The 230686-nt window shown below is 62.1% G+C and carries 199 protein-coding genes, 1 pseudogene and 2 riboswitches (3 of these 202 running past the window's edge); of the genes and pseudogenes, 91 read left to right on the top strand and 109 right to left on the bottom strand.

The features are described from left to right. The 9 genes from IWY39_RS22640 to IWY39_RS22600 form a co-directional block, all read right to left on the bottom strand. On the bottom strand, positions 1 to 127 hold the 5' portion of the coding sequence (locus tag IWY39_RS22640) for a methylamine dehydrogenase light chain (RefSeq protein ID WP_107124806.1). 419 nt of this gene lie to the left of the window's left edge; 127 of the gene's 546 nt are visible here — the first part of the coding sequence; its start codon is at positions 125 to 127; its stop codon lies beyond the left edge, outside the window. A 23-nt stretch (positions 128 to 150) separates the two neighbouring features. Next, positions 151 to 753: a methylamine utilization protein MauD gene (locus IWY39_RS22635; RefSeq protein ID WP_107124807.1), complete on the bottom strand. Its 603-nt coding sequence runs from the start codon at positions 751 to 753 to the stop codon at positions 151 to 153. A gap of 6 nt (positions 754 to 759) precedes the next feature. After that, positions 760 to 1290, bottom strand: a complete 531-nt coding sequence (locus IWY39_RS22630; RefSeq protein ID WP_107124808.1) for a MauE/DoxX family redox-associated membrane protein — start codon at positions 1288 to 1290, stop codon at positions 760 to 762. 2 nt (positions 1291 to 1292) lie between these two features. After that, positions 1293 to 2468 carry an amine dehydrogenase large subunit gene (locus IWY39_RS22625; RefSeq protein WP_181316731.1) on the bottom strand — a complete coding sequence of 392 codons (1176 nt, stop codon included), beginning with the start codon at positions 2466 to 2468 and terminating at the stop codon, positions 1293 to 1295. Between the two features lie 175 nt (positions 2469 to 2643). After that, entirely contained in the window at positions 2644 to 3297 is a 654-nt protein-coding gene (locus IWY39_RS22620; RefSeq protein ID WP_107124810.1) for a TetR/AcrR family transcriptional regulator, read from the bottom strand. A gap of 111 nt (positions 3298 to 3408) precedes the next feature. Next, a complete protein-coding gene (locus IWY39_RS22615; RefSeq protein WP_231377813.1) occupies positions 3409 to 4413 on the bottom strand; it encodes a ThuA domain-containing protein in 1005 nt (334 codons plus the stop codon). 193 nt (positions 4414 to 4606) lie between these two features. Next, entirely contained in the window at positions 4607 to 5962 is a 1356-nt protein-coding gene (locus IWY39_RS22610; protein WP_107124812.1) for an efflux transporter outer membrane subunit, read from the bottom strand. Next, a complete protein-coding gene (locus IWY39_RS22605) occupies positions 5959 to 9108 on the bottom strand; it encodes an efflux RND transporter permease subunit (protein WP_107124813.1) in 3150 nt (1049 codons plus the stop codon). Before IWY39_RS22605 ends, IWY39_RS22610 begins: the two co-directional genes overlap by 4 nt. A gap of 10 nt (positions 9109 to 9118) precedes the next feature. Further along, positions 9119 to 10246, bottom strand: a complete 1128-nt coding sequence (locus IWY39_RS22600) for an efflux RND transporter periplasmic adaptor subunit (RefSeq protein ID WP_181316733.1) — start codon at positions 10244 to 10246, stop codon at positions 9119 to 9121. Between the two features lie 340 nt (positions 10247 to 10586). Here IWY39_RS22600 and IWY39_RS22595 point away from each other — a divergent pair, with 340 nt between their 5' ends. Together IWY39_RS22595 and IWY39_RS22590 are read left to right on the top strand one after the other, a co-directional pair. Next, on the top strand, positions 10587 to 11321 hold the full coding sequence (locus tag IWY39_RS22595; protein ID WP_107124814.1) for a response regulator transcription factor: 735 nt from the start codon (positions 10587 to 10589) through the stop codon (positions 11319 to 11321). Further along, positions 11318 to 12685 carry an ATP-binding protein gene (locus IWY39_RS22590; protein ID WP_107124815.1) on the top strand — a complete coding sequence of 456 codons (1368 nt, stop codon included), beginning with the start codon at positions 11318 to 11320 and terminating at the stop codon, positions 12683 to 12685. The genes IWY39_RS22595 and IWY39_RS22590 overlap by 4 nt, the downstream gene beginning before the upstream one ends. A 3-nt stretch (positions 12686 to 12688) precedes the next feature. Here IWY39_RS22590 and IWY39_RS22585 read toward each other — a convergent pair whose 3' ends face one another. Further along, a complete protein-coding gene (locus IWY39_RS22585) occupies positions 12689 to 13072 on the bottom strand; it encodes a c-type cytochrome (RefSeq protein ID WP_107124899.1) in 384 nt (127 codons plus the stop codon). Between the two features lie 279 nt (positions 13073 to 13351). Next, positions 13352 to 14353, bottom strand: a complete 1002-nt coding sequence (locus IWY39_RS22580; protein WP_107124693.1) for an IS30 family transposase — start codon at positions 14351 to 14353, stop codon at positions 13352 to 13354. A gap of 392 nt (positions 14354 to 14745) precedes the next feature. Between IWY39_RS22580 and IWY39_RS22575 the strand changes: the two are divergent. Beyond that, positions 14746 to 15321 (top strand): annotated as a pseudogene (locus IWY39_RS22575) (hypothetical protein). A gap of 1 nt (position 15322) precedes the next feature. Here the strand turns inward: IWY39_RS22575 and IWY39_RS22570 are convergent. Beyond that, positions 15323 to 16225 (bottom strand): SDR family NAD(P)-dependent oxidoreductase, encoded by a 903-nt coding sequence (locus IWY39_RS22570; RefSeq protein ID WP_107124604.1) that lies wholly within the window; start codon positions 16223 to 16225, stop codon positions 15323 to 15325. 131 nt (positions 16226 to 16356) lie between these two features. Between IWY39_RS22570 and IWY39_RS22565 the strand changes: the two genes are divergently transcribed. Genes IWY39_RS22565 through IWY39_RS22545 form a run of 5 tightly spaced genes read left to right on the top strand, consistent with a single transcriptional unit; the run spans position 16357 to position 22666 of the window. Then, positions 16357 to 17772 carry an MFS transporter gene (locus tag IWY39_RS22565; protein WP_107124603.1) on the top strand — a complete coding sequence of 472 codons (1416 nt, stop codon included), beginning with the start codon at positions 16357 to 16359 and terminating at the stop codon, positions 17770 to 17772. 42 nt (positions 17773 to 17814) lie between these two features. Next, positions 17815 to 18573: a nuclear transport factor 2 family protein gene (locus tag IWY39_RS22560; protein ID WP_107124602.1), complete on the top strand. Its 759-nt coding sequence runs from the start codon at positions 17815 to 17817 to the stop codon at positions 18571 to 18573. 5 nt (positions 18574 to 18578) lie between these two features. Beyond that, positions 18579 to 20006, top strand: a complete 1428-nt coding sequence (locus IWY39_RS22555) for an NAD-dependent succinate-semialdehyde dehydrogenase (RefSeq protein WP_107124601.1) — start codon at positions 18579 to 18581, stop codon at positions 20004 to 20006. Between the two features lie 3 nt (positions 20007 to 20009). Then, on the top strand, positions 20010 to 21065 hold the full coding sequence (locus IWY39_RS22550) for an amidohydrolase family protein (protein WP_107124600.1): 1056 nt from the start codon (positions 20010 to 20012) through the stop codon (positions 21063 to 21065). Beyond that, positions 21062 to 22666, top strand: a complete 1605-nt coding sequence (locus IWY39_RS22545) for an MFS transporter (RefSeq protein ID WP_107124599.1) — start codon at positions 21062 to 21064, stop codon at positions 22664 to 22666. Before IWY39_RS22550 ends, IWY39_RS22545 begins: the two co-directional genes overlap by 4 nt. 3 nt (positions 22667 to 22669) lie before the next feature. Here IWY39_RS22545 and IWY39_RS22540 read toward each other — a convergent pair whose 3' ends face one another. Further along, positions 22670 to 24139, bottom strand: coding sequence for a carotenoid oxygenase family protein (locus tag IWY39_RS22540; protein WP_107124598.1), 1470 nt, complete (start codon positions 24137 to 24139; stop codon positions 22670 to 22672). 103 nt (positions 24140 to 24242) lie between these two features. Between IWY39_RS22540 and IWY39_RS22535 the strand changes: the two genes are divergently transcribed. The 8 genes from IWY39_RS22535 (at position 24243) to IWY39_RS22500 (ending at position 35158) form a co-directional block, all read left to right on the top strand. Next, positions 24243 to 24710, top strand: coding sequence for a MarR family winged helix-turn-helix transcriptional regulator (locus IWY39_RS22535; protein WP_017182442.1), 468 nt, complete (start codon positions 24243 to 24245; stop codon positions 24708 to 24710). Positions 24711 to 24980: 270 nt separating this feature from the next. Then, positions 24981 to 27485 carry a TonB-dependent receptor gene (locus IWY39_RS22530; protein WP_229380625.1) on the top strand — a complete coding sequence of 835 codons (2505 nt, stop codon included), beginning with the start codon at positions 24981 to 24983 and terminating at the stop codon, positions 27483 to 27485. A gap of 62 nt (positions 27486 to 27547) precedes the next feature. Next, the gene (locus tag IWY39_RS22525) at positions 27548 to 28315 is read left to right on the top strand and encodes a glutathione S-transferase family protein (protein WP_107124596.1); all 768 of its coding nucleotides are present in this window, start codon (positions 27548 to 27550) and stop codon (positions 28313 to 28315) included. Further along, complete coding sequence (locus IWY39_RS22520; RefSeq protein WP_107124595.1) at positions 28312 to 29061, top strand: glutathione S-transferase family protein; 750 nt, start codon at positions 28312 to 28314, stop codon at positions 29059 to 29061. Before IWY39_RS22525 ends, IWY39_RS22520 begins: the two co-directional genes overlap by 4 nt. Positions 29062 to 29065: 4 nt before the next feature. Beyond that, entirely contained in the window at positions 29066 to 30628 is a 1563-nt protein-coding gene (locus IWY39_RS22515; RefSeq protein ID WP_107124594.1) for an AMP-binding protein, read from the top strand. Between the two features lie 37 nt (positions 30629 to 30665). Then, positions 30666 to 32783, top strand: a complete 2118-nt coding sequence (locus tag IWY39_RS22510) for a PQQ-dependent dehydrogenase, methanol/ethanol family (protein WP_196871718.1) — start codon at positions 30666 to 30668, stop codon at positions 32781 to 32783. After that, entirely contained in the window at positions 32773 to 33645 is an 873-nt protein-coding gene (locus IWY39_RS22505) for an amidohydrolase family protein (protein ID WP_086486366.1), read from the top strand. The genes IWY39_RS22510 and IWY39_RS22505 overlap by 11 nt, the downstream gene beginning before the upstream one ends. 106 nt (positions 33646 to 33751) lie before the next feature. Then, positions 33752 to 35158: a porin gene (locus tag IWY39_RS22500; protein ID WP_107124592.1), complete on the top strand. Its 1407-nt coding sequence runs from the start codon at positions 33752 to 33754 to the stop codon at positions 35156 to 35158. A 65-nt stretch (positions 35159 to 35223) separates the two neighbouring features. On the opposite strand, the gene IWY39_RS22495 is transcribed toward IWY39_RS22500, so the two are convergent. Both IWY39_RS22495 and IWY39_RS22490 read right to left on the bottom strand, forming a co-directional pair. Further along, entirely contained in the window at positions 35224 to 36162 is a 939-nt protein-coding gene (locus tag IWY39_RS22495; protein WP_107124591.1) for an SDR family NAD(P)-dependent oxidoreductase, read from the bottom strand. Between the two features lie 10 nt (positions 36163 to 36172). Then, entirely contained in the window at positions 36173 to 37054 is an 882-nt protein-coding gene (locus tag IWY39_RS22490; RefSeq protein WP_229380624.1) for a 3-keto-5-aminohexanoate cleavage protein, read from the bottom strand. 112 nt (positions 37055 to 37166) lie between these two features. Here IWY39_RS22490 and IWY39_RS22485 point away from each other — a divergent pair, with 112 nt between their 5' ends. Beyond that, entirely contained in the window at positions 37167 to 38000 is an 834-nt protein-coding gene (locus tag IWY39_RS22485; RefSeq protein ID WP_107124590.1) for a helix-turn-helix transcriptional regulator, read from the top strand. A gap of 241 nt (positions 38001 to 38241) precedes the next feature. On the opposite strand, the gene IWY39_RS22480 is transcribed toward IWY39_RS22485, so the two are convergent. Then, the gene (locus IWY39_RS22480; protein WP_026149547.1) at positions 38242 to 38934 is read right to left on the bottom strand and encodes a CDP-alcohol phosphatidyltransferase family protein; all 693 of its coding nucleotides are present in this window, start codon (positions 38932 to 38934) and stop codon (positions 38242 to 38244) included. A gap of 457 nt (positions 38935 to 39391) precedes the next feature. Between IWY39_RS22480 and IWY39_RS22475 the strand changes: the two genes are divergently transcribed. Continuing rightward, the gene (locus IWY39_RS22475) at positions 39392 to 40999 is read left to right on the top strand and encodes an alpha-amylase family glycosyl hydrolase (RefSeq protein WP_107124589.1); all 1608 of its coding nucleotides are present in this window, start codon (positions 39392 to 39394) and stop codon (positions 40997 to 40999) included. A gap of 3 nt (positions 41000 to 41002) precedes the next feature. Here the strand turns inward: IWY39_RS22475 and IWY39_RS22470 are convergent, their stop codons facing one another. Genes IWY39_RS22470 through IWY39_RS22445 form a run of 6 tightly spaced genes read right to left on the bottom strand, consistent with a single transcriptional unit; the run spans position 41003 to position 47047 of the window. After that, positions 41003 to 41998: an NAD(P)H-dependent flavin oxidoreductase gene (locus tag IWY39_RS22470; protein ID WP_107124588.1), complete on the bottom strand. Its 996-nt coding sequence runs from the start codon at positions 41996 to 41998 to the stop codon at positions 41003 to 41005. Next, entirely contained in the window at positions 41998 to 43161 is a 1164-nt protein-coding gene (locus tag IWY39_RS22465; RefSeq protein ID WP_107124587.1) for an acetyl-CoA C-acetyltransferase, read from the bottom strand. The genes IWY39_RS22470 and IWY39_RS22465 overlap by 1 nt, the downstream gene beginning before the upstream one ends. A 4-nt stretch (positions 43162 to 43165) precedes the next feature. Then, entirely contained in the window at positions 43166 to 43948 is a 783-nt protein-coding gene (locus IWY39_RS22460) for an enoyl-CoA hydratase/isomerase family protein (protein WP_107124586.1), read from the bottom strand. Then, positions 43948 to 44709: a 3-hydroxyacyl-CoA dehydrogenase gene (locus tag IWY39_RS22455; RefSeq protein ID WP_107124585.1), complete on the bottom strand. Its 762-nt coding sequence runs from the start codon at positions 44707 to 44709 to the stop codon at positions 43948 to 43950. Before IWY39_RS22455 ends, IWY39_RS22460 begins: the two co-directional genes overlap by 1 nt. 17 nt (positions 44710 to 44726) lie before the next feature. After that, positions 44727 to 45911, bottom strand: a complete 1185-nt coding sequence (locus IWY39_RS22450; RefSeq protein WP_107124692.1) for an acetyl-CoA C-acyltransferase — start codon at positions 45909 to 45911, stop codon at positions 44727 to 44729. Between the two features lie 11 nt (positions 45912 to 45922). After that, the gene (locus IWY39_RS22445) at positions 45923 to 47047 is read right to left on the bottom strand and encodes an acyl-CoA dehydrogenase family protein (protein WP_107124584.1); all 1125 of its coding nucleotides are present in this window, start codon (positions 47045 to 47047) and stop codon (positions 45923 to 45925) included. Between the two features lie 84 nt (positions 47048 to 47131). Here IWY39_RS22445 and IWY39_RS22440 point away from each other — a divergent pair, with 84 nt between their 5' ends. Next, entirely contained in the window at positions 47132 to 47761 is a 630-nt protein-coding gene (locus tag IWY39_RS22440) for a TetR/AcrR family transcriptional regulator (protein ID WP_107124583.1), read from the top strand. On the opposite strand, the gene IWY39_RS22435 is transcribed toward IWY39_RS22440, so the two are convergent. Together IWY39_RS22435 and IWY39_RS22430 are read right to left on the bottom strand one after the other, a co-directional pair. Then, entirely contained in the window at positions 47762 to 48187 is a 426-nt protein-coding gene (locus IWY39_RS22435; RefSeq protein WP_107124582.1) for an acyl-CoA thioesterase, read from the bottom strand. It abuts the gene before it with no gap. Beyond that, on the bottom strand, positions 48184 to 48852 hold the full coding sequence (locus tag IWY39_RS22430) for a glutathione S-transferase family protein (RefSeq protein WP_107124581.1): 669 nt from the start codon (positions 48850 to 48852) through the stop codon (positions 48184 to 48186). Before IWY39_RS22430 ends, IWY39_RS22435 begins: the two co-directional genes overlap by 4 nt. A gap of 238 nt (positions 48853 to 49090) precedes the next feature. Here IWY39_RS22430 and IWY39_RS22425 point away from each other — a divergent pair, with 238 nt between their 5' ends. Genes IWY39_RS22425 through IWY39_RS22415 form a run of 3 tightly spaced genes read left to right on the top strand, consistent with a single transcriptional unit; the run spans position 49091 to position 52118 of the window. Next, positions 49091 to 49843, top strand: a complete 753-nt coding sequence (locus IWY39_RS22425) for a glutathione S-transferase family protein (protein WP_107124580.1) — start codon at positions 49091 to 49093, stop codon at positions 49841 to 49843. Positions 49844 to 49848: 5 nt separating this feature from the next. Continuing rightward, on the top strand, positions 49849 to 50670 hold the full coding sequence (locus tag IWY39_RS22420) for a glutathione S-transferase family protein (RefSeq protein ID WP_229380632.1): 822 nt from the start codon (positions 49849 to 49851) through the stop codon (positions 50668 to 50670). 11 nt (positions 50671 to 50681) lie between these two features. After that, positions 50682 to 52118 (top strand): aldehyde dehydrogenase family protein, encoded by a 1437-nt coding sequence (locus tag IWY39_RS22415; RefSeq protein ID WP_107124578.1) that lies wholly within the window; start codon positions 50682 to 50684, stop codon positions 52116 to 52118. Between the two features lie 78 nt (positions 52119 to 52196). On the opposite strand, the gene IWY39_RS22410 is transcribed toward IWY39_RS22415, so the two are convergent. From IWY39_RS22410 to IWY39_RS22390, 5 genes are all read right to left on the bottom strand, one after another. Continuing rightward, entirely contained in the window at positions 52197 to 53282 is a 1086-nt protein-coding gene (locus IWY39_RS22410) for an NAD(P)-dependent alcohol dehydrogenase (RefSeq protein WP_107124577.1), read from the bottom strand. A gap of 2 nt (positions 53283 to 53284) precedes the next feature. Then, entirely contained in the window at positions 53285 to 55870 is a 2586-nt protein-coding gene (locus IWY39_RS22405; RefSeq protein ID WP_107124576.1) for a TonB-dependent receptor, read from the bottom strand. A gap of 89 nt (positions 55871 to 55959) precedes the next feature. After that, positions 55960 to 56898: an AraC family transcriptional regulator gene (locus IWY39_RS22400; protein ID WP_107124575.1), complete on the bottom strand. Its 939-nt coding sequence runs from the start codon at positions 56896 to 56898 to the stop codon at positions 55960 to 55962. Positions 56899 to 57046: 148 nt separating this feature from the next. Beyond that, entirely contained in the window at positions 57047 to 57451 is a 405-nt protein-coding gene (locus tag IWY39_RS22395) for a hypothetical protein (protein WP_229380623.1), read from the bottom strand. A gap of 8 nt (positions 57452 to 57459) precedes the next feature. Beyond that, positions 57460 to 58929 carry an aldehyde dehydrogenase gene (locus tag IWY39_RS22390; RefSeq protein ID WP_107124573.1) on the bottom strand — a complete coding sequence of 490 codons (1470 nt, stop codon included), beginning with the start codon at positions 58927 to 58929 and terminating at the stop codon, positions 57460 to 57462. Positions 58930 to 59110: 181 nt separating this feature from the next. Here IWY39_RS22390 and IWY39_RS22385 point away from each other — a divergent pair, with 181 nt between their 5' ends. Continuing rightward, positions 59111 to 60349: an MFS transporter gene (locus IWY39_RS22385; protein ID WP_107124572.1), complete on the top strand. Its 1239-nt coding sequence runs from the start codon at positions 59111 to 59113 to the stop codon at positions 60347 to 60349. On the opposite strand, the gene IWY39_RS22380 is transcribed toward IWY39_RS22385, so the two are convergent. After that, positions 60346 to 61521 (bottom strand): carbohydrate porin, encoded by a 1176-nt coding sequence (locus tag IWY39_RS22380; protein ID WP_229380622.1) that lies wholly within the window; start codon positions 61519 to 61521, stop codon positions 60346 to 60348. The two genes, IWY39_RS22385 and IWY39_RS22380, sit on opposite strands and share 4 nt — an antisense overlap. A gap of 190 nt (positions 61522 to 61711) precedes the next feature. Continuing rightward, positions 61712 to 61839, top strand: a riboswitch (TPP riboswitch). Here IWY39_RS22380 and IWY39_RS22375 point away from each other — a divergent pair. The 3 genes from IWY39_RS22375 to IWY39_RS22365 all read left to right on the top strand — a co-directional run bounded on the left by IWY39_RS22375 (position 61830) and on the right by IWY39_RS22365 (position 66820). Further along, the gene (locus IWY39_RS22375; protein ID WP_229380621.1) at positions 61830 to 63974 is read left to right on the top strand and encodes a TonB-dependent receptor; all 2145 of its coding nucleotides are present in this window, start codon (positions 61830 to 61832) and stop codon (positions 63972 to 63974) included. (Overlaps the previous riboswitch by 10 nt.) 8 nt (positions 63975 to 63982) lie before the next feature. After that, positions 63983 to 64651: a thiaminase II gene (tenA, locus tag IWY39_RS22370; protein WP_107124569.1), complete on the top strand. Its 669-nt coding sequence runs from the start codon at positions 63983 to 63985 to the stop codon at positions 64649 to 64651. Positions 64652 to 64795: 144 nt separating this feature from the next. After that, positions 64796 to 66820: a M3 family metallopeptidase gene (locus IWY39_RS22365; RefSeq protein ID WP_107124568.1), complete on the top strand. Its 2025-nt coding sequence runs from the start codon at positions 64796 to 64798 to the stop codon at positions 66818 to 66820. A 91-nt stretch (positions 66821 to 66911) separates the two neighbouring features. Here IWY39_RS22365 and IWY39_RS22360 read toward each other — a convergent pair whose 3' ends face one another. Further along, positions 66912 to 67811 carry a LysR family transcriptional regulator gene (locus IWY39_RS22360; protein ID WP_196871717.1) on the bottom strand — a complete coding sequence of 300 codons (900 nt, stop codon included), beginning with the start codon at positions 67809 to 67811 and terminating at the stop codon, positions 66912 to 66914. A gap of 190 nt (positions 67812 to 68001) precedes the next feature. Here IWY39_RS22360 and IWY39_RS22355 point away from each other — a divergent pair, with 190 nt between their 5' ends. From IWY39_RS22355 to IWY39_RS22295, 13 genes are all read left to right on the top strand, one after another. Next, positions 68002 to 69303, top strand: a complete 1302-nt coding sequence (locus IWY39_RS22355) for a cation:dicarboxylate symporter family transporter (RefSeq protein ID WP_181316711.1) — start codon at positions 68002 to 68004, stop codon at positions 69301 to 69303. Next, entirely contained in the window at positions 69300 to 69860 is a 561-nt protein-coding gene (locus tag IWY39_RS22350; RefSeq protein WP_107124565.1) for a carboxymuconolactone decarboxylase family protein, read from the top strand. The genes IWY39_RS22355 and IWY39_RS22350 overlap by 4 nt, the downstream gene beginning before the upstream one ends. After that, on the top strand, positions 69857 to 70690 hold the full coding sequence (locus IWY39_RS22345; RefSeq protein WP_196871716.1) for an SDR family NAD(P)-dependent oxidoreductase: 834 nt from the start codon (positions 69857 to 69859) through the stop codon (positions 70688 to 70690). The genes IWY39_RS22350 and IWY39_RS22345 overlap by 4 nt, the downstream gene beginning before the upstream one ends. Then, complete coding sequence (locus IWY39_RS22340; protein WP_196871715.1) at positions 70690 to 71553, top strand: amidohydrolase family protein; 864 nt, start codon at positions 70690 to 70692, stop codon at positions 71551 to 71553. Before IWY39_RS22345 ends, IWY39_RS22340 begins: the two co-directional genes overlap by 1 nt. A gap of 38 nt (positions 71554 to 71591) precedes the next feature. Beyond that, positions 71592 to 72383: a substrate-binding domain-containing protein gene (locus tag IWY39_RS22335; protein WP_196871714.1), complete on the top strand. Its 792-nt coding sequence runs from the start codon at positions 71592 to 71594 to the stop codon at positions 72381 to 72383. Continuing rightward, the gene (locus tag IWY39_RS22330; protein ID WP_107124563.1) at positions 72380 to 73267 is read left to right on the top strand and encodes an alpha/beta fold hydrolase; all 888 of its coding nucleotides are present in this window, start codon (positions 72380 to 72382) and stop codon (positions 73265 to 73267) included. The genes IWY39_RS22335 and IWY39_RS22330 overlap by 4 nt, the downstream gene beginning before the upstream one ends. Then, complete coding sequence (locus tag IWY39_RS22325) at positions 73264 to 73977, top strand: CoA transferase subunit A (protein ID WP_107124562.1); 714 nt, start codon at positions 73264 to 73266, stop codon at positions 73975 to 73977. The genes IWY39_RS22330 and IWY39_RS22325 overlap by 4 nt, the downstream gene beginning before the upstream one ends. Beyond that, positions 73974 to 74615 (top strand): 3-oxoacid CoA-transferase subunit B, encoded by a 642-nt coding sequence (locus IWY39_RS22320; RefSeq protein WP_107124561.1) that lies wholly within the window; start codon positions 73974 to 73976, stop codon positions 74613 to 74615. The genes IWY39_RS22325 and IWY39_RS22320 overlap by 4 nt, the downstream gene beginning before the upstream one ends. After that, positions 74615 to 75817 (top strand): 3-oxoadipyl-CoA thiolase, encoded by a 1203-nt coding sequence (pcaF, locus tag IWY39_RS22315; protein ID WP_107124560.1) that lies wholly within the window; start codon positions 74615 to 74617, stop codon positions 75815 to 75817. The genes IWY39_RS22320 and pcaF overlap by 1 nt, the downstream gene beginning before the upstream one ends. A 1-nt stretch (position 75818) precedes the next feature. Continuing rightward, positions 75819 to 76265, top strand: coding sequence for a cupin domain-containing protein (locus IWY39_RS22310; RefSeq protein WP_107124559.1), 447 nt, complete (start codon positions 75819 to 75821; stop codon positions 76263 to 76265). A gap of 65 nt (positions 76266 to 76330) precedes the next feature. Continuing rightward, positions 76331 to 78766 carry a TonB-dependent receptor gene (locus IWY39_RS22305; RefSeq protein ID WP_229380620.1) on the top strand — a complete coding sequence of 812 codons (2436 nt, stop codon included), beginning with the start codon at positions 76331 to 76333 and terminating at the stop codon, positions 78764 to 78766. 29 nt (positions 78767 to 78795) lie between these two features. Next, on the top strand, positions 78796 to 80769 hold the full coding sequence (locus tag IWY39_RS22300; protein ID WP_331274492.1) for a glycoside hydrolase family 3 protein: 1974 nt from the start codon (positions 78796 to 78798) through the stop codon (positions 80767 to 80769). Continuing rightward, on the top strand, positions 80769 to 81890 hold the full coding sequence (locus IWY39_RS22295) for an alpha/beta hydrolase (RefSeq protein ID WP_229380618.1): 1122 nt from the start codon (positions 80769 to 80771) through the stop codon (positions 81888 to 81890). The genes IWY39_RS22300 and IWY39_RS22295 overlap by 1 nt, the downstream gene beginning before the upstream one ends. A 15-nt stretch (positions 81891 to 81905) precedes the next feature. On the opposite strand, the gene IWY39_RS22290 is transcribed toward IWY39_RS22295, so the two are convergent. After that, positions 81906 to 83285, bottom strand: a complete 1380-nt coding sequence (locus tag IWY39_RS22290; protein WP_107124557.1) for an aminotransferase-like domain-containing protein — start codon at positions 83283 to 83285, stop codon at positions 81906 to 81908. 161 nt (positions 83286 to 83446) lie between these two features. Here IWY39_RS22290 and IWY39_RS22285 point away from each other — a divergent pair, with 161 nt between their 5' ends. From IWY39_RS22285 to IWY39_RS22250, 8 genes are read left to right on the top strand one after another with little or no spacing between them, the layout of a single operon-like run. Then, positions 83447 to 84106 carry an MSMEG_0572/Sll0783 family nitrogen starvation response protein gene (locus IWY39_RS22285; RefSeq protein WP_229380617.1) on the top strand — a complete coding sequence of 220 codons (660 nt, stop codon included), beginning with the start codon at positions 83447 to 83449 and terminating at the stop codon, positions 84104 to 84106. A 13-nt stretch (positions 84107 to 84119) separates the two neighbouring features. Then, the gene (locus IWY39_RS22280) at positions 84120 to 85154 is read left to right on the top strand and encodes a Nit6803 family nitrilase (protein ID WP_107124555.1); all 1035 of its coding nucleotides are present in this window, start codon (positions 84120 to 84122) and stop codon (positions 85152 to 85154) included. Next, complete coding sequence (locus tag IWY39_RS22275; RefSeq protein ID WP_229380616.1) at positions 85087 to 86214, top strand: MSMEG_0568 family radical SAM protein; 1128 nt, start codon at positions 85087 to 85089, stop codon at positions 86212 to 86214. The genes IWY39_RS22280 and IWY39_RS22275 overlap by 68 nt, the downstream gene beginning before the upstream one ends. Continuing rightward, positions 86211 to 86756 (top strand): MSMEG_0567/Sll0786 family nitrogen starvation N-acetyltransferase, encoded by a 546-nt coding sequence (locus tag IWY39_RS22270; protein ID WP_229380615.1) that lies wholly within the window; start codon positions 86211 to 86213, stop codon positions 86754 to 86756. The genes IWY39_RS22275 and IWY39_RS22270 overlap by 4 nt, the downstream gene beginning before the upstream one ends. Beyond that, positions 86753 to 87727, top strand: a complete 975-nt coding sequence (locus IWY39_RS22265; protein WP_107124553.1) for a sll0787 family AIR synthase-like protein — start codon at positions 86753 to 86755, stop codon at positions 87725 to 87727. Before IWY39_RS22270 ends, IWY39_RS22265 begins: the two co-directional genes overlap by 4 nt. After that, positions 87720 to 88007: an MSMEG_0570 family nitrogen starvation response protein gene (locus tag IWY39_RS22260; RefSeq protein ID WP_107124552.1), complete on the top strand. Its 288-nt coding sequence runs from the start codon at positions 87720 to 87722 to the stop codon at positions 88005 to 88007. The genes IWY39_RS22265 and IWY39_RS22260 overlap by 8 nt, the downstream gene beginning before the upstream one ends. 38 nt (positions 88008 to 88045) lie before the next feature. Further along, complete coding sequence (locus IWY39_RS22255) at positions 88046 to 89335, top strand: MSMEG_0569 family flavin-dependent oxidoreductase (protein WP_107124551.1); 1290 nt, start codon at positions 88046 to 88048, stop codon at positions 89333 to 89335. Between the two features lie 14 nt (positions 89336 to 89349). Then, positions 89350 to 90291: a Pnap_2097 family protein gene (locus tag IWY39_RS22250; RefSeq protein ID WP_107124550.1), complete on the top strand. Its 942-nt coding sequence runs from the start codon at positions 89350 to 89352 to the stop codon at positions 90289 to 90291. Between the two features lie 52 nt (positions 90292 to 90343). Here IWY39_RS22250 and IWY39_RS22245 read toward each other — a convergent pair whose 3' ends face one another. The 4 genes from IWY39_RS22245 to alr all read right to left on the bottom strand — a co-directional run bounded on the left by IWY39_RS22245 (position 90344) and on the right by alr (position 93624). Next, a complete protein-coding gene (locus tag IWY39_RS22245; protein WP_017182407.1) occupies positions 90344 to 90619 on the bottom strand; it encodes an HU family DNA-binding protein in 276 nt (91 codons plus the stop codon). 255 nt (positions 90620 to 90874) lie between these two features. Continuing rightward, a complete protein-coding gene (locus tag IWY39_RS22240) occupies positions 90875 to 91219 on the bottom strand; it encodes a RidA family protein (RefSeq protein ID WP_107124549.1) in 345 nt (114 codons plus the stop codon). Between the two features lie 18 nt (positions 91220 to 91237). Next, positions 91238 to 92494 (bottom strand): D-amino acid dehydrogenase, encoded by a 1257-nt coding sequence (locus tag IWY39_RS22235; RefSeq protein ID WP_107124548.1) that lies wholly within the window; start codon positions 92492 to 92494, stop codon positions 91238 to 91240. Beyond that, a complete protein-coding gene (gene alr / locus IWY39_RS22230; RefSeq protein ID WP_107124547.1) occupies positions 92491 to 93624 on the bottom strand; it encodes an alanine racemase in 1134 nt (377 codons plus the stop codon). The genes IWY39_RS22235 and alr overlap by 4 nt, the downstream gene beginning before the upstream one ends. A 117-nt stretch (positions 93625 to 93741) precedes the next feature. On the opposite strand from alr, the gene IWY39_RS22225 reads away from it, so the two are divergent. Beyond that, the gene (locus IWY39_RS22225) at positions 93742 to 94206 is read left to right on the top strand and encodes an Lrp/AsnC family transcriptional regulator (RefSeq protein ID WP_017182403.1); all 465 of its coding nucleotides are present in this window, start codon (positions 93742 to 93744) and stop codon (positions 94204 to 94206) included. Between the two features lie 15 nt (positions 94207 to 94221). Here the strand turns inward: IWY39_RS22225 and IWY39_RS22220 are convergent, their stop codons facing one another. The 5 genes from IWY39_RS22220 to IWY39_RS22200 are packed head-to-tail and all read right to left on the bottom strand — an operon-like array spanning position 94222 to position 100663. After that, entirely contained in the window at positions 94222 to 94851 is a 630-nt protein-coding gene (locus IWY39_RS22220; RefSeq protein ID WP_107124546.1) for a cytochrome b/b6 domain-containing protein, read from the bottom strand. 53 nt (positions 94852 to 94904) lie between these two features. Then, the gene (locus tag IWY39_RS22215) at positions 94905 to 95402 is read right to left on the bottom strand and encodes a c-type cytochrome (RefSeq protein ID WP_107124545.1); all 498 of its coding nucleotides are present in this window, start codon (positions 95400 to 95402) and stop codon (positions 94905 to 94907) included. Positions 95403 to 95429: 27 nt separating this feature from the next. Continuing rightward, positions 95430 to 96797, bottom strand: a complete 1368-nt coding sequence (locus IWY39_RS22210) for an ankyrin repeat domain-containing protein (RefSeq protein WP_107124544.1) — start codon at positions 96795 to 96797, stop codon at positions 95430 to 95432. Next, positions 96790 to 98130 (bottom strand): DUF1552 domain-containing protein, encoded by a 1341-nt coding sequence (locus IWY39_RS22205; RefSeq protein ID WP_107124543.1) that lies wholly within the window; start codon positions 98128 to 98130, stop codon positions 96790 to 96792. The genes IWY39_RS22210 and IWY39_RS22205 overlap by 8 nt, the downstream gene beginning before the upstream one ends. Before the next feature lie 10 nt (positions 98131 to 98140). Further along, entirely contained in the window at positions 98141 to 100663 is a 2523-nt protein-coding gene (locus tag IWY39_RS22200; RefSeq protein WP_107124542.1) for a DUF1592 domain-containing protein, read from the bottom strand. 218 nt (positions 100664 to 100881) lie between these two features. Between IWY39_RS22200 and IWY39_RS22195 the strand changes: the two genes are divergently transcribed. Beyond that, on the top strand, positions 100882 to 102396 hold the full coding sequence (locus tag IWY39_RS22195) for an adenosine deaminase family protein (RefSeq protein WP_107124686.1): 1515 nt from the start codon (positions 100882 to 100884) through the stop codon (positions 102394 to 102396). A 208-nt stretch (positions 102397 to 102604) separates the two neighbouring features. On the opposite strand, the gene IWY39_RS22190 is transcribed toward IWY39_RS22195, so the two are convergent. Together IWY39_RS22190 and IWY39_RS22185 are read right to left on the bottom strand one after the other, a co-directional pair. After that, entirely contained in the window at positions 102605 to 103705 is a 1101-nt protein-coding gene (locus tag IWY39_RS22190) for a purine nucleoside permease (RefSeq protein ID WP_107124541.1), read from the bottom strand. 63 nt (positions 103706 to 103768) lie between these two features. Further along, on the bottom strand, positions 103769 to 106249 hold the full coding sequence (locus IWY39_RS22185; protein ID WP_107124540.1) for a TonB-dependent siderophore receptor: 2481 nt from the start codon (positions 106247 to 106249) through the stop codon (positions 103769 to 103771). Between the two features lie 317 nt (positions 106250 to 106566). Here IWY39_RS22185 and IWY39_RS22180 point away from each other — a divergent pair, with 317 nt between their 5' ends. The 3 genes from IWY39_RS22180 (at position 106567) to IWY39_RS22170 (ending at position 108689) form a co-directional block, all read left to right on the top strand. Beyond that, positions 106567 to 107502 (top strand): LysR family transcriptional regulator, encoded by a 936-nt coding sequence (locus IWY39_RS22180; RefSeq protein ID WP_026149555.1) that lies wholly within the window; start codon positions 106567 to 106569, stop codon positions 107500 to 107502. Between the two features lie 78 nt (positions 107503 to 107580). Further along, the gene (locus tag IWY39_RS22175; RefSeq protein ID WP_107124539.1) at positions 107581 to 108111 is read left to right on the top strand and encodes a phosphoribosyltransferase; all 531 of its coding nucleotides are present in this window, start codon (positions 107581 to 107583) and stop codon (positions 108109 to 108111) included. Continuing rightward, a complete protein-coding gene (locus IWY39_RS22170; protein WP_017182003.1) occupies positions 108111 to 108689 on the top strand; it encodes a TIGR00730 family Rossman fold protein in 579 nt (192 codons plus the stop codon). The genes IWY39_RS22175 and IWY39_RS22170 overlap by 1 nt, the downstream gene beginning before the upstream one ends. Here IWY39_RS22170 and IWY39_RS22165 read toward each other — a convergent pair. From IWY39_RS22165 to IWY39_RS22045, 25 genes are all read right to left on the bottom strand, one after another. Beyond that, positions 108686 to 109381, bottom strand: coding sequence for an HAD family hydrolase (locus tag IWY39_RS22165; protein WP_107124538.1), 696 nt, complete (start codon positions 109379 to 109381; stop codon positions 108686 to 108688). The two genes, IWY39_RS22170 and IWY39_RS22165, sit on opposite strands and share 4 nt — an antisense overlap. Before the next feature lie 94 nt (positions 109382 to 109475). Then, on the bottom strand, positions 109476 to 110480 hold the full coding sequence (locus IWY39_RS22160) for an adenosine deaminase (RefSeq protein WP_107124537.1): 1005 nt from the start codon (positions 110478 to 110480) through the stop codon (positions 109476 to 109478). Further along, positions 110477 to 111787 (bottom strand): guanine deaminase, encoded by a 1311-nt coding sequence (gene guaD / locus IWY39_RS22155; RefSeq protein WP_107124536.1) that lies wholly within the window; start codon positions 111785 to 111787, stop codon positions 110477 to 110479. The genes IWY39_RS22160 and guaD overlap by 4 nt, the downstream gene beginning before the upstream one ends. Then, a complete protein-coding gene (gene xdhC / locus IWY39_RS22150; RefSeq protein ID WP_107124535.1) occupies positions 111784 to 112704 on the bottom strand; it encodes a xanthine dehydrogenase accessory protein XdhC in 921 nt (306 codons plus the stop codon). Before xdhC ends, guaD begins: the two co-directional genes overlap by 4 nt. Beyond that, positions 112701 to 115010, bottom strand: a complete 2310-nt coding sequence (gene xdhB, locus IWY39_RS22145; protein WP_107124534.1) for a xanthine dehydrogenase molybdopterin binding subunit — start codon at positions 115008 to 115010, stop codon at positions 112701 to 112703. Before xdhB ends, xdhC begins: the two co-directional genes overlap by 4 nt. Continuing rightward, positions 115003 to 116430 (bottom strand): xanthine dehydrogenase small subunit, encoded by a 1428-nt coding sequence (gene xdhA / locus IWY39_RS22140; protein ID WP_107124533.1) that lies wholly within the window; start codon positions 116428 to 116430, stop codon positions 115003 to 115005. Before xdhA ends, xdhB begins: the two co-directional genes overlap by 8 nt. Position 116431: 1 nt before the next feature. Beyond that, positions 116432 to 116764: a hydroxyisourate hydrolase gene (uraH, locus tag IWY39_RS22135; RefSeq protein WP_107124532.1), complete on the bottom strand. Its 333-nt coding sequence runs from the start codon at positions 116762 to 116764 to the stop codon at positions 116432 to 116434. Continuing rightward, the gene (locus IWY39_RS22130) at positions 116761 to 118179 is read right to left on the bottom strand and encodes an FAD/NAD(P)-binding protein (protein ID WP_107124531.1); all 1419 of its coding nucleotides are present in this window, start codon (positions 118177 to 118179) and stop codon (positions 116761 to 116763) included. Before IWY39_RS22130 ends, uraH begins: the two co-directional genes overlap by 4 nt. Continuing rightward, positions 118176 to 118616 carry a 2-oxo-4-hydroxy-4-carboxy-5-ureidoimidazoline decarboxylase gene (uraD, locus tag IWY39_RS22125; protein ID WP_107124530.1) on the bottom strand — a complete coding sequence of 147 codons (441 nt, stop codon included), beginning with the start codon at positions 118614 to 118616 and terminating at the stop codon, positions 118176 to 118178. Before uraD ends, IWY39_RS22130 begins: the two co-directional genes overlap by 4 nt. Beyond that, positions 118613 to 118993, bottom strand: coding sequence for an oxalurate catabolism protein HpxZ (gene hpxZ / locus IWY39_RS22120; RefSeq protein ID WP_017182013.1), 381 nt, complete (start codon positions 118991 to 118993; stop codon positions 118613 to 118615). The genes uraD and hpxZ overlap by 4 nt, the downstream gene beginning before the upstream one ends. After that, a complete protein-coding gene (gene puuE / locus IWY39_RS22115) occupies positions 118990 to 119865 on the bottom strand; it encodes an allantoinase PuuE (RefSeq protein ID WP_107124529.1) in 876 nt (291 codons plus the stop codon). Before puuE ends, hpxZ begins: the two co-directional genes overlap by 4 nt. Continuing rightward, the gene (locus IWY39_RS22110) at positions 119862 to 121100 is read right to left on the bottom strand and encodes a pyridoxal-phosphate-dependent aminotransferase family protein (protein WP_107124528.1); all 1239 of its coding nucleotides are present in this window, start codon (positions 121098 to 121100) and stop codon (positions 119862 to 119864) included. The genes puuE and IWY39_RS22110 overlap by 4 nt, the downstream gene beginning before the upstream one ends. Then, a complete protein-coding gene (locus tag IWY39_RS22105) occupies positions 121087 to 122322 on the bottom strand; it encodes an allantoate amidohydrolase (protein ID WP_107124527.1) in 1236 nt (411 codons plus the stop codon). Before IWY39_RS22105 ends, IWY39_RS22110 begins: the two co-directional genes overlap by 14 nt. Then, positions 122316 to 123899 (bottom strand): gamma-glutamyltransferase family protein, encoded by a 1584-nt coding sequence (locus tag IWY39_RS22100; RefSeq protein ID WP_107124685.1) that lies wholly within the window; start codon positions 123897 to 123899, stop codon positions 122316 to 122318. The genes IWY39_RS22105 and IWY39_RS22100 overlap by 7 nt, the downstream gene beginning before the upstream one ends. A 4-nt stretch (positions 123900 to 123903) precedes the next feature. After that, the gene (locus tag IWY39_RS22095; protein WP_107124526.1) at positions 123904 to 124821 is read right to left on the bottom strand and encodes a 5'-methylthioadenosine/S-adenosylhomocysteine nucleosidase; all 918 of its coding nucleotides are present in this window, start codon (positions 124819 to 124821) and stop codon (positions 123904 to 123906) included. Next, positions 124818 to 126167, bottom strand: a complete 1350-nt coding sequence (locus tag IWY39_RS22090; protein WP_107124525.1) for an NCS2 family permease — start codon at positions 126165 to 126167, stop codon at positions 124818 to 124820. The genes IWY39_RS22095 and IWY39_RS22090 overlap by 4 nt, the downstream gene beginning before the upstream one ends. After that, positions 126167 to 127501 (bottom strand): AtzE family amidohydrolase, encoded by a 1335-nt coding sequence (locus IWY39_RS22085; protein WP_107124524.1) that lies wholly within the window; start codon positions 127499 to 127501, stop codon positions 126167 to 126169. The genes IWY39_RS22090 and IWY39_RS22085 overlap by 1 nt, the downstream gene beginning before the upstream one ends. Beyond that, the gene (locus IWY39_RS22080; protein ID WP_107124523.1) at positions 127498 to 128634 is read right to left on the bottom strand and encodes a bile acid:sodium symporter family protein; all 1137 of its coding nucleotides are present in this window, start codon (positions 128632 to 128634) and stop codon (positions 127498 to 127500) included. The genes IWY39_RS22085 and IWY39_RS22080 overlap by 4 nt, the downstream gene beginning before the upstream one ends. Positions 128635 to 128783: 149 nt before the next feature. After that, positions 128784 to 130274 carry a glycosyltransferase 87 family protein gene (locus IWY39_RS22075; protein ID WP_107124522.1) on the bottom strand — a complete coding sequence of 497 codons (1491 nt, stop codon included), beginning with the start codon at positions 130272 to 130274 and terminating at the stop codon, positions 128784 to 128786. Between the two features lie 15 nt (positions 130275 to 130289). After that, on the bottom strand, positions 130290 to 131462 hold the full coding sequence (locus IWY39_RS22070; RefSeq protein ID WP_107124521.1) for a TonB-dependent receptor domain-containing protein: 1173 nt from the start codon (positions 131460 to 131462) through the stop codon (positions 130290 to 130292). Further along, positions 131462 to 132559: an endonuclease/exonuclease/phosphatase family protein gene (locus tag IWY39_RS22065; protein WP_229380612.1), complete on the bottom strand. Its 1098-nt coding sequence runs from the start codon at positions 132557 to 132559 to the stop codon at positions 131462 to 131464. The genes IWY39_RS22070 and IWY39_RS22065 overlap by 1 nt, the downstream gene beginning before the upstream one ends. 120 nt (positions 132560 to 132679) lie before the next feature. Next, positions 132680 to 133855 carry a glycosyltransferase gene (locus IWY39_RS22060; protein WP_107124519.1) on the bottom strand — a complete coding sequence of 392 codons (1176 nt, stop codon included), beginning with the start codon at positions 133853 to 133855 and terminating at the stop codon, positions 132680 to 132682. 3 nt (positions 133856 to 133858) lie between these two features. Next, positions 133859 to 134404: a DUF2141 domain-containing protein gene (locus IWY39_RS22055; protein ID WP_017181628.1), complete on the bottom strand. Its 546-nt coding sequence runs from the start codon at positions 134402 to 134404 to the stop codon at positions 133859 to 133861. After that, a complete protein-coding gene (locus IWY39_RS22050; RefSeq protein ID WP_017181627.1) occupies positions 134401 to 135339 on the bottom strand; it encodes a hypothetical protein in 939 nt (312 codons plus the stop codon). Before IWY39_RS22050 ends, IWY39_RS22055 begins: the two co-directional genes overlap by 4 nt. Then, a complete protein-coding gene (locus IWY39_RS22045; RefSeq protein ID WP_229380611.1) occupies positions 135336 to 136592 on the bottom strand; it encodes a glycosyltransferase in 1257 nt (418 codons plus the stop codon). The genes IWY39_RS22050 and IWY39_RS22045 overlap by 4 nt, the downstream gene beginning before the upstream one ends. Positions 136593 to 136702: 110 nt before the next feature. On the opposite strand from IWY39_RS22045, the gene IWY39_RS22040 reads away from it, so the two are divergent. Next, on the top strand, positions 136703 to 137539 hold the full coding sequence (locus IWY39_RS22040; protein ID WP_409994369.1) for a hypothetical protein: 837 nt from the start codon (positions 136703 to 136705) through the stop codon (positions 137537 to 137539). 55 nt (positions 137540 to 137594) lie between these two features. Here the strand turns inward: IWY39_RS22040 and IWY39_RS22035 are convergent, their stop codons facing one another. Both IWY39_RS22035 and IWY39_RS22030 read right to left on the bottom strand, forming a co-directional pair. Beyond that, on the bottom strand, positions 137595 to 137978 hold the full coding sequence (locus IWY39_RS22035) for an ArsR/SmtB family transcription factor (protein WP_107124517.1): 384 nt from the start codon (positions 137976 to 137978) through the stop codon (positions 137595 to 137597). Further along, positions 137975 to 138598 carry a peroxiredoxin gene (locus tag IWY39_RS22030; protein WP_107124683.1) on the bottom strand — a complete coding sequence of 208 codons (624 nt, stop codon included), beginning with the start codon at positions 138596 to 138598 and terminating at the stop codon, positions 137975 to 137977. The genes IWY39_RS22035 and IWY39_RS22030 overlap by 4 nt, the downstream gene beginning before the upstream one ends. A gap of 101 nt (positions 138599 to 138699) precedes the next feature. On the opposite strand from IWY39_RS22030, the gene IWY39_RS22025 reads away from it, so the two are divergent. The 8 genes from IWY39_RS22025 to IWY39_RS21990 are packed head-to-tail and all read left to right on the top strand — an operon-like array spanning position 138700 to position 145418. Next, positions 138700 to 139617 carry an MBL fold metallo-hydrolase gene (locus IWY39_RS22025; protein ID WP_107124516.1) on the top strand — a complete coding sequence of 306 codons (918 nt, stop codon included), beginning with the start codon at positions 138700 to 138702 and terminating at the stop codon, positions 139615 to 139617. Beyond that, positions 139614 to 140051, top strand: coding sequence for a YeeE/YedE family protein (locus IWY39_RS22020; protein WP_107124515.1), 438 nt, complete (start codon positions 139614 to 139616; stop codon positions 140049 to 140051). Before IWY39_RS22025 ends, IWY39_RS22020 begins: the two co-directional genes overlap by 4 nt. Continuing rightward, entirely contained in the window at positions 140048 to 140461 is a 414-nt protein-coding gene (locus IWY39_RS22015) for a DUF6691 family protein (RefSeq protein ID WP_107124514.1), read from the top strand. The genes IWY39_RS22020 and IWY39_RS22015 overlap by 4 nt, the downstream gene beginning before the upstream one ends. A 29-nt stretch (positions 140462 to 140490) precedes the next feature. Further along, complete coding sequence (locus IWY39_RS22010) at positions 140491 to 142068, top strand: bifunctional protein tyrosine phosphatase family protein/NAD(P)/FAD-dependent oxidoreductase (RefSeq protein ID WP_107124513.1); 1578 nt, start codon at positions 140491 to 140493, stop codon at positions 142066 to 142068. Then, the gene (locus IWY39_RS22005; protein WP_107124512.1) at positions 142065 to 142862 is read left to right on the top strand and encodes a sulfite exporter TauE/SafE family protein; all 798 of its coding nucleotides are present in this window, start codon (positions 142065 to 142067) and stop codon (positions 142860 to 142862) included. The genes IWY39_RS22010 and IWY39_RS22005 overlap by 4 nt, the downstream gene beginning before the upstream one ends. Positions 142863 to 142915: 53 nt before the next feature. Continuing rightward, positions 142916 to 144319, top strand: a complete 1404-nt coding sequence (locus IWY39_RS22000) for a cytochrome ubiquinol oxidase subunit I (protein ID WP_107124511.1) — start codon at positions 142916 to 142918, stop codon at positions 144317 to 144319. Beyond that, positions 144316 to 145314: a cytochrome d ubiquinol oxidase subunit II gene (gene cydB / locus IWY39_RS21995; RefSeq protein ID WP_107124510.1), complete on the top strand. Its 999-nt coding sequence runs from the start codon at positions 144316 to 144318 to the stop codon at positions 145312 to 145314. Before IWY39_RS22000 ends, cydB begins: the two co-directional genes overlap by 4 nt. Beyond that, complete coding sequence (locus tag IWY39_RS21990; protein WP_107124509.1) at positions 145314 to 145418, top strand: DUF2474 family protein; 105 nt, start codon at positions 145314 to 145316, stop codon at positions 145416 to 145418. The genes cydB and IWY39_RS21990 overlap by 1 nt, the downstream gene beginning before the upstream one ends. A 55-nt stretch (positions 145419 to 145473) precedes the next feature. On the opposite strand, the gene IWY39_RS21985 is transcribed toward IWY39_RS21990, so the two are convergent. From IWY39_RS21985 to IWY39_RS21960, 6 genes are all read right to left on the bottom strand, one after another. Next, entirely contained in the window at positions 145474 to 146820 is a 1347-nt protein-coding gene (locus tag IWY39_RS21985; protein WP_107124682.1) for a chloride channel protein, read from the bottom strand. A 64-nt stretch (positions 146821 to 146884) separates the two neighbouring features. Beyond that, positions 146885 to 148294, bottom strand: coding sequence for a DUF2254 domain-containing protein (locus IWY39_RS21980; RefSeq protein WP_107124508.1), 1410 nt, complete (start codon positions 148292 to 148294; stop codon positions 146885 to 146887). Continuing rightward, a complete protein-coding gene (locus tag IWY39_RS21975; protein ID WP_107124507.1) occupies positions 148291 to 149568 on the bottom strand; it encodes a cation:proton antiporter in 1278 nt (425 codons plus the stop codon). The genes IWY39_RS21980 and IWY39_RS21975 overlap by 4 nt, the downstream gene beginning before the upstream one ends. Then, entirely contained in the window at positions 149565 to 151136 is a 1572-nt protein-coding gene (locus IWY39_RS21970) for a DUF389 domain-containing protein (protein WP_107124506.1), read from the bottom strand. Before IWY39_RS21970 ends, IWY39_RS21975 begins: the two co-directional genes overlap by 4 nt. Then, positions 151133 to 152326: a Na+/H+ antiporter NhaA gene (gene nhaA / locus IWY39_RS21965; RefSeq protein WP_107124505.1), complete on the bottom strand. Its 1194-nt coding sequence runs from the start codon at positions 152324 to 152326 to the stop codon at positions 151133 to 151135. Before nhaA ends, IWY39_RS21970 begins: the two co-directional genes overlap by 4 nt. A gap of 350 nt (positions 152327 to 152676) precedes the next feature. Further along, a complete protein-coding gene (locus IWY39_RS21960; protein WP_107124504.1) occupies positions 152677 to 153336 on the bottom strand; it encodes a Crp/Fnr family transcriptional regulator in 660 nt (219 codons plus the stop codon). A 353-nt stretch (positions 153337 to 153689) separates the two neighbouring features. Here IWY39_RS21960 and IWY39_RS21955 point away from each other — a divergent pair, with 353 nt between their 5' ends. After that, positions 153690 to 154250 carry a zinc/iron-chelating domain-containing protein gene (locus IWY39_RS21955; protein ID WP_107124503.1) on the top strand — a complete coding sequence of 187 codons (561 nt, stop codon included), beginning with the start codon at positions 153690 to 153692 and terminating at the stop codon, positions 154248 to 154250. A gap of 89 nt (positions 154251 to 154339) precedes the next feature. On the opposite strand, the gene IWY39_RS21950 is transcribed toward IWY39_RS21955, so the two are convergent. The 9 genes from IWY39_RS21950 to IWY39_RS21910 are packed head-to-tail and all read right to left on the bottom strand — an operon-like array spanning position 154340 to position 166799. Continuing rightward, positions 154340 to 155575 carry a serine hydrolase domain-containing protein gene (locus tag IWY39_RS21950; RefSeq protein WP_107124502.1) on the bottom strand — a complete coding sequence of 412 codons (1236 nt, stop codon included), beginning with the start codon at positions 155573 to 155575 and terminating at the stop codon, positions 154340 to 154342. A gap of 37 nt (positions 155576 to 155612) precedes the next feature. Further along, on the bottom strand, positions 155613 to 157007 hold the full coding sequence (locus IWY39_RS21945) for an aminotransferase family protein (RefSeq protein ID WP_107124501.1): 1395 nt from the start codon (positions 157005 to 157007) through the stop codon (positions 155613 to 155615). A 1-nt stretch (position 157008) separates the two neighbouring features. Beyond that, on the bottom strand, positions 157009 to 158187 hold the full coding sequence (locus IWY39_RS21940; RefSeq protein ID WP_107124500.1) for a CaiB/BaiF CoA transferase family protein: 1179 nt from the start codon (positions 158185 to 158187) through the stop codon (positions 157009 to 157011). Between the two features lie 2 nt (positions 158188 to 158189). Next, complete coding sequence (locus IWY39_RS21935) at positions 158190 to 159395, bottom strand: acyl-CoA dehydrogenase (protein ID WP_107124499.1); 1206 nt, start codon at positions 159393 to 159395, stop codon at positions 158190 to 158192. Beyond that, a complete protein-coding gene (locus IWY39_RS21930) occupies positions 159392 to 160816 on the bottom strand; it encodes an NAD-dependent succinate-semialdehyde dehydrogenase (protein ID WP_196871712.1) in 1425 nt (474 codons plus the stop codon). The genes IWY39_RS21935 and IWY39_RS21930 overlap by 4 nt, the downstream gene beginning before the upstream one ends. Positions 160817 to 160820: 4 nt before the next feature. Continuing rightward, the gene (locus IWY39_RS21925; protein ID WP_229380610.1) at positions 160821 to 161966 is read right to left on the bottom strand and encodes a serine hydrolase domain-containing protein; all 1146 of its coding nucleotides are present in this window, start codon (positions 161964 to 161966) and stop codon (positions 160821 to 160823) included. 14 nt (positions 161967 to 161980) lie between these two features. Continuing rightward, on the bottom strand, positions 161981 to 163141 hold the full coding sequence (locus tag IWY39_RS21920; RefSeq protein ID WP_107124681.1) for a hypothetical protein: 1161 nt from the start codon (positions 163139 to 163141) through the stop codon (positions 161981 to 161983). Beyond that, on the bottom strand, positions 163138 to 165456 hold the full coding sequence (locus IWY39_RS21915) for a TonB-dependent receptor (RefSeq protein WP_107124496.1): 2319 nt from the start codon (positions 165454 to 165456) through the stop codon (positions 163138 to 163140). Before IWY39_RS21915 ends, IWY39_RS21920 begins: the two co-directional genes overlap by 4 nt. A 41-nt stretch (positions 165457 to 165497) precedes the next feature. Next, entirely contained in the window at positions 165498 to 166799 is a 1302-nt protein-coding gene (locus IWY39_RS21910) for an NAD(P)/FAD-dependent oxidoreductase (RefSeq protein WP_107124495.1), read from the bottom strand. A 252-nt stretch (positions 166800 to 167051) separates the two neighbouring features. On the opposite strand from IWY39_RS21910, the gene IWY39_RS21905 reads away from it, so the two are divergent. After that, positions 167052 to 167792, top strand: a complete 741-nt coding sequence (locus IWY39_RS21905) for a GntR family transcriptional regulator (RefSeq protein ID WP_107124494.1) — start codon at positions 167052 to 167054, stop codon at positions 167790 to 167792. 13 nt (positions 167793 to 167805) lie between these two features. Here the strand turns inward: IWY39_RS21905 and IWY39_RS21900 are convergent, their stop codons facing one another. Continuing rightward, on the bottom strand, positions 167806 to 168360 hold the full coding sequence (locus IWY39_RS21900; protein ID WP_107124493.1) for a DUF3237 family protein: 555 nt from the start codon (positions 168358 to 168360) through the stop codon (positions 167806 to 167808). Positions 168361 to 168476: 116 nt separating this feature from the next. Here IWY39_RS21900 and IWY39_RS21895 point away from each other — a divergent pair, with 116 nt between their 5' ends. Then, positions 168477 to 169304, top strand: a complete 828-nt coding sequence (locus tag IWY39_RS21895; RefSeq protein ID WP_107124492.1) for a type 1 glutamine amidotransferase — start codon at positions 168477 to 168479, stop codon at positions 169302 to 169304. Between the two features lie 19 nt (positions 169305 to 169323). Continuing rightward, the gene (locus IWY39_RS21890) at positions 169324 to 170820 is read left to right on the top strand and encodes an aldehyde dehydrogenase (RefSeq protein ID WP_107124491.1); all 1497 of its coding nucleotides are present in this window, start codon (positions 169324 to 169326) and stop codon (positions 170818 to 170820) included. 42 nt (positions 170821 to 170862) lie between these two features. Here IWY39_RS21890 and IWY39_RS21885 read toward each other — a convergent pair whose 3' ends face one another. From IWY39_RS21885 to IWY39_RS21875, 3 genes are read right to left on the bottom strand one after another with little or no spacing between them, the layout of a single operon-like run. Continuing rightward, positions 170863 to 171858 carry a phosphotransferase enzyme family protein gene (locus tag IWY39_RS21885; protein WP_107124490.1) on the bottom strand — a complete coding sequence of 332 codons (996 nt, stop codon included), beginning with the start codon at positions 171856 to 171858 and terminating at the stop codon, positions 170863 to 170865. Continuing rightward, positions 171851 to 173146, bottom strand: a complete 1296-nt coding sequence (locus IWY39_RS21880; RefSeq protein WP_107124489.1) for an aspartate aminotransferase family protein — start codon at positions 173144 to 173146, stop codon at positions 171851 to 171853. Before IWY39_RS21880 ends, IWY39_RS21885 begins: the two co-directional genes overlap by 8 nt. A 43-nt stretch (positions 173147 to 173189) precedes the next feature. Then, on the bottom strand, positions 173190 to 174569 hold the full coding sequence (locus tag IWY39_RS21875; protein ID WP_181316707.1) for a glutamine synthetase family protein: 1380 nt from the start codon (positions 174567 to 174569) through the stop codon (positions 173190 to 173192). Between the two features lie 448 nt (positions 174570 to 175017). Between IWY39_RS21875 and IWY39_RS21870 the strand changes: the two genes are divergently transcribed. The 4 genes from IWY39_RS21870 (at position 175018) to IWY39_RS21855 (ending at position 180392) form a co-directional block, all read left to right on the top strand. Further along, positions 175018 to 176700, top strand: coding sequence for an ABC transporter ATP-binding protein (locus IWY39_RS21870; RefSeq protein ID WP_107124487.1), 1683 nt, complete (start codon positions 175018 to 175020; stop codon positions 176698 to 176700). After that, positions 176697 to 177758 carry an efflux RND transporter periplasmic adaptor subunit gene (locus tag IWY39_RS21865; protein WP_107124486.1) on the top strand — a complete coding sequence of 354 codons (1062 nt, stop codon included), beginning with the start codon at positions 176697 to 176699 and terminating at the stop codon, positions 177756 to 177758. The genes IWY39_RS21870 and IWY39_RS21865 overlap by 4 nt, the downstream gene beginning before the upstream one ends. Before the next feature lie 20 nt (positions 177759 to 177778). Next, positions 177779 to 179209: a TolC family protein gene (locus IWY39_RS21860; RefSeq protein ID WP_231377811.1), complete on the top strand. Its 1431-nt coding sequence runs from the start codon at positions 177779 to 177781 to the stop codon at positions 179207 to 179209. A gap of 178 nt (positions 179210 to 179387) precedes the next feature. Then, positions 179388 to 180392 carry a LacI family DNA-binding transcriptional regulator gene (locus IWY39_RS21855; protein WP_019052826.1) on the top strand — a complete coding sequence of 335 codons (1005 nt, stop codon included), beginning with the start codon at positions 179388 to 179390 and terminating at the stop codon, positions 180390 to 180392. A 3-nt stretch (positions 180393 to 180395) separates the two neighbouring features. Here IWY39_RS21855 and IWY39_RS21850 read toward each other — a convergent pair whose 3' ends face one another. After that, the gene (locus tag IWY39_RS21850; protein ID WP_107124680.1) at positions 180396 to 181724 is read right to left on the bottom strand and encodes an MFS transporter; all 1329 of its coding nucleotides are present in this window, start codon (positions 181722 to 181724) and stop codon (positions 180396 to 180398) included. A 146-nt stretch (positions 181725 to 181870) separates the two neighbouring features. On the opposite strand from IWY39_RS21850, the gene IWY39_RS21845 reads away from it, so the two are divergent. The 3 genes from IWY39_RS21845 to IWY39_RS21835 all read left to right on the top strand — a co-directional run bounded on the left by IWY39_RS21845 (position 181871) and on the right by IWY39_RS21835 (position 186448). Beyond that, the gene (locus tag IWY39_RS21845; RefSeq protein WP_107124679.1) at positions 181871 to 184324 is read left to right on the top strand and encodes a TonB-dependent receptor; all 2454 of its coding nucleotides are present in this window, start codon (positions 181871 to 181873) and stop codon (positions 184322 to 184324) included. Positions 184325 to 184433: 109 nt separating this feature from the next. Continuing rightward, complete coding sequence (locus IWY39_RS21840) at positions 184434 to 185543, top strand: glycoside hydrolase family 68 protein (RefSeq protein WP_107124484.1); 1110 nt, start codon at positions 184434 to 184436, stop codon at positions 185541 to 185543. Then, entirely contained in the window at positions 185531 to 186448 is a 918-nt protein-coding gene (locus tag IWY39_RS21835) for an ROK family protein (protein ID WP_107124483.1), read from the top strand. The genes IWY39_RS21840 and IWY39_RS21835 overlap by 13 nt, the downstream gene beginning before the upstream one ends. Positions 186449 to 186506: 58 nt before the next feature. Here IWY39_RS21835 and IWY39_RS21830 read toward each other — a convergent pair whose 3' ends face one another. The 3 genes from IWY39_RS21830 to IWY39_RS21820 are packed head-to-tail and all read right to left on the bottom strand — an operon-like array spanning position 186507 to position 187238. Beyond that, positions 186507 to 186827, bottom strand: coding sequence for a helix-turn-helix domain-containing protein (locus IWY39_RS21830; protein ID WP_107124482.1), 321 nt, complete (start codon positions 186825 to 186827; stop codon positions 186507 to 186509). Further along, positions 186824 to 187066: a winged helix-turn-helix domain-containing protein gene (locus IWY39_RS21825; protein ID WP_145169776.1), complete on the bottom strand. Its 243-nt coding sequence runs from the start codon at positions 187064 to 187066 to the stop codon at positions 186824 to 186826. The genes IWY39_RS21830 and IWY39_RS21825 overlap by 4 nt, the downstream gene beginning before the upstream one ends. Next, positions 187047 to 187238: a hypothetical protein gene (locus IWY39_RS21820; protein WP_146147661.1), complete on the bottom strand. Its 192-nt coding sequence runs from the start codon at positions 187236 to 187238 to the stop codon at positions 187047 to 187049. Before IWY39_RS21820 ends, IWY39_RS21825 begins: the two co-directional genes overlap by 20 nt. Before the next feature lie 156 nt (positions 187239 to 187394). Between IWY39_RS21820 and IWY39_RS21815 the strand changes: the two genes are divergently transcribed. Beyond that, positions 187395 to 188231 (top strand): IS5 family transposase, encoded by an 837-nt coding sequence (locus tag IWY39_RS21815; RefSeq protein WP_107125139.1) that lies wholly within the window; start codon positions 187395 to 187397, stop codon positions 188229 to 188231. A 40-nt stretch (positions 188232 to 188271) separates the two neighbouring features. Here IWY39_RS21815 and IWY39_RS21810 read toward each other — a convergent pair whose 3' ends face one another. Continuing rightward, positions 188272 to 188556 (bottom strand): hypothetical protein, encoded by a 285-nt coding sequence (locus tag IWY39_RS21810; RefSeq protein ID WP_196871310.1) that lies wholly within the window; start codon positions 188554 to 188556, stop codon positions 188272 to 188274. Between the two features lie 105 nt (positions 188557 to 188661). On the opposite strand from IWY39_RS21810, the gene IWY39_RS21805 reads away from it, so the two are divergent. The 3 genes from IWY39_RS21805 to IWY39_RS21795 all read left to right on the top strand — a co-directional run bounded on the left by IWY39_RS21805 (position 188662) and on the right by IWY39_RS21795 (position 191581). Further along, positions 188662 to 188844 (top strand): hypothetical protein, encoded by a 183-nt coding sequence (locus tag IWY39_RS21805; RefSeq protein WP_196871711.1) that lies wholly within the window; start codon positions 188662 to 188664, stop codon positions 188842 to 188844. Positions 188845 to 188925: 81 nt separating this feature from the next. Continuing rightward, positions 188926 to 190338, top strand: a complete 1413-nt coding sequence (locus IWY39_RS21800; protein ID WP_107126268.1) for an IS4 family transposase — start codon at positions 188926 to 188928, stop codon at positions 190336 to 190338. Continuing rightward, entirely contained in the window at positions 190331 to 191581 is a 1251-nt protein-coding gene (locus IWY39_RS21795) for an IS701 family transposase (RefSeq protein WP_331274491.1), read from the top strand. The genes IWY39_RS21800 and IWY39_RS21795 overlap by 8 nt, the downstream gene beginning before the upstream one ends. 145 nt (positions 191582 to 191726) lie before the next feature. Here IWY39_RS21795 and IWY39_RS21790 read toward each other — a convergent pair whose 3' ends face one another. The 6 genes from IWY39_RS21790 to IWY39_RS21765 all read right to left on the bottom strand — a co-directional run bounded on the left by IWY39_RS21790 (position 191727) and on the right by IWY39_RS21765 (position 199450). Continuing rightward, on the bottom strand, positions 191727 to 193022 hold the full coding sequence (locus tag IWY39_RS21790) for an MFS transporter (protein ID WP_229380745.1): 1296 nt from the start codon (positions 193020 to 193022) through the stop codon (positions 191727 to 191729). A gap of 58 nt (positions 193023 to 193080) precedes the next feature. Continuing rightward, positions 193081 to 194061, bottom strand: coding sequence for a hydroxyacid dehydrogenase (locus tag IWY39_RS21785; RefSeq protein WP_107125936.1), 981 nt, complete (start codon positions 194059 to 194061; stop codon positions 193081 to 193083). Between the two features lie 127 nt (positions 194062 to 194188). Further along, positions 194189 to 195277, bottom strand: coding sequence for an MBL fold metallo-hydrolase (locus tag IWY39_RS21780; RefSeq protein ID WP_107125937.1), 1089 nt, complete (start codon positions 195275 to 195277; stop codon positions 194189 to 194191). A 24-nt stretch (positions 195278 to 195301) separates the two neighbouring features. Next, the gene (locus tag IWY39_RS21775; RefSeq protein WP_019052817.1) at positions 195302 to 195547 is read right to left on the bottom strand and encodes a hypothetical protein; all 246 of its coding nucleotides are present in this window, start codon (positions 195545 to 195547) and stop codon (positions 195302 to 195304) included. Between the two features lie 12 nt (positions 195548 to 195559). Continuing rightward, the gene (locus tag IWY39_RS21770) at positions 195560 to 196579 is read right to left on the bottom strand and encodes a cyclase family protein (protein ID WP_107125938.1); all 1020 of its coding nucleotides are present in this window, start codon (positions 196577 to 196579) and stop codon (positions 195560 to 195562) included. A 12-nt stretch (positions 196580 to 196591) separates the two neighbouring features. Then, the gene (locus IWY39_RS21765) at positions 196592 to 199450 is read right to left on the bottom strand and encodes a TonB-dependent receptor domain-containing protein (protein WP_229380746.1); all 2859 of its coding nucleotides are present in this window, start codon (positions 199448 to 199450) and stop codon (positions 196592 to 196594) included. 153 nt (positions 199451 to 199603) lie between these two features. Here IWY39_RS21765 and IWY39_RS21760 point away from each other — a divergent pair, with 153 nt between their 5' ends. From IWY39_RS21760 to IWY39_RS21705, 12 genes are all read left to right on the top strand, one after another. Then, positions 199604 to 202432: a TonB-dependent receptor domain-containing protein gene (locus IWY39_RS21760; RefSeq protein WP_107125939.1), complete on the top strand. Its 2829-nt coding sequence runs from the start codon at positions 199604 to 199606 to the stop codon at positions 202430 to 202432. Positions 202433 to 202449: 17 nt separating this feature from the next. Next, entirely contained in the window at positions 202450 to 203124 is a 675-nt protein-coding gene (locus IWY39_RS21755) for an RraA family protein (RefSeq protein ID WP_017182469.1), read from the top strand. Between the two features lie 53 nt (positions 203125 to 203177). After that, positions 203178 to 203915, top strand: a complete 738-nt coding sequence (locus IWY39_RS21750) for an IclR family transcriptional regulator (RefSeq protein ID WP_017182468.1) — start codon at positions 203178 to 203180, stop codon at positions 203913 to 203915. 229 nt (positions 203916 to 204144) lie between these two features. Further along, positions 204145 to 204369: riboswitch (cobalamin riboswitch) on the top strand. Between the two features lie 380 nt (positions 204370 to 204749). Then, positions 204750 to 205748, top strand: coding sequence for a DUF1852 domain-containing protein (locus IWY39_RS21745; protein ID WP_107125990.1), 999 nt, complete (start codon positions 204750 to 204752; stop codon positions 205746 to 205748). A gap of 26 nt (positions 205749 to 205774) precedes the next feature. Next, positions 205775 to 206803, top strand: coding sequence for a methionine synthase (locus tag IWY39_RS21740; RefSeq protein WP_107125940.1), 1029 nt, complete (start codon positions 205775 to 205777; stop codon positions 206801 to 206803). A 161-nt stretch (positions 206804 to 206964) separates the two neighbouring features. After that, positions 206965 to 209649, top strand: a complete 2685-nt coding sequence (gene acnD / locus IWY39_RS21735) for a Fe/S-dependent 2-methylisocitrate dehydratase AcnD (RefSeq protein ID WP_107125941.1) — start codon at positions 206965 to 206967, stop codon at positions 209647 to 209649. Beyond that, the gene (prpF, locus tag IWY39_RS21730) at positions 209649 to 210836 is read left to right on the top strand and encodes a 2-methylaconitate cis-trans isomerase PrpF (RefSeq protein ID WP_107125942.1); all 1188 of its coding nucleotides are present in this window, start codon (positions 209649 to 209651) and stop codon (positions 210834 to 210836) included. The genes acnD and prpF overlap by 1 nt, the downstream gene beginning before the upstream one ends. Beyond that, positions 210833 to 211135, top strand: coding sequence for a hypothetical protein (locus IWY39_RS21725; protein WP_017182463.1), 303 nt, complete (start codon positions 210833 to 210835; stop codon positions 211133 to 211135). The genes prpF and IWY39_RS21725 overlap by 4 nt, the downstream gene beginning before the upstream one ends. Next, positions 211132 to 212289, top strand: a complete 1158-nt coding sequence (prpC, locus tag IWY39_RS21720) for a bifunctional 2-methylcitrate synthase/citrate synthase (RefSeq protein WP_107125943.1) — start codon at positions 211132 to 211134, stop codon at positions 212287 to 212289. The genes IWY39_RS21725 and prpC overlap by 4 nt, the downstream gene beginning before the upstream one ends. Before the next feature lie 11 nt (positions 212290 to 212300). Continuing rightward, positions 212301 to 213221, top strand: coding sequence for a methylisocitrate lyase (gene prpB / locus IWY39_RS21715; RefSeq protein WP_107125944.1), 921 nt, complete (start codon positions 212301 to 212303; stop codon positions 213219 to 213221). A 109-nt stretch (positions 213222 to 213330) separates the two neighbouring features. Next, positions 213331 to 216009, top strand: coding sequence for an aconitate hydratase AcnA (gene acnA, locus IWY39_RS21710; protein WP_107125945.1), 2679 nt, complete (start codon positions 213331 to 213333; stop codon positions 216007 to 216009). Positions 216010 to 216118: 109 nt separating this feature from the next. After that, on the top strand, positions 216119 to 217531 hold the full coding sequence (locus tag IWY39_RS21705) for a short-chain fatty acyl-CoA regulator family protein (RefSeq protein WP_107125946.1): 1413 nt from the start codon (positions 216119 to 216121) through the stop codon (positions 217529 to 217531). Between the two features lie 92 nt (positions 217532 to 217623). Here the strand turns inward: IWY39_RS21705 and cobA are convergent, their stop codons facing one another. From cobA to IWY39_RS21665, 8 genes are all read right to left on the bottom strand, one after another. After that, positions 217624 to 218415, bottom strand: coding sequence for a uroporphyrinogen-III C-methyltransferase (cobA, locus tag IWY39_RS21700; RefSeq protein WP_107125947.1), 792 nt, complete (start codon positions 218413 to 218415; stop codon positions 217624 to 217626). After that, complete coding sequence (locus tag IWY39_RS21695; protein WP_107125948.1) at positions 218402 to 221011, bottom strand: nitrate reductase; 2610 nt, start codon at positions 221009 to 221011, stop codon at positions 218402 to 218404. Before IWY39_RS21695 ends, cobA begins: the two co-directional genes overlap by 14 nt. After that, positions 221011 to 221346: a nitrite reductase small subunit NirD gene (nirD, locus tag IWY39_RS21690; RefSeq protein WP_107125949.1), complete on the bottom strand. Its 336-nt coding sequence runs from the start codon at positions 221344 to 221346 to the stop codon at positions 221011 to 221013. Before nirD ends, IWY39_RS21695 begins: the two co-directional genes overlap by 1 nt. A 5-nt stretch (positions 221347 to 221351) precedes the next feature. Next, positions 221352 to 223859, bottom strand: a complete 2508-nt coding sequence (gene nirB / locus IWY39_RS21685) for a nitrite reductase large subunit NirB (RefSeq protein ID WP_107125950.1) — start codon at positions 223857 to 223859, stop codon at positions 221352 to 221354. Between the two features lie 203 nt (positions 223860 to 224062). Further along, positions 224063 to 225283 (bottom strand): alginate export family protein, encoded by a 1221-nt coding sequence (locus IWY39_RS21680; protein WP_196871710.1) that lies wholly within the window; start codon positions 225281 to 225283, stop codon positions 224063 to 224065. Between the two features lie 88 nt (positions 225284 to 225371). Further along, positions 225372 to 226616, bottom strand: a complete 1245-nt coding sequence (locus IWY39_RS21675) for a nitrate/nitrite transporter (RefSeq protein ID WP_107125952.1) — start codon at positions 226614 to 226616, stop codon at positions 225372 to 225374. A gap of 215 nt (positions 226617 to 226831) precedes the next feature. Then, positions 226832 to 228046: an ABC transporter substrate-binding protein gene (locus IWY39_RS21670; protein ID WP_107125953.1), complete on the bottom strand. Its 1215-nt coding sequence runs from the start codon at positions 228044 to 228046 to the stop codon at positions 226832 to 226834. After that, positions 228043 to 228624 carry an ANTAR domain-containing response regulator gene (locus tag IWY39_RS21665; protein ID WP_107125954.1) on the bottom strand — a complete coding sequence of 194 codons (582 nt, stop codon included), beginning with the start codon at positions 228622 to 228624 and terminating at the stop codon, positions 228043 to 228045. Before IWY39_RS21665 ends, IWY39_RS21670 begins: the two co-directional genes overlap by 4 nt. A 374-nt stretch (positions 228625 to 228998) precedes the next feature. Here IWY39_RS21665 and IWY39_RS21660 point away from each other — a divergent pair, with 374 nt between their 5' ends. Beyond that, positions 228999 to 230033, top strand: coding sequence for an extracellular catalytic domain type 1 short-chain-length polyhydroxyalkanoate depolymerase (locus tag IWY39_RS21660; protein ID WP_229380747.1), 1035 nt, complete (start codon positions 228999 to 229001; stop codon positions 230031 to 230033). Here the strand turns inward: IWY39_RS21660 and IWY39_RS24500 are convergent. Continuing rightward, positions 229998 to 230333, bottom strand: coding sequence for a hypothetical protein (locus IWY39_RS24500; protein ID WP_229380752.1), 336 nt, complete (start codon positions 230331 to 230333; stop codon positions 229998 to 230000). The genes IWY39_RS21660 and IWY39_RS24500 overlap by 36 nt on opposite strands. Here IWY39_RS24500 and IWY39_RS24495 point away from each other — a divergent pair. Continuing rightward, positions 230223 to 230686, top strand: the 5' portion of a protein-coding gene (locus IWY39_RS24495; RefSeq protein ID WP_261376074.1) for a PAS domain-containing protein. The gene runs 7 nt beyond the window's last position; 464 of the gene's 471 nt are visible here — the first part of the coding sequence; its start codon is at positions 230223 to 230225; its stop codon lies off the right edge, out of view. The two genes, IWY39_RS24500 and IWY39_RS24495, sit on opposite strands and share 111 nt — an antisense overlap. Further along, a protein-coding gene (locus tag IWY39_RS21655; RefSeq protein WP_229380750.1) for a helix-turn-helix transcriptional regulator crosses the window boundary here: on the top strand, positions 230666 to 230686 show its start. It continues 990 nt past the right edge of the window; only the first 21 of its 1011 coding nucleotides appear in the window; its start codon is at positions 230666 to 230668; the stop codon falls past the right edge of the window. The genes IWY39_RS24495 and IWY39_RS21655 overlap by 28 nt, the downstream gene beginning before the upstream one ends.

Here is a 230686-nt window from a genome sequence, read left to right as displayed (position 1 = left end):
ACAGAGGAAAGGCGGGAGCCGCCACCAACGTCGCCCCCAGTCGCGACAACATGGAACGGCGCGACGTGCCGCCCGCCAGCTTGCGCAACAGGCGTTCCCCCATGGCGTCGGCGTCAAATTTCTTCATCTCACTGACCCCCTATATGCCGCTCAGGCAGCCTGCGCCTCTAACGATCCGATATAATCCTGCACGGTCTTGATCCCCATCTCATGGGCCACGATCAGACTTTCGAGATGTTCGCGGCTGTTGACCAGTCCCTTGGACAGGATCGTCCCCTCCGCGTCGATCAACACCGCATAGGGCAACTTCGCGACGCCGAAGGCCTGACCCACTTCAGGGCCATTCACGAATGGATAAGCTTCCAGCCCGTGCTGCGCGATCATCGCGCGCTGGGTCGCGGCATCATCGTCACCGACGAAACTGAGCGCAACACGCTCGTCGCGGGCAAAGGATTTCGCCATCGGAATGATCGATTTGCACAGCGGGCATTGCGCCGACACGAACATCAGCAGGCGCAGCGGTATGTCATGGGCGTGCCCGCCAATCGTTACCGGGCCGCCGTCCAGCAAGCGCGCATCGACCTTGACCGTGGCGTCGCCCACCGCCGGGCCACCGCTGGTCGTCAATGCACCGGCAGGCGCAACGCGAATGTGCAGCACGCCGACCTGACGCGCGATCGCGAGCAGCGCCACGCCAAAGCCAAGGATCATGATCCACGACAATATTTGCGAGACAATGAGCGATGTCATCATGATTGCTTATCTCCGGTGGGCGGCGGGCAACGCGATCAGCGCGCCGATGGAATTGCAGAGTAGATAGGCCAGATAGAGTGCGACACCGCCGACCATGGCAGTGGCGATGTCCATCGCGCCGAGCGTTGGCGCGCCCCATAGGCGCGGAACAAGCAATGTCGCCAGTATGGCGTTGCGTGCGACCAGCGACCAGCCTATCGGATGGCGCAGTTGCGATCGGCCACAGCCGCAATCGATATGGGTTCGGCCACGCCGGATATTGATCGCCATCGCCGCCCCGAACAGCATCAGCAGCAGGATTGCCAGCAGCACCGGCAGCGGCGATCCACCCGCGATCAGCGCAGCGCCGATCAATATTTCGGCGATCGGCAGGATTGTCGCGGCGGGTGCCACCAGGCCGTTGGGGAGTAGGCGGTAATTGGCGATCACGCCGGGCAACAGGATGCGGTGGCGCAGCTTTTCAAAGCCCGCGATCAGCAGGACGAGTCCAACGCCTACCGATGCGGCCAGTCCCATGATTGCCAGCCCCAGCGCCATGGTCAGGACGGGTCCGCAACCGTGATGGTGCTGCCCCCGGCTCTTTCTATCTTGTGCTTTTCTTCACCCGTCGCGACGTCGACGACAATGGCGTTGCCGCCTTCACCGTTCATGAACAGCATCGGCTTGTCGGTCTGCGACACCTCGATATTGTTCATCGGTTCCTTGAGCGTGCGCCGCTTGACGACCTTTTGCGTGGGCAGATCGACCTCCCACACTTCGGTGCCGGACGCCTTGTGCGACCAATATTCGCCCATATGCATCAGCACGAACAAATGGCCGGACGGTCGATGCAGCGCCATGGGCTGGCGACCGCCCGGATACCAGTTCAGCTCCAGCGGCTTGGTTTCGCCCGGACGGATGCCAGCGGCCGCCTGGATCGAGAAGGGCGCAGAAATGGTCGGCGTCGGACCCAGCTTGGCCTGATAAATCTGGCCGGTATAGGTCAGGAAGGTCGTTTCCTTCTTATGCTTGTCATAGGTGAAATTGTCGAAGATCGGGTCGTCGGTCGCGGAAAAGAAGGGCGCGCTATGGGTGATGTTCGCCTTGGTCCCCTTGATCGCAACCGTTGCCAGCGATCCGTCCGAGCAAAGGGCGGAAAAGCCAACCCCCGGATTGGGCATCATGCTGGCGCAACCGGGCAGTTCCACGGCGGTTACGAACTTACGCTTGACCAGATCGACGATATTCACCCCGGACACGGGACTGAAATCATAGACATAGGCGGTCTTGCCATCGTCGCTGACGATGAAATTATTCTTCCGCGCGCCAATCAATATGCGGCCCGGCAGCGGGACTTCGGTGATCAGGTTCAATGTCTGGCTGTCATAGACAGAAACCATGTCCTGCCGCGTGCCGCGATCGCCCTTCGACCAGATGGTTTCGGCGACATAATAATATTTCCCCGCTGGATCGATCGCAAAATCGGCCAGGCGGCGGGTTTCGACCATGCCCTTCATCTTGCCGGTTTCGCCGTCGAAGATGCTGGTGCCCGGCATGTCCCAACCGCCATCCACAAAGAACCAAGTTGGTTTGGGCGGAGTGATACTCAGGACGTCAGACGTTTCCATTTCCAGCGCCGCGCCGGTATCGGCGGGCGCGGCCTGCGTCGGGCCGGCGAGCAGTGCCCATCCCCATGCGGCAGCAGCGAACAATCCCCTGGCGGCGGTCCTCGGCATCTGGCGTGATCCCCCTTGATCGTGCGGACGGCGGGGCTGACTCATCGGGTCTGTACGCCGGCGTCTGCGCAAAGATTGGACAGCTGTCCGGTATTGGTCAAGGGGTTTCGGGGGCGGAACGGAAATATATTTTGCAATGCAGCAATATGGTGCCCATTTGGCCGGTTTGTTCGCTCTAGGCGGCCTCTGTCATCAACCCTTCAAGATCCCGCGATGTCACCGTTTTGGCCAGCTGGATCAACGACGTCGCGGCAAGCGCGGTAAAGGCCGGCATTTTGTGCGCCCATGGTTTGCCATAGCCCAGAAACGGGGTGGATCCTTCCATCGACGCGCTGATGAACAGGGCGACGCTATGCACTTCGTCGGCGCTCAGGTCCGGGTTGAGCTCAGCGACATATTCGCCGATGGCGCGATGCACCCGTTCGTAAAAGGCGCGCACCCGATCGGCGACGAAATCGCTATGATTGGCCAATGCCCATAATTCGGTGAATAAATGGGTGGTGCGCTTGCTCTGTATATCATCCAGGCACAGGATGATGACGCGCCGTAGCCGTTCTTCGACCGTCAGGCCCGGCTTGCGCACCATCTGGTCCATCATCGCGCCATAGGAATCGACCAGTTCGTCCAGCATCACCTGGATCAGCATTTCCTTGCGCGGGAAATGATAGCTGACATTGCCGACCTTCATATCACAGCGCGCGGCGATTCGGCGCAAGGTGAAGGCGTCCGCCCCTTCGTCGATCAATACCGCCAGCGCTGCCTTGAGGATCTGGTCGACCGTTTCGGTCCCGCGTGCGTATATGCCGGGACGGGTGGGTGAGGATGTCATGTCACTATCTGCCTTGGGCCGCTCCTATCATTCAATAGGACCGGTGGCCACCCTTTGCCGCCATTTCGGGCGGAGGCATGATGTCATCTGTCGCGTTTTTGCCCGGCTGGCCTACCCCTTGGCCCTGCATGGTGCGTTGCGATTGGCGGCCCAGCCGATGGCGCTTTCGAGCAGGCTGACATGCTGCGCCTGGCTGTAACTTTCGGGCAAATGGCCAATGGCTGAATAGAAAATACGGCCTTTGCCGATGCAGTTTGTCCAGGCCAGCGGGTGATCGCCCATCCGCAAGCCATCCGCCAGCTCATAGCTGCTCTCATCCAGGGTCAGCAGCACATCGGCGCCAGCCGTGCGCGGGTTGGTACGGAATGAATACCATTCGTCGGTCATCCGCCATTCGGCGGGCAGCGCGCTTGCCAGAGGATGCGCCTTGTTCACCGCAATGCGCGCCTCCTGAAATTGTGGATGGGATGGATGCCCCTTGAACCGCGCGCCGATCAGCCTGTCCGCATACCAGTCCCAGAAATACACCGGGTCGCCCGCCGTGCCATGCATGCCCACAAAACCGCCACCGCGCGCTAGATAGGCCTGAAGCGCCTTGCGCTGCGACAATGTCAGCACGTCGCCGCTGACATTGTTCCAGATGACAGCGTCAAATGTGCGCAGCGTGCCGGGATTGAATGCGCCACCCTTGTCGGTGACGACCATCGACCAGCCCATGCGCCTGGCCATGCCCAGCAATGCCTTGCGCGCTGCATCAACCGATGGTCCGTCGCGAAAACCGTTGATCTTTTCAAACAGCAGCAGTCGCGGACGGCCAGCGGGCAGCGCGAATGTGGGCACATCATTGTCGTATCGGGCGCAGCGTGCCGCCTTTTCCGCATCGGTCACCGGCAGCGCCTTAAGCTCAGCCTCAATCGCGGCGACCTTGTCAGGCTTGATCTGGAGCATGCCGACGGCTTCACGAAGCGACAGGATTGCAGAGAAGCTTGGCGGCGTCGTGCCGGTAAAGAAAGGCAGCAATGTATCGATCCGGCCGGGAACGACTTTGTCCATCACGCTCCGTGCCGCAGGGCTACGCAATATGTCGATCAGCGGCGTGGCCGTCGAAAACGGCATATCGCGCAATGGGCAGTCGATCACAGGTTTGGCAATGGCAGGGATTGCCAATATGGAAGCCAGCGCTGCGATACAGCCCAGAAATGCCTGCCTGATCAGCACCGGGCGACGGTCCTTGTCAAATATAGTTTGTTCCTCAGGGACTAGGCCGGGCAAAAACCATGGTCAACCTGAATTATGATAGCGCTATCTATTACTGGTCGGCGGCGATGACCCTGTATAGCCGCAACCGGTTGCTGGCGAGCGCAAGGTCCGTGGCGATTGCGGTCCGCTGAGCGCTGTAGAGCGACCGCTGGTTGACGAGCGTGTTCAGGAATGTGTCGATTCCCGACCGGTATCGCTGTTCGGACAGATCATAGGCGCGCTGGCTGGCGGCGACCAGACGGCGTTGAGCCGCCTGTTGCGCGTCGATCGTGCCGTCGCGCGCCAGCGCGTCGGCGACTTCGCGAAAGGCGGTCTGGATCGCTTTTTCATATTGCGCCAGCGCCAGGTCGCGCTGTGCCTTGCTATAATCCAGATTGCCGCGGGCGGGACCGCCGAATATCGGCATGGTGGCGGACGGGCTGGCCGACCAGGTGAAGGCATCGCCGGTAAAGAGCGAGGAGAGCGCCGAACTGGCAATGCCGATCGCCGAGGTCAGGCTGATTTTCGGAAACATCGCTGCGCGTGCCGCGCCGATATTGGCATTGGCGGCCTTGAGCTGATGCTCGGCCTGCAAGATGTCGGGCCGCTGGAGCAGCATGTCGGACGACAGACCAGCGGGCACTCTTGCGATCCCCGCGATCAAGCCATCAAGCGAGGTTGGCAGCAACGCACCCTCGATCGGGGCACCGACCAGCAGGTCCAGCGCATTGCGGTCCTGCGCTACCTGCGTCACATTGACGGCGACGTCCGACGCGGCCTGTTCCACTATGGTTTGCGCCTGAAAGACATCCAGCTTGCCGCTCAGCCCCGCGCCGTTGAGCGACTGGGTCAGCTTCAGGCTGCGCTCTGCATTGGCGAGCGTTTGGCGGGACAGGTCCAGCAATTCCCGATCCGCAGCGAGCGTTGCATAGGCCGTGGCGGTTTCCGCGATCAGGGCGATGCGCGTGGCGCGGGCGCCCTCCTGCGTGGCCAGATAATTTTCCTGCGCCGCTTCGCTCAAGCTGCGGACCCGACCGAACAGGTCGATTTCGAAGGCGCTGATGCCGATGTCGGCGCTATAGCTGTCATTTTGCCGGGTGACGTTCGCCCTCGCATCACCCGTCAGCGTCGGCAGTTGGGCAGCGCGCTGTACCCGATATTGGGCGCGCGCCGACATTATGTTGGCCAGCGCCGCACGCAGGTCGCGATTATTGGCGAGCGCCCGTTCGATCACGGTGCGCAGCGCCGGATCGCTGACGACTTGCCCCCAGGCCAGTCCTGGCTGCACGCCAACCTGTGCAGGCGCATAGGCTTCACCCGTCGGGAGCATCGCCGGGATCGGCGGGGCAGGGCGCTCATAGGCCGGAGCCATGGTACAAGCTGCCAGCATCAACCCAGCGACCAAAGGAAGGGCGGTACGGTTCATGCGGGCACTCCGGCAGCGGGCGGTGCCGGCTCAGGTTTGATCGGCCAGTCATTGCCAAACAGCCGGGCGATAGTGACGAAGAAGAGCGGCACGTAGAAGATCGCCAACACCGTCGCCGTCACCATGCCGCCCACCACTGCCGTGCCGATCGCGATACGGCTCTGCGCGCCCGCGCCTGTGGCGACGGCGAGCGGGACGACCCCTGCGATGAAGGCAAGACTGGTCATCAGAATTGGCCGGAACCGCAGCCGCGCCGCCTCCAGCGCCGACGACAGGGCGTCCTTGCCCTGCCGATGCGCCAGTTCGGCAAATTCGACGATCAGGATCGCATTCTTCGCCGCCAGCCCCATGGTGGTCAGCAGCCCGACCTGAAAATAGATATTATTCTCCAGTCCGCGCGCCCACACCGCAACCACTGCGCCTATCAGACCCAGGGGAATGACCAGCAGTACGGCAAAGGGGATCGACCAGCTTTCATACAGCGCGGCCAGGCACAGAAAGACGATGAGCACGGAAAGCGCATAAAGCAATGGTGCTTGCCCGCCCGACAATTGCTCCTGGTAGGACAGGCCGCTCCAGGCATAGCTGGTGCCAGCGGGCAGTTGCTTCTGCAATTCGACGATCCGGTCCATCGCTTCGCCCGAACTGGCGCCGGGGCCAGCCTGTCCCTGAATTTCATAGGCGGACTGCCCGTTGAAACGCGCAACGGTGGTCGGTCCCATCGTCCAATGGCTGGTCGCGAAGGCGGAGAAGGGAACCATCTCGCCGGTGGCGTTCGACCGCACCATCCATTTGTCGAGATCGCTCGGCAGCGCGCGATAGGGCGCATCGGCCTGCATATAAACGCGCTTCACCCTGCCGCGATCAACGAAATCATTGACGTAGCGGCTGCCCCAGGCGGATGTCAGCACATTGTCGACATCGCTTTGGGTCAGCCCCAGAACGGCCAGTTTTTCGGAATCGATATCGACCTTGAGCTGTGGCGTATCCTCCAGCGTGGCGGCGCGCACGCCTGCAAGCTGCGGGTCCTTCTGCGCAGCGGCCAGCAACTGATCGCGCAACTCCAGAAAGCGCGCGCGCGACAGCCCGCCGCTATTGAGCAATTCAAAGGTGAAGCCGTTGGACTGGCCAAGGCCGCGAATGGCAGGCGGCGTCATCGCCAACACCCGCGCATCGCGGATGGCGGCAAGCCGCTTGTTGGCCCGCCCGACAATTGCATTGGCGCTGCTTATGGCGCCCGGCCGATCGCCCCATGGCGCCAGATTGATGAAGCCCTGCGCGGTATTTTCGCCCTGGCCCGCAAAGCTGAAGCCGGTCATGACGAAGGCGAAGGAGATATTGTCCTTCTCGTCACTCAGGAAATAATTCTGCATCTGTTCCACCGCGCGAGCGGTGCGACTGGATTTCGCACCGGCGGGCAGGGTCATTTGCACCATTACCTGCCCCTGATCCTCGACCGGCAGAAAACTGGTGGGGAGCCGCACGAACAGCAGGACTAGGATGGCCAGGATGACCACATAACCACCCCAGAACAGCGTCCGCTTGCCCAGCATGCGCGTCGTACGGCGAACATAGCCATCGGTGAGTCGATCAAACCAGCGATTGAACTTGCCCGACCAGCCCTGTGTCCGCCGTTCCTCTGCAATGGGTTTCAGGATCGTGGCGCACAAGGCCGGGGACAGGATCAGCGCCACCAGCACCGACAGCAGCATGGACGACACGATCGTGATCGAAAACTGGCGATAGATTACGCCCGTCGATCCGCCGAAAAAGGCCATGGGCAACAATACGGCCGACAGGACGAGCGCAATGCCCACCAGCGCGCTGCCAATCTCCTCCATCGACTTGATCGTCGCCTCGCGCGCCGACAGCCCTTCCTCCTCCATGATGCGCTCGACATTTTCGACAACGACGATCGCGTCGTCGACCAGCAACCCGATCGACAGCACCATGCCGAACAGGGTCAGCGTGTTGATCGAATAGCCAAATAGCGCCAGCACGCCGAATGTGCCGAGCAGCACGACAGGAACCGCAATGGTCGGGATCAGCGTCGCGCGCCAGCTTTGCAGGAACAGGAACATCACGACGACGACCAGCAGCACCGCCTCGATCAATGTCTTGACGACTTCCTCGACCGACAGTTTGATGAAGGGCGTCGTGTCGCGCGGGAATACGATCCTGTAGCCGTCGGGCAGGTTGGTCGACAGCGTCGCCACCCGCGCCTTGACCAGTTCCGCTGTCTTGAGCGCATCGGCTCCCGGCGCCAGCTGCAACGCCATGCCCGACGCTGGATGACCGTTCAGTTGGGCCGCAGTAGTATAGCTTTCATTGCCCAGTTCGACCCGCGCGACGTCGGACAGATGGACGATGGACCCGTCGCTCTGCGTCTTGACGATGATGTTGCGGAACTGCTCAGGCGTCTGCAGCCGCGCCCGCGCCGTGACAGTCGCGTTGAGCTGTTGCCCGGCAGGGGCGGGATCAGCGCCGATCTGCCCGGCGGACACTTCGACATTCTGCGCGGCGATCGCGCTCTGCACGTCGGACGGCATCAGCTTGACGGCGGCCAGCTTGTAGGGGTCGAGCCAGATCCGCATCGCATATTGCGATCCGAATATCTGGGACGATCCCACGCCGTCGATCCGCGCGATCGAATCCTGGAAATGATTGACCAGATAGTCGGAAATGTCGGACTGCGAAGCCCGGTTGGTCTCATCATAAAGGCCGACCAGCATCAGGAAGTCGGTCTGCGACTTCGTGACGGTCAATCCCTGCTGCTGCACGGCATTGGGCAAGCGACTGAGCGCTTGCTGCACCTTGTTCTGCACCTGCACCTGCGCCGTGTCCGGGTTGGTGCCCTTCACGAACGTCACCGTGATCGACGAACGCCCGGTCGAGGAGGATGAGGAGGAAAAATACATCAGCCCGTCGATGCCGGTCAGTTGCTGTTCAATGACCTGGGTGACGCTGGTTTCAACGGTTTCGGCGGACGCGCCGGGATAGGTCGCGTTGACGCCGACCGATGGGGGCGCAATGTCGGGATATTGGGCGATCGGCAGCGACAGCATGGCCCCGATGCCCGCGATCATCACGCCGATGGCTATGACCCAGGCGAAGATCGGCCGTTCGATGAAAAAGCGACTGAGCAAGACCGGGCTCCTACTTCTTGGTCGCGATGGTCACGGGCTTCACCTTGTCATCGGGTTTCACCTTGTCGGTGCCCTCCACGATCAGCCGGTCGCCGGCCTTCAGCCCGTTAGTGATCAGCCAAGCGTCGCCAATCGCCTGTCCCGCCATGACCGTCCGCCGTTCGACCTTATTGTCCTTCGTCACCACCAGCGCCGTCGCATTGCCCTTGGGGTCGCGGCTGATCCCCTGTTGCGGGGCCAGAATGGCGTTGGGCACGACGGCCTGCGGCGCGACGACGCGCACGAACATGCCGGGCAGCAACAGCCCGTCGGGATTGGGAAAACGCGCACGCAGCGTCACGGTGCCGCTGTTGACGTCCACGATCGGTTCGGCAAATTCGATCTGCCCGGCCTGCGGATAGTCGCTGCCATCGTCCAGTTTCAGCCGGATCGTCGCGCTGGCTGGCAGCGTCCTGCCCGCCGCCAGCGACCGCCGCAACTGCAACAGTTGGGCGCTCGACTGGGTGATGTCGACATAGATGGGGTCAAGCTGCTGGATCGTGGTCAACGGGTCCGCCTGGCTGGCCGTGACCAGCGCCCCCTGCGTGAACAATGTTCGGCCAATCCGGCCGCTGATCGGCGCGCGGACGAGCGTGAATTGCAAATTGACGTTGCTGGTCGCTAGGGAGGCGCGTGCCTGCTGAACGGCGGCGGCCGCCTGCCTCGCGGTTGCGTTGACGTCGTCGCGCTCCTGCGCGCTGACGGCTTCATTGTCCGACAGGGTTGCATAGCGCCGTGCCTTCGCCTGCGCCGCAGCAGCGCTCGCCTGCGCGCTCGCCAGCGCGGCAATCGCCTCGTCGCGGGACGCCCGGTACAGCCGCTGGTCGATCTCATAGAGGGGCTGTCCCGCGCTTACCAGCGATCCTTCGGTAAACAGCCGCTTCTGGATGACGCCGGCTACCTGCGGACGGACCTGCGACATCATGGTCGATACGGTGCGGCCGGGCAATTCGCTCGCCACCGTCACATCGCGGGTCGTCAGCGTCACCACGCCCACTTCGATCGGTCCCTTTTGCGGCGGCGGCTTGTCGCCACAGGCGGTCATGGCCAGGCAAAGCGCCAGCAAGGAGAGGGATCGTACAGGCAATGGCGCAAACATAGGCGGCTGGGTTTCCTTCTTGACCAGGCGGAGCCTTGCGATGCGCTTGTCGCGCCGCTTTTGCCTTCCGGGCGCGCAGGGGGAGGGGGGAGCGCGCTGACGGCCGGATCGAGGGTGCTGATTGCCCGTCCCGCTGGACGGACAGGCATCGCAAGGACTCCGCATGGTGTCGGCGAGGGGGCAGCCGACCCTCGTGTCTTGGCTATTTTACCAGCACCGGCATAGCCAAATTTGGCATCCGTCTGTCCCAGTGTGCGGCGCAGCGTATCGCTTTGTATCACCCTGTATCATCGACGACCGCCGGGCAGACTTTCGCCCCGCAACGCGCTAGGGAAGGGGGATGCCCGACACTGCCTCCACTCGTGCCGCAACCATATTGGTCGTCGACGATGACGCGGACATCAGGGAATTGATCGTCGGGCAACTGGCCCAGGAAAATTACCGGCTGCTGTCCGCTGCCAATCTGGGCGAATTGCGGCAGACATTGCGCGATCATGCGGTCGACCTCATCGTCCTCGACCTCAACCTGCCCGACGGCGATGGTCTGTCGCTGTGCCGCGAATTGCGCGGGGAGGGATCGGATGTGCAGATCATCATGGTGACCGCACGGGGCAGTGCGATCGACCGTGTGCTGGGGCTGGAACTGGGCGCTGACGATTATCTGACCAAACCGTTCGAACCGCGCGAACTGCTGGTACGCATCCGCAATCTGTTGCGCCGGGGCCGTGGCGACAATGGCGCGCAGGGCAGGGCAGGTTCGGCGCGTTACGCCCATTTCGGCCCGTGGCGGCTTGACCTAGTCCAGCGACGGCTGATTGCGCCGGATGATCGACTGGTCATGCTGTCATCGGCGGAATATCGACTGCTGTGCAACTTTATAGAGCAGCCCAATATCGTGCTGGGACGGGAAGCCTTGCTGCCCGAACGGCGCGCCACCGCCGCGTTCGACCGCTCCATCGATCTCCAGATCAGCCGCTTGCGACAGAAGCTGAGCAGTGTTGCAGGCGGCAGCGAACTGATCCTGACAGTGCGGGGCGAGGGCTATGTGCTGGCCAGCGCGGTGGATTATTCATGATAGCGCGGCTGGGCGGCCGGGTTCGCAGCTTTTTCCGGTCCATGGCCGGGCAGATTTTCGTCATCCTGACGCTGGGCATGACGGTCGCGGCGATCATTGCGCTGTTGGTGGCGGAACAAATCCGCCGCCATGATTTTGAGCGGGTGCGGCGGCAGCGCGTGGTGGCCAGCGCCGTGGACATTGCCAACCGTTTGCAGCGGGATGCTGCGCGGACCGAGGCGATGATGGCCGACCACAGCATAGGAGGCGCAGCGCCAGCACCGCCCGGAGTCGCGCTTGCCGAACCGGATACAGCGCTGCAAGAGGCGCTTGTCGAACGTCTTGGTCCGCGATCGCAGCCAGAAGCCGGGCAGGTGCCGACTGGCCTCTGCTTTGTCAGCTACACAAATCGCTGGGAACGGGCAGCTGGCCTGATCGATGCGCCGCGGCCAGACTGCTGGATCGTTCGTTTTACCGACCATGCCGGGCAGCGGCGCGAAATGGCGCTCAGCTTTCCGCGCCTTGCCAAGCCGCCCAGCACCATATTCAATCCGCTCTATTTGCTGGTAATCGTCGCCGCGTCAGCCGGTCTTGCGATATTCGTCGCCCGCTTCGTATCCAAACCGTTGCGTCGACTGGAACAGGCAGCGGAGGCTTTTTCGGTATCGCTCGACCCGGAGGAAATTCCAGAACGCGGACCTGAGGAGGTCCGCGCCGCGCTTTCCACCTTCAACCTCATGCAGCGGCGCGCCAGAGCGGGCTTTGCCGAACGGACGCAACTGCTGGCCGCTATCAGCCACGACATACAGACGCCGCTCACCCGGCTGCGTTTGCGGCTGGAACTGGTCGAAAATGCGGAATTGCGCGCCCGGCTGCTGGCTGATCATGAAGCCATGCAGCAACTGGTGCGGGAGGGGCTGGACCTGGCCAGCAGCACGGAAGCGAGGGAAGAGTGGTCGGTCCTCGACATCGACTCACTGCTTGCCAGCATGGCCGAGGATGCGGAAGAACTGGGCGCGCCGGTGCGGTTCCTGACCGGCTGCGGCGGTACCGTCCGCGTCAAGCCCAACGCGCTGATCCGCTGCATCGCCAATCTGGTCGACAATGCGGTACGCTATGGCGGCAGCGCCGACATCAGCTGCGCGCGGGCAGGGGGCCGTGTCCTGATTCATATCCGCGACCGGGGACCGGGCATTCCCGCCGACCGGCTCGACCAGATGTTCGAACCTTTTACGCGCGGTGCAACCGGTCAGCCCGGCGGACGCACCGGCACCGGCATCGGCCTCACCATCGCCCGATCGCTGGCCATGAGCTTCGAAGCGTCGGTACGGTTGCGCAATGCCGATGATGGCGGGTTGATCGCCACCATCGACATGAAGGCATGACGCCTATTTTGTTTCGGCTTTAAGATAGGCGATCAGATTGGCGCGGTCATCTGCCTTGGGCACGCCGGCAAAGGCCATGCGGTTACCCGGCACAAGGGCGCTGGGCTTGGTCAGGAACGTATCGAGTGCCTTGGCGTCCCAGCGGATCTTTGCCTGCTGCATGGCGGACGAATAGGTAAAGCCCGGCATGGTCCCGGACGTCCGGCCAAACAGACCTGCCAGATTTGGTCCCATCTTCTTGGGTCCCGGCTTGACATCATGGCATAGTGCGCAGCGCGCGAACACAATCTTGCCCTTGGCTGCATCGCCGGCCTGGGCCAGCGCGGGCGTGGCAGCCATCGCGACCACAGCGATTGTCAGTCCAGTCAAACTCCGTGCCATTCTCATGCTTCCGCTCATCCCTTCGCTATGCCTCATTACCGTGCACTGTCGTTGCTATGGCAATCCGAATGTGAACGGTGATTGAAGCAATTTCCACCACAGCAAAACCGACCGCCGACGAACGGATGTATCATGGAGCCCACACAGGGCAACCAGCCTTTGGTATGATTGGTCGATCGGTACGGCCTCGACCAGATCAGGCGGTTTCGATTTGAAGCGCGACACCGGAGGTAATGCGTAGCATTTCATCCGGGGTGGGGCGAGCCCCACCCCGGATGGCAAAATTTATCCGGCCTTGAGCAGGGTGATCTGCTCTCCCAGGACTTCGTGCGGAGTGCGGTAGCCAAGGCACTTGCGGGGTGTGGTGTTGAGGCGATCGGCAACGGCCTGGATCTCTTTGTCCGACAGGAGCGCAATGTCGGTATCGGAGGGCAGGAAACGCCGTATTCGGCCATTGCAATTTTCCACGCCGCCTTTCTGCCAAGGTGCTGACGGCAGGCAGAAATAGCTGGTGATGCCGAGCCTGTTTCGCAGTGTCGCAAAGGCGGCAAATTCCGTGCCGCGATCGAAGGTGATGCTGCGCCGGAGGGGAGGAGGCATGCCGCGCAAATGCCGATCGATGCCAGCCATGACGCCGGCCGAATGCCGGGTCGGATTACGCGCGAGGAAAGTGAACCGGCTGCAGCGTTCGACCAGCGAGGTGAGGTTGGTTTTGCCATACTCTCTCCTGAAGATCAGGAGATCGCCTTCCCAATGGCCAAAGCTGCTGCGATCCGCGATTTCCTGCGGCCGTGCGCCGATCGTATTGGCCACAGGGATATGGAGACCGCGGGGCTTTCGACCATAACGTTGCCGGCGCGAACGGCGGGCAACAGGCAGGCGGCGCCACAGCTTCTGGTGCCGTCCATCAGGGCCATAGACATACTGGTAAATGGTTTCGTGGCACACCGCCTCGCGAACACCCCGATGGCGCCGTAGGTAACCTGCAATCTGCTCTGGCGACCAGGCTGCCGACAAGCGGTCCGCGATATAGGCGGCGAGTTCCGGCTGGCGGGCGATCTTCCCGCCACGGACACGACGCCCACGCGCCATGGTCTGCGCGACCGTTGGAAAATAGCCGCGAAACAGCGGATGCTCATCCAGATGCCGGTTACGCTTGAGTTCGCGATAGATCGTCGAAGGATGACGCCGCAGCGCGTCCGCGACTTGGCGCACAGAACGTCCGGTTGCCACCAATCGATAGATATCGCGCCGCTCGTCCAAACCCAGATGCTGATAGCCGTTCATCATGTGCCTTCCTGAAAAAGGGATCAGACCCCTATAAATCCTAGGATTTCGCACTTCGAAATAGAATCCACTTCTCTACATTCCATAAGTTCGATAACAAGGATTATGTTAAATCACATATCATCCACGCGTATGTTCGGCTCAGTGTCGGAATAGCCGATTATCGCTCCCCACAGGTCGGTCAGGCCGCCCGGTCGTTTCGCCCATCCATATCCGAACACCGCCCATAGCATGCTGTTTTCATGTCGCGGACGCCAGACTGCGTCTCGCCATTCGCCGGTAAAGGCTCAGCCGTGACACTTTACCGGGTGGCAAAGTGTCAAGAGCGACAAAGTGCGACTCGTTGGAAATAAGGGATTCACAAGGCAATCGGACTATGCTTGATTCACCTTATGTTTCATGCGCCCGTCCCATCCCGCATTCCCGTCGGCAGTGATTTGTCCCTGCTGCTCGACCAATTGTCACATTGCTGCTCCCGTCCCCGCTATGCCTTCATGCTGCTGACCCTGATCGCGGACGTCGCCAGGCCTGACGGCAGCGCTGGCCCGATGGTACGGACGGGCTAGGCGCTTGTGCCGCTGCGCGACTGGTTGTGCGACGCGCTGACCCCGATGGGGCATCGCGATCCCCGGCGCATGGCGCTGGTCGAACGCGTGCGAGAGGAGTTGCGCAAGGACGATCGATTGACCGGGGACATCGCGGTTGATGAAGCGCTGGTGCAGGATGAAGTGCGCACGCGCGTCCGCGCGTCAGGCAAGACGAACCTGAGCCGCGCGGCGTCTGAACTGGTCAAGGCCGGATTGCTCAAGCGCCACTATCAGGGCTATCGCGTCGACCATCTCAATCGCGGGGCGCAGCGGCAGGCCGTCTACACGCTGACGGGGCGAGCGCGGGTGCTGGTCGGTACCCCTCGCCAGACCGCGAAACCGCCCGCGCGCCCGCGACAGGGCGATCTGTTTGCCGTTTAGCCTAAGCCCGTTCGCGCGCGGCCTTTCTGGCCTTGGCATAGCTTTCCCGCCGCATCTGTTCGAACCCGACGCGCTGGTCGTGGCCGGCATCTGCCGGATAGGGACGGAAATCGGCCAGAATTTCGTCGAACACCATCCGCAATTCATCCTGAAATTCCGGATGCGGGAAGATGTGAAAGCGGTTCTCCTGCATCGCCTCCAATGTGCGCGCGGCGATCACGTCCGGCTCCATGCCGAATTCGTGGATCTGGGCCAACCGGGCTACGGCATTGCTGTCGACGGGCTTGGCGTTTTCGCTCAATGTCGCTGGACGAACTTCGTCGCTGGCATAGATGTGGCTTTTCACCAGGCCAGGGCAAAGCAAGGATACGCCAATATCGTGCGGGGCGAGGCTGTAGCGGAGCGATTCGCTCATCCCCCGCACCGCGAATTTCGTCGTGTTATAGATGCCTGGAGCACCGCCGCACAGGAAACTCGCCATAGAGGCCGTGTTGACGACATAACCGCCCAGCCCCGCCGCTTTCATCCGCGGGACGAAGGTCATGACACCGTTAATGACGCCGTGAAGATTGACGCCCATCACCCAGTCCCAATCATCAAAACTGGACTCGTCGATCGTCTGGAACAGGTTGATCCCGGCATTGTTGAACAACAGGCTGATCGGACCGAGCGCCCGCTCCGCCTCATCCGCCGCGTCGGCAAAACCGCTGCGCGATGCGACGTCGAGCGGAATGCCGATGACATGCTGATTATCCAGCGTCTTGAGCGCGGTATGGATGGCATCCTCGCGAATATCGGCGATCGCGACCTTGGCCCCACGCGCCAACAATGCGCGGGCCAGTCCCAGCCCGATGCCGTTGCCCCCCCCGGTTACAAAGGCGGTTCGCCCTTCAAAGTTCAGCATCGCTCTCTCCATCACCATATTTCTAACGGTCGTGAATTTTTACTCTCGCCATATTCGTATACTTCACTTACAAATTCTCCAAGCCGAAAAAACAGCCCGGTACAGGGGCAGGCGGAAAGAGGAGAAGGCTTGTGGCCCTGGCACCTGCGCCGATCGCGACCGAGAATCGATGCGAAGACCATGCGCGCCCGGTCACGCAGGGCGTCGCATCTGCCTATTCCATGACGGCGGCCTATTGGGCCTTGTTCGTCATCATCCTGGCGACGTTCGTGACATTTTTCGAACAGGTCGTGTTCGCCATGCTGGCCGAACGGATAAAGGCGGATTTCGGCCTTTCCGATTCGCAGCTCGGCTTTTTGGCGGGGCCGGCGAGCATTGTCTGTTATCTGTTTGTCGGCATCCCGCTAGCTCGCCTCGCTGACATCTTTCCACGCAAATTCGTGCTGGCGGGCGGGGTCGCGGCCATCGGCGTCATTACCGCGCTGGGCGGTGTAGCGCAGAGCTTCACCCAATTTGTCGGTACGCGGGTGTTTTTGGCGGCCGGCGGATCGGCGCACGCGCCCGCATCCTATTCGCTACTGGCCGACGCATTCCCCCCGCGCATCCTGACCCGCGCATTTGCGTTGCTACAATTCGGCTTTATCGGCGGTACCACGCTGGGGCCAATCATCGGCGGAATGCTGATTGGCGTGGCGGCGGGATGGGCGCCGACGGTCCATGGCGGCTTTACCATATTGGGCTGGCAATGGTTGATGATCTGGCTGGGCCTGCCTGCGTTGCTGGTCGCGCTGCTCTTTCTCACGATTAGGGAACCGTCACGTCAGGCAGCCCCCCTCGGCAGCATCATGCCGCCGGCCCACGCACCGCTTGGCCGTCGTATCCTGACATTTACCGGGCTGGATGCAGCCAAGGCGATCCATGCCAAGCGCCGAGTTTATTATCCGCTGTTCGCGGGTCTTGCACTCAGCGCGATCGAGGTATTCGGGCTGCAATTCTGGCGGGTGCCGTTCATGATCCGCACCTATGGCTGGAATGAAGCGCAGATCGGTGCGGTCATGGGATCGATGACCTTGGTCGCCTCGCTGCTGGGATTGCTGCTGGGCGGGATATTCGTCGAATGGCTGGCGAAGCGTCATGCCGACGCCAATGTGCGGGCCGCCGCCATCTTCTTCGGGTGTGTGACCGTCTGCGCCATTCTCGCGCCACTGATGCCCAATGGCTATGCCTCGCTGGCTGTTTCGAGTCTTGGCGCGGTTTTCGGTATGGCGGGGGCCGTACCTCAAAACGCCGCGATCCAGCGCGTTGCGCCTAACGCCATGCGGGGTCAGGTGACGGCCATCTATTTGTTCATGTTTACCTTTTTTGGCGCGATGGGCAGCTTCCTGGTGGGGTTGGTACAGGACAATCTGGTCGGTGATCCGACCCAATTGTGGAAGGCGCTGGTGATGACCGCCAGCGTGCTTTTGCCGATCGCTACGCTCTGCATGGTGCGCGCCATCCGGCCCTATCGCGAAGAGGTAGAAAGGATCGCCGCGCAGGCAATCTGAAGCCTGGTTTCTGTAAGCATCACATACAAAATGGAGAGTGGAATGTCTGACGTGGATCGTATCGCAAAACTCGAACAAAGTGTCGCCAGCCTCTCCAGCCGCCTGCAACGGCGGGAAGATGAACTGGACGTGCGCAAGCTCCAATATCTGTACGGCTATCTGATCGATAAATGTCTGTATAACGAGACGGTCGACCTGTTCACCGACGACGGAGAAGTGCGCTTCTTCGGGGGCATCTGGCGCGGCAAGGAAGGGATACGCCGCCTTTATGTAGAGCGATTCCAGAAGCGTTTTACGCATGGCACGAACGGACCGGTCGACGGCTTCCTGCTCGATCATCCGCAATTGCAGGATATTGTCGACATAGCCGAGGATGGCGTCACCGCCCATGCCCGTGCCCGGTCGATGATGCAGGCCGGGCGGCACAAGGATCATTGTGACCCAACCAATCCGATGCTGGGGCCGCGCCAATGGTGGGAAGGCGGAATATATGAAAATACGTATCGCAAGGTGGATGGCATCTGGCGGATCGCGGTCCTGAATTATCTGCCCCAATGGCACGCCGATTTTGAAACCGGCTGGGCCAATACAAAGCCGGAATATGTCCCTTTCCCCAAAGAAGTCTATCCTGCCGACCCGACCGGTCCCGATGCGCTGATCGAGGATGCCTGGCTGTGGCCGACGCACAAGGTCGTCCCTTTCCACATGAAGCATCCCGTGACCGGGCGGGAGATTGTGGCGGAACGCTGGCAAGGCGATATCGATCGCGAACGCACAGCCCGTAGCGCTGTGAACGTCTAATCTCCATGACCTATCCAGAGCTATATTTGATGATCGATGGCCAGCGCGTCAGTGGCGGGGGTCGGCGAACGCACAGCGTCGTCAATCCCGCCACAGGCGATGTGCTGGCCGATTTGCCGCTGGCCAACGCGGAAGATCTGGATGCCGCCTTGGCAGCGGGTCAACGCGGCTTCCTGCGCTGGCGTGACTCCACGCCACAGGAGCGCTCAGCGGTGTTGCAGGGTGCGGCAAGGCTGATGGTCGAGCGGCAGGAACAGCTCGCTCGGACTGCAACACTGGAACAAGGTAAGACGCTGGCCGAAGCGCGCATCGAAGTGATGATGAACGTCGGCCTGTTCAATTTCTATGCGGGTGAAACTTTTCGCCTTTACGGCCGCGCACTCGTGCGTCCGGCAGGTCAGCGATCGACCGTGACGAAGGAGCCGGTCGGCCCGGTCGCCGCTTTTGCCCCGTGGAATTTCCCGATCGGCAATCCCGGACGCAAGCTGGGCGCGCCCATCGCGGCGGGATGCTCGGTGATATTGAAGGCAGCGGAGGAAACGCCGGCGTCCGCGCTGGGCATATTGCAATGTTTGCTTGACGCTGGCCTTCCCGGCGATGTCGCACAGACCGTGTTTGGCGTGCCGGACGAAGTGTCGCGCCACTTGCTATCATCGCCGATCATTCGCAAGATGAGCTTCACCGGATCGACCAGCGTAGGCAAGCATCTGGCCAAGCTGGCGGCGGACGATTGCAAGCGCACGACGATGGAACTGGGCGGCCATGGCCCGGTATTGATCTTCAACGATGCCGATCTTGACCGTGCGCTTGATACGGTGGTTGCAGGCAAATATCGCAATGCCGGGCAGGTCTGCGTGTCACCGACCCGTTTCATCGTGGAATCAGGGGTTTACGATCGCTTTCTAACAGGCTTTGTCGAGCGGGCGGAGAAGATCGTCGTTGGTGACGGTCTGGCCGATGGCAGCATCATGGGGCCTATGGCCAACGCCCGGCGGCTTGACGCAATGGACCGGCTGATCGGTGACGCGGTGGAGAAGGGCGCTTGCCTTGAAACCGGCGGCGCGCGGATCGGCAATGCGGGCTATTTCTACGCGCCCACGGTCCTGTCGGGCACGCCGCTGACTGCGGCGATCCTGAACGAGGAGCCGTTCGGGCCAGTGGCTCTTATCAATAGCTTCCCCGACGAAGTTGCGATGATTGCTGAAGCGAACCGCCTGCCCTACGGCCTTGCCGCCTATGCCTGGACCAGCGACGCCGCCCGCCAACGTCGGGTCGCGCGCGCGATCGAAGCGGGCATGGTGGGGATCAACACTGCGATGATCGGCGGGTCTGACGCGCCATTTGGCGGCGTCAAATGGTCTGGTCATGGCGCGGAAGACGGGCCGGAGGGCATTGAAGCCTGTCTGGTTACCAAAGCCATCCATGAAGGATAATCCATGACGCATGACTTAAAAACCGGCGGCGATCGCGGCTATCTGCGCATCGCGACCGAGGAGGCTTTCGCGACACGAGAGCAGATCGACGCCTATCTGCGCATGGTGCGCGATGGCAGTGCGGACCGGGGCATGACCTCGCTCTGGGGTTTTTACGGACAGTCGCCTTCACCACGCGCTACCGAGATTATCGACCGCCTGCTGGATTTGAGCGATCGGCGGCTGGCCGATATGGATGCGACCGGCATAGACGTCGCCATCCTGTCGCTCACATCGCCCGGCGTGCAACCGTTGCTGGACATGAGCGAGGCCAAGGCGATGGTCAGCCGCGCTAATGATCATCTGGCTGACCGCTGTGCCGCGCACCCGACACGCTTTGTCGGCATGACATCCATCGCGCCGCAAGACCCGGATTGGTCGGCTGCCGAAATCCGGCGCGGTGCCCGCGACCTTGGCTTCAAGGGCGTTATGGTCAACAGCCATACGCAGGGTGAATATCTGGACGATCCCAAATTCAATCCGATCTTCCGCGCACTCACGGAAACCGGCCAGCCGCTCTATATCCACCCTTCCACCCCGCCCGACGCGATGATCGGGCCGATGCTGGATGCCGGGCTGGACGGCGCGATCTTCGGCTTTGGGGTGGAAACGGGTATGCACCTGCTGCGCCTTATCACCATCGGCATTTTCGACCGCTATCCTGATCTTCAGATCATCGTCGGTCATATGGGGGAGGCGCTGCCCTATTGGCTGTATCGGCTGGATTATATGCATCAGGCGGGCGTGCGTTCGCAACGGTACGAACGGATGATGCCGCTCAAGAAGACAATCCACGACTATATGCGCAGTAATGTGAGCGTCACGACCAGTGGCATGGCGTGGGAACCCGCCATTCAGTTCGCCCAAAAGGTGCTGGGGGAAGATCGGGTCCTGTACGCGATGGACTATCCCTACCAATATGTGCCGGATGAGGTGCGCGTCCATGATCTGCTGGACATATCCGACACGGCCAAGCGCAAGCTGATGCAGACGAACGCACAGCGTCTGTTCAGCCTGTGAGTTCGGGCGTCCCGCCTCGCAGCACGGCCTATTATGCGCTGGCACTGGTGGCCGCGACCAACATGGTCAGCCTGCTCGACCGCAACATCCTTGCTATACTGGCCCCCTCCATCAAGGCGGATCTGGGCATTGGCGACGCGGAGATGGGACTGCTCTACGGCACGGTGTTCGCGCTCTTCTATGCGCTCTTCTCCTTGCCTTTGGGTCGTCTGGCCGATGGCTGGATCCGCACGCGGCTACTGGCAACGAGCATCAGTTTCTGGTCGATTGCGACCGCCGGGGCGGCTTTTGCAGGGGGCTTCTTCACCCTGATGCTGTCCCGTCTGTGCGTCGGCATCGGCGAAGCGGCCGCCCAACCGGCTGGCACGAGCCTGGCCTATGACTATTTTCCCCAGCAGCGCCGCGGTCTGGTCATGGCTGTCATCGCCGCTGCCATAGCCCTCGGCCTTGGCGGGTCGCTGATCATCGGCGGCGTTGCCGCGCAATGGTGGGACGCGCGCTATGTCGGCGGCGGCGCCCCGCTGGGGCTGGCGGGCTGGCAATTTGCCTTCGCCATCGCCGCCGCGCCCGGCTTCATCATCGCCATCCTGATGGCCAGGCTGAAGGAACCACGGCGCGGTGCCATTGACGGCATCGCGAGCCCACCCGATCCCCACCCCTTCCTCGCCAGCTGGGCCGTGTTGGCGGCCGTAACGCCTGGCGTTCATTGGCTCAGCCTCCGACGCGCGCGCGCCAGTTGCCGGGAATGGGCGCTCAATATTGGGCTGCTCGCCATGATCATCCTCGCTTCACTTGGCGCCATGCACGCTGCGGAATTGGTATCGCCACGTCCGCCCTTGCTGCTCGGCGGCTTTTCGATCAGCCCACATGTCGTGCAATGGAGCGTCATTGGCTTTGGCGCCTTCGTCATTGCCAATCTGCTACAAAATCTCAAACGGCGCGATCCCGTTGCTTTCACCGTCATTACTGGAAAGCCCTCGCTGCTGCTCTGCATCGCTGCGGGCGCGCTGCAATGTGTGATCAACTATGGCGTGATGGGCTTTACCCCGTCGTTCCTGATGAAGACCTATGACCTTTCGCCTGCGATGACCGGCATGCAATTTGGCCTGCTTTCGGCAGGTTTAGGGGTCGTCGGCCCGCTAATCGCCGGTCCCCTGTCCGATCGCATCGGCGCACATCGCCTTTCACGCCGCGTTTGGGTCGCATTATTTGCCATGGGCGTGTCGCCGTTCGTTGCGCTCTGGGTCTATCGCGCGCCCGATGCAGGCGATTTCTACCTGCGCTTCACCCTCTACAGCCTGATCCTGACGATGTGGATGCCGCCAATCTATGCGTTGATGTTCGAGCAAGTACTGCCCCGCATGCGGGGGCTGACGGTCAGCCTTTATGTCGTGGTCTCGACCATCTTTGGCCTGGGGACTGGCCCCTATGTCGTGGGCATGATCAGCGACGCGCGGGGCGGCGATCTGGGCGGCGCGATCCTGGCGATCAACTGGGTCGCACCGCTGATCGTCATCCTGCTGCTGATCATCCTGTTCCGGGTCGAGCGCGACCATGCCAGCCTGCTCCCCCGCGCCCGTGCGGCGGGGGAGCCGGTATAGTCCCTAAGCCGCCAGTCCGATCTGATCGGCATTTGCCCAGTTGCCGTGCAGTCCAAATCGCAGGCGGATGGGTACCCGGATCTCCGCTATCGGTCCCTTGGCGATGTCGGTCGCATCGAACAGCAACAGGTCGGAGCGATGTTCGGCCAGACGATTGCACACCATGACGATCCAGCCGTCCCCCTCCGGCGCGTCGGCCGATCGCGGGATGAAACATGGCTCCTGGAGCGACGACACGGGTCCGCACCACCATTTTTGTTCCTTGCCCGTCATATGATCGACCATGCCCAGCGTGTTCATGATCATGCCCCCGGCGCTGCCGCCTTTCAATTCGACCGGCTGGGTGGGATCAATCACCAGCATCCAGCCATAGCGATAGGGCAGCCCGGTGAAGCGGTCGTCAATACGCGGAAATTCACCGATCATGCCCGTCAGTCGCTGCGTTCCGGCAAAGGCATCACCATTGGACGCCATGTCCACGGTCCAGCGAGTCAGGAAACTTGCGGCCTCCTGCGGATTGAACGGCGCACCGTGGATGTCAGGGAAGAAGGGAAACATATTGTTCTTCGCCTCTGGCGTGTCGAAATGGATTTTCGTCCCCTCCTGAAATGCGTTCATGACATGGCTGGCGAAGCAGTTGTCGCGCTTGAACCAGCGTATGTCGGCGGCGGTTGCATCGGCGCGGCGAGGTAATACGCCAAGATAGACCGGCAGCGTCGTATCAAACCCGAAATGGGGCAGGCCCTGTTCCAGCCTTTCCCAACTGGACGTGCTGGGAACGACATGGAACAGGGCATAATTTGGCGTAATCGCGAAGTCATGCATCATCGCATAATAGGGAAGCTCGAACCAAAGCTCCTGTTTCAGCGTCCCGTCCGGCGAAACGACATAATAGGTCATATCGCGAGTCAGCACCCCCTTAGCCGCATAGCCAAACGCGATCATGTCGCCGGTTGCCGGGTCAATCTTGGGGTGGGCGGTAAAGGTCTGGCCGGTCATCGCGCCGCCAAAGCGGGTATAGCCGTCCGTCTCCAGCGTTGCGGGGTTCATCGCCAGCGCGGGGCTGTCCTCCTTCAGCGCATAGAGTTTGCCGCCATGGATGAAGGCGGTGGTGTTGGCCGTGCCGCGTATTTTTCCGCTGACGGACTCATCATCGGTCAGCGGGTTGCGATAGGCGCCGAACAACGCCCTCCCCGCTTCATGCTCCAGTCGCCATTTGTCGGTTTTGGCCCAGCGCTGGCGGAAATCGACCCGGCCATCCTGGAACCGGAACATGGTGATCATGCCATCGCCGTTGAAAGCAATATCATCGCCCAGCCGAGGCGGAAATTGCGGGTCGGGTTGGACCCGATAAAAGGCTCCGTCCAGTTCGGGCGGCACCGTCCCGATCATGTCCAGGTCCGCAATGTCTGCCTCGATCCGCGATGGCGTATTGAAGCCGGTGAAGGAAGGCGTTTCGGGGAAATGCGCCACAACTGATCCTCCGCTTATGATTCTTCACCTTATTGTATGTGACACACACATATATTCAAGTTCCAGGATTGACGTAAAAGCCTTTAGTCTGCACACTGTTACTATGAATACCATGAATAAGGATCTTGATCCGCTCGCGCTGTTCCCTGACCCCCGCCTCAGCGGCATCGACGGTCTGGTTGGATTCCATATCCGGTTGGCGAGCGCGGCGGTCTATCAGCATTTTACCGAAACATTCAGCGATCTGGGGCTGACCCAGAAACAGGTCGCGGTGCTCTGGCTGATCCAGGATCAACCCGCCATAGCGCAGGCAGATATTGGTCGGCGGCTGAAAATGGACCGGGCCAGCGTGATGGCGATCGTCAACCGGATGCAGGATCGCGGCTTCCTAAAACGCGGAGAATCCAAGCAGGATCGCCGTCGCCAGACGCTCAGCCTGACCGATGCTGGTCGCGAGTCGCTGGCGGCGGCCCGCAATTGCATTGCTGAACATGAAAACTGGCTAAAAGCCCGGTTCAGTCCAGCGGAAACCGCGATGCTCGTGGAATTGCTTCGCCGCGTCTATGTCTGACGGGTCAAAACCAGAGGCAAGGTTTATCAAAGAGTTGCCAACAGGCCTAACTCCAGCCTGTTACTGCTAATAACACCAACATAGATACCAGTATTATTTGCGATCTCCCAATATTGTCAAATATTGGGTCAATAGTTGTTGCGGGGCCAAAGAGGCTCTTGCAACGTCGAAATTTGTATGCCTTACTAACAATCGACGCACAGCAGCGTCACAGGCGGGTCACGTCCGGGCAGGACGGATCTCAAGCCAGTTTTGGAGAGGGGGTTCCCCATGCAGTACGTGCTTCGTACCACGATGACGCATGCCTTGTTGGCATCGGCATCAATCCTTGCCATCACGACGCCGGCATCCGCGCAGTCTTCGGCTCCTCCGCCATCGGCGCCGCAGGCCGCTGAACAGGATGCACTGTCGTCCGCCATGGTTGCCGACATTGTCGTTACCGCCCAGTTCCGCGAACAGCGGCTTCAGGATACGCCGATTTCCATCACCGCCGTCAGCGCGGCAGAATTGGAGGCGAAGAGTCAGGTCAATCTGGCCCAGGTCGCGGATGCATCGCCGAACGTTTCGCTCAAGCCCCAAGGCGCGTCTTTTGGTCCGTCCATTTCCGCATCGATCCGCGGTGTGGGGCAGAATGACTTTAACCCTGCCTATGAACCAGGCGTCGGCATCTATATTGATGATGTCTATTATCCTCAACTGACGGGCGCAGTGTTCGAGTTACTCGATCTCGATCGGGTTGAGATATTGCGCGGGCCGCAGGGTACCCTTGCCGGGCGCAATGCCGAAGGTGGCGCAATCAAGCTCTACTCAAAACGCCCGTCGGGAGACGGTGGAGGCTTTGTCGAGGTCAATTACGGTATCCGTAACCGCATCGGCATCCGCGCAGCGGCGGACTTTGGCATTACCAGCACCCTGTCGGCGCGCATTTCCGGTGTGGCACGGCAGCAGGAGGGGTTCGTCGATCGTATAGACTATGGTTGCGCCAATCCGGGCAGCGGTATCGCATCGACCCAACCTGCGGGCGACTGCGTTATCAGCAAGCTGGGCGGTGTTGGCTATCAGGCGATCCGTGGCATCCTGTTCTGGGAACCGAGCGACAGGTTCGATGTGACGATCATCGGTGACTATACCCGCGACGAACATACGATTGCTGGCGAAGTGCTGCTGGAAACCAGCACGGTCAATTCACCCAACACCAATCCGGCGTCAGGCATCCCCTATGACAATCGGTTCATATGCGGTCGCTATTGCAACTATATCGGCACTGGTCAGCCCGCAGGCGTCTGGACGCCGCCGATCCCGGTCGATCCTTTCGGTGCCGCTGGCACGCCGCTGGCCGCGACGCAAGGGACAGACCGCAGCCTTTACCAAGGTTGGGGTGTGTCGGGCCAGATCAATTACAAGCTGAGTGACGCTTTCGCGCTGACCTCCATCACCGGCTATCGGGCGTTTGATACGCAATTCGATTCCGATGATGACATCTCCCCTGCCAATATCGGCTTTGGCCGCAATTATCTGGAAAACTGGAGTTTCAGTCAGGAAGTCCGGCTGAATGCCGAATTGGGCGATACGTTGAACGGAACTGTGGGCGGCTATTATTTCAAGCAGAAGTCGACCTATGATTCCCTTCAGGACATTCGCTATGTCCCGGTCTATCCGCTCCAGTTCCGCCAGCCCGATCCGACCAAGGCCGACGCCAAGGCCGTTTTTGCACATTTGTCGTGGAAACCGATGGAGCGGATGACGATCAGTGGCGGGGTAAGATATACCAGCGAGTCAAAAGATCAGACCTATTTCCGCCTGAACTATGACGGCACCGTCAATGCCTTTCTCGACCCGGTCGGCGCTGTATATGGGCTGAGTTATTCAGGCGCGGACACACTGGATTATAATCGCAACGGCAATGTCACTGAAATCGTGACGGCATTGTCCGGATTGACCGCCCACTATAGCGCAAAGCGTTGGGACTATCGGATCGCGGCCGATTATCGCTTATCGGATCATGTCATGGTTTATGGGTCGGTTTCCACCGGCTTCAAGGGTGGCGGGAGCAACCCGCGTCCGTTCAATACCGACCAGGTTATCGCCTTCCAGCCAGAAAAGCTCATCGCTTATGAAATCGGCTTCAAGAGCGATATGTTCAACCGTCGTCTGCGCTTCAATGCCGCCGCGTTCATCAACGACTATACGGACATTCAAATCCCGGTGCTGACTTGCCCCGGCGCTCCTTGCGCTGCCCGCCTCAATGCCGGCGACGCGCAGGTCAAGGGGTTCGAGGCGGAACTGACAGCCTATCCGGTCGATGGCCTCGCGATCGACGCATCGATCAGCTATCTCGACTTTAAATATAAGGCGGGCAGCCTTAGCCCGGCGGCGGCCTATCCGACCAATCCGGGCGGCGTTTCGGCTGACGATCCGCCAGTATCGCCACCCTGGAAGTTCAGCCTGGGCGCGCAATATAAGATCGACCTCGATAGCGCAGGCAGCCTGACACCTCGTTTCGACGTCACTTATGAGGACAAGAAATATGCCGGTTCCTCGGTAATCGGCACCACCCGCAACCTCAATTTCGTGCCAGCCTATACGCTCGCCAATGCGCGCTTGACCTGGGCAAACGCCGACAATGACCTCGACATATCGCTCGAAGTCACCAACCTGTTCGATAAATATTATTTCCTGTCAGTGTTCGACCTGCGCGGCGCAGGCGCGGGCGTGCGCAAGGGGCGCCCTGGCAACCCACGCGAATGGGCGATTTCGGTCAAAAAGAAATTCTGATCCCCGCCTGACCGGGCGGTCTCGCGCCGCCCGGTCTTCTGGACCATGGAGACATTATCGGCATGACCGACGTTACCCTCTACCATTGGGAACCCAACGCCAATTCGGGCAAGCCGATGCTGGCGCTGTTTGAGAAAGGCGTGGCGTTCGACAGCCATTATCTCGACCTGTTGAATTTCGACCAGCACAAGCCGGATTATCTGGCGGTCAACCCGCTCGGCACCATTCCTGCGATGACCCATGGGCAGCATGTGCTGACCGAATCCACAGCGATCATGGAATATGTCGATGAGGCGTTCGATGGTCCCCGCCTGATGCCGGTCGACCCGGTGGATCAATGGCGCACGCGGTGGTGGATGAAATTTCTCGACCAATGGCTTGCCCCCAGCTTCTCGATGATCGGGTGGAGTGTGTTCGTTGGTCCTTCCGTGCGGCAAAAGGACCCCGCCGAACTGGAAGCGGCGATCGATCGCATTCCGATGCCGGAACGACGCATTGCCTGGCGCAAGGCGATCAACGGCGCCTTTTCGGCGGAAGAGATGGCCGAATCCCAGCGTCGTGTCGCTCTTGGCATCACCTATTTGGAACAGGCATTGGGCCTGCGCGATTGGCTGGCCTCCAACAGCTATGGCCTGGCCGACATTAACGGCTTCAATCTCGCTTACGCCATGCCACTGTCGCAGCCGCAATTATGCAATGACGATTTGACCCCCAATATCATGCGTTGGCTGCGCGCCATCTACGCGCGCCCCGCGACGCGAGCATGCTGGGCGCTGGGGCGCACAGACCTCGCCCGCCGTATCTCCCTGCTTGAAAGCGAACCAGCATGACGAGGATTCTTTACCACGGCCAGCCCAATGGCCCGTCCTTCACCGTTCTGGCAGCCGCATTCGAGAAGGATGTGGCGCTGGACTTGCGGGAGTTTGACCTGGTCGCGGGCGATCGTCACGCGCCCGCCCTGCCCCATCCAATCGAAGTCGACCAGTCCATCGAAGGCGAAGGGCCAGTCTTCATTGTCGATGGCGTTGCGATGACCGACAGCGTGTTCCTGGCTTGCTATCTCGACGAGATTGGCAGTGGTCCGGCGCTGCGCCCGGCCGATCCCTATGCCCGCTGGCAAATGATGGCATGGTGCCGCTATGTCATAGAGCGCGTTGCCCCTGCCGCGGCCTGCCTGGGTGTCGCCGCACACCCGCCCGCCGCTGTTCCTGCCGGGATCGCCAGCGCGGATCTGGAGCAACGTTGGCGCGATGCGGTGGAAGGTCGCGCTGACGAAGCCCGACTGGCCGACAGCCGCGTAAAGATTGCCCAGGCGGTCGAGAAACTGGAAACGCAACTGGCCGATGGTCGCGATTGGCTGATGGGTGATTTTTCCATCGCCGATCTGGAAACCCATGCCTGGTTGGCTGGCATGCGAAGCATCGTTCCGGAAGCCTTTGCCGCGTCACCATTGACTAACGCCTGGGAAATCCGATTGCGTGCCCGCCCGGCGGTAGCGCGTGCGCTAGGCCTTGCCAATGTTGCGCATCCCGAAGCGATCTGGGCGCCTGGCCCGGAGATTAACCGCTGGGGCTGAAACAATGCGTGCGATCGACTATTTCGACCGGGGCCATGACATCGACCCCGATCATGCCTGCCTGATCGACGCGGCGAGCGGCGAAACGCTCAGCTTCGCGCAGGTCAGCAAGCTGACCCGGCAGATCGCAGTAGCCCTCTACGCTGGGGGATTCCGCAATCAGGAACCGATCGCACTTTACGGTCCCAACAGCGCTGCGATGATGGTCGCCCTACTGGCGATTTGGCGCGCCAATGGGCAGTGGGTGCCGGTCAACACCCGCAACGCGATCGACGCAAACGCCGCTTATCTCGACTATGTCGGCTGTAGCTGGTTATTCTATCACAGCAACCAGTCCGCCGACGTGATGCAACTCAAGGCGCGCGTGGCGGGACTTCGGCATTTCATCTGCCTTGATCGCGCGCAGGATGGCGACCTATCGCTCGACCAGTTCATTGCCAAAGCCGATGGTGACGCCCTGCCCGACCTGTCCGATCCGTTCGGGCGTCCCCACGATGTCGTCGGTCTCTTCCCTACCGGCGGCACGACTGGCCCGTCCAAGGGCGTGGTCGTCACCAACAGCGGCTGGGGCACGATGATCGAAACGGTCGCCCAGGCGGTCGATGGACGCACCACCGCCCCTGTGTCGCTGGTGGTTGCCCCCATTTCGCACGCTGCTGGCCCGGTCGCGCTGGCGACCCTGTCGCTCGGCGCAACGCAGATCATACTTCCCGCTTTCGATCCCGCCGCCGTGCTGAACGCGATCGCTGCGTACCGTGTGACCCATGTCTATATGCCGCCAACCGCGCTATATGGTCTGCTCGACGCGCCCCAACTGGCGGACGCCGACACCTCGTCGCTCAAGATTTTCCTGCTGGTCGGCTCGCCCGTTTCCCCGGAAAAACTCCGGCGCGCGGTGGAGATTTTCGGTCCATGCCTGTGTCAGGCCTATGGTCAGGTGGAAGCACCTATGATCGTCACCTGGCTCTCACCCGAAGCCGTGGCAGCGGCGGCCGCAGGGGATCGGCCGGAACGACTTTCCAGCTGTGGTTCGCCTACCCGTTCGGTCATGGTCGGCATCATGGACGATGACGGGCATTTGCTGCCCAATGGAGAGGCAGGCGAACTGGTGGTGCGCGGCGCGCTTGTGTCGCGCGAATATTATGCGATGGCACAGGAAACTGCCGACATCCGCACCTTTGGCTGGCATCATACGGGCGACATCGCTCGCCGTGATGACGACGGCTTTTATTATATTGTCGATCGCAAGAAAGACATGATCGTGTCCGGTGGCTTTAATGTTTTCACCGCGGAAGTGGAGGCCGCGATCACCGAACTGTCCTTTGTGCGCGAATGCGCCGTCATCGGCATCCCCGACGCAAAATGGGGAGAAGCCGTTCATGCCGTTGTTGTTGCCGATGATATTGAGGAAGCTGTCATCATTGCCCACGCCAAGGCCCGGTTGGGCGGCGTAAAGGCACCTAAAAGCGTGGCCTTTGTCGCCGCCATTCCACGGACGGCGGCGGGGAAAATGGACAAAAAAGCTTTGCGCGCGGCCCATTGGTCGGGCGAGCGCATGGTGAACTGAACGACGGGTGAAAACATCCGCGAGAATGAAGGACGGGATGAGCATGCGGGTTGCAGTCTGGGCAATGACGATCGGCAGTCTGGCGCTGGCCGCCTGTAGCCAGGGCAATGGCGCAACGGGCGTCGGTGGCGTTGACGCGGCGCGGATCATTGCCGCCGCGCCCGCGCAATGGCTCTCGACCGGGCGCACCTATGACGAGCAGCGTTTCAGCCCGCTGACTACGATCAATCAGGATACGATCGGCAGGCTGGGCCTGGACTGGTTCGCTGATCTCGATACCAATCGCGGGCAGGAGGCGACGCCTTTGTTTATCGACGGCGTGCTCTATGTCTCGACCGCATGGAGCATGGTGAAGGCCTATGATGCGCGTACTGGCAAGCTGCTCTGGTCGTTCGACCCGGCTGTGCCGCGCGAAACATTGGTGAAGGCCTGTTGCGACGCGGTCAATCGCGGCGTGGCGGCGTGGGGCAACAAGATTTTCGTCGGCACGCTCGACGGGCGTCTGATCGCCATCGACCGCGCAACCGGCAAAGCGGTCTGGAGCGTCGTCACGCTGGACCAGAGCAAGAATTACACCATTACCGGCGCGCCGCGTGTCGTGAACGGCATGGTCATCATCGGCAATGGCGGCGCGGAATTCGGGGCGCGTGGCTATGTCGCGGCCTATGATGCGGACACGGGCAAGGAGCGCTGGCGATTTTACACTGTCCCGGCCCAGCCCGGCACTGAAAAGGAACCGGACTATCTGAAGAAGGCAGCCGCCACATGGCATGGCGAATGGTGGAAGCAGGGTGGTGGCGGCACGGTATGGGACGCAATGGCCTATGATCCGGAGCTGGACCTTCTCTATATCGGCGTCGGCAACGGATCGCCCTGGAACCAGGCCTATCGGTCGGATGGGAAGGGCGACAACCTCTATCTTTCGTCTATCGTCGCAGTCCATGCCCGGACAGGGCAATATGCCTGGCATTATCAGACGACGCCGGGCGATAGTTGGGACTTTACCGCCACTCAGCATATCATGCTCGCCGATCTCGACATCGGTGGTGCGAAGCGCAAAGTGTTGATGCAGGCGCCCAAGAACGGATTTTTCTACATGCTTGACCGTACCAACGGGAAGCTGCTGTCGGCGAAGAATTTCGTGCCGGTCAACTGGGCCAGTGGCATCGACATGACGACCGGGCGGCCGATCGAAAATCCGCAAGCGCGCTATTACAGGACTGGACAACCCTTCATCGGCTCCCCCGGCCCAACCGGCGCGCATAGCTGGCACCCGATGGCGTTCGATCCGAAATCCTCGCTGGTGTTCATCCCCGCCAACCTGGCCGCCTTCCCCTATATTCCCGAAAAAGGCTGGAAGGCCAACAAGTTGGGGTTCAATGTCGGCATCGATTTCGCTGCCGCCGCCATGCCCGCTGACAAGGCAACACGCGAGGCGGCGATGAAGGCGACAAGTGGCGCGCTGATCGCTTGGGATCCCGTTGCGCAAAAGGAACGCTGGCGCGTGTCCTATAAAGGACCATGGAATGGCGGCCTGCTCGCAACCGGCGGCGATTTGGTGTTTCAGGGCACGGCTACCGGAGAGTTCAACGCCTATGCCACCAGGGACGGACGCAAGCTCTGGTCCTTTCCGGCGCAAACCGGCATCGTAGCAGCTCCGATCAGCTATGAACTGGACGGGCAGCAATATGTCGCGGTCATGGCGGGGTGGGGCGGTGTCTGGGCTTTGGCGCCGGGCATTCTGTCGGACAAGAGCGGGCCGAGCCGCAATATCTCGCGTCTGCTGGTGTTCAAACTGGATGGCAAGGCGGCTCTGCCCCCTGCCCCGCCACTGGCCAAAATGCCGCTTGATCCGCCGCCATCGACAGCCAACGCTGCAACGATCGCAGCAGGCGGCGCGCTATTTGGCCGCTATTGCAGTGTTTGCCATGGCGACGCGGCGATTGGCGGCAGCATTGTCCCTGACCTGCGCCATAGCGGCATGCTGAACTACGCTGACATATGGGGGCAAGTCGTGCATGACGGCGCGCTCAAGGATAATGGCATGGTCAGCTTTGCATCGATCCTGTCGGCAGCGGAAATTGAAGACATCCGCGCCTATGTCATCCACCGCGCCAACGAAGACAAGATATTGGAATCCGCCCATGCCGATTGATCCATCCAAAATCCTGGCCATCGACGTGCATGTCCATGCCGAGGTGTCCTGCCATGATCCGGAGGACCCGGTGATGGCCAAATTTTTCGATGCGGCGTCGACCTATTTCAAGGCGGATCGCAAGCGTCCGACCATTCCCGAAACCATCGCTTATTATCGCGCGCAGAATATCGCCTTCTGCCTGTTCACGGTCGATTGCGAGAGTGGCATCGGCGCCAAGCGGATCAGCAATTATGAGATTGCCGACATTGCCGCGGAACATGACGATATCGTCATTCCCTTTGCATCGATCGACCCGCGCAAGGGCAAATTCGGCGCGCGGGAGGCGCGCGATCTGGTCGAACATCATGGCGTCAGGGGATTCAAATTTCATGGCATCATGCAGGATTGCCACCCCGCCGACCGGGTGGCCTATCCCATCTATGAAGTGATCGCGGAACATGGATTGCCCGCCATCTTCCATACCGGCCATTCGGGCATGGGCACGGGAATGAAGGGCGGCGGCGGTGTTCGCCTGAAATATGGTCAGCCGATTCTGGTCGACGATGTCGCGGTCGATTTTCCCGACATGAAGATCATACTGGCCCATCCCAGCTGGCCATGGACCGACGAAAGCCTGTCGATGGCATTGCACAAGGACAATGTGTTCATGGACCTGTCGGGATGGTCGCCAAAATATTTCCCCAAGCAGGTGATCCAATACGCGAATACGCAACTAAAGCATAAGATGCTGTTCGGGTCGGACTGGCCGCTTATCCGACCGGAGAAATGGATCGATGCCGCGCGGGCGGCGGGCTTTCGCGAAGACGTGCTGCCGCTGATCATGAAGGACAATGCGGCCAAGCTGTTGGGACTGGGCTGAAGCGTAGATCTCGATCGCTATATTGTTACAGAATTAAGTCAATCAATGTCATATAGCTGTCATTCAATCGACATAAACGCCCCCCGGACAGACGAGGGGCGAGCGAATGATCGGATCGAAACATTTCCTGATAGGCCTGGCGGTCAGCCTGCTGGCGTTGATGCCGCAGGCGGCGCAAGCCCAGACGGTAGAGCAGTTGCAAGCGCAGATCGACGAGCTCAAAGCCCAGGTTCAATCGCTGATGACGGCCCTTGCTGCGAACAAGAACCAAGCAGCGCAGGTACCGCCGCAGTCTGCCGCGCCCACCACGACACCGGCCCCGGCTTCCACTGTGCTGGCATCGGCCCCCGCACCGACCCCTGCTGCCAAAGCGGGCAAGTCCAAGGCCTGGTATGACCGGTTGACCCTGCGCGGCTATACCCAGATGCGCTACAATGCCTTCCTGTCCGGCGATGACAGTGCGCCTGCTGGCCAGTCGCGGCTGCGTTCCGTGCATGATAGCGGGATTTCCGATCGGGGCGGCTTCTCGCTGCGTCGTGTCCGTCTGGTCATCCAAGGGGACGTTTCGGATCGCGTCTCGCTCTATCTCCAACCCGACTTCGCTACCGCCGTCAATAATCAGGCGGGCGGCGAAAGGCGCGAGGGCTTTGCCCAGTTGCGCGACGCCTATGCCGACATTTTCCTCGACAAGGCCAAGACATTCCGCCTGCGCTTTGGCCAGTCGAAAGTACCCTATGGCTGGGAAAATATGCAGTCATCGTCCAACCGGCTGACACTGGACCGCAGCGACGCGATCAACAGCGCGGTTCCGGGTGAACGGGATCTGGGTGTGATCGCCTATTACACCCCGCCTTCGGTTCAGAAAATCTGGGATGATCTGGCCGATGACGGGCAAAAATTGTTCGGTAATTACGGCGCTTTCGGCATCGGTGTGTTCAACGGTCAAGGCATCAACAAGACGGAACAGAATCGCGGCCTGATGAAGGTCGCGCTGGCGACATGGCCGTTCGAAATTGGCGACCAGGTCGTCGAATTTGGTGGATCGGCCATGATGAACGACGTCCAGCCCGAACTGCGCAGCGGCGGCGTAAGTCCCGTCACCTACAAGGACAACCGCGTTGGGCTGCACGCCATGCTCTATCCCAAGCCCTTTGGCATCCAGGCCGAATGGAATTGGGGCAAGGGGCCGGAATATGATGTCGCCACCCAGTCGATCCAGACGAAGAACCTCCAAGGCGGCTATGTTCAGGCGATGATGCGTCTGCCCACGGAAGGTCTCGGATCGTTGATGCCCTATGGCCGCTGGCAGCATTATCGTGGCGGATGGAAAGCCGGGACCAACGCTCCGCGTCTGGAAACCGACGAATTTGAACTGGGGCTGGAATGGCAACCATGGAAGGCGCTGGAAATCACCATGGCTTATGCCCGGATGAAGCGCGCTGAAGCGGACGAACGCCGCACCGGCCGCGCCGAAGGCAATCTGATCCGCACCCAGGTTCAGTGGAATTACTGATCAGTCGCTGATCCAAAAAGCTGACCGGGCTAGCCCCTTCTCGCCCGGCCAGAGGCACATGATGTTCAATTGGCGACAGTTTCCTTCGCTGTGCGCCGCGCGAGTTGTGCGTTGAATGCAGGATTGGACAACAGGAAACCAATTTCCCTGGCGCGTGCCTGATTGACGGTTTCCTGTGGCATCGATGCCATGATCGCATCAAAGCGCGACTGCATACCCGGCGCAAATTCCGGGTGGGTCAGTATATAAAGGTCATTTGCGCGGATGCCCGCGAGCACCCGCTCACCCACTTCGTCCGCGCTCATCCAGAGCGGTGAGACGGGGCGCTTTTCCAGTTCTTCCTCGCGCTCACGATAACCGCTATCTTCACGATATTCCGCGGGCCGCAATTCGCCGCTATGGGCGATATTGCTCTGCACCGGCCCCGGCATGAATGCCGATACGCCGATATTCTCTGCCGCGAGTTCCCCACATATGGCTTCGGATATGCCCAGCACAGCCGCCTTGGCCGCGGTGTAAATGGCCGAATAATTGATTGGAAGAAGGGCCGACTGGGACGATGTCGTGACGATCTGACCGCCCTCGCCATGCGCCTTGATCCGGGGAAGGATGGTGACGAGGCCGTTGATTACTCCGCCTAGATTGACGCCCATGCCCCAATCCCAATCGTCAAAGCGTGCTTCCAGTACCGGCCCCATGACGCCGACTCCGGCATTGCCGACCAATATATGGATTTTCCCGAATCGTGCCTCCGCAGCATCGGCCGCTCGCGCGAAAGCAGCCCGATCCGTAACGTCCAACTCCACCGTTTCGACCTGCTGGTCTGCCGCCAGGTCGGCTTTGGCTGCGGCCAAGGCACTCTGCCGAATATCGGCGATCACCACATTGGCCCCGGCGCGCACCAGCGCGCGCGCTATGCCAAGGCCGATGCCGTTCGCGCCGCCGGTAATGAAGGCCGTCCGCCCCCGCACATCGGCCATCGGTGCTGTGATTGCCTGCATCATTTCCCTCTCCTCATTGTTTCAGGCCAAGCATTGCGCGAGTCTCTCCGGCGCTGGCGATATCGCCGCCCATGCGCTCGACCATTTCCACGCCCCAGCGCACCAGATCGGCATTGTCAGCCGCCAAACGTCCACGCCGCAGATAGATGGTGTCTTCAAAGCCGACCCTGACATTGCCGCCCAGCAGCACCGATTGGGCCGCCATCGGGAAGCTGTGGCGGCTGACCCCGAAGCCCGTGAACGGCGTGTCGCGCGGTATCTGGTTTCTGGCGTAGAGCATCGCTTCGGTCGTGGCGGGCAGACCATATTTGGTCCCCAGTACGAAGGTGAAGGGCGCGTTTTTCGGAATCGCGCCCTTGGCCATCAGATCGTCGGCAAAGACGAAGTCCCCAGCCTCGAAACATTCAATCTCTGGCAAGACGCCGGCATCCTGGATCATATGACCCATGGTCGTGATCATCGGGTCGAGGTTGATCGCGACGCCGCCCCAAAGCTGCATGGTGCAAATGTCGAGCGTGCACATGTCCGGTTTCAGGTCCAGAATATGCTCCAACCGTCGTTGCGCCGTGAACATCAGGGTGCCGGGGCCACAGACCGCGGGATCATCATCGCTTTGCATCCAGGTGCAGCCAGGACCGGTCGTGACGTTCAGGATCACCTCGTCATTCTTCGCGCGGATGAGGCCTACCACCTCGCGATAATCGTCCAGCGCCTGTGATGGATCGCCGGTTTCGCGGTCTCGCACATGCAAATGGATGATCGCCGCGCCAGCCTGCGCCGCGGCCAGCGCTTCGGCCGCGACATGATCGGGCCGGAACGGGAAATTGGGATGATCGGGCATGGGTGAGCTTCCCGTCACCGCGCAGGTCAGAAATAGCTTGCCAGCCAACCGCACTCTCCTGTCTTGTGTCGGGCATGTCGCCGACCCTTGAACAGGGGTCTTGCAGAGGAAACGGCACGCAAGAAGGCCGTTGAGTGTCCCATTATAGAGAGTAACTGGATAAGGCATGGCACAGCGGGAAGAATTGTCGCGTTTCCTGAAAGCCGCCCGCGCCAAGCTGGCACCGGCCGACGTTGGCCTGCCTGCGGGCGAACGCCGCCGGACGCGCGGCCTGCGGCGCGAGGAGGTGGCGACGCTCGCCGGGATGAGCGTGACTTGGTACACATGGTTCGAACAGGGTCGCGAGGTGCAATTATCCGCGCCGATGCTGGAACGACTTAGCCGCACTCTGCGCCTTAGTCCCAATGAGCGCGAATTTCTCTTCGCCCTGGCTCAGCACCGCCCGCCGCCACTGGCAACCCGCCGCGACGAGACGATCCATGCAGGCACGCAGCATCTCATGGAATCACTGTCTATTCCCGCGCTTGTGATCGTGGAGGATTGGACGGTCATTGGCTGGAACCGATTGGTCTCCCGCGCCTTCCGCGATTACAGCCAGATGCCGCGCGATCAGCGCAACCTGTTCCGTATCCTGATGCTCAATCCGCGCTATCGGGCCGATCCCGACAAGTTTCGCGACATGTGCCGCCGCCTGATCGCCCGCTTCAAATGGGATTATAGCCGCACCAGCCAGCCCGACGTCTTTGAAGGCATCATTGCCGACATGATGGATCAGTCCGAATTTTTCCGTCAATATTGGCAGGAATCGGAAATCATGGCGCATTTCGAAGATACGAACATCGCCGATATGCCCGGTGTCGGCGAAATCATGTTCCGCCATACCAGCTATGCGATCGAGGAAGCGCCGGGGCAAAGGCTATTGCTGTTCGCGCCACTGGATGATGTCAGCGCAGCGCGTCTGGCGCAGCTGGTCGCAGAGGCTGATGCGGTCTGCGCCTGATTGGATCGGCCACCAACAAGCCTCTTCTCCCGCCGTGCAATTATGCTATGGTGCCCGGCATAAGATAATTGAGAGGAAACCATGCTTTTACTGGCGCGGTGTCTGGACTGGCTTTGCCTGGCGTTTGCATCGGGCGTTCAGGATGAAATGCGCCTGAACGAGTTGATTTTGCGTGCGAAGCAGCGATCGACCGCTGCGCATGACGCAAGCGCACAATCTTTGCCACGCCGCTGAAACAGTCTTACCGACCCGCATCCTTCGCGTCGCTGATCGCAAGACGCTTTGCCGTGACCAGCGTCTGAATGACGAACAGCAGGATCAGGACGACGGAAACGATGCCGACGAACAGGTCGAACCCCGAAATCGCGCCGAACCAACCGGGCGTATAGCCGAGCGCCATCATCGCCAGCGTCATGCCGATCAGCATCAGTCGCAATTCCGTCGGTCCCGCGGACAGGTAGGACAGTTTGAACTCCCCCACCACGCGCGCGGCCAGATAGGCATGGATCGACAACAGCAGATACCCCGCCAGCGCCACCAGCGCCACGTCCATGCGGATATAGGGGCTGGCCCCCATCCCGGCCAAAATCAGCAGGGTTGCCAGCCCGTCGCAACTATGGTCGATAAAATAGCCATAGGAGGGCCGCTCGATCTTGCGAAACCGGGCCAGGCTGCCATCCATCGAATCGCCGAACCACTGCAGGACATAGCCACCAATGGCGAGCCACAGCCAATGGACTTCCAGGCTGCTGGCGGCATAGCCGGCAAAAATGGCGAAGGCTCCGATCATGCCGAGCACGGTCAAAAGATCTGGCGTCACCCATAACGGCATCCGGGCGCAAAGCCAGTTGAGGAGGCGGCGTTCGGATGCTGCCAGCACATTTTGCTGGATACGATCGATCGGTGGAGAAGATGGGCCGGAGGGCAATGTCATGGTGCCTTATGACGAACGCATGACGGTGTGACAATCACTCCGCCATTCCCGTCGTCGAAAATGACGATTATATTACGTGTTGCTGCCAGATCATGCTCAATCGAGCGCTGAAACGCACAAAAAAAGGGCCGATCCGAAGACTAGCCCGTAAAAGTTTAGGAGAGGATGCCTGAAAGGCACCCCCTATGTCCGGCAAATCACGCTTTGCTGCAAGTGCGAAAGCCTTGTTCGCGGTTGCAAAATATGCATCTGCCGTATCGGCACAGCTTTCCGTAGCGGAAGCTTTGCGCACCTTCGTTCACTGTGGATGGCGGACGAAGGCGAATCGGTCGCCGGTGCGGATTCGCCCGATACACGACTCGCGCCAAGCGGGCTTCACCTGTCATATCGGGTGTGTAGATTGGCGTGTTTGCGGCGGTGCCGATTTGCCGCCTGTCCGGATCGGAGCGAAACAATAATGCCAAATCCCGCCGATGATGCTGACCAACTATGGTGGAAGGGTGCGGTCCTCTACCAAATTTATCCGCGCAGCTTTCAGGATAGCAATGATGATGGCATTGGCGATCTGAACGGCATTACGCAGCGGCTTGATCATATTGCCCGGCTGGGGGCGGACGCGATCTGGATTTCCCCCTTCTTCCCTTCGCCGATGCGTGATTTTGGTTATGACATTGCCGATTATTGCGATGTCGATCCGATATTCGGAACGCTCGCGGATTTCGATGCGCTGGTTGCCCGCGCCCACGCTTTGGGGCTCAAGGTCACGATCGATCAGGTTTTCGCCCATAGCTCGGACCTGCATGACTGGTTCACGCAAAGCCGCGCCCGTCGCAGCGGCGACAAGGCGGACTGGTATGTCTGGGCCGATCCTCAGGCAGACGGCACCCCGCCCAACAACTGGCAGTCGGTGTTCGGTGGCCCGGCCTGGACATGGGATGCGCGGCGCGGGCAATATTATATGCACCAGTTCCTAACGAGCCAGCCGCAACTCAACGTCCACAATCCGCAAGTGCAGGATGCGCTGCTGGATGTCATGCGTTTCTGGCTGGATCGCGGCGTGGACGGCTTTCGTCTCGACGCCCTCAATCATGCGATGCACGACCCCGAATTCCGTGACAATCCTCCCGCCCCCGACGATGGTAGCCCCCGCACCCGGCCATTCGACTTTCAGATCAAACGCTACAGCCAATCGCACCCCGCCATCATTCCCTTTGTCGAGCGCATCCGGACATTGTGCAACGAATATGGCGCGATCTTCACGGTGGCCGAGGTGGGCGGGGCGCTCGCCGGGGAGGAGATGAAAGCCTATACTGCCGGGGACAAGCGTCTCAACAGCGCCTATGGCTTTACCTTCCTTTACGCGCCCGTACTCACCCCGGCGCTGGTCGCGGAAACGGTCGATCGCTGGCCCGACGAACCGGATATGGGCTGGCCAAGCTGGGCCTTCGAAAATCACGACGCGCCCCGCGCCCTGTCGCGATGGTGCGCCCCTGAAGATCGCCCGGCCTTTGCACGGATGAAGATGACGCTGCTGATGGCGCTGCGCGGCAATGCCATCCTCTATCAGGGGGAGGAGTTGGGCATCACGCAGGTCGATATTCCGTTCGAGCGATTGCAGGATCCAGAAGCCATCGCGAACTGGCCGTTGACCCTGTCGCGTGACGGCGCGCGCACACCCCTGCCATGGGCGGCCGACGCCGCGCAGGCTGGGTTTTCGGGCGTCGAACCCTGGCTGCCCCATGGCGACGATCATCTGGCGTTTGCCGTGGATCAGCAGGAAGCCGACCCTGGATCGCTACTGAACTTCACCCGCGCCGTGCTGGCGCTGCGCAAGGCCAATCCGGCTCTGCGCCATGGCGCGCTCGACATCCTCGTGGCCGACAAAGCCTGCCTGGCGTTTCGGCGGACGTGCGCCGATCAGTCTTTGCTCTGCTTGTTCAATCTGTCGCGCGAAGCGATAGCGTGGCCGGTCGATCTTGTGGGGGCGGGGCGCATCCTGATGGCCGTCAACGGGGCAGCGCCGGGCGATTTGCCACCCTATGCCGCCCTGCTGATCGAACAATGAGGTTCAGGCTGCGACAAACTGCGTGCGCAGCATGTCGTTCAACCGGCCGCTTATGATCGCTTCGGCATCACTCACGATCCGTTTGATCAGCGCGTCGCACGTCGGAATGTCGTGGATCAACCCCTGGACCTGCCCGGCCCAGATCAGCCCTGCGTCCAGATCGCCCGTTTCCAGCGCGACCCGCCCCTTTGCCCCGGATACCAGCGGTTGGATGTCCTGAAACACTGCGTCCTCGCGCAGTGAAATCTCGACGACCTGATCGGACACGCTGTTCTTGGCTACGCGCCCTGTGTTGTGGAACTTGCGGAAGATGAGGTTCGTCCCCCGCTCGTCATTATCGACCAGAAACTGCTTCACATTGTCATGGATCGGCGCTTCGAAGGTGGCGCAGAAGCGTGTTCCCATATTGATGCCGTCCGCGCCCAGCGCCAGCGCCGCGGCAAGCCCGCGCCCGTCGCCAAAACCACCGCTGGCGATCATGGGAATCGTCAGCTTGTCGGCAGCGGCGGGGATCAGGATCAGGCCTGGAATATCATCCTCGCCCGGATGCCCGGCACACTCGAACCCGTCGATCGAAATCGCGTCCACGCCCATCCGTTGCGCCGACAGGGCGTGACGCACCGCCGTGCATTTATGGACGACGATGACGCCATGCGCCTTGAAATGGTCGACATGCTCCTGCGGCTTGTGCCCGGCGGTCTCCACGATCTTCACGCCGCTATCGATGATCGCCTTGCGATATTCCGCATAGGGCGGCGGGTTGACCGACGGCAGGATGGTGAGGTTCACGCCGAACGGCTTGTCGGTCATCGTGCGGCAACGGTCGATTTCGCGGCGCAGATCGTCGGGCGTTGGCTGGGTCAGCGCGGTCAATATACCAAGGCCGCCCGCATTGGAGACCGCGGCGGCCAGTTCTGCCCGGCCAACCCACATCATCCCGCCCTGAACGATCGGATGCTCGATCCCGCACAGATCGGTAAAGCGCGTCCTGATCCCCATTACAGCGCCTCTACGATCGTCACATTGGCGACACCGCCGCCTTCGCACATCGTCTGCAGGCCATAGCGCTTGCCACGGGCCTTGAGCGCGTGGATCAGCGTGCTCATCAGCTTGGTGCCGCTCGCCCCAAGCGGATGCCCCAGTGCAATCGCGCCGCCATTGACGTTGAGCTTGGCCGGGTCCGCGCCGATCGCCTTCAGCCATGCCATCGGGATCGCCGCGAACGCCTCGTTCACCTCGAACAGGTCTATGTCGTTCAGGCTGAGGCCCGACCGCTCGAACGCGCGCCGCGTCGCCGGGATCGGTTCTTCCAGCATGATGACCGGATCGCCTGCCGTCACGGTCAGATTGACGATGCGCGCCATGGGTTTCAGGTTGAAGCGCTTGATCGCGGCTTCGCTGGCGACCAGCACGCCTGACGCGCCATCGCTCATCTGGCTGGCATTGGCAGCGGTAATCGTCCCGCCTTCCTCCAGCGTCTTGACGCTTGCCATCGCCTCCATCGTGCCACCGCGCCGGACGCCATCGTCGATGTCGAAAAGACCTTCGGGAGTCTCGACCCCGACGATCTCGGCCTTGAACGCGCCATTGTCGATCGCCGCTGCCGCCTTGGCATGGCTGGCGAGCGCATAGGCGTCCATTTCCTCTCGGGTGAAGCCATATTTGTTGGCGACCGCCTGTGCGCCGTGAAACTGGCTGAATTCAGCAACGCCATAACGGTTCTGGATGCTCTTTGGCCAGGGGCCGATACCCACGCCAGCGGCAGCGTGGAGCTTGTAATTGGACCCCATCGGCACCCGCGTCATGCTTTCCGCACCCGCCGCGATCACCAGATCCTGCGTGCCGGACATGATCGCCTGCGCGGCGAAGTGCAGCGCCTGCTGCGAAGACCCGCATTGCCGGTCGATGGTCACGGCAGGGACGCTGTCGGGGAGCTTCGATGCGAGCACGAGATTGCGGCCTAAGGCAAAGGCTTGTTCGCCCGCTTGGCTGACGCAGCCGACGATCACATCGTCAATGGCCGCGGGATCGACGCCGGTGCGATCGACCAGCGCATTGAGAATGGCCGCGCCCATATCGGCGGGATGTACGTCGATCAACCCGCCCTTGCGCGCCCTGCCCCCGGCAGTACGGACGGCTTCAACAATATAGGCTTCTGCCATGCTATCAAACTCCCCTGAAATTGGCGGTGCGTTTTGCGAGTAATGCGCTCAGCCCCTCTTCGCTTTCCGGCCCCGCCCCTGCCCTCGCCATGCTGCGCAGTTCGCGGTCCAATTGCGTCTCCAGCCCGGTCTCGAAACTGTCAGCCAGCAGCGCGCGACTGGCGGCCAGCGCTGCCATCGGAGCGTCGGCAAGCGCAACCGCTGCCTTCAATCCCTCGTCGGCCAGCGCCTCGTCGTCCACAATGCGCGTCACCAGCCCGATCGCCTCGGCCTCGTCAGCCTTGATCCGGCGGTTGGTCAGGATGATGTCCTGCGCCTTGCGCAGTCCCACCAGACGCGGCAACAGCCAACTGAGGCCACCGTCCGGCGTCAGTCCGATCGCGCCATAAGCAGCGGTGAAGTGGGCCGACCGCGCGCCGATCACGACATCGCCCAGCATGGCCAGGCTGAACCCCGCGCCAGCCGCCGGGCCGTTGACCAATGTGACCAGCGGCTTGGGCGCGCGCGCCAGTCGGGCAACGGCGGCGTGGAAGGTAGCAATCAACTCGCTCAGCACGTCCGATCGTCTGTCGCCTGCGCCGGCCAGCAACTGCACGTCGCCACCCGCACAGAATAATCGCCCATTGCCGGTCAGCACGATACAACGGATCATATCGTCGGTCTGGCACCGGATCGCCGCCGCCAGCAGCGCGCGCGCCAGTGGCAGGTCGATGGCATTGCCTGCCGCTGGCCGGTCGAGCGTGATCCGCCCGATCCCGTCGTCGACCGTAAAGGCAATCCCGTCCATTAACGCGGCGTCATGCGAATGGCGCCATCCAGCCGGATAACCTCACCATTCAGCATTGGATTGCGGACGATCGATTCGACCAGTTGAGCATATTCCGCCGGTTTGCCAAGGCGACTGGGATGGGGCACCTGCGCGCCCAGCGCATCTCGCACATGCTGTGGGAAGGTCTCCAGCATGGGGGTCAGGAAAATGCCGGGCGCGATGGTCATCACGCGGATCTTGTGCTGCGCCAGATCGCGCGCGATCGGCAGGGTCATGCCGACCACACCGCCCTTGGACGCGCTATAGGCCGCCTGGCCGATTTGCCCGTCATAGGCCGCGACGGAGGCTGTGTTGACGATCACGCCGCGCTCGCCGTCAATCTCCTCCGCCGCGGCGAGCCGGGCGGAAAATTTGGAAATGACGTTGAACGTGCCGATCAGGTTGACGGTCACGGTCTTGGCGAACGTGTCGAGCGGATGGGGCGCATTCTCCTTCCCCACCGTCTTGACCGCAGGCGCGATCCCCGCACAATTGACCAGGATGCGGGCGACGCCATGCGCTGCTTCTGCGACATCCAGTCCTGCCGCGACGCTGGCGTCATCGGCGACATTGACCCCGACATAGATGCCGCCCAATTCCGCGGCGACTGCCTTGCCCGCTTCCTCATTCAGGTCGAAGATCGCAACCTTGGCCCCCTGCGCTGCCAGCATCGTCGCCGTCGCCTTGCCAAGGCCCGAAGCGCCGCCGGTAACGATGGCTGGCAAACCATTGATATTCATAACTATACCCCCTGCTATCAGGCCAGTTCGATCGCCATCGCGGTTGCTTCGCCGCCGCCGATGCACAAGCTGGCAACGCCGCGCTTCAGCCCGCGCGTTTCCAGCGCGCCGATCAGCGTCGCGACGATGCGGGCGCCCGACGCTCCGATCGGATGACCGAGCGCCGTCGCGCCGCCATTGACGTTCAGCTTATCCGCCGGGATGCCCAATTCCTTGGCGGCGATCATCGCGACGACGGCAAAGGCTTCGTTGACCTCGAACAGGTCGACATCGTCGACCGACCAGCCTGCCTTTTCCAGCAGCTTGCGCATAGCCGGGACCGGGGCGGTGGTGAATTTGGATGGTTCATAAGCGTGTGCGGCAGTGGCCACGACGCGGGCCACGATCTTCATCCCCTGCCTGGTCGCGACGCTTTGCCGCGTCATTACCAGCGCGGCCGCACCGTCGGAAATGGACGACGCATTGGCGGCGGTGATCGTGCCATCCTTGACAAAGGCTGGCTTGAGGCCCGGTATCTTGTCCGGTCGCGCCTTGCCCGGCTGTTCGTCGGTATCGACGACCGTGTCGCCACCCCGGCCCTTGACTGTCACCGGCGTGATTTCGCGGACGAACGCCCCGCTGGCGATCGCCGCATTGGCGCGTTCGAGCGAACGGATGGCATAGTCATCCTGATCAGCGCGGGTGAACTGATAGTCGCGCACCGCTTCTTCGGCGAACACGCCCATCGCCTTGCCGGGTTCATAGGCATCTTCCAGCCCGTCCATCATCATCGTGTCGATGATCCGGTCATGACCGATCCGTGCGCCGCCGCGATGCTTGGGCAGGGCATAGGGGGCGTTGGTCATGCTCTCCATGCCGCCGGCGATCACGATATCGACAGCGCCCGATGCCAGCGCCTCATGCGCCATGATCGCGGCCTGCATGCCCGAACCGCACATCTTGTTGACGGTCGTGGCCTCCGTGTTCAGGCCAAGACCCGCGCCCAGCGCCGCCTGGCGCGCAGGCGCCTGCCCCAGACCCGCAGGCAGGACGCAGCCCATATAGATGCGATCGACCGCGTCGACCGACACGCCCGCGCGCTCGACCGCTGCCTTGACCGCCGCTGCGCCCAGTTCCGTGGCCTTGAGGGGCGACAAGACGCCCTGAAAACCGCCCATCGGCGTGCGGGCATAGCTGGCGATGACGACCGGATCGTCCTGCATATCCATTCCTTTCAAAGACTGCGCGCGATGACCATGCGCTGTATGTCCGACGTGCCTTCGTAGATCTGGCATACCCGCACATCGCGATAGATTTTGGCGACGCCATATTCTTCCAGATAGCCATAGCCACCCAGCGTCTGGAGCGCGCCCGACACGATCTGTTCGGCCGCTTCGGATGCAAACAGCTTGGCCATCGACGCTTCGGTCAGGCAGGGCTGGCCCGCATCCTTGACCCGTGCGGCGTTCAGCACCAGTTGCCGCGCGGCTTCCAGCCGGGTGGCCAGGTCTGCGAGGCGGAAGCCGACCGCCTGATGTTCCATGATCGGCTTGCCAAAGCTTTTGCGATCCTTGGCATAGGCGACCGCGATGTCGAGCGCGGCCTGCGCCATGCCGACGCATTGCGCGGCTATGCCGATGCGGCCGGTCTCCAGATTGGCGAGCGCTATGCGGTAACCTTGCCCTGGCTCACCGATCAGCAACTCATCCTCGACGAACATATCGTCGAAGCGCAGCGCGCAGGTGTCCGACGCGCCCTGCCCCATCTTATGTTCGACCTTGTCGACGCTATAGCCGGGCCGGTCGGTCGGCACGATGAATACCGACAGGCCCTTCTTGCCTGCGTCCGGGTCCGTCACAGCGACCAGCATGACCACGCCTGCTATCTTGCCCGACGTGATGAACTGCTTGGCGCCGGTGATGCGCCAACCGCCATCGACCTTGACCGCGCGGGTGCGCACTGCCGAGGCGTCCGATCCGGCATCCGCTTCGGTCAGGGCAAAGGCGCCGATCGTCCGCCCGCCGATCAGATCAGGCAGGAAGCGCGCTTTCTGCGTCTCGCTGCCATCCTTGAGCAGGCCGGAAACCAGGATGCTGTTCTGGATCGACACGATGGTGGACAATGCCCCGTCCGCCGCCGCCAGTTCGATCAGCGCCAGCGCGTAGGATACGGCGTCGGCGTCCGCACCGTCAAAGCATTCCGGTGCGGTCATGCCCCACAGGCCCAGTCCTGCCATCTCTTCGAACAGAGCAGACGGATAGCCGCCCTCCGCCTCGAAACGGGCGCTATGCGGCCGGATCGCGTCCTGCGCGAAGCTGCGCACCGTGTCGCGGATGGCTGTCTGGATTTCGGTCAGCATAAAACCCGATCGTCTCTTATATACTCACGGGTATATTGATTATCGACCGGTTTCTTGTCAAGAGAAACGGGTAAGGAGACCAGCTTGCCCCGACCGAACGCCGCACCATCCCCCTTCCGATCGCGCGAGGAGCGCGAACGCGATCGTGAGGAGAAGCGCGAAGCCGTGCTGCGGGCCGCGGTGCGGATGTTCAACGCGCGCGGTTTTCACGCCACCTCACTCGACGACGTGGCCGCGAGCCTGGGGATCAGCAAGCCGACCATCTACCATTATCTGGGCAATAAGGAGCAGGTGCTGATCGAGTGCGTGACGCGCGGTCTGCAATTGCTGAGCGCTGCCGCGGATACGGCGCGCGCGCAGCCCGGCGACGGCCTTGCCAGGTTGCGCAGCGTCCTGCGCCGCTATGCACTGGTGATGATGGACGATTTTGGTCGCTGCGTCGTGCGCACTGGCGACGAATTTCTTTCCGCTGAGGGTGCGGCGCTGTTCCGCGCGCGCAAGCGGGCGATCGATCTGTCGATGCGCGCGCTGATCGAAGATGGCATCGCCGATGGTTCGATCGCGCCTTTAGACGTGCGCATGACCGCCTTCACTTTGGCGGGCGCGCTCAATTGGCCGGGGCGCTGGCATGATCCGGATGGGCCGCTCAGCGCCGAGCAGGTCGCCGATTCGATGGTCGATATATTGATCAGCGGCCTCGCCCCACGGGCCTGATCAGTCAGGGGCGAACAGGGCGCGCACCGCATCTGGCACCCGCTGCGCGCGCAAACCACCGGGGCGGGTCGTATCCGCTATGGTCCATACGCGCTTTTCGGTGCATTCCACGCACAGCCTGCCATTGAGTGACAGGCGGTGCGCGACGGTGAAGCTGCTATTGCCGAAGATGGGCGCGTCCGCTTCCACCAGCACATCGTCGCCATAGGCGGTCGGCACGAAAAAGCGCGCCGATACGTCCACCATCGGGAAGCCCGCAAAGGGCATGGTCGCCAGCATCTCACGCTTTTTGGGCAACCCGGCCTGTTCGAACAGCAGCATGGTGCTTTGGCCGAAAATGTCGAAATAGCGCGGGGCGTGAACGATGCCGGCGGGGTCGCAATGGCCCCATTCGATGCGGACGGTCCGCTGGAGAAATGCTGTCACGCGATGATGGTCTTTCCTTGCAAAATGGTCTTTTCCGCCATGTCCTGCGCCGATGGCGGTTCTGGCACCAGCAGTCCGCGCTGCACCGCAGGGCGTTTGGCGATCCGGTCATACCAGCGCAAAAGATGGGGAAATCCGTCTATCTCCACCCCGGCCCAATCATGGCCGCGTACCCAGGGGAAGCAGGCAATGTCGGCAATGGAATAATCGCCGACCAGATAGTCGCGGGTCGCCAGTTGCGTGTCCAGAACGCCCAACAATCGTTGGCTTTCGCGGGTGTAGCGATCGATCACGGACGGCAGCTTTTCTTCGAAATAGCGGTTGAATACCGTTGCCTGCCCCATCATCGGGCCAAGCCCCGACATCTGCCACATCACCCACTGGATCACCTGACTGCGCGCCTGTGCATCTGCGGGAATGAAGCGGTCATATTTTTCCGCCAGATACAGCAGGATCGCACCCGACTCAAAAACAGCGAAATCGCCCGCCTCATGATCGATCAGCGTCGGGATGCGACCATTGGGGTTGAGCGCGATATACCAGTCCTGCTTCTGCACTCGGTCAGTCAGCGCAATCGGCGTTACCGTGTAAGGAACGCCCAGTTCCTCCAGCAGGATCGAGACCTTCCAGCCATTGGGTGTCTCTGACGTCAGCAATTCGAGCATCCGCTTCTCTCCCCGGCGGGATCTTTGCCCGCTCGTGCATCACCCAAGCAAAGCGCGGCCGTCCCGGCAAGGCGAGTGGCGGCGCTATCATTGGCAGTGACAGGTTGCGGCCACCGCCAGCCCGCCGGGTAGCGCTACTGATAGTATAGACAGACGACTTGCGGGCGCTGGCCCGCCCCTGCACCACGGGCAGCGAAAGCGCACAGACGCTGCACATCACAAGGTGAGGAAGTCCGCCATGTTGACGCTCTACAGCTTCGGTCCGGCTGCCAATTCGATGAAACCGCTGCTAACGCTTTATGAAAAGGGGCTGGAGTTCACGCCCCGCTTCGTCGATCCGACCCGGTTCGAGCATCATGAGGATTGGTTCAAAGCGATCAATCCACGCGGTCAGGTGCCCGCGCTCGACCATGACGGGCATATCATCACCGAATCGACAGTGATCTGCGAATATCTGGAGGACGCATTCCCCGATGCCCCCCGGCTGCGCCCGGCCGACCCGGTAGGGATCGCGGAGATGCGCGTCTGGACCAAATGGGTGGACGAATATTTCTGCTGGTGCGTATCCACCATTGGCTGGGAACGGATGATCGGCCCAATGGCGCGCAAGTTGAGCGATGAGGAATTTGAGGAGAAGCTGAAGCATATCCCGATACCGGAGCAGCAGGCCAAATGGCGCAATGCACGCGCAGGATTCCCGCAGGCGGTGCTGGACGAGGAAATGCGCAAGATTCGCGTCTCGATCGACCGGCTGGAGAAACGCCTGGCGCAAAGCCCCTGGCTGGCGGGCGCCGAATATACGCTGGCCGATATCTGCAATTTCGCGATCGCGAACGGGATGCAATTTGGTCATGCCGATATCGTTAACGGGCAAGCCACGCCGCATCTGCTTGCCTGGATCGAGCGGATCAACGCCCGCCCGGCCACGCAGGCGATGTTCGCCAGATCGCAAACGGAAATGCCGCCGCGCCCGGCCATGTCGGCGGCGTGACGGCCATGGCATGGTGTGACGAACCGCCCGGCGGCCAACTACGCATGTATCATATTCCCGGCTGCCCCTTTTCCGAGCGGATAGAGTTGTTGCTCGACCTGAAAGGGCTGCACGACATCATGGTCGACCATGAGATCGACATATCGCTAGCCCGCCCCGACTGGCTGCTCGCCAAGACGCGCGGCACGACGTCGCTGCCCGCGCTGGAACTGGAAAATGGCGAAACGCTGAAGGAAAGCATGGTCATCATGCGCTATTTCGAAGATCGCTTCCCCGATCCTGCGGTGGCGCGGCGCGACCCGTATGAACATGCCGTCGAGGCGATGCTGTGCGCGACTGACGGGCAGTTTACGGGGGCAGGATACCGCATGATCCTGAACCGCGATCGGGAAAAGCGCGACGCATATCAGGCCGAAGTCGATGCGCAATATGCGCGGCTGAACGATTTTCTGCGCCATTATGCGCCCGACAGCGACTATCTGTTCGACAGGTTTGGCTGGGCAGAGGTCGCCTTCACGCCCATGTTCAAACGGTTATGGTTTCTCGACTATTATGAAGCCTATGAGATCCCGCAGCACCTGACCCGATTGTTACGCTGGCGCGAAGCCTGCCTGTCGCACCCCGTTGCGCAACGCCATCATGGCCATGATGAGTTGATGACGCTCTATTATGACTATGCACAGGGTGGCGGCAACGGGCGCCTGCCGGAAGGCCGCCGCATCTCCAGCTTCACGCTCGATCCGCCCTGGACCAACCGCCCCATGCCGCCGCGCGACAAATGGGGAAAGCCCGCCACTGATGCCGACCTTGGCCTTCTTCACGCATAAGGACCTGCCCCATGCCCAATACATGCAAACATTATATCGATGGCCAGTGGGTCGACAGCCAGGGTGGGCGCACGATTGCGGTGATGAACCCCGCAACCGATGCCAGCGCGACAGACATGATCCTTGGCACCGCAGCCGATGTCGATGCCGCCGTGATTGCCGCGCGCCGCGCATTTGAAACCTTCTCGCTCACCAGCAAGGAGGAAAGGATCGCGCTGCTGGAGCGGATCATGGCGGAATATCAAAAGCGCATCCCCGACATAGCTTGCGCGATTGCGACCGAAATGGGCTGCCCCATCTCGATCGCGCAGACGGCGCAGGCAGGGTCGGGTCTTGGTCATCTGGCGCAGTCGCTCGCGGCGCTGAAAGACTATGAATTCAGCGAGAAAATTGGCGACAACAGGGTGGTGCGCGAAGCGATCGGCGTGGTTGCGCTGATCACGCCGTGGAATTGGCCGATGAACCAGATCGTCGCCAAAGTTGGCCCCGCCCTGGCGGCAGGCTGCACGATGATCCTCAAACCCTCCGAGGAGGCGCCCAGTTGCGCCGCGATCTTTGCCGAGATCATGCACGCCGCTGCCGTCCCGGCCGGTGTGTTCAATCTGGTGCAGGGCGATGGCGACGGGGTCGGTACGGCACTGGCTAGGCATCCCGACATCGATATGGTGAGTTTCACCGGGTCGACGCGTGCCGGAATCATGGTCGCCAAGAACGCAGCCGATACCGTCAAGCGCGTCGCGCAGGAACTGGGCGGGAAGTCACCCAACATCATTTTGCAAGGTACGCCGCTGGACATCGCTCTGCCCGGTGGGGTGGGCGGCGTGCTGCTTAACAGCGGCCAGAGTTGCGTCGCACCGACGCGCATGCTGGTGCATCGTTCCCAACATGACGAAGCGGCACAAAAGGTCGGGGCGATGTTCGCGGCCAAGAAGGTCGGCGATCCGCAAAGCGAGGGCGACCATATCGGCCCAGTCGTCAGCCAGCGCCAGTGGGACCGCATCCAGTCGCTGATCCAGACCGGGATTGACGAGGGCGCAACGCTGGTAACAGGTGGCCTTGGTCGTCCTGACGGGATGGATCATGGCAGCTATGTGCGCCCGACGGTGTTCGCCAATGTGACGCCGGACATGACGATCGCGCGTGAGGAAATTTTCGGCCCGGTGCTGGTGCTGATGCCCTATGACGATGATGAGGCAGCGATCCGCATCGCCAATGATACGCCCTATGGCCTTGGCGCCTATGTTGCGGGTGATCCGGCCCATGCGCGCAAGTTCGTCAGCCGCCTGCGGGCAGGCGCGGTGTTCGTCAATGCGGGCGGCCTTGCCTTCGACATGCCCTTTGGCGGCTACAAGCAATCGGGCAATGGCCGCGAATTCGGCCGCTTCGGGCTGGAGGAGTTTCTGGAAGTCAAGTCCGTCATCGGCGCTCTGCCGGAGGCGGTGGATTGATGGTGGCCGGGGCGTCCTGCCGCTGTCCACGCACTGCATGAAGATCGAGGACTGACGGCCGCTTCCTGCGAGCGGCCGTCAGTCCTGTAGCATCAACACTACCGGCTTGATCACCGCCCCGCTTTCCGACGCGGCAAAGGCAGCTTCCAGATCGGCAAAGGCATAGCGCTTGATCAGCTTCTCGAGCGGCAGCCGACCTTCGCGATAATAAGTGATCAGGCGCGGGATGAATAGCTGCGGGTCGATGCCCCCTTCCACCACGCCGACAATCCGTCGTCCCATGCTCATGATGGATGAAGGGTCGATCGTGAAGCCGCCCGGCGGATAAGCACCGACCAGCGCCAGCGTGCCGCGCTGTGCCAGCCGATCGACCGCAAGGCCGAGCAGCGCCGGGACGCCGGTGGTATCGGCGATATGATCGAACTGTCCGTCAAGCGCGGCCAGATCATCGCCTGTCTCGATCGCGCCCAGTTCGCGCGCGAGCGCAAGGCGGCTGGCATGGCGATCAATCACCGCAATCCGTCCCGCGCCCGCAATGACCGCCGCCATCAGGGCCGACAGGCCGACCGCGCCGGCACCCAGTATCGCAATCGACTGGCCGGGTTGCACCTGCAATGTTTCCAGCACCGTCCCCGCGCCGGTCTGCACTCCGCATCCCAGAGGCGCCAGAATGTCGAGCGGCAGGTCGCGATCGATCCGCACGACATTGTCGCTATGGGCAAGAGCATGGGTGGCAAAGGATGACTGGCCGAAGATATTGCTGCCGATCCGCTCGTCCCCACGCCAGATGGCGCCCTGCCCCGGCTGCGTTACCCCCAGAAAGTTGCGCGGCACAAATTCCGCGCAATAGCCGGGCTGATGATCGTGGCAGGCGCTGCACGCGCCGCAACTATGAAAGCTGAGCAACACATGATCGCCCGGCGCGACACCATCCACGCCTGGCCCCACGGTATCGACGACGCCAGCGCCTTCATGGCCCAATATGACGGGGAACGGGATAGGCAGCGCCCCGTCGCGCATCACCATGTCGGTATGGCAGATGCCGCAGGCATGGAGCCTTACCCTGATCTGGCCCGGCCCAGGCGCACCCATGGCCAGTTTTTCGAAACGGAAGGGGTTGCCAGCCCCCTCCACCACCGCCGCGTCGATCGCGATGCTACCCATGATCAGAATTCGAACCCGAAGCGAACATACCATTCGCCTGGACGGTTATAGGTGCCAAACATAGCCCCCGCCGCGATGTTCGACCCGCCGGATGTCAGGAAGCGCTTGTCCGTGAGGTTGGTGCCGCCCGCCGTGAGCGACCAGTGGCCGTCGGGTTCGCGATAGCTGATCGAGGCGTTCACGATGTCGGTCGATACACGCTTGAGCAGCAAGGTCCGCTGCGTATCGTTCCACGCGCTGGACGTATAGGTCCAGTCCGCCAGCAGCACCACCGATCCGCCATTGCCCAGCGTCGCTTCATAACGCGGACTGAGATTGACCTTCCATTTGGGCGTTTTGGGGAGAGATTCGCCCACCAAAGTGCCCGCCTGGAAGGGGTTGGCTCCGCCGACAGCCGCAGCCCCTGCCGACACCGACGTATATTGGGCGTCGATATAGCCGATCGCGCCGTTGATCGTCAGGCCATCGACAGGCGCCGCAACCATTTCCAGTTCGAACCCGCGAATACGCGCGTCGCCCGCATTGGCAATGGTTGGCGACGTGCCGATCTGAATATTGAGCTGAATGTCGCGATATTTGGTCGAGAACAACGCCGCATTGAGTTGCAGATGGCGGTCCAGCAGCGTCGACTTGATGCCCGCTTCCCAGGTCGTCGCCTTTTCCTCGTTAAAGTCGGGTGCGACATTGCCCTGCGGGTTGGTGAGGCGCGTGGTCCAACCACCCGTCTTATACCCCTTCGACCAGCTGCCATAGAGCATGACATCTTCCGACGGGTGAAGCTGCACCCCAACCTTGGGCGAAAAATCGCTGAATTTCTTGCGATTGACGCCAGGCGTATAGACGCGCACCGGGTTGGTCGGATCAGGATAGCTCAATCCCACCTGGCATGGGATCGGCGCCAGCGGAAACGGGCCGCCGGGGAAGATATTGCCATTGGCGTCGGCGCAGCCAAACAGCTTGTAGTTAAACCCGTTCAGTTCCTGCTGCCCGCCTTCGAACCGCTTGCGTTCATTGGTGTAGCGCCCGCCGATGGTGATGCCGATCAGGTCGATGGGCCGATAGTCGATCTGGCCGAAGAAGGCGTAATTTTTGGTGCTCAACTGGTTGGGGCCGTCCACCTGCACCAGACCTTCGCCAAAGGTCACATAGTCGTGCAGGTCGCCCGCTTCCTTGAAATAATAGGCCCCCAGCACATAGCGCAGCTTTTCATCGAACGCATTGCCGAGCAGCTGGAATTCCTGGCTGAACTGCCACTGGTTCATGGTGAAGCTGAGTTGCAGGAAGTTGAGCGGCGACCCGTCGGCATCCAGCCCTGCATTCCAGTGCAATTCACGATAGGCCGTGATCGATTTGAGCGCGACATTGTCGGCCAGATCGAAATCGACAATGCCGCTCAGTCCCCAGCTTTCCAGATTGGAATAGCTGTTGCCGCTGGCATAGCTGCGGTCCTTGTTGGCAATCAGGTAGCGGCCATCCCAGGGCAGCCGGTCATTCGCCGGGTTGCCATCGACATTCGCGCTGGCAACGCTGGCCAGCTGGAATTGCGGATTGAACTGGGTACCCGATACGCCGCACAGCGCCTGGGCGTTGCGCGCCGCAATTTCCGCGCCCGTGCTGCCGATGCAGAAATTATACAGGCCGGCAAACAGGAAGCCGGTAGTCCCGGTAGGGTCGAAGGCCGTACCGGGCAGGTTGGTCGTGCCAGCGAAATTGCCGGGTACGAATTCAGCCGTGCCGATCAGCTTGTTGGCGGACGTCCCCTTGTCCTTGCTATAGTCGCCGGAGAAGGTCGCCCGCACAGCGCCGCCATTGTCCCAGCGCAGCTTTCCGCGCAGGTTCCAGTTATCGTTGGCCCCTTCCTTGTTGGCGCTGTCATAGCCAGCGGCGGAAAAGGCGGTGAAGGGGGGCGCATTATTGGCGCGCTGGTCCGGATAGCGCAGGCGCTTGAGGAACCCGTCGCGCGACTTGATGCCAAAGGTCAAGGCAGAGCTGAGGCCATCGGTGACGGGGACGGTTACCGATCCGCGCGCCTGGAACAGATTATAACTGCCCACCGTCACATCGCCCTTCGCCTTGAACGCGTTGCCCGGATCGGCAGTGACGATGGAGATCGCGCCGCCGATCGTGTTGCGACCAAACAGCGTCCCTTGCGGCCCCTTGAGGATTTCAACCCGTTCGACGTCCAGCAGATCCTGGTTCGCGCCGACGGTACGGGCGAGATAGACGCCGTCCAGATAGATGCCGACGCCCGGATCGATGTTGAAGGCGAAATCGTCCGAGCCGATGCCGCGAATATAGGCGGACAGCACGGCGGTGGAGCCGGAGAAGGGCGTGCCTGCGTCCAGATTGACGTTGGGGGTGATAGCCGAGAGCTGCGCCACGCTGCCGACGGCCCGTTCCTGCAAGGATTCAGAGGTAAAGGCCGAAATGGCGATCGGCACGTCCTGCACATTTTCCGCGCGTTTCTGCGCGGTTACGACGATTTCGGCGATGCCGCCGCTTTGTTCGGCATCCTGCGCCATTGCTGGTGTTACGACCAGCGCGCTGGACGCCATCAGCATCGCAATCATGGACTTGCCCATCTTCATCTCCCCTGGAACATCGCGCCTGTATCGGCGGCTTGATGTCCTGATAGGCGCTATGGAGGCAAAGGTCTTGGATTCAGACGAACCTGGGATCAGGACGCAAGCGAACGCCCGTTGCTGCTGCGCCATTGGCTCGGCGCGACGCCGAAATGCTTGCGAAAACAGCGGGTGAAGAAGGCGGAATCGTTAAAACCGACTTCGAACGCTACGTCGGTAATCGTGCGCCCGTCGTCGCAAGCCAGCAACGCGGCCGCGCGTTCGAGGCGTCGCACGGTGATGAAGGCGGTCGGCGTCAGCCCGACCTGACGGACGAAATTTTTCTGCACGGCGCGCGGCGACAGGTTCAGCGCCTGGCCGATCAGTGCCGTGCCGAGATCGGGATTGCCCAGATGTTCCAGCGCATATTCAATCGGAGAGCGCAACTGATGGATGGATGGCCTTTCCAATGTGCTGCGACGGCACATCATCTGCGCCGCATCGGCCAGCAATATCCCGGCATCGTCATCCAGATGATCAAACTGGTCGCGCTGCGACCACAGGCCGTGGAGCATATGGGCCATGAACAGGACATGGGGGTTGGTGGACGGCAACAGGCAACCATGCCAGTCGCGCCCCGCAATATCATCGCCCATCATCGCAACCGGTATTTGCAGGATCAGGCAGTCGTTATACTGCGAAATGTCGATGGAATAGGGGTGGCGGTCATCGGCGATCACGATGTCGCCAACGCGGGCAATACTGCTGCGATCGCCGTGCAGCATGGTCACCGACCCGCGATGGAGCAGATGGAGCAGCAGATGCCGTTCCTCTCCATCGGTCGCGATCCGGCTGACCTGCGCCCGTTCGCTGCGCGCCCGCGCCAGCCCCACGCCGCCCAGCGACCAGCGCGCCAGATCCGCCTTGATGCCTTCGGGCGCGTGGGCGGTCATGCCGGGGAAGGCTTCGGCAACGACCTCTCGCCAGAAACGCTGGCGACGCGGTGGCGGCACCAGCCGGGTGGAAAAACGCTCGACCGCGCTCAGCGGACGCACTCCACACGATCTAGAACATCATGAGCCATGCCCTGCATCCCTCTCTTCGCCCACCGCGACGCTATTGCTGGTCGTCAGCGAGTCATCCCACAGGACGAAAAAGTATCCCAAGCATACGAAACTGGCAATATGGCCGATATATCACAGGCTACCAACGCAGCAGGCCGATCAATTCCCTGCGCCATGGCCAGAGCAGGAAGGCGTTGAGCAATAGCGTGACGATGCCGAACGCATATTCGACTACGCCCGGATCCAGCACGAAATTCCAGTAACCGATCACGACATTGAGCGGCACGCTGGCCAGCGCGGCAGGCAATACCGCCCGGTTCGCCAGCACCAGCAGCGCCACGATCACCTCCATGATCTTGATCCAGGCGAACAAGCCGCTGTGGATCAGCGCCAGGGTGAATTCCTGCGCCAGCGGCGTGTTGCCCAGCGGCTGAAGATCGAAGGGGGTGAAATATTCTATCCCCGAAAACAGGAACCACCCCCCGTAAATGATACGGGAGGCGGTATAGGCGGCCCCCTGCCCCCGCCCCTGCGCATCCAGCACGATTATGCTCAAAAGCCGCTGGGCGTGGCGTCGAGCAACATGGTCTTGGTTTCCAGATAGGCGTGCAGGCCTTCCACCCCGCCCTCGCGCCCGATCCCCGATTGCTTGAAGCCGCCAAAAGGCAGGCCGAACTCCATCTTCATGCCATTCTGCCCGAATCCGCCTGCGCGGATGCGACGGCCGATGCGATAGGCGGCATCGGCGTCATTGGTCAGCACCGATCCGTTCAGGCCAAAGGCGCTGTCATTGGCGATGCGGATTGCATCCTCCTCATCATCGGCGGGAATGAGGCACAGCACGGGGCCGAAAATTTCCTCCTGCGCGATGCGGCTCTTGTTATCCACATTCGCGAACAGGGTGGGTTCAATGAAATAGCCGCTGTTCATATGGGCAGGACGGTTGCCGCCGGTCACGAGATCGGCACTTGCGCGACCCAGCGCGACATATTCCTCCACCCGTTCCAACTGGCGCTTCATCGCCACCGGGCCAAGCTGTGTATCGGGCGCATCGCTATGGCCGATGCGGATGCCCTGCATCACCTTCGCAATGGCGTCGGCCAGTTCGTCATGACGATGGCGCGGCACGATCGCACGCGACAGCATGGCGCAAACCTGTCCGCTCATGATCGTGATGGTGTTGCCCAGAATTGCAGCGGCGACCTCTATGGGAAAATCGTCGCGCACGATCGCTGCCGATTTGCCGCCCAGTTCCAGCGTGCAGCGCGCGACCCGCCCGGCGCAGACCTCGCCGATCCGCTTGCCCGCCAGCGTCGATCCGGTGAAGGTTACCTTGTCGATGCCGGGGTTGCGGACCAGATGGTCGGAGGCGTCCCGTCCCGCCGCAACCAGATTGACCACGCCGGCTGGCACCCCTGCCGCTTCCGCCGCTTCGGCTATGATATAGGCTTCCAGCGGGGTCTCCGGCGACGGCTTCATGATGACGGTGCAGCCTGCAACCATGGCATAGGCGACTTTGGACGACATGATGCCATAGGGCGCGTTCCAGGGCGCGATCGCGGCGACAACGCCAGCGGGTTCCTGCGCCACGATCGCCGTATGGACCTGGCTCGCCGGACGTTTTTCGACAAAGGGAAAGCTGTCGGCATAGCCTGCAATCGCCATGAATGTCGCGGTCGCACCGCCAGTCATGATTGGCGCGAAGCTGGCGAGGCCACCGACCTGCGCCGTCCAGGCAGCCGACAGTTCAGGCGCGCGCTTGCCCAATTCTTCGCCCATCCGCCGCACGATCGCGCCACGCTCGGCAGGCGCCATGGTGGACCATGGGCCATCATCGAACGCCGTGCATGCGGCAGCGACGGCGCGGTCCATGTCCGCTTCGGTTCCATCGACGACGCGGGCAATAACCGCCTCGCTGTTGGGCGAAACGATTTCGATCATCCGGTCAGCCGTCGATCCGACCCACGCGCCACCAATGAACAGCTTGTCGGGATGGGCGATATGGATGTTGTCGGGAACCATGGTCTATCCTCTTCCTGGCTGGCGCACTACGCCTTTTCAGCGGCACACTATAACGGTCGTTATTATTATCGCAACCCGTTCGCTCGATTTTTAGCGCTTGACAGGCTGGGGTGGTGCCAATCAATTATATCATTCGTTACGATAAGCGCTGCGCAATGCCCACAGAGAGGAATGCCGATCCATGACCCGTCCGCAGGACATGGGCATAACGCCATCTTTTACCCCGCGGCTGATCCTGTCATTGTTCCTGTGCGGGCTGGTCCTGTTCGTCGATGGTTATGATCTGGCAGCGATGCCGCTGGCGTTGCCCCATATCGCAAAGGCACTGGACATTCCGCCCGCACGCTTCGGCTTTGCCCTTTCGGCGGTATTGCTGGGCCTGGGCGTCGGCGCGGTTTTGCTGGCGCCGCTGGGGGATCGCTTCGGCCGCCGCCGGATGATCACCCTCTCGGTCATCTGTATCGGCCTGTTGACCATGGCGACGGCCAGCGGAACGAACATCGCCAGCTTCATCATATGGCGCTTGCTGACTGGCTTGGCTCTGGGCGCATGCCTGCCCAACGTCACTGCGCTGGCCGCGATCTGGGCGCCGCCGGGGCGACGCGCAAGCACGTTGACGATCGTATCGCTCGGCATCTCCTTCGGCGCGATCGTGGCGGGCCTGATTGCGCCACCGCTGATCGCGCTGGGCGGTTGGCGCGCCCTGTTCCTGTTGCCGGGCGCAGCGACATTGCTGCTTGCGCTCGCCCTGTTCCTGCTATTTCCGCCCGAAAAGAGAGCAGAGCCCGGAACTGACGCCCGCACCGTCCGCCCGCTTGCCCGCATATTGCGCAGGCCGCTGCGGTTCCCGACGATCGTTTTTGCATTACTCTATGGTATCAATGCTTTCGGCCTCTATCTTATCATCAGTTGGACGCCGACCCTGCTGCCGCAGGCGGGCTTCACGCTGGATCAGGCCGCACGATCGATCACCATCATCCAGTCGGGTGGACTGGTCATCGCTCTGGCGCTCGCCTGGCTGATTGATCGCAACCATGCCGTGCTGGCGCTGGCGGGTGCCTATGTCACGATCATCGCGGCTTTCGCCCTGCTGGCGATGCCGTCTGCCGGGACTTTGTCGACCAACTTGCTGCTGCTGGTGGCGGGCGGCGGCATTGTCGGGGTGCATCTGTGCATCATGGCCGTCGTCACCGGCGTCTTTCCGGCCGATTGTCTGGCCACTGCCATTGGCTTTGGCGTGGCAGTCGCCCGTATCGGCGCGATCGGCGGGCCGCTGGCCGGTGGCTGGCTGATCGGCAACGGCGCGGGTCCGGAGCCCTTCTTCCTGTTCGCGATCCTGCCCATGGCGCTTTGCCTGCTGATCACATTCGCCCTGCCCGCCGCGCGTCGCGCTGGCCAGTCCGGATGCGATCACCCCTAGTCGATCAGGCGCGAACCAATGGCAAAGCGCAGCCCGACGACCCAGGCGTCGCGGATGGTCGGGTCAGCGCCGGGATTGTGGACATATTGCAGGTTGGGCTGCACGGTAAGCCATGGCGACAGCGGCGCACGATAGGTGATTTCGGCGACCGATTCGGTGCGCTGCGCGGCGCTGCTTCGGCGATAATCGGGAGATGTGGAGGCCGTCACCACCGCCAGACCAAGCTCGTCCTCCGGCCGCCCGTTTACCGCGCCTGTCCATTTTACGCCCAGACTGGCGAACCGGTCGAACATGTTGAACCGCCCGCTTGACGTCCCAAGCCGGAAGAAGCCGTCCACCTTCTCATCGCCATCGGTCATCAGCGGCATTTCCCCACGCAGATAGACCCCGGCATTGCCCCGCCCCATGCTTCCGTCCCAGGCCTCGAACGTCGCTGTGTAGCGCCAATGCCCCAGCAACAGTCGCGCGCCGGCAATCGGCACGTCGAGTTCACCGATCAGCAGCGCACCATCGCCGTTACCCAGTTTGATCGCGGTGCGGGCCGGATGGTCGGGATCGCCCGGCACCCCGTCCAATATCGCAGCGCGCACAGCCCAGCCCTCGGCCGGCTGCCATTCGACACGCGCGGCCAGCGATGTCCATGGGAAGATCGACGGACCATTGCGACCCGTCAGCGAAATATCGCTGCCGATCCCATGAGCGCTGCCGACGAAAACGCCAGCGGCGTCGAGCGCATCAAATTCCGAGTTGAGATCATATAATCCTGCCTTCAGCGACAGGCCGGGCGCGATCGTCTGGTTGATCCAGGCTTCATATAGTCTGAATGCCCGCGTCCCCGTTTCGATATTACTGACTGCGTGTACGTCCCCCACCGCGTTGGAGATCGACGCGCCATTATTGTAGAGGCCATAGACATGCGCCTCGGCCCCGCGCCAACCCAGCGTCGCCTCCAGATCAACCTCCAGCACTATGTCGAGATTATCGAGATAGCGCGCGCGCCGCTTCAACCCGCCCGCCACATTGGCCATCACTTCGCCGGTATAGGTGACCTCCAGCAGCACCGGCCCCTGCGTCTCGTCAATCTCTCCCGCCGCATGGATGTGCGAATGGGGTCGCCGCGGCAACGCATCATCCGCCGCAGCGGCCAGCAACAGAAAGGGGGCGATCATCATGATGGTAAAAGGGCCGGTACGCAGGTCATAGCAGCAGGAAGAATAAAGGTCGGGCTGCGGCGTCGATAACGGATGATCCTCGCCAGACGCCATAGTCGACTGAAAACCGACCCCATTTCAGCATGAATATGCGCCAGACCCTCAGCCACCGATTGACGCCCGGTGCAGGACGCCATAGGCGCACCGACAGTTTCAACCCACGGGGTGTCCTGGCGCTGTCAGGGCTGAGAGGCGGATCGGGCGCAGGGGGCGTCCAGTCTGCAAACCCGCGAACCTGATCCGGCTCACACCGGCGGAGGAATAGGGATATGCGTCTTTACGCCATTATGTCGCCTGCCATATCGATCGCACTGCTACTGGGTTCAGGCTACGCCCATGCGGACGACAGCATCGTCGTCACCGCGCGCGGCCGCGCAGAAGCCGAAATCCGGGTGCCCGACACGATCGCCGTCTATGGTCCCGCCGCCATCGCCGCGCAGCGCCTGACCACGATCGACGATTTCATCGCGGCAACGCCCGGCATCTTCATCATCAACGATCAGGATCCGGGCACCAACCTCATGTCCGTGCGGGGCGTATCCACCAACCGCAGCCAATCGCCCTCCATCGCCTATATTGTCGACGGATTGGCGCTGCCCGATTCCGAACTTTTCACGCTGCGCCCCTATGATCTGGCGCGGGTCGAGATTTTGAAGGGGCCGCAGGGCGCGTTGTTCGGCCGGTCGGCATCGGGCGGGGTCATCGCCATGACGACCAACGATCCCGGCCCGGACTGGGGCGGCGAAGCAGGAGTCGGGATCGGCAACGGCCTGACCTGGACCGCCGACGGCGTGGTCAATGCCCCTGTGTCGGAACAGGTGCAACTGCGCCTGGCCGGTTCCTATCGCAACAGCGACGGCTTCATCCGCAACAGCTTTCTGGACAAGAAGGTCGATGGCAGCATCAGCCGCAATCTGCGCCTGAAGGCAAAGGTTGCGCTGAACGAAACGGCGACGTTCCGCTTTCGCCTGGGCTGGGCCAACGAAGAAGGCGGGGCGGCCTATATTTCATCGGGCAATGTTACTGGCCTTCATGGCGGGCGACTGTCGGGTGCGGCATTGACCGACCCGTTCGGGGATTTTGAAGGGCGGGCATCGCGTACATGGTGGGGCGCGCAGGCCAGCTATGAACAGGAAGCGGGTGACGGGCCGCTCTTCACATGGGCTGGCGGCTATGACGATTATCATAAGGATTTCGTTGAAGAACTGGATTTTCGCAATGACAAGCCATTGACGCTGTTCGGCGCGCCATTGTTCCCGGGTGGTATTCAACCCATCTCCCAACCTGTTGATATAAAAGCCTGGACCAGCGAAACCCGGCTGACGTCACGCGGCGACGGGCCGCTGCGCTGGCATGTCGGCCTGTTCTACCAACGGCTGGAGCGCAACCGGACCGATGATTTCGGGCCGCTGCTGTTCGGCAGCGAAGCGCTGCGCGCGGAAACCCGCTCCAGCCAGATGGGTGTTTTCGGGCAGGCGAGCTACGACATTGCGCCACAGGTCGAAGCCACGCTGGCGCTGCGCTATGACCGCGACCGGCGCAAGGAAGATACGGTCGGTACTGTGAGTGGGACGACTGTCGCGCAACGTGCCCGGACGTTCGAGAAATGGCAGCCCAAACTGTCGCTCGCCTGGCGCCCGACCGATCATCTGACCGCCTATGTCACCGGCGCGATCGGTTTCAAGGCGGGCGGCTTCAACCCCCTGCCCGGCCCGACCGATGTATGGCAGGCCGTGTTCCCGGCCGAAACCACCCGCTCTATCGAGGCGGGCGTCAAGGGTGAGAGCGCGGATGGGCGCATCCGCCTGTCGCTCGCGGGCTTTATCACTGACTATGACAATTTCCAGAATACCGTGTTCCTTGGCAATTCGGTCGTCCTGTCGGTGCCACAGGTCGATGTCCACGGGATCGAAGCGTCGGCGCAGGCGGCGCTGGGCGCGGGCTTCAGCCTGGATGGCGGACTGGCCTGGACCCACAGCCGCACCGGCACCTATTTCACGCCCAACCCCACGCCAGAACCGGGTGAACCCTCTATCCTGGACATGAGCGGCAAGCGCACCCCCAACGCGCCGGACTGGACCATCAACAGCGGCATTGGCTGGCAGGGCGCCGCTGGACCTGCGACCGTCAATGTTCGGCTTAGTGTCGCCTATGTCGCACGCGTCGATTTCGAGATCGACAATATCCTCCATTCACCTGGCTACACCTCGGTTGATGGGCGTATAGGCGTCAGCCACGGGGCATGGACGTTTGACCTTTGGGCCAAGAACCTGCTCGACAAGCGCTGGGCGATCTCGGCTTTTGGCCAGCAGCAATTGCCGCTACTGCTGGGCCTTGGCCCGGATGGACCGTTCGACAGTTTCACCATCAACACCGGCCGCCAATTTGGCGCCAGCGCATCCGTGCGCTTTTGACGAAGGACATGGCGATGGGCTTTTGCGATCAGATCTGGGCGGACGTCGCCCCGTTGCGGCAGGCTATCCTGGCCCATCCATTCCTGACCGCGCTGGCAGACGGAACATTGCCACGCGACAGCTTCCAACATTATATCGTGCAGGACAGCCTCTATCTGGCTGAATATGCCCGCACATTGGCGATCGCCGCGGCCCGCGCGCCCAGTGCCGCGGGGCGGCTGGAATTTTCCGACGGCGCGAAAGTTGCGGTGCAGGTTGAAGAAGCGCTGCATCAGGCCTTCTTCGCTCAGTTCGGCGTAAGCGCAATCACAGCGCAGGGTGCCGAGCCAACCCCCTCCTGCCTTGGCTATACCAGCTATCTCGCCAGCCTGGCCGCGACCCGCAGCTATGAGGAATTGGTTGCTGGCATCCTGCCCTGTTTCTGGGTCTATTGGGAAGTCGGCTGCGCCATCAAGCCGCGCGCGGTCAGCCCCAACCCCTATGCGCCGTGGATCGAAACCTATGCCGATCCCGGTTTTGGGGGGGCGACCGACCGGGTTCGCGCGCTGGTGGACGAAGCGGCCGCCGCCACGACTCCGGCGGTGCGCGACGCCATGGCCCGCGCCTTCCGCAACGCGACCCGCTATGAATGGATGTTCTGGGATTCGGCCTGGCGGCTGGAAAGCTGGCCGGTCTGATCCGCCAATAGGCCGCTGGCCCAAGCGGGGGAGCATGGCCCATTCTGGCGTCCGGCATATTGCGGCGGATGGACTGGGCGTTCGCCTCGATCAAGCGAGTGGATGCGGGCAGACAGGGCATATTGCCCTGTGTAAAGAAGCGTCATGACACAGACGAACCCCCTGCTCGATTCCGGCCTGCACCCGCGTTTTGGCGACATTCGGCCCGACCATATCCTGCCCGCCGTCGAAACGGCGATTGCCGATCATCGCGCCGCGATGCGGCGCTGTGCCAGCGCGCAAGGCTATGACGCGATCTTTCTGGCGAAGGATCGCGCCGATGCCACCCTGTCGCGGGTATGGCAGACCGTGTCCCATCTGGTCGGGGTCGCGAACACGCCCGAACTGCGCGCAGCGCATGGCGACGCGCAGCCGATGATCGACAGCTATTTTGCCGAAGTCGGGCAAGATCGCGCGCTCTATGACGCGCTGGCCGCCATCCCGCGCGACGGGCTGGACGAAGCGCAGGCACGCGCGCTGGCGCTGACATTGCAAGGGTTTGAGCTGTCTGGCGTGGGCCTGGACGGCGCGGAGCGGGAGGCCTTTGCCGCCAACAGCGTGGCACAGGGCCGATTGGCGACCGAATTTGCCAATGCGGTCATGGACGCGACCGAAGCCTGGACGCTGCACATCACCGACCCCGCCCGACTGGCAGGCGTGCCGGAAAGCGACCGCAACGCCATGGCCCGCACGGCGGAGGCGAAGGGCCTGGACGGCTGGCTGATCGATCTTCACGCGCCGTCGGTGCGCGCGATTACCGGCTTTGCCGACGATCGCGATCTACGGCACACCGTTTATGAGGCCTATGGCACCCGCGCCTCCGATCAGGGGCCTCATGCCGGGCAGTTCGACAATAGCGACCGGATTACACAGTTGCTGGCGTTGCGGCAGGCGGCGGCGGGGCTGTTGGGCTATGCCGACCCTGTCGCCTTGTCGCTCTCCACCAAAATGGCGCGCGATGGTGAAGAAGTCGATGCATTTCTGGTCGATCTTGCCCGGCGCGCCCGCCCCCATGCGGAGCGGGAACTGGCCGAACTGGCGAAATTTGCGCAGGCGCAGCTGGGTATCGACCGGTTGGAGCCTTGGGATATCGCCTATGCGACCGAGCGAATGCGGCGCGCGGTCCATGCCCTGGACGAGGCGGAAATTCGCGCACATCTGCCGCTCGCGCGTATATTGGACGGCCTTTTTGCTCTGGTCACCGAACTGTACGGAGTGGACATCCGACCAGCCGACGGCGCGCCGGTCTGGCATGAGGATGTGCGCTATTTCACCGTGCATGATGCCGATGGCGTACCGATAGCCGCGCTCTATTGCGATCTGTTCGCTCGCGCTGGCAAGCGTGGCGGAGCATGGATGGACGTGTGTCGCCCACGCTTGCGCGAAGCCGAGACGGTGCACATTCCCATCGCCTATCTGGTGTGCAATTTCGCCAGCGGCAGCGCGGATCGCCCGGCGCATCTGACCCATCAGGAAATGGTGACCCTGTTCCACGAAATGGGCCATTGCCTCCATCATCTGCTGACGCAGGTGGATGTGCCATCGGTCGGTGGCATATCGGGCGTCGAATGGGACGCGGTGGAACTGCCCAGCCAGTTCATGGAGAATTTCGCCTGGGAACCAGCGATGTTGCGGCGCGTGTCCGCGCATGAGGAAAGCGGCCTGCCACTGGACGAAGCCATGATCGCAAGGATGCTGGCGGCGCGGCGTTTCATGGGCGCGGTGGCGCTGCTGCGGCAGGTCGAATTTGCCTTGTTCGATCTGCGCCTGCACCAGTCGGCGGCGCAAGAGGATGGCCCGACAGTGCAAGAAATTGTCGCTGCCGTGCGCCAGGATGTGGCAGTGATCCACCCTCCGGCATGGCATCGCTTCTCGCACAGTTTCAGCCATATTTTTGCGGGCGGTTATGCCGCTGGCTATTACAGCTATTTGTGGGCCGAACGCCTGTCGGCCGACGCCTTTGAAGCCTTTGCCGAGGATAAGGCAGATCGCGCCGCGCTGGGCGGCCTGTTTCGCGACCATGTTCTGGCGCGCGGCGGATCGCGCCCGGCAATCGACAATTTCGTCGCTTTCCGCGGACGTCAACCCGATTCCGCCGCCCTGCTGCGCGCGCTGGGACTGGCGGCGTAAGGCTGGGGGCAGGCTTTCGGCTTTGACGAAGCCAGTACCCGGTTAGCGGCAAATAGTCGATGCCGTCGGGACTCTGGATCGCCTTGTTGCTCTAATGCCTCCCCAGCCATTTCGCCGTGCGAGACCAAGGGCCGCTGGACACCAGCGTCTTCAATTCCGATGTCAGCATCTCGACCCAGCTTTGCACCAGAATGCTGTCGCGCAGATCCCGCAACGTCGCCAGACCGACTTGCGATCGCAATATTGGCCGCTCTATGCGGTGCGCCGTCACCAGACCTTCGGCCATGGCTGTTTGCAAAGAGAGTTCCGCAGTGATCGAGTAGCCCAGGCCTTCGCGCACCAACTGTCGGGTCAAGGCCACGCTGTCGACTTCGAGCACCACGCGCAGCTTTGTGCTGTGCTGGATTGCAGTCTGCTCTATGAGCCTGCGATTGCTGTGCGGCATGGCGGGCAGGATCAGCGGCAGTTCCGCCAGTTCGCTAAAGCGCAGGGTGCGCGGGGTCTCATGCGGCGGAGCGACTAGCGCCATGGGTTCGCTGAACAACGGAATGATGTCGAAGGCTTCGAGCAACGGTTGGTTGTAGACGACTGCGGCCTGCACGCTGCCGTCCAGCAACCATGTCTGCAATGACGTGCTCAAACCCTCCCTTACATAAAGGGTCGCCTTCGGCCATCGCTCGCGAAACCGTCGGATCAACGCCGGTCCGATTGCATGTCCGATCGCGGGCGTGAGCCCGACCGCCAAGCGCCCGCGTTCCTGCGCATCGTCATCGCGCACGACGTCGGCGGTTTCGTGCAGGTAATGGAGCATGATTTCGGCGCGATCGAGCAGTCGGGCGCCAGCCGGCGTCAAAGCGACGCCGCGGCCGTGCCGAACGAACAGCGCGACCTTCAATTCCTCCTCAAGCCGCGCGACCTGGCGACTGAGAGCCGGTTGAGCAACTCTCAACTCCTCGGCCGCCCGGCTGAAGCTCCCCGTGTGGGCGACCATTCTGAAGGTACGAAGTTCGCGAAAATCCATTCAATCCATACAGCAGAATGTATGAGCTATGTCGATATGGCATATCAAAGTATAAAAAAAAGGTTTTTGATCTAGCTGGCCAGTCTGCGTTACATCGTTGGATGCAATAAGGGCTGTGCCGTACTCCGGCGCGGCACAAGAAAACCGAGGGGCCAGCACTTTGCCGAAACTGCATGTTCAGGTTCTGATTGCGCTAGCCTGCGCCGTGGTCCTGGGACTCGTTGCCCCGGATCTTGCGGTCGCCATGAAGCCCTTGGGTCAAGCGTTCATCGCCCTGCTCAAGATGATGCTCGCGCCGATCATCTTTCTGACGCTGGTACATGGACTGACCCATGTGTCCGACATGCGCAAGCTTGGTCGGATGGGTTTGAAATCGCTGGTATATTTCGAAGTTGTCAGCACGGTTGCGATGATCGTCGGCATGATGATGGTCAACATATTTGCGCCGGGCGTGGGCCTTCATGCCGCCGATCTCGCCGAACCTGAAGCCGCCGTCGCGGCCGGCGGGGTAGATACTGTCGGCTTTCTGCTGAATATCATTCCCCACACCCTCGTCGATGCCTTTGCCAAGGGGGACATTCTGCAGGTGCTGTTGGTATCGCTCCTCGCAGGAATGGCCATCAACCGCGTGTGCGGGCCAGATTCACTCACTGTACGCGGGATTGAAGAAGCCCAGGCGATCCTCTTCAAGATGCTGTCATTTCTGATGAAGTTGGCTCCGCTGGGCGCCTTCGGAGCGATGGCTGCCGCCGTGGGCGGCAACGGCGGTATCACGCTATATTATCTGCTGAAGCTGATTGCCGTCTATTATGCGGCATCCTTTCTGTTCGTCTTCATTGTCCTTGCCGCAATCAGCCGGGCCATCGGACTTCCCTTCTTCGCCATCCTTCGGCTGATCCGCGACGAGATACTCCTGGTCTTCGGCACCGCGTCCGGAGAGGTCGTCTTTCCGCGATTGCTCGAAAAACTGAAGCGCGCCGGATGTGATGACGTGGTCGTCGGTTTCGTCCTGCCAGCAGGCTACAGCTTCAACCTCGACGGCACATCAATCTATATGGCCGTGGCCATAGGCTTCATCGCGCAGGCAACCGATACGCCGTTCGGCCTGTGGCAGCAGATAGGCCTTCTGGCGATCCTAAGCCTGACCTCCAAAGGTGGCACGACCGTGGCCGGTGGGGCGTTCATCAAACTGGCCGCGACGCTTCAATCGGTCCGCTCCCTGCCACTCGGCGGACTTGGCCTGCTGTTCGGCATCGACCGGATCATGGCAACGGCCACAGCGCTCACCAACATCGTCGGCAATACAGTCGCAGTCTTCGCGATCGCGCGCTGGGAAGGTGCATTCGATTCCGAAGCCTTCGTTCGCGCAACAGGGCAGAGGGCCGGGCGCAGTTTGTTACCGGCACCCCCTGCACCGATCATATCGGATAAGTCTGCCGCATCGGAAGGACCGGTCGCATGAACCGCCTGACCCCCATCGATCCTGCACACCTGTCCGACGACCAGCGCAAGGTCTACGACGCCATCGCCAGTGGCCCGCGTGGCGGCGTTCGCGGCCCGCTGGCGATCTGGCTGCATCGGCCTGAACTGGCGCAGGCCGCCCAGGCGCTTGGCCGCTATTGTCGTTATGACAGCAGCGTGCCGGCGCGCCTGTCCGAACTCGCGATCCTGCTCCTGGGGCGCCACTGGCTGGCGGAATATGAGTGGGCGGCACATCGGCCCTTTGCCGTCAAGGCGGGTCTTTCCGATGCCGTGATAGATGCGATCCGCGATGGCGAGGAGCCGCCTTTCGCGCGTGAGGATGAGCGGCTCGTCTATAATTTTGTCCGCCAACTGCATGCCGAACGCCAGGTCGACGACGAGCTCTACAAGGCTCTGGTCGCAGCCATAGGTGAGTTGGCCGTCGTCGATCTGGTTGGAATAGCTGGATATTACACGCTCATTTCCATGACCATCAAGGTGTTCGAAGTGCCGCCGCCTGCCGGTGTCGCGCCCGAATTGCCATCATCCATTTCGTGAACGGAGTCCTTGTGCCCGAAGATCTGATTTCCAATGACCGTTTGCGCGACAAGGTGGCCATCGTCACCGGCGCGGGCTGCGTCGGTCCCGGCTGGGGCAACGGTCGCGCCGTCGCCGTGTTGTTCGCGCTTGCCGGCGCCAAAGTGTTTGCCGTCGACCGGAACGAAGCGGCGATGGAAGAAACGCTCCGCCGCATTCGCGACGCTGGTGGCGAAGTGTGCGCATATGCCTGCGACATTACCGACAGTGCTTCTGTCGCGGAAATGGTGGCTGCATGCGTGGATGCATATGGTCGTGTCGATATACTTGTTAACAATGTTGGCGGCTCCGCTGCTGGCGGGGCGGCTGCGTTGTCCGAAGAAAGCTGGGACGCGCAGATCGATCTCAATCTCAAGAGCGTGTTCCTGACCTGCAAGCATGTCCTGCCAGAGCTTGAAAAAGCTGGCGGCGGCGCAATCGTGAACACGGCCTCCACGTCGGGCATTCGGTTCACCGGCTCGCCGCAGGTTGCCTATGCCGCGACAAAGGCCGGCGTCATTCAGTTCGGCCGGGTTACAGCAGTGGAATATGCCCCCAAAGGCATCCGCGTGAATACGGTCGTGCCCGGCCAGCTTCACACGCCCATGGTCGAAGCACGTCTGGCAGGTCAGCGTAGCGGCGGCAATGTGGACGCGCTGCTCGCCTCCCGTCTCAAGCGCATACCTTTGGGCTTCATGGGCGACGGACGCGATACGGCCTATGCCGCCCTTTATCTCGCGAGCGACGAAGCGCGTTTCGTCACCGGCACCGAAATCGTCGTCGATGGCGGCATGACAGCGCGGTGCGACTGATGATGATCGAAGCTCCCACCAGCACGACCTGCAAGACGCCAGCACCCGCGCTTCCAGTCGGCGCCTGGGATTGCCATGCGCATGTCTACGGCCCGTTTGATCGTTACCCGCTTGCGGCGGATGCAGCCTATCGGCCCGCCGAAGCGACATTTTCCTCTCTCCGCGCACTTCATGCAAAGCTTGGGATCGAGCGTGGCGTGCTGGTGCAGGCCGTCCCCTATGGCCGCGATCACTCGGTGATCCTCGATGCCATTGCCGCGAGCGAAGGTCATTATCGCGGCGTGGCGCTGATCGATGACGAGATCAGCGAGGATGAATTGCTGGCGCTGCATGCCGGTGGCATTCGCGGCGTGCGCTTCAACCTGATGAGCCATCTCCGCGCGCCAAGAGATCCGGTGCGATATGTCGATCTGGCAAGTCGTGTTGCGCCGCTGGGGTGGCATGTGCTGGTACATGGTCAGGGCACGCAGGCCCTGTCGCTGGTGGACAACCTGGCAAAGATCGACGTCGCGGTCGTGATCGATCATATGGCCAGGCCGGACTTGACTGAGGCTATAGGCGATGCGAGCGATGCTGCGCTGCTGGCTGCGCTCGCGTCGCCCAATGTCTGGATCAAGCTATCGGGTGTTGACCGCGCCATGGGAGGCAAGGCTGGTCCCTGGGACCGTGCCGTCGAATATACCCTGCGGCTATTGGAGGCAGCACCTGATCGCGCGATCTGGGGCAGCGACTGGCCCCATCCAAATGTTTCGGGGCCAGTGCCTGACGATGCGCAGTTGCTGGCCTTCGCGCTGGCGGTTTGTAACTCCACCGAAACGGCCCAAGCCCTTTTCGTCGACAATCCCGCGCGGTTGTACGCGTGATGCGCGGTCTGGCTTCCTCATCGCGCAAGAGCGGTACGGTGCGAAAGGCGCTGGTGATGTGCCTGGTCGTCGGGGTTTCCCTCTTCAACGCGACAGTCGCAGGTGCCGAAGACATCCACGTCATCGCGACGGGCGCGCTTCAGGGCGCCATGAAGGCGATCAAGCCTGCCTATGAGAGAAAGACCGGCAACAGGCTCTTGATCGTTTATGGGCCTTCGTTCGGCGCATCGCCAGAATCCATCCCGGAACGCTTGAAGGCGGGCGAACCGATGGACGTGACGGTGGTGTCTGAAGACGCGCTGAAATCGTTGATGACGGATAGCCGTTTCGATCCAGCATCAAAGCGCGTGGTGGCCATTTCACGCATTGGCGTAGCTGTCCCTGCAGGAAAGGCGCGGCCGGATATTTCAACCGTGGATGCCTTTCGGGCCGCACTGTTGGCCGCACCGCGTTTCGCATATTCGCAGGGTGCAAGCGGCGTCTACATCAGCGGCACTCTTCTGGATCGGCTGGGCATTGCCGCGCAAGTCAAGCCGAAGGCTGTGGTCGCGGCGGGCAAGGAACTGGTCGGTGACCTATTGGCCCGTGGCGAGGCCGACATCGGTATGCAGCAGGTCAGCGAACTCAAGGTTACCCCTGGCGTCGAATTTCTCGGCCCTCTGCCAGAAGAAATCCAGAAAGTGACATCCTTCGCCGGGGCGGTTGCCAGCCAGTCGCGCCATCGCGCCAAAGCCCGCGCCTTCCTGACCTTCCTCGCCAGCCCCGAGGCACGGCCGCTGCTTGAGGCGAGCGGCCTAGAGAATGCCAAGCCTTCAGGAGAAAGACGATGACCACTCTGCTGCGCCAGCTTTGCGCGCCGATCGCAGTCGTATCGACATTGGCCGCACCGGCGGCGGTCGCTGCCCCTAGCGTACGAACGGACATCGTCCGCTACGACAATGTCCAGATCGAGGTTCGAAGCCAGGGACGGGGTCCGATTATCGTCATGCTGCCGTCGCTGGGACGGTCGGGGCGCGACTATGACAACGTTGCCGCGCGCCTGCAGAAACTGGGCTTCCGGGTGGTCAGGCCCGAACCGCGCGGCATCGGCCAGAGCAAAGGGCCGATGGAAAAGCTTTCGATCCATGATTTTGCGCGGGATGTGGCTGCCGTCGTGGAGCATGAAAAGGCTGGCCCCGTGGTCGTGGTCGGTCATGCCTGGGGGAATTTCCCGGCGCGACAGCTTGCGGCCGATCGGCCCGATCTGGTGCGCGGCGTAGTGCTGGCCGCTGCATCCGCAGGGAAGGTGCCTGCCGGTTCCACCGAAAAGCCGATCAATGCCGAGATGCGCGAGGCGATCGATGGTCCCAGCCACACCGAACTGCCAGAGGAACAGCGGCTTGCATATTTGCGCAAGGCGTTTTTCGCGCCCGGCAACGATCCGCGCGTGTGGTTGGGTGGCTGGCACAAGGAAACGCACGACGCCCAAGGCTATGCGCGCAACAATACGCCGGTCGACGATTATTTCGCCGCTGGCACTGCTCCCATTCTCGACCTGCAAGCGGAAAAGGACACGGTTGCGCCGCGCCGCTTCTCCGGGGTTTTGAAAAGCATGCTGGGCGACCGGGTGACGGTCGTCGTCATCAAGAATGCCGGTCACGCAATGGCGCCCGAACAGCCCAAAGCGATGGCGGATGCGATCGCGGCCTTTGCGAAAAGGGTCTACAGCAAATGAGCGGCAAACTCTTTCCAACCCCGGCAGCGGCACTCGATGGCCTTCTGTTCGACGGGATGACCGTCATGTCGGGCGGCTTTGGCCTGTCCGGCAATCCAGAAAGCCTGATCCCCGAAATCCGCGCAAGCGGCATGACCGGACTGACTGTCATATCCAACAATGCCGGGGCAGACGGCTTCGGCCTCTGGATGCTGCTAGAGAGCCGCCAGGTCGGCAAGATGATCTCCAGCTATGTCGGCGAGAACAGGTTGTTCGAGCAACTCTATCTCTCCGGCGAGTTGGAACTGGAACTCAACCCGCAAGGAACGCTGGCCGAACGCATCCGCGCGGGCGGTGCAGGCATCCCGGCTTTCTATACCCGGACTGGGGTGGGCACGATCGTGGCCGAAGGCAAGCCTGTCGAAACATTTGAAGGCCAGGATTATGTTCGGGAGACATGGCTGCGCGCGGACCTTGCGATCATCAAGGCTTGGCGAGCAGATCCTGAGGGCAACCTCATGTTCCGCAAGACGGCACGCAACTTCAACCCGAACATGGCGACCGCAGCCCGGACGACCGTGGTCGAAGTCGAGGAATTCGTGCCCGCCGGCGCTTTCGATCCCGACGCGATCCACACGCCCGGAATCTATGTCGATCGCATTGTCCTTAGCACTATCAACGAGAAGCGTATCGAGAAGCTGACCACACGCTCAAGGGACATCGCAGCATGAGCTGGTCCAGAGAGCAGATGGCGGCCCGCGCGGCTCAGGAGTTGCGCGACGGATATTATGTCAACCTGGGCATCGGGATACCGACGCTCGTCGCCAACCACATCCCCTACGGCATGGCCGTCACACTCCAGTCTGAAAACGGAATGCTGGGCATGGGCCCCTTCCCTTACGAAGGCGAGGCAGACCCAGACCTTATCAACGCAGGCAAACAGACTATCACGGCTCTGCCCACGTCCAGCTTCTTCTCCTCTGCGGACAGTTTCGCGATGATCCGCGGCGGGCATATCGACATGGCCGTGCTGGGCGCCATGGAAGTAAGCGCAGCCGGCGACATCGCGAACTGGACCATTCCCGGCAAGATGGTCAAGGGCATGGGCGGCGCGATGGACCTTGTGGCCGGGGTGCGCCGGGTCGTCGTCGTGATGGACCATGTCAACAAGGCTGGCGACCCGAAAATTCTGCCGGATTGCACATTGCCGCTGACGGGCAAGGGGTGCGTCGACCTTGTGGTTACCGACCCTGCCGTGATCGCCTGCGAAAAGCCCGGCCTGCGGCTGATCGAACTGGCTCCGGGTATTGGGGTGGACGAGGTGCGCGCCAAGACTGCCGCGCCCCTCGAAATCGGAGCGCTGCTCTGATGGCGCATGCCTTCATCTGTGACGCCGTGCGCACGCCCATCGGACGTCTGAACGGCGGACTTTCTTCCGTTCGCGCAGACGATCTGGCGGCAATCCCGATCCGCGCCCTCGCTGAACGCAACCCCGGTGTCGATTTTTCCGCATTGGACGACGCGGTTTTCGGCTGCGCCAATCAAGCGGGCGAGGACAATCGCAACGTGGCGCGCATGGCCGTCCTGCTGGCGGGATTACCGGTCGAAGTGCCTGGTTCAACGGTCAACCGGCTATGCGGGTCGGGTCTGGATGCTGTCGGGTCCGCCGCGCGCGCGATCCGGAGCGGCGATGCCGATTTGATGCTGGCGGGCGGCGTCGAAAGCATGACGCGCGCGCCGTTCGTCGTCGGGAAGGCGGGTGCTGCGTTCGATCGGACCCAGTCCATCGAGGATACCACGCTGGGCTGGCGCTTCATAAACCCGATCATGCGTGCAACCCATGGCGTCGACACGATGCCGCAGACGGCAGAGAATGTCGCCGCCCAATGGGGCATCGGCCGGGAAGAACAGGACATTTTTGCCCTCGCCAGCCAGGAAAAGGCCGCAGTTGCTCAGGCCAATGGGCGACTGGCGGCTGAGATTGTTCCCGTAACCATTCCTCAGCGCAAGGGCGAAGCGCTTGTCGTTACTGTGGACGAGCATCCGCGCGCGACAAATATGGAAGCGCTGGCGCGGCTCAAGTCCGTGGTCCGAGAGGACGGGACGGTCACCGCAGGCAATGCCTCTGGCCTGAACGATGGCGCAGCGGCGATGCTGATAGCCTCTGAATCCGCCGCAGCCCGGCATGGGCTTATCCCGCGCGCTCGTATCGTGGCCATGGCCTCGGCGGGCGTGGCGCCCCGGATCATGGGTGTGGGCCCGGTCGCAGCCGCGCGGCGGCTTTTCGACCGCACGGGCCTCACCATGGGCGATATGGACATCATCGAACTCAACGAGGCGTTCGCCAGCCAGGCCATCGCTACGCTCCGCGAACTGGGGGTCGATCCGGCCGATCCGCGGGTCAATCCAAACGGTGGTGCGATCGCGCTCGGACATCCGTTGGGCATGTCCGGCGCGCGCCTTGCGCTGACCGCAACCCAGCAACTGAGCATCACGGATAGCCGCCGTGCGCTGATCTTCATGTGCATCGGCGTCGGCCAGGGCATCGCCGCAATTCTGGAGCGAGTGTGATATGATTTTTACCCACTTCATCCTGCGGGCGGCACTGGTCACAACAGTGGCTCTTGCACCGCATGCACTGGTAGCGAGCGCTTCCGGCACCGGCCCGAAGCAGATCAGGTCGCTTGCCGACCTTCCGGCCGAGCGTTCTGGGATCTCCAACATCGAAACCGGTCGCGTCGATCTTCCCGAAGACTTCGGGGGCGGCGGTCGCCGGACGTTGCGGATGCGAAAGGTGACGATTGCACCTGGCGGTGTCCTGCCCATGCATAGCCATCAGGATCGTCCGTCGGTTTCCTACGTCCTGAGCGGCACGTTGACCGAGTTCCTGGCTGGCGACGACCTGCCGCACAGCTTCACGGCCGGGCAATCCAACAGCAGTTTTCGGCGTGATCACGCCTTGGTCAACAACGGCGCCGAGCCAGTCGTGTTCCTGGAAGTCGATATCCCAACTAATTGATAAATAACAATAACATATTCGATAATGAACGAGAAAGGGAGTTTTTGCATGAGATATCAAGTGTCATGACAGCGCTGGTCCTGTCACTAGCCGTCGCCATGTCGGCCAATGCCGCGACCGCGGCAGAATCCGGTGCCGCAGGAGCAGGCGACCAGGAGGTCGCCGCCACCGCGTCCGAAGGACAGGGGGCTACAGCGTCGGACTCGGCCGACGCGGGTGGTGAAATCGTCGTGACGGCGCAAAAGCGCACTGAACGACTGCAGGATGTTCCGCTGGCCGTTACCGCGATCGGCGGTCAGGCTTTGTCGGACCGACAGATCAATGACACCCAGAGCCTCGTAGCGGCGGTCCCGTCGCTGACTTTCCAGCAGGGCACCAATCCGTCAAACACCACGTTCCGCGTGCGCGGCATCGGTACGCAACTGTTCAGCCAGGGCGTCGAAGCGGCGGTGGCAGTCGTTGTCGACGGCGTGGTCGCTGCGCGCCAGGCCCAAGGCTTTGCCGACTTTGCCGACCTTGAGCGGGTTGAAGTCCTGCGTGGTCCGCAAGGCACGCTTTTTGGCCGCAACGCGACGGCGGGCGTGCTCAACATCACAACGGCGCGCCCTGCCCGCGACTTTGAAATGCGCGGCGATGTCACGATCGCCGAGCATGCCGAATATCGCGCCCGCGGCACCGTGTCTGGTCCTATCTCCGACATGTTGCGCGCTCGCCTGACCGGATATTACAATGACGTCGGCGGCATCACCCATAAATTCGCGACCGGCAAGAAGGTCAATGGCAGCAAGAGCTGGGGTGTTCGCGGCAAGCTGGAATGGGAAGCGTCTTCCAACCTGAACTTCCTGCTGTCGGCAGACCATCGCGACACAAAGGCTGATTGCTGTGCGCAAGTGCTGATCAGTGCCGTCAACCCCGTCGTGGCGCAGCTTACCGCTCCCGTAGTCGCCTCACGAAAGAACCGGGCTATCAATGACGAGCAGCTGACCTTCGGCGATTCACGGCAAACAACGGTCTCGCTACAGGGCGATTGGGACATTGGGCCGGCCACCATTACCTCGATCACGGCCTATCAGGACTATTATCTCAACGCCAACCAGTCGGTGGATCGTATCCCCTCGCTCCCCGTCAAGTTCATCAGCCCAACATTTGCCTATGCGCATTGGGCGACCGGCGGTGGCGAGGTTGCCCTCAACAACCTGACGCAGGAACTGCGTATCGCATCCAATGGCGGTGGCGATCTCAACTATGTCGCGGGCATTTTTTATTCCGACCTGAATGTCGACCGGAACTTCACCCGCCGCCGGGCCACTTGCACCGCCGGGGTCATTGGTCAGCCCTGCGCCGTTACACCCGTCTATCAATCCTCGCGGAGCGACGCCCATCTCGATGGCGAGAGCATCGCCGCTTTCGGTCAGGCGGACTATCGCGTGGTCGGCGGGCTGAAGCTGCTTGGCGGCATTCGCGTGCAGCGTGAGAAAGTCTCCAATCGTGGTACGCGGATCTCACCCATCCAGCCGGGCGATGTCGCCTTCCCCGGCAATGGCCCGACGACTGGAAGCGCCAGCATTACCGACACCGCCGTCACCGGCAAGGCCGGGTTGCAGTATGAATTCAGCCGCCTGGCCCAATTCTATGGCTCCTATACGCGCGGTTACAAGGGGCCTGGATTTGACACGGAAGTCACGGCCAACTTCGCCAACCAGACGGCTGTCCAGCCAGAGCATGTCAATGCCTATGAAATCGGCTTCAAGGGGCAGACAAGCGATCGTTCGCTGAGTGTCAACATTGCCCTGTTCCTGTCGGACTACACCAACCTCCAGGTGCAGGCGAACCGTTCCAACCCGGCCACCGGCGTGACGCAGTTCGTTACGGCCAACGCCGGATCGTCGCGGACAAAGGGTGTCGAGGTCGAGGCCACCTTGCGTCCAAGCGAAGCCTTCACCGTCAACGCTTCGGTGACATATGCAAAGGCTACGGCCAACATCAGTGGCCTGAACTGCCCTCTGCAATTCCAGGCGGCCGCGCAACCTTTCACGAACAATTTCCCGGTCAACACCTGCTATCGTCGTCAGACCGTCGTGAACGGTACGACGATTACGTCCGGACCGCTTCAGGACGTGCGCAACGGTGATCTGCCGGCGTCGCCACGCTGGCGCATCAGTGTCACGCCGCGCTACGAAGATACCATCCCCGGCACCTCCATGGTTGGTTTCGTTCAGGCAGCCGTGAACTTCCAGAGCGCGCAGAATTTCTCGATCGAGCAGGATCCGCTGCTCACCCAGCCTTCCTATACCCTTGTCGACCTGAGCGTCGGCCTGCGGACGGAAGACAATCGTTTCTCGATCACCGGGTTCGTCAAGAACCTGTTCGACACCAACTATCTGACTTCGATCAACCACAATTCCTTGCTTGCTACGACCGCATCGCCATTGGATCTGATCGCAAATTACAACAAGGATGCGGACCGCTATATGGGCGTCACTTTCGGGGCGCGGTTTTGAGCGTTAAACGCTCACTAATGACATGCGGTGTGGCGACCCTGCTTGGCTGGGTCGCCACCCAATCCTTGCTCGCGCAGACGAAAATGTCTGCGCAGCAACCCGCTCTTGCTGACCGGGACGTGCCTGTTCTGGTTCGCGGGGCGCTGCGCTTTCGTGATCTCGACCGTGATGGCCGCCTGTCCCCATTCGAGGACTGGCGGCTTTCGCCGGCCAAACGCGCCGCCGACCTGACCCGCCGCCTGACGCTGCCGGAAAAGGCCGGTACGATGGTGCATGATGCCGCACCGCTTCAGGCGGGCGGCAACGGCTACGACCTTGCCGCCGCCGCGTCATTGATCGCGGACCAGCACGTCACCAGTGTGATTACCCGCCTGGCTATACCCGGGCGCGCTTTGGCGGAACAGAATAACGCGCTTCAGGCCATTGCCGCGCAGGCGCGAATTGCCATCCCGCTGACCATCAGCACCGACCCCCGCCATCATTTTCAGGTGCTGGACGGTGCAAGCGTTGCTGCCGTCGGATTTTCCAAGTGGCCCGAGACTACCGGTTTTGCGGCGATCGGAGACACGGCGCTGGTCGAACGATTTGCTGACATAGCGAGGCAGGAGTATCGCGCCGCAGGCATTCAGCAGACACTATCACCCATGGCGGATCTGGCGACCGAACCCCGCTGGTCTCGCATCAACGGGACGTTCGGCGAAGACCCGGCGCTGGTTTCCCGACTGGTTGGCGCCTATGTGCGTGGTTTCCAGCATGGTCGATCGGGATTGGCGCGTGACGGCGTTTCGGCCGTGGTCAAGCACTGGGTCGGCTATGGCGCATCCGACAAGGGCTATGACGGCCATAATTGGTATGGCCGCCATGCGTCATTGAACGAACATACGCTCCGGCTGCATGCCGACGCTTTTCGCGGAGCTTTCGCCGCTGGCGTGACGGGTGTGATGCCAACCTATGCGATCCTTAAGATCAGCGGACAGAGCGGCCAACGATTCCCTGCTGTCGGCACGGCGTTCAGCCGCCATATCCTGACCGACCTGCTGCGCAAACGCTACGGCTTTACCGGCATCATCTTGTCCGACTGGGGCGTGACGAAAGACTGCGGCGCGATCTGCCGCGATGGTTTTCCGCAGGGCGTCGTTCCTTCGCGCGATGGATATTCGACCGCCTGGGGTATGGAAGATGCTTCGCCACTGGATCGGTTCGTCGCCGGTATCCAGGCGGGCGTTAACCAGTTCGGTGGCGTATCCGATTCCGAACCGATCGTCGAAGCGGTGCGGCAAGGGCGATTGCCAGAGGCGCGGGTCGATGCATCGGTGAAGCGCATTCTCGAACTGAAATTCCGGCTCGGGCTGTTTGAAAACCCCTATGTCGACCCTGCGGCCGCCCAAACCATCGTTGGCGCTCCAGCGTTTCAGGCGGAAGGCCTGAAGGCCCAATCACGCGCCCTGACCGTGCTCAAGGCAGGCAAGTTGCTGCCAGTAGTACCGGGTACCAAGGTCTATCTTTCCGGCATCAGTACAGCCGTCGCGCAAGCGTACAAACTCGTGCCCGTTGCCCGGCCCGAGGATGCAGACATCGCCCTTGTGCGGATGGTGGCCCCATGGCGGAGCGAACATCCGCAATATTTCTACGGCGCCAAGCAGCATGAAGGCAGTCTTGCATGGGCTGATGACGATCCGGCCCTGGTCTCGCTCTCCGCCATAGCTGCAAAGGTGCCGACCATCGCCGTCGTTTATCTCGACCGGCCTGCCATTCTTACCCCCGTTGCGGCGATTTCGCGCGGGTTGATCGCGAATTTTGGAGCAAGTGATCAAGCCCTTCTTGCGACATTGACCGGCAAGGTTCCGCCGGAAGGTCGTCTGCCGTTCGAAATCCCGTCCTCGGAAGCCGCCGTCTCCAAACAGGCCAGCGATGTGCCGAGCGACAGTGAAAGGCCGCTTTATCCTATCGGTTATGGCCTGACCTTGAGCGGCATGCCCCTTCCTGCTCGTAAAGGAAATTGATGATGCGCCCCAGTTTGATGCTTCTTCCGCTGCTTCTTGGTGCCGCGACCGCCGTGGCGGCCGCTCCTCCGGGCTTGTCCGCGAAGGGGAGTTTCTATGTAGGGGGACGCGACATAGAGAAGGATGGTGGCAGCGTTCGCGTCGACAGCATGTATGTCGAATATAGCGTGCCCGCAAAGCGTCGCAAAGCAACCCCGATCGTGCTGGTCCATGGGAATTATCAGAATGGCACCGCCTTCACCGGCACGCCCGACGGGCGCGAAGGCTGGGCGGACATCTTTCTGCGTCGTGGTTATACCGTCTATGTCGTGGATCAGCCGGCGCGAGGCCGCTCCCCCTACACACCATCGGTCGATGGGCCAGCCAACAGGATTGGCACGGCCCAGATCGAACGCCTGTTCACAGCGCCCAAGTCGACTTCATCCGTTCCCCAGGCACAGAAGCATACGCAATGGCCAGGTTCGGGCAAGCCAGGAGACCCGACATTCGAGCAATTCTACAGTTCCCTGCAACCGACGGTGACTGCCCCCGGCGACCAGATCGATGCAACGGCGCGGGCCGCGCTGGACGCTCTGCTCGCCAAGATCGGACCAGCCGTGATACTCACGCACTCGCGGTCGGGCACGTTCGGCTGGGAAGTCGCCGACGATCTTCCCGATCTCGTCAAGGCTGTGGTGGCAATCGAACCCAATGGCCCCCCATTTTACGATCCTGCATCCGCAGACGGGAAGACACCGGAGAAGATGGCGCGGCCTTGGGGTCCGGCCTACGGGCCGCTTACCTATGATCCGCCCGTCTCCGATCCAGCGGACCTGGCGATCGCACGGGAATCGGTGGCCGAGGGCGCCGATCTGACCCGTTGCTGGCTTCAAACCGACAAGCCGCGCACATTGCCGCACCTGTCGCGCATTCCCGTCATGATCGTGGTTGGCGAAGCATCCTACCATGCCCCTTATGATCATTGCACCGCCCGCTATCTCTCACAGGCCGGCGTGCCCGTGACGTTCACCCGGCTGGAAGATCGGGGCATTCACGGCAACGGCCATCTCATGATGCTGGAGAAGAACAACGCGCCGATCGCCAATCTCATTGCCGACTGGCTCGACAAGAGGGTTCGCTGATTGCGCTTGGGCGGCTCAGGCGAAGTCGACGCCTCCGATTGCCTCTTCGTCAAGGACGTGGCGGACGAATTCCAGTTCGGCACGTAGTTCTGCCCTGCTCAAGACGCCGCCCAGTGAAATGCGAACCGCTTCGACCGGAGGCTGACCGACGGCGAAGGCGTCGCTCACCACGACGCTGAGATCCGATGCGCGCATCCGAGCGGCAAAGGCCGAGCGCTGCCATGGCTTGGGCAGAGCCATCCAGACGTGGAAACCTTCCACATCAGCGAAATAGGCGCCCGCCGGTAGAGTATCCGCGACGAGCTTCTGCCGGGCGGAACATTCGCGTCGAAGCGCCTGAATGATCTGGCGCGCCGTTCCATCCTCGATCCATTGGGTTGCCAACGCCGTTGTCAGCGGCGACGCCATAACCGAAGCGGTGCGCAAAATGGCGCTGACTGGCCAGAGCCTGCGCTGGTCCGGCGCGACGACATAGGCGATGCGCAAGCCCGCGCCCAAAGTCTTGGAGAGACTCGCCACGTACCAGGTGATGTCAGGCGCCAAAGTGGCAAGCGCGGGTGGCGGATTTAGCGGCAACAGCCCATAGGCATCATCCTCGATAATCGTCACGTCATGGCATCGCGCGATTTCGATCAACGCCTCGCGACGCGCCAGAGAACTGGTCGATGTCGTCGGGTTGAGCAGGGTCGGGTTGACGTAAAGCACGCGAGCCCCATGTTCGCGGCAGGCTTGCGCGAAGCCCTCCGGCTCAATCCCGTCATTATCGATCGGGAGCCCGATCAACCGGAGGCCCAGTCGCCCCGCAACGGCCTTGATGCCAGGATAGGTCAGCGCTTCGCAGAGAAGGATGTCGCCGGGTTGCAGAAGAACCTGGAGGATCGCCTGAAATGCGAGATGGGTGCCGGGACATATCGCCAATTGTTCGGGCGTTGCCTTGACCCCACGCATGGCGAGCAGGTTTGCTGCCACCTCGCGCTGGACATATGTGCCGCCGAAGGCCTGATATCGCAGCAGGGTCGGCAGATCTCGCGCTATCCTCTGCATCCCCACCTGCATCTTGTCGACAAGGGCCCGGTCTTCAGGTTCGGGCGCTAGATTCATGGTCAGGTCGACGACCGATGGTCTTTGCGCGGGACGCAACCGCCGTGGCTGCCCCGCAACGAACGTCCCTTGTCCGGTTCGGGATTCGATCAGGCCGCGCTTTTGCGCCTCGACATAGCCGCGCGCTACGGTGGTGAAATTGATTCCGAGCCGCTGTGCAAGGTCGCGCTGAGGCGGCAGGCGGTCTGAAACCCTCAATCGCCCTTCCTTGACATCATCTGCAACGGCGTCAGCGATCGCCCTGTAATAAGGCTTGCCATAGCGAGCGAGGTCGGGCTTCCAGTCTTCCGTCATATCATCTCCAGACCGCTGCACTATCATGCAGTCAATATGCAGTCAACTTTTGATTCGGACTTTTGCGCCTTGCTGAGATGCAGTGTCGCATTTTTAGGCAGTCGCCCAAAGGAATGCCCAATATTTCGGCATTTTCGGGAAGCGCTGCGTCTTTCAGGAGTATGTCGAGCAAAGCGCTATCACGGTTCGTCTCCAAAAAAGGCGATTTGGCGCGCAGCATCGCTCTAATTGAATGCATTCAAATATCATATCAATATGCCAATATTGACTGCATAATGACTGTTCACCAGTCTGGATGCGTCCCCATTGGGGCCAGCAACAGGATCTGGAGAAAGCCGATGCCCACCGTAACCGTTCCCGCCAACCAGAAGGGTGATTTCCTCGTCGATTTCGAGGAGAAGGTCTTTGAAGATGTGAAGGCCGAGCCTGGTGAGAAAGCTCTGGTGACCTTTCATACCGTTGCCTTCGAAGGCTCGATCGGCCTTGTGAATTTGCTTCAGGCCACCCGCCTCCAGCGCAAGGGGTTCGAGACGACCGTGCTCCTGTATGGGCCGGGCGTTACCCTCGGGCTGCAGCGCGGCTTTCCCAAGCTTGGCGACGAAGCCTTCCCAGGCCATCTGGCCATGAATAACCAGATCGAAAAGTTCATGAAGGAGGGAGGCAAGGTCTATGCCTGCCGTTTCGGCCTCCAGGCGCTCTATGGCCACGGCGAAGGCGCGCTGATCCCCGGCATTCGTCCCATCGCGCCGCAGGATGTCCTTGATCTGATCCTGCTGCACCGCCGCGATAACGCCTTCATCCTCGACACCTGGACCCTCTGAGGAGGCCGGGTCGATGGAGCATGATGGCTTTGACAGGCGGATCATCCGCGCCGCAGCGGTACAGATCGCTCCGGTGCTGGACCGTCCGGGCGGAACGCTTGAGCGGGTTGTGAACGCCATTGCCGAAGGCGCAGGCAAGGATGTGCAGTTCATGGTCTTTCCCGAGACCTTCCTGCCCTATTATCCCTATTTCTCCTTCATCGACCCGCCCTACCGGATGGGCGCCAAGCATCTTGAACTTTATGATCAGGCCGTAGTCGTTCCGGGACCGGTCACTCAGGCGCTCTCTGCCGCCGCCCGCCGTCATGCCATGGTGCTGGTGGTCGGCGTCAACGAGAGGGATAGCGGATCGCTCTACAACAGCCAGCTCGTTTTCGATGCCGATGGCACGCTTGCGCTGAAACGGCGCAAGATCACGCCAACTTACCATGAGCGCATGGTCTGGGGGCAAGGCGACGGTTCCGGCCTGCGTGCGGTTGACACCGCCGTAGGCCGGGTCGGCGCGCTGGCATGTTGGGAGCATTATAACCCGCTCGCTCGCTATGCGCTGATGGCAGATGGCGAGCAGATTCATGCCAGCCAGTTTCCCGGTTCTCTGGTCGGCCCGATCTTCCATGACCAGATAGAGGCGGCGATCCGTCATCATGCCGCCGAAAGTGCCTGTTTCGTGGTCAATGCCACGGGCTGGCTCACCGACGAGCAACGCGCCGCGATCGACCCGACCGGCACGCATCACAAGGTGCTGGCTGGCGGCTGCAACACCGCAATTGTCTCGCCGGAAGGCCAGCATGTGGTGCCACCCATGACCGATGGCGAAGGCCTGCTCATCGCCGACTGCGACCTGTCGCTGGTCATGAAGCGCAAGCGAATGATGGATTCGGTCGGGCACTATGCCCGCCCCGAATTACTGCGCCTCCACCTAGACAATCGCCCTGCCCCCGCGCTGCACCGCGCATCCTCCAATCCGATCACGGAGAATTATGATGGCCAAGCCGACGACCGCCACGATGATTGCACAGTTGCAGTCTTCAGGCATCCGGCTGGTTGATCCGCGGGCCGGCGCAGCCAGCCGCCGGGGCGGAGCAGGCCCTTCAGACCACAAGGCCATCACCATTGACGGCGTGACGGTCATGGTGCCCGTACATACTGCCGACGCATTCGACAGTCCGTTCCAGGCGAGCCGTCCGGATGCGCAGGGCAATGCCATGCTGAGTTGCGACGGCAGCCCCATCGGCGCCATCGCCTTTCCGCCCCAGCCACGCTTCTATTCGCTCAAGACCGCCGATGGCGTGCCCTATTCGCAGATTGCCACATTGCATGGGCGCGACGTGCTGGCCACGACTGTGCTTCAAACCTGCATCCGCTATCAGAGCCGAACCAAGACCTGTCAGTTCTGCGCAATCGGCCAGTCTCTCGCGGCGGGCCGGACGATCGCGCACAAAACTCCCGCGCAGCTTGCCGAAGTGGCGAAGGCTGCGGTCGAACTCGACGGCGTACGGCACATGGTGATGACGACCGGCACGCCGGCCACGCCGGACCGGGGCGCCGGGGTGCTGGTCGAAAGCGCACGCGCCATCCGCGCTGCTGTCGATCTTCCGATTCAGGGTCAATGCGAACCGCCGGATCATGACGGCTGGTTCGCAACGATGCGCGAATCCGGGATCGACACGCTCGGCATGCATCTGGAAGTGGTCACGCCCGCGCTGCGAGCCAGGATCATGCCCGGCAAGGCAAGCGTGCCGGTCGATCGATACATGGAGGCGTTCCGTGCCGCTGTGCCGGTGTTCGGACGGGGACAGGTGTCCACCTACATCCTCGCCGGCCTCGGCGACACGCGCGAAGCCTTGCTCTCCATGGCGCAGGATCTGGTTGCGATAGGGGTCTACCCGTTCATCGTGCCATTCGTACCGATCTCCGGAACGCCGCTGGAAAGCCATCCATCGCCGTCCCCGGAATTCATGTCCTCTGTGCTGCGACCCCTTGCGCAAATGCTCGCCGACGCCGGCATGACGGCCGAGAAGGTCAAGGCGGGCTGTGCCCGGTGCGGTGCATGCTCGGCGCTGTCGACGTTCGAAAAGTTCCACCAGCCGGACGTTCAGGTGGCGTGATAGACCTGGCACCACCCCCGCCCTACCGCTCCGCCGACTACATCGTGCGCTTTGCCACGCAGGACTGGGAACTGGCGGGGGCAGCTACGCTGCGCCACGCTGTGTTCTGCGTCGAGCAGGGACTGTTCGCGCATCATGACCGTGACGAGATTGATGCTACTGCTATCCCCATCGTTGCGCTCTCGATGATCGGCGGCCAGCCGGACGAAGTCATCGGCACTGTTCGCATCCATTCAAGCGAAGCAGGCGTTTGGCGCGGTTCGCGTCTGGCGGTAGCCGCATCGCACAGGACGATAGGGACCATCGGACCAGCCTTGATCCGTCTTGCAGTGTGTACGGCGCATGCGCGCGGATGTCACCGGTTCCTAGCGCATGTGCAGGCGCGCAACGAACTGCTGTTCCGTCGCATGAAGTGGCGGGGCATCGACTCACTGGATCTGCATGGCAGCCCCCATGTCCTGATGCAGGCGGACCTGGCTCACTATCCTCCGCTTGCCGATGGGGTTGCGGGTCTGCGTGCCGAAGTGCGTCGCGCGGCATGACAGATGTGGCAGCAATAGCTGCGCTGGTCCGCGCCAGCAGAGGCCTTGCTCACAAGGCCGACATTGCGTCGGTCGTGGATTTGCTCGGCCTCAGCAGTGCCGATGCCGTGCCGGTTGGCGACGATGCCGCGGCCATAGCCGATGGCGACGGGCACGTGCTGCTTGCAATCGAAGGCTTCGTCGAAGACTTCATCGCTGCCGATCCGTGGTTTGCGGGCTATTGTGGCGTGATGGTGAATGTCAGCGACATTCTCGCCATGGGTGGCCGTCCGATTGCTGTCGTCAATGCCTTCTGGGCGGATGGCATGGCGGGCGCAGCACCAATGCTGAACGGCATGCGCGAAGCGGCGCGACGCTATGGGGTACCAATCGTCGGCGGCCATTCCAATCTCAGATCGTCCGGAGGGCAACTCGCCGTCGCCATTCTAGGCAGGGCCGGCTGCGTCGTTACCAGCTTCGATGCGCGCCCAGGCGATACGCTGCTGATGGCCATCGATCTGGATGGCAAGTTCCGCGATCCATTCCCCTGGTGGGACGCAAGCACCGATGCGACGGACGCACATCTGCGCAGCTTGTTGACGATCATGCCCGAACTGGCCGAGCAGGGCCGCATTTCTGCGGCCAAGGACATCAGCATGGCGGGGCCGATCGGCACTGCGATCATGCTTGCCGAAAGTTCGCGTGTGGGTCTGGATATCGCTCTCGATGCTGTCCCCCGCCCGGCCGGTATCAACTGGGAACGCTGGCTGAGCGCCTTTCCCAGTTTCGGCTTCGTCCTCACCGCCCCGCCACGTCATGCCAAAGCCGTGATCGCCCGGTTTGCCCAAGCCAATATCGCCTGTGAGGCCGTCGGAACAGTGACCGCCCAGACCGATGTCACCATCAGGTTGGGAGGAAACAGCGCCAGGGTTTGGTCAGCCTCAGAGCGGCTGATTGGCTGTCACCCGATTCTGGAGAAACGACATGCCTGAAATGCTGTTTCGGGTCCGCTGGCCCGATGGAGAAGTCGAAAATTGCTTTTCCCCGTCAACCATCGTCCGCGAGCATTTGAGTGTGGACGAAGCCTATCCGGTCGCCGTCTTTGCCGAGTTGTCCCAGGCCGCGCTGGAGGCCGCCAATGACCGGGTGAGGGCCCGGTTCGGGATGGGCTGTGCCCAGGCGCAGGTCCAGTTGGCTGCAATCAAGGCAAAGGCTGTCCACTTTGCCGACTGGCCCGATCCGCACGTCCACGTCCTCGCTTTCATCCCGTGACCCGTTCCTGAACCGACATCCCAATTCGGAGATCGACCATGCCCAACCCCGTCGAGACCACCCCTTCGCACATTCCCGTCATCATCATCGGAGGCGGGCAGGCCGGGCTTTCCCTCAGCTATCTGCTCAAGGCGCAGAAAATCGAGCATCTCATCGTCGAAAAGCATCGCATCGGGCATTCCTGGCGGTCGGAACGCTGGGACAGCTTCTGCCTGGTTACCCCCAACCGCCAATGCCGCCTGCCGGGTTTCAGCTATTCCGGTGAATATGGCGGCACCGATGCAGAAGGCTTCATGCTGAAGGACGAGATTATCAGTTTCCTTGAGGCATATGCCGGACTGGTAAACCCGCCAATCCGCGAGGGTGTGGCTGTCACCCGCGTCAAACCAGGCGTTGATGGCGCCTTCCTGGTCGAGACGACCGATGGCATCTACAGCGCCGACAAAGTCATCGTGGCGATCAGCGGTTATCACACACCCATCGTACCCCGGGTTGGGGCGGCCATTCCTGCGCAAGTTCCGCAGTTTCACTCGCTTGAATATCGCAATCCTGACGACCTGCCGGAAGGGTCGGTGCTGGTGGTGGGTTCGGGCCAGTCCGGCTGCCAGATTGCCGAGGATCTGATGCTTGCCGGGCGCAAGGTTCATCTGGCCGTCGGCGATGCGCCACGAGCGCCCCGACGCTATCGCGGCCGCGATTCGACCGACTGGCTCGAGGAAATGGGCCATTACGATATGCCGATCGACGAGCACCCATCGAGTGAGAGAGTGCGCCAGAACGAGAACCACTATCTTACTGGTCGCGACGGCGGGCGCGAAATCGACCTGCGCGCATTCGCGCTACGCGGCATGAAACTATATGGCATGCTCGACGGCGTGGATAGAAACATAATCCGCTTCCGTCAGGATCTGACCAAGCATCTGGATGCCGCCGATGCCACCTATCTACGCATCCGCAAGACCATCGACGACTATATTGAGCGTGCAGGCATCGATGCGCCCGAAGAGGCGCCCTACGTGCCCTGCTGGGCACCGGAAAGCGATCCGGAAACTCTCGACCTGACGGCCGAGCAGGTTGGCAGTATCATCTGGTGCACCGGCTTCCGCATGGATTTCAGTTTCGTTGATGCGCCCGTCTTCGACGGTAGGGGCTATCCGGGGCATGATCGAGGTATTGCCAAGCATGACGGCCTGTATTTCATTGGCCTGCCATGGCTCTACACATGGGGATCGGGTCGATTTGCCGGCGTTGCCCGTGATGCCGCGCATATCGTGAGCCACATTGCCGAGACGCTGCAACCCGTCGCCCCAGAGCCGGTGTTGGTCTGAACGGAGCGACGTTCATGGCGCAAACAGCCTTGTCCAGAATTTGCCCGGACGTGAATGCGACCGAGCATGCCATCGAATGGCGGTCGCTTCAGCCGGTCTTTGTCGGTATGCCGCAATTATGCCGGGCCGGGCTTTCGGAAAATTGGCTTCTGAAGGCCTGCGGTCATCGTCATTGGCTTGCGCTGGCGGCCGCGCACGGTCTTGATAAGCCAGACTTCCGCGGCGTGGACCATCAACGCCTCTACCCCGCATTCATGGCTATAGCGCTGGATGTTTCCGGCACAGGTTTGGGCGCGATCGGCGAGAATGCCTCGATTGACTTTGCGCTTATCTTGGAACGGATCGGACATACGCGATTCCGCAGCAAAATAGACGTGACTGCCGATACGGCTGTGCTGGCGCAGGTCACGATGGAGTCCGCTTTCGTGCACCGTGCGGTTGATGGCGTAAATAATTCCGCAACGCGCGGTGGCGTTGCAAGGCCATGTCGCTTGTTGCCATCGCCCCGGTTGCGAACAGCCCCGTTCCGCGCAGAGCATTGGGACGACATACTGGGCTTCGCCCGGCAGGACCGGCAATGCCTCGCTCGGTTCCTGATCGATCCCAACCCGCACGAGGATTTTAACGGCGCGGATTTTCTCTATTTTTCCGCGTTCCAGGCCATGCTCGATCGGGCGGAATGGGCCTGGTTCCGCGAGCCGGCGGCATTGCCTGTCACACGGAACCGGCGGATCTACTATCTCGGCAACGCAGAGCTGGGGGACAGGATCGCACTGACGCTGTGCGGGATGCGCAATCATGGCGCCGCCGAGCGCGACCATTGGGTCGAACTCCGCCGCGAAAGCGACGACAGGCTGATCGCGATCGCTTTCACCCGACGCGAACCTGCTGGAGCAAATGATAGCGCGTCAAGGGAGCAGAGCAACTGGCCGCAAAAGCCGTGCGGCCAACTCTGACTAGGTTATGCATAACCGGCGTCGCTCCTGCGAGCGACGCCGGTTCGGCCAATTAGCCGTTGAGCTTGTCCTTGACCGCTTTGGCCGGGGTAAAGCCGAGCTTCTTCGACGCAGCGATCTGAATGGTCGCGCCGGTCGAGGGGTTGCGGCCTTCGCGCGCCGGCGAATCCTTCACCTTGAACTTGCCAAAGCCATTGAGCGACACTTCTTCACCCTTGGCAGCGGCATCGGCGATGGCGGCGAAAACACCGTCGACAATCTTGCGAGCATCCGCCTTGGTGATGCCGTTCGCCGCGGCAATGCCGTCGGCCAGATCGCTATTGTTCATAAAATGCCTTCCGTATGGGAGTTATTGCCATGCCCGCATAACCAAGGCTGAGGCGCTGGTCCATATGCCACGTTGCGCAAACTTGGGCTTTGCGGGCAGTTTTGGCCGATTTTCATGCCGTTGCGCCCCTTTGCGCAGGTTTCGGGCGGGCCAGGGGACATGGACCGCGTGGTTTCGCGCATTCGTCATCGACTCTGGACTGACAGGCATGTCGGGGGCTTTGCCATGGCCCCCGGCCTATCTCCTGCGTCGGCTTCAGGCGCGCGCGGCGGTAATGATTACTTCGACCTTGTAATCGGGCGTCGCCAGTTTTGCTTCGCCGGTCGCGCGCGTGGGCGCTGCAACGTCTGCGATCCAGGCGTCCCACACCGCATTCATTTCGGCAAAATCAGCCATGTCGGCGAGCCAGATCGTAGCGCGCAGGATATGCGCCTTGCTACTGCCCGCCAGCGCCAGCAGACGTTCAATTTCCGCCAGCGCAGATTGGGCCTGGGCGGTCACGCTGTCGCCTTCGCCGACCTGGCCGGCCAGATAAACGGTATCGCCATGGATGACAGCCTCGCTCATGCGCGGGCCGGTTTCGATGCGGGTGATGGTCATGAGGCTTCTCCTTGAAAATCAGCGGCGATAACGCGCCAGAGCCAGATCGGCGGTTTCGATGGCAGGAGTCTGGCCACCGATCAGGTCGGCGATGACCTGTCCTGACCCGCAGGCCATGGTCCAGCCAAGCGTGCCATGGCCCGTGTTGAGGAAGAGATTGTCGATTGACGTTGCGCCGATCACCGGGGTGGAATCAGGCGTCATCGGTCGCAGCCCGCTCCAGAATGTCGCCTGGCTGAGGTCGCCCGCGCCGGGGAACAGCGTGCCGACGCTATGGTCGAGCGTATCGCGGCGCGCCTGCGGCAGATCATTGGTGTAGCCCGACAATTCGGCCATGCCGCCCACGCGGATACGGTCGCCCAGTCGGGTGATCGCAACCTTGTAGCTTTCATCGAGCAGGGTCGAGACCGGCGCGGCATCGGGCCGCACGATCGGCACGGTGATGGAATAGCCCTTCACCGGATAGACCGGAAGCCGCATGCCGAGCGGGGCAAGGAGCAAGGGCGAGAAGCTGCCCATGGCGACGAGATACGCGTCGCCGGTGACGTCGCCTTCGTCGGTCACGACATGGGTGATCCGCCCGGCTGCGCGGGCCAGCCCCTTGATGGTGCGGCCCATCAGGAACTGGACGCCGCGCGCCCGCGCCATGTCTGCGAGGGCATTGGTGAATTTGAAGCAGTCGCCCGTCTCGTCATTGGGCAGGCGCAGGCCGCCCGCGATGGAGGACGCGCTGGCGGCAAGGCCAGGTTCTGCGGCGATACAGCCGGCGCGGTCCAGCACCTCGAAAGGCACGTTGTCGGCGCGCAGCACCTCAATATCCTTGGCGATGCCGTCGAGTTGCTTTTGTTCGCGAAAAAGTTGCAGCGTGCCCTGACGGCGCTCGTCATAGCTGATGCCGGTGGCGGCGCGCAGGGCAATCAGCTGATCGCGGCTATATTCGGCCAGCCGCACCATCCGCCCCTTGTTGATGCGATAGTCGGCGGCATTGCAATTGCCCAGCATCGCGATCATCCAGCGCAGCATGGCCAGGTCCACATTGGGGCGCAGGATCAGCGGCGCGTGCTGCATGAACAGCCAGCGCAGCGCCTTGGCGGGGATGCCAGGCGCTGCCCAGGGGGATGCGTAGCCAGGCGAGATTTCGCCCGCATTGGCGAAGCTGGTTTCCTGCGCCACGCTGCTCTGGCGATCGATCACTACGACTTCATGCCCTGCCTGCGAGAGATACCAGGCGGAGGTGACGCCGATGACCCCGCCACCCAGGATAACGACCTTCATGCCATGATACTCCTGTCTGGATTAGCGACCGGCGCGGGCAGATAGGTCCGCGCATAGCGCTGGCCCAGCCGGGTCAATATTTCGTAGCTGATCGTGTCGGCCTGCGCCGCGATATCGTCGATGGTCTGATGCGGGCCGATCAGTTCGACCGGCGCTCCGGCATGGAGCAAGGCGTCTGGCACGTCCGTGACATCGAGCGCCATACTGTCCATCGACACCCGCCCGACGATGGGCACGCGCACGCCGCCAATCCAGGCGCTACCCCGATTGCTGAGATGACGCGGCCAGCCATCGGCATAGCCCACTGAGATAGTCGCAACGCGCGCAGGACGATCGAACCGGTGGGTCAGACCATAACCGACCCCTGCCCCTCCTTCGAGGGTGCGCAGCTGAACGATATAGGCGTCCAGCGCAATGACCGGCCGCATGGGATTGGGCTGGCCATGGGGGGCACCACCATAAAGGGCGATCCCTGCGCGGACGATGTCGCCATGTCCCACGCCCGGCGTCATTGCGCCGCCCGAATTGTCGATCGAGCGCGGGACGCCGGGGAACTGGCGGGCGATGGCATCGAAAGCGGTACGCTGCCGCTCGTTGAACCCGTCGTCGGGATCATCGGCGCAGGCCAGATGCGTCATGACAAGGCGCAGGTCGATACCATCCAGTCGCTCCGGCGATATCCGCAGGATCGCCAGCTCATCCGGGGTCAGGCCGAGGCGACCCATGCCGCTGTCGACCTGAATCACGCCGGGCAGGGGGCGGCCCATAGTGCGGGCCAAGGCCGCCCGGCTCTCAATCTGTTCCAGAGAATTGAGGACGGGCACCGCGCCGACCGCAACGCAATCCCCTTCCGCGCCGGGCGGCAGCCCATTGAGGATGTAGAGGATGGTATCGATCGGCAGATGTGGTTTCAGGATCGCCGCTTCGCATAAATGAGCGACGAAGAAATGTCGGCAGCCTGCGGCGTACAGGGCAGCGGATACCGGAACGGCGCCCAGCCCATAGGCGTCGGCCTTGACCACTCCAGCAACGGTAGCGGGCGCGACATGCTGCGCGATCAGCTTATAATTGGCCACCAGCGCACCAAGGTCGATGCACAAGCGTCCCGCCGTTCCATGCTGCAAGACCATTCCCCTTCCTACGTCGAAGTACAATAAATCACGTTTGTTCGAATATCTACGCAATCAGCAGATGATTATTCGATATTTAGCGCCTATATCGCACAATGTTTCAATGGATTTGCACATATGGCCATGTCCTTCGATAATGTGGATCGCGCGATTCTGCGCTTGCTCAAACTGAACGCGCGGCGATCCAATGCGGAAATTGCGGCGGAGGTCGGTCTTTCCCCGTCGGCTTGCCATCGGCGCATCCGGCAGCTGGAAGCGCAGGGCTATATTCGCGGCTATACCGTAGTCGCAGGCGGACGGGACGACAACAGTCTGGTCAACGTGCTGGTCCAGGTGACGCTCGATCGACAGACAGAGGATCATCTTGCCCGCTTCGAACATGCGGTGCGCCAATGTCCGGAAATCCGCGAATGCTTTCTGATGACCGGTGCTGTCGATTATTGGCTGCGTGTCGAAGCGGACAGCGTGGATGCCTATGAGCGCATCCATAGCGAGATATTGTCGCGGATGCCCGGCGTGACCCGGATCAATTCCAGCATCGCCATGCGCGACGCGCTGCGCCCGCGCCGCAGCAAGGGTTAGGCGATGCCGGGCCGCTTAGCGAAAACCGATGGCCCAGGTGCAGGCAGCGGCAATGAGCAGGCCGACAAGCGCTTTCCACGGTGATCCGACGGGCAGATCGGCCGCGCCTTCCATATATATGGTGCTGCGGCCATGGATCATCGGGCCGATCAGATTATGGCGCAGGCGCAGCAGATAATAGAGGATGGCGGCAATGTGCAGCGCAACGAGCGTGAGCAGCAGGTTGAACAACAATCCATGCAGATCAGCGGCCAGGCGCCCCTGATCGAAGCTGACATAGTCGGCGAGTGGCCCTGATTCGAGGCCATCGACATCCACCGCGAACAAGCCAGCCGTCACCATGGCGATCAGGCTGACGATCATCAGCAGGACGCTCCAGCCACCGACCGGATTATGACCCGCCGTGGCACGATAGGGCCGTGTCCGGAGCGTTTGGAGATAGGTGAAGGCCGAGCGGGGACTGCGCACGAATTGGCCGAAGCGGGCTGTGCTGCTGCCCACAAACCCCCAATAGATACGAAAAATCAGCAGGAACAGGATGGCATAGCCCGACAGGCGGTGCCATTCCATTTCATGCTGTTCGCCGCTCCACCAGGAAAAGGCCAAAAGGGCGACGAGCAACCAGTGGAACAGCCGGATATACATATCCCAAACAAGCGAACGCCGGGATGGCGCGTCAGTCGACACGGCGCAGTCGCTCAATTGTCCGCGCGGAACTGGCGATGACAGCCGGCGCAGGTACCGCCGGTCGCCTTGGCCTGTGCGCGGATCGCATCGACATTGCCGCCATTGACGACGCCGACCAGCTTGCCCGATTCAGCAATCAGCTTGGCCATCTGCCCATCAAAGGTCGCGCGATCGGTCCAGATGTTGGGCAAGGCGTCGGTGGAAACGCCCGCCGTCGGGCCGCTGCCTGCCGGGAATAGCCGGGATTGTTCCCGCGCTGTGGCGGCGATCGTCTGGGCAGCGGCAACCATCGTGGCTTTTACCGGCGCGCCGCTCTTGAGCTGATCGTTCAGGGCCTTCATCGCCGCGCCCATCTTCTTGTAGCCTGCCTGGCGCGCAGCGATAGCCGCCTTGGGCGCAGGCGCTGCGGCAGGCGCGGCTGTCAGCGGTTGCGCCAGCATGGGCAGGATGATGAGCGGAAGCCCAAGCAACGCGAGCGTCGGGAGACGGAAAGACGGCGATATGGTCATGCGATGTTCTACCTTGCGGTTTGGCTGTCAATGGTCAGGAACGGTCTGCGGCGCGGCACCCGCCATCTTCACCGACATCTTGTCAGGAAAGACCGCGCGAAAAATCTGCTTCACTTCGGTAAGGCCACCGTCCGCCATTTGCGCGGCGGTCTTGCCATATTTGCTGGGAATGTCGGTGCGTGCACCGCGAGCAGCCAGAATGTGCAGCATGGCTTTCAGCTCTGGCTGGACGACCCCCGCGATCAGCAGGTGGAGCGCGGTCATGCCATCTTTCCCCGCTATATCGACGGCCGGCGCAAGAGACAGGGCATAGTCGAGCGTCGCCGCGCTGCCCCCACGCGCCGCTGCCAGCACGACGTTGGTCCCGTCCGCCGTGACGAAGCGCGGATCGGCCCCTGCGGCCAGCAACAGCATCATGGCATCCTTGCGGCCATTGGCGGCAGCAATCAGCAACGGGGGCGTGGGTGGTACCGGCGGCGGGGGAACGCCGAAATTGGCTTCGGTCACCCAGGTGATCCGCGACGGTCCGGTCAGGCCATTGGGATCAGCGCCCTTGGCCAGCAGCAATCGGATGAGTTCGGTATCGCCTCCCGCCGCTGCACCATGAAGCAACTGCTCACCGGTCCGATCCCGCTCCACTATGTCCGCGCCATGCGGCACCAGCAGGGCGGCGGCCCCGTAATTTTTCTGGTACAGCGCAAGCTGGACTGCACTACTATTTTCCGGGCCGCGATGGGCGCTGTCGGCACCGGCTGCCAGCATGATCTGCGTAGCGGGGACTACGCCGCTCTTGATCGCGAAGAACAGGGGCGTGAAGCCACCCTTCGACACGCGATTGGGGGTTGCGCCAGCCTTCAGCAACAGGGCCATCGCCTCAGTCCGGCCTGCCGCAGCGGCCCACATAAGGGGCGTCTGGCCACGGCTGTCGACACTGTCCGGGGCCGCGCCGAGGGAGAGCATGCGTTCGACGGCTTCTGCGGGACCGTAGCGGGCGCAGATGGCAAGCGCGCTTGTGCCACCGGCCCGTGCGCCGCGCACATCGGCGCGGGCATCCAGCAACTGCGCCAATATGGCCGGATCGCCCAGTTCGCAGGCGAGCGCCAACGGCGTCACGCCATCCTGATCGGCGGTATCGACGGTCGCGCCGCCAGCCAGCAGCGCGGCGACAATCGCGGGATTTTGGGTGTTGACTGCCCAGCCTAGCGGCGTCGCGCCGAAGGCCAGCTTCTGGTTCGGATCGGCTCTGTCGGCCAGTGCCGCCTGAACGGCCGCCACGTCATTTGCCACGATCGCGCGCGCCAGCCCATCATCCCTTTGTGGCGCGCGGGCCTGCGCGATGCCGCATCCGGCCATCAGCGCCAGCAGGACGACGCCCATGCGCGCGCGATCAAGCATCGGCCAGCGCCTTGAACGGGCCGTCGCTGTCGCCAAAGCGGGTCGCGGGGACATCCAGCACCTGCAGCGTGCTCAACAGCAGATTGGACATGGTGGTCCCTTTTGGCGCCACAACATGCCGGTCGCCCGGTACCAGCCCGCCCGCGACAATGATGGGCAGATCCATGTGGTCATGTTCATTGGGATCGCCAAAGGCCGACCCGCGCAGCACCAGCGTCCGGTCCAGCAGCGCTCCTTCGCCGTCCTTCACCGCCTTCATCCGTTCCAGATAATAAGCAAAATATTCCATATGATGCCGGTTGATACGGGCCAGTTTCGCCTTTTTCTCCGGGCTATTGCCATGGTGGCTGAGCATATGGTGGGAATCCGGCACGCCGATTTCCGGATAGGTGCGGTTGCTGAGTTCCCGGCCGATCATGAAACTGCCGATACGGCTGATGTCGGCCTGCATCGCCAGCACCTGAAGGTCGATCATCAGGCGGACATGCGCATCGAAACTGTCGGGAATGCCCGCCGGTCGTTCCAGATCAGCACTCTGCGCGCCACCGCCCGACGCGATCGCGCGCTGGATGCGCCGTTCAATGTCGCGGGTCGCTTCCAGATATTCATCGAGTTTCCGGCGATCCTCCATCCCCAGCGCGCCGCTCAGGCGCGCACTATCGTCCGTCACGAAATCCAGAATGCTCGATTGTCGCCGTAGCCGGGCCAGGCGACTCTTGGCATCCAGCGCGTCGCCATCGCCGAACAGCCGTTCGAACACGTCGCGCGGATTGGCGGTGACGGGCAGCGGCACGGTAGGATTGCGCCAACTGATGCCATTGGTATAGGCGCAGCTATAGCCGATGTCGCAACTGCCCAGCAGGCTGGCCTGATCGATACCCAGTTCGAGCGAACTCAGCTGGGTCGCGTCGCCCAGATGATCGGCATAGGCCTGATCGACCGAAATGCCGCAGCGTATGTCGGTACCTTCGGTCTGTTTCACATGGACGCCGGTGATGAAGGCGGGGCAAGAGCGGCCATGCCCCGCCGGACGATCCCCCATCGCCGCCGCGCTGGGATGGCCAAGGCCGGTGATGACGCTGATCTGCGCGCGATGCGGCGCCAGCGGCTCCAGCGTAGGTGGCAGGATGAAGCCCGGCCCCTGCGATGATGGCATGAACTGGTCCATCATCATGCCATTGGGTGAATAGAATATCTGGAGCCTTTTGGGCCGGGATGCGACATCGGCCGCCTTGGCCGAGGGCATCATCGCCTCCAGAAAGGGCAGCGCCATGGCCGTGCCAGCGCCACGCAACAGGGTACGGCGGCTAAGCGGTTTGCGCAGGATGATCATCGCGTTGCCCTCATTGACCAGTTGTTCGCCGCAGGGTGAAGGGGGCGCTGTGTACGATCCCCTTGATGACGGTCTGGATGCGATAGCCATCTGCGGCGGCGCTGCGGGTGATGGTGCGGATGGCCGGCATGTCGCGCGCATCCACCCCGCGGGCCAGCGCATAGGTCAGCAGCCTTTCGGTAAAGGCGCTTGCGAATTCGTCCTTTTGGCTGAGCAGGATGCGCTTTAACCCGGACAGGCCGGCAAATTGGGTGCCATCGGGCATCCGCGCCGATACGTCGATGGGCTGGCCCGCATCTTTCTGGCGAAAGGCGCCGATCGCATCGAAATTTTCAAGACTGAAGCCCAGCGGGTCCATCTTCACATGACAGGCGGCGCAGGCCGGGCTTTTGCGATGCAGTTCCAATTGCTCGCGCGCGGTCAGCAAGCGACCGTCATGCTTTTCCTGCAATGCGGGCACGTCGGGCGGCGGCGGCGGCGGCGAGGCGGCAAGTAGATTGTCGAGAATCCATTTGCCCCGCTTCACCACCGATGTGTGATTGCCATAGGAAGTGACGGTCAAAATGCTCGCCTGCCCCAGCAATCCGCCACGATTGGAGGCCGGGTCCAGACTGACGCGGCGCATGGCGGTGCCGGTGATCCCGCCAATGCCATAATGGTCGGCCAGCCGCTGGTTGAGGAAGGTATAGTCCGCCGCAATGAAATCCAGCAGGCTGCGGTTGGTGCGCAGCACATAGGTGAAGAACATTTCCGTTTCCTGCGCCATCGCACGGCGCAGGCGCGTGTCGAATTTGGGGAATATGGTGATATCGGGCCGTTGTTGGTCCAGGTTACGCAAATAGAGCCACTGGCCTGCGAAATTGGTCGTCAACGCCTGCGCGCGCGGATCGGCTAGCATCCGCGTGATCTGCGCATCCATGACGCCGGGCTTCTGCAACTGGCCCGTTTCAGCCAGCGACAGCAGCGTATCGTCGGGAATGCTGCTCCAAAGGAAGAAGGACAGGCGGGACGCGAGTTCCAGATCAGTGAGGGGCCGGACGCCGCCCGGCTTGCTGCCTGCCGGATCCTGCTCGACCAAAAACAGGAAATGGGGTGAGACCAGTATCGCTTCGACGGCTGCCTCGATCCCGTGTTCGAAATCGGACTGGGCGCGCTCGGTCGCATAGACCCGTATCAGCGGCGTCAGGTCATTGTCGTTCACCGGACGACGATAGGCACGGCGGGCCAGCGCCCCGACGATCTGCCGGGCGCAGGCGGCTTCAGCGCTGGCCCGCCGGGGCTTGCAGATGAAGATGCGGTCGCGGCTGGGGGTTCGGCCGACACCTTTTGGCGAAAATGGCCCGGCCACGTCGATCTGGAGGACGTCGCGCGGGAAATTCTGCTGCGAATAGCGCGGTGACATGCGATAGGACGGCACATCAACGGTTTTGACCCGAACGCCATCAACCGAGACATCCATTGGCAACATCACCGGCGCGGCGGTCGGCACCGGCACCTTGTCGAGATCATTGCGTAGCGTCTGGACACTCTCGTCGGGCGCCAGTTGGCGACGGAACGATAGGCCGATGACATGCGCCCCGGATTTCAGCGGCACACGGATGCTGACCTTATCCTCGGGCTGGCGGTCGGTTTCATTGTTCGTATTGGCATTCAGCCAGCCGCTAATCTCGTAGGTGGCATCATAGCGGGCATAATAGGTAAACGCCCCGCCCCCGCGCGAACCGAGCGGCAGATCGTCGCTGGCGCGCTCATTATAGGCAGGGCGGCCCCCATTCATGACCGATCCATCCTTGGGTACTTCATAGGATGTGACGAATTCCCGCCGGGACGTCAGGCCCGTCGCCATGCGGCCAACTTTGCCAGCGACGGCGATATAGCGGTCCATCAACGTCGGTGAGACGCTCAGCACATCGGCGATATTGTCAAAGCCATAGCCCGAATTGTCCTGCGGCAGTTCCCGGCTGACATCGACGTCGAGTGCCAGAAGGTCGCGCACCGCATTGGCATATTCGACCCGGTTGAGGCGACGGATCGTCGCGCGGCCGGGATCGGGATGCTGTGCGGCATAGGCGTCCAGTCCGCTCTCCAGCCACTGGACGAAAGCGGCCCGGGCGGCAGCTGTTGGCTGCGGCTTGTTGAGCGGCGGCATTTCGCCCTGGCGAGTGCGACGCAGCACCTTTTCCCAGATTTCCATATTCCTGCCATGGAAAAGATCGCCATTGCGCACATCATCGAGCGACAGGTTGGCGACCTTGTCATTGTCATTATGGCAGCGCGAACAATAGTCACCCAAAATGGCCGGGGTCGCTTCGGGCGTTGCGAGAGCTTCTGCGACAAGCGGCTGCTCTGCTTCGTCCGGCCGCGCCAGAACCGACGCCGTGGCGACCAGCGCGCTGAGCGCCAGAATGCAACTGGGCAAGGTCGGATGCCAGTTCAGGCCCATCACATATGATCCCATGTCCCGCAGGCGGCCATGCGCCGTCCCCTTTCCCCTTGTCATGACGATCGGCGGCCCATCGTCCGCCGTTTGCATGCAAATCGGGTGTGAGCGCGGGCCTATTGCGGATTCCGCGTTGCGTCCATTGCCGTTAACGGGACGGATGAATCGCAAAATTAGGCCACCCCGCGAGATGGCCCCGCCATGCTGCCCGCTCCGCACGCCGCTCTGATTTTGGCAACGGGATGTCCGCAATATCGTCATTGAACATCCTGGGCCTCGTCGCCAGAAAGGCCGCGAAACAGGGGATTGCTATGACGCGGGTGGCTGCATTGTTGATGGCGCTGATGGTTAGCGCCGGGCCGGTCGTGGCGCGAACCCCAGCCCCCATCTTGTCCAACGAGGCGCGCACGGCAGCCTATCTGGATCGGATCGTGCATAGCAGTCCGCGCCTGCGCATCTTCCTTCAGGCCATGCCCAAGGGCGGCGACCTGCACAACCATGCTGGCGGCGCCAATTTCGCGGAGGATTATCTACGTTGGGCAGCCGCGGACGGCCTGTGTGTCTCGACCGTCACGCATCATATCGTCGAACCGCCCTGCACGCCGCCGGAACATATCCCGGCCGCCGGGCTGGAGCGCACCTATCCCCATTATTCGCGCGCGATCGACGCCTTTTCCACCCGCGGTTTCGAGGCGGGTGTGGGCGACCCGGAAGTGTCGGGCTATGACCGCTTCTTCGCGACCTTCGATGCGTTTGGCCCGGCCTATAGTCGCCATGTCGGCGAAGCGATGGCGCTGACCCGCAGGCAGGCGGCGGCGGATCATGTCTCCTATGTTGAACTCGGCAGCGGTGCGCGCGCAGGCTGGTTGCTGGGCATGAAGATGGCCGATGCCGACGCCAGCGATCTTGCCGCGCTCTACGCCAGGATTGCGCCGCTATTGCCGGATGCGGTTGCCAGCGCGAGGGCCGATTATGACGGCTATGATGCGCAGGGTGCGACGTTCAACGGATGCGGAACGGCCGATCGCGAACCTGCCTGCGACGTGGCGATGCGCTATCTCTACACGGCGATCCGCACCAATCCACCGGCGCAAGTGTTCGCACAGCTCGCCTTCGGCTTTGCCCTGGCCGATGCCGATCCGCGTTTTGTCGGCGTCAATATCGCCGCGCCGGAGCATGATCCGGTCGCGGTGCGCGACTATGCGCTGCATATGCAGATGATCGCGTTCCTCAAAGCGCGCCATCCCAAGGTGCAATTGTCGCTCCATGCGGGCGAACTGACACTGGGTCTGGTTCCTTCGCGCGATCTGAGCTTCCACATTCGCGATGCAGTGCAAATCGCAGGTGCCAGGCGGATCGGCCACGGCATCGACATCGCTTATGAGACTGACGCGCCCGCGCTGCTGGCGCAGATGGCGCGCGATCAGGTAGCGGTGGAGATCAACCTGACCAGCAACGCGGTTATCCTGGGCGTGAAGGGCAGCGATCATCCGCTGTCGCTATACCGGGAAGCGGGCGTGCCGGTGGTACTGTCGACTGACGATGAAGGCGTGTCGCGCAGTGACATGACGAATGAATATCTGCGCGCCGTCACCGAACAGGGGCTGCGCTACGCGGATTTAAAGCAGATCGTGCGCAACGGGCTGCATTACAGCTTCCTGCCGGGCGACAGCCTGTGGCAGGACAGGCCGGGCGGTGCGCGGGCTGCGGCGTGCGTGGCAATGGATGCGCCAGGATGCGCCGCATGGCTGGCGAAAAATGTGAAAGCGGCGGCGCAAGCCCGACTGGAGCGCGATCTCCAGGCCTTCGAAGCTATGCCGCGCTAGTCTCGGGTTCAGGGTGACAGCAAGCAGCGCGGCAGCGGTCATGCGCGCCGATCTTTGGCGCGAAGCCGCGCAGGATCAGGAATAGCGCGCCAATGGTGACGATATGCCGCTCATGATGCCAGTGATGCGGCTCCGTCGACAATCTCCCAACCGGGGATCGTCCATGCAGCCCAGGAGATTGGCGATGCAGATAACGCAAAGCGCCATGCTATTGCGGGACGGTCTTTTCGTAGCGATCCCAATGATCGATCAACTCGTCCACCACCTTGGACCCCACCAGATAGAGGCTTTCGAGCGCGGCGTTCATGCCGGCATAGCCTTCATTTTCGGTCAGCAGATAATGGGCGGCGCTGTCGCCGGGCGGCGGCATGGTGAAGTTGCTGCCCGCGCGCAGTACCATGAAGCGCTGCTTGTCCACCCGGCCGATGCGGTCGAGATAGACGATCGACTGATAGGTGCCGGTTTCCTCCATGGCGGAAGTGACGAATTCACCCTTCCCCTGCGTCCAATATTTCACCCAGTCATTGGCCCAGTCGGTCATCCGCGCGCCGTGCCAGAATGTCATGGCCGCCAGTTGATCGCCCTTCAACACGAAGGGCGGGCGCTGCGCCACGGGATGGTCGGTGAAGCGCGCCCGTTCCTTGCGGATCGAAGGATCGTCGGGCAGCGCCAAATCCTTGGTCAGGTCATAGGCCCAGTCGCGCAGAGCCGGGTTGATCTCGAATATCTCGCCCTGGCCCACGGGCGGGCTGGGATCATTAGGGCCTTTGCTGTGCAGCGGGAAATAGCCGCTTTTCCAGTCGGCAGGAATTTCCCGCGCGTCGATTTCATGGGCGAGGTCGCCATCCACCAGATAGCGCGCCCAGGCGGCAGAACCTATGGACGCATTTTGCGGATCGATGCCAGCAATGCCCGCGACCAGCCAATAAGCGTGGGAAAGGTCGAACCGCTGATCAAGGCCCAGCGCCATCGTCGCAGTCGCCGACTTGATATTGCCCATGCCCGTGACCATGCCCAGTATCTGGGTATCGGGATTATAATAAAGGTCATGATGGGACTGGGGGAAAGGGATACGGGTATCGAGATGCCGCCGTTCCTTCCACAGCTGGAATTCGCCCGGCTTGTCGCCGCTATCCTCGCCGATTTCAAACAGTGACACGATAACGACCCGGACTGGCAGCGGATGGGCGCAGGCTTTGCCGGGCAGGCAGTCCTCGACGCCCGAAGGCAGCGCGGCGCTGGCCCAGACGGGCGCGGCAATGAGCAGGGTCGCACTCGCCAGTGTCGCGACATAAGACAGAAGGCGCATGAAACGTCCCTTATAACCAATCAGCTATGGAAGGCGCCGACAGTCCGACGCCTTCCATAATCATCAGAATTTGTACGACACCGTCGCCTGGAAACTGCGCGGCCGTTCGGGCAGGACGATCGTGCTGCCGAACAATTCGGTGAAGTTGGCTCGGAAATATTTCTCGTTGGTCGCATTTTTGACCACGAAGCGGAACAGCCAATTGTCCAGTTGATAGGACGCGCCCAGATCGACCAGCGCATAGCCCGGCAGCTTGACCGCCTGCGACTGGCCGGAAAAGACCGAGTCCACTTTCACGACGCTGGCGCTGAGCGCAAGGCCGTTGTCGAACGAATAGGTGCCAGTCAACGAATAGAGATTTTCAGGGATGCCAGCACGACGCGCGTCATTCTTGCTGCCAATCGGCAGCAATGCCCCCGGCTGACCCCCAAAGATCAGCGACGGGTCGTTCAGATAGGCCTTCAGATCCTCATAGCCCAGAAAGCTGAACGCCGTGCCGCTATCCAGGAAGGTCAGGTTGACCACCTTCGTCTTGGTATAGGCGCCGGTAATCAGGAAATGCCGATCAACCGACCAGCGGAATTCCGCTTCCAGCCCCTTTGTCTGTACCGACTGGTTGACTGTGGACGACTGGATATTGTGATCGGTGCGCTCCTGCTTGTACACCGACAGCGCGGCATAGAGCTGACCGCCGAGCCAGCTGCCCTTGACGCCACCTTCAACCATTTTGGACGCGGTAATGAAGCCGTTGGCGGCCACCGTGCCGGCATCGATCTCCGAGCCCTGGCCCGCAATCACCGTCGATTGGCGTGAAGCAGTGGCATAGGGGATCAGGCCGAAGGGCATCTTGTAAGACGCGCTTGCCGTCCAGGACCAGCCGCCCTTGCTGCCCTTGGCAGAAGTAACGGCGGGCACATTGTTCATCTTGGTCGGGATGAAGCTGGAATTGACGCTGATATCGTCATAGCGGGCACCCAATATGAGGCCCAAGCCGAAGTTGAAATCAAGGTCGGCCAAGCCCGCAAAGCCATAGTCGGTATAATGGCCCTTGAGATAATTGGAATAATCGCAGTCGCATTCGGTCGACAGCAGACGATCCGACAGCGCGTCATAGCCCTTGGTCAGGTCGACGCGGTGGAAATATTCAAAATCGAAATCATCGCCGTGCAGGAATTTGGTGTAGCGTACCGAAGGCGACAGCTGGAACGAGAATTTACCCGCGCTGCTATCAAAGCTTTTCGATATAACGATCTTGTCCTCGATCACCCAGCTTTTATGAAACTGGGAGAAGCCGTAGCTATTTTCGTTATCATTATCGATGCCGTCATAGAAAAACTGGTTCTTGATCTCCAGCCCGTTGTCGGCGGTGTAGATCATGTCGAAATAGGCGGTCTTGGCCTTGTTCACCAACAGATCATTCTTGCCGGTCAGCACTTTCTTCCGGCTGAGCTTTGTCGTGCCGACGTTGGTAAGCCCAAGCCAGGGGTAGTTGGTCGCATAGCAGGCGTCATTATTGGACGCGTTGGCAAAGACGCTGCCGCCGCCACAACCGAAGGAACCGAACGGGTTGAAATCGCCGATCGCGGTGAATTCCTGCTGCGATACCTGTCCGTCACCATTGGTATCGACCGGCTGGGCCGATCCGGTGATGTAGGTGCCGTCATCGACCAGAGCCTGAGTCAGACGGTTCCATCCGCCATTTTGTTGACCCGAATATTTCTGGTACATGCCGCCAAATTCAATGCGGAAATTGTCGGTGATCTGGCTGTCAAACGCGGCTTGCAGGATCGTCTGGTTGGTCGACATATTGTCGTAATGGCTGTCGCTATCCTCAACCTCGGCATAGAGGCTATAGCCGAATTCGGCCGTACCGATCTTCGCCGGGCCGCGCAGTTCTGCCTTCAGCACATTGCGGTTCCAACTGCCGGTCGTGTAGCTGATTTCACCCTCCGGCCCGGTCAGCAACGAACCATCCTTCACGCGCGCGGATTTGGGCACGAAGTTCATATAGCCGCCGGTTTTGGACGGGCCATAAATGGGCGAGGCCGGGCCGCGCACAATGTCGATCCGGTCGGATGCACCAATGGGCGTGGGATAGTTGCCGGGATTATCCAGGCGACGAACGCCGCGAAAATAGACTTCGCCGGGCGTACCGCGAATGTCGAGCGCACCGCCGACGCCGAAGAAGCTGTTGGTGAAGGTACCCGGCGCCTGAGCGACCAGATCATAAATGTCGGTGATGCCGAAGCGCTCAATCTGTTCGCTGCTGACGGTCGAGGCCGAACGGGGCGTTTCAACCAATGTCTTGGCAAAACCGAAGATCGATCCGACATCCTTGTCGGGCAGCGCGTTCAACGCGCCGGTAACGACGATTTCGGCTCCCGGCTCTGACGCATCGCTTGGGACGGCATCCTGCGCCAGGGCCGGTGTCGTCAGTGCGGTACAGGCCATAAGACCGGCGGCGATCACGCCAAAAGGCCGACTGCAACGGTCCGGACGCGGTGCGACAAGGTGCTGTCCGCGCAAGCGATCAATATTCGCCATGAATAAGATACCCCCCTCTTGAAACAGGGCGGCCCATATTGATCGCCCTGCTGTTAATTCTCCCTGTTCCTCTCCCATTTGATCGTCGGCTGGATTTCATTGAGAAATTCCAGCTCTATCCATTTTCACGGTCGGCTCCTGCCGCAGTCGCAAGGCGCCTTGGGCGCACCCCTTTCGCGACGGTGCATTGCAGCATGCACAGCCATGATCCCCGCCAATCGCCGCCGGACGATGTGGTGTGCATTGCAACTAGGGGCTTGACGTGGTGCGATCAAATGCAATGAATTCGACGCAGTGTTGCAAAAAATAGGGTGGGTATGCCGGCACTTTCACGTTTCTTGCGCTATTTCATAGCGGTAGGCCGATTGGGCTCGATCCGACGCGCGGCGGACGAACTGAACGTGTCAGCGTCAGCGATCGATCGTCAGATTTTGAATGTCGAGGCCAATCTGGGCATGCCGCTGTTCGAGCGGCTGCCGACCGGCCTGCGCCTGACTGCTGCGGGTGAGATCATGATGGCGGCGGGCACCAAATGGCAGAAAAACATGGCGGATGTTCGCGCGCAAATAGAGGATTTGCGCGGGCTGAAACGCGGACATGTCGATATTGCGGTCATCGACGCCCTGGCCAAAGGCTATATCCCCGCCGCGATCCGGGCGCTGCAAAGCAAATATCCCGGCATCACTATCGGCGTGCGGGTACTGGAAAATGACGCAGCCCGGCTGGCGACGGTGCGCGGAGAGGTGGATTTCGGCATATTTTTCGAGCCGCAGACCGTGCGCGACCTGGCCGTCCGATCCTTCGTGGAGGTCGTGCTGGGCTTCGTCACGCCGACCGGCCATCCACTGGGCGGCAAGAGGGAAGCCCGGTTTTCCAGCTGCGTGGGATCACGGTTGATCGTGCCAGCTGAGCCATTGGCGGTTTATGAGCAGATTTCGGTGCTGGAAGGGACGACCGGCGTGGTGATCGACCGGGCCGTGTCATCGGACAATATCCAGATGATCACGTCGCTTGTATTGCAGGGTATCGGCATCGGCGTACTGACATCGCTCGACGTCATTACCGAGGTGCAGCGCGGCCTTCTGTCCTTCACCAAAATTTCCGACCCGATATTGCGGCCAATGACGCTGGCGCTGTGTACCGCATCGGCGCGCACGCCATCCTATGCGGCCGGCATAGCCTTGCAGGAAATCGAAAACGGCTTCCCGCAACTCAGCTATCCCATATCGATCGACGGTCCCGCCATGACATGACGGCCCCTCAGCCAATTGCCCAAAGTGTGCAGACCCGATAACGGACAATCTTTCCAGACCGTCAACGGACCTTCTGTCATGAGCCACACTGCCGAGCCTCAGCTCCACTATATCTCCAACGACGCCTTTGTCGCCGACGTGCAAATGCTGGCGCGACAGGTTGAACAGGACGACTGGACACCCGATTTCATCATCGGCATCGGCCGTGGCGGGCTGGTGCCTGCGGTCTATATCTCGCATCAGACCGAATTGCCTATGCTGTCGATCGACCATAGTTCAAAGGTACCCGGCTTTGCCGACGAATTGCTGGCCAAGGTCGCGGCGAAGAGCGCGGCGGGCCAGCGACTGCTGTTCGTCGACGACATCAACGATAGCGGCGGCACGATCGATTATGTGCGGCGGTTGCTGGCCGACAATGGCTGCAATGGCGACAATCTGCGCTTTGCCGTCATCATCACAAACAGCCGGTCGCGCGTGACGGTGGATTATTGGGCGGAGATGATCGACCGGGACGAGGACAAGCGCTGGTTCGTGTTTCCCTGGGAAGCGGTCGGCGCAAAGGGTACGATCGTTGAAGAGGCGCTTTCCGTGCCGGAACGGCTGGCCTGATGCGGATCTGCGTCTATCTTGGCTCCTCGCCCGGCAACTCGCCTGTCTATCGCGAAGCTGCCGAGCGGGTCGGCACGCTGCTGGCCGAGCGGGGCATTGGCCTGGTTTATGGCGGCGGGACCGTCGGGCTGATGGGTGTGATCGCCGATACGGTCTGCGCTGCGGGCGGCGAGGTGATCGGCGTCATTCCCGAAGCGCTGCGCGCGCGCGAACATGACCATCCGGGCATCACGCAACTGCATGTCGTCAAAACGATGCATGAGCGCAAGGCGATGATGGCGAAATTTGCCGACGGTTTCCTGTGCCTACCCGGCGGCATCGGGACGCTGGAGGAGATATTCGAGGCCTGGTGCTGGTCGCAGCTTGGCTATCATGAAAAGCCGTGCGGGCTGCTCAACGTCAATGGCTTCTATACGCCCATGTCGACCTTCATCGATTCTGTCGTCGCGGAGGGTTTCCTCCAGCCCCGGCATCGGGCGATGTTGCTGATCGACAATGACCCGGACATATTGCTGGACCGCATGGCGCAATATCTGCCGCCGCAGACAGAGCATTGGCTGGGCGACGACGACGTTTAGCCGATGGTGTCGATCAGGGCAGGCAGTTCGGCCAGCCGATCGATCTGGCGGAAGCGGGGATGGTCGGCTGGCGTGTCGGCGATTTCATGGACCCATGCCCCCTCCTGCGGGATATAGGCGGCCCAGGCGCCAGCCTCCAGCGCGGGGCGAATGTCCGACCGCAGCGAATCCCCCGCCATGATGGCTTCGTGCGGAGCGGCGCCATATTGGCCGAACACACGGCGGAACGTATTTTCGGTCTTGTCGCTGACGATCTCAATGCCGCTGAACAGGTCGCCCAGGCCTGAAGCTGCGAGTTTCGATTCCTGGTGCAACAGGTCGCCCTTCGTCACCAGCACGAGCCGACCCCGGTGGGCCAGCGCGTCGAGCGTGTCGGCGACATCGTCGAACAGGTCGACCGGATGGGCCAGCAGCGCGCGCCCGGCTGCCAGAATATCCTCGATCATCGATTTGGAAATCTGGTCTCCGGCCAGTTCCGCCGCGGTCTCGATCATCGAAAGCGTGAAACCCTTGGCCCCATAGCCATAGAGTTTGAGATTGCGCCCTTCGCAGGCATTAAGCGTGTCGCGGGCGATGTCGGCGTCGGCAAAGGGCTGGAGCATCGCCACCAGCGCCTCTTCGGTCGCGTTGAAATGCCGCATATTGTGCCAGAGCGTGTCGTCGGCATCCAGACAGATGAGCCTGATCGTCATGTCCTTATCCTAGCGTTGAGCAGCCGAACTGGCTGTTATAATCGACATAGAGCGTTGATCGCCATAAACAGCGAAAGAAGGACTCCAGGCAGCCTCATAACAGGGCATCCAACCGTTCCAGATGGGCGGCGATGGCCTCGGGCGGCAGGAAGGAGCCGGTGAAGCTGTTTCGGGCAAGCTGGCCCAACTGCGCCCTGGTGAGGCCACGCGCTACGGCGGCCGCGCGATAATTGTCGGCGATATAGCCGCCAAAATAGGCGGGATCGTCCGAATTGATCGTCGCGCGCAGGCCGCGGTCCAGCATCCGGTCGATCGGATGGTTGACCAGATCATCGACCACGCACAGCTTGAGGTTGGAGAGCGGACAGACCGTGAGCGTCATGCCTTCGCGTACCAGCCGGTCGACCAGCGCATCATCTTCCAGCGCGCGATTGCCATGGTCGATCCGGTCGACTTGAAGCAGGTCGAGCGCCTGATAGACATAGGCGGGCGGCCCTTCCTCTCCGGCATGGGCCGTGAGGCGCAGGCCCTTTGCCCTCGCCGCGGCAAAAACGCGGGCAAATTTTTCGGGCGGATGGCCGGTTTCGGATGAATCGAGGCCGACGGCGGCGATCCGGTCGAGCCAGGGCTCGGCGGCGGCCAGCGTTTCGAAGGCTGCCTCTTCGCTCAGATGACGCAGGAAGGAGAGGATGAGCGCGCTGCTGATCCCATGGCGCGCCTGCGCGTCGGCCATAGCGGACAGCAGGCCCTCGATAACCGTGGCGAAAGGGATGCTGCGATCTGTATGGGTCTGCGGATCGAACATAAGTTCGGCGTGAACCACGCCATCCGCCGCCGCGCGATCGAAATAGGCAGCGGCGAGATCGTGGAAATCCCGCTGCGTCCGCAGCACGTCTGCCCCGGCATAATAGATGTCGAGAAAATCCTGCAAATTGCCAAAGGCATAGGCCGCACGGACATCCTCCACGCTGGCATAGGGAATGGCGACGCCGTTGCGCTCGGCCAGCGCGAACATGAGTTCCGGCTCCAGACTGCCTTCGATATGCAAATGAAGTTCAGCCTTGGGCAGAGCGCGGATGAAGCGGTCGAGATCGGTCATGATGCAGTGCCTTGTCGGTCCCAGGCGCATTGGCCCATGATGTAGGTCCGCGCGATGGCGCGGTCGTCGCCCAGGATTTGCAACGCGAAGAGGCGCTCTGCAAGCGTGGCCTTTGCCGTGCGGCGCGTTAGCAACGGCGTGGCCGCACAGTCGAGCAGAATGAAATCCGCTTCCTGCCCCGGCTCCAGCCCGCCGACCCGATCGTCGATATGCAGAAGCGTGGCGCTGCCCGCTGTCGCCAGATAAAGGGCGCGGAAGGGATCGAGCGGGTAGTCGCGCGACAGGGCGGCCTGATAGGCAAGACCCGCCGTATGGAGCAGCGAGAAGGATGTGCCCGCGCCGACATCGGTGCCAAGGCCAATCCGTACGCCATGGGCATCGGCCTGACCAAAGTCGAAAAAGCCTGAGCCCAGGAACAGGTTGGAACTGGGGCAGACGGCGATTCCCGCGCCGCTTTCCGCCAGGCGTGTGCAGGCATGGTCCGACAGGTGGACGCCATGGGCAAAAACCGACCGGGCACCGACCAGACCGAAGCGATCATAGACATCGAGATAGTCGCGTGCCGTCGGGAAGCGGTCAGCCACGGCGGCACATTCGCGGAGATTTTCGGCCAGATGCGTGTGCAGCAATATATCGGGATGATCGGCCAGCAATGCGCCAGCGACCTGCAACTGCGCGTCCGACGACGTCAGGGCGAAGCGCGGCGTCACGGCATAGCCCAGCCGTCCCCGCCCCCGCCAGCGGCGGATCAGCGCTTCACTTTCGTCCCGCCCGCTTTCCGGCATGTCCGCCAGCCCGTCCGGCCCCAGATCCATCAAGATCTTGCCTGACAGGATACGCATGTTCCGGTCGAGCGCTGCGTCGAACAGCGCGTCGACCGAATGCGCGTGGACGGTAGGAAAGACAAGCGCGCTGGTCGTGCCGTTGCGCAGCAACTCGTCCAGAAACAGGTTCGCCAGGCTGGCGGCATGGGCATGGTCAGCAAACGCTTTTTCCGCAGGAAAAATATGGCGATCCAGCCAGTCAAGCAGCTGTTCGCCGTGCGAGGCGATATGATCCATCTGCGCATAATGGACATGGGCGTCGATGAAGCCGGGGACGACAAGGCCGGGCAAATGGTCGATCGGGATGCCCGGATAGCTGGGTGCCAGACTTGCATAGTCGCCACGCGCGACGATGAGGCCGTCCTCTACAATGAACAACCCATCCGGTTCGTGGCGAACGGCGTCAGGATGACGATACGGATCGCGAGACACTGACAGAATTTCGCCGCGAAAGCCCTTGATTCCCTTGGCCATCTGCATCATCCGGCCTTCAATTGCAGCAGTTGGGCCAAGACGGCGATGGCGATGACATCGGGTTCCTTGCCCATGACCCCCGGCACGCCGATCGGCGAGGTAAGCCGGGCGCGGGCCTGTGCATCGATGCCATCGCGCGTCAGCCGCGTATGGAAACGCGCGCCCTTGGTGGCGGAGCCGATCAGGCCGACATAGGCGCAAGGCGGACGGCTCAACGCAGCGTGGGTCAGGCGATAGTCGAGGCCATGGTCGTGCGTCAGGATGAGGATGGCGGCATCGTCAGGCGCGTCGGCCACACATTGTTCTATTGCTGCCTCCGGCACGACGGCGACCTCATCGATCGTCTCGAAAACCGGGCGCGTGTCGAACCAGGACAGGAGGAATGGCAGGTTTGCAGCGTGGCGGGCGATTGCCTGACCGACATGACCCGCACCGAACAGATAGAGTGGCCGACGGTACTGACCGATAATTTCCGCCAGACAGTCGCCCGCACGGGGACGGTCGCCCCGCGCCGACGGGGGCGACGGCACGGCATGATCCCCCACACGCCTTTCCACCCGGTCGGATTGGAACGTCGAAACGAGAATTCGATCGTCCGCGGCATCCGCCAGCCAGCCCATGGCGTCAGGATCGCAATGTTCAATGAGCAACCGTACCCGGCCGCCGCAACATTGGCCCAGCAGCGGCCCAAGCGGATAATCCTGCACCCGCCACTGGCCCGGCGGCAGCGCCAATATGGCGCGCGCCTGTTCGACCGCACGATATTCGAGCTGACCGCCGCCAATGGTGCCGTGCAGCCCCTGATGCGTGACCAGCATGCGCGTCCCCGCCCCGCGCGGGGCGGAGCCTTCGCTGCCCAGGATGGTGATCAGGGCGCTTGGTGTCTTGCCTGCAAAGTGCCGCAGCCAGTCCAGCCACTCGCTCATCGCGCGCGATGCTCGCTGACCGCACGCAATATGCGTTCGGGCGTGGCGGGGGCGTCAAGACGGGGCAGCGCGCGAACATCCGGCGCAACTGCCGCGACGGCGCGGGTCAGGGCGGAAAAGACTGATATGGCGAGCATGAAGGGCGGCTCACCGACCGCCTTGGACCGATTGATCGTCGGCTCGACATTCTCCCCATCCCACAGGCTGATCGTCATATGGGCGGGGCGATCCGACGCGGTCGGGATTTTGTAGGTCGCGGGCGAATGGGTGAGCAAGCGGCCCTGATCGTCAAAGACCAGTTCCTCGGTCGTCAGCCAGCCCTGCCCCTGGATGAAGCCGCCCTCGATCTGGCCGATGTCGATCTGGCGATTGAGCGAACGGCCGACATCGTGGAGAATGTCGACGGCCAGCACCCTATGCTCGCCGGTGAGTGTGTCGATCGCGACTTCGGACACGGCAGCGCCATAGGCGAAATAATAAAAAGGGCGTCCCTGATGCGCTTGCCGGTCGTAGGCAATGTCGGGAGTCGCATAATAGCCGGTGGCGGCAAGCGAAACACGGCCAATATGCGCCTTGCGACACAGATGTGCGAAGGTCAGCCGCTCGGTGCCCGCGATCACGCCTTCGGGGGTAAAATGCACCTCGCTGTCGGGGCAGCCGAAGGTGCGGGCAAGGAACCCGGTGAGCCGTTCGCGGATCGTCATCGCCGCCTGATAGGCGGCCATGCCGTTCAGGTCCGCACCGGACGAGGCGGCGGTGGCCGACGTATTGGGCACCTTGTCGGTGCGCGTGGCAGTGATCCGCACTTGGTCGATCGGCACGGCAAAGACGTCAGCGACGACCTGCGCCACCTTGATATACAGCCCCTGCCCCATTTCCGTGCCGCCATGATTGATCTGGATCGACCCGTCGGCATAGACCAGCACCAGCGCGCCGGCCTGATTGAGGTGCGTGGTGGTAAAGCTGATCCCGAACTTGACCGGGGTTAGGGCTATGCCGCGCTTGATGATCGGGCTGGTGGCGTTGAAGGCATCGATTGCGGCACTGCGCGCGTCATAACGGGCGTCGGCGCGCAACCGGGCGATGAGTTGCGGTGCGATATTGTCCGCGATGGTCATGCCATAGGGCGCGACATCGCGACCGGGGCCATAGAGATTGGCGCACCGCACCGCCAGCGGATCATGGCCCAGATGCGCGGCGACATCGTCCATGACGCGCTCTATCGCCAGCATCCCCTGCGGCCCGCCGAAGCCACGGAAGGCCGTGTCGGACACGGTATTGGTCTTGAGCCGTTCCGACAGGATTTCGACGTCCGGCAGCCAATAGCAATTGTCGGCATGGAACATCGCCCGGTCGTTGATCGCCGGGGACAGATCGACCGTGGCGCCGCAGCGAGAGGCGAGGCGCAAATGCAGCGCCAGCACATGGCCCTGCGCGTCGAAACCGACATCATAGGTGACGCGGAAGGCGTGCCGCTTGCCCGTCATCACCATGTCATCGTCCCGGTCGCAGCGGAATTTGGCGGGGCGGCCCGTTTTGTCCGCGACCAGCGCGGCCGCCGCGGCGAACAGGGCCGCCTGCGTTTCCTTGCCACCAAAGGCGCCGCCCATGCGGCGTACCTCCACCGTCACGTCGGCGGAGCGGCGATGCAGCATATGGGCGACCAGATGCTGGATTTCGCTGGGATGCTGGGTGGAACAGAGCAGATGAATCTGGCCATCTTCGCCCGGTGTCGCGACAGCGACCTGCCCCTCCAGATAGAAATGATCCTGCCCGCCCATATCGAAGCTGCCGGTCAGCCGATGGGGTGCGCTGTCCAGCGCAGCAGCAGCATCACCGCGCGCCATCCGCTGGGTCGGCTCGATCAGTGACTTGGCCGCCTGCGCCGCCGCGATCGTCAGGCAGGCGGGCAATGGTTCATAATCTATCCTGGCGAGCCGTGCAGCCTTGCGCGCCGCGCGCTGGCTGGTGGCGGCGACCAGGAAGATGGCTTGTCCAACGCAGATCACTTCGCCATCGGCCAGCAGCCGGTCGTCGCCTGCGACGGGGCTGACGTCATTCGCGCCGGGGATGTCGGCGGCGGTAAAGACATGCACGACACCTTCGGCCGCCCGGACGGCGGACAGGTCCATGGACTGGATGCGGGCATGGGCATGGGCGCTCTGGCCAAAAGCCAGATGGAGCATGTCGACAGGTTCCGGCCCGTCATCGGCATAGCGGGCCGCGCCCGTGACATGGAGCGGCGCGCTGTCATGCGGGTGCGAGGGCTTGGGCAGAACATGCCATGCAGGATCGCGATCAGCCATGGACGGCTTCCAGACCAAGCACCGACACGGCCTGCCCCTGCTCCCGGTGCCAGAGGCGCAGCAGCAGATTGGCGGCGGCGTCGAGGCGATAGGCAGCGGACCCGCGAACGTCGGAGAGGGGGGCATAGTCGGCGCGCAGCGCGTCAGCCGCCTTTTCCACCGTTCCCAGCGTGAAAGGCTGACCCGTCAGCGCGGCTTCGCACATCGGCGCCCGGCGCGGCGTGGCCGCCATACCGCCAAAGGCGACACGCGCGCCGGTCACGATCCCGTCAGCGACCGCCAGATGAAATGCACCGCAGACCGCCGAAATATCGCTGTCGAAGCGGCGGGACAATTTGGCGATATGGATGATGGCTTGGGGATCGGGTCGCGGAATCCACAGGCTTTCGACAAATTCCCAGGGGCGACGATCCTGCTTGCCATAGTCGAGGAAATAGTCCTCCAGCGCCATCGTCCGTCGCCCGTCCCGGCTGCGCAACGTCAGTTCCGCCCCAAGCGCGATGAAGGCAGGCGGTCCGTCCCCGATGGGCGATCCATTGGCGATATTGCCGCCGACCGTCCCGGCATTACGCACCTGAAGCCCGCCGATCCGGCGGGTAAGTTCGCCCAGATCGGAATGGAGGCGCGCAAAGGCGGCGTGGGCGTCGGCATAGCGCACCCCCGCGCCCAGCCGGACGCCTGCAGGGCTTTCCTCGATCGTCTGCAATTCGGTAACGTCGCCGAGAAAAATCAGCGTGTCGATGCTCCGCAATCCCTTCGTCACCCAAAGGCCCACATCGGTGGCGCCCGCGACCATGCGCGCATCGGGATGGTCGGCGAGCAGGTCGGCAAGGTCGGCTCCACTGCGCGGCGCGAACCAGCGGCGATCGCCATGCTGGCCTGATGCGGCGGGCCGTTCGCGCAACGCCTTCAGCGCGACCGCGGTTGGAGTGTCGTCCCGCTCCAGCGGCCCGGTGGCATCGGCCGCGGCCAGGATGGGGCCATAGCCTGTGCAACGGCACAGATTGCCCGCCAGCACATCGGCGACCGGCAGGTCATGCCCGCTTGCCCCGACGCAGCGGCCATAGAGCGACATGACGAACCCCGGCGTGCAAAAGCCGCATTGCGAACTGCCATTGGCAGCCATGCACGCCTGCAACGGATTAAGCGTGCCAGCAGGCGCCAGGCTTTCGACGGTCAGCAGTGCGCGACCATCCAGCATCGGCAAGAACAGGATGCAGGCATTGACCGCGCGCCAGACGATAGCGTCGCCATCCAGATCGCCGACCAGCACGGTGCAGGCACCGCAATCGCCCTCTGCGCAGCCCTCCTTGGTTCCGGTGCGGCGCATCCTGTAGCGCAGATGATCGAGCAGGGTAGCGGTGGGATCGACATCGGCGATCTCGACCAGATCGCCATCCAGCAGGAACTGCACGCTCATTTCAACTGCCCCGATAGGTTGAATAGCCATAGGGCGAGACGAGCAAGGGAACGTGATAATGGTTCCCATCGGCAATGCCGAAATCGATGATGACGGTGTCGAGGAAGGGCGGATCGGGCAGAGCAACGCCGCGCCCGGCAAAATAGCGGGCAATCGCGAATTCCAGCCGATAGCGTCCCGGCGCGACCGGCGGCAGGCCGGGGCAGCGGCCATCGGCATCAGTCACACCGGCGAACAGGATCGTCCCGTCGCTATGGAGCAGGCGCAGCGCGACGGCGGCGGCGGGGCAGCCATGGCTGGTGTCGAGGACATGGGTGGACAGGCTGGCCATCATGCTGCCTCCTCTTGAGGTTTCGGCCACTGCCCGACAAATTCCGCTTCATCATAGGCCAGCAGATCAGCGACCAGCGCGGTGCGATCATCCAGAAAAAGCTGGTCGGTGATGCCGCGCAGGAGCCGGGGCAGCGCGGTTTGCAGGCCCGACAGGGCGGATGCCGACAGGCCAAGGCTGATGAGCGCTGAATAGTTGAAGGCGAACAGGCCGTGCAATGCCGCTGCGCCAGCTTCGGTCCGGGGGGTCAGTTCAAAGCCCTCGCCCAGATAAGGATGCGTATCGATCAGCGCATTGGCGCTGCCGGGCGCAGGGGTGAAGCGATCGGCCCAGCGCGCGATATGCGGCGCGACCGCGCCCAGTTCGCTGCGCAGGCCGGGGTCGCTGACAAGGCCGGTCGACAGGATCACGAAATCGAAATCATGCGTCCCCTGCGGCGTGGTCACGCATACCTGATCGTCGACCAGATCGACCGACAGCCAGGGCGCGCCCAGATGAAGGTCGAAGCCGGGCCAGGCGGCTGCGCGATCGAACGTGTCGTTGGTGGGCGGCTGGTTATGGCCCAGGAACGACGCCATCACCGCATATTTGTCCGCGTCTGACAGCGCGGGATAGCGCCCGGTGAAACCGACCCGTTCCATGAAGCGGATCGGGTTGATGCGCGGCAGCACGGCGCGACGTATAAAGACATGCGCCTCACCCACGCCGAGGCTCAGCGCCGCATTGGCATTGTCGAAGGCCGAGGCCCCTCCCCCCAATATGCCGATGCGCTTGCCAGCGAGCGCGGCAAAGTCGATCGGTTCGCTGGTATGGGCGTAGCGGTCGCGGGGCAGGGCGTCGCGGATCATGGCGGGCGTGTGCCATTCGCCACCGCCCTGTATGCCGGTCGCCAGCACCACCTTGCGCGCCAGCAGTGGCGGCTGGCCGTCCAGATGCAGGCGGTAAAGGCCATCCCCCATCGGCTCGATCAGGGAGAGTTTCGTGTCGTTGCGCACCGGCAGGTTCAAGACGCGACGATACCAGCGCAGATAGGCCATCCAGTCGCCACGTGCGATCTTGTCGACCGCGTCCCAGCCCGCCGCGCCATGCTGCGCTTCCCACCAGGCGCGATAGGTCAGCGCCGGAATACCGAAATCGATGGGGTTGAGTTCCTTGGGCGTGCGCAGGGTTATCATCCGCGCATAAGTGTCCCATGGACCTTCCATCCCGGCAGGATTTTCGTCGATGACCAGGATGTTGGACACGCGCTCGCGCAGCAGACCAAAGGCGGCGGCCAGGCCGCTCTGCCCGCCGCCGACGATGATGACGTCATGGACATGCCCGTCCGGATGCGCGCGCGGGCGGGTCCAGTCCGCGCCGCCATGGCCGATCAGGACGAGTTGCCGGGCCAGCTCGGATTCCAGCGCGGCCAGGCTCATGCCATATCCTCCAGCCGCAGCCGGACGATCTCGCCAATCTGGGCAAGGGCGGTTGCGATCTCTTCGTCGCGCCCATGGCTGAGCCGCTGCTCCATGGCGGCCAATATACCCGCCTTGTCGGTCAGCCGCACGCAGATGATGAAGGGGAAATCGAAGCGTGCGCGATAGGCCGCGTTCAGGGCGTGGAAACGCGCATATTCTGGCGGAGTCAGTCGATCCAATCCCGCCGACGCCTGCTCAGCAGCGGAGGCATCGGTCAGTGTCTTGTCAATCGCCGCCTTGCCCGCCAGTTCGGGATGCGCGCGGATCAGCGCCAATTGTTCGTCGGGCGTCGCGTCATGGACAACCGCCATCAGGTCGGCATGACGGTCTCCCGACGATGGCCGCGCGTCAGCGCGCGCCTCGACCCAGGGACTATGTTCGAACAGCGCAGTCAATGCGTGTTGCCCTCCAGACTGACATGGGCCGATACGACCTTCCAGCCATCTGCGAATTTGACCCAGCTCTGGGTCTGGCGGCCACGCCGCTCGCTATTGTCGCGGAAAAATTCGGCGTCGGCGGTAGCGAAACTGTCGCCATAGACGGTGATCGCCACCTTCCCCAGCTTGCGCTGCGGCGATCCGCCGCGGCCCTTGCGGAATTCGCGGATCTCCTCAATGCCATAGAGCACTTCGCCCACGCCATAACGGTTGGTGGTGGGCGCGTCATGGAACAGCCCGTCCATGGCAGGCACATCATCCGCCATCAGCGCGCGCTCATATTCCATGAAGGCGGCGGTGACTTCGGCAAGCAGGATCGGATCGTCTATGGTCATGCGGGGTGGACCTCCATCCAGCGGCGGGCAATGTCGATGCGCCGGGCGACCCAAGCATCGCCACTGGCGATGACATGGTCCAGGAAGCGGGCGAGCGCGGCGGCGCGGGCGGGTCGCCCGGCGATGCGGCCATGCAGGCCGACCGACATCATCCGGCCACCCTCGGCACGAAGCTGATCGAACGTGTCGCGCAGATAGCGGAAGAACTGCTCGCCATCGGTAAAGCCGTTGAGCGCGACGCACTTCATGTCGTTGGCGTCGAGCGTGTAGGGGACGATCAGCTGCCCTTCTGCATAATAAGGCAGGTCGTCAGCATAGCTGTCCGCGTCATAAACGAAGCCACCTTCTTCGCGCACCAGCCGCGCGGTGTTGGGCGACGTGCGGCCCTGATACCAGCCGAGCGGGCGAGTGCCGGTCAGCCTTTCGTGGAGCGCGATGGCCTGTGCGATATGGGCGCGTTCCACCTCTTCGGGGACATATTGATAGTCGATCCATTTAAGGCCGTGGCTGGCGATTTCCCAATCCGCCGCCAGCATGGCCTCCACCGCACCGGGGTTCATCGCCATGGCATTGGCGACGCCGAATATGGTCACGGGCAGGCCGCGTTCGGTGAACAGGCGATGCAAGCGCCAGAAACCCGCGCGGCTGCCATATTCATACAGGCTTTCCATCGCCATGGCCCGCGCCGGGTGGCTTGCCGCCCCGACCATGTCCGACAGGAAGGCTTCGGACCCTCCATCACCGTTGAGGACGCAATTTTCCGCGCCTTCTTCATAGTTGACGACGAACTGGACCGCGATGCGCGCGCCACCGGGCCAGCGCGGGTCTGGCGGGTGCTGGCCATAGCCGATCAGGTCACGGGAGAGCGTCATGCGTCCCATGCCTCCAGCGCTGCCGGGACCGCTTCACCGGGCGGCAGGGCGAAACCTTCGCGCAGCAGGCAGGCTTCAAGAGCGCCCAGCGTTATCAACACCTTATGCTTCATGGCATTGTAGCCCATCGCGCCCATCCGCCAGATGCGGCCCTGCAACGGCCCGAAGGCGGTGCCGATCTCAATTTCGAAATGATCGCGCATGGCGGCCCGGACCCGGTCATTATCGACGCCATCGGGGATGAACACGCCGGTCACATTGGTCATGCGATGGATGTCATCGCCAAACAAAGTAAGGCCCATGGCCCGCAACCCTGCGCTCATGGCCCGGCCTGCGGCGGCGTGGCGGGCATAGCGCGCCTCCAGCCCCTCCCCCAGCATCACGCGCGCACATTCCCGCGCTGCGTACAGCATGGATGTGGCTTCGGTATGATGGTTCAACCGCTTGTCGGACCAGTAATCCATGATCATGGCGAGGTCGAAATAGTTGGAGGCGATCCGCGGGCCTGCGCCATCGACGCTGTCGGCGCTGCGGATGCCCGCTTCGGTATGGCGTCGGGCGAAAATATGATCTGCCGCGCGATCCGAAATGGTGATGGGGGCAGAACCGGACGGGCCGCCAAGGCATTTTTGCAGCCCGCCAGTCACGACATCGACGCCCCATCGATCGGCGGCAATTTCCATGCCGCCGATGGTGGCGGTCGCGTCGACATAGCAGAGCGCGCCAGCCGCCCGGCACAGGTCGCCAAGGCCATCGAGTGGCTGGGCCATGGTCGTGGACGTGTCGCCATGAACGCAGGCCACGATCCTGGGGCCGGTGCGGGCGATGGCGGCGGCGACCGCCTCCATCGGCACGACTTCGCCCCAGGGCGCGTCGACGGTTTCGATGACCGCGCCGATACGGGTCAATATTTCACGCAGCAGCAGCCCGAAGCGACCAAAGTCGATCACCAGCACCGTGTCGCCCGGCGCGACCAGCGACACCAGCGCCGCCTCTATCCCCGCGCGGGCTGTCCCGTCGATCAACATGGTCCATTGGTTCTGCGTGCCGAAAATAGGGCGATAGAGCGCCATGACCTGATTCATATAGCCGGTCATTTCCGGGTCGAACTGACCCAGCAGATCGGCCGCCATGGCGCGCAGCACGCGGGGATGGGCGTTGACCGGCCCCGGCCCCATCAACAGGCGTTGCGGCGGGTCGATTTCGCCAAAGAGCAGAGGATCAAGCGGGGTCAAATGTTGCTCCCAATCGGTCGATAAAGCCAAGCATGACCTGCAATGCCACATCAACGTCGGCGGGGTCGACATGTTCGGCCGGATTATGGCTGATACCGTGTCGACAACGGATGAAGAGCATGGCCGTAGGACAGAGCGCTGCCATGACCATGGCGTCATGCCCAGCCCCCGATACGAGGCGACGGACCGGATGCCCCACAGCCGCGATGGCGGTGTCCATCAGGTCCATGAGCGCCACGTCGCACGGGCTGGCGGGCAGGTCATGGACGCTCTGGATCGCGAAATCTAGATCGCGGCGATCGGCTATGCCGGCCAGCGCATCGCATATCGCTTCCGCCGCCCGATCGCGCCGCGCCGCGTCACCTGATCTTATGTCGATCGTGAAGCGGACTTCGCCTGCTATGACATTGGGCGCGCCCGGCATCGCCTCTATCCGTCCCACCGTCGCGACCAGATCGGACGCATCGGCGCGCGCGATCCCCTCGGTCGCCAGGATCATTTCGGCAGCGCCAGCCAGCGCGTCGCGCCGCAGCGGCATCGAACTCGTGCCTGCATGACCGGCCATGCCCTTGACGATCGCCTGATAGCGCAATTGGGCGGCGATCCCGGTCACTGTTCCGACGGCCAGTCCCTCGGCCTCCAGCACCGGCCCCTGTTCGATATGGGCTTCAAGATAGGCAAGGGTCGAGCCGGGCGCGCGGGCCGCGGACAGATAGTCGGAGAGGTTGACGCCCGCCTGCGCCAGCGACACGCCGTCCGCATCGGCAAGGTCGAGTGCGTCGAGAGCCAACGTCCCCGCAACCGCACGACTGGTGAGCATGGCGGCGGGAAAGCGAGACCCTTCCTCATCCCCAAAAGCGATGACTTCGATCGGGAAAGGCAGGCGCTGGCCATTCTGGTGCAGGGCCGCCACGGCCTCAATACCGAGCATGATGCCAAGCGGCCCATCATAGCGCCCCCCATCGCGCACGCTGTCGAGATGGCTGCCAATGAGCAGAGCGGGCGCGCCGGGCAACGTGCCTTCATAGCGACCAATGAGGTTGGCGGCGGCATCGCGGCGCACGGCCATGCCCGCCTGCGCCATCCATCCGGCGAGCGCTTCCTGCGCCGCGGCATAGGCCGTGGTCAGATAGCCGCGATAGAGGCCGTGCTCCATGTCGCTATAGGGCGCGACGCCCAGTGCGTCGCAGCGCGCCACCGCTCTTGCGCCTCCGCTCACCATGCCGCCACCTGTCCGTCGCTGCGCGGATCGGTTGCGCCGTCCAGGCGGCCATCGCCATGGCGAACGATCGCCCCGGCATGGCCCATCATCGCGGTCAGCGGGCCAACACGCTCGACATCATGGCCCGCCGCCGCAAGATCGGTGTAGAGCTTGTCGTCGAACCCGTCCTCCAGCTTCAATGTCGTGCTGTTCTCACCCCATGTCCGTCCCAGCAGCCAGCGGGGCGCGTTGATCGCCTGCTGGAGATCGACGCCGAAACGGGCGTAGCGGGAGAAGAGCGCAGCCTGGGTCTGGGGCTGCCCCTCCCCGCCCATCGTGCCATAGGCCATGACGCGCCCATCATCGAAACGGGCAAGCGCCGGGTTGAGCGTATGGAACGGCTTGCGTCCGGGCCGAAGCGCGTTCCAGCCATCAGCCGCCAGACGAAAGCTGCTACCCCGGTTCTGCCAGGTGATGCCGGTGCGTGGCAGCACCAGCCCCGATCCGAACTCGAAATAGGTAGACTGGATGGCGCTTACCATGCGCCCGTCCTTGTCTGCGGCGGCGAACCAGCATGTGTCCCCCTGCGCCGTCGGGCGGGGCCAGGGCAAGGCGCGGGCCGGGTCGATCGAGGCGGCGATGGCGTCCAGCGCGGCCGGATCGTCCAATAGGCCCTGATAGTCGAAATCATGGAAAGCGGGGTCGCCGACATGGGAATCGCGCAGCAGAAAGGCCTGCTTGGTCGCCTCGACCAGGCCGTGGACATGGTCAAAGCCGTCCGCCTGCGCCGCGCGCAGCCTGTCGAACAAGGCGAGGATCATCAGCGACGCAAAGCCCTGCGTCGGCGGGGCGCTGTTGTAGAGGTCAATGCCGGTGATGCGGGTCTTGAGCGGCGCGGGTCGGCTTGCTTGATGCGCGGCCAGATCGTCGCGACCAACCGGGCTGCCCAGTTCCGCCAGATCCAGCGCGACCATATCGGCCAGCGCGCCGGCGTAGAAATCGGTCGGGCCATCGTCGGCGATCCGCCGCAGCGTCGCGGCGAGGGCGGGCTGGAGCAGCCTGTCGCCTTCGCGCAACGGGCGGCCTTCCGGCTCGAAGATGGCGGCATAGGCGCCGGGCTGGATGCGCAGTTCCGCGCCCTTGACCGCTGCAATGGCCGCGCCGCCACTGGTCACCGCCACGCCAGTATCGGCATGGTGGATGGCGTCGCGCAACAGACGGGACAGGGGCAGCCTGCCCCCGCCGCTTTCCAGTATCGCCGCCCAGCCCGATACTGTTCCCGCCACCGTATTGGCGGCGAGCGGCCCGCGCGTCGGCACCGCGTCCATCCCGGCATAGAGGCCAAGGTCCGCACGAGCGGCTGCACTGCCGCAGCCATGGACGCTGTGGACCGCGCCGTCCGGTTCGGCAACCAGCCAGAAACTGTCCCCGCCGATGCCGGTCATGTGGGGATAGACCACAGCCAGCGTGGCTGCGACGGCAACGGCGGCTTCAACGGCGTTGCCCCCGTCCTTCAGCACATCGCAACCCGCCTGCGCCGCCAGAAAATGGGGGGCGGTTACCATGCCGTTCGTGCCGCTGATGGTGGAAAGCGCCATCATCCTAGTCCGGCAGTGCAGCAACGAAGGCGCGCACGACATCGGCGCTGTTGACCGATGCCAGCGCCATGAACGTCGTCATCTGGTTCGCGCCTGCGTCTCCCCCGGCCAGATCGGACAGGCTGCGGAACACGATGACCGGCACCTGATTGGCATAGGCGACCTGCACCACCGCCGCGCTTTCCATGTCCAGAACGCGCGCTTTCCACGCCTTGGCCAGATAGTCGCGAAATTCGGCATTGTCGGCATAGACCCCGGCGCTGACGCCCGTGCCGCCAACCACGATTTTGGGTTCATGCGCGAGGCAGGTTGCGCTGGTCGCCTGCCCTTCCGTGCAACGGCGCAGGGTAAGGCCCGGCGCGATTTTGCGGGCGATCGCCAGCAATGCCGGATCGACGGTCTGCCGATAATGGCGGCGCGGTGCGTCGGTCGCATTGCCCAGCCGAACCCCGCGCGGGAACATCATGCCAAAGGGCGGCGGCGCGTCGGCATCGACAGGTTCGGGGACAATCCAGCCCTGCGGCGTCTGGCGCGCGAAGGACACTTCCAGATATTGCGCCCAATCTTCCGCGACGATGACATCGCCGATCGACAGGGCCGGATCGACCCCGCCTGCGATGCCGGAAAAGACGATCCGCTTCACCGTGAAACGATCCAGTACCAATTGGGTATTCATTGCGGCGTTGACCATGCTGACGCCGCTCTGCATCAGCAGCACCGGCTTGCCCGCCATGGTGCCGGTCAGGAAAGTGAGGCCGTTGACCTTATAGGTTCGGGGCTTGGCGACGGTATGAGCGAGCGCATCCCATTCTGGCGCAAAGGCGGTCATGACCACGGTGCGCGGGGTCCGGTCGAGCGGCTTTGCCTGCACGGACAGGGGCAGCAACAGCGCGCATAGGGCGAGGAAGAGCGCGCGGATCATGCTGCGCTCATCCAGATGAAGCGGACGACGAACAGGCCAGCGAGCAGGAACAGGAACCAGTCAGCGCGTGTCGCCGTGCCGCGCAACAGCTTCAATATCGCATGGGCCGTGATGCCAAAGGCAAGGCCGTTGGCGATCGAGAAAGTGAGCGGGATCATCGCCACGGTCAGAAAGGCAGGAATGGCCGAAAGCGGGTCTTCCCACTCGATTTCAGTCAGCGGCAACAGCATCAACCCGCCCACGACGATGAGCGCGGGCGCGGTCGCGGCCAGCGGGACGATCTGGGCATAGGGGGCAACGAACATGGTCGCCAGGAATAATAGGCCGGTGACCACAGCGGTCAGCCCGGTACGCCCGCCCGCCTGCACGCCCGCCGCACTTTCGACATAGGAGGTGACGGTGCTGGTCCCTGCGACCGATCCGACGATCGTGGCCGCCGCGTCGGTGATAAGGATGCGATTGAGGCCGGGAATGCGACCCGCCTTGTCGATCAGTCCCGCCCGCTTGGTCACCGCGACCAGCGTGCCGATATTGTCGAACAGGTCTACGAAGAGAAAGACGAAGAGGATTTCAAGGAGGCCCAGCCCATGGCTGCCGGTCAGGCCGAACACGCCCGACAGGTCAAGCTGGAAGGCGGTGCCGGTCAGGGCGTCAAGACTGTAGGGTTCCGGATTGATGACGACCTGGCCACATAGCCATCCTACCAAAGTGGTCGCGACGATGCCGATCAGCATCGCGCCGCGCACGTTCCAGACGCTGAGCACGCCGATGACCAGCAGGCCGAACAGGGCCAGAGCGGCGCCGGGCGCCTTCAAGTCGCCCAATGCCACGAAAGTCGCGGGATTGGCGACGATGATCCCGGCATTTTTGAGGCCAATAAACCCGATGAACAGGCCGATCCCGCCCGCGACCGCGGCGAACAGATGCATCGGGATGGCCGCGACGATCATCTGCCGTACGCCGGTCAGCGTCAGGATCAGGAAGGCGATCCCTGAAATGAACACACAACCCAGCGCAACCGGCCAGGGAACGCCCATCTGCTGCACCACGGTGAAGCTGAAATAGGCGTTGAGGCCCATGCCCGGCGCCAGCGCCAGCGGCGTGTTGGCGACCAGCCCCATCAGGATCGATCCAAAGGCTGCGGCAAAACAGGTCGCCGCCGCCACCGCTGCAATCGGCATCCCCGCCTGTCCCAAAATGGCGGGATTGACCAGCACGATATAGGCCATGGTCAGGAAGGTGGTGAAACCGGCCAGCACCTCCGTCTGGGCCGACGTGCCCCGTTCCGACAGGCCGAAATAGCGTTCGAGCCCTCCTGTCCTCGGCTGTACCGCCACGTCCGTCATTATGCGTCCCCCTGATATGCGCCCGCTGGCCATGTTATGCCGGTCAGCCCCTTGTCTTCCAATAGGGCGGCGAAACGGAATAATGTGGCTTCGCCCCCTTCCCTGCCGATCAGTTGCAGCCCCAGTGGCAAGCGACCCGGACGGCGCAGCGGCACGCTGAGCGATGGCAGGCCGGTGAAGCTGATCGGCTGGCTGTGAATGCCCAGGTCTGCGCGGGCTGGCGACAGCGCGCCGTCGATCAATATCTGCGGATCGGCGATCAGCGGCGCGGGACAGGGCGTTGCGGGGGCCAGCAGCACATCATAGTCCGCCATGATGTCGGCGATGCGTTGCCTATATTCCGCGCGAAACGCCTGCGCCGCGTCATAGAGGGCGTCGGGCAACAGCGCCCCTGCGATCAACCGGTCCCGCGTGGCAGGATCGAACGCCATGGCGTCGCGGGTGAGCGCCTCTCGATGCAATCTGCCGCCTTCCGCTGCGGTAATCAGGAAAGCGGCAGAGCGCGCGCGGGCAATGTCGGGTAGTTCGATAAGGGGTGCGTCTGGCGCAATGGCATCCATCGCGGCGATCTGATCGGGATCGACATTGTCACGAAACCGCCCGCCCAATCGCGCGATGCGGATCGGATCGTCCTGCGCTGCCTGGCTTTCGGCCAGCACGTCCCAGATCGACCGCATATCCGCCACGGAGACGGCGAAGGGACCAATATCGTCGAAACTGTCGGCAAAGGGGAATATCCCGCCCATCGGCAGCGCGCCATGGCTGGGCTTGATGCCGTAAATGCCGGTCAGGCTGGCGGGAACGCGGATCGATCCATTGGTGTCGGAGCCAAGCGAGAAGGGCAGAAGCCCCGCTGCCACGACCGCCGCCGATCCCCCCGATGATCCGCCAGCCAGCCGGTCAGGAGCATGGGGGTTGCGGGTCGTGCCGTGCCGCGCGTTGATGGTGGCGAAGCCATAGGCGAATTCATCCATGTTGAGCGTCGCGACCAGCACCGCCCCGGCAGCGCGCAGACGGCATATGGCCTCCGCATCGGATTGCGCTGGCGGCGCATCGGCATAATGGCTGGACCCGGCCGTGGTGGGCAGGCCGCACACATCGAACAGATCCTTCACGCCATAGGGCACGCCCGCCAATGGTCCGGCTTCGTGCCCTGCCGCGATGGCGGCATCGACGGCGGCTGCCTCCGACCGGGCGCGATCGGCCAGAATGCGCGTCACCGCGACCAGTCGCCCGCCTTCGGCCGCCAATCCGGCCAGGCATTGCTCCAGCACGGCCATGGCACTGGTCTGTCCCGACCGGACAGCGGCGGCGATCTCGACGGCCTGCTTCACGCTTTTCCAGCCGCAAACAAGGTGTCGGCATGACGATCCAGCAGCGCCAGATTGGCGCTGACGCCCGCCATGCAGGGTTTAGCGATGGTCATGCCCAGCCTCTGCGCAGCACCCTCAATCTCTGCCCCGGTGCGCGGCAGCACCGGGCGTTGAAGCCTTGCGCCGCCTCGCGCAAAACGCCCCGCCAGCGCGGCGCAGAGGAACAGCTGGATCTGGTGAAAGATCATCAGCGGCAGGATGATAACGCCAACCTGTGCTGCGGGGAAAAGCGCGCCTGCCATCGGCACGCCCGATACCAGGCTTTTCTTGGACCCGCAGAACAGCAAGACGATCATGTCCGCGCGCGGCAGGCCGACGAGGCGCGCAAGCCCCAGATTCGCGCCCATTACGATGATCAGCATCAACAGACTGAGCAGCAATAGCAGCAACAGGTCCGCAATGCCCACCTGCGACCAGATACCACCGACCACGGCGGCACTGAACGCTGTATAGACGACCAGCAGGATCGACCCGCGATCGACCGGCATCAACAGCTTTTTGTGGCGATCGATGAATGCGCCGATCCAGGGCCGCAACAAATGGCCCGCCAGAAAGGGCACCAGCAATTGCAGCGCGATGGCCTGCACCGAATGCCAGGAAGAGCCGCTGCCTCCGCCATCCATCGCCATGAACAGGCCGACCAGAAGCGGCGTCAGGATGATGCCGACGATATTGGACAGGGATGCACTGCATACCGCCGCAGCGACATTGCCACCCGCTATGGCGGTAAAGGCGATCGAGGACTGGACCGTCGATGGCAGCAGGCTGAGATAGAGGAGGCCGGTCAGCAGCAAGCCATCGCCATAGCCGCGCAAAAGGGCGACGAGGCTGAGGCCGATCGCCGGAAAAAGCATATAGGTCGAGGCCAGCACGTAGAGGTGCAACCGCCAGTTGCCAGCCCCCGCAAGCACCGCAGCGCGCGACAATTTCGCCCCGTGCAGGAAAAATAGCAATGCGATCGCAAAGTCCGTCGCTGCCTCCACCCAGGGTATGGCCGCGCCGCGCACCGGTGCGAAAGACGCCCCTGCCACCGTCGCGATCAGGCAGAGCAGAAACGGGTCTGGCAGGAAGGAAGGCTTTGACAGGCGGGCCATGGCCCCCTTTAGGCCGATCCTGCCCTACCGATCCAATAGAATGACTTGCACGGATCGTTGCAAAAAAGCGCTTACCCCAGGGCGAAACATGCCCGCGCGGCCCGTCGCCGCCACATGGATGGCGAATGAGAGCCATGATCGCCTGACCATCATTCCCGTCGGAGGTATAGCGTGACCGCACCCGATGGCAGCACCGTGGCGCGATAACGATGCGCCTTGGCCCAGGCGATCAGGGGCGATTCGAGACCCTGGGGACTGGCAGGCGAAGGCGCGCTTTCCTGACCCGTCACGATCGCTGCGGGCGGATGGCGGGTCAGGCCTTCCGCGACGCTTTCGCCATTCAGGACATGAAATGCGGCCCGCTGCGCCGGAGTGAGCAGGTTGCGCGTGCGAAACAGGAACGGGCCTGCGGCAAAGCGCAGATCGAGCGGAACCCCGCTGTCGGCGACCCGTTCCGGCGCCAGGCTGACGATCGTACCAGTCGTGTCCGCAGCGCGCACGATCCGCCCGATCGCATGGGCGTCCTGCGTCGCCGACAGGATAGGGCTGTCGGCGCTGGTGACGTTCGGAGCAATGCGGATTGCCGTTTCGGCGACCCCTACCCCCATGCACAATATCAAAATGGCGGTGATCGCGGGGCGCGACCAGCGCGGGTCATCCAGCATCAAGCCGAAGCGGAGAAACAGCGCTGGCAGCAACGGCACCAGATATTGGGCATAAATGGGTCGGGGCAGCCACGCAGCGACCAACCCCGCCAGGATCACGAAATTCAGCAGTTCCTTCGTCATGGAAGATCTCCCATGCTGAAGGCGTGACATCCCTATCATGATAAGTGCAAACAGGGCCGGGCCCTGCGCCAGAAAGCGTAGCAGCCGCACTGCGCTGAGCGGCGTTTCCACCATATAGGCCCGCTGGTTCAGCATTTGCCATTCCAATGGCGCCTTCAGGCTATAGTCGATAATGCCGAACCAGGCTGCATCTGGCGAGATTACCCACAGGATAAGCGTGGGCAATCCCCCTGCCATCCCGCCTGCCGCCAGAGCAAGGACGTTCATCGGGCCAGCCCGGCGCATGTTCAGCAGCGCGAACAAGCCGATGGCGGCGGCGGGCAGCCCATAGCTGATCTTGGCTGACGCCGCTGCGCCCAGCAACAGCCCGGCGAGCATGTAAGACAATGGGCGGCGAGCCTGACCGAGCGCGTCCAGCAGCAGCGCGAGGCCCGCCATGTGCAGCAGCAAGGGCAAGGCATCGTTGCGCGCGACCGTCGCAGCAAACAGGAAAGCATGGCAGGTGACGAGCGCGATAGTCGCGATCCCGGCGTTGCGCGACGATCCACCCTCCCTGCACAGGGCCCGAAATAACAGGGCCGCCGCCCCTGCCGCGCACAAGGCATTGACCGCGCGCAGGGCAAGAAAAAGCCAGCCCTCGCACAGCCATGCCAGCGGCGCGAAGATCAGCGGTTGCAGCGGCGTCTGGAGATAGGCGAAATCACGATAGGGCAGACCCGATCGCATCAATGCGACGGCGGCGACATATTGCCCTTCATCATGGTCGATCGGCCGGAACGCCGCGATGCCCAACAGTACGGCGAGCACCAAAAGGAAAATAGAGAGCGGGTGGGCGCGCACGGCCTTGGTCATGATAGGGGCGGACGCTTACCAGCCCATGTCAGCGCTGAACATCACGGCCCGCGCCTGATCGACCGCATGGACGCTCCCCGCTGGCGCAGGGCCAAAGGCGCCGTTGCTGACAAGCCGGCTGGGATTGATGAAGCGCGTGGCAAGGCGCAAACGCCGGCGACCCGTTTGCACTGGCGCATATTCGATGCTGCCTTCCGCACGCAGCGGCGATTGCTGGGCACCCGGCAGCGCAAGCGCCGCACGACCGGTATGCGATCCCTGCGCCGCGACGCGCCACGGCCCTACAGTCCAGGCGGCGGCCAGGGTCATTTCCCGTTCCTGCACGGATCGCCCGGCCATGGTTTCAACCGCCGCCTGCTGGTAGCGAACGGACCAGTCGATCTGCGGCGTCAACTGGTGCCGGGCCATCATCTTCACGCCCAACAGGCTGGCGGACCCGATATTGACCGGCAGATAGGCCCGGTGCGCAAAAGACAGGCCATTGCGGACGTCGGCGCGATAAAGGCTGGTGGTGACCGTCATGTCGCCGCCCGACCATTGGCCGCCTACCGACGCGACACGGCTCTTTTCAGGCCGCAGGGATCGGCGCAACGCTTCGAAATCAGGCTGCGAAAGCCCAAGCGGGCCGGTAAATCCGGTATCGCCATAGGCGCGCATGGCTTCGTTATAGTCCATCGACAAAGTGAGTGCCGGGATGGGACGGAAGTGAACGCTGGCATGGGGCATGAACCAGTCATGTGCGCGCAGCCGATCGTCGCCGCTGCCGATCGTCACATTGGCATTGCGGTTGCTGACCTTCACCCCGGCAAAGCCGAGCGTCATCGCTATCTGATCGGAAAGGGCAAAATGATCATCGACCAGGAGCATTCTGGTACGGCTGCGTGGGCGGTGATCATAACCCCGTGCATTCAATGGCCATGCGGTGTCTGCCTGCGCAGCGACGAACCGGCGGCTCTGGCGCTGGAGGCGCAGGGCCATGACATGATCCGGCTCGTCACCCGAAAGCGGGCGGATCGCGCCTATCAGGCCATAATCCGGCGTGGTGCTACGCGCTTCCACGAGGGGCGATCGCCATATCGCTGGCTTCAGCGCATAGCTGATGCTCTGATCGATGATCTTGTCCTGTGCCAATGCAGTGGTGCCCTGCAGCGCCACCATCGCCAAAGCCAGTAGATGCCGTCCGCGCATCAGCGATGATCGCTTGCGCTGGCGGCTGGGGCATCGGCCATCGCCAACTGCGGGCGCTGACGGTCATAGGATATGACATAGCCGAAATGGTCTGAGAGCGGCTGCCCGTCAGGCTCCGATCCGAACGGCACATGCGCGCCCCTGACGACGAGAGATGAGCCGCGCCCCGCGCGCGCGAAGATCCAGTCCTTGCGGCGCTGCATCGCATGTTTAAGATCCGCCCGTGCCTGTGGAGCCGGGATCGTCGCCTGATCGAGCGCTAGCTGCGCGCCGCCCTGCCTCGCTGCAACGAACGACAGGCCATGGCGAGCAAAGCCGTCGAAGAAGATGCGGCTGCGATCGCTATTGCCGCCAATATTCATGTCGCCACCGATCATCAATGTGCGCGTGTGCGGGACCGCGCTGGCGATGAAACGGGCGCTCAGATCGACCTGTCGCGCATAGGCCGCCAGCGATCGGCTCACGGAAACGCCCGATGCCTTGCGCGCATTGAGATGGATATTGACGATGGCGACAGGTTCCGCTTCGCCGGGCACCTGCATATCGGCAATCACGACGCCCTTGTTGGCCAGGCAATCGAACCCGGCGCAGGCGAAATCCGGAAAGGCCAGGCGTCGGACGCGCAGGATGGGATAATCGGACAGGATGATGAGGCCACTGTCGGTCTGCTTCCCCAACGCCTCGCCGCGATCCCAGCGGGCCTCAGCAAGAAACGCCTGATCCGCAGCGCTTGGCGCAATCGGCGAACGCATCTGCCGATCCGGCCCGAATGTCATGTGCCGATAGCCGGACGAGCGCGCAAGCTCGGCCGCTTGCGGCGTGAATGCTTCCTGTAGCAACAGGATATGCGGCTGATGCCCCCGTTGCCGAAGCGCGCGCAAGCGCGTGCCGATCCGCACCAGCGCGGCATCCCGGTCGACCGCGAGCGGCCAGGGCAAGCCCTTGATATTATATGTCATCATGGACAAAGTCGTATTGCCGCCATCCGGCAATGCCTGCACCATGTTCAGGCGGTCTGGCAGGTTGCTGCTGGTCGATCCGGTTGCAACGAAGCTGACCAGCCCTGCAAACAGCATGGCTCGCAAAGTCTTATGCATGATGATGCCCCCCACTGGCTGGCGCCCTCCTAGCTCGCCAATGAGTCGTGCGCGTTTCTTCCGCACTGCAATATGATGAAAGTTGGATGGCGGCGGCGTCACTGAACCGACCAGTAATTGTCATGCAGCGATCGGCAGGCTGCGTCTGGTCGCTTCATAGAGGGTGAACAGGTCGGCGAAATGCGCGTCCATGGTTCGTGTATCGATCGCGGCGGCGCTGGCATTGGCGAGATGACCGGACGGACCCTGCGCCAGGAAAAGGCGAATGGCCGCTGCCAGGCTGGATGCATCGGCCGCGCGGTAATGATGGCCAGCGCCCGGCACCAGATGATCCGCCGCTGCCCCGCCATCGGGCAAGAACATCGGAATGCCACTGGCGCGCGCCTCTGCCGCGATCATGCAGAATGTTTCGGATTCGCTGCCATGCACCAGCGCGTCGGCGCTGGCGAGCAGGCTGGCAAAGCCATGGCGGTCCGTGATCGGCGCCATCAGCCGGACATGCGGATTGTCCGCTGCGGCGCGCTGCACGCTGGCGCGCGCGCGACCATCGCCAGCAATGACGAGCCCGACCGGGCGATCGAAGCCACACGCCGTTACCGCTTCGATGATCATCGGCCATCGTTTTTCCGGGGCGTGACGGCCAGCGCCGAACAACAGCAGCGCATCCTCATCCAGGTCGCACCATTGTAGCAGCCTTCGCCGCAGATCGGGGTCGCGGTGACAGGGCGAGAATATGCCGGGCTGCACCCCCATGCGATTGGTGACGACATGCCGCAGGTCGCCATTTACAAGCCGAGTCGCCAGTTCGTCGCTCGCGCACACGATATGATCGAAGCGCGCGTCCAGACGCCGCAAATGCCGCCAGAACCAGTCGAATCCGCGATCAATCTGTTCGCGGCTGGCAAGGCTGCGAAACCAGCGATAGGCGTAGTTGCCCAGTGGATCGGCATGCATGATCAGGCTGCGTGGAACATCGCCGCGCCAGTTGGCGACCATCGATGCGCTCCCCCACGGCGTCGATGCCTCCACCAGATCGGGGCGCAGGGCATCCAGCCGGGCGTGCAGGGCCGCTTCATCATGAAAATAATGATAGCGCCCGTCGAGCGGGAAGCGGCGGCCGGGCACATATTCGATGCGCCCATGATCGCCAAAATATTCCACATGCGCCTGCGCCGCTGGCGCAAGAATGATGATTTCATGCCCGCGTGCAGGCCCGGCCAGCATCTTGTGCCGGACATAGGTTTTAACGCCCCCGCCCTGCGGCGCGTAAAAGGCGCAAATGTCGACGATCCGCATGGCCTAAAGCGCCTTGATCGGGCCGAAGGACAATAATCCCCGGCGATAATTCATGATGATCCGCCCGCGCGTCGGCCCGCTGCCGACGATCATCGTGGCGGCTGCGGCCTTGGGCTTGCCCATGCCCAGCTTCGGGTTACCGCCAAAGCCGACGCCGTCGACCGATAGCCCGAATTTCCGATTGCCGTCGCGATCATGCAGCACGCTGACCGCATAACGGCCAGGCCCCGGCACGCGGATGCAAATTTGCGCCACATGGCCATTTTGCGTCGCAACTTGCTCGACCGGGGCTTCCACACGGCGGAATGTCTTGCCTTGGGAAATCAGGATATTGTCGTCCTGAAGAAAATCCTGATCATTGGCCGGATAGACTTCCGCCTTCAGGCGGCCTTCGCGATCCTTCAGCCCCACTATGTCCAGCAGCAGGGAAGGGCCGTTCTCGCCGGGGCGACAGCGCGCCTCCGCCTTGCCCAGATCCGGGGTCGACGGGATGGTCGGCACCGCCGCGGCGGCGATGATGCCGATCGTCCAAAGGGCCGGAATTGTCATGCCTGCCTCCGCTGCTTCACAAGCCCGCTCACGCCCAGGATCAATCCGACCAGCAGATGCGCGGCCAGCAGCAGGCTGGCGATCACGGCCAGAACCTGGGCAATTTCCAGTTCACGCCCGACGAGGAACACCGCGACGCCTGCGAACAGCACGTCCTTGTTAGGCACCATCGGCAGGCGGGAGAGGACCAGCCGCAGCGTCGAGAGCATGAACCACCAGCTCAGCGCCACATCGGGCAGCAGCAGGTGCCACAATGTCGCATAAAGCAGCACATTGGCGACGATCCGCGCCAGATGCACCCCCGCCACCATCCGCCGTTCGGGCCAGGGCAGGCTGAAAACCTTGCGGCTGAACAGGATGGGGCCAAAGGATGTGGCCACGAGGATGGTGAGCGAAATGCCCAGCGCCCGCCCGTCCATCGCCAGCCGCAGCGATGACAGCAGTGGCAGCGTGAAGAGCAGCATCGCCAGCGTGACAATATTGCCCATCACGCCCGACAATATCGCGGAATCCTTGACTGCGCCGAAGGGCGATCCGGCCATCGTCACATGCCGCCGCGCCCAGGCGTAGAAATAGACATCGCCAAGATAACCAAGCAGCAGTTCGTTGCTGATCCGCTTGCGAAACAAGGCCGACAGACCACCGGCTGGTATCGACCATAATCGGTTGAAGATGACCCAGTCGCACACCGGCGTCAGGCTGTATGTCACGGCAAACAGCAACCAGAAGAGCGGCGTTCGCGGCAGCATCGCGACAAGCTTGTGAAAATCGAAGGAGCCGATCTGGACGAATACGACCGCCAGTATCGCAAAGGAGATGAGCGGACCGAACCATGCCGTCCAGTTGCGGCCAGACCGCACCAGCGGTGTCGGGTCCAATATGGCGCGCGCACCCTGCGGGTTGATCAGCGGGGCAAGGGTATCGGCTTGGCTCATGACAGCTGCGCCTCCAGAGGGGATTGCGAATGGAGCGTGGCAAGCGCGGCGTGGCGCCGGCGCGGGGACTGGGTCAGCATGTGACGGAAAAGCGCGCGATAGGCTGGCATGGCGCGTTCGATGGTAAACGACGCCGCCTTTGCGCAGGCGCGCGGACGATCCTGCATATCGCTGTGCGCGGCACGGATGGCATCAGCGAACGCCGCTTCATCCTCGCCATCGACCAGCGTGCCGAGCGCGCCATCGTCAAGCAGGGGCGCCATGCTGGCGCAGCATCGGGTGGCGATGATCGGAAGGCCGCACGCCAGCGCTTCGACTACCACGCCCGGCTGCCCTTCATAGCGGGATGACAGCAGCAACACGTCATGGTCCGGCAACTGGCGTCGGACATCCGCGCTAAATCCGGCAAAACAAAGCTTTCCCGCGATGCCGAGACGGGCGGCCAGACGTTCGAGCCCGTCACGCGCGCGCCCTTGTCCAAATATGGTCAGCCTGTCGTCCGGACCGCTTCCCGCCGCGAAAGCGCGCAGCATCAGCGGATAGTTTTTCTGCCGTTCCAACCGGCCAACCGCCACGAAATGCCTGCCCCGGCGCGGCAGCGACGATGACGGCAATGGCGCGACGTCATCGAGATCGGCCAGCGCCAGCACCGGATTGGGCACGACATGCAGGCGCGCATGATCAACACCCATCCGTGCTGCGACTTCCCGTGCCATCGGATCGGACAGGGCGGCAAAATGGTCGATCGCCCTGCCCTGCATGCGCAGCCAAAGCCGATAAAAGGGCCGCATGATCCATGGCATGTCGGATCGCATCAGGTCGTTGCTGATCTTGGCCAGAATGAGCGGGCAGCGCCGCCCCAGCCGCAATTTCAACAGCACGGCCACGATCGCATAGACGTTGCCAGCACAAAACAGAATGTCGGGCCGGTACGCATCAATGGCGCGCGCCGTAGCGACCAAAAGGCGCAGGCTGGCCAGGCGTCGGCCGATCAACGGCCAGGCCGGAAGATATTGGGTGACGTCGCCGGGCGGCATTTCATGCTGCATCGACCCTTCAGGGCTGCCAAGGAGCAAGCGCACGTCCATCCCGTCCCGCCGCCAACCGTTGATCAGCCGCAGCGCAATGCGTTCGACCCCACCGGGGCCGGGCCCATGCAGAAAGACCAGAACGCGCGGTGACAAAGCCGCTTCACGGTTGCTGCCGACGATAGCATTGTCGCTTGGCGGTAACGGCGGACGAGAGCAGTGCATGACCCGCCCATGTCGGATATTCATAACAGGCTGATGCATTATTCGTGACGGAATGATGAAGGCTGGACGAACCGCTTGTCATGGTTGCGCCGATCATGAAGCCGTCACAAATGTCGGCATATAGGGTGGAGATGCTCGTCTCTCTCCTTTTGCCGGTGCTGCTTGCCGTTCAGGGCGCGGCGCAGCCAGCCGTCCCTGCCGACAGCGCGCCGGTGACCCTGCGCATAGAGGCAGAGGAAGCGCGGCAGGGCGTCGCTTCCGATGGCGTTCATATTTATGCGATCGATAATGACCGGATCGGCAAATATCGGATCAGCGACGGCGTGCGCATCGCGCAATGGAAGGGCGACCGGACATTATTTGCGCATATGAACAGCTGCACGGTGGTAGGCCGTGAACTGATATGCGCCGCGTCCAACTATCCGGCGGTGCCACAAACGAGCGCTGTCGAAATCTTTGATACCAGCAGCCTGCGCCATATACGCAGCATCAGCCTGGGCATGGGGCCAGGATCATTGACCGCGCTTGATCGGCATGATGGGGCATGGTGGGCGATGTTCGCCAATTATGACGGCAAGGGCAGGGAAGCCGACCGCGACCATCGCTACACGACCCTCGTACAGCTTGACGATCAGTTCCGGCAGTTGCGGGGATGGCTGTTCCCGGCAGAGGTGCTGGCGCGTTTTGCGCCTTTCAGCTGTTCGGGCATGAGCTGGGGACCGGACGGGCGACTATATGTCACGGGGCATGATCGGCCCGAACTCTATGTCATGCGCCTGCCAAGCGCTGGATCGACGCTGGAGTTGCTGGCGACTATCCCCATCGCGACGGAGGGGCAGGCGATCGATTGGGACCCCAAGACACCCCATCGCCTCTGGTCGATTATGCGCGGCCAGTCCATTATTGCGGCCAGCGACATCCGATGGAATGATGGCAAGCCGGACTAGACGCCCGGCCTACCGCATCATGCGCTCACATCTTCGACCGGCGGAAGCCTTGCTTTCAAAGAATGCGGGCGAAACCGGCCACGCCTTCGGCTGCTGGCGCCGATATTGTCGTGGAACTTGCAACGGGTAAAACCGGGCTACCACCGAAGCCGAACATCGCCTCGATATTGCGTACGCAGAGCGCCACATTCTCGTCCGCCAGCCTGTACCAGACCTGCTTGGCTTCCTTACGGGTTTGAACGAGGTCTGCGCGGCGCAGTTCGGCCAGTTGCTGGCTGAGCGCTGGCTGGCCGATGGAGGTGATGTCGGCGATTTCCCCGACATTATACTCGCCGCGCAGCAGGCAGGACAAGATCATCAGGCGCTGGGCCTGGGCGAATGTCTTGATCTTGTCCGCCGCAGCCGCGGCTGCATCGCGATCCTGGTAAAGCGCGGTCATGGCTGGGGCGCCATCCGGCAGAACCAATCGGGCGCGGCGTCGGTGCCTTGCGCAGGCGGCAGCAAGACGGGCTGATCGGGCATCCAGCCTTCCGGCGTCAGGCTGGTACCGCCATCGACCCGTTGCAACGCGCATAGCAGGCGCAGCATTTCATCCACGGATCGACCGACATTGTGGGGATAGGCCGTGGTCGCGCGGATCACGCCCTGCGGATCGATGAAGAAGGTCGTCCGCATGGTCATGCTGTCCGCCGCATCCTCGTCGATCATGCCATAGGCGCGGCCAACGGCCATACTGGGGTCTTCGATGATCGGGAAGTCGATCTCTACATCGAACAGATCGCGCAGCGCCCGGACCCAGGCGATGTGGGAATAAAGGCTGTCGACGGACACGCCCACCAACCGGCAGTCGCGCGCTGCAAAGTCCGCCTGCCGCCGTGCAAGGGCAACAAACTCGGTGCTGCACACCGGCGTGAAATCAGCCGGATGGGAAAAGAAGATCACCCACTGTCCCCGCAGCGCCGACAACTGAAAATCGCCCATTGTCGAGCGTGCCCGAAAATCGGGTGCGGGGGAACCGATACGAAGCGGGATCGGGCGGGCAGTCGTGACATCATTCATGGCGCTTTCCTGCAACTGCCAGAGGCGTGTTGCAACCCCTTGACGATTTCATATTATATAAATACATGGTATGTGTAAATATTAAATTGAAGGAGAGTCGCATGACCGATCCCGCACTTGAAAAAGCCTTTGTACAGGTCAGTGTCGCCAGAAGCGGAGTGCCGGTGGTCAAGGCCTTCTTCGATGCACCGACCTTCACATTTACCTATGTGGTCCATGACGCCGAAACCCGTCGCGCGGCCGTGATCGACAGCGTGCTGACCTATGATCCCGCCGCTGGACGCACGGGCCATGAAGCGGTCGAACCAGTCATCGCCTATGTGGAAGCGCAGGGGTTGAGCGTCGACTGGCATCTGGAAACCCACGCCCATGCCGACCATCTGTCGGCGGCACCCTATCTTCAGCAGAAACTGGGCGGCAAGATCGCGATCGGCGCGCATATCTGCGAAGTGCAGCACACCTTTGGCGCGCTGTTCAACGCAGGTACGACGTTCCAGCGTGACGGGTCGGACTTCGACCATCTGTGGGCCGATGGCGACCAGTTCATGATCGGCAATATCGCGGTCACGGTGCTGCATGTCCCCGGCCATACCCCGGCCTGTGTCGCCTATGTCATCGGCGACGCAGCGTTTGTGGGCGACACCATGTTCATGCCTGATTATGGCACGGCCCGCGCCGACTTCCCCGGCGGCGATGCACGCACCTTGTTCCGGTCGCTCCGCCGCCTGCTGGAATTGCCGCCGGAAACCCGGCTGTTCCTGTGCCACGATTATCTGCCCGAAGGGCGCGATCATTATGCCTGGGAAACCACGGTCGCCGAACAGCGCCGCGCCAATATCCACGCGCATGACGGCGTGAGCGAGGATGATTTCGTCGCCATGCGCGAAGCGCGCGACGCCACCCTCGACATGCCCCGCCTCATCCTGCCATTGGTGCAGGTGAATATGCGCGCAGGCCATCTGCCGCCGCCCGACGACAATGGCGTCACCTATCTCAAAATCCCGGTTAACCAGCTATGATAGCGGGGTTTCCAGATGCGCAGCCAGTTGCGGGCCTGATCGGCGGCCTCATGATCGGGCTGGCTGCCGCGATCATGTTGCTGGGGCTGGGGCGGATCGCCGGGGTCAGCGGGCTTGCGGCGCGGGCCATCGGCCTGTCTGCCAGCGGCCCGCCGCGCGGCGTGGCGATAGCATTCACCGTTGGATTGCCTGTTGGCGCGGTCCTGGTTGCACTGCTGTCAGATGGCATCCCTGCCACCTTTCCAGCGCCCGGCCTGTTGATCGTCGCGGGTCTGATCGTGGGATTTGGCACGCGGCTGGGATCGGGCTGCACCAGCGGCCATGGGGTATGCGGCCTGTCGCGCCTGTCCCGCCGATCGATCGTGGCGACTGCCTTGTTCATGGGCAGCGGCTTTGCAACCGTGGCGCTCATGCGCCTGACGGGCATGATATGATGCGGATCATCATTGCCTTGTTGTCGGGCGCACTGTTTGGCGGCGGGCTTGCCATTTCGGGCATGGCAGACCCCATGCGGGTTCGCGCCTTCCTTGACCTGTTCGGCGCGTGGGACCCCACGCTCGCCTTCGTCATGGGCGGCGCGATGATCCCGATGGCGCTTGCATGGATGGTCCAAAGACGGGTCGGCCGCCCCTTTGCGGACCGCGCTTTTGCTCTGCCCGACACGCGCGCGATCGACGGCAAGCTGGCGCTTGGCGCAATAGTGTTCGGTATCGGCTGGGGCATTGGCGGGCTGTGCCCCGGTCCCGCCATTGCCAGCCTCGCGCTTTCCCCGGCGGCGGCCGCACCCTTCGCGCTGGCCATGCTGGGCGGCATGGCGATCCATCATTTCACGATAAAATCATAACCGGCCGCGCCGGATAGAGGAGGTTCATCATGGCCATCAAGCAATTGACCCCGACGCTGAGTGTCACCGCGCAACTAACCCCGGCGGATATAGCGCAAGCAGCGGCGATGGGCTTCCGTGCGATCCTGTGCAACCGCCCCGATGGCGAAGGCGCGGACCAGCCGACGGCAGAGGAGATGGGCGCCGCTGCCCGGGCCGCGGGACTGGACTTTGCCTATGTCCCTGCGGTGGCCGGGGCGCTGACCGATGCCGATGCCATCGCCATGCGAGCCGCGCTCGACAGCCTGCCGGGACCAGTGCTTGCCTATTGCCGGTCGGGCGCGCGCGCGGAAAAGCTGGCGGAGATGGCGGGGGCATTGGTCCGTCAGGACGCTGCCCATTATGACGTTGTAATCGTGGGCGGTGGCAGCGCCGGGATCGCGACCGCCGCCAGCATTCTAAAACGGCGGCGGAGCATCCGCCTTGCGATCATCGAACCCAGTGAGGCCCATTATTATCAGCCCGGCTGGACCATGGTGGGTGCTGGCGTGTTCGACAGAGGCTTTACACGGCGTGAGGAAGCGCGACTCATTCCGCGCGGCGTGACGTGGATCAAGGCTTCGGCTAGTGCTTTCCTGCCCGATGAGAAGCAGGTGGTGCTGCATGACGACCGACGGGTCTCCTATGGCGTGCTGATCGTTTGTCCGGGCGTAAAATTGGACTGGAACGCCATCCCCGGTCTGTCGGAAGCCTTGGGCAATGACGGCGTGACCTCCAACTATCGCTACGATCCGGCCCCCTATACCAATCGGCTCGTCAAACAGTTCAAGCGTGGCCGCGCGCTGTTCACCCAGCCGCCCATGCCGATCAAATGCGCGGGCGCGCCGCAGAAGGCGATGTATCTGTCCTGCCATCGCTGGGAGAAGGCCGGCATGCTGGGCAATTGCGACGTGCAGTTCCATACGGCGGGCGCCGTCCTGTTCGGCGTTCCCGCCTATGTCCCGGCGTTGATGGACTATGTCAGGCGCTACGGCATCAACCTGAACTTCGGGTCGAAGCTGGTCGAAATAGATGGGGTGTCCAAAACCGCGATCTTCGAGCAGGCGGACGGCGACAGTGTTCGGCGCGTGGCCGAGCGGTTCGACATGATCCACGTCGTGCCGCCACAAATGGCCCCCGATTTCATCCGCCATAGCCCTCTGGCGGCGGCCTCTGGCTTTGTCGAGGTAGATGAAGCTACGCTCCGCCACCCGCGCTATCCGGACATTTACGCCCTTGGCGACGCCTGTTCGGCGTCCAATGCCAAAACCATGGCGGCCGCGCGCAAGCAGGCGCCGGTGGTCGCGGTCAACGCGCTGGCGGCACTGGATGGCCAGCCGCCTGTCGCGACCTATGACGGCTATGGCAGTTGCCCGCTGACGGTCGAGGCAGGCAAGATCGTGCTGGCTGAATTTGGCTATGGCGGCAAGTTGATGCCAAGCTTCCCCAACTGGTTGATCGATGGCACCCGGCCTTCGCGCCTGTCCTGGCTGCTGAAGGACACGATCCTGCCGCCCGTCTACTGGCACGGGATGCTCAAGGGGCGCGAGTGGATGGTAAAGCCCTGCCTGATCGGCGCGCAGTCATGATAACGAACATGCAATATCTGCTGGGCGGCCTGTCGGGCGGCCTGGTCGGCTTCGTGCTGGGCCTTGTCGGCGGGGGCGGATCGATCCTCGCCGTGCCGTTGATGGTCTATCTCGTCGGCGTGCCCAACGCCCATGTCGCCATCGGCACCAGCGCTCTGGCTGTCGCGGCCAATGCGGCAGCCGGCCTCGCCAGCCATGCCCGCGCGCATCATGTCAAATGGCGGTGCGGCGGCATCTATGCGGCGGCCGGGATCGTAGGCGCGCTCGCCGGATCGACCTTTGGCAAGATGGTCGATGGCGACAAGCTGCTGTTCCTCTTTGCATTGGTCATGCTACTCGTCGGTGTGCTGATGCTGAAAGGGCGCGGCAATCCGGGCAATCCGGGGGCCGAATGCAATCGGGAAAAGGCGCCCAAGGTCGTCACCTATGGATTGGGGTCGGGATTATTTTCCGGCTTTTTCGGTATTGGCGGCGGTTTCCTGATCGTGCCCGGACTGGTGGCATCGACGGGCATGCCCATGTTGATGGCGGTCGGCACGTCGCTTGTCGCGGTGACGGCTTTTGGCCTCACAACGGCCGCGAACTACGCCTTTTCGGGTCTGGTCGACTGGCCGCTCGCTGGGATATTCGTGGTCGGTGGTGTTGTCGGCAGCATTGGTGGCACGCGGCTGGCCGAAACGCTGGGCGGCAAGACGGGACGGCTGACCATGGTCTTTGCCGGGCTGATCTTCATCGTCGCGCTCTACATGCTCTGGCGCAGCGCGGCTGCCTTTTTGCCCGGCATGACAATCTGACCAATCCTCTTCCCCCTCCCCGCCTGCTACATGGCGGGTGAAAGGACATGCCCATGTTCGACTCGCTTGACCCACTGCTTCTTGCCCGCGCGCAATTCGCCTTCACGGTGAGTTTTCACTTCCTGTTTCCTGCCTTTTCCATAGGCCTTGCCAGTTATCTGATGGTGTTGGAGGGACTATGGCTGGCGACCGGCAAGGGCGTTTACGCCAATCTGTTCCGCTATTGGCTCAAGATTTTCGCGGTCGTATTCGCCATGGGCGTGGTGTCGGGCCTGGTCATGTCATATCAGTTCGGCACCAACTGGTCGGTCTTTTCCGATAAGGCCGGCCCGATCATTGGCCCGTTGATGGCCTATGAGGTGTTGACTGCCTTCTTCCTGGAGGCCGGCTTTCTGGGCGTCATGCTGTTCGGCATCAACAAGGTGGGGCGCAAGCTGCATTTCACGGCTACTTGCGCAGTCGCGATCGGCACCTTCATTTCGGCCTTCTGGATATTGTCGGTCAACAGCTGGATGCAAACACCGACAGGCTATGAGATCGGCGCGAACGGACAGTTTCTGCCAGGCCCAAGCTGGACAGCGATCATATTCAATCCCAGCTTCCCCTACCGGCTGGTCCATACCGTGCTGGCCGCCTATCTGACGACGGCCTTTGCGGTCGGTGGCGTCGGCGCCTGGCACCTCCTCAAAGACCGGACCAATCCCGGCGCGCGCACCATGTTTTCCATGGCGATGTGGATGGCGGCGATCGTCGCACCAATCCAGATATTTGCAGGCGACATGCATGGCCTCAACACGCTGGAGCATCAGCCGGTCAAGGTGATGGCGATGGAAGGCCATTATGAGAGCCATCCTGACGGTGCGCCGCTGATCCTGTTCGGCATTCCCGACAGCGCCAAGAAGCGCGTCGATTACGCCATCTCCATCCCCAAGGCGTCGTCGCTAATCCTCAAACATGATCTGAATGCCCCCATGAAGGGGCTGGACAGCGTACCCGATGCCGATCAGCCCCCGGTGGGTATCGTGTTCTGGGCGTTTCGCGTCATGGTCGGCTTAGGGCTTGCAATGCTGGGCCTTGGTCTGTGGAGCCTGATCGCCCGCTGGCGCGGCAAATTGCATGAATGGACGTGGCTGCATCGCGCGGCGTTACTGCTGGGACCATCGGGTTTCATCGCAGTGCTGGCGGGCTGGATCGTAACCGAAGTCGGGCGGCAGCCCTTCACCGTCTATGGCCTGCTACGCACTACCGCCAGCGCTTCGCCGCTGGATGCGCCCGCGGTCGCAGCATCGCTACTGGCGTTCGTCCTTGTCTATTTCAGCGTGTTCGGCATGGGCATCTGGTATCTGCTGCACCTTATGAAGAAGCCACCGCAAGCCCATGAAAGTACGCTGGACGGCGCGCCGATCCGCACCGCCGGCATCACACCTGCACCCGCCATCGAAGGAGGCGAAGGATGATCGACCTGACTGTCATCTGGGCCGCCATCATCGGCTTTGCGATCATCGCCTATGTCGTGATGGATGGGTTTGACCTTGGCATCGGCATCCTCTTCCCGCTGTTCAAGGTGGGGAAGGATCGCGACACGGCGATGAACAGCATCGCGCCGGTATGGGACGGTAACGAAACCTGGCTGGTGCTGGGCGGCGGCGGCCTGCTCGCTGCCTTTCCCCTCGCCTATGCCATCATCCTGCCCGCCCTGTATGCGCCGCTGATCGCGATGCTGCTGGGCCTTGTCCTGCGCGGCGTGGCGTTCGAGTTCCGCTGGCGCGATCCGACCCACAGGGCGATGTGGGACCGCGCCTTTACCGGCGGTTCGGCAGTGGCGACCTTTGCCCAAGGTGTGGCGCTGGGCGCATTGTTGCAGGGGATCAGCGTGGAGGGACGCGCCTATGCCGGTGGCTGGTGGGAATGGCTGTCGCCCTTCTCGCTGCTGACCGGGGTTGCCCTCATGGTGGGCTACGCCCTGCTGGGTGCCTGCTGGCTCAACTGGAAGACGGAAGGCGGGTTGCAGCGGCAGGTGGTGACCTATGCCGGACGGCTGGGCATCGCGCTGCTCATTCTGATCGGCGCGGTCAGCCTGGCCACATTGACATTGGAGGCTAGCTACCAGAGCCGCTGGCTCTCCTGGCCCGGCGTACTTGCCACAGCGCAGGTGCCGCTGGCGACCGTCATCGTCACCGCGCTATTCTATCGCAGCCTGTCGCAGCGCAAGGACGCACAGCCTTTTCTCTGGGCGCTCGCGCTGTTTGGCCTTTGCCTGCTGGGACTGGGGATTTCGATATGGCCCTATGTCATCCCTGCCCGCGTCACGATCTGGGAAGCGGCGGCCCCCTATCGCAGCCAGTTGTTCATGCTGGTGGGCGGGGCCGTTCTGGTGCCGGTGATCCTGGCTTATACCGCCTGGGCCTATTGGGTGTTCCGGGGCAAGGTCGACAGCGAAGGATATCATTGATGCGCGCGCGCTTGGTGAAGCTCGGCTGGTTCGTCGGCATATGGACGGCGAGCGTTGCCGCGCTGCTGCTGGTATCGCTGGGACTGCGTTACTGGCTGATGTAATGGCTCGGCCGTCGGTCGGATGCCCTGCCCTACCCTAGCTCAGGTCTGCCCATTGTCATGATCTAGGCGTTTCTGCCGGATCATGACGAGCGGACTCCGCTTCCGCATCTGTCTCGGCCGGCGGTGGCAGGAAGGAAAGCGAGAGCGCGTGGTAAAGCCGCTCCTTCGAGACGGTCTGTGCAACCACATCGGCGATCAGCGCCGAGGCGAGCAGCGGCATCATCAAGCCGCGGCTGGCCGTTGTTTCCGAGATGATTATGACCGCAGTCAGCGGTGCCCGAACGACGCCGGTAAAGTAAGCGACCATGCCCAGCAGCACGATCGCGCCACCCGGATAGGTCGGGAACAGCCAGCGAAGCATGTCGCCGACACCCGCACCGACCGACAGAGACGGCGCGAAGATCCCGCCGGGCATGCCCGACACCGCCGTTGCAAGCGTCGTCGCCAGCTTGGCCAAGCCATACCAGTGGGGCGCATCGGCCCCGGTGATGATCGCGCGCGCCGCGCTGTAGCCGGTGCCCCATGTCAGCCCGGTGGCGACCCCGATGATCGCGACGATGGCGCCAAGCAGCCCGGCGAACAGCATAGGTCGCGCCCGCAGCCACGCGACGGGCGACCAGCGCGTGCGCCCTGTCGCCAGTACAGCGCGCGAAAAGAACGCGCCCATCAGCCCGCCCAGCACGCCAGCGCAGGGCGCTGCCAGCATCGTCTCACGCACTGACAGCGTCTGCCGCATGACACCGAAATAGACATAGTCGCCCGACAGGCCGAGGCTGGTCATGCCCGCGATGAGCACGGCGGTCATGACGAGCAAGGTCATGCGCTGTTCATAGGCAGCAGCCAGTTCCTCGATAGCGAAGGCAACGCCGGCAAGCGGGGTATTGAAAGCGCCAGCGACGCCAGCTGCGCCACCTGCGATAAACACCGACGCGCGCAGGGGGATGGCCATGATCCGGTGCGCATAGCCCATGATCGACGCCGCGACCTGAACGGTCGGGCCTTCACGACCGGTCGATGCACCAACAAGCAGCGTGCCGATCGTCAGGCCAAGCTTTACGATGACGATCCGCGCCGACACGAGCGCCGACATGGCATGATCGGGATCGCGCGTAGCCGCCATGACTTGGGGTATGCCCGACCCGCGCGCTGCAGGCGCGAGGCGAGCGGTGATGCCGGCAATGGCGGCATAGCCCAGCGGCGTGACGATCAGCGGCGCCCACCACCAGCGCATGGCTAGGACGGTAAAGCGTTCGCCCGCCCAGTCGGCGAGATGCGCGAACAGTAGGGCGACCAGGCCGATCGTGACTGCGCCGCCAAGAATAGCGACACGTCGCCGCCATACGGGCGCGGTGGGGCCATGTTCGCGCAGCAGATCGCGCGCCTGTTCGGGAAGATTCACCATGATCCGTCCGCCATAGCGCGTAACACTGCGGAAGTCAGGCAAAGCCGCCCGGCAAATGCGATAATCATGCGGAGCCGCCCAGCCAACCAATATCGTCCCGCAGTCGGCGCTTGTAATCCGGAGCCGCCAACGCCCGGAGCAGAAGGTCGGCGCGACCGACAACCACGTCGCGACATGCCCCGTCCAGCTTCCCCTCCGCCAGCGTCCGAAACGCGCGCGCCTGGTCAACAAGCGTGGCAATCCGCCCAGCATCGTCGCAGCTAAGCGCGACATCGCCGAGCGCCTCCAGGAAGCGCTTACCCGCGATCCTGTCCGCACTGGCATATTGAGCAAGCGCACCGAACGCGCGATCAATGAAGCCGTCGAACGTCACCGGATAGGCAATGACCCGCAGCGCATGGTCTTCGTCAGTGCGCAGGTGCGATGGAAGGTCGCGCCGGGCCAGTTCCGCCATCGCCGCGCCAAGCCAATCGAGGCAGCTGTTCGCGGTGAACGGGTCATTGACCCCCGGCGAAAGGGCGCGCGCGGCGATCTCCACCAGTTCATCGATCAGGAAGCGCAGATCCTGCAGAGCCGTGCGCCGCGCGCCGACCGCGAAGGCTTCACGCAACGCCTTCACCGCATCCTCGCCGCATCGTTCGGCGGGCCAGGCTTCCAGCAGCACGCTGCCATTATGCGCGAAGTCGCCGGACTGATATTGCAGGCGGATCACCAGATCATGCTCACGCGCCGCCGCCAGCAGCGTGCCTTCGTCGATCAACTGGATATAGCCGATGTTCTTCGATCGAACAGGCGTCCGGCGCTCATATTCGGCAGAGGTCGCGTCTTCGCGGAAGGCGGAGGGAACAGACGGATTGTCCGGGCGCTCGCCGAGCGCTTCGCCTATGTAAGTCGGAAAGCGGGAGTCTATCTCCTCAATCAATCGGTCGCCAATGCGTTCGATCACATTGTTGATATGTATCCGCATCGGCACATGGTGAATGAAGAAGATCAGCACCGCGATCGAACAGAGGACGAGGATCAACGCCACCAGCAGCGCCAGTTGCGGCACGAATGCGGGTGCGCTCGCGCCGCTTTCCCCGGCCGATCGTATCGTGCGCAACACCGTCAGCGAATAGACGAAGGTCGCGATAAAGGTACCCAGCGTTACCTGGTTACCGCGATCGGACATGAAGTTGCTGAGCAAGCGCGGGCCATACTGGCCGGAGGCGTAGACAACGGCGGCGATCGTCACCGAAAAGGTGGTGCCGGCCACCCCGATCATCGACCCGCCGATCGAGGACAGCAGGGCGCGGGCACCATCGGGACGCGCGGCATAGAGCCACGGCATCCCGTCCATCCAGGTCGAACCAGCGTGGCTGTCGACATAGACCATTCCCGACGCCAGCAGCAGAGCGGCGATGGCCATGATCGTCGGCACGAACCAGTAGCTTTCGCGCAGGTCGTTGGACAGTCGCAGCAGGCGTGCCTTCATGACTGGTTCCTCGCATCGGCAGCAGTGAGCCGTTCCAGCACCCGCTTGATCGTTCCGCCCTGAACAATGACGGAGAACAGGACGACGACATAAGTGGCGGCAAGGATCACCGAACGCGCAGGCCCATCGGGCAATCCGAGCGCCAGCGCAATTGAGATGCCGCCACGCAAGCCGCCCCAGATCAGGGTGACCGGCACAACCCGGCCATATCGGTGCCCTGGCCGGATCGCACGAAGCGGCAGCAACACCGACAGCGAGCGAGCGACGAGCGCCAGAGGAATGGCAGCCAGTCCGAGGACGAGGAGCCGCAGATCAGCGGGGATCGTCACGACCTCCAGCCCGATCAGCAGGAACAGCACAGTGTTCAATATATCGTCGATCAGATCCCAGAATTTATGGAGATAATCGCGCGTGGTCTCGCTCATCGCATGCGCGACCCCGGCATTGCCGATGATGAGCCCCGCCACCGCCATCGCTACCGGGCCGCTGGCATGCAGCGGCCGGGCAATCGCATAGCCGCCCATCACGACTGCAAGGCTGATCAACACCTCGACCTTATAGTCGTCGATCGAACGCATCATCCGGAACGCCAGCCACCCGACGATCAGTCCGAGCAGGACGCCGCCGCCTGCCTCCACCGCGAACAGTTCTGCCGCATGCGCCATTGAAAATGCATCGCCAGACAGGGCGGATGCCAGGAGAATGGTGAAGATGACAACGCCGACACCATCGTTGAAAAGGCTCTCGCCGGCCACCGTCGCCTCCAGCGTGGGCGAGACATTCGCGCGTTTGAGTACCCCCATCACCGACACCGGATCGGTCGGGCTGATGAGCGCCCCGAACACGAAGCACCAGATCGCTGGCAAATCGAACCCGATCGCGCGGGCGAGCAGCAGGAAGCCACCACCGATAAGGGCGGTGGAAAGTGCTACACCGATCGTACTCAACACAATGATCGGCCAGCGCCCGCGCCGCATCTCCCCCCAGTCGACGTGGAGCGCGCCCGCGAAAAGCAGGAAGGAAAGCATCCCGTCCATCAACGTGGTGTGGAAATCAATGCCGGCGATGAACCGAACGACGTCGCGCGCAAAGTCCGCGCCGGGCAGAATTCGGTCGATCCCGACCACGAGCAATGAAGCAATCGCACCCATCACGGTCAACCCGATCGAGGAGGGCAGCTTCAAATAGCGATAGTTGAAATATCCAAGAGCGGCGGCGAGGACGATGAGGATCGCTGCCGCGTCAAACGGCGTCAGCCTGAGGCCGCCGATCATTGTGCGTCCCCGATAGACAGGCTGAAGCGTTGCCCCCCGCCTGGCGCGGGGGCGGCACGGATGCCCTGCGTCGCCAGCAGGGCGGCCACCGCCATCGCGCGGCGCTGGGTCAGGTTGGGGCGTGCTGGCGGTTCGCCGACCGGCAATCCGGGCACAGCCAGCATCGGCACGTTCCAGCGTTGTGCCGCCCAGATGGACGTCAGCACTGCAGCGCGCGCCGTTGGATCGAGCGTATCGACATTATCGGCGAAGGCGATCTCCGGCAGCGGGCCTTGCGGCGGTACGATCGCAACATTCCAGCCATCGGTTTCGGCTGCGGCGCGTTCCTCCAATGTGCGATAGGTGGCGACGGTCGCACCCGGCAGCGGAACGGCGGCTGCGGTCGCGCGGCGGTGATCGCGGTCGATCGTCACATCATCGCTGGCAACTCCGGTGATCAGGGCGATCATCCGCGCCAGCGCGGCCATGCGCTGCGCCTCCAAATTTGTCTGTTCGCCCGCTTGCCGCAATTCCTCCCGCTGCGCGTCGAGCGCGCCGGCGCCCGGTTCGAGCAGGATCTGATCGATATCGAGCCGAACCGGATAGCCAAGCGCCGTCTCGATCGCCTGCTGCAGATCCGCGGTTCTCTGGGTCCGATTGCGTGGCGTGATGACGACCGCACGGACGACATTGGGATTGCGGTCGAACGCCACTTCCAACTGGGTCACGCGCGCATCGCCGCCGAAGCGTTCGTTCAGCAACGATCGAACGCTGGATATCGTCAGCGCCTCACGGGCAATGCGGTTGAGCGACAGGCCGAGCGGCACGGCCATGACGGCAAAGACGAGCAGCAGCACCACGGTCTGCGCCCAGCTCTGGCGGCTGGAGAGATGATGCCCGAAGCCATAATAGCGCGCCATCACCGTTGCGGAGAGCGAGATGGTAATGAAGTTGGTGACAAATAGCGCAAGCGCGCCCCCCAGCACCGGCAGGTTCCAGGTCGCAAGACCATAGCCCACTACGGCGAGCGGCGGCATCAACGCCGTGGCGATGGCGACGCCCACGATCGTCTCGCCCCGGCCGCGAATGATCGCGAAGCTGCCGGCCAGCGCGGCAAATAGCGCGACGCCAAGGTCAAAGAGATTGGGGCGCGTGCGCGCGACAATCTCCGCCGTGGGCGCCTGCAATGGCGAGGCTGTCACAATCAGCGCCGTGAAGGCAACGGCAGCGAAGGAGCCGATAGCAAGCGCCAGCAGCGATCGTCGCATCTCCGCGAAATCGAACAGCGCAAGGCTGAATCCGAAGCCCAGAATTGGACTCATCAATGGCGAGATCAGCATCGCGCCGATCACAACCGCCGGGGATGATAGCAGCAGGCCGAGCACCGCGATGCCCGCGGACATCATCGTCATGAAACCATAGCGGGGCGACCATCCACTTTCGTCGATGATGCGAGCGACGACCGCCTGATGGTCGATTGTGCCGACGACGCGCCGCCGCCACCAGCGATACAGGGCTAGCCGGGCCAGTCCGGCATTCACCCGCCTGCCCGCGACATATGCGCGTTCGGTTAATCCTTCCATGCTCATTCCGCCATGTCCCCCGATGCATGTAGCGCCACGTTTCCTGCCCGATGCAGCACGGCAAAGCCGATCAGCCCGGAGACAAACGACCCCGTCAAAATGCCGATCTTGGCCTGCGCTTGCAGCAATGGACTGTCGGGAAACGCAACAAGCGTGATGAAGATGCTCATCGTAAAGCCAATACCGCAAAGAAGCGCTATGCCCAGCATCTGGATACGGCTCGCATGGGCGGGAAAATCCGCTATCCCCATGCGGACAGCCAAGGATGAGAAGCAAAACACGCCGATCGCCTTCCCGAATATCAGCCCGGCGGCGGCACCGAATGTGACGGGCGCCATCAACGCGCCGGACGGCAATCCGAGCAATGGCACGCCAGCATTCGCCAAGCCGAAAATCGGAACAACGATAAAGCCGACGGGCTTTTGCAGCGCGCGCTCGAGACGATGCAAGGGGCTGTCGCAGTCAGCGTCGGAGCGGCCAGGGGTGCGCTCCATCGGTATGGCAAAGGCCAGTATGACGCCAGCCAGCGTCGCGTGCAGGCCCGACCACAATATCAGTAGCCAGAGGAGCAGCCCAACCAGCAGGTAGGGCGACAAGCGGCGAACCCCGAAACGGTTGAACCCGATCAGGGCAAAAATTGCGAGGATCGCGCCCGCAAGATAAGGCAGCGAAAGGCCAGACGTGTAAAAAGCCGCGATGATGATCACCGCACCCAGATCATCAATGATCGCCAGCGCAGCCAGAAATATGCGCAGCGATCCCGGCACCCGCCTTCCAAGAAGCGCAATGACGCCCAGCGCAAATGCGATGTCGGTCGCTGCCGGGATCGCCCATCCGATTGCTGTCGAACCTCGATTAAAACCAAGGTAGATCAGCGCCGGAACGATCATTCCGCCAAGCGCAGCCACACCTGGCAGGGCGCGCCGCGGCCATGTGGAAAGTTGGCCATCCAGAATCTCTCGCTTGATCTCCAGCCCGACCAACAGGAAGAATATCGTCATCAGGCCATCGTTGATCCAGTGTTCCAGCGAAAGCGGTCCGACGTTGGCATGGAGGATTGCAGCATAATCCTGCGCCAAGGGCGAGTTGGCGATCAGCAGTGCCGCGACCGCAGCGCCCATCAGCACGATTCCAGCGGACGACTGCGCTTCAAGAAAGCGCCGGATCGCGCTCGGGTGCGCGTGGGGGTGGTACATGATATGATCGTCCGAATACGGCTAATGGTCGCTGGCGGCCCGACCAGCGTGAATACCTGCCCGCACCTGCATATGGAAAACGAACACCCGGCGCCTCCATCGCATCGGCGGGGGGCAACCGCAACCGCTTCCGGGATTTTCTGACCAAGGTCGTAGTCCTCAAGCGCTCCTGTCATGGCGCCGCTGCACCATAGGGGTGAACAGCCGTTCTCTCAGCCCTTCCGCCTTGAGTGTTGACGCTGCCGAGATCGATGTTTGACGGGACGTGATGGAGCACGAAGGTCAGGGCATTGCATTTCCGACAACGGACGTGATCTTGACTAAGCACGTATCCGCGGTGGCGATCCGTATCAGGATGAGACCGCCGCGAAATGTTGCAGCCGGGCGCCCCTCAGTGCAATTTCGCGAAGTTTGGCAAGGTCGGTGAATATCATGGAGCCCTGGTGGAGCGACATGATGCCTAATTCCTGAAACTCGTGCAGCACCTTGTTTACGGTCTGTCGGGCGGTGCCAACCATCGCCGCGAGTTCGGACTGCGAGAGCCGCCGGGACAGACCGATTCCATCGTCGCGCGCAACGCCGAAGGTTTCCGTAATGTCGAGAAGGCGCTGGGCGAGCCTTGAAGACACTTCGTCGAACGTAGCCGCCGCAAAATAGTCGCTGAGCAGCCGCATATGCCGCGACAGCAGCTTCAGCAGGGCATCGTTCAGTTCGGGATGCGCTTGCCGCAGTCTGTTTATAGTCGCGCGGTCGAACACCTGCAATGTCACGTGGTCAAACGCTTCTGCGGTATGGGGGCGCGGTCCTTCGTCAACGACGCTGCTGGTGCCGAAACAATCGCCGGGGCTGAACAACTGGTACAGAAGATCGCGGCCATCATCGCCGATCAGCGACAGTCTGACCGTCCCGGATACAAGCCGGAACATATCCCGGCCTTCTTCGGACTGCAAATAGATCGAACTGCGTGCAGGAAAGTGGCGCGTTTTGCCTTCCGCCAGAAACGCCCGCACATCGCTCGGATCGAAACCAGCACTGACCGATATGCCTGCACGTTCAATGCGTTGCAGGCATATCGGCTTTCTCTACTTACACATTTTCCAGGACTGAAGCGCGGCACCGCACCGCCAATTGCCTGCTATAATCCGGGACCGTTCCACTCTTTCGAAACGCCAATCCTCTGAGATTTACTTCGCAATGCCGGGCTGGCTCCTCGCCCAGCTGACAGGTTGAATTGACGGTTAGAACGTTTTCCGCACAAACCATGTCAGGCGCGCTCAGTTGCGATAAGCCATTGGGACGTTCCCCGGACCTTGCGTGCCTGATCCCGCTTGCATTCCAGGCAGAGGCGCGGCACCCAGCGCCCATGGACATAGAGAAAGATCTGGAAACTACTCTCCTCGGCCCCGTCCTCTCAAACCGGGATTGTGGCGATTGCACGATCTGCTGCACCGTTTTGACTGTCGATACGCCCGATTTCCAGAAGCCGGCTGGCAAAAGCTGTCCTCAACTCACCGCTCAAGGATGCAGCATTCATGCCGTGCGTCCGCATATTTGCCGGACCTGGTTTTGCGCTTGGCGCAGGATCGCCGACATGCCGGACGAAGCCCGTCCCGACCGGTCCGGCATCTTGGTGTCGCTCGATTTCGTCCGCCAACCTCGAAATTGTTTCGAAGGCGTGTCCATATTGGTTCGCCTGCTCCCTGGCAGCGATGCCATAGAAAATGGCATGGCCCGATCCATTCTGGACAGGCTTTGCGATCGGTTGGTGCCTGTCTGGTTTACCGACGGCGCAAAGAAGATGCTGATGCACCCCGAAAATGATGTGGCCACCCTCGTCATGTCAGGAGCCGCAGCGCCTGCACATTTGAAAGACGAGGTGGCGGCCTGGCGAGAGCGATATGCAGTGTTCGCTACCAAGGCATAGCGAAAGGGCGGCATTGCGACGGAAGGCCAGTATAAGAGATTGAGGGGGGCACTCCCCGCCATCAAACAGCGGCCGCTTTCAGCGCAGCGTCATTTTGCAGGCTGCCACGCGGACGCTGCGGCAAGGAAAGCCAGCGTTTCCTGCGTTGCTTGGCCACCGGTCGGTGGAAAATAGCTGAGCTTGACCACAACCGTGCGGCTGGCAGGATCAATATAGACATATTGGCCCTGCAAACCAATCGCCGAGTAAGCAGGCGAATTGGCCATGGTCCACCACTGATAGCCATAGCCGCCTTCAGGCCCTTCTCGCTCGCCAGCCGGCGTCTGCCCCGCTTTGACCCACTGCTCGCTGACGACGTGCTTGCCATTGGCCATGCCGCCATCGAGCATCATCTGCCCAAAACGCCCCCAATCGCGCAAGGTGGCGTTGAAGCCTGCACCACTGAACTCGCGGCCCGTGCCCGGCTGACCGTCCATGATATAGAAGCCGTCCGCCTCCGCCCCCAGCGGCTCCCATAGCTTTCGGGCTGTGTAGGCGGCCACCGACCCCCGGCTTACCCGTTCGATCAGCCAGCCCAGCACAGCGGTATCGATGGTTTTGTAGGCGAAGACTTCCCCCGGCTTCGATCTGCGCCTGATGGTGCGTGCAACATCGGCAAAGCGTACCACATTTTTCACCAGCGCGTTGATGTGGTTGCTCGCCGCGATACCTGGCTTGGCGAAGTCATAGCTCTCGTCATAATCCACCCCAGAGCGCATCTGGAGGATCTGGCGAATGGTCACGCCTTCATAACCGCCCCCCTTCAATTCAGGCAGGTATCGGGTGATGTCGTCATCAATCGACGAGATCAAACCGTCCTCCAGCGCCGCGCCGACCAGTATTGACGTGATCGACTTTGTCATCGACCAGCCCATGAAACGGGTGTGCTCGTTCGAACCGTTGCGATATATTTCCGTGACGATCCGTCCGTCCTTCAGGACCAGCAGTGCGTTGGTGGAGGTCCGCTCCAGCGCTTGCTCGGCCGAATATGTCGTACCGCCGAACGAATATGTGAAGTCCATTGGTCGCTCGACCTTCGGGAACATCCATGGCGCGCCCGAGTGGGCCACCGTCCGCGTGGCGAACAGCTGATCCATATTGCGAAACGCAAAACTGTTCACGTCGCCATCGTTCATGCGCCAACGCATGATCTGCGTCGCCACTGGCACATCCGATTTCGCGCCGGCCTGCAATGGAACAGGCAATTCCTGCTGCGCGTGGACCGTGGCAGGTGCGACCAGCAGGCCGAGCAGGACCGCCACATCCAAGCGAAATCCAAATGTCATTGCATGCTCTCCTTCAAACGATGCCGCACCCTTGCGGTCAGGCCGAAGCCATTGCTTCCAAGTCCGGAATGGCCCGCTCCGCCGCGGCAACATAGCGGTCCAATGCCTCGTCCAATTCGGCATCGCTGATGATCAGGGGCGGCGAGAATGCCGTCACCGGCATCCACGGCAATGCCCTGGTCAGGATACCCTCGGTCCGCGCATGACCCGCCACGATCTTGTGGCCAGCCATGCCCGCAAAGTCCCTTTTCGCAGCTGGATCGGCCATATATTCGACACCAGCCATCAGGCCTACACCGCGGATGTCGCCGACGAAAGGATGGTCGTTCAACCGGCTCCTCAGCCCCGCCAGCAGGCGTTCGCCCTTGGCGGCGACCGGCGCGACTATGTCCTCGCGCTCCATGATGTCGAGCACGGCCAACGCAGCGGCGCAGCAGACCGGATGGCCAGAGTAAGTGAAGCCGTGCATGAACGCACCAGCCGTAGCGGATGTGTGTTCCAGTACGTCCCAGATCCGGGTGCTGATGATCGTCGCGGACAGTGGCAGGTAGGCGCTGGTGATCCCCTTGGCGAGATTGACGATATCGGGCTTGAGGCCGTAGTGGCCAGTCCCGAACCAGCTGCCGGTCCGCCCAAAGCCAGTGATCACTTCGTCAGCCACGAACAGTATCTCATGCTCGGCCAGCAGCTTCTGAACACCCTCGAAATAGCCGGTCGGCGGAGGGATCACGCCGCCAGTGCCCATCACCGGCTCTGCCCAGAATGCCGCGATCGTGTCTGGCCCTTCGCGTTCGATCGTCGCGCGCAAGTCGGCGACCAGACGAGCGGAAAAATCCGCCTCGCTCTCGCCTGGGCGCGCGCCGCGATAATGATGCGGCGCCTCCACATGGAGCACGCCAGGCGCAGGCATGTCGAACGCCTTGTGGTATGCGTCGATGCCGGTCAGGCTGCCGGCGGCATAGGTCAGGCCATGATACGCGCCTTGACGTGAAATGACCTTCTTCTTCAGCGGCTTGCCGATAAGATTATGGTAATAGAGGACCAGCTTGTAAGCGGTGTCATTAGCGTCCGATCCCGACGAACCAAAAAACACGCGCGCCATTTCCGGCGCGTTGGCGCGAGTACGGAACAGGGTCAGCAACCTGTCGGCCAGTTCGATGGCTGGCACTGATGCCGCGCCACCGAACAGGTGCTGGAAGTTCAGGCTGCGGGTCGCTTCGGCAATCGCGTCGGCCACTTCGCTGCGGCCATAGCCAATGTTCACGCACCACAGGCCAGCGCCCATGTCTATATAGTCGCGGCCATGCTCGTCGGTGACGATGCTGCCCTTGCCCTTGGTGAGGACGAACGGGCCAGCGCTCGCATTGTCGGCGATCGAGGTGACCGCGTGAAACAGGCTGCGCTGGTCCTTCATGGCGAGAGAGGCGTTCATGCTATGCTCCATAGGGGGAAATAGGGCGGGTTTTGGTCTTGCATCGGGCCGTTTCGTCATGTTGTCCCAGCGCCGGCGCAGGGACATTCAATTGCAGCGCTGCGTCACTGAAGCGAATGGGCGTGCGGACGCCGCTCGTTCCGCCCGGAAGGTCGATCCGCAGGCCCCTGGCCAGCACCTGCGGATCATCGAAAACATCGTCGAGCGCATTGATCGGGCCAGCGGGAATGCCAGCTGCTTCACAAGCCGCGAGAATATCCTGCTTCGTCCAGCCCGAAAACGCTGTTTCCAGTTCAGCTATCAGCCTGTCGCGATTGGCGACACGCGCCGGGTTTGTGGCAAAATCAGGATCGGATGCCAGTTCGGCGCGGTCGACAATCTCGCACAGGCGGGCAAACTGGCCGTCATTGCCGACCGCCAGAATGAAGTGGCCGTCGGCAACAGGGAAAGGCTGGTAGGGTGCCAGATTGGGATGGGCATTGCCCATGCGTCGGGGCGCGACCCCACTGACGAAAAGGTTCTGCGCCTGGTTGGCCAGCACGCCCACCATCGAATCGAGCAGGGCGATATCGATATGCTGGCCCTTCCCGGTGCGCTCACGCAGCGACAGAGCGGACTGGATACCGATCACCGCGTAGAGCCCGGAGATTATGTCGGCCAGTGCGACGCCGATCTTCTGTGGCGGACCATCAGGATCGCCGGTCAGGTCCATCATGCCGCTCATGCCCTGCACGATGACGTCATATCCGGCGCGGGCGGCATAAGGGCCGGTCTGCCCGAACCCGGTGATGGAGCAATAGACCAGAGCGGAATGGTCCTTTGCCAGCGTCGGGTAATCAAGACCGAAGCGGACCAGCCCGCCTACCTTGAAATTCTCGATCACGATGTCGGCATCGGCGATCAGGCGCTTTACGAAGGCGAGGTCATCCGGCTTGTTGAAATCGGCCAGAACGCTTTGTTTACCCCGGTTGCAGGCGTGGAAGTAGGCTGCGTCGACCCGCCCCTCCTCATTCTCGACAAAAGGCGGTCCCCACTTACGCGTATCGTCCCCTTGCGGGCTTTCTACCTTGATCACTTCTGCACCCAGATCCGCTAGCGTCTGGCCAGCCCACGGCCCCGCCAGGATGCGGGCAAGTTCAACGACTTTGACGCCAGCAAGGGGCAAGGGACCGCCCGACATGCCTAGAATGCCGCCAGCCCGGTGATCGCTCGACCAAGGATCAGCGCATGAATGTCGTGCGTGCCTTCGTAAGTATTCACGGTTTCCAGATTCTGCGCGTGGCGCATCACCTGATACGCTTCGCTGATGCCATTGCCGCCGTGCATGTCGCGGGCCAGCCGGGCAATGTCCAAAGCCTTGCCGCAATTGTTGCGCTTGATTAGCGAGATGAGATCAGCACCGGCGGTGTTGTCATCCAGCATGCGGCCGGCACGCAGCGCTGCCTGAAGCCCAAGGCCGATTTCGGTCAGCATGTCGGCCAGCTTCTTCTGGAAAAGCTGGGTCTGCGCCAAAGGTCGCCCGAACTGGCGACGGTCGAGACCGTAACGCCGCGCCTGATGCAGGCAGAATTCGGCAGCCCCCATTGCCCCCCATGCGATCCCGTAGCGGGCGCGATTGAGGCAGCCGAACGGGCCCTTCAGTCCTTCGATGTCAGGAAGCAGCGCATCCTCATCCACTTCCACATCGTCGAGCACAATCTCGCCGGTGATCGAGGCCCGTAGCGAGAGCTTGCCTTCGATTTTCGGCGCGGAAAGGCCTTTGGCGTCCTTTTCAAGAATGAAGCCGCGGATCTTGCCATCGTGGGCATCGGACTTGGCCCAGATGACGAAAACGTCTGCGATCGGCGCGTTGGAAATCCACATCTTCGACCCCGACAGGCGATAGCCCGACGGCGTCCTGACTGCGCGGGTCTTCATGCCCGACGGGTCGGAACCGGCGTCAGCTTCGGTCAGGCCAAAGCAGCCGATCAGTTCGCCGCGGGCAAGCCCTGGAAGATAGCGCTGGCGCTGCGCCTCGCTGCCATAGGCGTAGATCGGATACATCACGAGCGAGGACTGCACGCTCATCATCGAACGGTAGCCCGAATCCACGCGCTCGACTTCGCGCGCGACCAGGCCATAGGCGACATAAGATCCGCCCAGGCCACCATAAGCTTCCGGAATGGTGACGCCAAGCAAGCCCTGCTCGCCCATTTCGCGGAAAATGGCGGGATCGGTGGTTTCTTCACGATAGGATGCAATGATGCGCGATTGCAGCCGGTCCTGCGCATAGGCGCGGGCCGCATCGCGGATCATCCGCTCATCCTCTCGCAACTGGTCTTCCAGCAAGAAGGGATCTTCCCATGAGAATGGGGCAAGTTGTCCGTTGTGGTTATGAGCGCCGGTCACGCGGCAATGCCTCCCAACAAAACATATTTGAGTTCGAGATAATCGGTGATGCCGTGGCGCGAACCTTCGCGACCAAGGCCGGATTCCTTCATACCGCCAAAGGGCGCCACTTCGGTCGAGATGACCCCTTCATTGACCCCGATAATGCCATATTCGAGCTGCTCCATGACCCGCCAGATGCGGGCCATGCCGCTGGCGTAGATATAGGCGGCAAGGCCGTATGGCGTGTCGTTGGCGATCGCTACTGCCTCAGCTTCCGTGGCGAAACGGATGACCGACGCGACAGGGCCGAAAATCTCCGACCGGGCTATGTCCATGTCCGGCGTCACGCCGGTCAGGATCGTGGGTGCGACGAAATTCTCGCCCGCGGGATGGCTGACGCCACCCGTGGCAAGGCTGGCACCTTCGGCGACAGCACGATCGATTAGCGACCGCACCTTGGCCACCGCGCGACCGTCGATCAGTGGGCCGATCTGCGTTTCAGGATCGGCGCCATCGCCCAGCCGAAGGGCTGCGACCCGCCGCACGAACCGGGCAAGGAAAGCATCATAGATCCCATCCTGCACCAGAATGCGATTGGCGCAGACGCACGTTTGCCCGGCATTGCGGAACTTCGCGACCATGATGCCGTCGATCGCCTTGTCGAGGTCGGCATCGTCGAACACGATGAACGGCGCGTTGCCGCCCAGTTCCATGCTGGTGCGCTTGACCGTGCCCGCACATTGTTCAAGCAGTCGCTTGCCGACGGCGGTCGATCCGGTGAAGCTGAGTTTGCGGATCACCGGATGAGAGCATAGCAGCTTGCCAACACCTACCGGATCATTCGTCGGAACTACACGGAACAGGTTTTCGGGAAGCCCGGCTTGAAGCGCGAGATACTCCAGCGCCAGTGCACAGAGCGGCGTGGCTTCAGCCGGCTTGAGGATCATCGGACAGCCTGCGGCAAGCGCGGGGCCGACCTTGCGGGTGATCATCGCAATTGGGAAGTTCCACGGCGTGATTGCGGCCGTGGTGCCGATACCTTGCGTCAGGGTCAGGACGCGCTTGTCGGGAGCGAAAGTCGGCGTGATCTCGCCATAGATCCGCTTGCCTTCCTCGGCATACCATTCGATGAAACCCGCTGCATAGACCACTTCCCCCGCGCTTTCCGCCAGTGGTTTGCCGCATTCAGCGGTGCAGATCGCGGCGAGCGCCTCCTTGTGCGCGAGCATGAGATCAAACCAGCGGCGCAGGATGACCGCGCGGTTCTTTGCGGTCCGGGCGGCCCATGCGCGGCCCGCCATGTCGACTAAAGGCACCAGAGCCTCGACCTCCGCCGCAGACCATGAGCGCACGGTCGCGATAACCGCGCCGCTGGCCGGATTGCTGACGGCAAGACCATGCGCGGCAACGCCATGTGCGAAAAGTTCAGCGTGGATCACGTCTTCAGCCCTTGGCCGCTACGTCTGCGATGGCGTGGCAGGCGGCAAAATGCAGTTGATCGACCCGGTTCTCGTCCTCATGGTCCTGCCCGAACGCGGCGTAGGCGGTGGTCTTGGCGATCACCACATCCTTTGCAGGGTCCACCCAGATCATCTGGTGATACACGCCAAGAGCGCTGTAGGCGCCGCTATTGTCGGGTATCCACCACTGATAGCCATAGCCCCAGGGGTAGGTTGATGTCGCCCGCTCGCCGGGCTTGAGGTGGTCCTTGGTCGCTGTCGAACAGGCTTCGATCCAGCCAGCGGGCAGAAGCTGCTCACCCTTTGGAGAAAGGCCGCCGCGAAGCATGAACTGCCCAAGCTTGGCCATGTCGCGCAGCGTGACCTGAAGGCCCATGCCAGCGGCTTCCACGCCCTTGCCATCGATCAGGAAGAACGCATCATCCTCCATGCCGAGCTTGTCCCAGACCTGATGCTGGAGATAGTCGGTCAGGGACTGGCCGACCGCGCGGCTTACCACCATGCCCAGAACATGCGTATCGCACGTATTGTAGCGGTTGAACGTCCCCGGTGCATGTTCACGCGGCAGCGAGGCGCAGACCGCGTCGAACGATGCCGGTTCAAGATAGGCGGCGGCAAAGCGCGCGATGTCGGAATGGGGATCGCCATAATCCTCGTTCCAACGCACGCCGGAGGACATCTGGAGAATATCCTCTATCCGCACCCCTTCATAGCCCGAACCCTTCAGTTCAGGGGCATATTTGTCGGCATGATCGTCTAGGCTGGCAATATATCCATCGCGCAGCGCACAGGCCACCAGCGTGGAAACGAAGCTCTTGGTGCAGCTGAAGATCGCGACCTGGGAGTCGGCACGGTTGCCTTCCCAATAATTCTCATAGACCTTCTCGCCCTTGTGCAGCACCAGCAGGCCGGTGGTCGTCACATCGTCCAGGAAGGTTGCAAGGTCGTGGGCTTGGCCGATGGCTTGAAAGGTTTTCGGCAGCAAAAGACCCTGCTTTGCGGGCGGAAATGGCCGCGCGTGATCTGCGCGGTTTATGCGGCGGCAAGGCGTAACACTCGCCATGCGGCGGAAATGATCCGTTTGAGGCGTGCCCCGGAACAGGCCGGTGTCGCGGGTAGTCCAAACCATGCTACTGGCCCTTGTTAGTGAGTGCGTCTGATGCGGTCAGGTGAGTTGGCGGCCAGCCCAAGGGCAATTACCGCCAAGACAGCCATGCCAAAGCCGACCAGATAGGCAGGTTCGACAGACTGTTCGGACACGAATAACGAAGAAACAAGCGGGCCAATACTCAGGCCCACCATCTGTGCAGCCGCCGTGAGGTAGAGCGCGTGATGTTTGCGCTCGATCTCGCAGATCAGCTTGATCGACAATGGCAGCAACGCAAGCCAGCAGGCGCCCATCAGGACATTGGCCAGAACGAATGACACAGCGCCCGTGGGATGCCCCAGCCAGTATATTGCCCCCGCAAGCATGCTGCTGCCGATCATGAGGCTTTTGCCTGACGGCAGCCGATAGCCGACAAGCGCGATCGCGGTAGCACCGGCGACCTGCGCAAGAATGCCAAGCGATGCCGAAAGCGCCAATGGTTGCGCGCCGAGATTGGCGGCACGAGCGGTGGATTCAAGAAACACCCATGCGGAAAGCACACCGGCATTCTGCAATATGATACCCAGGAGCACGAGCCAGGTCGCGAAGGGCCATGAGCGCCAGCTGCTGACCGGCGCGGCCATGACTTCAGGCTTGTGCCCTACTGCAAAGATCATCACCAGGCCGAAGAGGCCAAGACCCGCCATCAGCATGAATGGCCCCGGCGTGCCATAGACAGGCAAAATCACCGTTGGAATGATGTAGGACACGATGGCGATGACGGTATTGGATACGGCCAGAAACAAGGCGTTCATGCGATCGGGATTGCCGGTGTGGAACAGGACCACGAACGCTCCGGCGAGCACGCCGCCCTCTGCAAGACCGCACAGCAGGCGCACAAGCAGCAGCCCTGTCGAATAGCCTGCATAGGGCGTCGCCATGTTGCAGGCGACAATCAGCGCCGCCAGAACGGCAAGCTTGAGCCGGAAGAAATTTCCCGTCAGCCATCCTGGCAGTATCGCCGATGTCAATGCCAATCCGGCTGTTTCCAGCCCGGCAATCTCGCCAAGCCTGCTCTCGCTCAGCCACCCGGCTTCGACCAACGGGCCGAACGCGAGTGGCTGGAGCGAGAGGATGGCGACGGCGCAAATGCCATATCCAATGGCCGCAGCGACATCTATGCGCCGTTTGGCAGGGTCGGGCGATTGCCCGCTCACCACCTGTAGCCCAGCGCGACGCCAACCGAGCGCGGCTCACCATAGGTACGGTAGAAGCTTCCTACGCCATCGTTGCCAGCGTCCGTAATATAGGCCTTTTCGAACAGGTTCTTGCCCCACACGGCGAGCGACCAGCCGGATTCATCGGCCAGCGTGATGCGCCCATTGGCAACGCCATAACCCGGAACGCCGCGCAGCGCTTGATCCACCGCCGTCTGCCCAAAGCGCAGGCGCGACCGGAAGTTATAGTCGCCCGCAACGGTCAGGCTACGTCCAGCGCCCAACTCTGCGCGGTAGCTGGCCGAAAGGATGCCGCTCCAGGTCGGTGCATAGTCGAGCCGCTGACCTTCCCAAGGAATGACCTGATTATCCAGCGAGAAGAATACCTTGTCGCTGTCGGTAATCTTGGCCTTCAGATAGCCGACCGACGCCGCCAGCCGCAGGCCGCGCGCCGGCCGCGCCACAACTTCGAGTTCGGCGCCAAAATTATAGCCGTTGCCGATGTTGGTCAGGCGAAACGCGAACTGACCCGGTGTCAGCGTGCTGGGAAGCGTGGTGAAGGCCTGGATATCGTCATGGTCGTAATAGAAAACCGACCCGTTCACTTGTAGCGTACGATCAAGCCATTCGGTCTTGAAACCGCCCTCGAAGTTGAGGACGAACTCCTCGCCATAAGGCAGCGTATCTTCGGGTGTCTGCGGGAAACCGCCCGGTACGCCGCCCGACTTGTAGCCGCGCGAGATGGTGGTGTAGAGCGTGGCGGTATCCGTTGGGCGGTACGATAGCGTTGCCGAACCCGTCCAATGATCGCCAAGTTTATAATCACGGTCGATGTCGCCAACCGGGATAAGGTCGATGCCACCTGGCGCGGGGAAGCTGGTGATCTTGCGGAAGCCGGTACGACCGTTGCGGTACGTGGTCTTTTCATCGGAATAGCGAACCGAGCCGCTGAAAGTCAGTTCCGGCGTGATGTCATAGTCGAACTGACCGTAAATGCCCCAATAGCGGGTCTTCTGGTTATAGGTCACATCAAGGAACAGGTCCTGATAGTCGACCCCGAAGATCGGATTGAAAGTGTCGAACAGGAGTGGATTGTCGGTCCAGTTAAACTCCTTGAACTCGTTGAACCGGTAGTTGGTATAAACCACGCCACCCTGCCAGCGGAAGGCGCCGCTGGACGAGGATGCGATGCGCAGTTCCTGGTTGAAGTTGCGCAGTCCGGCCTGTTCGGTCCAACCCCCAAGGTTGAGCTGGCTTGCGTCATAATCGAAAGCAAAACCGAAATCGAAGCGCGTCAGTCCGGTGATCGACGTAATGGTGACACCGCCAAGATCAGCCGAGAGGTTGAGCGTGGCCGAAAGTTCTTCATTGTTGAGGCGGTTCTCTCCCTGGGAAAGGACGCGCTTGCCGTCTTTGCTTTGCGCTCCCGCGCCAGCCAGCGACGGGTCGATGCTCTGGGCAAGCGTGAGGCAATTTGCCTGATCGAGCCGCCCAGCGAGCAAGGCATCGCAAAAGTCCGGACCGGTCGGTGAATAGGCTCCGGACGCCGTTGCCAGCACCGTGTCACTCTTGTCGCGCGCGTAAAAGACCTTCAACTTTGCAGTAAGCGGGCCGATCTCGGAACGGAGCAGTCCGCGCACCGCCAGACGATCAGGCTCGCCCCATTTTCGCCCACCCGCCAGGCTCTTCTGCCATCCGCCGCCGAAGCTGCCATCGTTAAGTACGGAAAGCCGGAAAGCCGTATTCTCCCCCAGCGAAAGCGATTGCGCCGCTTCGATACGGTAGCGGTTCCACGAACCATAATCGACATTCACATAGCCGTCCGTGTCACCGGGCTTTGGCTCGTGCGAAATGATCTGTACGGCACCGCCCACAGAATTGCGGCCATAAAGGCCGGCCTGCGGGCCTTTGAGCACTTCGACCCGCTGAAGGTCAAAGATACCGCCCGCTCCAAGCACTGTCGAAGGCTGATAGACGTCATCGATAAAGATCGAGGTGGACGGGCTGTTGTTGACGTTGAAATCGAACAGCGAAACGCCGCGGATCGTCCAGTTGGGCTGGCTGCCCCCCTTGTCCTGATAGATCTGCGTGTTGCTGACCTGGGTTCCGATTTCGTCGATGGTACGGATACGCTGATCGCGCAGGGCCTGCCCGGATACGGCCGTGATCGCGATCGGCACATCCTGCAGATTCTGCTCCCGCTTCTGTGCCGTTACCACGATCGCATCGCCATCGGTCGGCGGACTAGTTTGCGCAAAGGCCGGGGTGGCAAGCAACGCGATCAGCGAGGCTGAGGTGGTAAGACGAAGTCGCATGTCATTTCTCCCCGATTAGTTTTTTGGATTTTTGTTGGTTGCTAAATGCCTAATTTGTCCCGCAACCCATAATACCAGGACCCGATGACGCAGTATGGCACGCGCAATAGCTTGCCCCCTACGAACGGAATGTAGGGAAGCCGCGCGAACACATCGAACTTGGTGAGTTGACCGTCGATCGCTTCGGCCAGCCGGCGGCCGAGCATCTGCGTGGTGGTCACGCCGTGGCCGCTGTCGCCTTGCGAATAATATACGCTGTCGGACACGCGCCCCACTTGCGGATAGCGGGTCATCGTCAGGGCGAAATTGCCCGCCCACACAAAGTCGATCTTCACGTTCCGCAATTGCGGGAATGTCTGCAGCAACTGCGGCATGATCTTGGCCGTGATATTGGCCGGATCGATGCCGCCATAGACCGATCCACCGCCATAGATGATCCGGTGATCGGCGGTCCTGCGATAATAGTCGGGAATGTAGCGTGTATCCTCGACCGCCGCATTGGCCGGGAAAAGTTCGTCCAGCAATTCCTTGCCCAGGACTTCCGTGCCGATGATCTGGCTGGATACCGGCAGGATGCGGCCAGAAAGGTCCGGCGCGGCGTCGCCAAGATAGGCGTTGCCGCACACCAGCACCTTATTGGCTACGATATGCCCCTGCGCGGTATGGACAACGGGCCGAGCCAAACGGTCGACCTTGGTCACGCGCGACTGTTCAAAGATGCGCCCGCCCAGTGCCTCAAATGCTGCCGCTTCGCCTAGCACATAGTTCAGCGAGTGCATGTGGCCGCCGCGCGGATCGTAATAGCCACCGACATAGCGATCGGAGTTGACGACCTTGCGGATTGCATCGCCTTCCAGCAATTCGACGTCGGTATAGCCGTGGCGGTGCCATTCTTCCACGCGACCGCGCAGGAAGCGCATGTGTGCATCGTGCATGCCGACAATGCTGTTTCCGTCGCGCAGGTCACATTCGATGCCATATTTTGCAACACGTTCGCGAATGATGTCCGATCCTTCGCGCGCAATTTCGCCAAACTGGCGCTCCGCCTCCGCGCCATAATGCTTGCGCACTTCGGAAAGCTGGCGGCTGTAACCGTTGACGAGTTGGCCGCCATTGCGACCCGAAGCCCCCCAGCCCACCCGTTCGCCTTCAACCACGATGACGCTATATCCGCGTTCGGCAAGTTCAAGCGCCGCCGACATGCCGGTGAAGCCCGCACCTACGATCGCCACGTCGCACCTTTCCTCGCCGCGCAGCTGCGGGCGTTCGGTCACGCGATTGGCGGTTGCGGCATAATATGAGGGCAGGCCGGCATAAGGCTTGCGGATCGGCGCATGTTCCATCGATCAGACCGTTTCTGGTTAGCTTTTAGAACCGCACGACAACCGTGCGGCTGGGAATAAGTTTGGCGGCAGAACGATCCGGACCCACGACTGCGCGTGGCACTCAATGGACTTCGTCACAGTAGATCATGGACCGTTGCATACTGCTATAATGTGATCACATATTAAGACATCCTTTGGTTGTCAACACCCATAGCGATGCGATAGAGGCGGGATGTTGGCATCACATTTTCCCGTGGCCGTCTGTTTGAGGTGAAAAAATTGTCTAGGATCGCCGAGATTGAGCCGGTGGACCAGGATGCGGCGGTCGACGTCGTGACTGTGCAGCAACGGGTTTACAGCGAGTTGCGGACCGACATCCTGCTCGGCCGGATCGCGCCCGGTGAACCGCTAACGATTCGCGGCCTGGCCGAACGACTCGGCGTAAGCGCAATGCCCATCCGCGAAGCGTTGCGGCGTCTTGCCGCGGAACGCGCCGTCGAACTGCTTGGCAACCGGCGCATTCGCATTCCGGTCATGTCGCCCGAGCGATTCGATGACCTGCTGGCGGCGCGCATAGCGCTGGAAACAGAGGCTGCGTCGCGGGCGCTGGGCTATGTGGACGATGCCCTGATCGCAAAACTCGTCGAGTATAACGATGAAGTCGATGAGGGAGTCAGGATCAGGGACTATGATCGGTGGCTGGCTGGCAACTTTGCTTTTCACCGCACGCTATATTCGGCACAGCCCGATTCGGTGTTCGTACCGTTGATAGAATCACTCTGGCTGCAGATCGGGCCGTTCCTGCGCCAGGCATTGGTATATATCGGGCCTGAATTCACGGTAGATCGCCATGCCGAGGCGCTGGATGCCGTGCGCGCCCGCAACCGGATGGCCCTTCGCATTGCTATAGAGGCCGATCTTCGCGACGGCATCACTCACATCGGCAATGAACTGATGCGCTTCAATGCCGCAGCAGCAGCGAAGGATAGCAAGTCGCGAAAGCGCGGCTGACGCCCCGCACTGATCAAGGGTTGAGCAATCGGAATATCGACAGCTGTACTGCCGGCTTCTCGGCAGTACCGCCCTGCCCCACGGTTCCGGTGAAAATATAGCGATTGAGCCATTCATAGCGACCGTCTGGAGCCTCCAACTGCGGAGTCGTCACCGCATAAGTTGCAGGCCAATCCCCGCTGGCGCTGTACCAAAGACCCTGATTTAACACATGAATCTGGACGCCGTCCGCAGTTTCCATGAAATAGTCAGCGGATAGCTCCCAATAGGCGTCCCGACGCAGGAGCTGCCAGTCGAAGCCGCCCGGCAAAATGCGACCGCTCATCTCCGGGCCGGAGAATGTGCCGCCGATGATCGGCACGCGAAAACGATCGCCCCGTATCGTCTTGCCCATCGGAATGTCCTTCTCAAGCTCCACCGTGGCGTCGTAGATCCACTCCGGGCGCGGCGCAGGTCGCGCTTTGCCGTGCGCCATGCCGGCCGAGGCGGCAGTGGCCGCGCCCGACGCACCGGCACTGGCACTGGCAGCGAGCAACGATACGCCGCCTGCACCTGCCGCCGCCATCATCCTTCGCCTCGTCAATTGGGCCATAACATCCTCCTTGTGATCACTAACACGACAGTTGCGGTTGCAAACAGGTTCGAGCTGAGGCAGGATAATGTGATCACACCTTGAGGTCTATAATGAAAAATATCCTTCTGATGGAAGGCAGCAGCCAGCCCGCACGGGAACGCGCCGCGCATCTTGGGCAGGAGACGACGGCTGAAGTCTATGTCCGGGCTTTGCTCGCCGAGGACGCGAGCTTGCAGATCGATGTCCTTTACGGCGCCGATGAAGGCGCGCAGCCGCCTCGCTCGCATGAAAATTATGCGGGTTTCGTCATCTCCGGCTCCGCTCTGCACGCTTACGACAATGAGCCTGACGTCACGCGCCAGATCGACTGGGTGCGGCGCGTGGCGGACGCAGGCCTGCCGATCCTTGGCAGTTGCTGGGGGTTGCAAATTTGCGCGGTCGCGGGGGGTGGCGCGGTCGAACGCAACGACGCCCATGCAGAGATGGGCTTTGCACGAAAGATCGTCCCAACCACCGATGGGCTAGGCCATCCTCTCCTTGCCGACCGCGCCAGCGCGTTCGATGCGCCATGCATTCACTACGACCATGTCTCACGCCTTCCTGAAGGCAGTGTCTTGTTGGCCAGCAACAGCCGCTGCCCGGTTCAGGCCGCCGTCATTCCTCTTGGCAGGAGCATCGCCTGGGGCGTGCAATATCATCCTGAATTCGATCTCCCGCATCTTGCCGAAATATATGAAGGCTATGGCGACGACATGGTGGGCGGGCAATTCTTCGATACCCGCAATATGCTCGACAGCCACATCGCAGACCTGAGGATCGCTGCGGAGGCTGCGGTCGACGCACCCGTGGCCTGGCGGCTCGGGATCGACACCGACATTCTCGATGGCAGCATCCGCCGCACTGAACTGCGCAACTGGCTGCGCCATATCGGCGAATAACAGCAAAGGGTCGCATGCCATGATTACTCCAGATGACGCCTTGGCGCATGTATCGCGGCTCGTGCGTAGCCTGCCTCCGCAGCCGTTCGTCGACGGCGCTTTCCGCGCAACGGCGCATGGCGAAACGCTGGACAATGTCAGCCCGCGCGATGGCACCAAGATAAACCGGATTGCGCGGTGTACCACAGCAGACGTCGATCTTGCCGTGGCAAACGCGAAAGCGACTTTCGATGCGGGAGAGTGGCGCCACATGGCTCCGCGCGATCGCAAGCGCCTCCTGCTTCACTTTGCCGACCTGATCGAGGCGCAGGCGGAGGATTTCGCGCTGCTGGAATGTATCGATACCGGCAAGCCGATCAGCGCCACGCGCAGCTTCGACATTCCACAGGCGATCAACACGCTGCGCTACTATGCCGAGGCGATCGACAAGGTCTATGGTGAGGTTGGCCCGTCACCTGCCTCTCGCCTGTCTTATGCCGTGCATGAGCCTCTTGGCGTGATCGGCGTGATCGTACCGTGGAATTTCCCGCTTCATCTGGCGATGTGGAAGATCGCGCCCGCACTGGCGACAGGCAACACCCTTGTGGTGAAGCCGTCCGAACTCACATCTCTGACTGCGCTCAAGCTCGCCCGGACCGCGATTGAGGCGGGCCTTCCCGCAGGCGTACTCAACGTCGTGACGGGCCTTGGGCACGAGGCAGGCGATGCTCTGGCACGGCATATGGACGTGCAACTGATTGCCTTTACCGGTTCCGAACGAACGGGCCGACAATTGCTGCGTGCGGCTGCCGATAGCAACCTGAAGCGGGTCAGCCTCGAACTGGGCGGCAAGTCGCCGCACATCGTCTTTGCCGACTGGCAGGATCTGGATATGGTGGCCACGCAGGCCGCCTGGGGCATTTTCTATAATCAGGGACAGGTGTGCACGGCAGGCTCACGCCTGCTGGTGGAACGTGCGGTGATGGAAACGGTGCTCGATCGCGTGACCGCCGTTGCCAGCAACATCATTCCCGCCGATCCGCTGGACGAGGCAACGAACCTTGGAGCGCTGTCGAGCAAGGGTCATCTCGAAGCGGTCTTGGCACAGGTCGACCGTGCGCGGGCGGACGGGCTGAGGATCCTACGTGGGGGGCAGGCCGCACGCACAGATACAGGCGGCTACTATATGCTGCCCACAATCATTGCCGATGTGCCGCCCGACCACCCACTGGCGCAGGAGGAGATTTTCGGTCCACTGTTGTGCGTCACCGCATTCGACACTGACGATGAAGCGTTGAGGATTGCCAACGGCACGCGCTACGGCCTTGCGGCAGGGCTCTGGACGGCCAGCATGAACCGGGCGCACCGCTTTGCCGATGCGCTGGTAGCGGGCATGGTATGGATCAACGGTTGGGACAGCTGCGACATCACCATGCCTTTTGGTGGCTTCCGCCAGTCCGGTTTTGGCCGCGACCGCAGCATCCATGCGCTCGAAAAATATTGCGACGTGAAGGTCATAAGCCACACGTTCGGCTAAGTCAGAAGCGACGCGCCGGCCCCGCGTCGGCGCATCCTAGCGTCAGGAAGCGAGCGCCTTTTGAATGTCCTGCGCGAGCTTTGGCATCCAAAGCTCTTTGCGCAGGTTTGCGGCTATATCGGGCCGCATTTCGCGCCAACTCACCAGTTGTAACGACCGCAGGAGCAGGAACAGATCAAGCTGTTGCAGAATGTCAGCCTGCAACGCATGCTGCATTTCGTAGCCTGCAAGAAAATGGTCGCGGATCGATGCAAAGTCAGCATGCCCCCAACTGCTGTGCAACGCTACGCACATATCGAATGCCAGCCACCCATAGCAGCAATCATCAAAGTCGATCAGACCAAGACGGTCTCCACTGATCAACACATTGTCGAGATGACTGTCGGCATGAATCAGGCCGAACAACGCGCCGTTGGCCTGGAGATCATATAGTCTAGCGGTCGCCCATTCCCGCGCGCTCAACAGCAAGCGCTTTTCCTGATCGTCGAGCAACGCGCTGTCCCAGAAGCGACCCCAGAAAGGCGTTTCGCCCACCAGGCCATCGATATCGAGCCGATGACGAACGAACCCTGAAGGGATCATCCAATTCCGGGTATGGGTGTGCAATTCGCCAAGCAAAGCGCCCAGCCTGTGGAACCACGGCCAGGTTTCAGGCCCACGGTCCGATCCGATCCTGCTTTCCAGCGTTTGCCCTTCGTGCCAGATCGTCACCCCGGCATGGCGAAACCCACCGGGATCGGGCGTCGCAATGGGCACATACCAGTCGCCATTTGCAGCCCGCCTTCCAGTCGGTACGACCATCCCCTTGTCGGCCAGGGCCGTTGTCCAGTCACGCTCGGAAACCAGCGTGTCCAGCGCGTGATAGCCCGGACGGTGCAACCGCAAGGCATAGAGCTGACCTGTCTGCGCCTCACGCAGCCGAAACACGACATTTTCGGTCATCGAGATCGGACGCAGTTCCGCAGCCTGAAGGCCAAAGGCATCAGCCGCCGCCTGCGCCGCGTCAGCATAGTGCTTGATCGTCAGCTTTTCAGGCATGGATGGATTTCAGTACGACGTCGAATGCATCGAGAAACGCGGCGGCGTCGGCTGCCTGCAATGGCAGCGGCGGGCGGATCTTGACCATGTTGTTGAACGCCCCGTCGATAGAAGTGAGAAAACCATGATCGCGCAGGCGGCACACCACGTCGAAAGCCAAAGGCTTGTCTGGCGCGCCCCCGCCATCGACGAACTCGATCCCGATGAACAAGCCGACACCGCGCACATCCCCTATGCTGTCCCAGCGCCCCATGCGCTCCATCAACCCGGCCTTCAGCGCCGCTCCAACGGTGCGGGCATTGTCGATCATCCCCTCGGACTCGAGCGTGTCGATCACTGCAAGCCCGACTTCGCCCTGCAACGGACTTGCCGCAAATGTGTTGAAGTAGCGGGTTTCTGCGCGGAAATCTTCGACCAGATCCCGACGCGCGGTGGTGGCCGCCAGTGGCAGGCCCGCCCCCATGGGCTTGCCGGTAACGACGATGTCCGGGATCAGCCCGACCGCGTCATAGCCCCACCATTGTCCGGTGCGCCCGTACCCCGCCTGAACCTCATCCGCGATGATGAGGCCACCGGCGGATTTCACCTCGTGCATGGCCTTTGCCATGAAGCCCTCCGGAATGTCCGGAAGTCCCTCGTTAGCGAGGATCGGGCACAGGATCATGGCAGCGATCCCTGCACCTTCGGCCTGTAGTTCATCAATCGCCGCGCGGAGCCGGGCGATATAGGCATCGGCCAGCGCTGCCCCCGATAAACCATGTTCGATCGGACGAAAGGTTTCGGGAAAGGGTATCGACCGCAGGCCGGCATGGCGCCTGTCGTCCACGCTCAGATTGGTGAGCGCGCCGACAAGCGCGTTATTGCCATGATAAGTATGGTTCGTGCAGATGATCCCGCGCGCGCCAGTAGCAATTTGCGCCATGCGTAGCGCTACTTCGACAGCCTCGGTGCCGCTGCAACTGAACACGGCGCTTTCGGTGATCCGTTGCAAGGCGGTAAGCCGCTCTGCAAGAGCTATGGCGCTTTCGTGCAGATAGCGACTATGCGTGTTGAGCGTGCCCTGCTGACGCGCCATAGCCTCTACAATGCGCGGGTGGGCGTGACCGACGCAGGGTACATTATTGTACATATCGACATAACGGCGACCGGCCGTATCGAACAGATACGCGCCTTCACCCCGCGTCAAGTGCAGTGGCTTTTCATAGAATAGTTTTGCTCCACGGCCAAAGGCTGCATCGCGGCGCTTGATCAGGTCGGCGCTGGCCTGATCATTCATAGGCTCGTTCACGGCGTTGTTCCCTGTCCGGTGGGCTGGCACCAAAGCGGGCGGATCAGACGGTCTTGAGATACCAGTCGTAATCCAGCGAAACGACTTCGCTGAAGAAGCGATCCTGCTCGACGCGCTTTACGGCGCAGTACATGTCCACGAACCGCGATCCGAGATAATCCCGCAGGATGTCGGATTTGTCGAGCGCGTCGATCGCTGCGTACCAGTTGCCCGGTACCTGGTGGGGCGAGCTTGCAGCCGCCTTATAGCCATCACCTTCGACCGGCGGGCCGGGATCGACCTTGTTGATGATGCCATGGTGGACACCTGCCAGCATCGCCGCCAGCGCCAGATAGGGATTGGCATCTGCGCCTGCGAAACGATGTTCGACATGGCGCGACTTGGGCGGCCCGGCTGGCACGCGCAACGAAACCGAGCGATTGTTCACGCCCCAGATCGGCGCCGTGGGCGCATAGGAATTGACCCGGTAACGCCGGTAGGAATTGGCGTTGGGCGCGAAAATGCCGAAGGCTTCGGCCTGCGTTTCACGCAAGCCGCCGATGGCATGACGCATCACGAGCGTGCCTTGTGGATTTTCGCTGGCAAAAATATTCTCGCCTGCATCATCGTTGATGCTGAAGTGCAGGTGCATACTGCTGCCTGCCGAATGGGTGAACGGCTTGGCCATGAACGTGGCTTCCATGCCCATCGTCGCCGCCAGGCCGCGCGCCAGACGCTTGTACATCAGCGCCTCGTCCGCTGCGCGCAGGGCATCGGGGCCATGATGCAGCGTCAGTTCCACCTGGCCCGCAGCATATTCCGAAATCACCGCTTCAAGCGGGATGCCCTGTATGTCAGCCAGACGCCACAGTTCCTTGAAAAAAGGGGCATAGTCCTGAATGTCACGCAGGCTGAACACATCGATAAGGTCGGGCGGGTTCGCCTTGCCCGGCGGTGGTGCCAGGCGCAGCTCGCCACGCGGTCCGCGCACCGGATCGACCAGATAATATTCGATCTCGCACGCAACCACCGGCGTCAGGTTGATCTCGGCAAAGCGATCAAGCACCCGCTGAAGCACATGGCGCGGATCAAGATCGTTGGGTGTATCGTCGAGATTGTACATAGATGTGATCACTTGTGCCACACCTTCGCCCAGCCAAGGCGCCTTGACCAGCGTCCCTGGAACCGGACGCAGCAAGAAATCGGGATCGCCATTGCCCCAGACCAGCCCGGTCTCCTCGCAATCCTGTCCGGTGACATCAACCACAAGCATGGAGCCCGGCAGCAGCCGCCCATTTTCGTATATGTTGAGCAGTTCCGAGCGTCGCACACGCTTGCCTCGCGGCACCCCTGCCATCGAGGTAAAAATGACCTCGATGAATTCAATCTCCGGATTCGCCTCTAGAAATTCCAAGGCATCGGCTGGTTGAGGAATGTTCTGCATGGCTTCCAAACTTGACTGACGCGGTTTTATACAGTTGCACGTCAATATAGTGATCACATTATCGACGTGTCAAGGCTATTGTCGGCACTGTGGCGGGCGGTGACAACCAAATGAATGACGCGTCGGCGTTTTGCTGAGCCAGAGGGCGTTATCGAAAATGTACGAGCTTTAGCTGCTGCCGGTGCAGTTCGGTTGTGCGTTCTGGCTGATTCGGATTATAGGATGACCAGAGCACGCCAACTGATCATAAATTCGCTGCGACTGCCCACCGAGTATATCCACAATGCGAGGTCGAGAGATTATGGACCGGCTCGACACCCGAAAGGCGCTCGTTCGCATTTCAGGACCAGCTCTTCCATGTAAGTAAATGTTGCACAGCAGCATTGCCATCTTGTCGGCGGCCAGCGACCTTTTTACATGCGCCACACACATAAGATGAGGACGGAAATTGGCTGGCGAGCAGTTCGGTCTGCGGCATGCTGCCGCGTGGCTTGGTGAGATAGTCGGACCCGACAAGGGCTATGTGAATGTTGGCGTCGTCTACACGCTGGCCATTACATTGCTGTCACTGGCGACACCGATTTCGGTCCAGCTACTCATCAATTCGGTGGCGCGCACGGCCCTGGTCGCGCCGCTATGGATATTGTCGGGCGTCCTGCTGGTCCTGCTGCTCCTTGTCGCTTGCCTAAGCGCCCTGCGCCTCTACCTGCTAACGATGTTCGAGCGTCGGATTTTCGCACGGGTGGTTGCCGAAGTCACGGTTCGGGCTGTTCATGCGCAGAACCCGTTTTTCCTGGATGAGAGCCGGGGAAGCCTGTTCAACCGCTATTTCGACATGATCGTCGTTCAGAAAGCGGTGCCCAGCCTGGTCATCGGTGCCTTCACGATCATCCTTCAGGGCGCGGTCGGCCTGGTCGTGACGAGTTTCTACCACCCCTTTTTCCTGGCGTTCAACATAGTGCTGATCGTCACCTGCATCGCGATCTGGATGGTATGGCGTCACGGCGCGATCACAGGCGCTATCGGCGTGTCACATGCCAAGCATGAGGCCGCCCAATGGCTGGAGAGCGTCGGCGCATCGAACGGCTTTTATAAATCGGCACGGCATTTGACCTTTGCGATGGACCAGTCGGAAGCCGTGACGGCCAATTATATCCGCGCCCACCGTCGCTACTTCCGCTATAGCTTCGCGCAGGCTCTCGCCTATTTCCTGGTCTATGCCTTCGCTGCGGCCGCGCTGCTCGCGCTGGGCGGCAACCTCATCCTGGCAGGCGAACTGTCGATCGGGCAGCTCGTCGCCGCCGAACTCATATTGTCGGGGGTGTTCTACGGGATTGCGCAACTCGGCTGGTATCTCGACACCTTCTACGATCTGGTGGCCAGTTCGGAGGAACTGTCGCAGATTTTCGCCATTCCACAGGAGGCGTTGGACTTGAACGGTCAGGCGCCGCCTGACGGTTCGGTCCGCTTTCGCAATGTGGAACTGGCCGGCTCACGCTTCAATTTTTCGATCGAAAGCGGCGAGCAGACCGTGATGCTGGCAGAGCCCGGCGTTGAGAGGCAGATCGCGTTGCTGCTCAAGCGTCACGTCAATCCTGACACCGGCCTGCTGACGATCGGTGGCAGCGACCTTGGCAGTTTTGACATGTATCTGCTGCGGTCCGCCGTGGTGGTGCTGAACCGGCCCAGCATCGTCGATGTGACCATCCGCGAATATCTGAACATGGCGGCCGGGGGCGATGCCGACAGCGCCGTCATCATCAAGGTGCTCGACATTGTCGGCCTCACGACGCGCATTTCGAGCCTGCCCAAAGGCCTGGACACGCAACTGGCAAGTTCCGGATCGCCGCTCTCTATCTTGGAGGTGATGCAGCTGAAGGCCGCCACCGCGCTGATCAGCCGACCCAAAGTATTGCTGCTGTCACAGTTGTACGACATGATGCCCGACGGCCCCCTTCAGGCGACGTTGCGGATGTTGCGCGAACAGGGCACGACGGTACTCTTGTTTACCGGAAGGCCCGAAGCCGTGCATCTCGACAGCTGCTATTGGCTGGGCGCGACGACGCAACATCGCTTTACCGACACGGCCGCCCTGTCACGGTTCCTGGTTGAGAAGGAGGCACAAGCGTGACGATCAGCGCGAGCCACCTGACGCATTTCCGTTCCCTTGCCAGCCTCAACCCGCCACGCCTCGTCATCGTCGTGGCCTGGCTGATATTCGTTGGCCTGTGCCTTGCCATCGCGATCCTCTTCGTTCCCTGGCGGCAGACTGCGCAGGGCGGCGGACAGGTCATTTCGCTCGACCCGGACGACCGGCCGCAACAAGTGTCGTCGCTGGTGGAAGGCCGGGTGGACCGCTTCTTCGTTCAGGACGGGCAACTGGTCAAGGCGGGCGATCCGATCGTCAAGGTCGTTGATCTCGACCCCAACTTTCTGGAGCGACTGGCAGCGGAAAAAGCCGAAGTGCAGGCGCAGATTGCAGCGGTCGAACAGGCCCGCGCGGTCGCCTCGATCGACGTTGGGCGCACCGGCCAGCTGTTTTCCGAAGGGTTGGCCGCGCGACGCGACTATGAACAGACGCAGATCAAGGTTGCGGACGCCAACGCCAAGCTCGCTGAAGCGCGGGCGAAGCTCAAGCAGATTGAAGTCCGGCAAATGCGGCAATCGGCGCAGATCGTCACCGCGCCGCGGGGCGGACGCATACAAAATCTGAACGCGCAAGCCGGCGGCGCTCTGATTTCTGCGGGGACGGTGCTGGCAACCATTGCGCCAGAACAGATTGAGCGGGCCGTCGAACTGTTCGTTGACGGACGCGACATCCCCCTCGTCGACAGAGGGCGCCCCGTGCGACTTGAATTCGAAGGCTTCCCCGCGTTCCAGTTCAGCGGATGGCCCGCCTTCGCGGTCGGCATCTACGATGGTCAGGTCCGCTCTGTGGACCCGACTCCGCGCACCGATGGCCTGTACCGAGTGCTGGTCGAACCGCGGCCCGGAAAGCCGGCCTGGCCCGAGCGCCGTTTCGTCCGCCAGGGTGGCAAGGTGCTCGGCTGGATACAGGGTGACAATGTAACGGTCGGCTACGAACTATGGCGCCAGCTCAACGATTTCCCCTTGAACTTCGGGCAGGATCAGGTCGCGCAGAAGGCGCAGGAAACATCTGGCAAAAGCTCGATCGAAAAGAAGAAGTGACAATGCGGATCGTGATCGGCATGGCAGCATTGCTTAGCGCTGCCGTACCTGCGACTGTGCATGGCCAGGAGAGTTCGCCGCAGTCGTCGGTGAACGAAGCGGCCCGGCCGCTAACGCTGCAAGAGGTATTGCGGTCGTCAGCCCGTTCCGCGCCAGAAATCATCGCGGCACTGGCACGCAACCGTCAGGCCGAGGCGCGCGCGCTGACCGCCCAGGGCGCGTTCGACACTGTCTTTGCGGTCGAGGCGCGCAGCCGGACGCTGGGCTATTATGACGGCACGGAAATTGCCGGCAAGACTGAACAGCCGCTCAGCAACAATGGCGGCTATGTCTATGGGCAATACCGCGCGTCGCGCGGCGACTTTCCCATCTATGAAGACAAATCCTACACCAACCGGCTAGGCGAACTGAAAGTCGGCGGGCTCTATTCGCTGCTGCGCGATCGGCTGATCGACGCGCGGCGTTCCGAGTTCAGGCTGGCCGCCAATGATATCGACATCGCCCGGTTTGAAACCAGAGCGACGAGCATCGGCGTCCAGGCCCGCGCGGTTGAAGCCTATCAGAAATGGGTCGCTGCTGGATTGAAGCTCAAGGCTTACGAAGCGCTGCTGGCACTGGCGGGGGGACGTACCGACGGAATCGAGCGGCAAGTGCAGCTTGGCGCCAAACCCGACATCCTGCTGACGGAGAATGAGGCGAACCTGGTCAGGCGGCAGGCTTTCGTGGACGAAGCCCGGCAGGATTTCCGGGCCGCTGCGGTAAAGCTGTCGCTCTATTATCGCAGCGCCGATGGCACGCCGGTTGTTGTCGACGAAGCGCGGCTGCCAGCCGATGCTAACGCGCTCGATGGCATCAGGTCAGATCCCGCCTTCAATCTGGAGGGCCGTCCCGACTTTGCAATCATGCTTGAGGAGATTGACAAGGCGACCGTCAAGCTCGCGCTCGCCCGCAACGACCTGATGCCCCGGCTTGACCTTGGCGGCGAGGTCGCCAAGGACGTTGGACCGGCGGGCCTTGGCGGCACGAACCGGACGCCGCTTGAAATGATCGTCGGCATCACGTTCAAGATTCCGCTCCAGAACCGCAAGGCCAAGGGCAAATTGGCCGAAACACGGGCAAAGATCGATGAACTGTCGGTCAAGCAACAGTTTCTGGCCGAGAAAATCCGCGCCGAAGTCACCGCAATCGGGATAGAAGTGGACACGGCAAACCAGTTGGTCGCGACGACCGAGAAAGAGCTCGTGCTGGCGCAGCGGTTGGCAAGCGCGGAACGCCGCCGCTTCGCGCTTGGATCAAGCGACTTTTTCCTGGTCAATCAGCGCGAGGAAAGCGCGACGAACGCCGAGGTGAAGCTGATCGAAGCCCAAGCCCGCACCGCCGCAGCGCGCGCTGAACTCGCCGCGGCGACTGCCGATGAAGACGCGCTCGGCCTGGCCGCCATTTCAGAGTGATGAGGCAATGTTAGCAATCGACCAATCGCTGCTTTGATGTCCTCCAGCAGGTCGGGCAGCCCTCCGCGACCTTCTGGTTCCTTGCTTCAATATCTTTCATGCGATACGCACTCGAACCTAATCCGCCTGTTAGCTATGCCGCTAATCGGCAAATAATCTGTGGACATTGCGATAGGTTATGAAATCCACCCACGCCTCCAGCCTCGCGGAACTGGCAAAGATCGCTGGGGTCTCTGTATCGACAGTGTCGCGGTCCTTGTCGGGCAACCCGATGATCGCTCGCGCCACCCGCGAACGGATTGAGGCTCTGGCGCAGGAACATGGGTTTCAGATCAACCGCGCGGCACGGAACCTGCGGCTTGGACGCACCGGTGCGATCGGTGTGATCCTGCCTCTTGGCCACGAAACGCAGCAGCATCTGTCCGATCCTTTCTTCATGAGCCTGATCGGGCCGCTGGCCGATGCGCTGGCCGACCGCGGCTATGACCTGCTGCTCACGCGCGTCATTCCCACCGACGGTCAGTGGCTGGACCGGATCGTCGATGGCGGGCGGGTGGATGGCGCACTGCTGATCGGCCAGTCAGACCAGATCGACGTGATCGAACGGGTAGCGGCGCGCTATCAACCGCTCGTCGTCTGGGGTGCGGCGGTCGATGGCTATGCCCAACTGACCGTAGGGTCGGACAATGTAGCGGGTGGCCGGATGGCGGCGGACCATCTGCTGGCGCAGGGCCGCAGCCATCTTGCCTTTTTCGGCAATCCCGACGTCCCCGAATTCGCCGCCCGCCATGCCGGTTTTCGCGCGGCGCTGGCGCAGGCTGGCAAGGGCGAAGGCCTGCTCCTTCCCGCCCATCTGACCACCCAGGCATCCTATGACGCCATCCGCGCCTTCCTGGCCGATCATCCGCCCGTTGACGGGATCGTCGCGGCGTCGGACGTGATCGCCATGAGCGCATTGCGGGCGCTGGGCGACGCCGGACTGCGGGTGCCGCACGACGTTTCGGTTGTCGGCTATGACGATGTGATGGTCGCGTCCCAGACCAACCCGCCGCTCACCACGATCCGGCAGGATGTCGCGCGCGGAGCGGCGCTGATGGTGCAGCTTTTGTTCGATCGGCTGGCCGGAACGCCCGCGGAATCGGTCTGTATGGCACCGACACTGGTCCAGCGCGCGTCCGCCTGACGATCAGGCGGACGCGCGCGCAGCCGGACGCTCCCGAATAGCCAGCGTCGCGACCGCTGCCAGCAGCATCAACACCCCCGCCAGCATCAGCACATGACGCGGATCGCCGCCCAGCAGCGGGCGGTAGATCAGCGGCATGGTCAGGCTTTCGATCATCATCGGGATGACGATGAACATGTTGAAAATGCCCATATAGATCCCGGTGCGGGCCGGCGGAATGCTGTCGGCCAGGATGATATAGGGATTGCCCATCATGCTGGCCCAGCCCAGCCCGATGCCGATCATCGGGATGAACAGCATCGCCTGGCTGGAGCAATATGGCAGCGCCAGCATCGCGATGCCCGATGCTGCCACGCTCACCGCGTGCACAGGTCGCGCGCCCATCTTGCGGGCGATCGGCACCATGGCGAAGGCCGCGATGAAGGCGATGAAATTATAGAATCCGCCAATCTGTCCGTTGACCAGCACCGCCTGACGAAAGCCGGCGCTGCCTGAATCGGCCGTATCATAAAGCGAACGGGCGATGGCAAAGGCGACGAACTGCCAATAGCAGAACATCGCATACCATTGAAACAACATGGCGATGGCAAGCTGGCGCATCGGCACGGGCATCTCGACGATCGCCTGCTTCAGGTCGCGCAGCGTGGTCCGGGCGGACAATGGTTCGGCCCGCATCGCGGCAATTTCCTCTGCGCTCAGCGGCAATTCCGGGACACGCAGCACCGACCAGAGGATGGTCGACAAGGACAGGACCGCGCCGACGATGAAGGCGATCCGCGTGATCACCGGAATGCCCGACGGGTCGACCGCATCGGCGTTCAGCCCGCCCCAGACCAGCAAGGAAGGCGCCAGATAGGAAAGCGTCTGGGCCAGCCCTGTGAACGCGCTTTGTGTCAAAAAGCCGAGCGGTCGCTGCGCCTGGTCCAGTCGGTCGCTGACATAGGCGCGGTACGGCTCCATCGTCACGTTATTGGCCGCGTCCAATACCCATAACAGGCTGGCCGCCACCCACAGCGCCCGGCTGTAGGGCATGGCGAACAGGCACAGGCTGCACAATATCGCACCGATCAGAAAATAAGGGGTACGTCGGCCAAAGCGGGTGACGGTGCGATCACTCATCGCGCCGATGATAGGCTGGACAAGCAACCCCGTCATCGGCCCGGCCAGCCAGAGCAGCGGCAAGGACGCCTCGTCCGCGCCCAGATAGGAATAGATCGGCCCCATATTGCTTTGCTGCAAGCCGAAGCTGAACTGAAGCCCCAGGAAGCCCAGGTTCATCTGCACGATCCGCCCGAGCGAAAGGTGCGGCTTGCGGGGTGTCGGGTCGCTCATGCTCTTTACCTCTCCGGTCTGGCGGACTGTTGCCGTCATTACAAGTCCATCTGTATCAGTTTCTCAATCGATTGCAATTCCGCTTGCAAACGATTGAGAAGAATATCATCACAGGATCAGGCCGGATCGAATCGGCAGGGAGAGAGATGATGAAGATGCGGATCATGGGACTATTGATGACCTCCAGCATGGCAGTTACGGTGCCTGCCTATGCGCAGCAACAAACTCTAGCTGAAGATCAATCCACTCCATCAGACGAAATCGTCGTTACCGCGGTTGCCCGCGGCCAGAACCGGCTCAACAGCAGCGTCACGGTCAGTTCGCTTAGCAACGACGACATCGCCAAAGCAGCCCCCCGTTCGGTCGCTGAAATCTTCCGCAACCTGCCTGGCATTCGCTCCGAATCTTCCGGCGGCGAAGGCAATGCGAATATCTCGGTTCGCGGCCTGCCGGTCGCGTCGGGCGGCGCGAAGTTCCTGCAGTTGCAGGAGGACGGCCTGCCCGTGCTGGAATTTGGCGACATCACCTTTGGCAATGCCGACATCTTCCTGCGCTCCGACTTCAACATCAGCCGGGTTGAATCGGTCCGCGGCGGATCGGCCTCGACCTTCGCATCCAATGCGCCCGGCGGCGTCATCAACATGATTTCAAAGACCGGGGAGCAGGAAGGCGGGGCCATTCAGGCGACAGCTGGCATCGACTATCGCGACTATCGCCTGGACTTCGACTATGGCGGCAGGATCAGCGACAGCCTGCGCTTCCATTTCGGTGGCTTCTATCGCCAGGGCGAAGGCCCCCGCCAGGCAGGCTATGACGCCAACAAGGGCGGCCAGATCAAGGCGAACATCACCAAGGAATTTGCTGGCGGCTATATCCGGCTCTACGGCAAATATCTGAACGACCGCGCCATCGGCTATCTGCCCAATCCCGTGCTGGTGACGGGCAGCAACAGCAATCCCAAATATCAGGATCTGCCCGGTTTCAGCATCAATAGTGACACGCTCCATTCGCGTTACTTCCGCGACAACGTGACGCTGGACGGTCGCAACAATCTGGTCACGCGCGACATTCGCGATGGCCAGCATCCCTTGGTTTACGCAATCGGCCTGGAATCGCAGTTCGAACTGGGTGATGGCTGGAACGTCACCGAACGCTTCCGCTATTCCGACGTGTCGGGCGGCTTCAGTTCGCCCTTCCCCTCCGCCGTCGACACCGGATCGGCCATCGCGACTGCACTGGGTGGTGCCGGATCGACCCTGACCTACGCCAATGGTCCAAAGGCTGGTCAGGCCTTTGCGGGCAGCGATTATCTGGCACAGATTGTCCTGTTCGATGTCAAGATCAACAGCATGAACAACATCACGAACGACCTGCGCGTCAGTCGGGATTTCGACACCAGCATCGGCAAGCTGACCGCGACCGCGGGCTTCTACAAATCGCGCCAGACCATCGCCACGGATTGGCTGTGGACGTCGCATCTGTTTGAAGTAGCCGGCGGCGGCAATGCGGCGCTTGTCAATCTGACCAACGCAGCGGGTCAAGCGCTCACGCAAAATGGCACCTATGGCTATGGCGCAACCTTCTTTGGCAATTGCTGCCGCCGCAGCTATGATGTCGACTATAACACCAACGCTCCTTTTGCGTCCTTGAGCCTTGCTACTGGCGCTCTGACGCTGGACGGCAGCCTGCGTTATGATTTTGGCGACGCCAAAGGGACGATCGCAGGATCGGATCTGGGCGGCGGGCGTGTCGGCGTCACCAGCCGCGACATGAACGGCGATGGCGTTATCTCGATCCCCGAAACCAATGTCGCGGTAATCCCGACGCCAAGTGCGCCGGTCGACTATAGCTATGAATATCTGTCCTATTCGTTCGGCGTCAATTATCGCCTGGCCGATGATGTCGCGCTGTTTGCACGCTATAGCCGGGGTGCGCGCGCCAATGCCGACCGGTTGCTGTTCGGCCCGGCCGTCAGCACTGTCACCGGCAAGCTGACCGATAGCAGCGCAGCGGTCGATTTCGTCAAGCAACTGGAAGGTGGCGTCAAATATCGCAATGGCGGTCTGACGCTGAACGCCACGGCATTCCACGCCAAGACCGAGGAACAGAATTTCGAAGCGACGACGCAGACGTTCTTCAACCGCAACTATCGCGCTTATGGTCTGGAACTGGAGGGTGGCTATCGCGCCGGCCCGTTCAGCATCTCGGCAGGCGGCACCTATACCGACGCCAAGATCGCCAGCGACGTGCTGAACCCTGCGGTGGTCGGCAATCGCCCGCGCCGCCAGGCCAAATTCCTGTATCAGGTGACGCCGCAATATGACGCGGGAATCTTCACTGTCGGCGCGAATGTCATCGGGACGTCGAGCAGCTACGCACAGGACAGCAACCAGTTGAAGCTGCCCGGCTACACGCAGGTCAATGCCTTCCTGACGGTCAGGCCGATGGATCGCATTCAGCTTTCGCTCAATGCCAACAACCTGTTCGACGTAAAGGGTTTCACCGAAGCGGAGGACGCCACCATTCCCGCCAACGGCATCGTCCGGGCGCGCTCTATCAACGGTCGCACCGTCTCCGCCTCGATCCGGTTCGACTTCTGATCCCCTCTTTCCGGGGCGTTTGACGCCTGTGGAAATCATGGTCTCCGCCGGTGACTGCACGCACCGGTGGAGACCATGGCCTGACCTCCCTGTCCATGGATGCCCGACAATGACTAGCCACTGGACCGCCGCCCATGTCGCCGCGATCGATCGCGAAACCATGGCTTGCGCGCCGATCTTCCCCAAGCCGCAGCCCCTGATACCGGGGGTCGACCTTTGGGATTATTGGCCCGTGCAGGAAGAGGACGGTTCGCAGGCGGTGATAGCAGGCGGCACGTTGTTCATCCTGCTGTCCGCCCCCGCATTACTGGACCCCGAAGCCCGTCATGGCATGGCCCGGTTGCGACTGATGCACCAGGTGGGCAACGTCTGGCGCGATCTTGGCCTGTTGTTTGAAAACGGCTTTTCACCGGGTAGCCGCGAATGGTCCGGCTCGGCGATCGTATCGGGCGACCATGATCATATCACGCTCTATTACACCGTTGCCGGCACGCGCGGCGAACAGGTGCTCAGTTACAGCCAGCGCCTGTTCGAAACACAGGCCGCCTTGTCGGTAGTTGGCAACGCCATCACCCTGTCCGCCTGGTCGACCCCGGTGGAGATGCTGGTTCCCGACGGTATCGACTATATGCGCGACATGGAAGGCGGCGGGGCGATCGGCACGATCAAGGCCTTTCGCGATCCCGCCTTCTTCCGTGACCCCGCCGGTGGCGCGGCTTACATCTTCTTTGCCGCGTCGCTTGCGCGATCGGCATCTTTCTGGAACGGGGCCGTCGGCATGGCTCGGCTTATGGACGATGGCCAGTGGCAACGGCTGCCGCCCCTGATTTCGGCCGACGGCCTCAACAACGAACTGGAACGACCGCACGTCATCGTCCATGGCGGTCGCTACTATCTCTTCTGGTCCACCCAGCAAAAAGTATTCGCAGACGGCGGACCGACTGGCCCCAACGGCCTTTATGGCATGACGTCCGATAGCCTTGACGGGCCATGGCGGCCAATCAACGGCACCGGCCTTGCGTTCGCCAATCCTCCACGGGCACCCTTTCAAGCCTATAGCTGGTTCGTGCTGCCAGACCTGACAGTCCAGAGTTTCGCTGATATGACCGGGATCGCGCATGTTCCGGTCGATCCGGCGGAGGCTCGCCACCATTTCGGCGGCGCTCCTGCACCCGACTTGCGGTTGCAGATAGAGGGGGACCGAGTATGGCTGGCATGATGGAGGGCGAACCGCTGATCGCGGGGATCGAATTGGGTGGCACCAAATGCATCGCCACGCTGGCGCAAGGCCGCGTCATCCTTCAGCAGCGACGCTGGCCCACCGGAACGCCGGACACGCTGAACCTCATATCGGACGCGCTGGCGCAATGGGCCAAACAAGCGCCGTTCGCCGCCATCGGCATCGCCAGCTTCGGGCCACTGCACCTGGATGCCCGCGCGCCGAACTTCGGCCATATGGGCAATACGCCCAAGCCCGGATGGGCAGGGTGCGACATTTACGGCCACTTCGCCCGTCGCTTCGACGTCCCGATAGCCATCGATACCGATGTTGCCGGCGCGGCGCTGGCGGAGGGCATGTGGGGCGCATCGCAAGATTGCGCGGTCCACGCCTATGCCACGATTGGCACTGGCGTTGGCCTGGGGGTGGTCGTGAACGGGCAGGCTGTCCATGGCCATTTGCATCCCGAAGCAGGCCATATGCGGATTCGGCGACAGCCCGGCGACCAATTCGCGGGCGCCTGCCCCAGCCATGGCGATTGCCTGGAAGGACTGGTTGGCGGTCCGGGATTGGCTGCACGCCTGCCAATGCCCGTGGCCGAAATGGCCGATGATGATCCGCATTGGGACCAGATCGCCGGCGATATCGCTGAATGGACGACGATGCTGATCCTGGCCCTGTCGCCGGAGCGGCTTGTCATGGGCGGCGGCGTCATCCAGGCTCGCCCGAAACTGCTTCCCTTGATCGCCGGGCAATCGGCCAGGCTCCTCAACCGCTATATCGAGGATCTGGACGCGCCCGCGCTGGAACAATTGATCGTGGCGCCCGGCCTGGGCGCAGATGCCGGTCCATTGGGCGCGATCCTGCTCGGCCAGCAAGCCGCGATGGCGCGAGGTGATGGATAGGCCAACGATATGGGTGGCATTACAGAATGCATCGGTGCGCATTTCTCAGCCCAACAGATCAGCCGCGAAAGCTTGCGGGATCAATCCCCAGCTTTTGCAGCCGGTAGTAGAAAGTCTTTCGTGGCAAGCCGAGCGCGGCGCAGGCACGGGTAACGTCGCCCGCCGCCTCGCCCAGGGCCTCCTCGATGAGTTCGGTTTCGAACGCGTCTAGCCTGCTTTTAAGATCCGTTGGTCCGGCGCTCGCGCTGGCGCCCAGATCATGGGCGTCCAGGCCGAGTACGAAATTTTCAGCAAAGCGCATCAACTCGCGGACATTGCCGGGCCAGTCATGCTTTTCCAAATGCCTGAACGCGCGGGCTTCCAGCCTGGGCGGCGTCACGCCGAGCCGCGCCGCAGCCTGAAGAACGAAACGTCGGGCCGCTCCTGCTCCCTGGCGTGCGCGGTTTTTTTGACCGTCATCGCGTGACGGTCGAGGAAGCGCCAGATGGTGCTCGGTGCAAATACGGCTCCATGCTCCGATCGCAGCATCTCGGCCAGTTCAACCAGCGTGATGTCCACCTGCTCCTCGATCGCACCGAGAATAACATCGCGATGGGCTTCAATCCGCCGTGACCGCATGTCGCCGCCCTGCGGCTTCGCCCGTGTCGATCCGGTCTCTCCCCATTCGCGAACCCAGCGAACCGCGCTCGCCGCCGCAACTCCAAAACGCTCGGCTGCCGCGCCGTGACAAACCGCCATCGACCGCCAAAATCACCCGCGAACGCAAATCCTCTGAGATGGACTTCGTCATGCCAGGCTGGCCTCCTCGTCCAGCTGACATGATGAATCAGATTTTCCAGTCTAAGAGCCTGATCCGAAATTAAGTTGAGTGGTATCAGCGGGTTAGCTTGACGGCGTGCCCTTTCGTTGATTCAGCGGTTTTGCGACAAACCAAAGGAAATCAACGATGTGGACCGACACCACTCGGGCGCAGTATGCCCGTGCGGACTTGGCTTTGCCAAGCGATTTGACCGATGCCGAATGGGCGCTGCTCGAGCCGTTCTTTCCGCCGCCCTCGCATGTAGGGCGTCCGCGCAAGTGGCCGCTCAGGCGGATTGTCGAGGCGATCCTGTATCTGTTGCGTGGCGGCCTCCCGTGGCGGATGCTTCCGCCGTGTTTTCCGCCGGTCTCGACGGTGCGGCGTTGGTTCTATCTGTGGCGGGACAGCAGGCTGTGGTTGTCGTTAAACCATACCCTGCTGCTGATCGGGCGCGAAGCTGCAGGCCGCCAGGGCTCGCCCAGCGCCGGCGTGATCGACAGCCAGAGCGTCAAAACCACGGAAAGCGGCGGGCCACGGGGTTATGACGCGGGCAAGAAGACAAAGGGGCGCAAGCGCCATATCCTGACGGATACCGACGGCAATCTCGTCCATGCCGTAGTCCACACCGCCGACATCCAAGACCGTGACGGCGCTCCGCTGGTGCTGGCCGAGATCATCAGGCGCTTCCCGTGGCTGCGCCATGTCTTCGCCGATGGTGGCTATGCCGGTGACAAACTCAGGGACGCGCTGCGCCGGATCGGCAAATGGACCATCGAGATCGTCAAACGGTCGGATGCCGCAAAGGGGTTTGTCATTCTCCCGCGACGCTGGGTCGTCGAGCGAACCCTCGCCTGGCTGAACCGCAATCGCCGCCTCGCCAAGGACTTTGAACAGACCATCGCATCGGCTACCGCATGGCTCTTCATCGCCTCGATCCAGCTCTTCGCACGCCGCATCGCAAGGCCATCAAATCACGCCCGATAATTTTGAATCAGGCTCTAAGCTCGACTTTGTACGTTTTTGGTCAGGTCCAGGTCCAGAAGATGCTGTTTTCAGCGATGTGGTCGAGGGCTTGATCGAGTGGCAAGACGCATCCGCCCATATCGTCGATATCTTCCCATTTCCGCCGGTGTGACCAGTAGCCGAGCCTGACTTCGTCGCGCGAGCCGACAGGCTTGAGGCGGGCGACCGGTGCCTCGGTTTCCAGCAGATAGAGATGGTAAGCGCCCTTGTCCTCATACCATCCGACGCCGCCGCCGTTGGCCGCGTCGAACGTCTCGATGCGCAGAATGATTTCCTCGTCTTTCATGGTGCATCCATAGCTGCCGTCGGGTCACAGCATATTCGAGTCACCTCGCCGCATGGCAACAGCCTAAGCGTTGCAACGTGCTTCAGTCAGGATTCGAAGCATGGAATGCTGGACCAGAACAAGGCCGTTATCGGCGATCCCGTCCCCCAGATCCTGCGCCAATGGCTGCAGGCATGGCGTCCCTGCTTTACGGCTCCCAGCTGGGAGCATGTCCTTGTTCTTGTGATGGGCGGCCTGCTGGCCACGGGCAAACGGCTTGCTCTTACCCACAAGTGGTCGCGTGCGTGATTCGGCCTGCCGCGCGCCCATTGCGTGGCTGGAATCACCCATGATTCATTCTCCGGCACCTTTGGATAGTGAGGTGCCGGGATGGAACATAGCTGGGTGGACAAGGAAACGGCCGAGACCAATTTGGGTGATGCGCGGCTGAACCGACGACTTGGAGCGATGCTTGAAGCACTTGAACAGCGCCCTGGGCAATCTCTGCCGACGGCTTTTCAGGACTGGTCGAATACTAAGGCCGCCTACCGGTTCCTCTCGAACGAGAACGTGAGCGAAGACAAAATCCTGGAAGGGCATTTTGCAGCATCCGCCTTGCGCATTCAGGCAACCGAAGGTCCGATCCTCATCTTGCAGGACACCACCGAATTCAATTTCAAGCGCGCGGATCCGGATAAGATCGGATTTACGAAAAGCTCGACTGGTCGCAAGTTGAAGGATGGCCGGTTCCAGAAGTTCACGATCTGCGGCCTTCTGATGCATGTCAGCCTTGCGATTACGCCAGATGGACTGCCGTTGGGTCTCACGGCGGCGAAATTCTGGTCACGCTCCAAGTTCAAGGGAACTGCAGAGCTCAAGCGCAGGGTCAATTTGACCCGAATTCCCATCGATCAAAAGGAAAGTATCCGTTGGCTTGATAATTTGCGCCGGTCTACCGAATTGGCTGGAGAGCCGGGGCGATGTGTACATATCGGAGACCGCGAAAGCGACATTTACGAGCTTTATTGCTTGGCTGAAGAGCTCGGTACCAAATTCCTCGTGCGCAGCTGCGTCGACCGCCTGGCTCAAGATGGCAAGACGACCATCGCCCAAGTTATGGAAAGGACGCCGTGCAGCGGGACCCACGAGATCCAATTCCGCGATGCGAAAGGCAAGGAGCAGCGGGCAGTGCTATCGATACGATATGCAACAATGACGGTCCGGCCTCCAATCGGAAAACAGAAGAAATACATAAACCAAGAGCTTCAGATCATCCATGCCGAAGAACTCAATCCGCCGGAAGATCGCGAACGGATTCACTGGAAGCTTATAACTAATTTGCCTGTCAAAAACCACGCCGATGCCGTGCATAAGCTTGACTGGTACTCCAAGCGCTGGAAGATCGAGACATTCTTCCGGACCCTGAAAACCGGGTGCCGGATCGAAGAACTTCGCCTGACTACGATCAACCGCTTGGCCAATTGTATCGCCTTGTGCTGCGTCGTTGCCTGGCGCGTGTCATGGCTGACGATCCTGGCTCGTGAGGCTCCAGAGGCCACGCCTGCTGCCGTCTTCACCGAAACGGAGCGCAACCTTCTCGATAGCTCGACGCCAAAGTTGAGACGCGCGCCATCCCGCAACCTCGCATTCTATGTCAGAGCCGTCGCAAGGCTCGGAGGCTACCTGGACCGCGCGTCTGACCCACCACCCGGCACGACCGTCATATGGAGAGGAATGACGCGACTCGCCGATCTCGTTGAGGGAGCTCGAATCTCGAGGCCCCCAGCAGGCACTTGTGGGTAAGAGCAAGGGCAAACGGACCGTTACGACTTGCCTGCGTGTGACCGGCCGAGCCGATGCTGCCAACTTTGCAACCTATCACCAGATCCTCAATCGCGCCCGCTGGAGTTCGCGTGCCGTTGCCAGGCGTTTATTGGGCATTGTGGTCGAACGGCTCGTGCCCGATGGTCCTGTGGTCATTGGTATGGACGACACCATTGAGCGGCGATGGGGGCGCCGGATCACCGCACGGGGTATCTACCGCGACCCGGTCCGCTCCAGTCACGGCCATTTCGTCAAAGCCAGCGGACTGCGCTGGCTCAGCTTCATGGTGCTCACCCCGGTGTCATGGACCCGCCTGATCAAGGCACTGCCAGTCTTGACGTTGCTCGCTCCTTCGGAACGATCGAACCGTCAACGCGGCTGTCGTCACAAATTGCTGACGGACTGGGCCCGGCAGGGCGCGCTGCAGCTGTCTCGCTGGCTGCCGGGTCGGCGGATCATTTTCATTGGCGACAGCAGCTTTGCTGTCCACGAACTGGCGCATGCGATCGTCCGCCGGGCCACACTCATCAGCCGACTGCGGCTCGACGCCAACTTGTTTGCTCAGCCTGCGGGGCGAACGGCACGCACGATGGGGCGACCGGCGCAGAAAGGGCGAGCATTATCAAAACTCAAGACCCTGCTCGCCAACCCGGCGACACGCTGGACCAGTATTCTCGTCTCTGCCTGGTATGGCCATCTCAACGGCAAGACGCTCGAGATCACATCTGACATCGCCTTATGGTACAGGCCCGGCACTCCGGTCTTGCCGGTCCGCTGGGTCCTGGTTCGCGATCCTGACGGAAAGCGCGGCCCGCAGGCCTTCTTCAGTACCGACATCAGCCTCGAGCCCGCCGAGATAATCGCCCTCTACGTCCGCCGATGGCAGATCGAGGTCACCTTTGCCGAAACCCGCGCGCACCTGGGTGTCGAGACACAGCGCCAATGGACCGACAAAGCCATAGCGCGAACCACGCCGGCTCTGCTCGGATTATACAGCCTCATCTCGCTCTGGGCCTGTGATCTTCTCAACAGTACCAGTACACCCTATGCGGCCGCGTGGTATCGGAAAACCAGCCTGACATTTAGCGACGCCATCGGCGCAATCCGACTCCAACTTTGGGTCGGCGACATTAACTCACACTCCCCGCCCCGCCGGAAACCGCAATATATTCCAACAACCCGCATCGTACGTATGGCCCAAGCGCTATGCTTCACTACCTAATCGTACAAAGTCGAGCTAAGGAAAGACCCTCGATCCAATCAGATCGGATTATGCTCTAAATGCCCAACCTCCGGCAGCATTGGCGTAAAGGTCACCCCCGACGGGACCAGCGCGGCACTGCGCTGGCCTGGGCGAAAGAGGGTAGTCAAGCGGCGGAATGCATCGGGCGTTTCGTCGTTTTTCCTACGATGACGACTGCTGTTGCGCTGGCGATTGTAAGAAAGGCTATGGGAAGCAGCGCCAGCACATAACTGCCGGTTGCCTCGTGGATCAGGCCATAGACGTTCACCATCAAACCGCCGCCGATCAGGTTGGATGTCGCATTGATCGCAGCGATCCCGGCGGCGGCAGTGCTGGCCGACAGCCAGGTCGACGCCATGCTCCAGAACGGACCCTTGAAACAATAGGCTCCGACCAGAACGAAGGTCAGCAGCAATACCGTCGGGGCGAGGCCCGCCACGGCAAACGTACCAATCGTCCCGACCGCGATCAGAAGCAGCGGCAACGCCGTGTGCCAACGCCGTTCGCCGGTCTTGTCCGAATGACGGCCCCAAAACACCATCGCCAACGCCGCGACGCCATAAGGCACCGAATTGACCAGACCCGTCTCAAGGTCGGTAAGGCCGAAGGATTTGAGCAATTGCGGCTGCCATACGCCCAGCACGCTGCCCGCCGCCGAAGCGCCGGAACAGGCGATGACCATCGCCCAGAAGGCAGGCGTACGGATCAGGCGCCAGGCCGATCCGCTGACCAGCGGCTTGTCGTTCCCCTTTGTGATCAAAGCGTCCGTGAGCCATGCGCGCTCGTCGGCGTCCAGCCAGTTCGCTTTTTCGGGCCGGTCCGTCAGCAGCTTGAGGCAGGCGAAGCCCAGAAGGACGGTGGGAATGCCTTCGCAAATGAACAGCCATTGCCATCCACGCAGCCCGGCCAGGCCGTCCATCGCCAGCAGCAAGCCGGAGAGTGGCGATCCAACGAAGCTGGAAACAGGGATGGCGATGGCGAACATCGCCAATGTGCGCCCGCGATAGGCCGGGGGCATCCAGTAGGTGAGATACAGGATGACTCCGGGGAAAAAGCCCGCTTCGGCCGCGCCCAGAAGAAAACGCATGACGCAAAAACTGTGCGCGTCCCAGACGAACGCCATGCAGGTGGACACCATCCCCCATGTCACCATGATCCGCGCGATCCAGTAGCGTGCGCCGACCTTTTGCAGCATCAGGTTGCTGGGCACTTCCATCAGGAAATAGGCGACGAAGAAGAGGCTTGCGCCAAAGCCGAACACCTTGCTGCTCAGGCCAAGGTCGGCATTCATTTGCAGCGATGCCATGCCGACGTTCGCACGGTCGATGAAGGCCATCAGGTAACAGAGCATGAGAAATGGCAGGAGCCGCCACGTCACCTTCCGCATGGTTCGCATCTCAAGCGCGTTGGGACTCATCATCGTCTCTCCTGCGGCCATCGCGATCCTGTGGCCTGCTTGTTAACCCATTAGGGCGATTTCAGACGCGCGCCATGGCGGCGTTGACATGATTGCGCGGGTCCAGCCGCCCGCTATCCAGATAGTCCGCGATTTGCTCGACGCAGCTTATGCCGACACGGATGCGGGCTTGCAGCGTATTGGCGCCCACATGCGGGCTGCCTACGACATTGTCGAATGCCCAAAGCGGATGATCCGCGCCGACCGGTTCGCTGGCGAAAGTATCCAGGCCCGCGCCACCGATCGCACCAGCGCGCAGCGCCTCCACCAACGCGTCCTCGTCGATCAGTTCACCCCTCGCCGTGTTGATAAGGATGGCGCCATCCTTCATCTGCCCCAGAGCGGTCGCGCCAATCAGTCCACGATTGTCCGCGGTCAGGGGGCAATGCAGGCTGATGATGTCGCTGACCTGCAACAGCGTCTCCACGCTGTCGACGGCAATGGCACCTGCGGGCAAAGCGTCGCTGGGCAAATAGGGGTCATACACCCGCACGGTCATGCCAAATGGTGCAAGCAGGGCAAGAAAGGCGCGGCCAATAGCGCCAAGTCCGACAAGGCCGATCGCCTTGCCGGTGAGTTCCGTCCCGGCATAGGTCGACTTGTCCCAATGTCCGGCGCGAAGGCGGCGATCGAGATACGCCGTCGATCGGGCCACACTGAGCAGCAGCGCCAGCGCCTGTTCCGCCACCGACTGCGCATTTGCGCCGCCAGCGATGACGACGGGAACGCCCCGCGCAGCGGCTTCATCCAGATCGATGCCGTCCACCCCGACGCCATGTTTGGCGATGATCCGCAAACCGGGCAGGCCCTGCAGGGCTTCGGCCGGGACTTTGCCCATCCGGATAATCAGCGCCTTTGCATCGCAGGCGGTGACATGCGCGATCAATTCGTCGACCGAAGGATAAGGATCACAGGACGCCAGCATGAGCCCTCGCGCCTTGGCGACAGACATCGCCGCCGGTGAAATCTTGCCGCCGACAATCAGGGCGGTGGGGCTTGCCATTGTGACCTAAATCCTCGTCCCGGTGCACGATAATGCGTCGACTTTACTGCAGTCGACCTATTTTGCAACGACGTTTCAGAATAATGTTGCGATAATATATGAGATCTTTCGGGCGCTGGTCGCCCTGCTACTTCGCGGTCTCGACAACCTGCTTGGGGGGCTGACCGCTCAGGATGGGATTCAGGCTCCCCGGCGCGGCCTTGAACACCGCTTCGTCGATGTCCGCGCTGAGGCAGGCACGCCACTCAGCGTCATAGCGCACCACGCCCTCGCGACCGACGACATAGGGGTTGGGATCGCCAGCCTTGCGCTTCTGCAGCGCTGCGACCCTCACCAGACCGTCATCGCCCACAGTATGGTTCGACAGCACGACATCGGCCTGCATCAGGTCGGTATAGTCAGCGAAATGATTGAGAGAGCGGCGAAATTCCAGCAGCGACGCCACGTCGCGCGGCGAACCCTGGCCACCGAACAACGACGCCATGTGCGGTACGCCCTTGTCCTTGACCGGGAACAGCAACGATACCGTGCCCGGCGTATGACCGGGGGTCAAAAGCACCGTCAGCGTCTGGTCGCCCAGCGTAATCGTCTGGCCATCGGTCAGGTAGAAGTCGTCCGCAGCCTTCACCGGCAGCGTCCCCCACTTCACCTCGGCGGTCCAGTCCGCCTCGCTCATCGCCAGTTTCGCGCCGGACAATGCCTTCAGATAGGCCGCCCCGCCAAAATGATCGAGATGATTGTGGGTGATGAGAATGATGCGGATGCGCTTGGGGTCCAGACCCAGCGTCTGCATGTTCTTGACGATGACGTTCTTGGCGTCCTCCTCGGTCGTCAGCGCATCGAGCAGGATGATCCCATCCTTGGTGTCGATCGCCCAGATATTATTCTCCGCCGTGCCGATCGAATAGACGTTGTCGAAAACCGCAATGGGCTTTGGCATCGCCGCCCTCACGGGCTTGCGCGTTCGCACTGCCTGGCACCGATAGTAGAGCGTGACAGGCCAGAGCTTGCCGCCTGCTTCTGCGGCCATGTCTGCATAGGCGCGCGCGCCGGGCGCGGTATATCCGCCCATCTTGCGCATCTCTTCCACATTGTGGATTTCCGGCCGTCCGCCATTGGGGTTGACGGAGAAGGACGATGCAGTGGTCTGCGCGACGGCGGGTGTCAGGGCCGTCGAAAGCGCGAGGAAGGCAGTAAGGGTTTGCCGGAAACGCATGGGGCTTCTCCTTTGCGGAAAGGGCTATCGGACCTGATGGCCCTCAATCTGTGCGATATGCCGGACGCGATCCGTCACGCGTTCGGCCAGCGACCGTCGCACCGGACGCCCGGCAATCAGCTTTCGCCATGTATTGTAGCTGATGCCGAACCGGTCATTGAGCGCCTCGTCGGTCTTTGCGGTCGCCAGCCTTTTCATCTGCTCGACAACCAAAGGGTCGATGAAGGTCTGGCCGACCGGAATTTGCCGATGGTCGAGGATGTCACTCATTACGCCCACCGATCAGAACGTCGCGATCGGGTTGACCGGCACGCCGGTCCCGGTCTTGACCCGGATCGGCGCGGCGGTGAACAAAAAGCTGTAGCGCTTGAGCCGCGCTGCCTCTTTCGACAGCGGCCCCAGATCGGCATTGTCAATCAATGGCATGCCCAACGCCACCAGCGCGAAATTATGCACCGGCAGATAATCGTCGGGATTGTCGATCTTCGTCGTTTCAGGAAATGGCACGACGCTAAGCGCGGATTCGCTGCCCAGCAGGGCGATGTCCCGCTTCTTGAGCCACGGGATCACGGACGCATCAAGCCCAGCTGCCGACTTTGCGATCTCCCATGGCCCCTTATCGGCTTCCCGTTCCCAGCGGCCGGTCCGAATGAATACAGCGTCGCCCGGCTCGATCCGAACGCCGGAGAATTTCTCCCACGCTTCCAGATCCTCGGCATAAATGGGGGTCCCCGGCTCCAGATAGGGCACGCCTTTGAGAAGCGGCATGTCCACCAGCACGCCGCGCGTAAAAACGCCATCGGCGACCGCCGCGATGCTGCCGCGCGTCAGGCCCTTGTCCATCAGCAAATGCTCGCTGGCGGCAAAGCCGTTATACATCTTACCGTCGAACAGATGGTGGCCCAGCGCGTCGAAATGCGTGAGATTATATCCGTGGGCAGCGATGTTGAGTTGGTCGGTCGACCCGCTGGGCCGCTTGGGCGGGCCGGACAGCATCTTCTGTTGCACAGGCGCCCGTGTTGGCGGAGCGTCACCGTCGGGCGGCAGAAGAACGGGCACAATCTCCCGCTCCATTGACACGGCGATGCCCTGCTTCACCAGCGCCGCGGCCTTCTTGCGGACCGCGGGGGTGATGAGGTTGAGCGTACCCTTCTCGTCATCCGCGCCCCATCGGCCCCAGTTGCTCTGGCTTTTCTTCCATTGATCCATCGTTGCCTGCGTGACGCTGTGATCGGCGGCGACCGCAACAGTCGCCGCACCCATCATCAACAGTGCCAGGATGGTCTTCGAGAAAGGCGTCATGATCCGTCCTTTTCAGAAACTGGCGCGCACGCCAAAGCGGAACATCCGCCCGGTAGTGTCATAGAGGAAGGGGTTGGTCACAATCACCAGATTGCCCGCCAGTGGCGCGATCCGGGGGTCGGTATTCAGGATGTTTCGGACATTCAGGTAAATCTGGCCGTTGCGACCAAGCTGCGGCAATTTGTAGCTGATCTGTCCGTCCAGAAAGGCCTGTGCAGCGACGTCGCGGAAGCCAAGCTGGGCGGGGGAACGGGACTTGTCATAGGTTCCGCTGCCGACATAGCGGCCGATCAGCGTCAGGTTTAGGCCATCCAGCGTATAATCCAGTTGCCCCTGCGCCCGCCAGTGCGGCTGGCTGTCGACGATCGAACCCGCAACATCGCGCGTGACCAGACCCGGTGCCGACGTGGTAAAATGGTTCACCCGGTTGGCGACCGCGCGCAGGTTGAGTTGGCCCTTCCACCAGTCAAACATGCTCGCCATCGGCACGGCGTAGGAAGCTTCGATGTCGATACCGCTGGTCAAAAGCTGCGAATAATTGATGGGGGACGAACGGAACCCGGTCAGGTTGCCATTCGCATCGCGGGTGCTGAGGGCGCAGAAATCGGCCGACCCCTCAAAACACTGGTCGAGCGCCACCTGATCGGTAACGGTCGCGATCGCGCCGTCGATCTTGATCCGATAATAGTCGACCGACAATTGCAGTCCCGGCGCCCAGGACGGGCTATAAACGCCGCCATAGGTCAGCGTATTGGCGATTTCCGGCCTCAGATTGGGATTGCCCGTCGTCAGGCTCGAAATATTCGACGCGATCACATTGTTGCGGAAAGGGTCGCGAACGGTCGAAACACTCTGCCGCCCTTTCGAAAATAGCTCGTTGAGGTTGGGCGCGCGGATGTCCCGCGACCGGGTGATACGCAACCGCAGATCCTCGATCGGCTTGTAAGTCAGGCCGCCCTTCCACGTCGTCACTGACCCGCTGGTGCTGTAATGCGTCCGGCGCACGGCAGCATTGGCTTCCACCAGGCGCAGCATCGGCATGTCATTGACCAGAGGCACGACCGTTTCTGCATAGAATTCGCGGATGCTGTAGGCGCCGGACCAGGGCTGCTGGTTACCGATCTTATAGCCGCTCAGCAGCGACAGCGCGTCCGATTCCACGCGCGCCGTCTCGCGCCGATATTCGGCGCCAACCGCCAGAGAGACCGGACCGGCCCAGGTAGAAAAGGGTTCGCCCGACAGGTTGAGGGCCGCCGCCTGCTGCGTCGTGCGGATATAGGCGGGGCTGTCGCCATTTACATAGGCCAGCGATGCCGAGGACGGGCTGCCGACGCCGAAGGGATTGAACGGCACACAGCCATTACCGGGACTTGTCAGTGTCGAACGGCACACGATGCTGCCGTCAGGCGCCCGAACCGCGTCTGTCGCCAGATTGAAGTTGGTGATCTTGTTGGTGGTCTTGACGATGTTGGTGTTGCGGTTCTGCCCCCACTGATAATAGCCGTCGAGTTTCCAGTCACCGATCCGCCCTTCAAAGCCGCCAACGAGCCGGGTGGTCCTGTTGCGGTTGTCGGTATGGGTTTTGCCATCTTCCAGATCCCAGCGGGTCATGGTGAGGCTGGTGACGCCCGATGCGATCATCTGGTTGCGAATGCTGTCGGGCAGATAGGCATTGTCCTGACGGATCGTGATGAATGCAGTCTGCGCGGCATTGCTGTTATGGACATTCGGGCCGTTGATATAGTCCGACCGCACTTCGCCATAGCTGCCTTCCCCGAACAGCGACCATTCAGGCGTGATGTCGAAACTGGCGCGGGCGAAAATGGCCTTCCGGGTCAGCGGGCGGTTGATCTGCTGGATAATAGCATTGTCGACGCCCGATCCGCCGACCTGGGTGCCTGCCGTGGTCAGGGTGCCGAAATCAAAGGCCTGCGGCACGCCGCCGGGACCAAAGCTGATGCCCCGGAAGCTGGCGTTCGCGGCGGCCGTTCCGCCATTGCCATTCAGGATAAGCCCGCCATAGCTGGTGACGAGGCGGACGTTGGGTGAGAGAATTTGGGTCGGATTGGCTTCCGTTCCATTGCCGGTCGGATTTGTAATGACCTGATAGCCGCTGCGCGCCCAGTCGCGCGCGTCGCCACGAATGCCCTTATTCTCGAAATATTCGCCGCTGACGACCAGATGGCCTCGACCGCCGGCAAACGCCGTTCCCCCTGTCAGCGTCGCGACAAATTCATGATTGTCGTCATGCGACGTCAGGCCGTATTGCGCGCTGGCCTTGATGCCTTCGTATCGGCTGTCCAGCACGAAGTTGACCACGCCTGCCACCGCGTCCGATCCATAAGCAGCGGACGCGCCGCCGGTCACGACATCGACCCGTTGAATAAGGGCGGACGGTATGAGGTTGGCGTCCACGCTGCCGGTGATGTTCGTGGATACAAAGCGCCGTCCATCGACCAGCGTCAGCGTGCGGGTGGCGCCCAGCCCTCGCAAGTTCAGGAAGCTCTGGCCGCCCCCTGCGCTGCCTGAGTTGCGCTGCGTGCCGGACGTATTGGTGAGCGCAGGCAGCGTACGAAGCGCCTCGGACACGGTCGAAGGCGAGGATTTCGCAAGTTCGGCGCTGCTGAGCGCCGTCACAGGGGTAGGAGAGGTAAAGCCCGGACGCGCGACGCGCGATCCGGTGACAACGATGTCCGCTGCGCTAGGCCCGGCATCCGCTGCACCGGCTTCGGGGGCGCGAGGCAGCTGCATCGAGCTGTCGTCGTCCTGAGCAGGCGCGACTGCCGACTGGGCCGATGCAGGTGCGGAGCACATGAACATGATGGCTCCGACAGCGGTCGTGGCTGCCAGTGCGCGGCGAACAGGGGTCATACTGTATCTCCTCTCCAAACGCTCGAATTCGAGTCGGTCACGATCTCTAAGGCATTTTCACTGAAACGCAACGACGTTTCAAAATATGATTGCAATCACTTTCCTGGCGATTATGAGGGCGGCAATGGCAAACGCTATCGGGAGGAGAGGTTCATGAAATCGGCAGTCATTGCGTCCAAATTTGGAAAATCCTTATTGCTCGGCTCGGTCGCCGCATTCGTGGCAGTACCCGTCGCCTACGGCCAGGCGGCGCCGGACGCCGCTGCTGCAGCCTCATCCGAACAAGGCGCGATTGACGCAGGCGACACCGCGCCCGACGCTGGAACGAGTGACATCGTCGTTACCGGCTCGCGCATCGGCCGCACCGGCTTCACCACCCCCACGCCGGTCACGGTTCTCAACGCGGACCAGTTGAGCAAGGCTGCGCCGTCGACCATCGCCGATTCGCTTCGGACGCTTCCTGCGCTGACCGCAACCAGCGGCCCGCAGCGCGCGACCGGCACACAGGGCGGCGGACAGAGCTTCCTCAATCTGCGCAACCTGGGCGCGGTGCGCACGCTGACTTTGCTCGATGGCCGCCGCTTCGTCGCTGCCAGCCAATATGGCACGGTCGACGTCAACCTGCTGCCTGCCGGCCTTGTCCAGCGCGTCGATGTCGTGACCGGGGGCGCTTCGGCGGCCTATGGCTCGGACGCTGTTGCCGGCGTCGTCAACTTCGTCCTCGATACGAAGTTCGAGGGGCTGAAGGGCGAAGTTTCCACCGGCATCGCCGATGAAGGGGATAATCAGGAACTGCGTGGCTCGCTGACGGGCGGCATTGCGCTAGCCGATAGCCGGCTGCGCCTGCTCGGAAGCGCCGAATATTATCGGAACAAGGGCATTTTGGAAGGCGAACGGGCCTGGGCCCGGCGCGGGTCCAACCTCATCAACGGCCCGGCAGGCGGTCCTGCCCTGATCGCAGCGGAAGATGTGCGCGCGATTGGCAGCAACGGCGGCATGATCAGCACTGGCAACGGCGGAAGCGCGGCCCAGAATGCGCTGTTCCGCGGCATCCAGTTTGGTCCCGGCGGAACGGTGTTGCCCTATAATTATGGTTCATACACCACCGCGACACAGCAGATCGGCGGCGACGGCTTCAACACCGAATTCCTTCAGGAAATCAATCGTCCGCTGGAACGGGCCGCCTTCTTCGGTCGCGCCGAATATGAACTGACCGATCGGTGGTCGGTATTTGGTGAAGCGTCCTATGGCTGGACCTATACTCGCTATTCAACCTCGGCCAATCGCCATCTCGCGACCAACCCGATAACGATTCGTCGCGATAACGCCTTCCTGCCTACGCCGCTTCGCACGCTGCTGGACGCCAATCCGCAGGTCACCTCACTGACGATGCTGCGCTGGTCGATCGAGGGCGGGCTGGCGGACGTGTCCGTGGATACCAAGACCGATCGCTACGTCACGGGCTTCGCTGGCGAGCTTGGTGGGCTGAAGGTCAATGGCTATTATCAGCATGGCCGCACCCGCCAGCAGACCGACGTCATCAACAATGAAATCACGCCCAACTTCACCCGCGCGGTGGATGCGGTCGTCAATCCGGCCAATGGCGCGATTGTCTGCCGATCGACGCTGACTGACCCCACTAATGGCTGCGCCCCGTTCAATCCGTTTGGCGTCGGCTCGCCTTCCGCCGCGGCGCTGGCCTATACGCGCGGTCTCAGCCGCACCGACTCGGTTTTCAAGGAAGATGTCGCAGCCATCAATATTTCGGGCACTTTGTTCGAAGGTTGGGCTGGCCCGATCTCCTTCGCTACCGGCGGCGAATATCGCAAGGAACAGGCGCAGTTGGCCGTCGATCCGCTCTCGCAGGCCGGCGCCTTCCTGTTCGCCAATCCCCAGCCTTGGTCCGGCAGCTATAATGTGAAGGAAGGCTATCTCGAAACCGTCATACCGCTTCTGAAGGATCTGCCCTTCGCCCGCGAACTCGAATTCAACGGTGCGGTTCGCTATACCGATTATTCGACCAGCGGCGGCGTCACCACCTGGAAGGCGGGCCTCAGCTGGACGCCGGTCAGCTCGCTGCGCCTGCGTGCCACCCGCTCCCGCGACATCCGCGCCCCCAATCTGTCCGAACTCTTCACCAGCGGGCGGACCCAGTCGGCGACGGTGGTGGACCCGTTCAAGAACAATGTCCGTACATCGGGCATTTTCATCACCACGACCGGCAACGCCAACCTGCAACCGGAAAGGGCGGACACGCTGACGTTGGGGGCGGTGTTCCAGCCGAGCTTCGTTCCTGGCCTCAGCATTTCGGCGGATTATTACGACATCAAGATCAACGATGCGATCGGTTCGCTGTCGGCGCAACAGGGCGTTGACCAGTGCTTTGCCGGCAACCAACTGGCCTGTGGCTTCATCACCCGCGACGCAGCCGGAAATATCTCGGCTCTGACGGCCTATCCGATCAACCTCTCCACGCTCGTCACCAACGGCGTCGATGTTGAATTGAGCTATCGCGTGCCTTTCGCGGATATGTCCAACTCACTGTCGCTGCGCAGCATCATTTCCTATGTCGGCAAACTTGCGACGACGACACCGGGGTCGCCTTCCATCGACCGGGCGGGCGAAGTGGGTATCAATTCCAACCCGCACTGGCGCGTCAACGCCCAGGCCGATTTCACGCACGGCAATTTCAACTGGTTCAACCAGCTGCGGTTCATCGGTGGCGGACGTTACGACAATACCAAGGGTCCGCAGGCAGTCAGCCTGCAGCACATCAAGCCGCAAGCCTATTGGGACATGCGCTTTGCTTATCGGTTCGAGGATCTGGGCAAGGGCGCGGAGATGTATTTCAACGTCCAGAACGTCCTTGATCAGGAGCCGCCCTATGCGCCGGGCGACGGATCGATCGCGGTGGCGACCAACACCCAGCTCTATGACACATTTGGCCGCGTCTATCGCGTTGGCTTCCGTTTCAAATTCTGATCGCGACTGGAGATTTTATGAGCATCGGTTTCCGAGTATTGCCCGTCGAGCGTCGCGTGCCCGCCGATCTGGTCAAGCGTGCCGCACAATTGCCGGTCGCGAATGTGAGCGACGCCATGAACCGCATGTTCGCTGGCGGCGCGGCGCTTCGCCCCATGCACGGCGGCGGCGTTCTGGCTGGACCTGCCGTCACCGTGAAGGCACGGCCCGGCGACAATCTCATGCTGCACCGCGCGCTCGATATTGCCGAACCGGGCGATGTGGTGGTGGTCGACGGCGGCGGTGACCTGACCAACGCCCTGATCGGTGAGCTCATGGTCGCCCATGCAGAAAGCCGCGGCCTTGCCGGCATCGTGATCTTCGGCGCCATTCGCGACGCCGCGGCGATCCGGGCGGGCAGCTTTCCGGTCTTTGCCGCTGGCATCACGCACCGTGGGCCTTACAAGGACGGCCCCGGCGAAGTGAATGTGCCGATTGCCATTGACGGCATGGTGATCCAGCCGGGCGACCTGATCCTTGGCGACGACGATGGCCTTATTGCCGTCACCATCGACGAAGCGGAGGCTGTGTGCGCCAAAGCAGCGGCAAAGCATGCTGCCGAAACCGAGCAGATGGCCAAGATCCGCCGGGGCGAAAATCCGCGCGCCTGGGTTGAAGAAACGCTCAAGCGTTTGGGTTGCGAAGGGATTTGATAGCCTGATCCCTGCCCGTCCGCTACAGCAGTCGAAGTTTCAGAGGGATTGCGATGGCGACGGACTTCAAGGATCGACCGGCACTGGAAGGCGTAGCCGCCCTTGAACGAGGGCTGCTGCTGCTGACAAGCTTCAAACAGGGCGACGGCGTTCTTGGTCTTGCCGAGCTTGCCGAGCGCACTGGCTTGGTCAAAAGCACCATCATGCGCCTGGCCGTCTCGCTGGAACGCTATAATCTCCTGATCAGGATGCCCGACGGCCAGTATCAGTTGGGCAGCGAGGTGGCTCGGCTCAACTCGATCTTCAGGGAGGGCAACGATCTTGAAAAGCATGTCCAGCCGATTCTCGCCAAACTCGCCTTCGAAACCGAGGAAACAGCGACATTCTATGTGCGTCAGGGAGATGTGCGGCTTTGCCTGTTTCGGGTAAATTCTCCAAGCAATCTGCGGCTCGACGTCCAGCCAGGCACACAGCGGCCGCTCGATGGATCGGCATCCGCGCAGTTGCTGCTTTTGTTCGAGAACTGGCCGGAGGTTAAACCCGCACTACCGCCCCTGCCCATCTATACCTCTGGCGTTACGACGCCGCACGTTGCCTCGCTTTCGGTGCCGGTGATCGGCCATGGCGACCGGCTCGTAGGTGCGCTCAGTATCGCAGGGCCCGAAGTACGCCTGTCTGGGTCGCAAAAAAGACTGGCACTGCCTCTGCTACACGCGGGCCTCAACCTGTGCCGTTCCCTTGGGGGCAATGCCGAGGCGATCTATCGGGTGCCAATCGCGCTGGCGACATAGTCCAGAAGATCGGGCCGCTGTCATTCCATTGATCGGACTGATCACGTTAAGCTGGGCAGCCGCGCCACGATGGTCGGGGCGTGAGGGCCATCTTGCTGACTCCATTGATTCACAGGTTTGGCGACGGCTTCGGTGGAGCCGCCCGACTGCCGCCGAGGGCTGAACGCACAGCCGCCTGCGCTATATAAAGAAATCTTTATATAACTCTTGACAATTATGCTTGAATGGCGTCAAACGATCCTGTCAAGGTTCCCCACCTCAGGCATGACGGTGGGGCTAAGACGGGAAGCCGGTGGTGCCTTTTCGAGGCAGAGTCCGGCGCTGCCCCCGCAACTGTAAGCGGCGAGCGGCGGTTCCATTTCGCGTCACTGGGTTTTTGCAAGAAACCCGGGAAGGCCGGAACCACCGCGATGACCCGTAAGCCAGGAGACCTGCCTTCGGCGCCATAACTTTCCTCGGACGGGGGTTCCTCCGATGGATCGCGCTTGAAGCGTTGCCCGTGCCGTAAAGCACTTTCCGGGTAATTCATGCCTTGCGCGTTCTTCTTTGGCCCTTCCGCCCGGCAAATGCAGGTGATCGGTCAATGCTTCCAATCCTGTTCCGCTTCATTCGCTACCGACGAATGCGTCCGCGCGCCGTGCCATCAGGCTGACCCCTGACGGAAGCGGCGCGCCGCCAATCTCCCATCATTCAGCCCGCTAAAGACGGACGGCGTTCGCGCCGGACCGAAGGAGCCTTTGCATGCCCGTGACTTGCGCCAATCCTGCCCTTTCCCGCCACGACCACAGCACGCCGACCATCGCCACCGACAAGCAGCCATCAGGGCATCGGACCATGACAGGCGAGGATCTTACCTTTTCCATCACGCGCCTTCGCTTTGACGACGATTATCGCCCGTCGGATACCACGCGTATCACGACCAACTTCGCCAATCTGGCCAGAGGGAAGAACCGGCAGGAGAATCTGCGTGGCGTGCTGAAGATGATCGACAACCGTTTCAACGACCTAGCCGATTGGGATAATCCCGATGGGGATCGCTACGGCATGGAACTGGATATCATTTCCGTCGCGATGAGCCTTGCCGCTGCCAACGGCCTCACGGCGTTTCCCATCATCGAAATCCTGAACACCAGCATCATCGATCGCAAGACGGACAATCGCATTGCCGGCATCGTCGGAAACAACTTCTCATCCTACCTGCGCGACTATGATTTCAGCGTGCTGCTGGCGGCGCACAACCGGGACCGCGTCGGTTTCGACACGCCGGACGGCTTTGGTGATCTGCACGGCCGTCTGTTCCGCCATTTCGTGCAGTCCAATACGTACAAGGCCAATTTTTCCAAGCCTCCCGTCATCTGCCTGAGCGTATCCAGCAGCAAGACCTACCATCGCACGGAAAACCATCACCCCATTCTGGGCTTCGAATACCGGCAAAGTGAATTCTCGCCGACCGACGAATATTTCGCGAAGATGGGTCTTAAGGTCCGCTTTTTCATGCCACGGGGCAGCCGCTCGCCCATGGCCTTCTATTTCGCCGGGGATCTGCTCGGCGACTACAGCAACCTGGAACTGATCGGCACCATCAGCACGATGGAATCCTTTCAGAAGATCTACCGGCCCGAAATCTACAACGCCAATCGCACAGCGGGAACGCGCTTCCGGCCCAGCCTGACGCATCAGGACTTTTCGTCCACGCGCATTGACTACGACCGCGAGGAACGAAGCCGCCTGGGCATCGAGCAGGGCCGGTTCGCAGAAGAGAATTTCATCAAACCTTACGGCCAACTTCTCTCGCAATGGTCCGCCACACAAGCACCCAAGAACATGATCTGACCCAATAGAAGAAAAGGCCCTCCATCATGAATAGAATATTGCCCACATCGACCGCCGGCAGTCTGCCCAAGCCATCATGGCTTGCGGAGCCTGAGAAGCTTTGGTCACCCTGGAAGCTGAAGGGTGATGAATTGGCCGTCGCCAAGCAGGATGCCCTGCGCCTGGCCCTGGACGACCAGCGGCAGGCGGGGATCGACATCTTCGGCGATGGCGAACAGACCCGCCAGCATTTCGTCACGACCTTCATCGAGCATCTGAGCGGCGTCGATTTTGAAAAGCGCGAGACCGTCAGGATTCGCAATCGCTACGATGCCAGCGTGCCCACGGTCGTGGGCGCGGTCGCACGACCGAAGCCCGTTTTCGTCGACGATGCGACATATCTGCGCGCCCAGACCAGCCAGCCGATCAAGTGGACGCTGCCCGGCCCGATGACGATGATCGATACATTGTACGATGCCCATTATCGCAGCCGCGAGAAGCTGGCCTGGGAGTTCGCGACGCTCCTCAATCAGGAGGCAAAGGCGTTGGAAGCGGCGGGTGTCGATGTGATCCAGTTCGACGAACCAGCCTTTAACGTGTTCTTTGAAGAGGCGAACGACTGGGGAATCGCTACTCTGGAACGCGCGACCGAGGGGCTGACATGCGAAACGGCGGTCCACATCTGCTACGGCTACGGCATCAAGGCGAATACGGACTGGAAGAAGACGCTGGGATCGGAATGGCGGCAGTATGAGGAGACCTTCCCCAACCTGCAAAAGTCCAAGATCGACATCATCTCGCTGGAATGCCACCGCTCCCGCGTTCCGCTGGACCTGATCGAACTGATCCGGGGCAAGAAGGTGATGGTCGGCGCCATCGACGTGGCGAGCGATGCCATCGAGACCCCGGAGGAGGTGGCCGATACGCTGCGCAAGGCTCTCCAGTTCGTCGATGCCGACAAGCTCTATCCGTCGACCAATTGCGGGATGGCACCGCTGTCCCGGCAGGTGGCGCGCGGCAAGTTGAACGCCCTGGGCGCGGGCGCCGACATCGTCCGCCGGGAACTTGAGGGCTAATGCTCCGCTAGTCGACCGCACGCGCTTCGCATGGGGGTGCGGACGAGACGGGTCATGCGATGACCGCAATTCGCAAAATTCGCTGATTTGCAGAAATCCGTCCGCACCCCTTCGCCTTTTCAGCCATTTTCGAAAAGCCGCGCACGGCCGATAACGCCCCCATGGCGCAGGATGGAGCGCCCCGACCCGATCCTGATGTCGATACCCTGATGGAAGACCCAGCGCCGATGAACGATGCCTATCGCAAACCGCTGCCCGGCACCGCAGTCGACTATTTCGACACGCGCGCCGCGATCGAAGCGATCCGCCCCGGCGCTTATGCTGGCCTGCCTTATGTCTCGCGTGTGCTGGCAGAACAACTCGTCCGCCGCTGCGATCCTGCGCTGCTGACCGACGCGCTGACCCAGATCGTAGAACGCAGGCGCGATCTCGATTTTCCGTGGTATCCCGCGCGTGTCGTGTGCCACGACATTCTTGGCCAGACGGCGCTTGTCGATCTGGCAGGACTACGTGACGCGATCGCCGATCAGGGCGGCGATCCCGCCAAGGTCAACCCCGTGGTGCCGACCCAGTTGATCGTCGACCACTCGCTTGCGGTCGAATATGGCGGCTTCGACCCGCAGGCGTTCGACAAGAACCGCGCGATCGAGGAGCGCCGCAACGAGGATCGCTTCCACTTCATCGAATGGACCAAGAGCGCGTTCGAGAATGTCGACGTGATCCCGGCGGGTAACGGCATCATGCACCAGATCAACCTGGAAAAGATGTCGCCCGTCATCCAGCTGCGCGATGGCGTCGCCTTCCCGGATACGTGCGTGGGCACCGACAGCCACACTCCGCACGTCGACGCGCTGGGCGTCATCGCCATCGGCGTCGGCGGGCTGGAGGCCGAAACGGTCATGCTCGGCCGCGCCTCGATGATGCGCCTGCCCGATATTGTCGGCGTGCGCCTGACCGGCCGCCGCAAGCCGGGGATAACGGCCACTGACATCGTGCTCGCAATCACAGAATTCCTGCGTCAGAGCCGCGTCGTCGGCTCCTGGATCGAGTTCTTCGGCGAAGGCGCCGACGGCCTCTCAATCGGCGACCGCGCGACGATCTCCAACATGTGCCCCGAATATGGCGCCACTGCCGCGATGTTCCACATCGACAGCCAGACGATCGACTATTTGTTGCTGACCGGACGCGATGCAGCACATGTCCGCCTGGTCGAGGCTTACGCAAAGCACACCGGGCTGTGGGCCGATGATCTGCGCGCCGCCGAATATGAGCGCGTTCTGGAGTTCGACCTGTCCACCGTAGTACGCAACATGGCCGGTCCATCCAACCCGCACCGCCGCCTGCCGACGTCGGCGCTGGCAGAACGCGGCATCGCCGGCGATCTTGTAGAGGCCAAGGCGCAGGAGCGCGAGGGGCTGCTGCCAGACGGCGCCGTGATCATTGCTGCGATCACCAGTTGCACCAATACGTCGAACCCGCGCAACGTGGTCGCCGCCGGACTGGTCGCGAAAAAGGCGAATGCACTGGGCCTGGCGCGCAAGCCATGGGTCAAAACCTCCTTCGCGCCCGGTTCCAAGGTTGCGCGGCTCTATCTGGAAGAAGCCGGGCTGCTGCCCGAACTGGAAAAATTGGGGTTCGGCATCGTTGCCTATGCCTGCACCACCTGCAACGGCATGTCCGGCGCGCTCGATCCTGCGATCCAGAGCGAGATCATCGAGCGCGACCTCTACGCCACCGCCGTGCTGTCGGGGAACCGCAACTTCGACGGGCGCATCCATCCTTACGCCAGGCAGGCCTTTCTCGCGTCGCCGCCACTGGTGGTCGCTTATGCGATAGCGGGCACCATGCGCTTCGATATCGAAAATGATGTGCTCGGCGTGGCGGAGGGCAGAGACATCCGTCTGGCCGACTTGTGGCCGAGTGATGAGGAGATCGACGCCATCGTGGCAGCCTTTGTGAAGCCGCAGCAGTTTCGCGCAATCTACGATCCGATGTTTGCCCCGCGTAGCCGCGACAAGGCCAGCCCGCTCTACAACTGGCGACCGCAATCTACCTTTATCCGTCGCCCGCCCTATTGGGATACCGAAGGCGTGGGCGCGATGGCTGCCTTCCCGCGAACCTTGAAGGCCATGAGGCCGCTGGCGATCCTGCCCGACAATATTACCACCGACCATCTCTCGCCCTCCAATGCGATCCTCCCCAGTTCGGCAGCCGGCGAATATCTGGCGCGGATGGGGCTGCCGGAGGAAGACTTCAACTCTTACGCCACCCATCGCGGCGATCATTTGACCGCGATGCGCGCCACCTTCGCCAATCCGCAACTGGTCAATGAAATGGCCGTGGTCGATGGCGCGGTACAGAAAGGCTCGCTCGCCCGCGTAGAGCCAGAGGGCAAGGTCATCCGCATGTGGGAAGCCATCGAAACCTATCTGGATCGCCGTCAGCCCCTCATCATCATTGCCGGGGCAGATTATGGACAGGGCTCCTCGCGCGACTGGGCGGCCAAGGGCGTGCGGCTTGCGGGCGTGGAAGCCATCGTCGCTGAAGGGTTCGAACGCATCCACCGCACCAACCTCATCGGCATGGGCGTACTGCCGCTGGAGTTTCAGCCCGGCACCACCCGCCTGACGCTGGGCCTCGACGGCACCGAAACCTATGATGTGGAAGGCGAACGCTGCCCGCGCGCCACACTGACTCTGGTGATCCGCCATGCCGACGAAGCGATCACGCGCGTACCCGTGACCTGCCGCCTGGATACGGCTGAGGAAGTCTCGATCTATGAGGCAGGCGGGGTGCTGCAGCGTTTTGCCGCCGACTTCCTGGCTTGCGAAACGGCGACCGTCTGATGTCCCAGATCGCCATCCCCGCCACCTATATGCGCGGCGGCACCAGCAAGGGCGTATTCTTCCGTCTGGAAGATCTACCCGAAGCGGCCCGCATTCCCGGCCCGGTCCGCAACCGCCTGTTCCAGCGGGTGGTCGGCAGCCCCGACCCTTACGGCGCGCAAATCGACGGCATGGGCGGCGCGACGTCCAGCACCAGCAAGTGCGTCATCCTTTCGCCCAGCGCCCGCCCCGGCCATGACGTCGAATATCTCTACGGGCAGGTTTCCATCGATAGCGACTTTGTCGACTGGTCGGGCAATTGCGGCAATCTCTCGACTGCTGCCGGGGCGTTCGCGATCCATGCAGGCTATGTGGACGCCGGTTCGGATGGGGTGCGCACCGTGCGCATCTGGCAGGCCAATATCGGCAAGACCATTATCACTCATGTCCCGGTCAACGGCGGCGCGGTGCAGGAAACAGGCGAATTCACGCTGGACGGGGTGACCTTTCCCGCTGCCGAGATCGTGCTGGAATTTCTCGACCCTGCCGATGAGGGCGGCGCGATGTTCCCGACCGGCAATGTGGTGGACGATCTCGAAGTGCCTGACGAACTAGTCGCTGGCGGGCGGATCAGGGCCACGCTCATCGACGCGGGCATTCCAACGATCTTCGTCGATGCCAAGGATCTCGGCTATACCGGCACTGAACTGCGGGAAGCCGTAAACGGCGATGCGGCTGCACTCGCACGCTTCGAGGCACTGCGCACCATCGGCGCGCTCAAGCTGGGGCTGATCGGGACGCCAGAGGAGGCGGCGAAGCGCCAGCACACACCCAAGATCGCCTTCGTCGCCCCGCCCGTCGATCATCGCACGGCAAGCGGCCGACATGTGATGGCAGGAGAGATCGACTTACTGGTGCGGGCGCTCTCGATGGGCAAGCTGCACCATGCGATGATGGGCACCGCTTCGGTCGCGATCGCGGCGGCTGCCGCCGTGCCCGGAACCCTCGTGAATCTTGCGGCGGGTGGAGGAGAACGCAAAGCAGTCACGTTCGGCCATCCTTCCGGCAGCCTGCGCGTCGGAGCCGAGGCCGCGCTGGTGGACGGCAATTGGACCGTTACCAAGGCGATCATGAGCCGCAGCGCCCGCATCCTCATGGATGGTCGTGTGCGCGTGCCCGCCGCTATACTGGAAGGAGGACAGACATGATCTCCAACCGCCCGGAAAAGGGTCTCGACCTTTTCGGAGCCATGGTCAGCGCCGCCGCCGATCGCGCTTCCTCGCATCTGGTCGGCACGATCCGCTTTGCCAGATGCGAATCTGTCCAGCTCAACGAAGGCTTCGCCTCGCCCGGCGTCGATCTCGAAACCTGGTCGGTCAGCGCCGATCATCAGGCCATAATCGTCTCTGTATTCGCGACCGCGACACAGGACGGCGGCCGGACCATGGCCGCCAGTGGCCGCTTCACTTTCACCACGCTCACCCACAAACGGGACTATGCCGCATGAACGCCGAAACTGCCTTCAAACCCAAAAAATCGGTTGCGCTTTCGGGCATTGCCGCGGGCAACACCGCTTTGTGCACTGTCGGCAAGACCGGCAACGATCTGCATTATCGCGGCTACGACATTCTGGAATTCGCCGAGGGGGCCGAATTCGAGGAAATCGCTCACCTACTGGTCCATGGTGAACTGCCCACTGCACCGCAACTGGCCGCCTACAAGGCCAAGCTCAAGGGTCTGCGCGGGCTGCCCCATTCGGTGAAGTCAGCGCTCGAAGCTATTCCGGCCGCCGCGCATCCGATGGACGTGATGCGCTCTGGTGTTTCTGCCCTGGGATGCGTGCTGCCCGAAACGTACGACCACAACCAACCCGACGCGCGCGATGTCGCCGACCGGCTGATGGCCTCGCTCGGCTCCATCCTGCTCTATTGGTATCACTTTGCCCACCATGGCCGCCGCATTGAGGTAGAGACCGACGACGACAGCATCGGCGGGCATTTCCTTCATCTGCTGCATGGCAGGCCTGCCCCGCCACGCTGGGTACGCGCCATGCATACCTCTTTGATCCTCTATGCCGAGCATGAATTCAACGCCTCCACTTTCACAGCGCGCGTCATCGCCGGCACCGGGTCGGACATGTATTCATGCATCGCAGGCGCCATCGGCGCGCTGCGCGGGCCAAAGCATGGGGGGGCCAACGAAGTCGCCTACGAAATCCAGAAACGCTACGCGACCCCTGACGAGGCCGAAGCCGACATTCGGCGCCGGGTAGAGGCCAAGGAAGTGGTGATCGGCTTTGGCCACCCGGTCTACACGATTTCCGATCCGCGCAATGTCGTCATCAAGCGCGTCGCCAAGGCGCTGGCGGACGAGGCAGGCGCCCAGCGCCAATATGCCGTCGCCGAACGGATCGAGCGCGTGATGTGGGACGCCAAGGCCATGTTCCCCAATCTCGACTGGTTTTCGGCGGTATCCTACAATCTGATGGGCGTGCCAACTGCGATGTTCACGCCACTCTTTGTGATTGCCCGCACGTCGGGCTGGGCCGCGCATGTGATCGAGCAGCGCGTGGACAACAAGATCATCCGCCCATCGGCCAACTATACCGGCCCGGAAAACCTGCCTTTCGTGCCGCTCGCCCAGCGCAGCGAAGCAGCTTGAGGAGACACCCATTGCCCTACCTTCTCGCTGACGACCTTCCCACCGAATCCGCCGGCAAACGCTTCCGCGCCGCGTTGGCGCGTCCGGGCATCTATCGGCTGCCCGGCGCGCACAACGGCCAGGCCGCGATCCAGGCGCGCAACGCCGGGTTCGACGGGCTTTACCTGTCCGGCGCAGCGATGACCGCCTCTATGGGCCTGCCGGACCTTGGCATTATCACCGTGGATGAGGTGACATTCTTCATTCGCCAGATTGTGCGCTCTTCCGGGCTGCCGCTGCTGGTGGACGGAGACACCGGCTATGGCGAAGCACTTAATGTCATGCACATGGTCCGCTCTTTTGAGGAGGCGGGCGCAGGGGCGGTCCATCTGGAAGACCAGATCCTGCCCAAAAAGTGCGGACACCTCAACGGCAAGGCACTTGTCTCCCCTGTCGACATGGCCACCAAGGTCGCCGCCGCGAAAAAGGCAAGCCGCGACATCATGATCGTCGCGCGCACCGACGCCGCCGGGGTCGAGGGCTTCGATGCCGCTGTGGATCGCGCCAGGCTCTATGTCGATGCCGGAGCCGACGCGATCTTCCCCGAAGCACTGAACACTCGCGAAATGTTCGAAAAGTTCGCCGCAGCCCTCCCAACCATACCGCTCCTCGCCAACATGACCGAGTTCGGCAAGACCCCATTCTACACCGCCGATGAGTTCGAGGCGATGGGCTACAAGATGGTCATCTGGCCCGTCTCCTCGCTTCGTGTCGCCAACAAGGCGCAGAGCCTGCTCTATGCCGCGATTGCACGGGACGGCGGCGCGCACGCCATGGTCGATGCCATGCAAACCCGCGCCGAGCTTTACGAGACGATCGGCCTCCATGCTTACGAAGAACTCGACGCGTCGATCGTGAAGACGATCGTGCCCGAAGCGGTCCCGCAGACCTAGACGCCTTCTGCTTTCCAGTATCCCTGCGTGAGGGTGGTCTTCCATCTCGATGGATCGGAAGGTCGTCTTTCCATGCGCGTGCCAATCACGAGATTACAGGACCATCGCCATGACCGCCATAGGCCGCGACACCTTGGGCACCCGCACCACCCTGACCGTCGAGGCGCAGGATTATGCTTATTACAGCCTCCCCCGCGCAGCTGAGCGATTGGGCGACATCAGCCGCCTACCCTTCAGCCTCAAAGTGCTGCTTGAAAACCTCCTGCGCTTCGAGGACGGCGCTTCGGTCACGGTGGATGACATCCGCGCCTTCGTCGAATGGCAGCGGGACTATCGCTCCACGCGCGAGATCCAGTACCGTCCGGCCCGCGTGCTGATGCAGGACTTCACCGGGGTTCCGTGCATCGTCGATCTGGCCGCCATGCGCGACACCATGAACCGGTGGGGCGCCGATGCGTCGCGGATCAATCCTCAGATACCGATCCACCTGGTAATCGATCATAGCGTCATGGCAGATGAGGCCAGCACGGCAAATGCGTTCGATGCCAATGTCGCCATCGAATATGCGCGCAATGCCGAACGCTACGAATTCCTCAAATGGGGGGCGGCCACGCTCGACAATCTGAAGGTCGTGCCGCCGGGCACCGGCATCTGCCATCAGGTGAACCTGGAGCACATCGCCCAGACTGTCTGGACCAGCGCGGACGAAAGCGCTGCCATGATCGCCTATCCCGACACCTGCGTCGGCACGGACAGCCATACTACGATGGTCGGCGGCCTTGGCGTGCTGGGCTGGGGCGTGGGCGGGATAGAAGCCGAAGCCGCCATGCTGGGGCAGCCGGTGTCGATGCTCATTCCCGAGGTCGTCGGCTTCCGCCTGACAGGCGCGCTGACCGAGGGCGTGACCGCGACCGATCTGGTGCTCACCATCACCCAGATGCTGCGCGCGCATGGGGCGGTCGGGCGTTTCGTGGAGTTCTGTGGCGCCGGGCTCGACGCCCTACCGCTGGCGGACCGCGCGACCATCGCCAACATGGCCCCGGAATATGGCGCGACGTGCGGCTTCTTTCCGGTTGATCAAGCGACCATTGCCTATCTTCGCCTAACCGGGCGGGATGAAAGGCGGGTGGCGCTGGTCGAGGCCTATGCGAAGGCGCAGGGGATGTGGCGCGATGCGGCCGGCCCGGAGCCCGTTTTCACCGATCTGCTGGAGCTTGACCTGGCCTCGGTGCTTCCATCTGTTGCAGGCCCGCGCCGTCCGCAGGATCGCGTGCGGCTCAAGGATGTAGCCCAAGGCCTGCGCACCGAACTGGCAGGCGCCTACGGCAAGGCGGACGAACTGAACGCTCGCGTGCCGGTTAACGGCGCGGACTTCACGCTTGGCCATGGTGACATCGCCATCGCTGCGATCACCAGTTGCACCAACACCTCCAATCCTTCGGTACTCGTCGCGGCTGGTCTGGTCGCTCGCAAGGCACGGGCGCTGGGTCTGGTGCCTAAACCCTGGGTGCGTGCGACGCTCTCCCCCGGCAGCAAGGTGGTGACCGACTATCTCGTCCGCTCCGGCCTTCAGGAAGACCTTGACGCGCTGGGCTTCGCGCTGACCGGCTATGGTTGCATGACCTGCATTGGCAATTCCGGTTCGCTGGAAACGTCGATCAGCGAGGCGATCAACCGGAACGGCCTTGTCACTGCTGCCGTGCTATCGGGCAATCGCAACTTTGAAGGCCGCATTTTACCCGATGTTCGCGCCAACTATCTGGCCTCGCCGCCGCTGGTAGTCGCCTACGCCCTGCTGGGTAGCGTGTCGCGCGACATTAGCACCGAACCGCTCGGCAATGGCAGGGACGGACAGCCCGTATATCTACGCGACGTCTGGCCATCCAACGCCGAAATCGCCGCCACTATCGCCACTTCAATCGATCCTGAGATGTTCGCCGCCCGCTATGCCGATGTTTACGAAGGCGACGCGCGCTGGAGGGCGCTGGCGGTCAAGAAAGGTGCTACATATGAATGGCCGACGTCCTCCACCTACGTCGCGGAACCGCCCTTCTTCGAAGCCCTGGATCGTCAGCCTGCGCCGGTGACCGATATCATCGCGGCGCGGTGCCTCGCCATCTTCGGGGATTCGATCACCACAGATCATATCTCACCGGCAGGATCGATCAAAGCTTCCTCACCCGCAGGCCAATGGTTGCAGGAGCAACAGGTGCTTCCTGCAGATTTCAACAGCTATGGCTGCCGTCGCGGAAACCATGAGATCATGATGCGCGGCACCTTCGCCAATATCCGCATCCGCAACGAAATGATGGGCGGTATCGAGGGTGGCAACACGATGCTGAACGGCGAAAGTCTGCCGATTTATGAGGCTGCCATGCGGCACAAGGCGGCCGGGACGCCCCTGATCATTATGGCTGGCAAGGAATATGGCACCGGCTCATCCCGCGACTGGGCTGCGAAAGGAACTGCGCTACTTGGAATTCGCGCGGTCATCGCCGAGAGCTTCGAACGCATTCACCGCTCCAACCTTGTCGGCATGGGCGTCCTGCCGCTACAGTTTACCGATGGGATGACCCGCAATCGTTTCTTCCTACGTGGTGACGAGCGATTTACCATTACCGGCCTCGCCGGACTGCAGCCGCGCCAAATCGTGATGGTGGAAGGGGAATGGGCGGATGGCCTGCGCTTCAGCTTCAAGACGCTCTGCTGCATCGATACGACCGACGAGCTGGCTTACTACCTGAATGGTGGCATCCTGCCTTACGTGCTGCGCAATCTCGCGGCCTGAGCCTTTCGCAAACATTTCAGATTGCGACTAATGCAAAAATGCGCTGATATTCAACGATAACGAGATCGGGGCCTGAGAATTTGCAAATAATGCGAAGAGCGGCAGATTGATGCGCAAGGCATTTATGGGCGTGCGATTGCGGCGGCTGCGGGAGGAAAAGAAGCTCAAGCAGATCGAACTGGCACAAGCGCTCGGCATATCAGCCAGTTATCTCAACCAACTGGAACAGAATCAGCGGCCGCTGACCGTGCCGGTGCTGGTGAAGATCAACGCCATATTCGGTATCGATGTCCAGCTCTTCTCCGACGACGAGGAAGCGCGGCTCATTACCGACCTGCGCGACGCCCTGTCGGATGGGTCGGATACAATCTCGCTGGCCGAAGTGCGCGAACTGGCGATGAACATGCCCGCTGTTGGTCGCACGCTCATATCGCTGCATCGGCGCTATCGCGAAGCCTCGGAACGATCCGAGGCGATGGCCGCGCAGCTAGGGGACGAATGGGTCGCCGGCGGCCCGCCGCGCATGCCTTTCGAACAGGTGCGCGATTTCTTTTACGCCCGCCACAATCACGTCGAACCGCTGGATGAAGCGGCGGAACGGCTTTACCTGCAAGCCGGTCTGACACCGCGAACCATTCATAACGGCGTGATCGCGTGGCTCAAGGAGCGCCATGGCGTACACGTCCTGTGTGACGACAGCGATGCTGAGAACAACTGGACGCAGCGTCGCTACGATCCGTTGACCCGCACGCTCCATGTTTCGGCCAATCTGAATACGGGCCAGCAGACCTTCCAGATGGCCACGCAATTGGGCTTCCTAGAACTGGGCCAAGAGATCGACCGATTGGCAAATGATCCGGTTCTGACTGGAGAGGAAGCGCGCAGGATGGCGCGGATCGGTCTTGCCAACTATTTCGCAGGTGCGCTCATTCTGCCTTACGGCCCTTTTCTGGCGGCGGCGGAACAGGAGGCCTACGACATCGAGAAGCTCGGCCGCCGCTTTGGTGTCGGCTTCGAAACGGTTTGCCACCGCCTTTCCACGCTACAGCGCGCACAGGCACGCGGTGTGCCATTCTTTTTCATCCGGGTGGACCGGGCAGGGAATATCTCGAAACGACAGTCCGCGACCGATTTTCACTTTTCCCGCGTGGGCGGCACCTGCCCGCTGTGGAACGTCTATGAAGCTTTCGCACAACCCGGTCGAGTGCTGACCCAAGTGGCGCAGATGCCGGACGGGCGCACCTATCTATGGGTGGCCCGCACGGTGGGCAGCGGCAACGCGGGTTACACAGAGCCGAGCAAGACTTTCGCTGTTGGGCTTGGCTGCGATATTCGCCATGCCTCCCGTCTGATCTACGCGCGCGGGCTGGACCTTGCCGATCCCGCCATGGCGACGCAAATCGGTGCCGGTTGCAAGGTCTGCGAGCGGCCAAACTGCCTGCAACGCGCTTTCCCACCAATTGGTCGCCCCGTGACGGTGGACGAAAACCGTAGCTCAGCCGCGCCATATCCCGTGGACTAAGGCGCGGCACTCAAACAGTCTCAGCCACGCCAAACCGCCACCGGAACAGGTCGTCCGCACGCGGGATCGTACCAGCCCCTTGTGATAAGTCGTCAGGCGGGTAGCAGGGCGCGATTGCCCTGTGCTTCGGCGCGGCCATGATCCACGACCGCCTCGCCTATCAACAACAGGGTTGGCTCCCTGTCGCTGACGGCCTGAACCAGGAAGGCGAGCGCGGAGAGTTTGCCCCGGATGAGTCGCTCGGTCGGCAGGGAGACGTTGACTGCGACCATGACCGGCGTGTCAGGGTGCCGCCCCGCATCGATCAGATTACGGCTGATCTCGCTCGCCGCCGCGCGGCCCATGTAGATGCCAAGCGTCCCACTGCTCGCAAGCGCCGGCCAGTCAAGCGCGAGCGGCTCGCCGGCCATTAGATGGGCGGTCACCAGCGTCAACCCGCGCGCGACGCCGCGCAGCGTGAGTGACATATGGCCGCTCGCTGCCGCTGCGCTCGCCGTGGTGATGCCGGGGCAGATGTGGACGGGGATGCCTTCACGGCCCAGATGCGCCATTTCCTCAGCCGAACGGCCGAAGATGGACGGATCGCCACCCTTCAATCGGACCACGCGCCGCCCCGCCTTCGCCGCCGCGAGCAGGAGGTGGTTGATGCTTTCCTGTGCTTTGCTGTGGCGGCCCGACCGCTTGCCGACACCCACCCGTTCCACGCCTGGCGGGATCAGGCCAAGCACCCCCGGCCCTACCAATGCATCGTAAAAGACGATGTCGGCAGCAGCGATCAGCCGTTCGGCCTTGCGGGTCAGGAGGTCGGGATCGCCAGGCCCCGCCCCCACCAGCCACACCTGTCCGGGCGCTATCGGGGAATCCGGCAACTCATTCGGCTGCATGAAGCGTCTCCTGTTGTGCCTGCGCCAATATACTGGCCAGCGCGGGGCGGCATGACCCGCAATTGGTTCCTGCCCCCAAAGCTGCGCCGATCGCGGACACATCGACCAGACCCTGTTCACGAATGGCCGTGACAATCATGTTCAGGCCAATGTCGAAACAGACACAGATGATGGCTCCCTTGTCGGGCTGGTTCCCCGGCCCGCGCGCCGCCAGCACCGATACACCGACCCCCTCGACCGCCAGTTGCCCGATCAGCCAGTAGCGGCTCGGCAATATGCCGGTGCGCGTGACGATCAGCACGCCCGCCAGCCTGCCGTCGCGGATGATCGCGACGCGGCGAGTGCCGCGCGCCCGATCGATCGCCTCAACCCGGTCACCCTTGGGCAGGCAGGCTTCCAGCCGTGCCGGATCGCCATTGCCCGCCACTTCGTAGAGCGCGCCGCCCGGCACAGTGATGCGCGTCGCCCACAGGCATGGCACGCGGACGGCTTCGGCCCCGCGCAGGATCAGAAAACCCTTCCATTCGGTGACGAGCTTTTCGACCCGGACGGGGGTGGATTTGAACCCCGGCTGTCCCGAATGGGGATCGACCAGGGGGCGCGGCAGCAGGCCGGTGCGACCGCCGCTCGATTGCTGGTCGGTCCAGTGGATCGGCGTAAAGACTTCGCCGGGGCGCTGGCCATCGCTGATCCGCGCGCGGAACAGGCTTTCCCCCTGTGGCGTCGATACGCGGGACAGATCACCATCGGCTATGCCCAGCCGAGCGGCATCGTCCGCATGGATTTCGACCAGCGGTTCTTCCCGGTGTCGCGCAAGTTTGGGGCTTAGGCCGGTGCGGGTCATGCTGTGCCACTGATCGCGGTAGCGCCCGGTGTTGAGCGTCATCGGCCAGTCCCTAAGCGGACCCTGCAGGTCCATTTGCGTCACCGGCACCAGCCGCGCCTTGCCATCCGGGGTCGAAAAGCGCCCGTCGGCAAAGGGCGTGCCGCCCCAGCGGAAGGGTTCCATCGCATCATAGGCGTCATTGCCGATCGTCGCCTGCGCCCGCAGGTTCAGCAGCCGCGCGCCATCATTCTGATAGGCGGTCAGCCGGGCATGTTCGCGCCAGATTTCGGCGGGACGATCATAGGCGAAGGCGTTGCGCCAGCCCATCCGGCGGGCAACCTGCGTCACGATCCACCAATCGGGCCTGACCTCGCCGGGCAGCGGCATCAGCGCGCGCTGGCGGCTGATCGTGCGGTCGGAATTGGTGACAGTGCCATCCTTTTCACCCCAGGCCGCAGCAGGCAGGCGGACATGGGCGTGGATGGCGGTATCGGTGGTGGCCATCACGTCCGACACGACTAGGAACGGCACGGTTTCCAGCGCTTCGCGGACGCGATTGGCATCGGGCATCGAGACGGCAGGATTGGTCGCCATCACCCACAAAGCCTTGATCCGGCCTTCGTTGATGGCGCGGAACATGTCGACGGCCTTAAGCCCCGGCTTGGTCGCCATGGTCGGCGCGGCCCAGAAACGCCCGACCCGCGCAACATTATCCGGTGCGAAATCCATATGCGCCGCCAGCGTAGAGGCCAGCCCGCCGACTTCGCGCCCGCCCATGGCGTTGGGCTGGCCCGTGATCGAAAAGGGCGCAGCACCCGACTTGCCGATGCGGCCCGTCGCCAGATGCACGTTCAGGATGGCGTTGACCTGATCCGTGCCGCGGATCGACTGGTTGATCCCCTGGCTGAACAGAGTGACGGTGCGCGGCGTCGCGGCGAACAGCTCATAAAATTGCTGGAGCAGCGCAGGCGAGAGGTCACAGGCTTTCGCCGTGGTCCACAAGTCATGGCCGGTGCGAATATGATCCCAGAAATCGTCGGGCGCGCTGACGCTGTCGCGCAGAAAGCCCGCGTCAATCAGCTTTGCCTGATCCATCCAGGCCAGCAGCCCGTTCATCAAAGCGACGTCGCTGCCGGGCCTCAACGCCAGATGCAGGTCCGCGCCCTCGCAGCTTTCGGTGCGGCGCGGGTCTATCACCACCAGTTTCGTGCCGCGCGCGGCGCGGGCGGCCTGTATCCGCTGATAGACGATCGGGTGGCACCAGGCGGTGTTGGACCCGATGAGGACGATCAGGTCGGCTTTGTCCAGATCATCATAGCTGGCGGGCACCACATCTTCGCCGAAGGCCCGGTTGTGGCCCGCCACCGCGCTCGACATGCACAACCGGCTGTTGGTGTCGATATTGGCCGATCCGATAAAGCCCTTCATCAGCTTGTTGGCGACATAATAATCTTCGGTCAATATCTGGCCGGAGACATAGAAGGCGACGCTGTCCGGCCCATGTCTGGCGATCGTGTCGCGGAACCGCTTGGCGACCAGATCCAGCGCCTTGTCCCAACTGGCCCGCCGGTCGCCGATCATCGGATGGAGCAGGCGGCCTTCAAGGCCGACCGTCTCGCCCAGATGCGTGCCCTTGGAACAAAGCTTGCCGCCATTGGCCGGATGCGCCTCATCCCCCCTGATCGTTACGGCGCGGCCGCCGGTCGGCGTCGCTGCGATGCCGCAGCCGACGCCGCAATAGGCGCAGGTGGTGCGGATCGCCTGGCGCATCAGGCAGCCACCTTCGTCATTTCGGGCTGCGCGATCCATATACGGCCATCCTCCTGCTTCACCGCGATCGTCGGGGTGCAGCCTTTATCCTCGCCCTGCGCCTCGCCGCTTTTCAGCACGATGTTCCAGTTATGCAGCGGGCAGGCGACGCTATGGCCATGAACGATACCCTGGCTCAGCGGCCCCTTTTTGTGCGGGCATTCATTGACCAGCGCAAAAATCTGGTCGTCGCCGGTGCGGAATACGGCAATTTCTTTCTCGCCACCGATGTGAACGGTGCGGGCACCGCGCGGCGGAATGTCGGCCAGCGTGCCGATGTCGATCCAGTCGGTCATATGTCTCACTCCGCCGCGATGGAAATGGGGCTTAGGGGCTGGTGCAGGTCGCTATGGACGCCGGCGGCACGCTCCGCCCACGGATCATCCTGCATGAACTGCTGCGAAAACAGGAAGCGGGCGCGCAGCGCCTCGCGCCCGGCATCGTCCTCGACGATGCGCTGCTTTACATAGGCGATGCCAACCCGCTCGATCCACGGCGCGGTGCGCTCCAGATAGCGGGCTTCCTCGCGATACAACTGGGTGAAGGCGGCGCAATAATCGAGCGCTTCCTGTTCGGTCGCGACCTTACACAACAGGTCGGTGACGCGAACATGGATGCCGCCATTGCCGCCGACATGGAGTTCATAGCCTGAATCCACGCAGACGATGCCGAAATCCTTGATCGTTGCTTCGGCGCAATTGCGGGGGCAACCCGACACCGCGATCTTGAATTTGTGCGGCATCCACGACCCCCAGGTCATCCGCTCGGTCTTGACGCCTAGGCCGGTAGAATCCTGCGTGCCAAAGCGGCACCATTCGGACCCGACACAGGTTTTGACGGTGCGCAGCGACTTGCCATAGGCATGGCCGGACACCATGCCTGCCGCGTTCAAGTCCGCCCAGACGGCGGGCAGGTCCTCCTTCCTGATGCCGAAAATATCGAGCCGCTGGCCGCCGGTCACTTTGACCATCGGCGCGTCGTATTTTTCGACTACATCGGCGATCGCGCGCAATTCGCGCGGGTTGGTGAGGCCGCCCCACATGCGCGGGACGACCGAATATGTGCCGTCCTTCTGGATATTGGCGTGCATCCGTTCATTGACGAAACGGCTTTGCTGGTCATCGACATAAACTCCCGGCAGCGCGCACAGCAGATAATAATTGAGCGCCGGGCGGCACGACGAGCAGCCGTCGGGCGTCGACCAATGCAGCTTCTGCATCACTTCGGGGATCGAGCGCATATCCTGCGCCACGATTTCACGGCGGACATCGTCATGGCTGAAGCTCGTGCATTTGCACATCGTTTTGGGACCGGACTGCACCTCATCACCCAGCGTCAGCGCAAGGATATTTTCGACAATGCCGGTGCAACTGCCGCAACTGGCCGATGCCTTGCACCCTGCGCGGACCGCATCCAGGCTGCACGCGCCCTTTTCGATGCAGGCGACGACCTGGCCCTTGGAAACGCCGTTGCAGCCGCAAATCTCGGCATCGTCCGAGAGCGCTGCAACGGCCGCCTTAGGGTCCAGCGCGCCCCCTCCGGAGGCGAAGGCTTGGCCGAAGATCAGCAGGTCGCGAATATCGGCGACATTTTCGCCGCGCTTCAACAGATCGAAATACCAGCCGCCGTCCGCCGTATCGCCATAGAGAACCGCGCTCACGACCTTGTCGTCCTTCACCACGACACGCTTATATATGCCGCGCGATGCGTCGCGCAGGACAATGTCCTCGCACCCTTCGCCGCCGGAAAAGTCGCCCGCGGAAAAGACGTCCAGACCCGCAACCTTCAGCTTGGTCGACGTGACGCTGCCCCTGTAGCCGCTGTGCCGGTCGGTCAGGCCATCGGCCAAGGCGCGGCACATATCCCACAGCGGCGCGACCAGGCCATAGACATTGCCGTCATGTTCGACGCACTCGCCCACAGCCAATATGGCGGTATCGCTGGTGACCATATGGTCGTCCACCTTGATGCCGCGCCCGACATCCAACCCCGCATCGCGCGCCAGCGCGACCGACGGGCGAATGCCTACCGCCATTACGACCAGGCTGGCGGGGATTTGCGTACCATCCTTCAGGCGCACGCCCTCGACCTTGCCATCACCGTATATTTCGGCTGTGTCGGCACCAGTCAGGATCGTCTGGCCCCGCCCTTCCAACGCACTCTTGAGCAGCCAGGCCGCCGCTTCGTCGAGTTGCCGTTCCATCAGCGTGGGCATGATGTGCAGCACCGTCACCTTCATGCCGCGCAGGGTCAGGCCGTGCGCCGCTTCCAGCCCCAGCAGACCACCGCCGATGACCACGGCGTCACCGCCGCGATTGGCGGCATCCAGCATCGCATCGACATCCTTCATGTCGCGGAAACTGATGACGCCGGGCAGATCCTTACCGGGCACCGGGATGATGAACGGGTCGGACCCCGTGGCAATCAACAGCCGGTCATAGCCGATGGTGCGACCTGACAGGCTGGTAACGGTCTTGCGCGCACGGTCGATCGCCGACACCGGATCGGACGTGATCAGGGTGATGCCATGATCGTCATACCAGGCGCGGTCATTGATGATGATGTCCTGAAACGTCTTTTCTCCCGCCAACACCGGGGACAGCATGATCCGGTTATAGTTCACATGCGGTTCGGCGCCGAAGATGGTGACGCGGTAGCGCGCCGGGTCACGCGCCAGCAATTCCTCGACCGCCCTGCACCCGGCCATGCCATTCCCGACCACCACCAGATGTTCGCGCACATCTTCCATCGGGACGCCGATGTCGTCCCCGCTGTCCGTCACCGGACTTGAACCGCCCTGAAATTCCATCCTCGTCACTCCGGAAAACAAAAAAGCCGCCATCCTGACCCCCGGTAAGAACCGAAAGTCAGGATGGCGGCTTTGCCATCATATGCGCCTTGCCGATCCGCCTGTGGACCGCTTCGGCTATGGTAGGAAGGGCAGCATCGCCCTCTTGCGTTGCACCATAAACGGAATCGCCGATACGCTCAAGCGATTCCGTTCATGATCGATCAATAGGACCAATCAGCCTGAAGCCACAATTTCTGCGTATCGCTCGCCATGGCCTTTGCATCATAGCGGGCGTAGCGGACGGACCACGCCGTCTTCTTCATCTTCGCAGATGCAATAAGGTTGATCTCGTCGCCATAATGCTGGTCCAGCCGGTCGCTGTCGAACCGATGCCAAACGGCCATCAACGCCGCACCGGAAAAAGGGCCTAGCTGCTTCCAGCCATAGCCAGCGCCGACATAGATGTCGCGAATGCCGTTGCCTGGCGTTGTGAGGAATTTGTCAGCCCAGCCCTGAAATTTGAAATTGGTACCAAGCGGTGTCTGGAAACTGGTCAACGCAGCGCCGCTACTCGCGCCCAGGACTTCGTAACCAGCGTTGAGTTTCCAGCCCTTCACGTCCAGCGTCGCATCGGCCAGCCAATAATCCGCGCTGTAATTATTGGGGTTGGCGTGATGGTCGGCCTGCCTGGCGTAGCTCAGCTGATAGGAGAGTTTCGCCGCCTTGGACAAAGGCTGCGTCCCTGCCAGCCGCACACCATAAGTCTGGCTCGACAGACGGAATGCCTGCACCGCCGCTTCATCCTGATCGACCAGATAGGCAAAGCCGCTCAGCGTCCCGACCGGCGTGACGTAGGACAGGTTGGCGAAGATATTGTCGCCGCTCACCGCCTGCTGCCGCGCGCCCTTGCCCTGGAAACCCCAGATGGTGCGCACGCTCCACGCATAGGACAGGTCCAGTTTCAGCCCCTTGGCCGGGGTCAGTTCCATCCGCATCGCGTCGAATGTCTGGCCATTGTTACGGAACGCGACATTGCCGACAAACCGTTCGTCGTCCAGCGCGATCCGCTGCCGACCGCCGGTCAGCGTGACCAGCTTGGTCTTGTACTGAAGCTGGGCGATATAAAGCGCGACATTCTCTGGATCGGCTATGATCGGCCGCGTCGCCGCCCCGTTCAGCCCATCATAATATCTGTCGACCACCGCCAGATTGCCCTGCCCGATGACTGTTGCGCTCAGCGCGCCGCTGGTCGCGACCAGCCCGGCACGGGCGCGGATGGTCAACGCGTCGGACTTGTCTATTGTCAACCCTTCCTGATCGGCATGTTCGTAACGCAGGCGTGCTTCGGCCACCGGCTTGATCCCGATGTCCTGGGCCTGGGCCGCGGACATGACGGTCCCTGCGGCGGCCGATATGGCCGCCGTCGCAATCATATATTTCATGGATGTCATCCCCCCTCGGATGATGGTGCGACCAGTATAAGGGGGCGGCCTTCCATGAAGGTCCGCCCCCTCCCCTCCAAACGTCAGCTCAGATGCGGGCGCCCGTGCTCCAGGTCGCGCGCCACCGGGCCTTGACCAGCGCCAGCCCAGCAAAGGCGATGACCGCCAGCCCCGCAAAGATCAGGAAACCGGCCGAAAAGCTGCCGGTCAGTTGCTTGGCAAAGCCCAGCGAACTGGCGAGATAGAAGCCGCCAATGCCGCCTGCCATGCCGACCAGGCCGGTCATCACGCCGATTTCCGCCTGAAACCGCTGCGGCACCAACTGGAACACCGACCCGTTGCCCGTGCCGAGCGCCAGCATGGCGATGACGAACAGGCCCAGCGCAGCGCCCAGCGTGGTGGCGAAGGCAACCCCCGCCAGTGCAATCGCGGCGACGATATAGACCATCATCAGCGCCTTGACGCCGCCAATCCTGTCAGCCAGCGCGCCACCGAGCGGACGGACCAGCGATCCGGCGAACACGCAGCCTGCAGTGCAATAGCCCGCCATCACCGGGGTCAGGCCGAACTGGTCGGTGAAGTAGATCGGCAGGCTGGCGGCAAGGCCGACGAACCCGCCGAAAGTGACGGCATAGAAGGCCATCAGCAGCCAGGCGTCGGCCTGTTTGAGCGGCTGGAAATAATCGACCATCTTCTTGGCCGGGGGCGCATTGGGCGCGTCCTTCGCCATGATCATGTAGATGACAAAGACGATGCTGAGCGGGATGCAGGCAAGGCCCAGCACAGCGTTCCAGCCGAACAATTTGGCCAGGCCCGGCGCGAACAAGGCGGCCAGCACGGTACCTGAATTGCCCATGCCGGCCAGACCCATCGCCTTGCCCTGATGTTCGGCGGGATACCAACGGCTGGCGAGCGGCAGCGCGATCGCGAAGCTTGCTCCGGCAAAACCCAGCACTACGCCCAGCGCCAGCGTGCCTTCAAAGCTGTTGATGCCCAGCGCCCAGGCGGTGAACAGGCCGATGATGACAATGACCTGGCTGATCGCGCCAGACAATTTCGGGCCGATCCGGTCGACCAGCAGGCCGTTGACCACGCGCAGCAGCGCCCCCATCAGCGTCGGCGTGGCGACCATCAGCCCCTTTTCAGCGGGCGTCAGCATCAGCGTCTTGGCGATCATCGGGGCTAGCGGCCCCAACAGCACCCACACCATGAAGGCCAGGTCAAAATAGAGAAATGCCGCGATCAGGGTCGGCGTGTGGCCGGCCTTCCAGAAGCTGGTCGTGGCGACGGGTTGCTGCCCTTCGCCCTTCCGGTCCCAATATGCAGTTGCCATGATAGGTCACCCCCAGGTTCGAAAATGAACAAAAAAAAGCCGCAGGCCGGACATTTCCCGATGGGACGTCCGGTCAGCGGCTTTGCTGTGTGATAGATCGGAATGGCGGTCCCGACCTTGGGATGACGCATTCCTGTTCAACGCGCATCGTCGCGCGGTTACAATCTTATCTCGCGATTCGCGTCATGTTGCAAGGCACAATTTTTCGCCGGAAATCAACGCAGCGGCGCAAAACCGCTCAGAAATTCGTCGATTCGTTCGGGGTCGAACACCCGCTTGTCAAAGAAGCTGTCCGGCCCCAGCGTCAGCTCGCCCCGGCGCGATCCGACCGCCAGCGGTGCGGCGACCGCCCCTTCCAGCTTCATGCTGGCGCCGGGCATCGGAACATTGCTGTCGGCCAGCGCGCGGCGGAATATGTCGGGGCGGAACACGGCCCCGGCCCGCGCTGCCATATCCGGATCATGATCGACCATGCCCCAGCGCACCAATTGGGAATAGATCCACAACGCCTGACTGCGCCAGGGAAAGGGCGTTGCTTCCCGCCCGAACAGCATGAAATCGGGACTGACGATCGAGGGTTCGCCAGCCCGCGCGACAAGCGTGCCGGAGAGGGCGCGATTGATCAGATAGGCGGGCTGGTCGACATAATCGGGTCGGGCCAACAAATGCGTGAGGTCGTCGCGGTGCGCTGGATCATCGCACCATGCCGCCGCCCGCACCAGCGCGCGCAGCAGTCGGTCGACTGTTTGCGGATTCTCCTCCAGCCAGGATTCGCGGAAAGCCAGCACCTTTTCGACGCCGCGCCGCCAGATACGTTCACCGATCGCCACGGTTTCAGCGAGGCCCGCTTCCACCGCCGCGCTGCCCCACGGTTCGCCCGCGATGAAACCGTCTATCTCGCCCGCGTGCATCGCCTCGACCGTCAGTGACGGCGGCAGCACGCGCAGCACGACATCGCGATCCGGGTCCACGCCCGCGCTCGCCAGCCAATAGCGCAGCATGATCGCGTGGCTCGAAAAGCGGTGGACGACGCCAATCACCGGCTTGCGCCGCCACAGGCCGATCGCAGCGGCAAAATCATGCGCGGTGCCCAGCGGATCGGCCAGACGGCTGGCGATAGCCGGCTCCAGCGCCTTGGCGAAATCGCAGGCCATGACCAGCATATTGCCGTTGACGTTCAGCTTATAGGGCGCGGCCAGAGCGGCGGGCTGCTGGCTCAGCCCCAACGTCACCGCTACGGCCAGCGGCGCTAGCATATGCGCGGCCTGCACCTGGCCAAAGACCAGCCGGTCGCGCAGCGTCGCCCAACTGGTCGTGCGCACGAGATCAAGGGCAATCCCCTCCTCCTCGGCAAAACCCCGCTCCCGCGCCGCCACCAAAACGGCGGCATCGGTCAGCGGCAGGAAGGCGATGCGCAGCCCTGTCGTCATAGTCCCCCTCCCAACAGGTCGCTGGCGGTAATCAGCGCCTGCGCCACTTCCACGATTTTCTTGCCCTGATTCATCGCTGCGGTCCGCAGCAGCGCATAGGCATCCTGCTCGCTCAGCGACCGCTGGTTCATCAGGATGGACTTGGCGCGGTCGATGATCTTGCGGTCGGACAGCGCGCTGCGCGCCTCTTCCAGTTCGCTCTGGATCTTGGCAAAGGCGTTGAAGCGCCGCACCGCCAGTTCCAGCACCGGCTTGACCCGCTCCTTGCGCAATCCGTCAACCACATAGGCCGACACGCCCGCATCGATCGCCGCGCCGATCATCGCCTCGTCAGACTGGTCCACGAACATGGCGATCGGCCTGGCGAGCGCACGGCTGACCGTCAGCATCTCCTCCAGAGCATCGCGACTGGGGCTGCCAAGGTCCATCAGAACCACATCGGGGGCCATGCGTTCGAGGCGCGCGACAAAGCCGCCGCGCGGCGGGACGATATGAATATCGTCATAGCCCGCTTCGTGCAGCCCCTCTTCGAGGACGCTGGCCCGCAGCCCGCTGTCATCAATGATCACGATTCGCATGGAGCTGACTCGCCGGACATGGAGACGGCAGGTCGGGCAATGGCAAGGCCAGGTCAAGAGGAGAAGCCACGGGTGCGCAGCTTGACTTCACCATACTAGAATATAACGTTATCTCATATCTAATCAGAGACGTGTGTCGCGAGCGGCGGCTTTGTTCTTTTGCCACGCCCTGGCGGCTTCCCGTCATTCAGCGGTCATTCGCATCCCCAGATATGGAAAGTCCACTTTCCCGGCGGCTCACGAGCACCAGCCGCCGTTCTTCTACACGATCAACGAAGCTCAACGACCAACAATGATGATAGAGGCAAAATTTTAATCAGGATCAATGCCGGCCGCTGGTCGTTGACGAAATACAGTTAAATTCGGGGGCGTTTATGGCCGATCTTGTGAAGACCTTTTTCAAGGCCGCTCGATTGGCGCGCAAGGGACGCCCGATCTCTGCGGCCCTGGCGATGAGCGATAGCGTCACCCCGTCGGTTCGCCCGGCTCGCAAGCGGGCCAAGAAGGCCAAGCAAGCCTCGCCACGGAAGACGGTGCCGGTCTTGCCCCGCCCCGCACCGGGCAGCTTCATCACGCAAGAGTTCCGCTGCAAGCACGGTACGTTGGCTTATAAGTTTTACACACCGCACGGTTCGGCTCGTCGACGCATGCCGCTCGTGGTGATGCTGCACGGCTGCTCGCAATCGGCTGCGGATTTCGCTGCCGGAACGGGCATGAACGCGCTCGCCGACGAACTTGGTTTCCTCGTGCTGTATCCCCAGCAGTCTCAGCGCGCGAACCTGGCGCGCTGCTGGAACTGGCACAATCCCGCTCATCAAAAACGCGGTCGCGGAGAACCGGCGGTCATCGCCGCCCTCACCCGCCACGCAATGGCCCTTGGCCGTGCCAATCCGGCCCGCATCTATGTTGCCGGGCTGTCGGCAGGCGGTGCAGAGGCGGCCATCCTCGCAGCAGCCTATCCTGACATCTTTGTCGCAGTTGGCATCCATTCAGGCGTGGCGCATGAGGATGTCCAGTCCCTGCAAGGCGCGATTGCCGCCATGCGCGGCGATACGCGGCCTCGTCCGACGGGAAAGGTCCGGCGGCCTTTGCCGACGATCGTGTTCCATGGCGACCATGATCGCGTGGTACACCCTTCCAATGCCGGCGCGTTTCTGCGCGATCTTGAACGCTCCAACCCTGGCCAACTTGTCACTAAATCCGTGTCTGGCCGTTCACAAGGCGGCCGGGAATTTACGCGCAGGATCCATAGATCAATGGCCGGCACCGTGCTGCTTGAGGACTGGACGGTCCATGGTGGGGGCCATGGATGGTCGGGAGGACGCGGCGGCTCCTTCACCGATCCGGCAGGGCCTGATGCATCCAGGGCCATGCTAGACTTCTTCCTTGCCATTCGACGCAGGCCTTAAAATGACGTTTTTCTGCCGATTATCACCCAAATTTCTGTCACCAAATGCAGTCCTTCCGCTTAGCTGGACCGGAGCGTGCGCGCCGACGATCTCTACATTCCATTCAGGAAAGTGCGGCTTGTTCGCTGGAGGCTTTGCGGGCTTGTTCAGTTCGATTGGAATCCATGCATGACCAATGTTCAACCCTCCATCGATCTCGATCGTCTCAGGCACATTATCGGCAGCCTGAGCGAAGGCGTAATCCTGGTAGATGCCAACCAGGCCATCATATGGGCGAACGAGGCAGCGCTTCGGATGCACGGTGTCGATGACCTGAGCGGCCTTGGAAAGGATGTCGACGATTACAGGGAGCGCTCCAGTTGCGGTATCGCAACAAGCATAGACTGGGAGAAGGCGATTATCCGATCGACCGCGTCATTGCTGGAGAAGCCTTTGATGAGGTCATCGTGGAAGTCATCCCGCGAGATGAGGAGGAGCCGCGATGGATCCACCAGATCCGCAGCCTTATCCTCACCGATGGGGACGGCAATCCTGACCTTCTCGTGCTTGTCATCCAGGATGTGTCGCTGCGTTTCGAGGCGGAGCAGCGCTTTGAACAGACATTCAACGTCAATCCTGCGCCTGCCGTCATCATGCGGCTGGCCGACCAGCGC

Origin of the sequence: Sphingobium sp. JAI105, assembly GCF_015752145.1 — a bacterium.
GTDB classification, from domain to species: Bacteria; Pseudomonadota; Alphaproteobacteria; order Sphingomonadales; family Sphingomonadaceae; genus Sphingobium; species Sphingobium xenophagum.
The sequence above is the reverse complement of the archived record's forward strand: the minus strand, read 5'-3'. Positions and strand labels throughout refer to the sequence as shown.

What these genes read in the sequence shown, in the direction of transcription:
- IWY39_RS22635 (WP_107124807.1), bottom strand. Translation starts at nt 753, where the DNA reads ATGATGACATCGCTCATTGTCTCGCAAATATTGTCGTGGATCATGATC.
- IWY39_RS22630 (WP_107124808.1), bottom strand. Translation starts at nt 1,290, where the DNA reads ATGGCGCTGGGGCTGGCAATCATGGGACTGGCCGCATCGGTAGGCGTT.
- IWY39_RS22625 (WP_181316731.1), bottom strand. Translation starts at nt 2,468, where the DNA reads ATGCCGAGGACCGCCGCCAGGGGATTGTTCGCTGCTGCCGCATGGGGA.
- IWY39_RS22620 (WP_107124810.1), bottom strand. Translation starts at nt 3,297, where the DNA reads ATGACATCCTCACCCACCCGTCCCGGCATATACGCACGCGGGACCGAA.
- IWY39_RS22615 (WP_231377813.1), bottom strand. Translation starts at nt 4,413, where the DNA reads ATGCCGTTTTCGACGGCCACGCCGCTGATCGACATATTGCGTAGCCCT.
- IWY39_RS22610 (WP_107124812.1), bottom strand. Translation starts at nt 5,962, where the DNA reads ATGAACCGTACCGCCCTTCCTTTGGTCGCTGGGTTGATGCTGGCAGCT.
- IWY39_RS22600 (WP_181316733.1), bottom strand. Translation starts at nt 10,246, where the DNA reads ATGTTTGCGCCATTGCCTGTACGATCCCTCTCCTTGCTGGCGCTTTGC.
- IWY39_RS22595 (WP_107124814.1), top strand. Translation starts at nt 10,587, where the DNA reads ATGCCCGACACTGCCTCCACTCGTGCCGCAACCATATTGGTCGTCGAC.
- IWY39_RS22590 (WP_107124815.1), top strand. Translation starts at nt 11,318, where the DNA reads ATGATAGCGCGGCTGGGCGGCCGGGTTCGCAGCTTTTTCCGGTCCATG.
- IWY39_RS22585 (WP_107124899.1), bottom strand. Translation starts at nt 13,072, where the DNA reads ATGAGAATGGCACGGAGTTTGACTGGACTGACAATCGCTGTGGTCGCG.
- IWY39_RS22580 (WP_107124693.1), bottom strand. Translation starts at nt 14,353, where the DNA reads ATGAACGGCTATCAGCATCTGGGTTTGGACGAGCGGCGCGATATCTAT.
- IWY39_RS22570 (WP_107124604.1), bottom strand. Translation starts at nt 16,225, where the DNA reads ATGCTGAACTTTGAAGGGCGAACCGCCTTTGTAACCGGGGGGGGCAAC.
- IWY39_RS22560 (WP_107124602.1), top strand. Translation starts at nt 17,815, where the DNA reads ATGTCTGACGTGGATCGTATCGCAAAACTCGAACAAAGTGTCGCCAGC.
- IWY39_RS22555 (WP_107124601.1), top strand. Translation starts at nt 18,579, where the DNA reads ATGACCTATCCAGAGCTATATTTGATGATCGATGGCCAGCGCGTCAGT.
- IWY39_RS22550 (WP_107124600.1), top strand. Translation starts at nt 20,010, where the DNA reads ATGACGCATGACTTAAAAACCGGCGGCGATCGCGGCTATCTGCGCATC.
- IWY39_RS22535 (WP_017182442.1), top strand. Translation starts at nt 24,243, where the DNA reads ATGAATACCATGAATAAGGATCTTGATCCGCTCGCGCTGTTCCCTGAC.
- IWY39_RS22530 (WP_229380625.1), top strand. Translation starts at nt 24,981, where the DNA reads ATGCAGTACGTGCTTCGTACCACGATGACGCATGCCTTGTTGGCATCG.
- IWY39_RS22525 (WP_107124596.1), top strand. Translation starts at nt 27,548, where the DNA reads ATGACCGACGTTACCCTCTACCATTGGGAACCCAACGCCAATTCGGGC.
- IWY39_RS22520 (WP_107124595.1), top strand. Translation starts at nt 28,312, where the DNA reads ATGACGAGGATTCTTTACCACGGCCAGCCCAATGGCCCGTCCTTCACC.
- IWY39_RS22515 (WP_107124594.1), top strand. Translation starts at nt 29,066, where the DNA reads ATGCGTGCGATCGACTATTTCGACCGGGGCCATGACATCGACCCCGAT.
- IWY39_RS22510 (WP_196871718.1), top strand. Translation starts at nt 30,666, where the DNA reads ATGAGCATGCGGGTTGCAGTCTGGGCAATGACGATCGGCAGTCTGGCG.
- IWY39_RS22505 (WP_086486366.1), top strand. Translation starts at nt 32,773, where the DNA reads ATGCCGATTGATCCATCCAAAATCCTGGCCATCGACGTGCATGTCCAT.
- IWY39_RS22500 (WP_107124592.1), top strand. Translation starts at nt 33,752, where the DNA reads ATGATCGGATCGAAACATTTCCTGATAGGCCTGGCGGTCAGCCTGCTG.
- IWY39_RS22495 (WP_107124591.1), bottom strand. Translation starts at nt 36,162, where the DNA reads ATGATGCAGGCAATCACAGCACCGATGGCCGATGTGCGGGGGCGGACG.
- IWY39_RS22485 (WP_107124590.1), top strand. Translation starts at nt 37,167, where the DNA reads ATGGCACAGCGGGAAGAATTGTCGCGTTTCCTGAAAGCCGCCCGCGCC.
- IWY39_RS22480 (WP_026149547.1), bottom strand. Translation starts at nt 38,934, where the DNA reads ATGACATTGCCCTCCGGCCCATCTTCTCCACCGATCGATCGTATCCAG.
- IWY39_RS22475 (WP_107124589.1), top strand. Translation starts at nt 39,392, where the DNA reads ATGCCAAATCCCGCCGATGATGCTGACCAACTATGGTGGAAGGGTGCG.
- IWY39_RS22470 (WP_107124588.1), bottom strand. Translation starts at nt 41,998, where the DNA reads ATGGGGATCAGGACGCGCTTTACCGATCTGTGCGGGATCGAGCATCCG.
- IWY39_RS22465 (WP_107124587.1), bottom strand. Translation starts at nt 43,161, where the DNA reads ATGGCAGAAGCCTATATTGTTGAAGCCGTCCGTACTGCCGGGGGCAGG.
- IWY39_RS22460 (WP_107124586.1), bottom strand. Translation starts at nt 43,948, where the DNA reads ATGGACGGGATTGCCTTTACGGTCGACGACGGGATCGGGCGGATCACG.
- IWY39_RS22455 (WP_107124585.1), bottom strand. Translation starts at nt 44,709, where the DNA reads ATGAATATCAATGGTTTGCCAGCCATCGTTACCGGCGGCGCTTCGGGC.
- IWY39_RS22450 (WP_107124692.1), bottom strand. Translation starts at nt 45,911, where the DNA reads ATGCAGGACGATCCGGTCGTCATCGCCAGCTATGCCCGCACGCCGATG.
- IWY39_RS22445 (WP_107124584.1), bottom strand. Translation starts at nt 47,047, where the DNA reads ATGCTGACCGAAATCCAGACAGCCATCCGCGACACGGTGCGCAGCTTC.
- IWY39_RS22430 (WP_107124581.1), bottom strand. Translation starts at nt 48,852, where the DNA reads ATGCTCGAATTGCTGACGTCAGAGACACCCAATGGCTGGAAGGTCTCG.
- IWY39_RS22425 (WP_107124580.1), top strand. Translation starts at nt 49,091, where the DNA reads ATGTTGACGCTCTACAGCTTCGGTCCGGCTGCCAATTCGATGAAACCG.
- IWY39_RS22420 (WP_229380632.1), top strand. Translation starts at nt 49,849, where the DNA reads ATGGCATGGTGTGACGAACCGCCCGGCGGCCAACTACGCATGTATCAT.
- IWY39_RS22415 (WP_107124578.1), top strand. Translation starts at nt 50,682, where the DNA reads ATGCCCAATACATGCAAACATTATATCGATGGCCAGTGGGTCGACAGC.
- IWY39_RS22410 (WP_107124577.1), bottom strand. Translation starts at nt 53,282, where the DNA reads ATGGGTAGCATCGCGATCGACGCGGCGGTGGTGGAGGGGGCTGGCAAC.
- IWY39_RS22405 (WP_107124576.1), bottom strand. Translation starts at nt 55,870, where the DNA reads ATGAAGATGGGCAAGTCCATGATTGCGATGCTGATGGCGTCCAGCGCG.
- IWY39_RS22390 (WP_107124573.1), bottom strand. Translation starts at nt 58,929, where the DNA reads ATGGTTCCCGACAACATCCATATCGCCCATCCCGACAAGCTGTTCATT.
- IWY39_RS22385 (WP_107124572.1), top strand. Translation starts at nt 59,111, where the DNA reads ATGACCCGTCCGCAGGACATGGGCATAACGCCATCTTTTACCCCGCGG.
- IWY39_RS22380 (WP_229380622.1), bottom strand. Translation starts at nt 61,521, where the DNA reads ATGATGATCGCCCCCTTTCTGTTGCTGGCCGCTGCGGCGGATGATGCG.
- IWY39_RS22375 (WP_229380621.1), top strand. Translation starts at nt 61,830, where the DNA reads ATGCGTCTTTACGCCATTATGTCGCCTGCCATATCGATCGCACTGCTA.
- tenA (WP_107124569.1), top strand. Translation starts at nt 63,983, where the DNA reads ATGGCGATGGGCTTTTGCGATCAGATCTGGGCGGACGTCGCCCCGTTG.
- IWY39_RS22365 (WP_107124568.1), top strand. Translation starts at nt 64,796, where the DNA reads ATGACACAGACGAACCCCCTGCTCGATTCCGGCCTGCACCCGCGTTTT.
- IWY39_RS22360 (WP_196871717.1), bottom strand. Translation starts at nt 67,811, where the DNA reads ATGGTCGCCCACACGGGGAGCTTCAGCCGGGCGGCCGAGGAGTTGAGA.
- IWY39_RS22350 (WP_107124565.1), top strand. Translation starts at nt 69,300, where the DNA reads ATGAACCGCCTGACCCCCATCGATCCTGCACACCTGTCCGACGACCAG.
- IWY39_RS22340 (WP_196871715.1), top strand. Translation starts at nt 70,690, where the DNA reads ATGATGATCGAAGCTCCCACCAGCACGACCTGCAAGACGCCAGCACCC.
- IWY39_RS22330 (WP_107124563.1), top strand. Translation starts at nt 72,380, where the DNA reads ATGACCACTCTGCTGCGCCAGCTTTGCGCGCCGATCGCAGTCGTATCG.
- IWY39_RS22325 (WP_107124562.1), top strand. Translation starts at nt 73,264, where the DNA reads ATGAGCGGCAAACTCTTTCCAACCCCGGCAGCGGCACTCGATGGCCTT.
- IWY39_RS22320 (WP_107124561.1), top strand. Translation starts at nt 73,974, where the DNA reads ATGAGCTGGTCCAGAGAGCAGATGGCGGCCCGCGCGGCTCAGGAGTTG.
- pcaF (WP_107124560.1), top strand. Translation starts at nt 74,615, where the DNA reads ATGGCGCATGCCTTCATCTGTGACGCCGTGCGCACGCCCATCGGACGT.
- IWY39_RS22310 (WP_107124559.1), top strand. Translation starts at nt 75,819, where the DNA reads ATGATTTTTACCCACTTCATCCTGCGGGCGGCACTGGTCACAACAGTG.
- IWY39_RS22305 (WP_229380620.1), top strand. Translation starts at nt 76,331, where the DNA reads ATGACAGCGCTGGTCCTGTCACTAGCCGTCGCCATGTCGGCCAATGCC.
- IWY39_RS22295 (WP_229380618.1), top strand. Translation starts at nt 80,769, where the DNA reads ATGATGCGCCCCAGTTTGATGCTTCTTCCGCTGCTTCTTGGTGCCGCG.
- IWY39_RS22290 (WP_107124557.1), bottom strand. Translation starts at nt 83,285, where the DNA reads ATGACGGAAGACTGGAAGCCCGACCTCGCTCGCTATGGCAAGCCTTAT.
- IWY39_RS22285 (WP_229380617.1), top strand. Translation starts at nt 83,447, where the DNA reads ATGTCGAGCAAAGCGCTATCACGGTTCGTCTCCAAAAAAGGCGATTTG.
- IWY39_RS22280 (WP_107124555.1), top strand. Translation starts at nt 84,120, where the DNA reads ATGGAGCATGATGGCTTTGACAGGCGGATCATCCGCGCCGCAGCGGTA.
- IWY39_RS22275 (WP_229380616.1), top strand. Translation starts at nt 85,087, where the DNA reads ATGATGGCCAAGCCGACGACCGCCACGATGATTGCACAGTTGCAGTCT.
- IWY39_RS22265 (WP_107124553.1), top strand. Translation starts at nt 86,753, where the DNA reads ATGACAGATGTGGCAGCAATAGCTGCGCTGGTCCGCGCCAGCAGAGGC.
- IWY39_RS22260 (WP_107124552.1), top strand. Translation starts at nt 87,720, where the DNA reads ATGCCTGAAATGCTGTTTCGGGTCCGCTGGCCCGATGGAGAAGTCGAA.
- IWY39_RS22255 (WP_107124551.1), top strand. Translation starts at nt 88,046, where the DNA reads ATGCCCAACCCCGTCGAGACCACCCCTTCGCACATTCCCGTCATCATC.
- IWY39_RS22250 (WP_107124550.1), top strand. Translation starts at nt 89,350, where the DNA reads ATGGCGCAAACAGCCTTGTCCAGAATTTGCCCGGACGTGAATGCGACC.
- IWY39_RS22245 (WP_017182407.1), bottom strand. Translation starts at nt 90,619, where the DNA reads ATGAACAATAGCGATCTGGCCGACGGCATTGCCGCGGCGAACGGCATC.
- IWY39_RS22240 (WP_107124549.1), bottom strand. Translation starts at nt 91,219, where the DNA reads ATGACCATCACCCGCATCGAAACCGGCCCGCGCATGAGCGAGGCTGTC.
- IWY39_RS22235 (WP_107124548.1), bottom strand. Translation starts at nt 92,494, where the DNA reads ATGAAGGTCGTTATCCTGGGTGGCGGGGTCATCGGCGTCACCTCCGCC.
- alr (WP_107124547.1), bottom strand. Translation starts at nt 93,624, where the DNA reads ATGGTCTTGCAGCATGGAACGGCGGGACGCTTGTGCATCGACCTTGGT.
- IWY39_RS22225 (WP_017182403.1), top strand. Translation starts at nt 93,742, where the DNA reads ATGGCCATGTCCTTCGATAATGTGGATCGCGCGATTCTGCGCTTGCTC.
- IWY39_RS22220 (WP_107124546.1), bottom strand. Translation starts at nt 94,851, where the DNA reads ATGTATATCCGGCTGTTCCACTGGTTGCTCGTCGCCCTTTTGGCCTTT.
- IWY39_RS22215 (WP_107124545.1), bottom strand. Translation starts at nt 95,402, where the DNA reads ATGACCATATCGCCGTCTTTCCGTCTCCCGACGCTCGCGTTGCTTGGG.
- IWY39_RS22210 (WP_107124544.1), bottom strand. Translation starts at nt 96,797, where the DNA reads ATGCTTGATCGCGCGCGCATGGGCGTCGTCCTGCTGGCGCTGATGGCC.
- IWY39_RS22205 (WP_107124543.1), bottom strand. Translation starts at nt 98,130, where the DNA reads ATGATCATCCTGCGCAAACCGCTTAGCCGCCGTACCCTGTTGCGTGGC.
- IWY39_RS22200 (WP_107124542.1), bottom strand. Translation starts at nt 100,663, where the DNA reads ATGCAAACGGCGGACGATGGGCCGCCGATCGTCATGACAAGGGGAAAG.
- IWY39_RS22195 (WP_107124686.1), top strand. Translation starts at nt 100,882, where the DNA reads ATGACGCGGGTGGCTGCATTGTTGATGGCGCTGATGGTTAGCGCCGGG.
- IWY39_RS22190 (WP_107124541.1), bottom strand. Translation starts at nt 103,705, where the DNA reads ATGCGCCTTCTGTCTTATGTCGCGACACTGGCGAGTGCGACCCTGCTC.
- IWY39_RS22185 (WP_107124540.1), bottom strand. Translation starts at nt 106,249, where the DNA reads ATGGCGAATATTGATCGCTTGCGCGGACAGCACCTTGTCGCACCGCGT.
- IWY39_RS22180 (WP_026149555.1), top strand. Translation starts at nt 106,567, where the DNA reads ATGCCGGCACTTTCACGTTTCTTGCGCTATTTCATAGCGGTAGGCCGA.
- IWY39_RS22175 (WP_107124539.1), top strand. Translation starts at nt 107,581, where the DNA reads ATGAGCCACACTGCCGAGCCTCAGCTCCACTATATCTCCAACGACGCC.
- IWY39_RS22170 (WP_017182003.1), top strand. Translation starts at nt 108,111, where the DNA reads ATGCGGATCTGCGTCTATCTTGGCTCCTCGCCCGGCAACTCGCCTGTC.
- IWY39_RS22165 (WP_107124538.1), bottom strand. Translation starts at nt 109,381, where the DNA reads ATGACGATCAGGCTCATCTGTCTGGATGCCGACGACACGCTCTGGCAC.
- IWY39_RS22160 (WP_107124537.1), bottom strand. Translation starts at nt 110,480, where the DNA reads ATGACCGATCTCGACCGCTTCATCCGCGCTCTGCCCAAGGCTGAACTT.
- guaD (WP_107124536.1), bottom strand. Translation starts at nt 111,787, where the DNA reads ATGATGCAGATGGCCAAGGGAATCAAGGGCTTTCGCGGCGAAATTCTG.
- xdhC (WP_107124535.1), bottom strand. Translation starts at nt 112,704, where the DNA reads ATGAGCGAGTGGCTGGACTGGCTGCGGCACTTTGCAGGCAAGACACCA.
- xdhB (WP_107124534.1), bottom strand. Translation starts at nt 115,010, where the DNA reads ATGGCTGATCGCGATCCTGCATGGCATGTTCTGCCCAAGCCCTCGCAC.
- xdhA (WP_107124533.1), bottom strand. Translation starts at nt 116,430, where the DNA reads ATGAGCGTGCAGTTCCTGCTGGATGGCGATCTGGTCGAGATCGCCGAT.
- uraH (WP_107124532.1), bottom strand. Translation starts at nt 116,764, where the DNA reads ATGATGGCCAGCCTGTCCACCCATGTCCTCGACACCAGCCATGGCTGC.
- IWY39_RS22130 (WP_107124531.1), bottom strand. Translation starts at nt 118,179, where the DNA reads ATGAGCCTGGCCGCGCTGGAATCCGAGCTGGCCCGGCAACTCGTCCTG.
- hpxZ (WP_017182013.1), bottom strand. Translation starts at nt 118,993, where the DNA reads ATGACCATAGACGATCCGATCCTGCTTGCCGAAGTCACCGCCGCCTTC.
- puuE (WP_107124529.1), bottom strand. Translation starts at nt 119,865, where the DNA reads ATGACGCTCTCCCGTGACCTGATCGGCTATGGCCAGCACCCGCCAGAC.
- IWY39_RS22105 (WP_107124527.1), bottom strand. Translation starts at nt 122,322, where the DNA reads ATGGTGAGCGGAGGCGCAAGAGCGGTGGCGCGCTGCGACGCACTGGGC.
- IWY39_RS22100 (WP_107124685.1), bottom strand. Translation starts at nt 123,899, where the DNA reads ATGGCGCTTTCCACCATCAGCGGCACGAACGGCATGGTAACCGCCCCC.
- IWY39_RS22095 (WP_107124526.1), bottom strand. Translation starts at nt 124,821, where the DNA reads ATGATCCGCGCGCTCTTCCTCGCCCTATGCGCGCTGTTGCTGCCCCTG.
- IWY39_RS22090 (WP_107124525.1), bottom strand. Translation starts at nt 126,167, where the DNA reads ATGACGGACGTGGCGGTACAGCCGAGGACAGGAGGGCTCGAACGCTAT.
- IWY39_RS22080 (WP_107124523.1), bottom strand. Translation starts at nt 128,634, where the DNA reads ATGGCCCGCCTGTCAAAGCCTTCCTTCCTGCCAGACCCGTTTCTGCTC.
- IWY39_RS22075 (WP_107124522.1), bottom strand. Translation starts at nt 130,274, where the DNA reads ATGACCAAGGCCGTGCGCGCCCACCCGCTCTCTATTTTCCTTTTGGTG.
- IWY39_RS22070 (WP_107124521.1), bottom strand. Translation starts at nt 131,462, where the DNA reads ATGCGCGGACGGCATCTACTGGCTTTGGCGATGGTGGCGCTGCAGGGC.
- IWY39_RS22065 (WP_229380612.1), bottom strand. Translation starts at nt 132,559, where the DNA reads ATGCATAAGACTTTGCGAGCCATGCTGTTTGCAGGGCTGGTCAGCTTC.
- IWY39_RS22060 (WP_107124519.1), bottom strand. Translation starts at nt 133,855, where the DNA reads ATGCGGATCGTCGACATTTGCGCCTTTTACGCGCCGCAGGGCGGGGGC.
- IWY39_RS22055 (WP_017181628.1), bottom strand. Translation starts at nt 134,404, where the DNA reads ATGACAATTCCGGCCCTTTGGACGATCGGCATCATCGCCGCCGCGGCG.
- IWY39_RS22050 (WP_017181627.1), bottom strand. Translation starts at nt 135,339, where the DNA reads ATGAGCCAAGCCGATACCCTTGCCCCGCTGATCAACCCGCAGGGTGCG.
- IWY39_RS22045 (WP_229380611.1), bottom strand. Translation starts at nt 136,592, where the DNA reads ATGCACTGCTCTCGTCCGCCGTTACCGCCAAGCGACAATGCTATCGTC.
- IWY39_RS22040 (WP_409994369.1), top strand. Translation starts at nt 136,703, where the DNA reads ATGTCGGCATATAGGGTGGAGATGCTCGTCTCTCTCCTTTTGCCGGTG.
- IWY39_RS22035 (WP_107124517.1), bottom strand. Translation starts at nt 137,978, where the DNA reads ATGACCGCGCTTTACCAGGATCGCGATGCAGCCGCGGCTGCGGCGGAC.
- IWY39_RS22030 (WP_107124683.1), bottom strand. Translation starts at nt 138,598, where the DNA reads ATGAATGATGTCACGACTGCCCGCCCGATCCCGCTTCGTATCGGTTCC.
- IWY39_RS22025 (WP_107124516.1), top strand. Translation starts at nt 138,700, where the DNA reads ATGACCGATCCCGCACTTGAAAAAGCCTTTGTACAGGTCAGTGTCGCC.
- IWY39_RS22020 (WP_107124515.1), top strand. Translation starts at nt 139,614, where the DNA reads ATGATAGCGGGGTTTCCAGATGCGCAGCCAGTTGCGGGCCTGATCGGC.
- IWY39_RS22015 (WP_107124514.1), top strand. Translation starts at nt 140,048, where the DNA reads ATGATGCGGATCATCATTGCCTTGTTGTCGGGCGCACTGTTTGGCGGC.
- IWY39_RS22010 (WP_107124513.1), top strand. Translation starts at nt 140,491, where the DNA reads ATGGCCATCAAGCAATTGACCCCGACGCTGAGTGTCACCGCGCAACTA.
- IWY39_RS22005 (WP_107124512.1), top strand. Translation starts at nt 142,065, where the DNA reads ATGATAACGAACATGCAATATCTGCTGGGCGGCCTGTCGGGCGGCCTG.
- IWY39_RS22000 (WP_107124511.1), top strand. Translation starts at nt 142,916, where the DNA reads ATGTTCGACTCGCTTGACCCACTGCTTCTTGCCCGCGCGCAATTCGCC.
- cydB (WP_107124510.1), top strand. Translation starts at nt 144,316, where the DNA reads ATGATCGACCTGACTGTCATCTGGGCCGCCATCATCGGCTTTGCGATC.
- IWY39_RS21990 (WP_107124509.1), top strand. Translation starts at nt 145,314, where the DNA reads ATGCGCGCGCGCTTGGTGAAGCTCGGCTGGTTCGTCGGCATATGGACG.
- IWY39_RS21985 (WP_107124682.1), bottom strand. Translation starts at nt 146,820, where the DNA reads ATGGTGAATCTTCCCGAACAGGCGCGCGATCTGCTGCGCGAACATGGC.
- IWY39_RS21980 (WP_107124508.1), bottom strand. Translation starts at nt 148,294, where the DNA reads ATGAAGGCACGCCTGCTGCGACTGTCCAACGACCTGCGCGAAAGCTAC.
- IWY39_RS21975 (WP_107124507.1), bottom strand. Translation starts at nt 149,568, where the DNA reads ATGATCGGCGGCCTCAGGCTGACGCCGTTTGACGCGGCAGCGATCCTC.
- IWY39_RS21970 (WP_107124506.1), bottom strand. Translation starts at nt 151,136, where the DNA reads ATGAGCATGGAAGGATTAACCGAACGCGCATATGTCGCGGGCAGGCGG.
- nhaA (WP_107124505.1), bottom strand. Translation starts at nt 152,326, where the DNA reads ATGTACCACCCCCACGCGCACCCGAGCGCGATCCGGCGCTTTCTTGAA.
- IWY39_RS21955 (WP_107124503.1), top strand. Translation starts at nt 153,690, where the DNA reads ATGGACATAGAGAAAGATCTGGAAACTACTCTCCTCGGCCCCGTCCTC.
- IWY39_RS21950 (WP_107124502.1), bottom strand. Translation starts at nt 155,575, where the DNA reads ATGACATTTGGATTTCGCTTGGATGTGGCGGTCCTGCTCGGCCTGCTG.
- IWY39_RS21945 (WP_107124501.1), bottom strand. Translation starts at nt 157,007, where the DNA reads ATGAACGCCTCTCTCGCCATGAAGGACCAGCGCAGCCTGTTTCACGCG.
- IWY39_RS21940 (WP_107124500.1), bottom strand. Translation starts at nt 158,187, where the DNA reads ATGTCGGGCGGTCCCTTGCCCCTTGCTGGCGTCAAAGTCGTTGAACTT.
- IWY39_RS21925 (WP_229380610.1), bottom strand. Translation starts at nt 161,966, where the DNA reads ATGGTTTGGACTACCCGCGACACCGGCCTGTTCCGGGGCACGCCTCAA.
- IWY39_RS21915 (WP_107124496.1), bottom strand. Translation starts at nt 165,456, where the DNA reads ATGCGACTTCGTCTTACCACCTCAGCCTCGCTGATCGCGTTGCTTGCC.
- IWY39_RS21910 (WP_107124495.1), bottom strand. Translation starts at nt 166,799, where the DNA reads ATGGAACATGCGCCGATCCGCAAGCCTTATGCCGGCCTGCCCTCATAT.
- IWY39_RS21900 (WP_107124493.1), bottom strand. Translation starts at nt 168,360, where the DNA reads ATGATGGCGGCGGCAGGTGCAGGCGGCGTATCGTTGCTCGCTGCCAGT.
- IWY39_RS21895 (WP_107124492.1), top strand. Translation starts at nt 168,477, where the DNA reads ATGAAAAATATCCTTCTGATGGAAGGCAGCAGCCAGCCCGCACGGGAA.
- IWY39_RS21890 (WP_107124491.1), top strand. Translation starts at nt 169,324, where the DNA reads ATGATTACTCCAGATGACGCCTTGGCGCATGTATCGCGGCTCGTGCGT.
- IWY39_RS21885 (WP_107124490.1), bottom strand. Translation starts at nt 171,858, where the DNA reads ATGCCTGAAAAGCTGACGATCAAGCACTATGCTGACGCGGCGCAGGCG.
- IWY39_RS21875 (WP_181316707.1), bottom strand. Translation starts at nt 174,569, where the DNA reads ATGCAGAACATTCCTCAACCAGCCGATGCCTTGGAATTTCTAGAGGCG.
- IWY39_RS21860 (WP_231377811.1), top strand. Translation starts at nt 177,779, where the DNA reads ATGGCAGCATTGCTTAGCGCTGCCGTACCTGCGACTGTGCATGGCCAG.
- IWY39_RS21855 (WP_019052826.1), top strand. Translation starts at nt 179,388, where the DNA reads ATGAAATCCACCCACGCCTCCAGCCTCGCGGAACTGGCAAAGATCGCT.
- IWY39_RS21850 (WP_107124680.1), bottom strand. Translation starts at nt 181,724, where the DNA reads ATGAGCGACCCGACACCCCGCAAGCCGCACCTTTCGCTCGGGCGGATC.
- IWY39_RS21845 (WP_107124679.1), top strand. Translation starts at nt 181,871, where the DNA reads ATGATGAAGATGCGGATCATGGGACTATTGATGACCTCCAGCATGGCA.
- IWY39_RS21840 (WP_107124484.1), top strand. Translation starts at nt 184,434, where the DNA reads ATGACTAGCCACTGGACCGCCGCCCATGTCGCCGCGATCGATCGCGAA.
- IWY39_RS21835 (WP_107124483.1), top strand. Translation starts at nt 185,531, where the DNA reads ATGGCTGGCATGATGGAGGGCGAACCGCTGATCGCGGGGATCGAATTG.
- IWY39_RS21825 (WP_145169776.1), bottom strand. Translation starts at nt 187,066, where the DNA reads ATGCGGTCACGGCGGATTGAAGCCCATCGCGATGTTATTCTCGGTGCG.
- IWY39_RS21820 (WP_146147661.1), bottom strand. Translation starts at nt 187,238, where the DNA reads ATGACGAAGTCCATCTCAGAGGATTTGCGTTCGCGGGTGATTTTGGCG.
- IWY39_RS21815 (WP_107125139.1), top strand. Translation starts at nt 187,395, where the DNA reads ATGTGGACCGACACCACTCGGGCGCAGTATGCCCGTGCGGACTTGGCT.
- IWY39_RS21810 (WP_196871310.1), bottom strand. Translation starts at nt 188,556, where the DNA reads ATGAAAGACGAGGAAATCATTCTGCGCATCGAGACGTTCGACGCGGCC.
- IWY39_RS21805 (WP_196871711.1), top strand. Translation starts at nt 188,662, where the DNA reads ATGCTGGACCAGAACAAGGCCGTTATCGGCGATCCCGTCCCCCAGATC.
- IWY39_RS21800 (WP_107126268.1), top strand. Translation starts at nt 188,926, where the DNA reads ATGGAACATAGCTGGGTGGACAAGGAAACGGCCGAGACCAATTTGGGT.
- IWY39_RS21790 (WP_229380745.1), bottom strand. Translation starts at nt 193,022, where the DNA reads ATGATGAGTCCCAACGCGCTTGAGATGCGAACCATGCGGAAGGTGACG.
- IWY39_RS21785 (WP_107125936.1), bottom strand. Translation starts at nt 194,061, where the DNA reads ATGGCAAGCCCCACCGCCCTGATTGTCGGCGGCAAGATTTCACCGGCG.
- IWY39_RS21780 (WP_107125937.1), bottom strand. Translation starts at nt 195,277, where the DNA reads ATGCGTTTCCGGCAAACCCTTACTGCCTTCCTCGCGCTTTCGACGGCC.
- IWY39_RS21775 (WP_019052817.1), bottom strand. Translation starts at nt 195,547, where the DNA reads ATGAGTGACATCCTCGACCATCGGCAAATTCCGGTCGGCCAGACCTTC.
- IWY39_RS21770 (WP_107125938.1), bottom strand. Translation starts at nt 196,579, where the DNA reads ATGACGCCTTTCTCGAAGACCATCCTGGCACTGTTGATGATGGGTGCG.
- IWY39_RS21765 (WP_229380746.1), bottom strand. Translation starts at nt 199,450, where the DNA reads ATGACCCCTGTTCGCCGCGCACTGGCAGCCACGACCGCTGTCGGAGCC.
- IWY39_RS21760 (WP_107125939.1), top strand. Translation starts at nt 199,604, where the DNA reads ATGAAATCGGCAGTCATTGCGTCCAAATTTGGAAAATCCTTATTGCTC.
- IWY39_RS21755 (WP_017182469.1), top strand. Translation starts at nt 202,450, where the DNA reads ATGAGCATCGGTTTCCGAGTATTGCCCGTCGAGCGTCGCGTGCCCGCC.
- IWY39_RS21750 (WP_017182468.1), top strand. Translation starts at nt 203,178, where the DNA reads ATGGCGACGGACTTCAAGGATCGACCGGCACTGGAAGGCGTAGCCGCC.
- IWY39_RS21745 (WP_107125990.1), top strand. Translation starts at nt 204,750, where the DNA reads ATGACAGGCGAGGATCTTACCTTTTCCATCACGCGCCTTCGCTTTGAC.
- IWY39_RS21740 (WP_107125940.1), top strand. Translation starts at nt 205,775, where the DNA reads ATGAATAGAATATTGCCCACATCGACCGCCGGCAGTCTGCCCAAGCCA.
- acnD (WP_107125941.1), top strand. Translation starts at nt 206,965, where the DNA reads ATGGCGCAGGATGGAGCGCCCCGACCCGATCCTGATGTCGATACCCTG.
- prpF (WP_107125942.1), top strand. Translation starts at nt 209,649, where the DNA reads ATGTCCCAGATCGCCATCCCCGCCACCTATATGCGCGGCGGCACCAGC.
- IWY39_RS21725 (WP_017182463.1), top strand. Translation starts at nt 210,833, where the DNA reads ATGATCTCCAACCGCCCGGAAAAGGGTCTCGACCTTTTCGGAGCCATG.
- prpC (WP_107125943.1), top strand. Translation starts at nt 211,132, where the DNA reads ATGAACGCCGAAACTGCCTTCAAACCCAAAAAATCGGTTGCGCTTTCG.
- acnA (WP_107125945.1), top strand. Translation starts at nt 213,331, where the DNA reads ATGACCGCCATAGGCCGCGACACCTTGGGCACCCGCACCACCCTGACC.
- IWY39_RS21705 (WP_107125946.1), top strand. Translation starts at nt 216,119, where the DNA reads ATGCGCAAGGCATTTATGGGCGTGCGATTGCGGCGGCTGCGGGAGGAA.
- cobA (WP_107125947.1), bottom strand. Translation starts at nt 218,415, where the DNA reads ATGCAGCCGAATGAGTTGCCGGATTCCCCGATAGCGCCCGGACAGGTG.
- IWY39_RS21695 (WP_107125948.1), bottom strand. Translation starts at nt 221,011, where the DNA reads ATGCGCCAGGCGATCCGCACCACCTGCGCCTATTGCGGCGTCGGCTGC.
- nirD (WP_107125949.1), bottom strand. Translation starts at nt 221,346, where the DNA reads ATGACCGACTGGATCGACATCGGCACGCTGGCCGACATTCCGCCGCGC.
- nirB (WP_107125950.1), bottom strand. Translation starts at nt 223,859, where the DNA reads ATGGAATTTCAGGGCGGTTCAAGTCCGGTGACGGACAGCGGGGACGAC.
- IWY39_RS21680 (WP_196871710.1), bottom strand. Translation starts at nt 225,283, where the DNA reads ATGAAATATATGATTGCGACGGCGGCCATATCGGCCGCCGCAGGGACC.
- IWY39_RS21675 (WP_107125952.1), bottom strand. Translation starts at nt 226,616, where the DNA reads ATGGCAACTGCATATTGGGACCGGAAGGGCGAAGGGCAGCAACCCGTC.
- IWY39_RS21670 (WP_107125953.1), bottom strand. Translation starts at nt 228,046, where the DNA reads ATGACGACAGGGCTGCGCATCGCCTTCCTGCCGCTGACCGATGCCGCC.
- IWY39_RS21665 (WP_107125954.1), bottom strand. Translation starts at nt 228,624, where the DNA reads ATGCGAATCGTGATCATTGATGACAGCGGGCTGCGGGCCAGCGTCCTC.
- IWY39_RS21660 (WP_229380747.1), top strand. Translation starts at nt 228,999, where the DNA reads ATGGCCGATCTTGTGAAGACCTTTTTCAAGGCCGCTCGATTGGCGCGC.